This is a genomic window from Dyella flava (assembly GCF_016904955.1).
In the GTDB taxonomy this organism is placed as follows: Bacteria; Pseudomonadota; Gammaproteobacteria; order Xanthomonadales; family Rhodanobacteraceae; genus Dyella_B; species Dyella_B flava.
In genome coordinates this window covers 112171-342856 of the sequence record NZ_JADIKE010000037.1, presented here as the reverse complement: position 1 = coordinate 342856, position 230686 = coordinate 112171, and the positions used below count along the sequence as shown (strand labels likewise).

Here is a 230686-nt window from a genome sequence, read left to right as displayed (position 1 = left end):
AGCCAAACGCTGACGCAACGCTGCGTCGCGAATCTTCGAACGCCACGCCTGGCCGAAGGCGAGGAAGAAACGTTGATCACCCGTGAGACCATCGATCACCGGCGCCGGCTTGCCATCGAGCGACTTGTGATAAGCGGCATAAGCCACGGTAAGACCCGACACATCGGCGATGTTTTCACCCAGCGTCTGCTGACCATTCACGTGGATGCCGGGCAGCGCTTCATACTGGTCGAACTGCTTGACCAGCTTTTGCGTCGCCAGCTGGAAGTGCGCGGCATCCTGCGGCGTCCACCAGTTTTCCATCTTGCCCTGTGCGTCGAAATCAGCGCCGGTGTTGTCGAAGCTATGGCTGATTTCGTGGCCGATGATCGCTCCGATGGCACCATAGTTGGCGGCGGCATCCGCATTCGGATCGAAGAACGGCGGCTGCAGGATCGCGGCGGGGAAGTTCAGTGCGTTCTGCAACGGCAGGTTCACCGCGTTCACCGTTTGCGGCGTCATCCACCATTCGCCGCGATCCACCGGTTGATGCAGCTTGGCGAGCTGGTGCTGGTATTCCAGGGCGACGGCACGCTCGTGATTGCCCAGTGCATCGTCAGCACGAATGTCGAGCGAGCTGTAGCTGCGCCAGGTTTCCGGGTAGCCCACGCCAACGCGCAGGGTTTCCAGCTTTTCCTTCGCCTTGGCGCGCGTGGCAGGCGTCATCCAGGCCAGCGTATCGACGCGGTCGGCGAAGGCGGCAATGATGTTCTTCACCATTTCTTCCATCTTCGCCTTGGACGAAGCGGGGAAGTAATGCTTCACATAGATCTGCCCGACGGCGTCGCCCAGGTCGGTATTCGTGGCGGCGATGGCGAGCTTCCAGCGATCCTGCTGCTTGGGCGTACCCTGCAGCGTGGTGCCGTAGAAAGCGAAGTTGAGATCCGCATAGGCCTTCGGCAGCAACGGTGCCGCCTTATCGAGGGCGTGGTAGCGCAACAACTGTTTCCAGGTGTCCAGCGGTTCGCTGGCGACCAGCGCGGCGATGCCGGTGGTGGCGGAGGGCTGCCACACATCGATATGCGGCTGATCGGACAAACCCGCTGCCTTGAAATAGGCATTCCAGTTGAGCCCCGGCGCTTTCTGCGCGAAGTCGCTCATGCTCCACACGTTATTGGCCTTGTGCACATCCTGGCTGTCGACCAGGCTTTCCTGCGCCTGCGCGATCTTGGTTTCCAGCGCGATGATCGCCTTGGCCTGCGCCTCGGCGTCGGGTGTGCCGGCGAGTTTCAGCAGCGACGTCACGTACGTCTGGTACTTGGCACGGAACGCGGCCATCTGCGGATCTTGCGACAGGTAATAATCGCGACTGGGCATCGCGATACCACCTTGCAGCAGGTAGGCCATCGGGTGCGAAGGATCTTCCAGCCCCTGGGTGACGAACAGGCCAAACAGGTTTTCGGTATCGAAGTGGGTGGCGTTGATCGGATCAACATCGGCGCGTTGTTGGCTGCCGAGCACGCTGGCCAGATCATCGCGGGTCTTGATCGCGTCGATCTGATCGAACTGCGGCTTCAGCGGAGCGAGGCCGTGCTTCTCGATGCTGGCCTCATCCATGTACGCAGCGTAGTAGTCGGCAATCTTGCGCTCGTTGGAACCGGCCGCGGCATGGCCCTGGGCGATGTTGCGGATCAGCTCCGCCGTACGCTTCTCGGCCAGCTCATACACTTGCAGGAAAGTGCCGGTGCTGGAGCGGTCGGCCGGAATCTGCGCCGTCTTCAGCCAGTTGCCGTTGGCGTAGTCAAAGAAATTGTTGCCGGGCAGTACGGTATGGTCGATGCCCTTCAGGTCGATGCCGAGGTTGGTGTTGCTGGCCTTGGCGACCGGGGCGCCATCCATCGCGGCCGGCGCCGCCATCAGGGTGGTGGCGCAGCCAAGCGCCGCCGTCGTGAGAATCCATCGAAATCGCTGCATGGCAACACCTTTGTGTGGGTCTGAGCTCGTCACCATAGTGTGCCATCGCCAGCTTGTGAGCATGACTTTTGGACTAGAGGCCTTGGCTCTTCCCCCTCTCCCCTCCGGGGCACGCGGGGAGAGCACATGGATGTGCTCGGCTTTGAGGAGCGAGGAGAGGGCCTGGGTGAGGGGGACAATCTTGCGAAGATGTGGATGCGCAGCGCGAGTGGATTTAAGAAGACATCACGCTGTAGCCATGACGTTTGAGGCAAGCGCGGCCCCTCACCCCAACCCCCGGATCAAGTCCGGGGCAGGCTCTCTCCCCGGAGGGGAGAGGGGGCAAGAGCTTGCAACGTGCGAGGCGCCACGCTCTTCTCCCTCGCCCCTCCGGGGCACGCGGGGAGAGCACATGGATGTGCTCGGCTTTGAGGAGCGAGGAGAGGGCCGGGGTGAGGGGACAATCTTGCGAAGATGTGGATGCGCAGCGCGAGTGCATTTAAGAAGACATCACGCTGTAGCTATGACGTTTGAGGCAAGCGCGGCCCCTCACCCCAACCCCCGGATCGAGTCCGGGGCAGGCTCTCTCCCCGGTGGGGAGAGGGGGCACGAGCTTGCAACGTGCGAGGCGCCACGCTCTTCTCCCTCGCCCCTCCGGGGAGAGGGAGCAAAGCGACCTCAACGGCCCAGCAATTCGATCTCGGCCAGCGCAGTCGGCCCGCTGTTATCAAAACTCAACCGGTAATACGAATGCGCCGCCGGCTCGCCGATACCAAACACCCGCGTCTGCCGCGCCCACGCGAAGCGTTCGTCACTGCGTGTATCCAGCGTTGTCCAATGCAACCCATCATCGGAAGCTTCGAGCTTCCAGTTCGACGGAGCTGAGGCACGAGCACCGGAAGTAAGCGTATACATCGCAATGCTGTGCGGTTGCGGGAAATGCCAGCTCACAACCGCATGCGCTGGCAGTTGCGCTTCGGTATCACTGGTGTGATCGAACAGCGCGTTGACATCAGGCATGGCCGGATCGCTGCTTGCCTGACCTTGGCCCGGGCCAACGAGATCGCGCAGCGGCGAAGGTTTGCCTTCGACAGTAAGCGAGGCGGGTAGGGCCTGCACATCGCTGCCCCAGGTCGACGGCTTCGGCCCCATCGTGAAATCGAGCGTGGCGCCCTGCGCAAGCAGCGCATGCGGCAAGGTAAGTTTGTTCCACGGCTGCCCGTTCACGCGCAGGCTTTGCACGTAGCGATTGGTATCGCTGACCTGCGGTGCATTGATGACGATGTGCTTGCCGTTTTCCAGGGTGATATCCATGTGCGGGAAGTACGGTGCGCCGATCACATACTCCGGCGTGCCCATGCGCAGGGGATAGAAACCCATGGCGCTGAACAACCACCAGCCAGACATCTCGCCGTTGTCTTCGTCACCCAGATAGCCCTGGCCGATGCTGCTGCCGACATACAGACGGGAGAGCACATCGCGCACCTTGTCCTGCGCTTTCCACGGCTCGCCGGTGTAGTCGTACATGTAGATGATGTGATGCGAGGGCTGATTGCTATGGCCGTACTGGCCCATGCGCACGGCCTGTGCTTCGCGCATCTCGTGGATGGCCTGGCTGTAGTCACCGATGTGATAGACCCCGGGCGTGGCGAAGAACTGGTCGAGCTTGGCCGCCAGTGCAGCGCGTCCGCCGTACAAGCCCGCCAGGCCCGCGCCATCTTCGGGGGCGTGGAAGGCCATGTTCCAGGCATTGGTTTCGGTGTAGTCGCCACCCCAGGCCAGTGGATCGAAATGCTGCTTGTCGACGCGCCAGTGACCGGCCGCATCGCGGCCGACAAAGAAGCCGACATCGGGATCGAACAGGTTCACGTAGTCCAGGGCGCGGTTGCGGAAGTAGGTCGCGTCTTGCGCATACTGTGTCGCGTAGGGATCGCTTTTATCGTCCTGGGTCGCCAGCGCTTCAGCCAGGTTGCCGATGGCGAAGTCGGCGATGTAGCCGTCCATCGACCACGACAAACCTTCCTTGATGGCGGTATCGGTATAGCCGTTGAAGATGGAGCGTTGCAGTCCTTTGCGTCCGGTGCCTTGCAGGGGACTGACCACGGTCGCGTCTTTCAGCGCCGCCTGATAGAACGAACGCACATCGAAGTTGTGCACGCCCTTCAGCCAGGCATCGGCGAAGGCGACATCGGCGCTGGTGCCGACCATGAGATCGGCGTAGCCGGGCGACGACCAGCGCGCAATCCACCCGCCGTCGCGATATTCCTGCACAAAGCCGTCGATCATCACGCCGGCCTGGGTCGGCATCAGCAGCGCATAGGCAGGCCACGCGGTGCGATAGGTATCCCAGAAGCCATTATTGACGAACACCTTGCCATCGACGATGCGCGCGCCGGTGTGCGTCGGTGTATCGGCTGCCACTTCGGGCGAGAACGGGCTGGCATATTGATAGACCGGCTGCGCGGCGGTGCCGGTGTTCTCATAGGCCGAGTTGGGATACATCAACATGCGGTAGAGATTGGAATACAACGTCACCAGCTCACCGTGACTGGCGCCCTGTACCTGCACGATGCCAAGCTGCTTGTCCCAGATATCTTGCGCTTGCGCACGCACCGCATCGAAACTTTCGTCCGGCGCGATTTCCATCGCTAGATTGTGTTTGGCCTGCTCAAGGCTGATCAGCGACGTGGCGATGCGCACATTCAGCGTCTTGTTCTTCGAGGTATCGAAGCCGAACCATGCGCTGACATGATCGCGCCCTTCGCCGGTCAAGCGCCCGCTTTCGCTCACCGGCTGATCGACCACAGCGTAGAAGAACAAACGCGTCGCGCCGGTGGACAGATCGCTTTTGACATCGGAGTAACCGCTGAAACTGCGGTGCGAGGGATCGAGCGTGATACCGCCTTCATTGGTGCGATTGTCGAAGACGAGCTGGCCGCGCTTACCGGGGAAGGTGAAGCGCAGCATGGCGGCGTGATCAGTGGGCGTCATCTCGCCCACGATGCCGTTGTCGAAACTCACCTTGTAGAAATACGGACGGGCGATTTCGTTGGCATGGCTGAAGCTCAGTGCGCGCGCTGCGCGGTTGGCGCTCGGCGCGCCGCTGGCCACGGCCTCGGGCATCATCTGGAAGGTCTGGCGATCGCCCATCCACGGGCTTGGTTCGTGCGATAGCGAAAACGCTTCCAGGCGCGGCCGGTTGTTCGCGTCATTGCGCTGCTGATACTGATACATCCAATCCGAGCCGGCGTCGGTGACCGGTACCCAGAAGTTGAAGCCGTGCGGTAGCGTGACCGCAGGGATATTGTTGCCGCGCGAGAAGGTATAGCCGGCATTGGTGCCGCGCAGGGTATAGACGTAATCGCTGGGGCGCTCGTTGGTCGATTCATCAACGGCCGGGCCGATGCGCAGGTCATCAAGAAAACCTTCGAAGTGCGCAGCCGGGCCGTCGTGCGTCAGCACAATCTGCCGAATCCGCCGTCCGGCCGCGACCTTGCCGAGATCGATCGACAGCTTGTTCCACTGATTGACATACACGGTACGGCTGGCGCCCAAGGCATGCGCATCGGCGGGAATGCGGTGCTGGTCCTGCGCGTTGAGCATGGATAGGCGCGAGCCATCGTCGAAGATCAGATCGATCGCGACATAAGTCGCTGGATCACTCAGATCATTCGCGACGATGCAGGGAAACAGCAGATAGGAAAGTTGCGTATCGGCCTGTACCGGCAGATCGACCTTGAACAGCGTTGTTTCCTGTTTGCCGCCCGCATTGCCTTGATAGTGCAACGAATGCAGGCCGGTGAAACCGACCCCGGATTTGGCGCTGTAAGCGTCCTTGGCGGAAGGGCCGCCGGCGACGTCCACGTGGAACGGGGCGCCGGGCGCGCTGGCGATCGGCGCGGGCTCGCCCGGTTCGAACGATCGGAAGAAAGTGTCGGGCTGATCCGCGCAGGCGACGGTGGTAAACAGGGCCAGCCCGAAGAAAAGCAGTTTCCGCCGGAACGTGACTGCGGTAGAACCTGGTGCGATGTGCATCTGTCACCCCTATCGGATCGTGCGCGGCGCCAATGGAAAGCGCCGAAACTTGGATTTGAATCGATCTAAATTAAGCCTGTCAAACTGCAGTGCAGCACGTTGCGCGTATGTGCCGGTCGGGGCAGGGCGGTCGATGCCGGCCCGGCTCGTTCGACGTACCCGTAAAGGCGGCGCACTCGCGCTGCCAACACTTTTAATGGAGCAAGCATGACTACCTCCGACGACCACGCGCCTCATCTTGCCACGCACCCGGACCGCCGCTGGCTGGCGCTGGTGCTGTTATGCCTGGGCGAGCTGATGATCGTGCTGGACACCACCATCGTTAATGTCGCACTGCCGTCGATCAAAACCGATCTGCATTTCGGCGACACCGCGCTGGCCTGGGTGGTCAATGCCTACATGCTCACCTACGGCGGCTTTCTGCTGCTGGGCGGCCGCTTGGGCGATCTGTACGGACATCGCCGCCTGTTCCTGCTCGGCATCGCCGCGTTCACCCTCACTTCGCTGGCCTGCGGTTTGTCAACTACGCAATCCGCGCTGGTGATCGCGCGTAGCGTGCAGGGGCTGGGTGGGGCGGTGGTCTCGGCGGCGGCGTTGTCGTTGATCATGGATCTGTTTACCGAGCCGGGCGATCGCGCCAAGGCGATGGGCGTGTTTGGTTTCGTCTGTGCCGGCGGCGGCAGTCTCGGCGCGATGCTCGGTGGTCTGCTGACCAGCAGCCTGAGCTGGCACTGGGTGTTTCTGGTGAATCTGCCGATCGGTGCGGCGGTGGTAGCGGCCGCATGGCGTTTGGTGCCGAAGGCGCCGGCCACCGCCACCTCGCGGCATCTCGATGTATTCGGCGCCGTCACCGTCACAGCCGCGCTGATGTTGGCGGTCTACGCCATCATCAACGGCAGCCAGTCCGGGTGGGAGTCGGCGCAGACACTTGGCCAGCTGGGTGTGGCGCTGGCGTTGCTGTTGCTGTTTCTGTGGATCGAAACGCGCGTGCAGGTGCCGCTGATGCCCTTGCGTCTGTTCAAGCTGCGCAACCTGGCGGTGGCGAATGTGGCCGGCGTGCTGTGGGCGGCGGCCATGTTTGCGTGGTTTTTTCTCTCCGCGCTGTATATGCAATTGGTGCTGGGCTATGGACCGATGCAAGTCGGCTTGGCGTTTCTGCCCGCCAACCTGATCATGGCGGCGTTCTCGCTGGGCTTGTCGGCCAAGCTGGTGATGCGATTTGGCATTCGTCGGCCGTTGGCGGTCGGTCTGGCGCTGGCAGCGTGTGGCTTGTTGTGTTTTGCGCGGGCAACGGAACACGGCGGGTTTATCAACGTGATCCTCCCCGGCATGTTGCTGCTTGGCGTCGGTGCCGGCGTGGCCTTCAATCCGGTTTTGCTGGCGGCGATGAGTGATGTAGGCCCGAGCGAATCCGGTCTCGCTTCCGGCGTGGTCAATACCTCTTTCATGATGGGTGGCTCGCTCGGCCTGGCGGTGCTCGCGACGCTGGCCGAAGCGCGTACGCAAAGCGTGTGGGCCGCGGGCATCTCGCATGCGGCAGCGCTTGCAGCAGGTTATCGGTGGGCATTCTTCGCCGGCGCCTGCTTCGCCGCGCTAGGCGCCCTGCTCAGCGCCACGCTGTTGCGCACAGCGGGTGCGACGGCGCAAGAGCAAACCGTTACCGTACATTGACCGCGCACACATCAACCCATACCTAACCGCGCAGGTTGAACCGCAGCCGCGTAGGTTGGAGTAAGCGCCAGCGCACTCCAACATCGCCATGTCCTGTCTTGCAATTAAAACAGCCACGGGTTGGTGATTCACCGCCATGTCATGTCCTGCGCCAAAGACATCCTTGGCCAGCAATGATTCCTCGCCATGTCAGAGATGGCGGCGTTGGAGTGCGCTGGCGCTTACTCCAACCTACGTTATTGCGTTACATGGTGGTCGCATGCCCAATCGGGGGAGATGTCGCCACGTCGAATATATCGATGAATCGACGAATACGCCCAATCGCTGGCGCGTGTGACATATCGATGCTTCACCGGGTTTATATGCACATAATCCACATGGCGCTGAAGGTCGAGGTCGTTTCTGATCTGATGTTCCCAAAAACGCCGCTGCCAAATCTCACGTTCGCCTTTGCGCCGTTTCGAGGCGCAAGCAACGCCGCGTGCTTCGATAGCCTTGGAGAACGTCTGTTTGATCAACATCCAGCGCATCGAATAGTTCCCGTCCTCGGCGGGCATGCGCCATACGGCATGCATGTGCTCGGGGAGAACGACCCACGCGGTGATGTGAAAAGGATGGCGCTGCTTCACCACCGTGACGGCGTGGCGCAATACGGCGATGCGTTCTGTCAACAAGGAGCTGGACCGATCAGCGAGATTGACCGTGAAGAAGAATGTGCCGCCGGGAGCTTGGGTCCGTCGATAACGCATATCGCCCTCCGTGGCGGGTGGACATGGGTTGAGGTTTTATTTGGCGATGTTGGCGGACCACCAACCCGCATCGCAACGCGCGATGTTGTGGCGCGATGCCACCGCGTGATGTCGCCGCGCGATGTGTAGGTTGGTGGTAAGCGAAGCGCACCCCAACGTCGCCATGTCGTGTCTTACGAATAAAATAGCCCTGGTTCGGTGATGATTGATCGTTGTGTCAGAGATGGCAATGTTGGAGTGCGCTGGCGCTTACTCCAACCTACGCGGTACACGATATGCGATACGCGATTCGTGGCGGATTTGCGTTTCAGAAGGATGCCGACCCGGCTTTCAACCGGGTCGGCGGCATGCGGCGTTGTTTCTGCTTGCGGTCAGTTATAAGCCACGGTGAAGGTGGCCTTGGCGGATACGCTGCCGGTTGCCACCGTTCCGGTCTGCACCATGCGCGCCTGCAAGGGGGCGGCAAACGTGCCTGTTCCCGTCGCGACCGTACCGGCCAGCCATTGGTTGGCGTTGCCGATGTCCGCGGAGTCTGCGCCGAATAAAACGTCGGTGGCACCGCCATTGCGTTGGATCCGTACGGCGACACCGCCCGCCGTCGATCCCGGTGCCAAGTTGAGATTACTCGTTCTATTCGCAGGAACGGTGGCATCGGTCATGGTGATGTAGATGTTTCTCGTGCCACCTGCCGTGCCGCCCGCACAATTGAAATTGATATTGAATGCCTGCGGCGGCGTCATGCTCCCCACGCCGGTAAACTGCCCGGCCGTATAGTTGCCAAGGTTGACTGTCTGGGTGGAATTGGCGTTGACGGAACAAGTTGGCGTGGTGAGGACAACCTGAATCGGCCTTGCCCACGATAAGGTGGTGTATACCTGTGGATAGCTAGAGGTAATGCGCCAACGCCCGAAAACTCCGCTTAACGATCCGCTACCCACGGGGCCTGTCTTGACGAACTGAAACACCATGGTTTGGGCAGGCCAACTAAACGTGGGGCCTCCTAAACCTAATCTGCAGGTTGAAGGGAACCATTCGCCGGTGGCGCAGTTCGTGGCCATCCTCATGCGAGCTGCGACCCCCGGTATGTTCGTGGCATAGAGATTATTACCCAGGTAAGCAGTGCTGCCTTCAGTCACTAGGTCAAACGTTCCAGCAACGCACTGAGTTGGGTCGGATGTGGCGGGCGAGGTCACATTGCCACCCCAGAGCACACTTCCTACGGGAATCGATGGGTCAACACTGATCGACGCAGGTCCGGTGAAGTTGAGGTTATAAGTACAGGCATGGGCTTTCGATGGCGCCATGCCCCAGAGTATTAGCAGGCCGATGAAGACGAGCAAATGGGTAAACCTATTCATCGTAGAACTCCCAAAAAATGCCTTGTTATAAGGTGCATCGCTAGAAAATGTTGGAAGTGGTATTTATTTTTTTCATGACGCATTCATCGAGCCATGGCAACGGTGTCTGACACGCATTGCCCTCGCGGTCACGTAGGTTGGAGTAAGCGCCAGCGCACTCCAACGTCGCCATGTCATGTCTTGCGCCAAAAACATCCCTGGGCCAGCAATGATTCACCGCCATGTCAGAGATGGCGGTGTTGGAGTGCGCTGGCGCTTACTCCAACCTACGCGATACGCCATACGCGATTTGCAGCGGATTTGCGTTTCAGAAGAATGCCGACCCGGCTTTCGGCCGGGTCGGCGGCATGCGGCGTTGTTTCCGCTTGCGATCAGTTATAAGCCACGGTGAAAGTGGCCTTGGCCGATACGCTGCCGGTTGCCAGCGCTCCGGTCTGGATCATGCTTGCCTGCAAGGGAACGGAAAACGTGTTTGTTCCGGTTGCGACAGTACCGGCCTGCCATTGGTTGGCGTTGCCGATGGTCGCGGAGTCTGCGCCAAATAAAACGTCGGTAGCACCGCTGTTTCGCCGAATGCGCACGGCCACGCCGCTGGCCGTCGATCCTGCTGCCAGGTTGAGGTTATTTGTTCTATTCGCAGGAACGGTGGCATCGGTCATGGTGATGTAAACCCTGGTCGACTGACCCGCGGTGCCGCCCGAACAATTGAAATTGACGTTGAATGCCTTGGCCGGCGTCATGCTTCCCACGCCGGTAAACTGCGTCGTCGTATAGGCACCCAAGCTGACCGTCTGGGTGGAATTGGCGTTGACGGAACACGTTGGCGGAGTGGGCGAAACAATGTTCGTCGCTCCGATGAGATTAATGCTGGCGATCTGGACGCTATTGAACATAACGATACCGACCGTTCCCGCCGAGATGGTTCCGTTGCCCACGGTGGTAGCGGTTTTAATCCATTCCACCGTCGCGAGGGTGGCCGTTCCAATCCCTTCCCCCGGACCTGGGTTGTTAATGGTTGAATTATTGTTACCTGACCAGCTCAGGGTATCTACTGAGACTGGGTTGGGATAACTAACGCGGATGCCAATTCCCGGAATATTGGTGGCATAGACATAGGCGATGCCGGCCGATGTGGTGAAACGCTGCATCGTGCCTGCCATGCTGTAGGAGTAGATGCTTCCCACCGGCCCTAAACAGGACGCGATGGTACCCCCTTGCGAAGGATTGGCCCTTTGCGTCGAAAGCACCGTGCCCACTGGAGTGGCTGCTGAAACGTTGAGGGTCGCGGGTGCCGGTATCGAGTACGTGACGGGGCCGAAGACGTTCACGATTCCCGAGTAGCCAGGATTGTCCTTGAACACACTGCAGTTGATCTGTGCGGCTTGCGCCAGGTTCGGCAGCAGGATACTTGCCCCAATAAGCAGGAGACCGGATGCCAGCCATCTGGACAGTCCGAGTAAGCGGCTTGGTTTGTACAGACTGGAAGTCATTTGAAGGTTCCTCTTAAAAATCATGATCTCGAATGGTGTTGCTTCGATAAAGTTGTCTTTCTGCGTTTGAATGAAAAATCGCCCGATAGCCCGATGCTCTTGCTCTGCAGGTAGGCTGAGTCACCAGGTCAGGTTGTTGTCGTCGCGGACGGTGAGTCCGCTCTGTCCGCCGTGGCTTGCCGAAGCGTGAGCAGGCAAGGCCATCGCCGATGCGTTGCCTTGCGCGCATTGCCCTTGCACGACCGCAGCGTTTTGCTGCTTGCCCTTCTCCAGCGATGGCAGCTGATAAGCGATGCGGCACTCGCTGTCCGCGGAGTCACCCCACTTGACCAGCAGTGAGCCCCGGTCGGCGATGCCACGCACAAACAGCTTGCTGGCCTGCCCGACGCTACCCACGCTCTTGCCCTGGTCGTCGAGCACGTCCGCCGCGAAGGGCAGCGGCTCGCCGTTGGGCTGCGTCGCCTTGATGATGACGGCGCGGCCGCTTTCGGTCTGGTACTTCAGCTTGACCACGGCACCCAGGCGCGGGGCGACGGTGGCGGAAGTGTTCTTCAGTTCCAGATCGTCGGAAGCGCCCTTGGGATCAAGGTTGACGGTGTTGAGCTGGTAGGGCATGAGGTAAGGCACCACGGCATAGCCGTTGTTGCCGACGCGCACACCCACCGCGTTGGAGATCGATGCACCGGCCGCACCGGGCGCTTCGACCAGACCAATGGTGTCGCCCAGCTGCTGCGCGAATTGCACGCCACCGGCATGAATGATCACACCGCCGTCGGCGGATGCCGAGATCTGATTGGCGTTGCCGCTGCGGCTATAGCCGCCACGCAGGTTGGCGTAGCTCGCCTGGTAGCCGAGGTTGGCGTTGAAGTATTGGCTGCTGCTCTGGTCGATGTTGCGATTGGCCGACGCGTTGTAGGTGATGTTGTTGTTCTTGCCGGCCGTGCCGCTGACACCCACCTGCACGCTCTTGCTGGGACTACTGCCGGTCGTGTTGGTGAGGTAAGTGTTGAGCGTCGGTGCCTTGGGCGCTGTGCCGAGCGGCATCGACAGGGTGAACATGATGCGATTGTCGGTGGTGCTGGGCGTGACGCGCCCCGGACCATAGAAAATGTCGTCGGCCAGGTCGGCCTGGGTTTGCAGGGGCGCGTTGTACGAGGTGCCCTGGGTGCGCGTGCGTTGCGCGGACACGCTCCAGCTCACCGACTTGAAGCTGGAGCTGTAGCCGGCGGAGTAGGAGATCTGGCGACCGCTGCCGCCCCAGTAATCGGTGCTGCTGCCGCTGAAGAACAACTGGCCCTGGCCGATCTTCTGGCTGATGTTGAGATCGAGGCGGCTGCGCTGGTGCGCGTACTGGCTGAGGTCACCGCCATGGCGCGCGATGTCCCGCATGTTCACGGCATCGAGCAGGCCCAGGTAGCCGCTGGTGGAATAGCGATAAGCGCCCAGGGACAGATTGGTGCCCGCGTTATTGAAGTTTTTGCTGAAGGTGAGCCCCAGGCTCTGGCCCTGCAGGCTCTTGGCATTCGGCAGCTGGGTGTTCGACGCGGACAGGTTAAGTGCCAAGGTGCCGTAGCGTGTGTTGATGGCGGTACCGGCGTTGAGCTGGGTGTAGCCCTGCGACGCGGTGACGGCGCCAAAGCCGGTGAACGTGTTGTTGAAACCATGCTGCCAGGTGCCCTGAGCCACCCACGGCGTACTGCCCTGGGTGCCGTACTGGCGTAACTGGCCCGCGGTGGCGCTGAATTGGGTCTGGCCCGGGCGCAGCAACTGCGGCACGGCGGTGTAAGGCACCAGGAAGGTGTTCTTGCGGCCGTCGGTTTCGGTGACGGTGACTTCCAGGTCGCCGCCGTAACCGGTCGGGAACAGGTCGTTGATCTCGAACGGACCCGGCGCGACGGTGGTCTCGTAGATCACATAGCCGTTCTGGCGGATGGCGACGCGCGCGTTGCCTTCCGCCACGCCACGCACCACCGGCGCATAGCCTTGCTGGGATTGCGGATACATGCGCGGATCGCTGTAAAGGCTCACGCCACGCACGCGGATGCTGTCGGCAATCTGGCCGCTGGTGAAGGTGTCGCCCACCATGAGCTGCGCCTTCAGCGCGGGAATATCGCGCTGCACATAGGTGGCGGTGTTTTGATAATTCTTGCTGCTGCTACGGGAATTCCATTGCAGCGAGCCTTGGTGGCGCAGATGCCATTCGCCCAGGTTGACGCCGGCATTGAGACCCAGGTACGACTGGGTGCTGCTGCGCGGCCCCGCCGTGTGCGACGAGACGAAGTTGTAGGCGAGGAGGCCGGCGTCGATGCCCTTGTCCCATTGCGAGGGATCGACATAGCCGCGCGCGCTGTTGTCCATGAACAGCTGCGGCACGGTGATGTTGAGCGCGCTCGCGCTGGCATCGAAGTGGAGCGTGGCACCGGGAATGAAGGTGTCGAGATCGCCGCACAGGGTGTCGGAAGCAAAGGTGTATCGCTGCACCTCTTCGTCGCTACGGGTGCCATCGCCTCTGGCCACCTTGTCCAGATTGATGCCCCATTTGGCCAGCGTGGCGCGGTCGAAGCAGGGCACGGCGCTGGCACTGCCGGGCATGTCCTTGAACGTGACATCCTCGCGGCCCAGCCAGTTCTGGTTGACGATGATGTCGACGCGGTAGGTATCCGGCAGGACCACGTTGCCCTTGGCGAAGCGCGACATGTCCACGTGCTTGCCGGCGGACAGGAAATCCGTCTCGAACGTGGCCTCGGCCGGTGATGCTGCCATGGCCGCCGCCATCGATGCACCGGGCGTCAGCGCGCCGAGGATCAGCGTGCTCAGCAGGCGCTGTGCGGGTGCGAATCCGTTGCGTCGAAGGCGGGTGTGGGTTCGCAACGATGTCATGGTCGGGTTCCTCAGATAATGCGTTGATCGGTCGAGCGCGCGATGCGCCAGGCTGCTGCTCCCCCTCCTCCGTCAAGAGGCCCAGTGGGAAAGCGGGGTGGAGCGAGTGCCGGGCGTCCGCCCGGACGACTTACGGCTTCAGCGGTGCCGTGAACGGTACGAATCCGCCGGCATCATTGATGGTCTTGAAGCGCACTTCGGCGTTGGCGGCCGGAGTCGCAATCTTGTTCTTCAGCGAGATGCTGAGCGTTCCGAAGGGAGCGACCATGCTCATGTCGTCCGACGCTTCGTCCAGCTTGTCGCCTTGGGCCAGCGCTACGCTCTGGAACGACACGTAGTAAGGCGTGGGGTTGTTTACCTGCAGTGCACTGCTGCTGCCGTTGTTCGCCAGCGTCCAGGTCAAGGCCTTGGGCGCATCCTGCGCTTGGCCACGCAGTCCGTCAGGACGGAAAAACAGTTTGATACGCGTGCGGAAGGCGAACTGCAGCACGTTGGCGTCGGCCGCATCGGTCGACTTCGGCGGCACTTCGAGCACGTTCAACCAGAACAGGGATTCCTTGTCAGTCGGCAGTGGCTCCTTGGTGTACACCACGCGCAGCGACTGACTGGCACCGGGTTCCATGCGGAAAACCGGTGGGGTGATATGGAAAGGCACGTCGGCCTTGTCCGGGGAGATGGTCGCATCGCCGCCGTCGATCCAGGCCTGGACCAGACGTGGCGTTTTCTTTTCGTCGTTGGTCAGCCCGATGGTGATCTCGCGGTCGGCGGCGGGATAAATCGCGCGTGTACCGGTGATCACGATACCCGCGTGGGCATCGGTGCCGATAAACCCCGCAAGGCACAGGCCGGCAGCGGCGACGTAACCGAGGTAGCGTGTCAGATGGCGCATGGTTGTGATACTCGAGAGGTTATGAATTGGAGTGATCCATCGGCGTGTGGTTGCGGATGGATCGTTGAGTTGTGGTGCCGTGCTGTGGTGGAAAGGGAAGGCCGCATGGCATGGCACTGCGCCGCGGCCTTGGGATCAGTTGTACTTGACCGTATAAAGCACCGAACTGTTGGCCGTGCCGGCGGTAACACCGGTCGCGGTCGACACGTACTGCGCGTAGAACGGCAGCGTGGCGGTGTTGCCGGCAATCGTGATCGGCGTCGAGTCCGGCGCGTTGGCCAGGTTGATCGCGCTCTGGTTGCCCGCGTTGAGCAGCTGCAGCTGCACGCCGGTGGCCACACCTGTGCCGGTATCGAGCTTCAGGTTGCCGGTGGCGGGATCGACGCGCGGGCTGGTCGGCTCGTAGTGCACGCTTACCTGCGTGCCGTTGGTGCAGCCGGCCTCGCCTGCAGCGCCCACATAGATGTTATAGGGCGTGGCACCGGCGGTGCTGCCTACGCCACTGGCGAAGGCCGAGGACGCAACCGTGGGTAGAGTGACGGTGAAGTTACCGCTGTTCGAACCGGCGGTGCCGCCGTGAACGGTGCAGGTGACGGCAGAGATGCTGCCGTTGAAGGTAATGGTGCCATCGGCGGCCATGGCCGCCTGCGAGGCGAGCATGCCCAGGCCGGCGATCATGGCAGCGGACAAAATCAGCTTTTTCATAAGTAGTGTTCCTTGGGAATGGACGTGGGTGACACCCCCGTTGTCGTGCGACTTGCGTCGGTGGACCTTCACTCGTAGGAAAGAGCGTGTTCGGGGGTGTGATTAGGATGACGTCGAGTTCCCAGGAAAGATTTAGGAGTATTCCTAAAGTGCATTAGGACGATTCTGAAAACATGTCTTTGACTGGGTATGAAGCCATCGCTAGCTGATCCATCCAGCACCTTTGTGCTGACGTTTCGCGTGGAAATGCCAGACTGAATCTTGAATGGCGTCACGGGTTGATGACCGGCGCTTGATCGGCGCTGGCAGCTCGTACGCATGGCCGGTGTTTTGATGATGTCGTTGCCGCGCATGGGATGCGCCGGCCAAAGAGTCGCGCGGGAGTGCCGTTGGAAGCGGGTCGCGCGTACATCGTTGCCAATGCATCGATATTTGCCATCGCGCTGGCGACAAGCGAGATGGCGCGTCAGAGGGCGCATGGTTGTCATCGTCGGGAGGTCATGGACTAAGGCGATCCACCTGTGTGTTGTCACAGGTGGATCGAGGTCTTGCCGTGCAGGGTTGCTGCCCGTGAGAAAAGGCCGCGGCGCGACGCGACGCGGCCGTTGGATCAGTTGTACTCGACCGAATACAGTACCGAGCTGTTCGCCGGGCCGGCCGTAACATCGGCCCCGGTCGATACGTACTGCGCGTAGAACGGCAGCGTGGCGGTGTTGTCGGCTACCGTAACCGGCGTCGAGTCCGGCGCGGTGGCCAGGTTGATCACGCTCTTGTCGCCGCCGTTGAGCAGTTGCAGCTGTACGCCGGTGGCGGCACCTGCGGTGTTATCAAGACTCAGGTTGCCAGTGGTGGTATCGACGCGCGGGCTGGTCGGCTCGTAGTGCACGCTTACCTGCGTGCCGTTGGTGCAACCGGCCTCGCCTGCAGCGCCCACATAGATGTTATACGGCGTGGCACCGGCAACGCTGCCGACACCGTCCGCGAAGGCCGAGGCTGCCACCGACGGCAGATTGACGGGGAAGTTACCGCTGCCCGAACCGGGCGTGCCGCCGTGAACCGAGCAGGTGACGGCCGAGATATTGCCGTTGAAAGTAATGGTGCCGTCGGCGGCCATGGCGGCTTGCGAAGCGAGCGCGCCTAGACCAGCGATCAAGGCGGCGGACAAAATCAACTTTTTCATGAGTAACGTTCCTTAGGATTTGACGCATGCGTGCCCCCCGTTTTTTGCGGCCTGCGCCGGTGGACCTTCACTCGTAGGAGTGAATGTTTTGTTGGGGGGGTAATAGGGTGACGCCTGGCCGCTTTGAAGGCTTTAGGACCGGCCTAAAAAAGCCATTCGTATGATGTCGAAAAGATGTTTTACGCTGCGACGTAGGTGTAGGTTGGAGTAAGCGCCAGCGCACTCCAACACCGCCATCTTCGACATACCAAAAAACCATCCGCGCACAAAAACAACCCCAGTCACACGGCTTTTCGCAGACAAGCCCAAACCGTTGACGCGATGGCATGGATGGCAAAGTTGGGGTGCGCAGGCTTACCCCAACCTACGTTGACCGCCATCTCCGGCGAACCAAAAAATCCATCCCCGCACAAAAACAACCACACGGCTTTTGGCAGACAAACCCAACCCATCACTACAACGGCGTGAATCACAACCTCGGATCACGCAAGCTCACCCCGCCCGCATAACCGCCGAGAAGGCGGCTCCACCCGGCGAGATCATTTCTCGATGCGATAATTAACGCTGGCGCGATTGAAGTCCGTAGCGTTCTGCGCCTCGAAGTTCCAGCGCTTGCTGAGCATGTAACGCAACGTGATGATCTGCCCTGGTTCGAACAGGCCGATGCCGTAGCTGAGGTAAAGCCGCGGTGAAAGGTATTTGCCGACGGTGAATGCGGAGTTGCCATTCAGTGCATCGCTGCTCGACACACCAATGTCGCTGATACCCAGCTTGCTGCCGATGCTCTTGGCGAGCAGGTTGCCGGTGGCCGAACCCAATGCCTGCGCGGCGGCGTTCACCGTGCTGCCTTCGCTGCCCTTGACCTGTGAAATCGGCTTGCCGGTCACCAGGTACGAGAGCGCGTCGGATTGATCCATGACCGGATTGGAGAACACCGTCAGCACGGGGCGTTGCGCCGTACCGGTGATCTGCAAGCCGACTTGCTGTCCCTGGTTGATCGTGGCGTTGGGCGTAAGACTGCGCAGCGCGCGTATATTCAGTCCGGGGTTGTCGATCGGCGTGCTGGCAAAGAGCAGCAAGCCCTGTTGGATCTGCAAGTTCTGGCCATAGGCTTTGTACGTACCGTTGACGGCGATCTGGCCCTGGCCGGTGGTGCTGCGCCCCGGGCGTTCGTCCACGGTGAGCACGCCACTCAGGCGTCCATCCAGACCCTTGCCGGCCAGATGGGTGTGCGATCCAAGATCCACCTTGATCGAGGCGATGATCGGCGTGGATCCGCTGTTGGCCGGCTGCTGCGGCTGATCGACGATCACGATATCGGGTGATGCCTTGTTGACGCCGCTGCCCGGCAATTTGTCCAGGTTGACATCGGCGTTGTCCAACCGCACCGAGCCGGTGGCGTGGATGCCTTGCGCATCGCGGCCAAGCAGCAAGTCAGGCGACATGGCGACTTTCGCCGCGGGGATGTCGACGACGGTAAGGCTGCTGCCTTTGAGGGTGATGCTGGTCGGCGTCTGTGCATTGAGTCCGGCAACGCCGTCGATCGCCAGTGTGCCTTTGCCGGAAGTCACGTTGCCGTAGATGCGAAGCTCACGTGTGTCGGCAGCGCTCACGCTGAGCTTGCCGTCGGTAAGCTTGAGGCCGGCATCCGGAACCTCGGCCGCAAAATCGACGACGCTGGCCCGTCCCGTCACGGCCGGTTCCGATACGGTTCCGCCCAGCGTGAAGTCGCCGTCGAGGCGGCCCTTCACATTGGCCAGTGCGTCGGTAAACAGGTTGACAAAGGCGAGATTATCCAGGTGCAGGCCGATCTGGCCGGCAAGTGTTTCCTGCGCGCCCGTGATGCTCGCCTGGCCGTCCAGACGTCCGTTGCCATTCAGTGCAGCACGCACGCTGATTTGCTGATTACCCGGCGACAAAGTGGCATTCAAGGCCAGGTTGTTATAGGTCAGCGCGGGCTGATCAGGATGCTCGTTATAGGTGAATCGCCCGTTCGGTGACGTTATCGATGCACTGCCGGCGAGGCTGCCCGCGGCATTGCGGCGAAGCTTGCCATTGCCTTCCAGTGTGCCTTCCGCGCTGAAAGGCATATTGGCGTTGCCGAGCGCATCGATCACCAGGGTGAGTGGGACGGCGTGCAGCTGATAACTGGCATCGAGATTGCCGGCCTTGTCGTAATTGCCGCTGATGCACAGCTCTGGTTCGCCTGCGGTGAGGCAAAGTTCGGAAAGGCTTGCGCTGCCGTTATTCCAGCCAAGGCGTGTGGCTTGTTGCAGGCGCCAGCGCGGCAAGCCTTGCACGTCCAGCGAGAACGAGGAGAGCGTACCGTTCCAGTTCTGGCCTTTCAGGCTGCCGCTGAGCGTCAATGCTGTAGAAAGCGGTTCGCCTTGCGCATCGAGCGTAAGCTGGTGTTGCGCGGATGTGCCCTGGCCATTCAGTCGGACCTGCCGGAAGGCGAGGCCGCCCAGCTCGGCACCGGATGCATCCAGCTGCAGCTTGCCGCCCGGGCTGCTGATATCCGGAATGTCCGCTTGCAGCTGAAGCTGGTTGATGCGTTGCTGTTCCCACGCCAGTGACTGGCCTTGCAGGCTTCCATTGACAGCGAGCTTGGGCAGCTTGCCGCGCACGCGGAATTGGCCGTCCAGACGTCCGCTGGTCTGCGGCAGCCAGTCGGCCAGCGAGGCGATGGCCAGCGTGACATTGGCATCGTTGCTGTTGCCGGGGCGGGCGAGCAGTTTGATGGTGCTGCTGGCGGATGTGAGATTCAGCGTGCCGTCCAGCACTTCATTGGGAGATAGATGCAGGTGGCCGCTGCCGTGCAGTTTGCGCTGACGCAACTGCCCGTCGAGCTTGCGCAGATCGAGCGTGACATCCGGGCTGTTCTTGACCAGCTTGCCTTGCGAGCCAAGGTCGGCGTCCAGCATGCCTTGCCAGCCGGCGAACAGTTGCCCCGGATCGAACTTGCTGGCGTTGGCCTGGAGCTGCCAAGCCAAGTCAGGTTCCAGTGTGAGCGAACCGCTGGCCGTGAAGTTGCCTTGTGGCTGTAGCAGGCTGAGTGTGTGCAACTGGATTTGCTGTGGCGTGCCATCCAGATTCAAGGCCAGCTTGGCGAGTTTGTCCGGCGGGCCGATGCTCACGTCGCCTTCCGCGTGATAATGCTCGGTACTGCCGTTCGCCGTGAGTTGACCCTGGCTCACTAGCACCTGGCCGACCAGTTCGGCGGGCAGTTCCAGGTTTTTCCAGGCGATCGTCAGATCGGCGTTGACCGGCTGCGCATCCAGATGGATGGTTCCCGTCGCGTGCACTTGTCCCTTCACCTGCGGCGAGCTGAGCTGCAATTGCTGCAGGGTCAGTGTCTTGAAGTCCTTGTCGAAGCTGGCCTGCAGCGGTTGCAGGGAAAGGTGATAGTCGTTGAGGTCCAGCTCGCCGGTGATGCTGCCGCCGTACTGATCGCCACTGCCGTGCAGGTTCGCGGCGAGGCGCGTGAGTGAACTGCTGCCGATCAAGGGTTTGGGATCGAAGCCGGGCAGGTCGAGCATTGCCGTCCACGCGTTGTTCCTGCGTTGATCCAGATCGAGTTCAAGTTGCGCCAGCATCGGTTCGGTCAGCGCAAGTTGCAGCCGGGCGTTGCGGCCGTTGCTTTGCGCGTTGACGTTGCCGGCGTATTCGGTGTCGTCGATTTTCCACGTGAATTCCGCACGGCCTTTGCCGCGATAGCGACGGCCGATACCAAGCTGGCCATCGAGATCGACGTGACCCTCCGGCGCACGCAAGGCCAGCTGATCGAGGCTGATGCCGCGGTTGGTCCAGCTGCCGGCAAGGTCGAGCTGGTCGGAGGCAAACAGGGGCTTGCCGGCCTGGGTGATGGTGACCGGGCCGACATGGACCTTGTCCAGCACCCATGCCAGCGGTGGCTTCATGGAGAAACCACTCGACGATGACGATGTCTGCTGCGGTTTGGGCAGGGCTACGTTGACGCGATCCACGCGCAGGTCGATCACGTGCAGGCGTCGATAGATCAGTGGCCAGATGCGCCAGTCGAGATGTGCGTGGGTTACGGTGACATCGGTGCCTTCGCCGTCGTTGTAGCGCAGGCTGCCGATATCCAGCGGACCGATAAGGCGGCCCTCCGCCTGTTGCACCTGCAGCGCGCCGTGCGTGAAGCTTTGCGCTTGCGCAAGGGCAAAGCGCAAACCCGATCCGCTGCACAGCAGCCAGCTGATACTGCCGATAAGCAACAGCAGGACGATCAATACACCCAGGCCGATGGCGCGCAGCCAACGGCGGCGGGGACGAGGCGTGGGCTGTGGGGTGGTGTTCACGGCATATCCCTCACAGATCCGGTCCGATCACTACGTGCAATTCCACCCCGTGACGTTGTGCATCATTCACCGGGGTACCCACGTCGACGCGAATCAGACCGACCGGCGAGCGCCAGCGTACACCGATACCGGTGCCTACCTTGGCCTGCACGTTCGTGCCGTTGAACGCGTTGCCGGCATCGATGAAGGTCGCGATACCCCAGCGGGGCGTGAAGTAGTGCTCCAGCGTGGCGCTGGCGATCACCAGGCTGTCGCCGCCGATCACGCGGCCGTAACTGTTTTCCGGGCCGATCGACTGGAACGAATAGCCGCGGATGGATTGATCGCCGCCCGCGAAGAAGCGCAGTTGCGGCGGCAGGGCGTCGAAATTATCGGTCCATACGTGGCCCAGGCTGCCGCGCAGGATCAGACGGTTGTTGCGCCAGAATGCGCGAATCCAGCGCGCGTCCAGCGTGATCTCGCTGAAGCGGGCCGAGGAGAGCAGGTCGCCCGCGGTGCTGCGCACATCGATGTTGACCGACCAGCCGCGCCGCACGAAGTCGAGATTGTCGGCCTTCTTGCGGGTCAAGGAGCCTTCGGCATAGACCAGCGTGCTGCTGCCGTGTTCGATACCGGGCGTGCTTTCCGGCTCGTCCGGCGTCTTGCCGACATCGAAGGTGCCGGTAAGCGCATGCAGCCCGATGGTGCGCACCCAGTCGTGCCAGAGTTCGCTTTCGTTGGCGATCAGTTCCAGCGTGCGCGATTGCGAGGTGATGGTATTGGCGTCGCGATACGTGGCGCCAAAGTTGAGGCTGCGTTCGTTGTCGCCGGGCAAAGGAATCGTGTATTGGGTGGAAACGGTTTTCAGCCGTTGTGCGAGGACGACATCGTTCGTCCATTTGTGTCCGTACTGGTTGACCCACCGCTTGGCGATGCCACCGCGAATGCCCAAGCCCGTGTCGGTGCCCACGAACAAGCCGCTGGTATAGATGGTGCGCTTGGCCGGCGCGAGTTGCACATCGATATCGACGATGCCGTTCCTGGCCGTATCGAGCTGCGGCATGACGTTGACCGCCGAGAAGTAATCGGCGCCGTTCAATGCCTGCTGGAATTTCAGCAACTGGTCCTGGTTGAAATAATCGCCCGGCTTGAATGGCACGTAGCGTTGCAGAAAACCCGGCTGGAATTGCGAGCCTTCGAAGTGAACCTGCCCGTAGCGATAACGCGTGCCGACGTCCCAGGCCAGATGGACGGCGGCGCTGTGCTCGCCACGATTCACCTCGACCCGGTGCACGGTCATTTTGGCATCGAGGTAACCGTTGGCGGTAAGCGCGGCGTTCAAGCCATCGCGCGCGGACTCGTATGCCGCATCATCCAACCGTTGCCCTTTGAGTTTTTCGACGCCGCGCCGCGCCGTTCTTACCGGCGCCAGCTTGGCTGCCGCGGGATCGAGCTGGATATCGACCGAGGTCACCTTGACCGGCTGGCCGGGCGTGACGTGCAAGGTGACGCGCCAGCCTTTGTCGGTCTTTTCCAGTTTGCCGCTGGCGTGCGCGTCGTAGTAGCCATAGGGCTGCAAGGCGACGCCCACCTGCGCATCGGCGCGCTCATACAGTCGCTGCACCTGGGCCTCGCTGACATCGCGCGTGGCGTACTGCGAGAGATTGACACCGGCGATGACCGCCGCTTTCAGTGGATCGTTCACCCCGTCCACGACAAGCTGCACCCCCGCATAGCTCAATGCGGGGACCAACAGCAGCGGGAGCAGGCTTAGGCAACGGCAGATCCGGCGCATGCGTTAGGGTTCCATCCTCAACTCGGCATCGCAAGTAGCAGCTTAACCAGTCGCAGATGAACTTCTTCACCGCGCCGCTCTTAATTTAATAACGCGCTTCTCGCGTTCGCCTCCTCTCCCCTCTGGGGAGAGGATTGAGGTGAGGGGCCAATCTTGCGAATGGCTACATCAAAGCTAGCTTTGCTTTCTCTCCCCTCCGGGGAGAGCACTGAGGTGAGGGGGCAACCTCGCGATGAACTCCATCAACGCACGTTGCTTTGCTTCCTCTCCCCTTCGGGGAGAGGACCGAGGTGAGGGGGCGCTCTTGCGATCAGCTGCATCAAAGCACGCTTTGAATGGTGCAATTGCGCGAGGTTGTCCCCTCATCCCAGCCTTCTCCTCGCTCCTCAAAGCCGAGCACATCCATGTGCTCTCCCCGCGTACCCCGGAGGGGAGAAGGAGCAAAGCGCGTCATTGCGAAAGATCGCCGGCGGAATCACCCAGCCTTGTCGCCCGACCTATGCGCAATCCACGCACCAGCCAGCGCCGAGATATACGGAATCGCCTGTGCAGCCAGGATGAACATCCACAGCTGTCCTTCGGTGAAGTGCGAGGCGGTGCTTCTGGCCATACCGATGATGCACAGCACGAGTGCGCACAGCATCAGCATTTCTTCGCGCACCGGCGCAAAGGCGGCGAAGTTGCTGCCGCCGAGGCGACGGCTCTTGGCGGTCACCACGAACGAGGTTTTCTGGCGTGTCAGGCCGTGCAGGATGCCGCGTGCGATGGCATGACTGAGGCCCATGCTGGCGACCGACGCCATCAAGGTGTCGTACCAGCCGCATGGCACGCGGGCGCGATAGAGCACGATGCCGAAGATGGCCTTGGCGAAGAAGAAGCCGATGACCGGAATCAGGAACAGCTGCATCGGCAGGCTGAACAGGTGCGGCAGGCCCACCATGCCGGCGGTCCAGAAGATCGCCATCAGGGTGAAGATCAGGTGCAGGGCATCGGCGAACCAGCTGAACCAGCCGGTGAGGAAGTGGAAGCGCTGGCCGGCGCTGAGCGGGCCTTGCCTGGTCATCCAGCTCCAGCGGCCTTTCAGGATCTGCATGGCGCCGAAAGCCCAGCGATAGCGCTGGCTCTTGTATGCCTTGAAGTCGGCCGGGGTGAGACCCTTGCCCATCAGCTCGTCGACATAGACCAGCTCGTAGCCGGCATGCATCAGGCGCAGGCCGAGCTCTGCGTCTTCGCAAATGGTCCATTCCGACCAGCCGCCGGTGCCTTCCAGTGCGGAGCGGCGCACCATGGTCATGGTGCCGTGCTGGATGATGGCGTTGCGCTCGTTGCGGTGGTGCATGCCGATGCGGAAGAAGCCGTCGTACTCCCATGCGGTCATGCGGCGGAAGCGGTTGTGTTCGAAGTCGCGATGCGCCTGCGGGCACTGCACCACCGCCACCTTCGGGTCATGGAAGTAACCGGTAAGGCTGGCAAGCCAGTCGGCACGCACCTCGTAGTCGGCGTCGATCACGGCCACCACGTCGGCGCGCGGGTTGGTTTCCTTCAGGCCGAAGTTCAGCGCGCCGGCCTTGAAGCCCGGCCACGGTTCCAGGTGGAAGAAGCGGAAACGTTCGCCGAGCTTCTCGCAGTACTCCTGCACCGGCTTCCAGATCGCCGGGTCCTTGGTGTTGTTGTCGATCACCAGCACTTCGTAGTTCTGGTAATCCAGCGCGGCCAGCGAATCGAGCGTGACGATCACCATCTCCGGCGGCTCGTTGTAGCAGGCCAGGTGGATGGAGACGAACGGCTGTTTCTCGACCGGATCGGGCGGCAGCATGCCGGCATGGCGAACCCACTTGCGCCGCCACAGCACCTCGGTGAATTCGAAGCCGTTGATCAGCAGGATCGCCAGGATCGCTACCTGGGCGGGGAACAGCAGCACCAGCATGCTCCAGTCGATCCAGTCCAGGTAGAAATTGAAGGGCAGGGTGACCGACCACACGATCAGGCCGCAGGCCAGCTGGATCAGCACGTCGAAGAACAGCCGTCCGGTCAGCTTGAAGCGCCGGAAGCGGATGCCGAACCAGATCATCGGGATGATCGCCAGCAGGCTGGCGGCCAGCGCCTTCCACGGCCAGCCGGTGTCTTCCGTCACCGGGCCGGTGAACGGGAACTTGAGCTGGCGGTCGGCGTTGAAGATGCCCCAGTAGGCGCCGGTGCGGCCTTCGCCGAGGTTTTCCTTCCAGGGCTGGTCGAAGGCTTCGAACAGGTAGTAGTCGACGTTGTGGGCCTTGGCGTAGATCAGCCATTCACGGTCGAAGATCGCCTCGTTGGAGATCGACGGGTAGGCGCGCTCGCGGCGGTCGCCGTTCGAGGGCCAGCCGATTTCGCCTACCACCACATGCTTGTTCGGGAAGCGGTGCTGGACCAGCTCATAGGCACCCTCGGCGGCGGCGATGGCGTCTTTGCGGTCCAGACCGTTCCAGAACGGGAACAGGTGGATGGTGATGAAGTCCACATGCTCAGCCAGCTGCGGGTACTTCAGCCAGATGTAGTCCGGTTCGGCGATCGACACCGGCTGGCGGATGTGCGCACGGGCCCGGTCGAGGTAGACGATCATCTTGTCCACCGGGATGTTGTTGCGGAACAACACCTCGTTGCCGACCACCACGCGTTCGATGGTGTCCGGGTAACGGTTCGCCAGCGCGATCAGCGCGTCCATTTCCTTTTCGTTGTTTTCCAGGCGGGTGTCGATATCGGCACCGGCCATCACCTTCAGCCCGTCTTGCCGGGCCAGGCGATAGACCTGCGGGTTCAGCAGGGTGGAATAGGTGCGGATGCGGCCGGTATAGCGGCGCAGCAGCTTCAGATCGCTGTCGATCTGGTCGTCGCTGGGGAAATCCTGGTTGAAGGGGTTCTGGTAGCGCTGGAAGAACGAGACGGAGAAGCCATTGATCTGACCGCGCCAGTCTTGCGGGCCGCGCGGGAGGTTACCCCACCACCACAGGCCGATGTTCAACGCGGCGACCACCAGAGCCAGCAGGATGGCGGTGAAAATCGACGGCCAGGTTTTGGGTTGGGTGGGTGTCGAGCTCAAGAAAATCCCCGTAGAGGTGACCTCTTTCGAGGCACATGAAGCTCGCGGAGCTTAACCAATTAACGGTAGTCGGCTCAATAATTTGCGGTGGGAACGGTCAGCGCGAGGTCAGGGCAGGTCCGCGGTTGGAACGGGAGCGGGGCGGCTTGGCACCCGATGGCGGTGGCCCGGATGCCGCTTGCCGGCACCCAGCGGCGGTCAATGGCCTGGCGGCGATGCAACAGCGACCGATTGAGCGATGCGGCTACGGCGTGCTGTGGCGAGGTGCCGCCGATCCCTCGTTTTGTTTCATGTCGATTTTGTCGCGCGCTGATCGTCATCGTGTTGAGGGTGCATCGATGACTGTTCGGCGCGAGCGCGCATGGTTATCAACGTCGAAAAAGGATGGCTTTGAGCAGGGCGTCATTCGCAATGAATTACGCGCCCGCTTCGTAATCAATTACGCGGCCGTTTCACGCGGATGGCCGTGGATGTCATGTGCGCGTGCGCAGGATATGAAAAGTGGTTGGATCGCATTGCCACATTGGCGCAGACAGGCACTACACGTCGCTATGCACTAAAGCTATCTTCAGAACAGGGGGAGGGAGCCGGATTCTTCAACTGGATTTTTGAAGTCCGGCGCAATTAGCGCAAGCCACAGAGAAGCTTGCGTGAAACTGACAATTGGGGAAAGGTCATGAAGGCTCAACAGCGGAAACTGTTGTACGTCGTGATTTGCACCACGCTCGCGGGAACGCTGGGCTATACCCACCTCGCCCGAGCGCAATCCACGACCACAAGCACGGCGACACAAGCGTCCGGACCCTCACCGCAGTCCACATCCACGACGCAAACCGGCAATCCACCACAAGCGCAGACCCTGAAAACCGTAACGGTCACTGGTTCGCTGATCCGCAGCGTCGATGTGGAAAGTGCGCAACCGGTGGTCACCATTACCTCGCAGGACATTCAGCGCCAGGGTTTCGCAACGGTCGGTCAGCTGTTGAACAATCTCACTTCGGCCTCTTCGCCCGATATCAGCAAATCCGATCCCTATGAAGGTGGCCCCGACGTCGGCGGCACCTATGTCGACCTGCGCAATATCGGCACGCAACGCACCTTGGTATTGATCGATGGCAAGCGCGTGGGTACATCGTTCGATGGCTACACCAATCTCGACACGATTCCGACCGCGATTGTCGATCACATCGACGTGCTGGCCGATGGTGCCTCGGCGATTTACGGCTCCGATGCGATCGCAGGTGTGGTGAATATCATCACCAAGCAGAACTACAACGGCGCCGAGATCGAGACCTACAACGGCAAGTATCTTCCGGGCGGCGACGGCAACCAGGGGCAATACAGTGTGCTGTTCGGCAAGACCTTTGCGCGCGGGTCGATCGAGCTTGCCGCGCAATACCAGAAGCAGGATGCGATCAGCGCCGCCGATCGGTCTTACAGCGCCTACCCCGAGACCGGCAATTTTCCGTTGAATGGCTATGCACCGTACGGTACGCAAGGTCAGTTCTTCTTGAACAACAACTGGTACGTGCTCAACAACGGCGGCAATCCGCAGAACATCAATGACTATCACGTGTTGCAAACGCCGATTTCGAATGCCAACGGCGTCGTGACGAATCCGGGCGATTACGCCAACATCAATCCGTACCAGTCCCTGCAGAGCGCGACGAACATGAAGAACCTGTTCTCGCAAGGTCACTACGACATCCTCAGCAACCTGACCGCGGATTTCACGGCGAGCTTCAACCAGCAGGGCAATACCGCCGTGTTGGCCGGCTTCCCGCTAACCAGCTCGGGCCTGTTCTCCCAGCAGTTCCCGCAATACACGGGCATGGAGTTGTCGCCGGATAGCTACTACAACCCGACCAATGCGCCGGGCCAGACGCCGACTGCGCTGGCGTTTCAGCGTAACGTGCTGGAACTTCCGCGCTTGAACATCAACAAGGTGGAAAACTTCCGCTTCAGCCTGGGGCTCGAGGGTAACTTCACTATCGGGGAGCACTCGTTCAACTGGGATGTCTATTACTACGACACCCGCTATGAAGGCACCATTCTGGATACCGGCAATTTCTCGCTGCCGAATCTCTCCAATGCGCTCGGTCCTTCCTTCCTGGCCTCAAACGGTACGGTCGAATGCGGTACGCCCGGCAACGTCATTGCCGGCTGCGTACCGTTGAACGTGCTCGCATCGCGCTATACCCCGGCCATGCTCAATTACATCGACGTCAATGGTTACGAGCATTACGGCAGTTCGGAAAAGGGGCCGCAATTCGATTTCAGCGGCGACATCCTGGAGCTGCCGGCCGGTGACCTGAGCTTCGCGGTGGGTGCGTCGCACCGTAATCTCCAGGGTTACGACACGCCGGACATTCCTTCCGCAGAGGGCTTGACCACCAACCTCGCCGGCCAGCCTACTTCTGGCGGATACAACGTTACCGAAACCTGGCTCGAGTTGAATGCGCCGCTGCTCAAGGATCTGCCATTCGCGCAATCCTTGAGCCTGGACGTTGCCGATCGCTTTTCGCATTACAGCAACTTCGGCGGCACGAACAAGAGTCAATACAAGCTGACCTGGAAACCGATCAACGACCTGATGGTTCGCGCCAGCTATGGCACCGGGTTCCGTGCACCGACGGTGGGCGATCTTTACGGCGGTGTCACCACCACGTATCCGTTCTACAACGATCCCTGCGATGTGGCTTACGGTCTGGCTCGCTACAACACGACCGTGGCCAAGAACTGCGCCAACGGAATCGGCGGGCAGCCGGGTTTGAATCAGGCGGCGTTGAACGCGGCTGGACTGGGTGCCGAATTTCCGACCGGCTTCATGCAGGAGGCGGCGCCAGGCAGTCCGGTAACGTCGCCGGGCGGCTATCCGGTGTATGCGCCGTTCACCCAGGGTGGCAATCCCGAGCTCCGTCCGGAAACCTCCAAGAGCGTGCAGCTCGGTATTGTCTACAGTCCCAGCTACCTGACCGGCTTCAACGGCACGGTGGATTATTTCCATTACATCGTGCGCAACGTCATTTCGTTTGTCTCGGACAATCAGGTGCTCGATAACTGCTACGCGCTTGGCATCGTCTCCGATTGCCAGTTGTTCCAGCGCACCGCGGCGGACGACTACCAGGTCAGCAGCCTGTTCATCGGGGAAGAGAACCAGGGCTGGATGGATGTGGCCGGTTACGACGTGGATCTGTCGTACAAGCTGCCCAAGTTCTCCTTCGGCGAGTTCACGCTCGACTCCAAGTCCACCTACTACACGCGCAACAACACCGAGCAATACGCCGGCGCGCCCGTTTCGTATAACAACGGCTTCGGCTCGTATTGGCGCATACGCTCCAATTTCACCATCGGCTGGCAATACAAGGAATACGGTGCGCAGTGGACGCTGCGTTACTACTCGCCGCTGAAAGATCCTTGTTACAACGAACAGTATTCGGCCTTTCCATGCACCTTGCCGAATTACTATCAGCCAGGCGTAGGCATTGTGCCGATGACGCAGATTGCGTCGGTGACGTTCAATGATGTGCAGGTGTATTGGAATACGCCCTGGAACGGCACCATCGCGCTGGGCGCCGACAATATTTTCAATCGCGTAGCGCCGTACTTCTACGGCGGCTTTACCTCGGGCGGCCCGATTGAGGCCGACACGTCGTACGCCTACAACCCGTCGTATGACTACGGGCGGTTCGTCTACGTGCGCTACACCCAGAAGTTCTGACCGTTGCCGCGGCCGCGCCCTTTCCTGTTTGCAGGAGAGGGCGCGGTAAGGCTCGCTTGCGTCAAAGAGCGTTACATCAACAGCGACCGCAGCATCCAGGCGGTCTTTTCGTGCGCTTTCAGGCGGCCGGTCAACATATCGGCCGTTCCTTCGTCGCCGGCGCCGTCGGCCGCCTTGATCGCTGCGCGCGCGGTGGTCGCAGCGATTTCATGGCCGGTGACGAGCTGGGTCACCATCTCCTTCCAATCCGGTACACCGGATTCTTCCTTGATCGAGGTGAGTTTGCCGAACTGGCTGTAGGAACCCGGGGCGAACACGTCCAGCGTGCGGATGCGCTCGGCGACTTCATCCGCCGCCAGCCATAGTTCGTTGTACTGCGTCTCGAACATGGTGTGCAGGCTGTTGAAATGCGGGCCGGTGACGTTCCAGTGGAAACTGTGGGTTTTCAGGTACAGCGAGTAGGTATCGGCGAGCAGCTTGGAAAGCTGCCTGGCAATGGCTTCGCGGTCTTTCTTGGCAATGCCGATGCTGGTGGCCATGATGCGTTCCTTTTTGCAGAGGGTCGTGTATGGACTCCTCGAGCTTAGCGACCTGCCGGTGCCGGGGAAATGTGTCGTGCGGCTACGCTCGATAGTCACGAGTTATCATGTGGGGCTGCATGAATGATATGAAGCCCACCCCCGCCCCGGATGCCCCGGAAACCTCCCTGCGTGCGCTGCGCCAATCGCTGGATGGCGTTTGCAGCCGCGATTTCGGCCGCCTGCTGGGCCGCTGGCGCGGCCTGTCGCGGCGTCCGGAGGCGAAAAAGCTGGAGTCGCTGGCCGCCGATATCGCTGCCTCCGCCCAGCGCAGGCAGCGCCGTGCGCACAGCAAGCCGCCGATCCGGCTGGACGAATCACTGCCGATCACCGCGCGTGCCGAGGAGATCATCAAGCTGATCCGCGAGCACCAGGTCGTGGTGATCGCGGGCGAAACCGGTTCCGGCAAGACCACCCAGTTGCCCAAGCTTTGCCTGGCCGCCGGGCGCGGCGAGGCCGGGTTGATCGGCTGTACCCAGCCGCGCCGGCTGGCGGCCCGCTCGGTCGCGCGCCGCGTGGCGGAAGAGTTGGGCACACAGTTGGGCGACAAGGTCGGTTTCCAGGTGCGCTTTACCGATCAGGTCACCGAACAAAGCCTGGTCAAGTTCATGACCGACGGCATCCTGCTGGCCGAGACGCAGGGCGATCCGTGGTTGTCCGCCTACGACACGCTCATCATCGACGAAGCGCACGAGCGCAGCCTCAACATCGACTTCCTGCTCGGTTATCTCAAGCGGCTGGCGGTGAAGCGGCCGGAGCTGAAGATCATCGTCACCTCCGCCACCATCGACACGGCGCGTTTTGCCGAGCATTTCGGCAACGCGCCGGTGGTGTCGGTGGAAGGCCGCGCCTATCCGGTCGAGCTGCGCTGGCGTTCGCCGGATGAGGTATCAGCCCGCCGCAATCAGCGCAGCGGCGATATGCAACAGGGCAGCGCCGAGCATGTCGCGGCCGTGCTGGATGAGATCACGCATGACGATCCACGCGGCGACGTGCTGGTGTTCATGCTGGGCGAGCGCGAGATCCGCGATGCGCACTTGCTGCTCTCGCGCCGGCAATATCGCGAAACGGAAATCCTGCCGCTGTATGCGCGCCTGTCGGCGAGCGATCAGGATCGTGTCTTCAAGCCCGGTACCAAACGTCGCGTGGTGCTCGCCACCAACGTGGCGGAAACCTCGCTGACCGTGCCGCGCATCCGTTACGTGATCGACACCGGCACGGCACGCGTAAAGCGCTATAGCCAGCGCAGCCAGCTTGAGCGCTTGCACGTGGAGCCGGTATCGCAGGCGGCGGCGGATCAGCGCAAAGGTCGTTGTGGCCGTGTCGGTCCTGGCATCTGCTATCGGCTTTATGACGAAGCCGACTACGCGTCGCGTTCGGCGTATACCGATCCGGAGCTGCTGCGTTCCTCGCTCGCCAACGTCATCCTGCGCATGTTGTCGCTGCAATTGGGCGAGGTGGATGAATTCCCGTTCCTCGAATCGCCCGATCCGCGCGTGGTGGCGGATGGCCATCGCCGGCTGCTGGAAATCGGCGCGATTGACGAGCGGCGTCAGCTCACCGCGATTGGCCGCATGCTGGCGCGTCTGCCGATCGACGTGCAACTGGCGCGCATGCTGGTCGAAGCTGAGAAGCTGGGCAGTCTGCGCGAGTTGCTGGTGGTGGTGTCTTTTCTCAGCATCCAGGATCCGCGCGAGCGTCCGGCCGATGCGCGGCAGCAGGCTGATCAGGCGCATGCTGCGTTTGCCGATCCGAAGTCCGATCTGATCGGTGTGCTGAATCTGTGGCGTGAGTACGACAGCGCGCACGAGGAGCTGACGCAGTCGAAATTGCGGGACTGGTGCTCGCGGCATTTTCTTAGTTTTCTGCGCATGCGCGAATGGCGGGAGTTGCATCGGCAGTTGTTGCTGGTGGTGCAGGAGTTGGGATGGCGCTTTACGTCCCACCTTGCCGTAACTACTCCCTCTCCCCTTCGGGGAGAGGGTGGGGGTGAGGGGGCAACCTCGCGAGGAGTTGCTGGTGCGAAAGCAAAAGCTGTGAATGCTGAGGCTGCGAGCAGGCGATCTGGCAAGCCCCAGCCCCTCACCCCCACCCTCTCCCCGGAGGGGAGAGGGAGAAAAGAAGGTGGCTCCCCGGAGGGGAGAGGGGGAAAAGCGGATGTCGCTTCGGGGAGCGAATCCGAAGCGGACCGCACTTACGAATCCATACACCGCAGCCTGCTCGCCGGCCTGCCCACACAAGTCGGCCACAAGGACGAAAAAGGCATTTACCGCGGCACGCGCGAACGTCGTTTCCAGGTGTTTCCGGGCTCCGCGCTGGCCAAGACGCCACCGAACTGGATGTTCGCCGCGCAGATCCTGGATATCGGTGGCCGTGTGTGGGGCATGATGTGTGCGCGCATCGAACCGCTGTGGATCGAACAGCAGGCTGCGCATCTGTTGCGCAGCACCTGTCGTGACGCGCATTGGTCGCGCAAGCGCGGCACGGTGGTGGCGTATGAGCAGGTGAGCCTGTTTGGGCTGGTGCTGGTCGAGCGCCGGCCGGTGACGTTCCAGAAGCAGGACCCGGCGCTTGCACATGAGATTTTCCTGCGCGAAGCACTTGCGCGTGGCGACATCGATGCGCGTGCCGATTTTGTACGCGCCAACCAGCGCGTGCTGGAAGATGCGCAAGGTATCGAAGCGCGTCAGCGTCGTGAGGGTCTGATTCGGCACGAAGACGAACTGGTCGATTTCTTCCGTGGCAAGTTGCCGGAAGACATCGCCAGCAGCCGTGCGCTGGATGCCTGGTATCGCAATGCACGTCCCGCTGAGCAGGCAGCGCTGCGCTGGTCCATCGATGATGTGATGGTGGGTGGGGCAGGGCTTGATCCAAGGGCGTTTCCTGCGTCGCTGGACCTCCAGCCCCAGCGTTATCGTCTGGAATATCGCTTCGTACCAGGCGACGATGCCGACGGTGTCACGCTGCATCTTCCGTTGGCGATGCTCAACGCGCTGCCCGCTGCGCGTTGTGAATGGCTGGTGCCTGGGCTGCTCGGCGAAAAGGTGGCGGAACTGATTCGCGGCTTGCCCAAGGCGCTGCGGCGCAACTTTGTGCCTGCACCGGATTTCGCTCGCGCTTTTGTCGAAGCCGAAGCGCCACGGGACGAGCCGCTCGCTAAGGCGCTGGCCACTTTCCTGCGCCGTACCACCGGCGTGGAGATCGATGCCGCCGATTTTGCACCGGTGGCACTCGCGCCGCATTTCGCCATGCGTTATCGCCTGCATGACGAGAAGGGGCGCACGCTGGCGACCGGGCGCGATTTGTCGGTGTTGCGCGGGCAATGGGAAGGACAGGCGCGCGAAGCTTTCTCACGCAAGACCGATATCGAGTTGACGCGCGAAGACGTTACGCGTTGGGATTTCGAGGAGATTCCCGAACAGGTGCGTTCGGAAGGAGGCCTGCTGGCTTTCCCCGCCTTGGTCGATCTCGGCGATGCCGTCGCCTTGCGGGTGTTCGAGCGCCGCGACGAAGCGAAAGCCGCACACCTGAAGGGGGTGGAGCGTCTGCTGCGGCATGCCTTGTCGAGCGAATTGAAACAGGCGCGCCGCCGTTTGCCGATCGCCAATGCCATGTCGCTGAAATACGCACCGCTTGGCAGCGTGGATGGTTTGCGCGAAGACCTGGTCGAAGGCGGATTCGTCGACTGGCTCGCCACGCAGGATCTGAACGTACGCAGCGCCGCCACCTTCGAGGCGCTGCGCACGCATGCCGCGCGTGATTTGTTCGCGGCTGCGGTGGAGCGGCTGAAACTGGCCGAGCCGATCATCGAGGCACAGGCGGATCTCAAGCCATGGCTGCAACCGCCACTGATCGGTTTCGCCCGCGCCAGTTACGATGATCTCGGCGAACAGCTTGAAGCCCTGCTTGCTCCGGGATTCTTGCGGGAACTCCCCACTGCGCGGCTGACGCATTTTCCGCGTTATCTGAAGGCCATGCGCCTGCGCGCCGAACGCTTGCGCCAGGATCCGACCAAAGACCAGCAACGCATGCTGCAGGTGTTGCCGTACTGGCGGGAATACCTCAACCACCGCGCGGCGGGCGACGCAGGGCTGGATGAATTGCGCTGGTTGATCGAAGAGTGGCGCGTATCGCTGTTCGCGCAGGAGCTGAAGACGCCGGATCCGGTTTCGGCCAAGCGGCTGGCGAAGGCGCTGGAGCTGATCAAACGCACCTAGCCTGCTTTGCTCCCTCTCCCCGCGTGCCCCAGAGGGGAGAGGGAGCTGATGTTGCGGTATTCTTGCGCGGCGCATGCTGACGCGACACACGGGGATCGCTGCACCAATGGTTCACGCCACGACCACTGCTGCGGGACATCTGGCGGGGTGGCAGTCACGGGCTGGCGCACTGCCCGTGGTGCTGGCCGATGCGCTCGCTATCTGCGCCCAGAACGGGGTGAACGAACGCGAGTGCGGGGACGTGCTCGATCTGCTCGCCATGCTGGGCTGCGATGCGCATACCCAGGCGGCGGCCTTGTGGTTTGAAATCGCACGCATTCATCCGCTGGTGTGGGAACAGCGCGCGGCGGCGTTGCCGGAAGAATTGCAGCGGCTGGTCGCCGGTCAGGTGGCGGCGGAACGGGTGTGGGCCCTGCATGCGCAGCGTCCGCCCGAAGGCGGTTCCGAAGGGCTGCGCCGCCTGTTGCTGGCGATCATCCGCGATTTGCGCGTGGTGTTCATCCTGCTGGCGCGGCAACTGGCGCGCATGCGTGCGGCCAGCACGCTGCCGGAAAGTGAGCGCCAGGAACTGGCGCGGCTTACCCGCGATATCCATTCGCCGCTGGCCAATCGCCTGGGTATCTGGCAATTGAAGTGGGAGCTGGAAGACCTGGCTTTCCGCTATCTGCAACCGGATACCTATCGCCGTATCGCCAAGCTGCTGGATGAACGTCGCGGTGATCGCGAGACCTTTATCCAGGAAGCCTTGGGCGAGCTGGGTGATGCCCTGCACGCGGCGGATATCCGCGCCGATCTGGCCGGCCGCCCGAAGCACATCTACTCGATCTGGAAGAAGATGCAGCGCAAGGCGCTGGAGTTTTCCGATCTCTACGATATCCGCGCCGTGCGCGTGCTGGTCGATAGCGTCGGCGACTGCTACGCCGCGCTAGGCATTGTGCATGCGCTGTGGCCGCATCTGCCGGGCGAGTTCGACGATTACGTTGCGCGTCCCAAAAGCAATGGCTATCGCTCGCTGCACACGGCGGTGATCGGTCCGCATAGCAAAACGCTGGAAGTGCAGATCCGCACGCATGACATGCATCGCGCCAACGAGTTGGGTGTGGCTGCGCACTGGCGTTACAAGGAGGGCGGTCACGGCGATGCGGATTTCGAGGCGAAGATTGCCTGGATGCGCAAGCTGCTCGAACCGCGCAATGACGATGGCGAACTGGCCGCGGATCTGCAGACCGAGCTGCTGGAAGATCGCGTCTACGTGCTCACGCCCAAGGGCGAAGTGGTGGATCTGCCGCATGGCGCCACCGTGCTGGATTTCGCCTATCACGTGCATACCGAAGTGGGGCATCGCTGCCGTGGCGCCAAGGTCAACGGACGCATCGTGCCGCTGACCCATCAGCCGCACAGCGGCGACCGGGTGGAAATTCTTACCGCCAAGCTCGCCGAGCCGAGTCGTGACTGGCTTTCCGTGCACCACGGTTATCTCAATACCAGCCGTGCACGCGACAAGGTACGGGCCTGGTTCCGGCGCAGTGCGCATGAGGCAAATCTCGCGGCCGGTCGCGCCTTGTTCGAGCGCGAACTCAAGCGTCTGGCGATTCCCGATGCCGACGTGGCGAAGCTGCCCGCACTGTTCCATCTGCAGACACTGGATGAATTGCTGATCGCGCTCGCCCTGGGAGAAATCAGCACGGGGCAGGTGGCGCGTGTCCTGCAGGAATCCCAGCAACCGCCCGAACCGCCACCCAGCGCACCGGTCACGGCGCGGCCGACCGTATTCGACCACAGTGCGATCAGCATCGAAGGCGTCGGCAACCTGCTGACCGTGCTGGCCCGTTGCTGCCAACCGCTGCCGGGCGATCCGGTACGCGGTTTTATCACCCGTACCCGTGGCGTGTCCGTGCATCGCGCGAACTGCGCCAGTCTCGCCAGGCTGGCCCGACGCGATCCGGACCGGGTGATCGAAGTGAGTTGGGGGCGTGCTGCCGCGCAGGCTTATGAGGTGACCATCCAGCTCAACGGTTACGACCGCAAGGGACTGCAGAAGGATGTGGTAGGTGTCATCAGCAATGCCAGCATCGGCATCATCGCTTCGTCCAGCCGTCTATTTGCACGGACCGGCGAGGTGGAAATGCGTTACACCCTGCGGGTCAGTGATTTCGAGCAGCTATCGGCCTTGCTGGATCGCCTGGCGGCGGTGCCGAATGTGGTGGAGGCGCGGCGCGTGGGGGCAGGCTGATTGGGGAGTGGCCGCCAGGGTGGGCCCGTCTCTTCGAACCCCCTGCCGCCAGTTGAACGTAACATCCTGCTTCCAGCGCGGGCTTGGGGTGCAATGTTAAGCTGCCCCCGTTAACCACCATGTCTTGAGCCATGAGCGGAACCCGCGACCCGCACGACCCTAATAACGGCCGTACCGAACCGAAACTGGGTGATCTGGATCACCTGGACAAGCCGCGCCCGCCCGCCGAGCCGGACGATGGTCTGCCCCGTATGAAGGTGGAGCCGGGCTATCGCCGCGGCACGTCTTCGGGCAAGCAGAAGAACAACAAGAACAACAGGAACAAGAAACGCAGCGGCTGGCTGATGCCGGTGGCGATTGCGGTGCTGCTGCTTGTCATCGTGGGACTGTGGTTCAACCAGAGCCGTTTGCGCGGTCTGGTGCCGCGCACCGACTTTGACGATGTGTTGCATCGCGCGCAGATCGCCTTGCAGCAGGGGCATCTGGATGGTACCGATGGCTCCAGCGCACGCGAATTGTTTGAAGCAGCGCGTGCCTTGGAGCCGGACAACGACGCTGCGCGCCAGGGTCTCAACGATGTAGGCCGCGCGGAAATCGCGCGTGCGGATGCCGCCTTGCAGGCCGGCAACCTGGATCAGGCGCAACAGGCGTTGACCAATGCACGCGAACTGCTTGGCGGCGGCAGCGATGTGGATCGCCTGACCCAGCAGATTGCCAAGGCGCAGGTGGCAACCGGACAAACCGGCACGCTGATCACCCAGGCGCAGCAGGCATTGACCGACGGCAAGCTGGATGGTCCCGATGGCGCAGCTGCGTTGTATCAGCGCGTGCTGGCGGCTGATCCTGACAATGCGGTGGCTCGTCACGGCATGGATCAGGTTGGCGATGCCATGGCCACGCAGATCCAGAAGGCGCTGGATGCGAATGATGCGGCAACCGCATCCACGGGCATCGATCGTCTGGCTGTCTTGCTGCCTAACTATGCGCAACTGCCGACCCTGCGTGCTGCACTCTCCACTTTGCAGGCACAGGCCGGCACGACACTGACGGATGCAATCAACCAGGGCAACGATGCACTGCGTGCCGGCCGTGTTGTTGGTGATGGCGATGACACCGCGCTGGCGCATTTCAAGGCGGCGTTGGCCTTGGATCCGAATAATGCGGAGGCCAAGGCCGGGCTTGGGCAGGTCGCCGAGGCGCTGATCGTGCAGGCCAATGCCGCCATCGACAGTGGCGATACCGATCATGCACGGCGATTGCTTGATCAGGCGGCAAGCCTGGCGCCGGGCTCGGCGGATCTGGTCGCCGCGCGTGCGCGCCTGGGGCAACCTGCTACGCCGGGCGTTGCCGCGGCGGCTAATCAAAATGACGACAACGCGCCCCTGCCAACCGCTACGTTGACGTCGCAGCAGCAAACGCAAGTGGCGAACATGGTGCAGCGTGCGGGTGTGGCCGCGCAGCGTGGCGACATCATGTCGCCGCCGGGCGATTGCGCCTATGACCTGTATCGCGGCGCGCTGGCCATCGACGGTAACAACCAGGCGGCGATCAATGGTTTGCAGCAGCTGCCCGGCATGGTGCAGCAGCAGTTCAATCAGGCGTTGAGCGCGGGCAATCTCAACAAGGCCAGCCATCTGTATGACGCGTTGAGCAATCTTTCACCGGGTGATGCCGGGCTGTTGCCGACGCGGCAGCGACTGGTCGACGCCTGGCTGGATCAGGCCGAGCAGCAACTCGACAGCGGCGATCGCTACAACGCCGCCATGTCGCTGGAGCAGGGACGCAATCTGGCGCCGAACGATCAGCGTGTGCAGCAACTCACCGAACGCATGCAGGGCGGTCGATGACCGTACTGGTCTTTGGCGCTAGCAGTCAGATCGGGCATTACCTGTTGCCGCTGCTGGCCGCGCGCGATGAACCGGTGTTCGCCTTGAGCCGTTCGCCGCGTTCGGCGATGCCTGGGGTCAGCTGGCTGACCGGACAGCTTCCAGGCAAGGTGCCGGCGGTCGATGGTCTCTCGGCGATTTTCAGTTTCGGTCCGCTGCAACCCTTTGCCGATTGGCTGGGCAGCGTGGCACTGCCGCATGCGCCGCGCGTGATCGCCACCAGTTCGATGAGCGCGGAAACCAAGCGCGATTCGGAGGTGCCCGCCGAACGTGAAATGTCCCAGACGTTGCGCCGCGGGGAAGAGGCATTGGCCGCAGCGTGCGAGCGGCATGGCAGCGAGTGGACCGTGCTGCGCCCCACGCTGGTGTATGGCGCGGGGCTGGACAAAAGCCTGACACCGATTGCCCGCCGCGCGATGCGCACGCGCGTGTTTCCACTGCCGGCAGGACGCGGCATGCGTCAGCCGGTGCATGCCCAGGATCTGGCGTTTGCGGCCCTTGCGGCCTTGGATAACGCGGCGTCAGCGATGAAGATCCTGCCGATTGGCGGAGGTGAGCGTCTGCCGGCGGCGGAGATGTTCGCGCGGGTGCGGCGCAGTCTTCCGGTCGATACCTTGCCGGTACCGATTCCGGCCTGGGCCTTGCGCCTGGCGCGGCATGGCGTGGGACGGCTGCGCGGGCCGCTAAGCCGGCTGGAGGCGGATCTGGTGGCCGACAATGCGCAGGTGATCCGGTTGCTGGGTATCAACCCGCGCCCGTTCCGGCCGGATGCGGATTGCTGGGGCTGAGTAACCCGGCACAGCGCATGGTTCAAGCCATGCCGAGCGCCGCAGCATGCCCGCCTTATGCCATTTCCACCCCCTCTGCGTTCATCCGGGCGCCGGGTAGCGGGCCCTATGATCCCTGCACCTTAAATTAACGGGCGCTCCCGCGTTGGACTTCCTGAGCCGAATTCGATCGATCGCAAGCGCTTGCTGGCCGTGGGTACGCCTTCCTTTCTGGATTTGCACCGGCCTGTTTTTCGGTTTCCTGCTGCCGTACTCGCTGATACTCAACAAGCGCGTACAGGACCGTTTCAACGAACTGGTTTTTGCCGTGCCGACGCGCGTCTATTCGCAGCCGCTGCGTCTGGCCGCGGGTGTGCCGATGACGCCGGCCATGCTTGAAGTGGAGCTGACCTTCGCCGGCTACGTGGGTGATGGCCACGGCGATGTGCCGGGCAGCTGGGCCAAGCGAGGCAGCACCTATTTCATTTCCTCGCGCGGCTATGCCGGGCCGGATGGCGGCGAGCTGCCCAAGCGCATTCGCGTGGTGGTGGGGCAGGGCATGGTGGAATCGCTGACCGACCTGGGCACCGATCGACTTCTGCAGCAGACACACCTGGATCCGGGCCGCATCGCCACCGTCTACGGCGCCCAGCAGGAAGATCGCAGCATCGTGCAGTTGCGTGACGTGCCGCCGCTGCTGGTGGACGGTTTGCAGGCGGTGGAGGATCGCGATTTCAAGCACCATATCGGCATCGATTTCAGCGCCATCCTGCGCGCCGCGTTTGCTGATTTGCGGGCCGGGCATACGGTGCAGGGCGCCTCCACCATCACCCAGCAGCTGGTGCGCAACCTGTTCCTGAGCCGCGATCAGACGATGGGGCGCAAGTTGAACGAAGCGCTGATGTCGATTCTGCTGGAGATGCATTACGACAAGGCGCGCATCCTCGACGCGTATATCAATGAAGTGTTCCTGGGGCAGCAGGGCAGCCAGGCGGTGCGTGGTTTTGCGGCGGCCTCGGAGTTCTACTTCGGGCGCCGTCTTGAATACCTGCGTCCGCAGGAGATCGCCTTGCTGGTCGGCCTGGTGAAAGGTCCCAGCCAGTTCGATCCGCGCCGTTTCCCGGATCGTGCCCTGGCGCGGCGCAATCTGGTGCTGGATCAATTCGCCAGCACGGGTTTGTTGACGCCGGATCAGGCGCGGGCCGCGCAAGCCTCGCCGTTGGGCGTGATCGAGAATGGTCAGCTGCCGCACGATCGCTTCCCGGCATTCATGCAGCTGGTGCGTGCGCAGATCACCAATGATTTCGATGAAGACACTTTGCGGCAAGGCAATCTGTCCATCTTCACCACGCTCGATCCCGCGACGCAGCTTTATACCGAGCAGGCGATCGATGCCACGATCAAAAGCCTGGGCAAGCGCGGCGACGATACGCAGGCCGCCGCCGTCATTACCGACTCCAAAACCGGCAGCGTGCTGGCCGTGGTCGGCAGCAAGATTCCGGGCGATCAGGGGTTCAACCGCGCGCTGGATGCGCAGCGGCCGATCGGCTCCACCATCAAGCCTTTTGTTTACCTGGTCGCGTTGACCAACCCTGGGCGCTGGAATCTCGCCACCGAGTTGGACGATTCGCCGATCAGCATGCGCCAGCCGGATGGCACGCCGTGGACGCCGCACAACGACGACAACCAGAGCCACGGCATGGTGCCGATGGTGGATGCGCTGGCGTACTCATGGAACCTGGCCACCATCCACCTTGGCCTCGACGTGGGCGTGCCGCGCATCAAGGCGTTTCTGGATTCGTTCGGCCTGGCGAAAATCCAGCCGGGTCCGTCGCTGCTGATCGGCGCGATCGATCTGGCGCCGATCCAGGTCGCACAGATGTATGAATACCTGGCTTCCGATGGGCACGCCTTGCCATTGCTGGCGGTCAGCGGCGTGGTCGATGCCAATGGCCGCACCATCAAGCGTTATGAAGTGGAGAGCGGGCAGGGCCAATACCAGCCGGCGGTGCGCCTGGTGACCTGGGCGATGCAGCAGGTGGCGATCTACGGCACGGCACACTCCCTGGCCGAGTCCAGCCTGGCCGCGCTGCATGTCGCGGGCAAGACCGGCACCAGCAACGACCTGCGCGACAGCTGGTTCGCCGGTTTCACCGGCGATCGCCTGGGCGTGTTCTGGATGGGCCGCGATGACAACAAGCCCAGCCACCTGTTTGGCGCCACCGGCGCCCTGCGCGGCTGGCAGGAACTGTTCCGCAAACTGCCGACCGAACCGCTGCCGGCGGCGCCGGGCGAGGGCCTGGAAATGGCCTGGATCAACCCCGCCGACGGCCGGCGCAGCGATCCGCAATGCTCGGGCGCCAGGCAGGTGCCGGTGATTGCCGGTTCGCTGTCCAGCGATTCGGAGGGGTGTTTCTGGCAAAAGGTAGGTAATCTGTTCGGCTCCGGACCGAGCGCCCAGGCGCCATCCGATGCCACGCCTTCTGATACGACCGTTACCACCCGAGAATGACCATGCCGTTCCGTTCGCTTCGTGCCCTCCCTCTCGTGCCTGCCGCGCTGGCAGGCGTTCTGCTTGCCGCATGCAGCCAGCCCGTACCGGAAGCGCCCAGGCCGGCAGGTAAATCCAATGTCGCGATGGTGGCCGAGATCCAGGCTGCCGGTGCCAGCGACAAATCGGTGATCAACGTGCATCCGCTGGTGGATCCGGGCATCACCGCGTTGCAGGATGCGGCGCGCAATGACGAGCGTAACGGCCAGTACGCCGACGCCGCGGCCAAGCTGGACATGGCCTTGCAGCGCAATCCGGATTCGCCGGATGTGTTGCAGGACCGCGCCGAATTGGCCGTCTATATGGGCAATTACGATATGGCCGAGCAACTGGCGCGCAAGTCCTGGTCGCTGGGTTCCAAGCAAGGCCCGTTGTGTGCGCGCAACTGGCAGACCGTGGTTGAGATGCGCCAACGCGTGAATGACACCGCCGGTGCGGCCGCGGCCAGCAAGAGCGTTGGCGATTGCCGCGAACCAGGCATCCAGCGTTTCTAGGGCCTGTTAGCACTATTTGGAGTAGCCCGCGTTGCTGTGGAGTGGCCGTCAGGTGGTAGTGCGTGGCGCAGGCTTGGCTGGCTGCCAAGGCAAGCCGCGCGCTGCCGCATGGCGGCCACTCCACGGCAACCCGAAGGGCCGGGTCTGTTTGCCCACCATCCTGCGTCATCGCTCAGTCGTGTACCGACGTAAACTCCCTCGCTCTTCCTTGGCTGGCGCGCAAACAGCTCCCGGCGCGGGCCACGCCAATAGTGCTAACAGGCCCTACGGATGAGTGCCAAGCCAAGGATCGGGCTGGTCGGCAGCCAGGGTTCCTACGGGCGCTGGTTGCGCCGTTTTTTCGAACAGCGCATGGGCTTGCCCGTGCTCGGTCGCGATCCCTGCGGCGAGGTCGCACTCTCCGAACGTCAGCTGCTGGAAACCGTGGATGTGCTGGTGTTCTGTGCGCCGATTCGCCAGACGCCCGCGGTCATCCGTCATTACGTCGAACAAGCCACCGGCATCGAGCGCGGGCAGCTGTGGCTGGATATCACGTCGATCAAGGCCGCGCCGGTAGCCGCGATGTTGCACTCGCAGGCGGAAGTGGTGGGGCTGCATCCGATGAGCGCCGCACCAAAGTCGGCTACCTTGCGCGGTCGTGCGATGGTGGTGTGCGAAGCGCGGCTGGAGCGCTGGCGTCCCTGGCTGGAGGCGTTTCTCGCCGCCAGCGAAGCTGATTGTGTACGAGCCGATGCCGAGCAGCACGATCGTGTGATGGCGCTGGTGCAAGGCATGGTGCATGCCACACATATGGCGCAGGGCGCGGTGCTGCGTGAGCTGGCGCCGGAAGTGGGTGATCTGGATGGCATTCGCCCTTTCAGTTCGGTCGGCTATGAGCTGGATGTCGCCGTCACGCGGCGCATTCTTGCGGGCAATGCGGCGATCTATCAGGACATCCAGTTCGAGAATCCGTATGTCGCGCCCATGCTGGAGCGATTGACGGCACATCTGGATACCTTGCGCGATCTGGTGCGGCGTGGCGATGAGGCCGCGCGCGATCAACTGCGTGAACAACTGTTGGATCAAAGCCGCGAATACGTCGGCCAGCCTTCGGTGGCCGAAGGCAGCTACGCCTTCGAACGCCTGGGTTATCTGCTCGCCGACTTGCGCGAACCTCGCTTCATCAGCGTGTTCCTGCCGCTCGACCAGCCTGGTTCGCTACGATCGCTGTTGTCGGTATTCGAGCAGCGCGGGATCAATCTTGATTCGATCCACTCCTCGCGCAGCGCGGAAGGCGAATTGCTGTTCCGCATCGGCGTCAGCCGGGAAGGCGATGCAGCCGCGTTGCAAGATGCGATAAGTGCGATCGAGGCCGAATGCATTGGTCGTGTGGTGGAAGCGGCCGGCGGCGTTGGCCTGACTCGATAAGGTGCAGTTCCCGGCATCGCAGTCACGCGTTCCCCTTCGTATGACAGTAGGCGATACTCCCGCTATGACCGATTCCGACGACATCGGCGCGCTGCTTGGCGCCGAAGGCCCGTTTGCCCGTGAGTTGCCGAATTTCGCCCCGCGTCCTGCCCAGCAGGCGATGGCGAAAGCCGTGCAGCATGCGATTGCCGAGTGCGAAATCCTGATCGCGGAGGCAGGCACCGGCACCGGGAAAACCTACGCCTATCTCGTGCCCGCCATGCTTTCCGGCCAGCGGGTGATTGTCTCGACCGGCACCAAGGCATTGCAGGATCAGCTGTTCTTTCGCGACCTGCCCAAGGTGCGTGCGGTGCTTGGCGCACGCCTGAAGGTGGCCTTGCTGAAAGGGCGCGCGAATTATCTGTGCCTGTACCGTCTCGACCAGACGGTACGCGAAGGGGCGAGTTTTGATCGCGCCCAGGCGGTGCAATTGGCGGCGATCCGCGCATGGTCGGCGCGCACCCGCCGCGGCGATCGCATGGAGCTGGCGGAAGTGCCGGAGGATTCGTCCTTGTGGCCGCGCGTCACCTCGACGCCGGAAAATTGCCTGGGCGTGGAGTGTCCGTTGTACGAAGACTGCCACGTGGTCGCTGCGCGTCGCGAGGCGCAGGAAGCGGATCTGGTGGTGGTCAATCATCATCTGCTGTTTGCCGATCTTGCACTGAAGCAGGAAGGCTTCGGCGAGATTCTCCCGGGGGCGCAGGCGTTCATCCTGGATGAGGCGCACCAGATTCCGGAATTGGCCGGACAATTTTTTTCGCAGAGTCTCAGTGCGCGCCAGCTTACCGAGCTGGCGCAGGATGCATTGAGCGAATGCAGCGGCATTACCGGGGCGATCGGACTGCTGCTGGAACCTGTCGAAGCCTTGCAGGAAGCGGTTCGCAAACTGCGATTGGCGCTGGAGCCATTGCCGATGCGCGGTCCTTTCCATGATTTGCTCAAGCGTGAGGGTGTACCGGAATCGTTGCGTGATGTGGCCGATCTGCTGGCCGCGCTGACCGATGTGCTGGCCTCGCAGGCTGAGCGTTCGCGTGGCTTTATGAATGTGCACGAGCGTGCCGCTGCGCTGACCGAACGTCTCGACCGGATTCTCGAAGAACATTCCGAGCAGGATGTGCGCTGGTATGAGCTGTTTCCGCGCGGGTTTGCCTTGCATGCCACGCCATTGGATCTTGCCGCACCCTTGCGCGCGATGCGCGAGCGCACGCAGGCGGCGTGGATTCATACCTCCGCGACATTATCCGTAGCGGGGCGCTTCGATCACTTTGCCCGCCAGCTCGGTTTGGATGATCCCCAGACCATCAGTCTGGAAAGTCCTTTCGACTATGCGCGTCAGGCGCTGTGTTATTTGCCGGAGGGTTTGCCGGATCCGGCTGCGCGCGATTACACCGAGCGGGTGATCGATGCGGTGCTGCCGGTGCTGGAGGCGTCGAATGGCCGCGCCTTCCTGCTCTTTACCTCGCACCGGGCGTTGCGTCGTGCAGCGGAGCTGCTGGCCGATCGCGTGCCGTGGCCGTTGTTCGTGCAAGGCACTGCGCCACGGCATCAGTTGCTGGAGGACTTTCGCGCCAGCGGACATGGTGTGCTGCTCGGTGCGGCGAGTTTCTGGGAAGGTGTGGACGTCGCCGGCGAGGCGCTTTCCGTAGTGGTGATCGACAAGCTGCCGTTTGCGGCGCCGGATGATCCGGTCTTGCAGGCGCGGCTGGAAGCGTTGGAGCAGGCGGGGATCAATCCGTTCATGGGCTGGCAGGTGCCGTCCGCGGTGATCGCCTTGAAACAAGGAGCGGGGCGCCTGATCCGCGACGTGCACGATCGCGGCGCCCTGGTGCTGTGCGATCCGCGGCTTACCACCAAGGGCTATGGAAAACTGTTCATGGCCAGTTTGCCTCCGATGCCGCGGACCCGCGATCTTGCACAGGTGCATGCGTTCTTCGAGCAAGCGGCGCAATCGTCGCCATCTTGCGAGGCATGATCCCTGGACTGCCGCGGTCGTCCGGAGGGCCGAAGCTTACGCTGCAGCATGCATACGTATTCAACCGGACAAGCCCTACACTCCTACGCAGAATCGGCAGCCACCTGACATCATCATGCGGGGAGCATGATCGACATGAACCTCAATACAGCTAGAAATCCGGATACCGCGCCAGGGGAAGAGGCGCGTACGACCGCCCGGGTCGTGTTGATTGCTGCAGCCGCGGCGATCGGTGGCTTCTTGTTTGGCTTCGATACCGCGGTCATCAACGGTGCGGTTGATGCGGTGCGCCATGGTTTTGGACTGGGTGCGGGCGAGATCGGCTTTGCCGTGTCCTGCGCCTTGCTCGGCTCGGCACTGGGCGCGTGGTATGCCGGTCCGCTGGCCGATCGCCTGGGGCGGGTACGTACGATGCAAGTCGCCGCGTTGTTCCTGGTGATCAGCGCGCTGGGCTCGGGCCTGGTGCACAGTGTGTGGGAGCTGGTGCTGTTTCGCCTGGTGGGTGGCATCGGCGTGGGCATGGCCTCGGTGATTGCACCGGCTTATATCGCCGAAGTTTCGCCGGCCAATGTGCGCGGGCGTCTGGGGTCGATGCAGCAACTGGCGATTGTGCTGGGCATCTTCGTCGCGTTGCTTAGCGATGCATGGCTGGCCGGCACGGCCGGTGGCGCATCCAGCAAGCTTTGGCTGGGGCTGGAAGCATGGCGCTGGATGTTCCTGGTCGCCACCGTGCCGGCATTGATCTATGGCGTGCTGGTGTTGGGCGTGCCGGAGTCGCCGCGTTATCTGGTTGCGCGTGGCCGCTTGCCCGAGGCGCGCGTGGTGCTGGCCAAAGTGTTGGACTTGCACAGTGACAAGGCGCTGGATGCCAAGGTCAATGACATCGCGCACAGTTTGCGCGCCGAATATCGTCCCGCCTTGCGCGATTTGCGCGGCCCGCGCGCCGGTCTGTTGCCGATCGTCTGGACGGGCATCCTGCTGTCGGTGTTCCAGCAGTTCGTCGGCATCAATGTGATCTTCTATTACTCCTCGACGCTGTGGCATTCCGTGGGCTTCAGCGAGACGGATTCGTTCTCGATCACCGTGGCCACGTCGATCGTCAATGTGCTTGTGACCTTGGTTGCGATTGCGTTGGTCGACAAGATCGGACGCAAACCGCTGCTGCTGATCGGCTCGGCGGGCATGACCCTTACGCTGGGCTTGATGGCCCTGTGCTTTTCGCAGGCCAGCGGAAGCGGTGCGAACCTGAGCTTGCCGGCGCCGTGGGGCATGGTCGCCTTGGTCGCGGCCAATGCCTATGTGGTGTGTTTCGGTTTGAGCTGGGGCCCGATGGTGTGGGTATTGCTGGGCGAAATGTTCCCCAACAGCATTCGCGCCATCGCGCTGGCGGTGGCTGCCGCGGCGCAGTGGATCGCCAATTTCGCGATCACCAGCACGTTTCCCTGGCTGGCGGAGATCGGCCTTTCCTTCGCGTACGGGTTGTATGCGATGTTTGCGTTGCTCTCGCTGCTGTTCGTGATGCGGGCGGTGCGCGAAACGCGTGGTATGGAGCTGGAAGATATGCACGCGTGATCCGCGCCGCGCTTTGCTCCCTCTCCCCGAAAGGGAGAGGGAGCTAAAGCTTACTTGACGTGCAACTGGCGGCTGTACGCATGCACCTCATCCACCAGCACCTTCACATGCTCCGGATCGACTTCCGGCGTAACACCATGGCCAAGATTGAACACATGCCCCGGATGAGGGCCGTAACTGTCGAGCACCTTGCGTGCTTCACGACGAATGACATCCGGACTTGCGCGCAACACGGCGGGATCAAGGTTGCCTTGCAAGGCAACCTTGCCGTGAACAGCAAGCCGCGCATCGTTGAGATCAACGGTCCAATCCACACCTAGCGCCGCGCAGCCGGTATCGGCCATGGCGGCCAGATGGGCATGGGCACCTTTCGAAAACAGGATCACCGGCAGCTCGCGTGCATGCACGTCTGCTTTGAGAGCGTCGACCACCTGCGCCATATAGCGCAGCGAGAATTCGCGATACGCTGCCGGGGTCAGCATGCCGCCCCAGGTATCGAACACCATCAGCGCCTGCGCACCTGCGGCCGCCTGGGCGCAGAGGTAAGCGGCGACCGAGCGCGCCAGGGTTTCGAGCAGTTGGTGCGCGAGCGCCGGCTCGTTCCAGCACATGGCCTTGGCGCTGGCGAAGTCACGTGAGCCTTCGCCTTCCACCATGTAGCAGGCCAAGGTCCACGGGCTGCCGGAAAAACCGATCAGCGGCACGCTGCCATCGAGTTCACGGCGGATCAGACGCACGGCGTCCATCACGTAGCGCAGCTCGGTTTCCATATCCGGCACGCCGAGCTTTTCGACATCGGCACGGGTGCGCACCGGGCGGGCGAACTGTGGACCTTCGCCTTGGGCGAAGGAAAGACCCAGGCCCATCGCATCCGGAATGGTGAGGATGTCGGAAAACAGGATGGCGGCATCCAGGTCAAAACGCCGCAGTGGTTGCAGGGTTACCTCACAGGCCAGCTCAGGGTTCTGAGCCAGCGCCATGAAACTGCCAGCCTTGGCGCGGGTGGCGCGGTATTCCGGTAGATAGCGTCCGGCCTGGCGCATGATCCAGACGGGCGTGGTGTCGGTAGGCTCGCGGCGCAGGGCGCGCAGCAAGCGGTCATTCTTCAAAGGGGTGAGCATGGTTTATCGGCGTCCGAAGGGGCCATCCAATCCTTGTGCAAACATCACGCGGAAGCCGCGCTTGAGCTGGGCGTCGCGCATTTTTTCGAAGGCGGCGATCGCCTCGTCGCGTTCCAGGTATTGGTCACGCTTGAGCGTGGCGCGTCCACCCTGGGTGCCGGATTCGCGATACAGCGTCCAGCCGCCCAGCAGATCCTGTTCCAGCACGATCTGAACGTAGCGTGGCGGTTCGGCCGAGGCTGGCATGGTTTGCAGGTAGAGGCGCATGGCGTCCTGTATGGCGAAGACGGCTATTACACCGCAATGACACCCATTCTAGAGGGCAGGGGCTTGGCTAGCGAGGGCTTGAAAACGGCCCCGGCTGCCATGGGTGTGAACATGCTGCGGGATTCAGCGGTGCGTTCCGGTGGCTGCGCGCAGCACCGCCAGGACGTCTGACTCGCTCACTCCCGAGATGATCTGCGCGCGCCCGATGCCTTGCCAAAGGATCAGGCGCAGGGTACCGGCGATGTTCTTTTTATCCAGCCGCATCAATGCACACAGTTGCTCGGGATCGAAACCGGCAGGAACAGCAGTGGGCAAGCCTGCAGTGTTGAGCAACTGTTCCAGCCGTTGCGTATCGGCCGGTGCGCTCATGCCAAGTCGCTCGGAAAGCCGCGCGGCCAGCAGCATGCCGACCGCGACACCTTCGCCGTGCAACAGTGTGGTGTAGTGTCCGGCGGTTTCCAGCGCATGGCCGAAGGTATGGCCAAGATTGAGCAGCGCGCGCTCACCCTGTTCGGTTTCATCGCGGGCGACGACGCCGGCCTTGTAGCGCACCTTGGTAGCAATGGCCTGCACGAGCGTGGTTTCGTCACGTTGGGCCAAGGCGTCGGCGTGCTGCTCCAGCCAGGTGAAAAAATCCGCATCGCCGATGGCGGCGCCCTTGATGACTTCCGCCAGGCCGGCACGGTATTCACGCGCAGGCAGGCTGTCCAGCGTACCGATGTCGGCGATCACCGCGCGCGGTTGATGGAAGGCGCCTACCAGGTTCTTGCCGGCCGGCAGGTTCACGCCGGTCTTGCCGCCGACGGACGAGTCCACCATCGACAGCAGCGTCGTCGGCATCTGGATGAAGTCGATGCCGCGCATCCAGCAGGCTGCGGTGAATCCGGCAAGGTCGCCGACCACGCCGCCACCCAGTGCGATGACACAGGCGTCGCGCGTGGCGCCGAGTTTGGACAAGGCATCGAGCGCCAGGCCGACATTGGCGAAAGTCTTGTGCGCTTCGCCATCTTCGAGCAGGAAAGATGACCACTGCAGGCCATCGAGCCCATGTGCCACGCGTTCCAGATAAAGCGGTGCGACCGTGCGATTGCTGATCACCAGCACATGCCGTCCACGCAGGGCGGCGCGCCAGCGTGCGTGGTCATCGAGCAAGCCGCGGCCGATCCATACCGGGTAGCTGCGTTCGCCGAGCGTAACGTCGATGGTTTCGGGTGCAACGGTGCTCATCATGTGGCTAGGGATGCTTTGGTTGGTAACGTGCAAATTTTAAACGATGGGGTGATGTCCAGCAGGCCCGCCTGTGCGGAATGGATCAGGGCATCCGACGGTTCCAGTGTTGATCGATGAGCGCAAGGCAGCGCTCGGTGGCCGCGGTCAATCCTTCATGTTCGCCGTCATGCGGAATGACTAGGTCGGCGACTTCTTCATACAGTGCGGTGCGTGTCACCGCCATGGCTTCCAGCTTGCGCTGGCGATCGCTGTCGGCCAGCAGTGGCCGGGTAGTGTCGTGGGCAAGGCGTTGCAGCTGTGCCGGTACGCTCACTTGCAACCACACAACATAACCGCGCTCAGCCAGATGACGCCGATTGGCTGGGTCGAGCACGGCGCCCGCGCCACTGGCCAGCAATACGCCGCGACGGTGGCTGTATTCCTCAAGCATGGCATGCTCGCGTCGGCGGAAGCCCGCCTCGCCCTCGATCTCGAAGATGGTGCTGACCGGAACGCCGGTATGGCGCTCGATTTCCTGATCCAGGTCCACGAAGGGCAACTGGTAGCGTGCTGCCAGCTGGCGGCCGATCGAGGTCTTGCCGGCGCCCGTCGGGCCGATCAGGAACAGGTTGTACGAAGGATTCATGGGCCAATTTTAGGGCCTGTTAGCGCTATTGGCGTAGCCCGCATTGCCGCATGACGGCCACTCCACGGCAACCCGAAGGGCCGGGTCTGTTTGCCCACCATCCGGCGTCATCGCTCAGTCGTGTACCGACGTACACTCCCTCCCTCTTCCTTGGCTGGCGCGCAAACAGCTTCCGGCGCGGGCCACGCCAATAGTGCTAACAGACCCTAGTCTGGGATGCCTAGGGCGACGCTACGGAAACCCCTGGGACACGGTGCCGACACGATGTCCGGCAGCCATTCTGCTTCCTTGTTCGTAGAATGACGGGACATTCTTGAGGTGTGTGATGGCTGAGCGGGTATTGTTGGCGGGGTGTGGCGATCTGGGCTGGCGCGTGGCCCGGGAGCTTCAGCGGCGTGGCGACGAAGTCTTCGGTTTGCGTCGTCATCCGGTGGCACAGGATGACGACGTCATCCGCTGGGTGCAGGCGGATTTGACCCGTCCTGAAACGCTTTCGACGCTGCCCGAAGGCATCACGCAGTTGATCTACCTGCCGACGCCGGGCGCTCGTGAGCAGGATGCTTATCGAGCCATCTTCATCGACGGTCTGCGCCATGTCGTGCAGGCGCTGGATGCGAAGCTGCTCAAGCGCGTGGTGTTTGTCTCATCCAGCGCCGTCTATGGCGAACATGATGGCGCCTGGGTGGATGAAGAGACGCCGCCCGCGCCATTGGCGTTCAATGGCCAGGTGATGTTGGAAGCTGAGCAATGGTTGTCGAGCCAACCGGTTCGATCCGTCGTATTGCGTCTCGCCGGACTCTACGGGCCTGGGCGACTGCAATGGGTGGAGCGATTGCGTGCGGGGCAAGCGCAGGTTCCGCGTCATCATCCGCATTGGGCCAATCGCATGCATATCGATGACGCGGCGGCGGCCATCGTGCACCTGCTGGCACTTCCGAATCCGCATGCCCTGTATCTGGGCGTGGACGATACGCCGCTGCCGCTCGACGTTTTATACGACAGCATTGCGACGTTGATCGCCGCGCCCATGGCGCCGGATGGCCCTGCGCCTGCCGCTGTCGGCAGCAAGCGCCTGAGCAATGCGCGTCTTCGCGCCAGCGGTTTTTGCACGCGCTGGCCGGATTCGCGCGCCGGTTACAGCGAACTGTTGCGCTGAAGTGAAGGAGCAAGACGTGACTGCATGCGATGCATGCGTGCAGTCACGTCGTCATGGAGCTTATCGTTCCGGGGTCCCGAAGGGGTTTTTAAGCTCGCTGGAAGTCTTCGGCACTTGCAGGGTCAGATCCGATTCCATGCCGTATTTGATGAGATCCGCATCGCGGCGAATACCCAGGCGGCGCATTGCACTCATCTTCTGCGTGCTTATGGTCTGCTTGCTGCGATGCAGGCGTTCGGCAATTTCGCTAACGGTCAGGCCGGTAACGAAAAGGCGAACCACTTCGAGTTCCCGCATGGTCAGGTTCTTGCTCGGCGATCTGGACCAGCTGTTGCCGATGCTATGCATCTTTACAATGGCTTCGATAGACGGCGAGAAAAAGCGTTTGCCGGACAATACGGCATAGATACTGCCGGCGACATAGGCGAGTGAATCGGACTTGCTCAGGATGCAGTCCACGCCCTGCGTCACCAGGGAGCGAATGACGCCGGGGTTGCTCATCATGGTGACGACGACGATGTGCATTTTCGGAAAACGTCGTTTCAGAAAACCGATCAGCGCAATACCGTCACCGTGGCTGCCGCCAGGCATGGCGTAATCGGACACGACGACGTCAACCTGATGCTGATTCAGCAGTTCAACCAGTTCCGTGGAATTCTGTGCTGTGCCTACCACGATGACGCCGGATTGCTTTTCCAGCTCGTAGGCCAGGCCGGAAACTAGCAGCGGATGATCATCAGCAATCGCGATTCTGACCTGGCGGCCGTAGATATAGTGCGGCTGGGATTCAGCATGTTCTTGAGTAGGGTTCATGGGTACGACGTTCCAAGGTTGTGGGGATGTCTTCCTTGACGATGTCTGCTTTATCTTTAATTAGGCGATCGATGGCTGTGTCGCAGGAACGAAACAGCTGGGCAATGTGGTGTTGCCGATATGGATCGGTCCGGTAACACACTGCGTTCCTGTGGATCAGCAATTAACAAACATGGACTGGATATAAGCACCACTCAAGGGAATGGGGGGGCTTGGCTTGAGTGAATCAGATGAATGTGGAGTAGGAAATAAGGTTGCGGACTAGTGGTAAGGGATTATGTGGGCACCTTAGGAGAGGGCCAATAGTTCTGTTCCTAAAATGCATTTGCCTGCGAAGCAAGGCGGAAGTTCAGGGTAGGAAGAGGACTACATTTGCCTTGGCGGCGATGTGGCTCTGGGCGGTGTTGAACGCTTCGTTTGGGATAAATGCCGTCATCGGCATTTCCAATGAAACGCAAGCCATCGCCCGTTTATGCAGTAGGCCGCCGATTAAGATCGTGTAAGGGCAGGCCCCTGATGTGTGTCGACCACGTGAGGCAGCGGATGCTCAGCTGTGGTTGAGGCCCGTGACATGGTGCTCGGTGTCGTATTCGACACATGTATCAGCCAGCACCGGCAAGGTCGCCAAGGCGTGGCGGCTGAGCCGTTCGAAGTGGGCGAGGAAGCGTTTCATTGCTTTGGCATCCATGGCCAAGGGGGCGCCGCGCGCCAGCAGCTCCTTTTCGGTTTCGCTGCGCCAATTGCGTACTACTTCCCAGTTCGGCGCCTGCAAGACGATCAGCGCGTCCAGTTTGCGCCATAAGGGCTGGTATGCCCGCAGTTGCTTGTTGACCCAGTGCCGCCAGCGACCGTCTTCGTCTTCGGTACGTTCCAGTTCGTTGACCGGATGATCCAGTGCGCTTTCCAGCTGAGGACGCAAGCCCAGCGCCCAGCCTTCCACAATCACCAGGCGGGGCGGCCGGGTCACACGCGGCCAGCGTGAGGGTGGCGTGCGGGTATCGCGGCCTTTGTCGAAGCGCGGCCAGGTGACCGGCAGTTTGTCGGAGGCATGCGGCAGCGCGGCAAGCACGGATAGCAGAAGCTCGATCTCATGCGTACCCGGAACACCGCGTGTGCGCAACAGGGGATGGATCTGTTGGGCCAATGTTTCGCGTTCGCTGCGCGAATAATAAAAGTCGTCCAGCGACAGGACTTCGGCCGGCCAGCCGTGCTGTTCGGCCTGGGCCTTGATCAGCCGGGCGAGGGTGCTCTTGCCGCTTCCCTGCAGGCCGGACAGGCCGAGCACATACGGCCGGTGTGTCCGCGCGATGCGGCCGGCGTAATGATCTAACAGGTGCCCGGCGAGGGCCTGATTTTGCGTGCTAGCATCCTCCTTCATTGCGTCATGATGACGTGCGTGAGCCACGATTCAAGTCCTATGCTGAAACCCGAGATTCTTGACACTTTCAATACACTGCTCGACCAGGCCATCGCCAGTGGCGATCCTGAGCCGACTGCCATGAACCTGTCCAGCGTCGATGCGGCCGGGCGGGTCAGCTCGCGCATCGTGCTGCTGAAAGGCGCCGACCAGCGTGGCTTCCGTTTCTTCACCAACTACCAGAGCGACAAGGGTGTGCAGTTGGATGCGCATGCGCAGGTTGCCCTCTGTTTCCACTGGAAGCGTCTGCGCGAAGGCGTGCAAGTGCGCGTCGAAGGGGTGGTGCGCAAGCTGCCGGTGGAGGAGTCGGATGCCTACTTCAACAGCCGTCCGCGCGGCAGCCAGATCGGTGCCTGGGCTTCGCTGCAATCACAGACCTTGCCCTCGCGCGACGTGTTCGAGCAGCGCGTTGCGCATTACGAAGAGCAATTCGCCGGCCGTGACGTACCGCGCCCGCCGCACTGGGGTGGCTACGTGGTTGAGCCGGATATGATCGAGTTCTGGTACGGCGCCAATTTCCGGTTGCACGAACGTGTGCGTTGGGATCGCCACGGCCAGACCTGGACCAGCAGGCTTCTGTACCCCTGAGGAGACGTGCGATGAGCCGAGCCACTCCCGCGGAACATGTCGCACAAAACGGCTTCACGGTACATACCCGTGGTCGTGGTTTCAGCGAAATTACCGACAAGGTAGCCGAACTGATTGCGACCAGCGGCGTGCATACCGGCATCGCCAACATCTTCACCGCGCACACCAGTTGCTCGCTGCTGATCAGTGAAAACGCCGATCCGGCGGTGCGTACCGATCTGGAGCGCTGGTTCGCCCGCGCGGTACCGGACGGCGACAAGATCTTCCAGCACGATGCTGAAGGTCCGGACGATATGCCTGCCCATGTGCGCGCCATTCTCACCGGCGTGGGCCTGACGATTCCCGTGCATGGTGGCAAGCCGCAACTGGGAACCTGGCAAGGGATTTACCTGTGGGAGCATCGTGTGGATCCGCACCAGCGCAAGGTGATCGTGACGGTGTTCGGGCATTGATGTGCGCAGGCACGCGGCTGGATGTCTTTACCCATCATGCCGTGCCGAGATCACCATAGGGTTCCATCTGTTCCTTAGCCAGGCCCTGCCTCACCATGAAAGCCAACGATTCATTTCCCCAGCGCATTGTCTGCCTCACCGAAGAACCCACCGAGGTGCTCTACGCATTAGGCGAGGAAAACCGCATTGTCGGTATTTCCGGTTTCACGGTGCGCCCGCCGCGTGCGCGCAAGGAGAAACCGAAGGTGTCGGCGTTCACCAGCGCCAAGGTGGATGAGATCCTTGCGCTCAAGCCGGATCTGGTCATCGGCTTTTCGGACATCCAGGCTGATATTGCGCGCGAGTTGATCCGCGCGGGTATCGAAGTATGGATCAGCAACCATCGCAGCGTGGAAGGCATCCTCGCCTATATCCGTCGGCTTGGTGCCATGGTGGGTGCCTATGAGAAAGCCGAGCGTTATGCGCAGCGCGCTGAAGCACATCTTGAAGAGGTGCGCAGGGCTGCCGCGCAACTGCCGCAACGTCCCAAAGTCTATTTCGAGGAATGGGATGAGCCGATCATCACCGGCATCCGCTGGGTAACGGAGCTGATTGGTATTGCGGGTGGCGATGACGTGTTTCCGGAGCATGCGCGCGAATCGCTGGCCAAGCATCGCATCCTTGCCGACGGCTCGGAGGTCGTGCAGCGTGCGCCGGACATCATTTTCGGCTCATGGTGCGGCAAGCGCTTTCGTCCCGAAAAAGTTGCAGCGCGTACGGGCTGGGAAAGCATTCCCGCCGTACGTAGCGGCGATCTGCACGAGATCAAATCGCCGATCATCCTTCAGCCTGGGCCGGCCGCTTTATTTGATGGGCTCGACGCCATTCATGCGGTGATTGCGCATTGGTCGGAAAAGGCATCACGCATATAGCCGGTGTTGCTGATTGAACTCAAGTGAAACGTGGGCCACAAAGGCAGTTGAAGCGCAAAAAATAGATATGCGTTTCCTCTCCATCGTGCCGGTCAGCATACGATCCAGACACCGCTGAAGAAGGCTTCGGTGGAGGAGAAATACTATGTATGCGACCAACGATATATCCACAACTAATTACACGCGCCCGGCTGATTATTCGGACGCATATCCTTCAAATGGCGATACATCCAGTCGCCAGCCCAAGGCGAATAACTTCCAGGCTACCCCGGTTAACCAGCCTGGCGACTTTCGCTCCGTAGGACCCGGCCCATGGGCTCCCTTCAGTTATTCCTCGCCCAAAGGAATGACACCTCCAGGTACGTTTATTGAGCGACCGGCGGATCAGCCCCCGGGCGCGCCGAATACGGGGATTAGCTTCCGTTCGGAGGGAGATCTGTCCGATTACAGGGTTAATTCGAACAACCTGCGTGGGCTGCAGCCTGACAACCATGGCATCTATGTACGCAACCAGTCCGATCGAAGCAAAAGCTACTTCACCAAGATAGATGGCAATACTTATCAGGTGGGTGGCTTCGACCGATCCGATACGAGTTGGCGCGTACTTGATCCCCAGTCGGGCAAGGAAGTTTTCAAGGTGCAGAAGGAGAATGGCAAGTGGGTGGCCAAGGATCTGGCGCCTCCCGCGAAATCGTATCCGCCGGGTCCTAAAGGTCGCATGTTCAAAGCACTGGACGGTGGCATCGAAAACGTTCGGCAAGCCAAAACCCAGCTCAACCGCGACTGGGACTCTCATACGAGTTCTGCCATGCGGAGTCTGTTTGGCGGTGGTGCCTTTACGCCGTCTGGAAAGGCGCGCATCCAAGCGGGGTTGGATAATACTTTGAGGGCGATGGAGACGACCAAACGCCAGAACGGCCGGAACCTTTCGCAGTGCCAGGGAAGCTGGCCCGGTGGGCCTTCGGCGCAGGCTTGGCCCAGCACCGGGGAAATCTGTTTTTCACCCTATGCCTTGAGATCATGGCGTGACGGCGAACTCAACGAGTTGGCGGTCCATGAGCATACGCATACAGGCGCTTACACCAATGACAATTGGTACCTGAAGCAAGACCTCAGCCGTTACCCCAATTGGAGTGGCTATACGGCTCCGTTTACCTTCAGCAATGCGCTGAATAATGCCGATACCATGGCGCGCGCCACCTCCGTGCTGGCCAACAACCAGCCAGGGTGGCGGATGAAGTAGACGCATATAGGCATGCGCGGTGATAAGCGCATGGCGCAAGAAAACCTGCGGAGCTTACGCCAGGATGCAGGCGATTATCGCAGATGCGGATTTTCTTCGCAGAGTCGGACACGCCGCGTAGACGGCGCGTCCGACCACATGTAAGTCGCGTGGCGACTTTGCCATCGCGGGCACGAAGAAACAAAAGAAGGCACTCGCGCGGATCTTTCGAATTCCACGGGATGCGGATGTCAACGTGCCAACATTTCTCCCAGCACCGCCATGCGCACGAATACGCCGTTGCTGACCTGTTCCAGGATGCGTGACTGTGGCCCGTCGGCGACGTTCGGTGCGATTTCGATGCCGCGGTTGATCGGTCCGGGATGCATCACCAGGCAGCCGTTTGCAGCCTTGGCCAGGCGACGGGTGTCCAGGCCGTATTCGCGGAAGTACGCGGCCTCGTCGGGCAGGTCGATGCTCGACATGCGTTCTTTCTGCAGGCGCAGCATGATCGCCACATCGGCGCCTTCGATAGCCTGGTCGAAATTGTCGTAGAACGTGCAGGAGGGGAACTCGCTGTGCTCAGGCATCAATCCGGCTGGGCCACAAAGCCGGATCTCCTTGGCGCCCAGTTTGCTAAGTGCGTGAACATCGGAGCGCGCAACGCGCGAGTGCTTCACGTCGCCGCAGATCACGACAATGAGCCGGCTGAAATCCGGCCGGTGCTGGCGAATGGTCAGCGCATCTAGCAGACCCTGCGTGGGATGTGCGCGATTACCGTCGCCGGCATTGACCACGGACACGCCGCTCATCGCATGGCGCACCAGCTCATCCGGCGTGCCTGACACTTTGTGCCGCACAATGATGGCGTCCAGATGCATCGCTTCGAGAGTGTGCAAGGTATCGAACAATTCTTCGCCCTTGGCGGTGGAGGAGAATCCGATATCGAAGTTGATCACGTCCGCGCCGAGCCGGCGCGCGGCCAGCTCGAAAGAGGTGCGCGTGCGCGTGGATGGTTCAAAGAACAGATTGAGGATGGTGCGCCCGTTGAGCAGATCCAGTTTGCGCGTACCGTGCGCACAGGCGTCGCGCATGGTGATGGCGCGATCCAGCAGGCGCTCGATGCATTCGCGCGGCAGGTTTTCCAGCGTGGTGAGATGACGCAAACGTGGAATCATGGTGACCATCTGGCTCTTGTTATTGGCGGTGGAAGGGAGTGCTTCACGCTGCACCGGTATCCTGGTGCAGCCATCGTTCGAGAATGACCGCGGCGGCTTCGGCATCGATCTGCGCGGCGTCGCTGCGGCGCTTCAATCCGTTAGCGCGTGCTTGCGCGAAACGCTGCGCGGCTTCGCGCGAACTATGCCGCTCGTCCATCAGTGCCACCGGTACGCGATAACGCTGGTGCAGCTGATCGGCAAAACGGCGGGCGCGTTTGCTGGCGGCTTGTTCCTCGCCTTCCAGCGTCAGCGGCAGACCGACGACGAGCGTATCCGGCAGCCATTCGCTGCGCAGAGCATCCAGCGCAGCCCAATCCGGCGCATCATTGCGCATGTTGATGGTGGCGATGGCGCGGGCGCTTGCCGTGACACGGTTGCCCACCGCGACACCGATAAGTTTGCTGCCGACATCAAAGCCGAGCGCGCAACTCATGCGTGGCCCGCATAGCCAGGCAGTTGCAGTGGATCCACGCCGACCAGGCCGGCTGCCGCACTCCAGCGTTCTTCGAGCGGGGTATGGAACACCACGCGCTCGTTGGCTTCGGCAGTAAGCCAGGTGTTGTCCTTCAGTTCCTGCTCCAGTTGCCCCGCGCTCCAGCCTGAATAGCCAAGCGCCATCAGGGCCAGTCGTGGACCTTCGCCGGCGGCCATGGCGACCAGGATGTCGCGCGAGGTGGTCACCGACCAGTCGCCGTTGATGCGATAACTCGATTCCCAGTGGCCGTGTTCACGGTGCAGCACAAAGCCGCGTTCCTGCTGCACCGGACCACCGATCAGTACCGGCGCGTCGGCCAGTTCGTGGTCGGTGCAATCGAGTTTCATCTGTGCCAGCACGTCGCCGAAACGGTATTCAGAGAGCTGGTTGACCAATAGACCTACGGCGCCGTCTTCATCGTGCTGGCACAAGAACGCCACGCCGCGGGAGAACGGAGGTTCGGCCAAGCTGGGCATGGCGATCAGGAACTGTCCGGCGAGGGATTGGGGAGTCTTGGGCCGCATGGTGCCATTGTATGCGCTGCGACTCGTCGCGTCTGCCGCGCGTCAAGGGGAAAGTTTGCTGAATATTTGCCTGCGCAGGTTATTTCCGTGTCATCGGTGTGTGAGGCGGATCGTTATGCTGCCTCGTTACCTGCCGCACATCCGGAAGCTACCTATGAAGCGCCTGACCCGGCTGATTTTGCTCTGCGCTGCGCTGATCGTTCCTTCAGCTGTGCTGGCCAGGCACGATCACGCGTCAGGCAATGGGCTGGCGGACACCACGCTGTTGATCATCCGCCATGCCGAAAAACCGGAAAGCGGCCCCGGCCTGACGCCAGCGGGCGAGGCACGGGCGCAGGCCTATGTCGGGTATTTCGAGCATTTCACGCTGGATGGTGCGCCGATGACGCCGAACGCGCTCTATGCGAGCGCCGACTCCAAGTCGAGCATGCGCCCGCGCCTGACCATCACGCCGCTGAGCCAGGCGCTGGGTTTGCCCATCGATGACCGCTTCGCTGACAAGCAGACGAAAGAGCTTGCCGATGCCTTGCGTACTGAGGCGCATGGCAACCATGTGCTGATTGCCTGGCATCACGGCGAGATCCCCGCGCTGATTCATGACCTGGGCGGCGATTCCTCGGCGCTGATTCCGGGCGACAAGTGGCCGTCGGACGTGTTCGGCTGGGTCGTGGTGTTGCAATATGACCATAAAGGGCAGTTAGTTGCCGCGAAGGTCATTTATGAGCACCTGATGCCGGATGATCGGAAATAGGCCGGGGCGGGTCGGCCAGGCCAGCGCTCACCGCGTCTTCAGGACGTCCCCAGGCTGGAACTCCCATGTACGCGTGATGTAGAGAATGTCCACCTTCTCCTTGTTATCCGGCGGCAAGGGCGGAAACGGCGCGCACAGTCTCACAATCGTTTCGGCGGCCTTGTCGATGACCGCGTAGCCTGAGCTTCGGGTGACGTCGATGCTATGTACCGTGCCGTCGCGATCGAGGCCAACGGTAAGAATCACGTCGCCATGCAGATGCTGCTCGCGCGCCCGCTCCGGATAATTCAGGTTGCCGACGCGCTCGATGCGGTCCACCCAGCCACGCATGTAGGCCGCGTAGACATATTCCTTGGTGCTGGCGGAAATGAATTTCTTGTGCGGGCGCTTGGCGTACGCCTGACTTTGTTCGCGTACCTCGGCGGCAAGCTGCGCGGCTTCCTGCTCGATTCGCGCTTCGTCGGCGTCGGCGGCAGTATCCCGTTCATTCTTGGCGGTATCGCTGTTGACACTGAAATCGCTGTTGCCGCTGGTGGTAAGCATGCGCCGATCGGTCGCCTGCTGCGGCGACGGGGTGGCGGCATCGACCTGCTGCGGCGCGGTGCCCGGATCGGGCTTGGGCAGCAATCCGGTGAAGGGCTGCGAGGGACGCGCGGCCTTGTCGCTGTCGCCGCCGCCCTGGTTGTTGGCCTGGCCGAGGAAGTCGGCCTTGTCGGGCGCTTCGTTATTGGCGACGTTGACCAGGGTGACATCCAGCGTAGGCAGGGCGGGGCGGGTAGCGACATACGTGACGCCAACGCCGAACAGCAGCAGGCCGTGGACCAGCAGCGAGAAAATAAAGGTGGCCCCGATCTTGTTGTCGCCGGGGCGGCGGGCAACGGCATTCACGTTTGAGACGCTCTGAATTCAAGTCCGCAGAATCGGCATGATGCCCGGAAGGAGGTCCGGTATCACGCATCGCGCGTATTTCAACACGTTGGGCGGGGGCTGTCTGCGTACCGCTCTGCACTGGGCGGAATTCGTGGCGCACGGGTCGCGGCCGTTGTCCTGCCACCGTATTTTGTCAAGGTGCGTGCGAGGCTTTGCAATCGGCGGGTCGGTGGTGGCTTCGACCCTGCTTGCCGGAATGAAATGCCCCAAATCCGTTTATATCTTGCGTGCATCATCCCGCATGGGTTCCAGCAACTCCTGGAAGGCTTCGAATTTTTCTCCATAGTTGGCGATGTATTCGCCGCGGCTATAAACGCGTTCGCCAAGCTCGGCATATCCCGCTAACTGGAGTGCTTTTCCTATCGCTTGTGCTAGCCCGCCCCCAAGAAAGGAGGCTCCGGCGAGTGTGCCGGTGCCGGCAACGGCAGCATGGCCAACATCTTGTTCGTGGAGAGCGGTGGTGATGTCGCTGGCGTTCCGGCGGATCATGGTTATGCCACTGCCTATATTGCCGGTGGTCGCCAAGGTGGTGCCAAGTGCGGCGACGAATTTGCTCGCGCCGCCAGCGGTTTCGTTTACCGTTGTAACGGTATCGCCCGTTTCACGGATGATGGTGCTCAATGCTCGCTTGAAAGCCAGGTCTTTTTCTTTGGGCGTCTGGGTCGGGTCAGAGAAAGCTTGCACGGCCGTGTCCAGATCTTTAAGGACAGCCCCGAAAGCTTTCAGCGGAGTGCCGGCCGAATTTAAATAATTGGCTCCGTGTTCAAGCAGCAGTCCAAGGGATGTGTTGCCTTGTAGCTTGGTCAGGTCGGCGGCACCGGACAGTGTCTCCCCGCCTGCATTGATCACCTTGCCCAGGCCGCCAATCGTCGCATGCAGGCCATCAAGATATTTTTGGGACGAAAAGCTTCGGCTGGCTATCTGCAGTTGGGTGATGCCTGTGTGCAAATTGACGGATGCGTTGTTGAGTTTCAGGAATGCCGTATTGCGCATTTCGGCGCGAGTGGGAGTTTCGTGCGTCTCAGCTTGCCGTGCGCTGGGCGGGTGCGGCAGGGGCATCCTGGGTGGTTTGGTCGAAAAGCCGGAACGATTTGTGGCCCATGGCACATCGCTTGCCGCGATGGGTTGAACGGGGAGTGGTTGGGCTGTGCTGCGGCCTGTCGATACAGCGCTATCTGGATCGTCGCCCAGATGGGTGGCGGTGTTTGAGATGAAAGGGGCGTAATTGTCTATGAGGCGCATCCAGGCTTTCCCGATATGGAGATGGGTAGGCGAGGGGCAACAGACTGGGTTGAAGCTGGGTGATGCCACCTCACCGCTTCATTGTTGAAAGACTGAGTTGTTGCAGGTGGTATGGCTTTGTAGAGGCACCAAGAGTTTTGTCGTTGCGACGCTTGCGAGGGTGCCTATTTGCAGGGTGTTGCCGATGGCCCCACCATGCTTGTGGGGCGTTGATTTCAGCTGCGTTTCGCCTATGCAGCCCTCATGGGGTTCGTAGCCCTCAATGCGCTCCGGCTTCGATGGCGTCGAACAGCAAGCCCGCGATGTTGAGTCCGAACTGTTTGTCGAGTTCGCGCACGCAAGTTGGTGATGTGACGTTGATCTCGGTCAGGTAATCGCCGATCACGTCCAGGCCGACAAAGCGTAGCCCCCGGCGACGCAGGTCGGGGGCGACTTCAGCGGCGATCCAACGGTCACGATCGCTCAGCGGCACGCCTTCGCCGCGTCCGCCGGCGGCGAGGTTGCCGCGGAATTCGTCACCCTGCGGGATGCGCGCCAGCGCGTAGGGCACCGGTTCGCCATCGATCAGCAGGATGCGCTTGTCGCCCGCGCTGATCTGCGGGATGAATTTCTGGGCGATGGCGAGCTGACGGCCTTCGCCGTGCGCGTCGCCGCCGATCAGTGTCTCCAGCATGGAGTTGAGGTTTTTGTCGCCGGCCTTGACGCGGAAGATCCCGCGCCCGCCCATGCCGTCCAGCGGCTTGAGCACAGCGTCACCATGCTCGGCGACAAACTTGCGCAGTTCGGCCGGGTCGCGTGCCACCAGGGTCGGAGCCATGCACTGCGGGAACTGGGTGGCGAACAGTTTTTCATTGCAATCGCGCAGGGCCTGCGGGTCGTTGATGACCTGCACGCCGGCCCGCTGCGCGGCTTCCAGCACCATGGTGTCGTAGATGAACTGGGCGTCGACCGGCGGATCCTTGCGCATCAGCACGATGTCCAGGGTGCGCAGGTCAGTCCACACGGCCTCGCCCAAGGTGAACCAGCCGGCCGGGTCGTCCTTGACGGACAGCGGGCGCAGACGGGCCCATGGGGTGCCGTCGCGCAGGGCCAAGTCGCCCTGTTCCATGTAGTAGAGGCGGTGGCCGCGGCGACTGCCCTCCAGCAGCATGGCGAAGGTGGTGTCTTTGGCGATCTTGATGGCGCCGATGGGGTCCATCAGCACGGCGACCGAGCGGGGCATGGGAATTCCGGCAACCAGGGGGAAGGGGTGTGCATGGTCGCCGAGGTGGTCCGTATACGGCAAGGCGGCGGCTTGTCCGCCGGGGCTGGTTCGCACGACCGGCTTGCCGGGCTCGTCGGTGTGCAGATGACTTTTTGAGGCGGTTGCGATGCCCGGCTATCATCCCGGCGACCGCTAGGCAGGATTTATGCATGCGGGTTAGGGGGTGTAGAACCCGGGCGGCCAGGCAGGGGCGCGGCACGTTCCCTGCGTGGCCTGAGATTTGACGGTGATCAAAATCACGTTTAAGAAGATCGAGGAAACTAGAGGGGTGGGCGCTAAGGTCGGCTGCTGTAAGCGATTTTTCCTTGACGGAAGGCCGTGCAGGCAGTAAACAGCAACGACGGAGCGCCCTGACGAAGATCAGGCGTGTATTGAATGTTCTGCAGGATTTTTCATCTGCATCAGGTGGCGGCCCTTGGCCGTGCACCGGGTGTCGTACCTGAGCCTGGGGCAGGCCACAGGGGGGTTAAGTGAACTTGAATGTAGGTACGAACGGCTTGGCCGGTCTGAAGGTCATGGTTATTGATGACTCCAAGACCATCCGCCGCACGGCGGAAACCTTGCTGAAGAAAGAAGGCTGCGACGTGCTTACCGCCGTCGACGGCTTCGAAGCGCTGGCCAAGATTTCCGACCAGAAACCGTCGATCATTTTCGTGGACATCATGATGCCGCGACTCGACGGCTATCAGACCTGCGCGCTGATAAAGAACAATCCGCAATTTCGAGCGACGCCGGTGATCATGCTGAGCTCGAAGGACGGCCTGTTCGACAAGGCCCGCGGCCGCATCGTCGGCGCCGAGCAATATCTCACCAAGCCGTTCACACGCGATGAACTGCTGGGTGCCATCCACCGCCATGTCACCTCGGTTTGAAGCCAGTGAAGACAAGCTCTAAAGGGGGAGCTGTGGCCAATATTCTGATCATCGACGATTCGCCGACCGACGTGCGCGTGTTCACCACGCTGCTCGAGCGCGCCGGCCATCGGGTCGATGCCGTCAACAACGCCGAGGACGGCATCGAGCGCGTGCGCGTCACGCGACCCGACCTGGTCATCATGGACGTCATCATGCCTGGCATGAACGGTTTCCAGGCCACGCGCACCTTGACGCGCGACCCGGAAACCGCTGGTGTGCCGATTGTGATCATCACCACCAAGTCGATGGAAACCGACCGGGTGTGGGGTATGCGTCAGGGCGCCAAGGCCTTCATCACCAAACCGGTGAACGAGAAGGAACTGCTGGCTTGCATCGACGAGCTGCTGCCCAAAGCGGCCTGAGGTGACCATGAACGCAGCCGTCGCCCAGTCACCGTTCGAAATCCTCGCCCGCTACGAGCGGCTGTCGCTGGCGCATGCGTCCGCTACGCAGGAGCGCTTCGAGGCGCCGGGCCTGTGGCGCGGTATCGGTTATCGCGCAGGCAGCCATCTGTTTGTGAGTGGTATTGAAGAGATCAACGAACTGCTGGCGGTGCCGACGCTGACGCCGGTGCCGGGCACCAAGCCATGGCTGCTCGGCGTGGCGAACGTGCGCGGCAACCTGATGCCGGTCATTGATCTGGCGCGCTTCCTGTTCAGCGAGCGCACGCTGCACTCCGAACGTACGCGTTTGCTGGTGGTGCGCCAGGGCAACGGCAACGTGGCGCTGATGGTGGACGAAGTATTCGGTCAGCGTACGGTGGATATGGAACAGCGTCGTGGCGCGGAGCCGGAAGACGATCCGCGCCTGGCGCGCTTCGTCGACGATCGCGTGGACGTCGACGGGCAGCGGCTGGCGATGTTCAGCATGGGCAGACTGGTGCGTGCTCCTGATTTTCGCCAGGCCGCAGCCTGACAAGGTGCGGAGGACCGGTGCCTGGTGCGGCCGGATGAGGAGCGTGGGCTCCGGATTTTTCAACCGGCGGACGGCTGGCCGGTGTGCAGTAACGGATGAGGTGAAGACATGAGCACTACAGGGGGCGTCGGCAAGGAACGGGGATACACCATCCTGATCGTCTTGCTGGTGGTTTCGATCGGCTTCGCGGCCATCGACTTCGTACTACTCAACCTCAAGAACGGCGAAGATCGCCAGGCGATCGCGTTGACCACGCAGATCCAAGTGCTTTCGCAGCAGACGGCCAAGTACGCGCTGGAGGCATCCGGCGGTAACGCCGATTCGTTCGCGGAGCTCGAAAACGCGCGCGACACGATCGACTCCGCCGTGCAGCGCCTGGTCAACGGCGACGTCAAGACCGGCATGAAGCCTTATGCCGACAAGAACGCCACGCCCACTGGACGTTCGGTGAGCAAGCTGGCCGACGCGTGGAAATCGCTTGACGGCGATATCGGCAAGATCCTGTCCAACAAGGCGGCGGTGCTCGATTCCTCCCAGCGCGCCGACGACCTCTCCAAGCAGTTGCCCTTGCTCAACTCCAACATGGAGCAGGTGGTCAACATCCTGCAGCAGCGCAAAGGCACCAGCGCGGATGAAATGCTCGGCGCCTCGCGCCAGATGGTGCTGGCCGACCGTATCATCCGCCGCGTGCAGGAAGTGCTGCAGGGTGGTGAGTCCGAACAGGCATCTGCCGACGGCCTCTCGCGCGACGCGCAGAGCTACGGCGAAGTGCTGAACGGCCTGCTGCAAGGCAATCAGGGCATCGGTGTGCAGCAGATCGGCGACGCGAACGCGCGCAAGATCCTGGACCAGATGCAGGGCGATTGGGGCAAGCTGAGCGAACCGGTTTCCAAGCTGGTGGCCGCTGCCAGCAACATCGCCGAAGTGAAGAGCGCCGGCAACCAGGCCTCGCTCGATTCATCCAACGTACTTTTGCGCGCAAACGACGTTGCCGATCAGATCGGCCAGCTGCCGCTGCGCCGTCTGTTTCCCAACATCGGCTGGGGCGTGATCGGCGCGGTTGGCGCGGTGCTGTTCGCCATCGTGCTGGTGTGGCAGTTGGTGCGTGACCAGCGCCGCCGGTTCCAGGAGAGTACCGAGCTCAACCAGCGTAACCAGGAGGCGATCATGCGCCTGCTGGACGAAATGGGTTCGCTCGCCGAAGGTGACCTGACGGTGAAGACCACCGTGTCCGAAGACATCACGGGCGCGATCGCCGACTCGGTGAACTACGCCATCGACGAGTTGCGCACCCTGGTGACGACGATTAACGAAACCTCCGAGCAGGTGTCGTCCTCGGCGCAGGAAACGCAGACCACCGCGCGCCACCTGGCCGATGCTGCGCAGAACCAGGCGCACCGCATCAGCAGCGCCACCACCGCGATCAACCAGATCGCCAGCTCCATGGACAATGTGTCGAAGAACTCCGCCGAATCGGCCGATGTGGCCGAACGCTCGGTGCAAATCGCTTCGCACGGCGCGGAAGTGGTGCGCGAAACGATTTCCGGCATGGACTCGATCCGTGACCAGATCCAGGAAACGTCCAAGCGCATTAAGCGTCTGGGCGAATCGTCCCAGGAAATCGGTTCGATCGTGGAACTGATTAACGACATTGCCGAGCAGACCAACATCCTCGCCTTGAACGCCGCCATCCAGGCGGCATCAGCTGGTGAGGCGGGTCGCGGTTTCGCGGTGGTGGCGGACGAAGTGCAGCGCCTCGCGGAACGCTCGGCGAGCGCCACGAAGCGAATTGAAACGCTGGTGCAGACGATTCAGTCCGACACCAACGAAGCAGTGAACTCGATGGAACAGACCACCGCCGAAGTGGTAGCCGGTGCGCGCAAGGCGGAAGACGCCGGTAGCGCACTGGGCGACATTGAACGCGTTTCGCACGACCTGTCCGCACTGATTCAAAACATCTCCACCGCCGCTCGCCAGCAATCCATCGCGGCGACGGATATTTCGCAATCCATGAACGCAATTCAGGAAATCACCTCGCAGACGTCGCAGGGCGCAAGCCAGACGGCGGAATCGATTGGTTACCTGGCACAGTTGGCAAGCGATCTGCGCCGTTCGGTGGCGCACTTCAAGTTGCCGGGTTAATTACGGGTTGGCATCGGTCCACACACTATGAGGGCAACCTCGACGGTTGCGTGATGCGCTAGGAACGCAGCCGCTGAGGGGGGCGCATGAGACTTCAAGATCATATCGATTTCACAACCCTGCAGTGGGTCAAGCCTGAGCTTGACGAGACGCTGTCGCTCGCGCGCCAGGCGCTTGAGTCCTATGTGGACAACCCCGGCGAACGCGAGGCCATGCGCTCCTGCGCGGACAACCTGCACCTGGTGCAGGGGACCTTGCGCATGGTGGAGCTGTATGGCGCGGCGATGGTCGCCGAAGAGATGGAAACACTCGCCATCTCGCTGCTCGAAGACCATGTACGCAATCGCGAGGACGCCTATGCCGCGCTGATGCGTGGCCTGATGCAGCTGCCTGACTACCTGGAGCGTCTTTCCAGCGGTCACCGCGACGTGCCGGTGGTGCTGCTGCCGCTGCTCAACGAACTGCGCGCCAGCCGCGAGCAGGATGCGCTGAGCGAATCGGCATTGTTCACGCCCAATCTCGAAGCGCCGCTGCCGCCGCAGGCTCCCGCGCCGGCCAACGCTGCCGACGCGGCGCGCAACAAGGCTGAAATCGGCGAGCTGCGCCTGCGCTTCCAGCAGCAGATGCTGGCCTGGTTCCGTGGCCAGGGCGCACAGCATCAGCTGGCCGCGATGCGCAAGACGCTGACCGCGATCACCGCGCGTTGCGTGACCGTCCCCGGTCGCCGCCTGTGGTGGATTGCGGCCGGCATCCTGGAAGGTCTCGATCACGGCATGCTGAAGAACCATGCCGCTGAAGTGCGTCAATTGATCGGCCGTGTCGATCGCAGCATCCGTTCGTTGATCGACCATGGCGAGGAAAGCCTGCAAGGCGGTGACGCCGACGATCTGGCACGCAAGCTGCTCTACATCGTCGCGCAATCCAAGCAGCGCACTGCGCAGATGGCGCAGCTTGCACAGACCTACAACCTTGACGGTCTGGTGCCTGACGCGACCGAACTGGAACATGCGCGCGGCTCGATGGCCGGTCACAACCGTGCGTTGCTCGACTCGGTCGCGCGCGCGCTGAAAGACGACCTGCTGCGCGTGAAGGAAGCGCTGGACCTGTTCCTGCGCCAGCCCGATGCCGATCCGGCTCAGCTCGGCGCGCAGGCCGAGGTGCTCGAACGGGTCGGCGATACGCTCGGCATGCTGGCGCTCAACGTGCCGCGCCGCGTGATCAACGAACAGCGCCGCGTGCTGGAAGAAGTCGCCAACCGGATGCGCAGCCCTGACGAAGAGTCGCTGCTCGACGTGGCCGGTGCGCTGCTTTATGTCGAAGCTTCGCTGGACGACCACATCGAAAGCCTGGGCGCGGACAACGCGCCGGCCGAGGAGTCGCATTCGCCCGCCATGCTGCCGCGCAGCGAGGCGCGGCATATTCTCGCCACGCTGATGAACGAAGCCGTGGCCAACACCGGCAAGGTGAAGGGCGGCATCGTCGCCTTCGTGGAATCCGGCTGGCAGCACGGGGAACTGAACGGCATGCCGGCGCTGATGGATGAAGTCGCAGGCGCCATGCGCATGCTTTCTTCGCCGCGTCCGGCGCAGATTGCCGAAGGCGTAGGCCGTTTCATCGGCAATGAGCTGTGCGTGGACCAGCGCGTGCCCAGCAGCGCGCAAATGGACCAGCTTGCCGATGCGCTGGCTGCACTTGAGTACTACCTCGAAGCCGCCCGCGAACATCGTGGCGGGCTGGAACACATTCTGGACGTCGCCGAGCACAGCCTCGGTGGACTCGGCTACTGGCCGCCGCCGCTGGCCAAGGCCATGCCGGAGCCGATCGCAGAAGTGCAGGCTCCGCACGCCGAAGCACCAGCGCCGGCCTTGAACGAGCCGGTCAGCCTGGTGCACGGCGAGGACGCCAGCGAGCTGTTTATCGGCAGCAGCGAAACACCGGCGCCGGTCGCACACGACATCACCGGCCTGCATCTGGTCGAAACCGAAACACGCTCGCATCCATCGGCGGCGGAAGCCGACGAAGACTGGATCGAGATCGAGGAAGAAATCGAAGAGCAGGTCGCCAGCGCCGATCCGCTGGCTCCAACGGCGGGCTTCCAGGCCAGCACCGAAGGCATCGACGACGACATCCGCGAGATCTTCCTGGAGGAAATGCAGGAAGAGATCAACAACTTGCAGCATGGCCTGCACAGCTGGATGGCCGATCCGGCCCAGCTCACCGAGCTGACGCCGATCCGCCGTTCGTTCCACACGCTGAAGGGCTCCGGCCGCCTGGTTGGCGCCAGTGTGCTCGGTGAATTCGCCTGGCGCGTGGAGAACATGCTCAACCGTGTGCTCGACGGCACCGTCCAGCCGCACGATGGCGTACAGGCGCTGGTCGGTCGCGCCATCGATGCGTTGCCGCAACTGCTGGCGATGCTGAGAGATGGCGTCGTGCCGACGGCGCCGCTCAGCGCCATCATGCAGACTGCCGATCAGCTGGCGGCTGGCGAGCACGCCAGCGTCGAACAGTTTGCCGTGAGCGGTGGCACGCAGACCGTGCGTCGTGTGGTGCGCCGTCGCGTACCGCGTGTGGACGCGGTCGCCGATGCCGTTCCGGTCGCTACGCATACCGAACAGTCCGTGGCCGCTTCTCAGCCGGTCGAGGAAGCTCAGGCACCCGCGTTTGTCGAACCGATCCACGAGCCGGTATTGCCGCCGGTCGATCCAGTGCTGCTGGAAATTCTGCGCAGCGAAGTGGCGCAGTATCTGCAGATCATTCGCAACACGGCCGATTTCGCCGACGGCGAGCTGCCGGTCGACGACGGACTGCTGCGTGCCGTGCACACCCTGCATGGCGCCATTGCGATGGTCGAGATTCCATTGCTGATGCATTTGCTGTCGCCACTGGAAAGCTTGCTCAAGCGCCTGCGCGCTGCCGGTCAGCCGCTTTCGACCGAAGGCGTGCGTCTGCTTCGCCAAAGCGCCGACGTGGTGGACGAGGTGATGGCGCAATTCGACGCGCCGCATCCGCAGTTACCGGATGCTTCGGCACTTATCGCCCGCCTGGAACAACTGCGCGATCATCAGCCCGAGCCGCAGATGGCGCATGTGGTGTTCGAGTCGCGTCCGGCCGAGCCATCATCGGTGGTGCCGGAAGCGCACGAAGCCGAGCTGCCCGAGCATTTGGCCTTCGATCAACTGCTCAGCGCCGAACATCATGAGGAACACGTCGAGCACCTCACCTTCGCTCCTCCCGTCGAAGAGCAAGCGCCATCGACGGTGCATGACGAACAGCCCGCCGACGCTCACGACGAAGCCGAACTGCTGGCGGCGCTTGCCGAGCACGAGCCGGACGACGTGGCGGAAACGGCCGAGATGGCCGAGGAAGAAACCGTCGAGCCACTCGCGCATCGCGAGCCCGGCACCAGCACCGAAGAAGACGATTTCGCCGCCTTGCTCGCCAGCCTCGAAGCGCTGGAGCCAGAGCAAGCCGCGACATCGGTTCCGGCTGAGGACGTGGCCGCGCCGGCCGAGCATCACTTCGATATGGAGCACGTCGCAGCGAACGACGAGCCGGTCGAGGAATCCACCATCCATGCGCCGGCCGACGAGACGCCTGCGCTGGAAGAAGCCGAGCTTGAAGAAGCGCCGTACATCGAGCCTGAGATTGAGGAACCGGTAGCAGAAGTCCAGCACCGAGCCGAACCGCTTGCCGAGCCTGAAACGGCACATGCGGCTGAGCCTGCCGCCGCGGCCGATGTTCCGCATGAGGTTGTGGAAGCGGTGCCGGTTGGCGAGCTGATGAACTTCAGCCATATCGATCCCGACCTGTTGGAGATCTTCAGCGAAGAAGCGCGCGAAATTCTCGATGACGCCGACGGGGTGCTGGCCAAGTGGCATGCCGAGCCGACCGAAGTCGTGCACATGAACGGTCTGCTGCGTGCGCTGCATACGCTCAAGGGCGGCGCGCGTATCGCCGGCGTGACGCCGGTGGGCGATCTCAGCCATGCGATTGAAAGCATGCTGGAGCGTTCGCACAACATCGATCCGCAACGCACCGGCCCGCTGATCGCCACGCTCGAGGCTGCTTTCGACCAGATGCACGGTCTCGTGCAGCGCGTGTCGCAGGGCAAGGCCATCGCCTATCCGCAGGCGATGATCGAGCTGCTGCAGGGCGGTGTGGCCGCGGTCGAGCCGTCGCCGCAGGAAGCCGTCGCTGAAGCGCCCTTGCAAGAAGAGCCCGTCGCTGCCCCAGCCCCCGCGCCGCAGCCCTTGTCGGAGCTGGATTTGCCTGCGCTGCTGCCGGCCGAAGAACCGCTGCAGGAAGAAACCGCGCGTGTTGCGCAGGAACAGATCCGCGTCCGCGCCGATCTGCTCGACAGCCTCGTCAACAACGCCGGCGAGGTGGCCATCTACCGTTCGCGTCTGGAGCAGCAGGTTTCGGCCTACCGCTTCAACCTGGTCGAACTGGAGCAGACCGTGTCGCGTCTGCGCGGCCAGCTGCGCATGCTGGAAATCGAAACCGAAGCGCAGATCATCGCGCGCTTCCAGCGCGAACACCGCGAAGCCGGCATCGGCGTGTTCGATCCGCTCGAACTGGACCGTTTCTCCCAGTTGCAGCAGTACTCGCGTGCGCTGGCCGAATCGGTATCGGACTTGGTGTCGATCCAGAACATGCTGGACGAACTCACCCGTCAGGCGGAAACGCTGCTGATCCAGCAGTCGCGCGTCAGTTCGGAATTGCAGGAAGGTTTGCTGCGTACACGCATGCTGCCGTTCGACACCATGGTGCCGAACCTGCGCCGCACACTGCGCCAGGCCGCCCAGGAAGAAGGCAAGAGCGCCCAGCTGTATGTAGAAGGCGCGCACGGCGAAATGGACCGCAACCTGCTCGATCGCATCAAGGCACCGTTCGAGCACATGCTGCGTAACGCCGTGGCGCACGGTATCGAGTCGCCGGAAGATCGTCGCAAGTTCAAGAAGCCCGAAGAGGGCGCCGTACGCATCCGCGTGGCCCGCGAAGCCACCGAGGTGGTGGTGCGCGTGAGCGATGACGGCCGTGGTCTGGACCGCGAGGCAATCCGCAACCGCGCGATCGAACGCGGCCTGGTGCGCTCGGAAACCCGTCTCAGCGACGACCAGTTGCTGGCGCTGATCACCCAGACCGGTTTCTCCACCGCGAGCACCGTGACCCAGCTCGCCGGCCGCGGCGTGGGCATGGACGTGGTGGCCAACGAGATCAAGCAGCTCGGCGGCTCGCTGGCCATCGAATCGCGTCAGGGCGAAGGCACCACCTTCGTGCTGCGTCTGCCGTTCACCCTCGCGGTGACGCAGGCGATCATGGTGCGCGTCGGCGAATCCACCTTCGCCATCCCGATGACCTCGGTGCAAGGTGTGGCGCGCATCAGTCCGGATGAACTGGCGCAACGCATGGCGGACGACAATCCGCAGTTCGAATACAACGGCGAGGACTACGGCATCCACGACCTGGCCGGCTTGTTGGGCCTGGTGGCCGGCCATGTCGGCGACGAAGAACAATTGCCGCTGCTGCTGACCCGCTCCGGCGAATTGCGTGCTGCGATCCGTATCGACGCGGTGATCGGCTCACGCGAAATCGTGGTGAAGTCGGTGGGCCCGCAGGTGAGCTCGGTACCGGGCATTCTCGGCGCCACCATCATGGGCGATGGCTCGGTGCTGGTGATTCTGGATCTGGCCCCGCTGGTGCGTCATGGTCTCAGCCGCCGCGAACAGCGACTGGCGGAAGGCTTGGAGCATGCAACCACGGCGCCGGTCGTCGAGGATGTGCGCACCCGACCGCTGGTGATGGTGGTGGACGATTCGATCACCATGCGCAAGGTCACCGGCCGCGTGCTGGAGCGTCACGAATACGAGGTGGAAACCGCGAAGGACGGCCTCGACGCCATCGAGAAACTGCATGAGCGCGTGCCCGACCTGATGCTGCTCGACATCGAAATGCCACGCATGGACGGCTTCGAGTTGGCCACCCAGATGAAGGCCGATCCGCGCTTCCGCGGCGTGCCGATCATCATGATCACCTCGCGTACCGGCGAAAAGCATCGTCAGCGCGCGTTCGACATCGGCGTCGAGCGCTACCTCGGCAAGCCGTATCAGGAAGCCGAATTGCTGGCGCAGATCACTGAAGTACTTGAGCAGCACGCGCGGGAGCCGGTGAATGACTGATAAGCGCATCGCGCTGTTTTTCGACGATGCTGATCTAGGTAGTCACCTGCGCACCGCGCTCTCCGAGCATGGTGCGCAGATCGTACACGAAGGTCCGCTAAGCAGTTTCGATGAAGCGAAACTGCGCCAGGCTGGCGTGGATGTGCTGGTGGTCAACCTCGACGATGCCGTGGACGACGCCACGCTTGATCGCATCTACAGCCTGGTCGAATCCGGCGACGTGCCGGTTGTGTTCAACGACGCCCAGGCCAGCCGTAGCCTCGAGGGCTGGGATCGTGCCCGCTGGGCACGTCATCTGGCAGCCAAGACGCTCGATAGCAACATCATCGATCCGCCGCGTCCCGACAATGCGCGCGAGGTCGAGGCGCCGGCTGCCGCACCGATCGATGACGAAACACCAGTGCCGTACACCGAGTCTGTTGATGCGGACGACCCCGCTGCCAGCAACCCATCAGTGTCTGCCGATGCAACCGAGGAACTGCCGCTGGTGCATGACGAATCCGCACCGGATTCGGAAACCCTGGCGGCCGAACTGGAAGCCTTGCTTGCTTCGGATGAAACGACCGGCGAGGCCGAAAGCGAATTCGGCGCGGGCCTGAAGTACAGCACAGAAGAGGAACTGCCGCCGCTGCACGACGGCGACTTCCACTGGCAGGACGACACAGCACACGAAGCCTCTGCCGGACAGGCGGCCGTGGCCGAGCCGGAGGTCGTGGAACCTGAGGCGATCGCGCCTGCGCAGTCGCCGGCTTTCCATATCAACCTCGATCATCTTTCCCTCGCCGACGTCGACGAGGAGTTCAAGCCGCCGGTGATCGAGCGAGCGACGCTTGCCCAGCAGACTCCCGCGCCGACTGCGCCGGAATGGGGTTTTGTGGAAGAAGAGAACCCGGCGGCCGCCGCGGCTGCCGAGGGCGATCACGCCTTCGGCGTCGAGAAGGTCAGCGCTGCCGATTTCCTCGCACCTGATGCAGAGCATGTTGAAGAACATGAGCTGCCGATCGAACCAGGCATGAGCCTGGAACTCGTGTCGATGGAGGAAGCGGTTGCACCCAAAGAGGATTACGAAGTTTACGAGTCGCACCTGCATGAGCTGGACACGGCTTTGGCGCGCCTGCTGGTGCTCGGCGCGGCACACGACAGCCAGACATCGCTGTTGGCGTTTCTGACCGGTTTGCCGGGTGACATCAAGTTGCCGATCCTGTTGACCCAGCACCAGAACAAGCAGTCGGCCGAAGAGCTGGCGCAATCGCTGGCAGCGCGAAGCGCGCTGCCGGTCAAGGTCGCAGCAGCAGGCTCGCGTGCCCGTGTTGGCGAAGTGCTGGTGGTGCCGCGCGGACAGCAGGTGCGTGTATTGCGCGATGGCCGCGTGGAACTCAGTGCGGTGGACGAGGAGCTCAGTGAACAGTCGCCGTCCATCGACAGCAGCTTCACGATGGCCGCGAATGTGTTTGGCCGCAATGCGCTGGCGATCGTGTTTGCCGGCAATGCCACTGACGCGGTGGCCGGCGCACAGGCCATTCATGATCGCGGTGGACAGGTCTGGGTCGAGTCGTCCGGCAGCGACCGCTTCAGCGATATGGTCAATGGTGTGCTGGCCGAGCGTCTGGCCAGCTTTTCCGGCTCGCCGCAAGAGCTCGCGGTGCGCCTGGTGGAGGACTTCCGATGAGCGAACAGCCACTACCCCGTGAAATCCGCTGCGTGCTGGTGCCAGTCGGCAATCTGCGTCTGCTGCTGCCTAACGCCACCGTGGCGGAAGTCATCACCCTTACGACGCCCGAACCGGTTGCCGGCGCGCCGGAGTGGCTGCTCGGCCGCATCTCGTGGCGTGGCTGGCGCGTGCCGCTGGTTTCGTTCACCAAGCTGGCCGGCGCTGAGGAAGGCGATACCGAGCTCAGCATGCGCGTCGCCGTGCTCAAGGCGCTCGGCGGTAATGCAGAGCAGCCGTTTGTAGCAGTCCTGACCCAGGGCTTTCCGCGCCTGACCACGCTCAACGCCGAGCTGATCATTCCCACCCACGACGGCAAGCCGCTGCCGCGTGGCGTGAAGGCGCAAGTGCTGGTGCGTGACGACGTGGCGATGATTCCGGATCTGGAAGGGATCGAAAGCGAAGTTTACGAGTTGCTGCAGCAGGCGAGCTAAAGCCGTCGGCGCAATCCGTAGGTTGGGTTAGCGCAGCGTAACCCAACGATGTTTGTCGCTTCGATAGAATTCCGTTGGGTTACGCTGCGCTAACCCAACCTACGCAGCGTGTTAGAAGTCGCCGTGGAGTGCCTGCAACGCCGCCAGCGCGGCCAGTCCCGCCGTTTCCGTACGCAAAATCCGCGGCCCCAGGCGCAAGCCTTGAAAACCAGCCTCCTGCAAGGTCGCCACATCGCGGTCGCCCAGTCCACCTTCCGGTCCCACGACCAGCCATCCACCGGCGCCGCCAAAGCGTAGTTCGCGCGCCCGCAATGTGCCTTCAGGCAGCAAGGCCAGACGCAGGGCACCGTCATCGACCAGCGTCTTCAGCCATTCCTGTAACGTCTGCGCCGGCAATACTTCGGGAATTCGTACGCGGCCACTCTGCTCACACGCGCTCGCGGCCACCGCGCGCCAATGCAGCAGGCGTTTCTCGGCACGCGATGCATCGAGCTTTACCTCGGAACGTTCGGTAAACAGTGGCACGATACGGGCAACGCCCAGTTCGGTCGCCTTCTGCACGATCAGATCCATTTTTTCGCCGCGCGCCACGCCCTGCACCAAGGCGAGTGGAAGTGGCGATTCGTTGTCGATCTGCTCGCGATCCTCAATGCGCACCGTAACATCGCGCTTGCCCACGGAAATCAAGGTCGCGGCATAGTCGTAGCCGTCGCCGTTGAAGAGGGTGAGCATGTCGCCCGCATTCATGCGCAGCACGCGTACCACATGTTCAGCGGCCTGCAGCGGCAACGCCAGTTCGGCGGCCAGGGACAGCGGTTGATCGACGTGGATGCGGGTGCTGCGCATACGGATTCGAGATATCAGATAGACCATCCAGCATACAACCTGCCGTGTCCGGCTGTTCATTCATCTGAATATGAATGGCCGTCTTTATCGCTAGCCCTTGCAGGCGTCGTGGCGCCGTATCAGCATGGCGAGTGACCGATACAGACTCGCTTTTCCCCGTCTGGCGAGCAGGAGGTTACCCATGTCCAAGCTAGTTACCGTCGTCGTCCTGTTGACGGCCGCCGGTTTTGCCACAGCGATCCGTGCTGCGCCGCAGAACAGCGCGGCTACCCAGCAACCGGCCGCCACCTCGGCTGCCGCTTCGAACAATCATTCGCCGATCAAGCCGGGCGACCGCAATTGCCTGCATGACACCGGCAGCCTGATCCCGGCCAAGAAAGGCCAGTGCCTGCCGGTGACCGGCCGCAGCTACAGCAAGAAAGACATCGACAGCACCGGCGAAACCAATTTGGGACCGGCGTTGCAGAAGCTGGATCCGGCCATAACGATTCACGGCAACGGATACTGAGGCAGGAGAGAGAAAATAGGAGTGAGAAAAGAGAGTGCCGTCGCTCTCTCTCACTCCTCACTCCTCACTCCTCACTCCTCTCCACTCACTTCTAGCTCCTAGCTCCGCACGGCAAGAGCAATACCCTCATTCGCCACGTGAACGAGGTGATCGATATCGCTCTCGCTCACCACGTAAGGCGGCATGAAATAAATCACATTGCCTAACGGCCGTAGCAACGCGCCGTTTTGCAGGCCATGCAGATAGACACGCAAGCCGCGTCGCTCTTCCGCCGGGAAAGGACGGCGCGTTGTTTTATCTGCCACCAGTTCCACGGCGGCAATCATGCCCTGCTGGCGCACGTCGGCGACGTGCGGATGATCGCGGAACGGCTCCAGCCGTTTGGCAAGATGCGCCGCTAGCACACGGTTACGTTCCAGCACGGGTTCATCACGGAAAATCGCCAGCGTTTCGAGCGCCGCACGACAGGCCAGCGGATTGCCGGTGTAGCTGTGCGAATGCAGAAAAGCTTTCCCCGCGTTGTACTCGGCGTAAAACGCATCGTAGACATGCTGGGTAGTAAGCACCACGGAGAGTGGCAAGGTGCCGCCGGTGAGCCCCTTGGACAGGCACATGAAGTCCGGCGTCACGCCGGCCTGTTCGCAGGCGAACATCGTGCCGGTGCGGCCGAAGCCCACGGCGATTTCGTCGGCGATGAAATGCACGTTGTACTCATCGCACAACGCGCGCAGCCCGCTGAGATAACACGGGTGATACATGCGCATGCCACCCGCGCACTGCACGAGTGGTTCGACGATCACCGCGCAGGTTTCATGTGCATGCTGTTCCAGCAACACACGCATGGCTTCGAGCCGGCGCGTTGCGGTTTGTTCGGGCGACTCCCCAGGCGCTCCCTCGTAAGCGTCCGGCGAAGGCGCAAGCAGAGGCGTGAGCAGCAGCGGCGCGTAGGTTTTGCGATACAGCGCGACATCGCTGACGGACAGGGCGCCGAGTGTTTCGCCGTGATAGCTGCCGGTCAGCGCGATAAAGCGGGTCTTTTCGCCGTGCCCCTGGTTGAGCCAGTAGTGGAAGCTCATCTTCAGCGCCACTTCAATCGCAGCCGAACCATTGTCTGCGAAGAACACCTTGTCGAGTCCGGCCGGCGTGATCTTCACCAGTTGCTCGGCCAGCTCGATCGCCGGTGGATGGGTAAAGCCGGCAAAGATCACGTGCTCCAGTGTTTTCGCCTGCTCGGCCAGTCCGGCGGCGATGCGCGGATGGGCGTGGCCGAACAGATTGGTCCACCACGAGCTGATGCCGTCCAGGTAGCGGCGGCCTTCGGCATCGATCAGCCAGGGGCCTTCGCCCCGCACGATCGGCACCATGGGAACATGCTGGTGGTCATGCATCTGGGTGCAGGGGTGCCAGATGTGTTGGAGATCGCGCCGGGCAAGGGCGGCATTGGCGTCATGGGGCTGGGTCATCCGGCTATGATCGGGGCAGTGGCGGATGGGCTCAAGGGTGCTGAAATACCTCGCCGTCATGTATCGCTGTCGGCGGCAGCGCCCATTCTGGAAACGGATTTAATGAAACCTCTGCGTGCACTGCTCACCGGCCTGGCCGTGTTTCTTATCGCATTGGCCCTGCTGGTGTGGTTCATGCCCGCACGCCTGGCCCTGTCCCTGATGCAATCGCGATTGCACGGACTGAAATTCGATCGGATTGGCGGCACGCTGTGGCAGGGTCACGCCGGGCAGGTATCGACGCCGGCCGGCACCGCCCTGGGCAGTCTTGCCTGGACACTTTCACGGCGCGCTTTGCTTGGCGATGTGCAAATCGGCATCGATTTGCGGCAGCCGCAACTTCAATTGCAGGCAAAGATGCATCGCATCTCCGATACGCAGGAAGACTGGCACGACATCACCTTGCATGCCGATATGGCGCAACTCGGCGTGCAGGCGTTGTTCAACGGCCAGCCGCAAGGCCAGCTTGATCTGCATGTCACGCAAGCATTGCTGCAGGGCCAATGGCCGATGCAGGCCGATGCCTCTGGCGTCTGGTCCCATGCGGCAGTGCGCACGGCGCAAGGAACGATTCCTCTTGGAACGATGCGGCTCACGATTCTCGGCGAGTCTGGTGCGTTGAAGGCGGCGCTTGATGATGATGGCCGCGGTTCCTTGCAGACGGCTGGACGGCTATCTTTTAGTCCATTGGGCTGGGATCTGAGCATGAATCTGAAACCGCGTAGCGAAAATCCAGCGCTTCTGCACTGGTTAGACGGCTTTGGCACGCCCGCGGCGGACGGCAGCGTACAACTCCGCTATCGTGGAGGCTTGGCCCAATTCAACACGGCAACAGGAAATCCATGAACGACCAGCGATGGGGTGCTGCACTCAGCGCAGCGCGGGAAGCCGCGGACGCTGCCGCCGAAGTCATTCGGCATTATTGGCAGCGTGGGGTCGATATCGAGATCAAGTCTGATGCCACTCCCGTGACCATCGCCGATCGCGAGGCGGAACAGGCCATCCGGGCCATCCTCGCTCCGGTCTTGCCGGATGCGGCTATCTATGGCGAGGAATTTGGTCTGGATGGCCGTCGCGATGGACTGCTGTGGCTGGTCGATCCGCTGGATGGCACCAAGAGTTTCGTACGGCGCACACCGTTTTTTTCAACGCAAATTGCGTTGATGGACAAGGGTGAACTGGTGCTTGGCGTATCCAGCGCGCCGATCTACGGTGAAACCATGTGGGCCAGCGCCGGCGACGGCGCATGGTTAAACGGTGAGCGCGTACAGGTGGCATCCACTTCCGAGATGGCGCAGGCCTCGATCTCCACCGGCAACGTCAAGACGCTTACCAGCGACGCGCGCTGGCAGGCGCTGGGTGCCTTGATCCGCGACAGCAACCGCATTCGCGGCTACGGTGATTTCTGCCATTACCACCTGCTGGCCCGTGGTGGTCTGGATCTGGTGATCGAGTCCGACGTCAACATTCTTGACATCGCCCCCTTGGCGGTAATCGTGCGCGAGGCCGGCGGCGTGTTTACCGATCTGCAAGGCCAGCCGTTGACCCTCGACACCCGTAGCGTATTGGCCGGTACGCACGCCATCCACGCGCAAGCCCTGCAACGGCTTTCCCTGCCCACCGTGGGGAGCGGGCCAGGGTGAAGGCGCCATCCAGCAAGCCTGGTTATCCGTGCAAGATCGTTCCCGCGTCTTAATCCTCTCCCCAGGTTTCCATGGGGAGAGGGGATAAAACCCCGCTACAATCCCCCGATGCCACACTATCCCATCATTCACGCCAAGTACGATTCGGACGCCAGCAGTTTCCTGCGTGTGGAAAAGGTGGATCTGGAGTTTTCCAACGGCGAGCACCGCACCTACGAACGCCTGAAAGGCAGCGGCCTGGGCGCGGTGATCATCGTGCCGATGATCGATGACGAAACCGTTCTGTTGGTGCGCGAATACGGCGTGGGCGTGGAGCGTTACGAGTTGGGCTTGCCCAAGGGGCGGCTCGATCGTGATGAAACGGTGGAGCAGGGTGCCAATCGCGAGCTGAAGGAAGAAGTCGGTTATGGCGCTCGCTCGCTCAAGATCCTGCACAACCTGTCCTTGTCGCCGTCCTACATGACCCATATGGCGCATGTGGTGCTGGCGCAGGATCTGTATCCGGAAAGCCTGCCTGGCGACGAACCCGAGCCGCTGGAAGTGGTGCCGTGGAAACTCGCCGATCTGCACAGCCTGGTCTCGCGTGACGACGTCACCGAAGGCCGTTCCATCGCAGCGCTGTTTCTGGCGCGCGAATACCTAGCCGGACGTCTACAGCGAACCTGATGAGCAACGGACCCGACCATTCCCTCCTGCTTGAGATTGGCCTGCTGGCGCGCCGCGCCGGCGAGGCCATCATGGACATCTATCGCGAAGATTTCGATGTCGAAGTCAAGGAAGATTGTTCGCCGCTTACCGCGGCGGATCTGGCTGCACAAAAGGTGATCGCCGCCGGTCTTGCGCAGCTTGATCCGGTGCTGCCGGTGGTGTCGGAAGAAGCCAGCCACTCGCCCTGGGAACAGCGCCGGCAATGGTCGCGCTACTGGCTGGTCGATCCGCTCGATGGCACGCGTGAATTCATCAAGCGCAACGGCGAGTTCACCGTCAATATCGCGCTTATCGATCAGGGCGAAACGGTGATGGGTGTGGTGCTGGCCCCGGTGACCGAAGAATTGTTTGCCGCCGCGCGTGGATACGGCGCGTGGTGGCAGGTACAGGCCGATGCCGAATGGGAACGCATCTCCAGCCGCGCCTTGGCCAATCCGCCAGTGGCCGCCGGCAGTCGCTCGCACGGCGGCATGGCGGAAACCGCCATGCGCCGCCTGCTGGGCGAGGAATACCACCTGCAACCGCTGGGCTCGTCGCTCAAGTTCTGCCTGCTGGCGCGCGGTGCTGCCGATGTCTATCTGCGCCGTGGCCCTACCAGCGAATGGGATACCGCCGCCGCACAGTGTGTGCTGGAGGAGGCCGGCGGTGCCGTGCTCGACCTGACCGGCAAGCCATTGCGCTACAACCGTGGGGAATCGCTGATCAATCCCGAGTTCCTGGCGGTGGGCGATACGGGCATCGACTGGCCGGCGCGTATACGCGGCGCTTTAGGAGTGAGTGGAGAGGAGTGAGAGAAGAGCATGCTCTTCGTGGCGCCTCTCCGTTGCTCTTCGTTCGCTACATAAAAAGCGCGTAAGCATCGCCAATGCGATGGCTTTCTCTCACTCCTCACTCCTCTCCACTCACTCCTAAGCCTTATGACCCGCCACAGCCTCGCCGACCTGCTAGCCATCATGGCTCGCCTGCGCGATCCCGAACGGGGTTGCCCGTGGGATGTGAAGCAGGATTTCAGCACCATTGCTCCCTATACGGTCGAGGAAGCCTACGAAGTCGCCGACGCCATCGACCGCCGCGACTGGCACGATTTGCGCGATGAACTGGGCGATCTGCTGTTGCAGGTGGTCTTTCACGCGCAGATGGCGCAGGAGCAAGGACTGTTCGATTTTGACGATGTCGCGCACACCATCAGCGACAAGATGCTGCGCCGCCATCCGCATGTTTTTGGCGATGTCACCTACGCCGACCTTGACGAGCAGAAGCGGGCCTGGGATGACATCAAGGCGCGCGAACGCGCCGCCAAGGGCGACACTCAGGACAGCAGCGTGCTGGCCGGTGTGTCGCGCGGCCAGCCCGAATGGCAGCGTGCACTCAAGCTGCAGCAGCGTGCCGCCACGGTAGGTTTCGATTGGCCGGATCACCGTCCGGTGATCGAAAAGCTGCACGAAGAATTGGCCGAAGTGGATGCCGAATTCGCCGCCGGTGCCGATCCGGCGCGGTTGGAAGACGAGATCGGCGATGTGCTGTTTGTGGCGGTGAACCTGGCCCGGCACGCCCGCGTGGATTTCGTCCGGGCGCTGAAACATGCCAATGCGAAATTCGAGCGCCGGTTTCGACGCATGGAGCAACTGGCGAGCGAGGCTGGGAAGCCTTTGTCGGCTTCCGACCTTCCCGCGCAAGAAGCGCTTTGGCAGCGCGCCAAGACGGAGGAACCCAAGCTTTAAGCACTTCTCTTCCGGGGTTCTTTAGGGCATAGGTACACGTGCTGGGGCTGGCCCCGCCGTCGTTCCGGCGCAGGCAGGCGGACCAGTCAGGCTTTCAACCTTTGCGGTCCGCCAGGCATCAGAACACTCGTACAACCACCGGAGATTCCGCATGCGCCGCCTACTCGTTCTTTTGCCCCTGCTGTTGATTTCCCTGACAGCGGCTGCGGATGAATGCCGTTATTCGGCGCCGCGCAATCTGCACGATGACCTGTCCGGCGTGCGTGGCGTGCAGATCGAACTGCACAGTCACGATATGCATCTGATCGGCAGCGGCAGCTCCAGCTCGCTGGAACTCACCGGCCGCGCCTGCGCGTCATCGCAGAGCGCGCTGGACAATTTGCAGGTGTCTTCGCACCGCGAAGGCGATCAGTTGATTATCGATGTCGGCGGCAAAAGTGCCATCAATATCAGCCTGTTCGGGGTGTCTTACGAGGAACTGGACCTGCAGATCCAGCTTCCGGCGACCATGCCGGTGTCGGTCAACGATGGCTCCGGCGACGCGTATATCAGCGGCCTGGCCCAGCTCGATGTGCAAACCGGTTCGGGTGACCTGCACATCAGCAATATTTCCGGTGCGGTAAGCGTGGTCACCGGCTCCGGTGACGTGGATATTGCCGAGATTGGCAGTTTGCGTGCGGGCTCAGTCGGTTCCGGCGATCTCAAGGCACGATCCATCAAGAGCGATGTGCATATCGGCAGCGTCGGTTCGGGCGATGTGGAGCTGGATCAGGTGGGCGGCAGCGTCGACGTGGGGACACTCGGCTCCGGCGACCTTACCGTAAGCAATGTGCGCGGCGACCTCACGGTTGGCGCGAAGGGCAGCGGCGACGTCACGCACAGGAATATCGGCGGCAAGATCAACGTGCCGCATGACGACGATGATTAACCCAGCAGGTAAGCCGCCAGATACACCAGTGGCGCGCAGACCAGCAAAAACGGAATCGATACTTCATGAAACAGCCGCATCGCATGCGGCTGTTTTGCCAGGCGCAAGGCGATCAAATTCGCCAGCGATCCGATCACGACGCCGAAGCCGCCGACGTTCACCGCTACCGCCAGCGCCAGCGCATTCGGGCCGCGATCCAGCAGCAAAACGGTAGCCGGTACATTGCTGATGAGCTGCGAACTGATAATGCCGCCGAGGTAAAGCGCCAGCGGCTGGTTGAAATCGATGTGGTCCAGCGCGTGCTCGACCGCCGGCAGCGCCGCAAAATGGCCCAGGCCGAGAAAAATCGCGGCAAAAGTGGCCATCAGCAACCAGTCGATACGTATCAGGCTGCGCCAGGAGAACAGCGCAAACGGCAGCACCAGCAGCAAGGCACCCAACGGTGCGTGTCCATACTCCATCATCAGCACCATCATGACGAGGCTCTCCAACGACAATATCGCCAGTGATACCGATATGGCGTGGCCGTCGAGCCGTTCGGCCTGCAGGGTCACGCGGCCTTGCGGCAGCCAGATCCAGGTCAGGGCGGCAACCAGCACAAACATCACTGCCGCAGCGGGCAGCATGCTGCTGACGAATTTCAGGAAGGGGAGCTGCGCGTGTTGCCAGATCAGCAGATTTTGCGGATTGCCGATCGGGCTCAGCGTGGAACCGGCATTTACCGCCAGCGCCTCCAGCACGGCCATGCGTAGCACGGGCAGGTTGGACATGCCGCCGATCGCCACGGTCAACGGCACGACCAGAAACAGGCTCACGTCGTTGGTCAGTACCATCGACAGCACCGACGTCATGCTGACCAGCAGCAAACCCACACCACGCAGTGTGTGCACACGTGCCACCAGCATGCCGGCGATGCGCTGCACCAGTCCGCTATCGCGAATACCCTGGATGGCGATCATCAGGCCGAGCAGACCGCATAGGGTCGGCCACTGAAGCCAGCGCTGGTAACGCACCAGCGGCTGCGGGTCGATGCAAGCCAGCGCGACGGTCAGTGCGGCGAACAACAACAGCAACCACTCGTGCTTGAGGCGATCCCGCCAATGGCGAGCGGGTGATGAGGGGGAATTCATGCGGATAGGGGCCGGGATGAGTAACGAGGGCGCAGCTTTGCAAGCGTTCGATCATGCATCGGGCTTGCGCCTTCGGCACTTGCCGCTAACCGCGCTGAGGATTCTGGTTCGTGATGCAAATTACCAGTCGCTCAAACCTTCCAGTTCGCAGAGCCGTTTCCAGCTCGGACGCGCACGTACCAGATCTGCCAGCCGTTTCAGTGCCGGCCATTCGGTAGCGGGCCGTGGCATATTGCGCGACCAACGCATCAGCATGATCAGCATCAGGTCGACGCCGGAGAAATCCGCGCCCAGCAGATAAGGGCCATGCGCGGAAAGATGCGCTTCGAGCTGATCCCATACGCTCTCGATCTTGCGCTGCACGGCTGCGCGCAAAGCAGGCGGATGTTCCGCGTTACCCAGTTCGTGCGGGTAGAACCATAAGCGATAGCTCGACATCAGCGCGTTGCTGAGAAACACCATCCACTGCAACCACGCATCACGCGCGGGGTTGCCCGGCGGCGGGATCAGTTTTGCCGCGGGATGCCGCTCGGCAAGCACGGTGAGCAACGCCCCCGACTCATACACCGGCCTTCCGTCGATCACCAAGGTCGGCACCTTGCCACCGGGATTGAGCTTCAGATATTCGGCACTGTGTTGCGCGTCCTTGTCGAAATCGACGTACTCAAGCCGATAGTCCGCGCCGATTTCCAGCAAGGCCAGGTGCACGACCATGCTGGCGGTGCCGGGGGAATAGTAGAGGGTGTACATGCGCACTCCTTGTTGACAAGTATTTCCAATCGTAATGCCGGGCGAGCGGTTACAAGCATCGATGCCACATCGTAATCCAACGAACTTGCGCCTGGCCCCTCATTCCGCCCGCAACAAACGCATCGGCGGCGTATGTGTGACTTTGCGTGTACCGGCCAATCCCAACAGCATCACCACCACCGCCGCCAGCAGGGCGGCAAGTGCAAGTGGCCAGGGATGCGGCATGAAGTCCTTGATATGAAACACACTGCGGCCCAGCCACCAGCCACCTATCATCGCGCCAAGCGCGGCCGTGATGCCGGCGATCAGTCCAAGCAGGGCAAACTCGCAGGCTGCAGCAATGCGCAGCAAACCACGCCGTGCGCCCAGCGTGCGCAGCAGTGCAGCTTCATGACGACGCTCCTGTCCGCTGGTGGCCAGTGCGGCAGCCAGCACCAGCGCACCGGCGAGCAAGCTGAAACCAAGCACCCAGCGCACCGCGCCGGTGACCCGTTGCACGATCTCGCGCACGCGATCGAGCAAGGCATCCACATCGACCAGGCTCAGGTTCGGATAAGTGCGCGAGAGCCCAGCCAGGGCTTCGGTATGGCCGCGCGGCAGGTAGAAGCTGGCAATCCAGGTGTGGGGCAATGCATTCGCATGGAGCGGATCCATCAGCAGGAAGAAGTTGACTCGGAACGACGTCCAGTCCACATGCCGGAAACTGGTCACCTTGGCATCGAGCTGGCCTTCGCCGACATCGAAACGCATGGTGTCACCGAGTTTCAGCGCGTACATGTCGCGCCACATCGTATCGACCGAGACTTCGGCTTCGGCCGGATGGGGTGCAAACCAATGACCGGCGATGATGGTGTTCGAAGGCGGCAAGCTATCCGACCAGGACAGACGCAACTGACGATCGTTCCAATCCTTGGTGCGTGGGTCCTTGAAGGCGATCTGGTCGATCGGCCGGCCGTTGATGGCGGTGAATTTGCCTACCGCCAGCGGCATCATGTTGAGTTGGTCGGCGCCGATTTGTGCGAGTGACTTGCTGAAGTCCGCGCGTTGGTCGTCTTGCAGATTGAGCACGAACCAGTTCGGGGTGTCGGCGGGTAGTTCCTGGCGCCAGCCATCCAGCAAGGCCGGCGCTACGATGGCGAGCAGCAGCAACGCCGTCAGTCCCAGGCTCAACGCGGTGGCCTGTACGATGCTCAGGCCACGCCGCCGTGCCAGCGCCGCCATACCCAGGCGCAACGCCGGATGTCCACCCGGGGTAATGCGCCGTGCGATCCATAACAACAGAGCGGCCAGCCCCGCCGCGACGACGGCCACACCCGACAAGCTCACCGCGAGAATGCCTGCCAGCCGGACCGAATCGCTGAGGCTCCAGATCAGCGCGAGCGCCACCGCTGCGGGAATCAGGTACAGCGCATCGAAGCGGCGGATTTGGCGTGCAAGGCTGGCGCGAAAGACGGCCACCGGCGACACATCGGCCAGGCGCACCAGCGGCGGCAGGGCAAAGCCCGCCAGCACGGCGACACCCATGCCCGCCGCGGCGAGCGAAGGAAGTGTCGGCAACTCGGTCGGAACGCCTGCGAACAACTGGCTGGCAAACATCCACGCTGCTTCGGCCAGGGCCAGGCTCAGCAAAACACCGATCGCGGCGGCGGGCAGGGCAAGTCCGCCCAAGGTACCCAGCAGCAAACCGAGTACGCGTGCGCGCGACGTACCCAGTGCACGCAGCAAGGACACTTCACTGGTTTTCCGCCGCGCATAACGCTGCGCGGCAAGTGCTATCGCGACTCCTGAAAGCAAGGCGGAGAGCAGCGCGGTAAGACGCAGAAATGCGCCGGCCCGATCGAAGGCGTTGCGCATCCGCTCCTGCGTTTGTTCGGGCGTGATCAGTTCGCCGCCGGGTGGCAGCGGCGTGGATTGCGCCCACTGACGCCAGCTTTGCACTGCGGAAGGATTGCCGGCCAGCAGCACGCTATGCCGTGCGCGGCTGCCAACGCCGAGCAGTCCGGCCTGTTGGGCATCGTCCAGGTTCATCAGCGCGCGCGGTGCCATGGCGACCAGTTCGCCGCCGTCGGGCTGTTGCACCAGCTCACCGGCAATGCGCAGATCACGTCCACCCAATTGCACGCTGTCGCCAACCTGGCGATGCAGGGCGACCAAGGCGCGGTGATCCAGCAACACCGTGCCGCCTGCCGGGCCATGGCCGACGCGCTGCCGTCCCTGGGCGTCGCCAATCAGCAACGTGCCGCGCAAGGGATAGGCCGTATCGGTGGCCAACACCTCCAGCAACTGACTTTGTTGTTGCGCAAAGGCTACGCTGGGAAAGCCGGCGGTATGTGTCATCGCCAGTCCGCGTTCACGGGCGGCATCGGCGAATTTTTCGGGAAGGTCTTGCGGTGCCGAGACACCCAGATCGCCGCCGATCAATTCGGCCGCGCTGGCCAGTATGCCGTGTTCCATGCGCGCGGTGAGCGTAGCCACCACGCCGAGTGCGACCACCGCCAGTACGAGTGAGGCGGCTAGCGTGCGCAGTTCCGGCAGATGCCATTCGCGGCGCAGGCTGCGCAGGGCGAGGAGAAGGATTTTCATGTGGATATGGCCTCGCCGCGAGATTCGAGCGACGGATGGCGTATTTCACAAAGCGGGAATGGCCGGCTTGCGCCAAGCGTGCTCATGCCAACGGCTCCAGTTTTCCTTCCTGCAATTCCACCCGGCGCACGCAGCGTTCCGCCAGTTGCAGGTCATGCGTCACCAGCACCAGGGTGGTGCCGTGATCGCGATTGAGCGCAAACAACAGATCGCAGACATGCCGCCCGGTACGCCGGTCCAGATTGCCGGTGGGTTCGTCGGCAAACAGGATGCGCGGACGGTGCACGAACGCACGGGCAATCGCCACGCGTTGCTGTTCACCGCCGGAAAGCTGTGCGGGATAGTGCTTGCGCCGGCCGCTCAGTTCGACCGCTGCCAGGGCTTCACGCGCGCGTTCGCGGGCCGCCGGATTGCCTTCCAGTTCCAGCGGCAGCATCACGTTCTGTTCGGCGGTCAGTGCGGGCAGCAGATGAAACGACTGGAACACGAAACCCACCAGGCGACGGCGTAGATCCGCGCGGGCTTCCTCATCGAGTTGCTCCAGCGAATGACCATCCAGCCGGATGCTGCCCCGCGTAGGCGTATCCAGCCCGGCCAGCAGGCCGAGCAGGGTGGTCTTGCCCGAGCCGGACGCGCCGACGATGGCAAAGCTCTCGCCGGTGTTCACCTGCATGGCGACATCACTGAGGATATCCAGCCTTCCCTCGGGACCGTTGACGGACTTGCTAACATCCCGAACTTCAAGAACCGGATGAGAACCACCACTCATGCGTCGTTTCCTTTGTCTGCTTGTTCTGCTGTGCGGTATCGGTGCGTTGCAGGCGGCGCCCGCGAAAACCCTGATCGTGTTGGGCGATTCCCTGTCCGCCGCCCATAACATTCCCGTGGAATCGGGTTGGGTGCATCTGCTGGAAGTACGCCTGAACGACATGGAGCCGGGCTGGACGGTCGTCAATGCCAGCATCAGCGGCGAAACCTCGCTGAGCGGCCGCAATCGCCTGCCGGCGCTGTTGGCGCAATACCATCCGCGCATCGCGGTGATCGAATTGGGTGCCAATGACGGCTTGCAGGGGTTGTCGCTGAGCACGCTGCACGACAACCTCGGCGCGATGATCGACGCCGCCCAGCACGCCGGCGCCAAGGTGTTGCTGCTGGGAATCGAGCTGCCGGTGAACTACGGGCCGCAGTATCGCGACGGCTTGCGCGCGGTCTATGCCGATCTGGCACGGGACAAGCATGTGGCCCTGGTGCCGTTCCTGCTCGACGGAGTGGCCCTGAACCCCGCCCTGATGCAGGAAGACGGCCTGCATCCGATGGCTGCCGGGGAGCCGATCGTGCTCAATACCGTCTGGAACCAGCTCAAACCCTTGCTGCACTGAGATCTGCTACACGGTTTTATAGTCCGAAATTCACGTTCCGCTTACGCCATCGACCGTTAGCCTTCACAAATGTGAAGACATCGCGGTAGCCGACGAGGGGAACATGAGTTCACGTGACGAACATGCCGGACTGATCCTATTGGTCGAAGACAACCGACAGATCGCCGAAATGGTCGGCGAGTTTCTGGAACGTCGTGGCTACTCCGTTGATTTTGCTCAGGATGGGGTGAGCGGGCTGCACCTGGCCGTCTCCAACAGCTACGACGTGGTCGTGCTGGACCTGATGCTGCCGGGCATCGATGGTCTGGATGTCTGCCGCAAGCTGCGCTCCGACGCCAAGAAATCCACCCCGGTGCTGATGCTGACCGCGCGGGACACCCTGGAAGACAAGCTGATCGGCCTGGAGGCCGGTGCGGACGACTACCTGGTGAAACCCTTCGAGGTTCGCGAGCTGGAAGCCCGTCTGCGTGCGCTGATCCGGCGCGATCGCCGTCAGGTCTCCAGCGAAATACTCACGGTGGGCGACATGACCCTGGACACCGCGACCTTGCGTCTCACGCGCGGCGGCCAGGAGCTTACCGTGTCGCCGATCGGCCTGAAGCTGCTGGCGATACTGATGCGTGAATCGCCGCGCGTGGTGAGCCGGCGCGATATCGAAAGGGAGATCTGGGGCGATACCTTGCCCGACTCCGACACCTTGCGTTCACACCTTTACAACCTGCGCCGGATTATCGATAAACCTTTCCAGCGTCCGTTGCTGCATACCATTCATTCGGCCGGCTACCGCCTGGCCGATCTCGATTCAGAAACGACTGCAACAAGTTATTTCGCCTGACCGCCCAAACCATGACACAACAGGGTGCGCCAAACCAACGCGCAGCGTCTACGCGCGGCGGTCTTCATCGCCGGTTGCTGCTGATCTTCGGCATGCAGCTGGTCGCGATCGTGCTGGCGTGCCTGATGGGTTACTACAACGTGGCGCCGCTGGGCGCCGTGCTGGCCTTGATCGTGATCGTCAGCGCACTGGCCTGGCTGGCCGCGCAACGCACCTGGCAGCCCGTAAGCACCCTCGCGCAACGGGTGCGCAGCTGGCGCGAAGGGCGGGGTGACCTGCAAGCGCTGTCGCCGGATGATCATCTGCTGCAACGCGTGGATGCCGATGTGGCGACCTTGGCGCACAGCTTTCATGACTTTGCCAACCGTATCGCGGGCTACAACGAGCGTGAACGCAATTTCACCCGCGATGCCAGCCACGAGCTGCGCAGTCCGCTTACGGTGATCAAGATGTCGACCGATATGCTGGCCGACGAACCGGAGCTAAGCGATTTCGGCAAACGCTCCGTCGAGCGCATTCGCCGCGCTACACGCGAAATGGAAGCGCTGGTGGAAGCGATGCTGATCCTGGCGCGCGAGGCCGACAATGGCCAGGGCGAGCAGGATTTCGTGGTGAATGACGTGCTGCGCGACGAACTGGCCGACGCCCGCGAAATGCTGCACGGTCATCCGATCGAATTGCAATTCGAAGAGCCCGCCAGGTTTGCCTTGCACGGTTCACCGCGCGTATTTGCCATGCTGTGCTGGCAATTGATCCGCCATGCCAGCCAATACACCGGGCAGGGCACGGTGCTGGTGACGGTGTTGCCGGGAGTGGTGAGCGTGTGCGCCACCGCCGGCGCGGATCACGATCCGCAGTTGCCGGGACAGCAGGGATTCGAATACGCCATCGCGCGGCGGATCAGCGAACGCTTCGCATGGCCGCTGGATCTGCATGTGCAGGGCGGCAACAGCTATGTGGCGGAGATACGGTTTCCGCAACCGCTGCCGGTGCATGCATGAACGGACGGCAATGGGCAGGGTAGGTTGGGTTAGCGCAGCGTAACCCAACGATGTTTGTCGCTTCGATGGAATTCCGTTGGGTTACGCTGCGCTAACCCAACCTACCCAACCTGCCAAGAAAGGGGCGTGCCATGGTCTGGCGCACCCCATATCATCTCAGCGCAACGAGGCATGCACCTCAAACGCGCATCCCGTCTTCGCTTTCACCTCATCCACGGTCACGCCTTCCTGCAGTTCGATCAGCGTCAGGCCCTTGCCCTTGTGCACTTCGAACACGCAAAGATCGGTAATGATCAGGTCCACCACCTGCTTGCCGGTGAGCGGCAGGTCGCACTGATTCTTGATCTTCGGCGAGCCATCCTTCGCGGTGTGCTCCATCAGCACCACCACGCGCTGCACACCACTGACCAGGTCCATCGCGCCGCCCGGGCCCTTCACCATCTTGCCCGGCACCATCCAGTTGGCCAGGTCACCCGTGTTGGAGACTTCCAGGCCGCCGAGAATCGACAGGTTGATATGGCCGCCGCGAATCATCGCGAACGACTCGGCGCTGGAGAAATAGCTTGAACCGGGCAGGGCGGTGATCGTCTGCTTGCCGGCGTTGATCAGGTCGGGATCGATATGCGCTTCATCCGGGAACGGACCGATGCCGAGCAGGCCGTTTTCCGATTGCAGCGTCACGTCCATGCCTTGCGGAATGAAGTTGGCCACGAGGGTGGGGATGCCAATACCGAGGTTCACGTAAAAACCGTCGCGCAGTTCTTTCGCGGCACGCTGCGCCATCGCCATGCGGATCGGGCTTTCCTTGCCGGTGTTGGCGCCGGCGATCGTGCGGAATTCGATGCGCTTCTCGTACTTCTCGCCTTGGATGAGGCGGTCGATGTAGATGCCCGACACGTGGATCTCATCGGGAGCCAACTGACCCACTTCGACCAGTTCTTCCACTTCGGCCACGCAAACCTTGCCGCAGGTGGCGATCATCGGATTGAAGTTGCGTGCGGTCTTGCGGAACACCAGGTTGCCGAGCCGGTCGCCCTTCCACGCCTTGACGATGGAGACGTCAGCGTGAATGGCTTCTTCAAGCACGTATTCCTTCTCGCCGAACTTCTTGGTTTCCTTGCCTTCGGCCAGCTTGGTGCCGTACGCGGTGCGCGTATAGAAACCTGGAATGCCGGCGCCACCCGCGCGCAGCTTCTCCGCCAGCGTGCCCTGCGGCACCAGATGCAGTTCCAGTTCACCGGCCAGCACCTGGCGCTCGAATTCCTTGTTCTCGCCCACGTAGGAGGCGTACACACGCTTCACCTGGCGCGTCTTCAGCAATGGACCCATGCCGAAATCATCCACGCCAGCATTGTTGCCGACGATGGTCAGGCCCTTGGTGCCTGCCGCCAGCAATGCGCCGATCAGGTTTTCGGGGATGCCGCACAGGCCGAAGCCGCCTGCTGCGATGGTCATGTCATCAAACAGCAGGCCGTCCAGCGCCTTTGCCGCGTTTGCATAAACCTTGTCCATGAGAGTGCCTTCTATCGGGGGGGAGATAGCTGCCTAGGATACGACGGATTGGTCTCGGCGCATGCTGTGCGAAGGTCGCGACAGCCGGTTTGCAATCTGCCTAAGCTGTTGACACGGCTCCGATATGCCATACGGCTGAGCACGTCAAACGGGCTGGCTATACTCGGCCAAAGCCTGGAGAAGCATCACGTGAAGTCGTTCCGCCTGTTCGCCGCCCTGGCCGCGCTGGGAGTTGCCGCCATGACTCATGCCACCACGCCGGTCCTGATCATTCATGGCGGTTCCGGCGTGGTCAGGCGCGACATGACGCCCGCCAAGGAAAAAGCGGTGCGCGCGGCCATGACCAAGGCCTTGCTGGATGGTTACGCCCAGCTCAAGGCGGGCAAGCCGGCACTGGACGCGGTCACCACCGCGATCACCGTGCTGGAGGACGATTCCAACTTCAACGCCGGCAAGGGCTCGGTGTTCACGCATGATGGCAAGAATGAAATGGATGCCGCGATCATGGACGGCGACACTTTGCGCGCCGGTTCCGTTGCCGCCGTGCATCGCGTAAAGAATCCAATCCTGCTGGCGCGCGCGGTGATGGAGCATTCGTCGCACGTCATGCTGGTTGGTGACGGCGCCGAGGCGTTTGCCAAGGAGCAAGGCATCACGCTGGTCGATCCGTCCTATTTCCGCACGGAAGAACGCTGGCAGCAGCTGCAGAAGGCCTTGAAGGAAGACGCGGCAAAGCAGCCGCATGCCGATCTCGAAACGGCCAAGCATTTCGGCACGGTTGGCGCCGTTGCGCTCGACAGCGACGGCCACCTCGCCGCCGGCACTTCCACCGGTGGCATGAACGACAAGCGCTGGGGGCGCGTGGGCGACTCACCGATCATCGGCGCAGGCACCTACGCCAACGCCCAATGCGCCGTGTCCGGCACCGGCTGGGGCGAGTTCTACATCCGCACCGTGGCCGCGCACGAAATCTGCATGAAGGTATCGATGTTGAACGAACCGATCCAGCGCGCCGCCGCCGAAGTGATCAACCAGGAAATTCCGTCCATGGGCGGCAACGGCGGCGCGATCGCGCTGGATAGCGACGGCCATATCGCCATGCCGTTCAATACCGACGGCATGTATCGCGGGTGGATCGGGGCGGACGGCGTGCCGCATGTGGCGATCTACGACGATGAGCCGGACCCGTCGAACCAAACGCCGGCGCCGGCGACCTCATCCGCGCAGGACTGAGCGTTTTCTCCTTGCACCATCATGCGTACGGCATGCAGCCATGCCGTCAACGCGCTGACCGCGATCGACGCTAATCGGCCTGTTGTTCCGGCCGCTCCCGCACCGGATGCTTGCTCAGCTTGCGCTGCAGGGTGCGGCGATGCATACCGAGACGGCGCGCGGTTTCGGAGATGTTGCCGTCGCACTCGGTGAGTACACGCTGGATGTGTTCCCACTCCAGGCGACGCAAGGCGAGCGGCGCTTCGGGGGCGTCGATGACGTCGTCTTCGCTTGGTTGCGCGCTCTCACCTTCGAGCAGCGCACGAACCACGGCATCGGCATCGACCGGTTTGGCCAGGTAATCGTGAGCACCGCGCTTGATCGCTTCGACGGCCGTGGCAATCGAGGCGTAGCCGGTGAGCAGCAGGATGCGCATATCCGGCACCAGTTCGTGCAGCTCGGGAATCAGACGCAGTCCGTTTTCTTCGCCGAGCTTGAGATCGAGCACGCAATGGCGGGGCTGGTGGCGCCGCGAGAGGGCGCGGGCTTCGTCGGCACGGGTGGCGGTGATGACTTCGAAACCGCGAGAGGTGAGGGCCCGGCTGAGTACGCGTACAAAGGTGGCGTCGTCATCCACGATCAACAGTGGACGGGTGCTGCTTGCCTGATTCGGGGGGATCATTTGCTGCTACCGGTCGTATTTGCCCGCCTATTTTGCCGGATATGCGGATCTTATGCTTGCAGGCTTGTGATCCTCTCCTTTTGGGCGGCAATGAGAGATGGACGAGAGCGGCAACCTGTCGTGGATGCTGCTTTCTTGCAGCCGTCACCGCGCACGGTTCCCGTGGTTGTGAGTGGTCGGTAACCCAGTTCTGCGCGAGAGGGAGCGGATCACTCCGCAATGGCCGGCAATGGCAGGCGCAAGCGCATTTCCGCGCCGCTATCGGTATTGGTCGCGATCAATTCGCCACTCAGGCGCTCGGCGGTGGCCTCCGCCAGGGCGAGGCCAATGCCCAGTCCGCTTTGCTTGCCGCTTTCGCCGATGGATGCCGGCGCGCCGCTGGCATGAAAGCCTGGACCCTGGTCGAGCACGATCCATTCCAGCCATTGGCCTTCCTGCCGGACCTCCAGTGCCACTTTATGAGAGCCGCGCATGGCCGACGCATCGGCGGCGTTGTTGAGCAGGTTGATCAGCGCGTGACGCAGTCCGGGCGGACTGCGCAGCACCAGCAATTCGAGCTTCGCGGGGACGCGTAGTTCAAGCTCCGCTTCCGGCCGCAGCAGCTTGAAGCGTTCCACGAAGCCGTGGATGAAGGCTTGCAAGGTCAGGCGTTCGGGTTCCTGGGAGAGCTGGGTTTTGCCGAAGGCCACCATCTCGCGCAGGATGGTGCGGCAGCGTTCCACCTGTCCTTCCAGCAAGGCCAGATCTTCGTCCAGCACGACGTCGTCGGCATGCTCCCGCCGCAATTCCGGCAGCAGGGTGCGCATGGTGGCCAGCGGTGTATTGAGTTCATGCGCAGCCCCCGCCGCCTGGGTGGCGATAGCGAGGATGCCTTCGTCGCGCAGGGCGCGTTCGCGCACGCGCTGCACTTCCAGCTGTTGCAGGCGAACGGCGTTGGCGAGACGGTTGATGAAGAAACCCAGCAACAGGGCCGTCACGGCGAAGTTCACGCCCATGCCGGCAACGTGCAACGAGAAACCTTGATCGGTGCCCATCAGTTCGTTCGGCGGCAACGGCACATACCAGAGCAGCAACACGATATAGGCCGCGCCGGCCAGAGCAGCCACCGAAAGCACCGCACGTACTGACAGCGCGGCAGCGCTCAATGCGACAGGTACCAGCAGCAGCGTAATGAACGGGTTGCTGGCGCCACCGGTGAAATAGAGCAGGTAGCCGAGCACCACGGTATCGGCAGCCACATGGCACACCGTTTCCCATTCGCGCACCGGTCTGGGCTGGCTGATACGCCAGGCGGCGAACACGGCGAATACAGCCAGCAGGTCAATGCCCAGAAAGAGCGAGAGGGCGGGAATATCGATCCGCATCCACCACGAGCAGATCATCACCGCTGCGCTCTGGCCTGCAATCGCGCACAGCCGCAACCATGCGAGGGTGCGCGTCAGCGCGAAGGGCCCGATCGGTTGCTTTAGCTGGTAAGACATGAAGGCGAGGAGTGAGTGGAGAGGAGTGAGGAGTGAGAGTGAATGCGTGAGAGCTAACCTCTCTCTCCTCTCCACTCACTCCTAAAGGCCCGATCCGTCGCTTGAGCTGGTAAGAAGATATAAAGACGAAGAGTGAGTGGCGAGAACCAAGGAGTGAGAGCGAATGCGTGAAAGCTCACCTCTCACTCCTCTCCACTCACTCCTGGATATCACGGAGTATTGAACTCCTCACTGCGCACGGCGGGCAGCGGCTCGTGATTGGTGGCGGCATCCGAATGGCTGGCCGACAGGCGATTCATCAGCGGCAGCACGGCCATGGCGACCAGGGTGCAGGCCACGCCGACGAAGCCCAGCTTGTTGAACAGGTTGGTATAGATCGCGAGCGACTGCAGCGGATCGGTCAGGCCTTCCGGAATATGCGCGTAGTTGGCCACCACGCTGCCCAGGTATTGCGAGATGCCCGATGCCACGAAGTAGGTGCCCATCATCAGGCCGCCCATGCGTTCGGGCACATAACGGGCGATCATCGCCAGACCCAGACCGCTCACCAGCAATTCGCCCAGCGAGTACAGGCCATAGCCCCACACCATGATCCACGAGGACACCTGACCGTTGACGGCGAACTTGGCGCCGATGCCGTAGATGAAGAAACCCGCCGCAACCGCGGCGAAACCCCAGGCGAACTTGGCGGCGACGGAAGGATCCTTGCCGAGGCGGCCTAGCGAGTTGTAGATCCAGACCAGCACCGGGCTCAGCAGCACGATCCAGATCGAGTTGAGGTTCTGGTACTGCTCGGGAATCCAGGTGAACAGGTGGATGCCGAACAGGCCGAAGTTGAGGTCCACATTGCGCTGCGCGAACAGGTTCAGCGAGGTGGACATCTGCTGGTAGAAGATGAAGAAGAAGATCGTCTGCACCACCAGTACCAGCGCGGCGATCAGGCCGGAGCGCTCGTTGCGGTGGCTGACCGCAATCATGTAGATGAAGACGAAGAACATCGCGATGCCGGCCACGACCACGCCCCACTTGGCGACGGTTTCGCTCTGCAGGATCAGGATGGAGGCGAACACGATGGCGACGGCGGCGACCATCACCGCCAGCAGGCGCTTCTTGTTGACCGGCTCGTTGTCGGCGGGCGAGCCGACGTGGGCGAGCGTGCGGCTCATGATCGAATAGTTGATCAGGCCGAGGATCAGGCCGATCGAGCAGACGCCGAAGGCGGTGTGCCAGCCCATCGAATCGCCGTATTGGGCGGCCACGACATCACGGATCCATGGCGTCAGCGTCATCGAGATCATCGAGCCGATGTTCACCGCCATGTAATAGATGGTGAAGGCGCTGTCGATCTTCGAATCCTCGCCGTCGTAGATCTTGCGCACGAGGTTGCCGGAGTTGGCCTTGAAGAAACCGTTGCCGACGATGATCACGCCCAGTGCGGCATAGGTGAAGGTCGCATGGTCGGAAGGGACCCAGAGCAAGGTGTAACCGAGGGCCAGGATCACTGCGCCCATCAGCATCGTCCGGCGCGTGCCCAGCAACTTGTCACCGACCCAGCCGCCGATCGCCGGCGTGGCGTAGATCAGGGCCGTGGCGGCACCCCAGACCAGGTTGGCCTTGGTGTCGATGAAGCCAAGTCTCTTCATCATGAAGGTGACCATCAGCACCTGCATGCCGTAGAAGCCGAAGCGCTCCCACATCTCGATCAGGAAAACCGTGCTGAACGAGCGGGTTTGTGAAACGGGACGAATCTGAGTTGCCATGGGGTATTCCGTGCACGTGTACTACAAGGCCGAAACCGGCCTGTTTTTGTCGCCCCTGAACAGGGCACAACCGGCGAAGGGTAACCCATCCGTCATTAGCTTAAAGTTGCAATGCGGCAAGCAAAATCCTGCGGAACGGAGTAGGGCGTGCGGCTTGTGGCATGATGGCGCGCTCGTGACCGTACCTGGGGAGTACCGCCCGCCATGCCGAAATACGCCGTAACTCCCTTAGCGGCCAACCGTTCCCGCCATGCCCGGTAGCGGATTCCGCGGCGATCCGCGTCAGCTGTGGCGAGCCTTCCGGTGGTCCATGAACGGGCTGCGCGCCGGCTGGCGTCATGAAGCCTCGTTTCGGCTGGAGGCCATGCTGACGGTCATCCTGCTACCCATCGGCCTATGGGTCGGGCATGGGGCGCTGGAAAAGATCGCGCTGGTCTCGCCGGTGATCCTGGTGTTGTCGGTGGAACTGCTCAATTCCGCCATCGAGGCGGTCGTCGACAAAGTCAGCCCGGAATTTCATGAACTGGCCGGCCGGGCCAAGGACATGGGGTCTGCCGCGGTGTTTCTGTTGCTGGTGCTGGTGGTGCTGAGCTGGGGGCTGATCCTGGGGCCGCGCTGGTTCTAGCCGCAGCTGCCGCGACTCGGCAGCAAGCGGGTCGAGCCGGGACCTGAAGAAATCCTCCGCTTGCCGTCAGCTTGTGTGACGCTGCATGCCTGGCGCCTAGGACAAGCACGGTTTGCTGTCCGAAGCGATTGCATCGGGGTAATCCTGATGCTGCAATGATCTCTCATTAGATAGGGAGCATCTCGATGAAAACCATCCGCGTATTGCTGCTGATGTTGCTGGTCGCCGCTTTGTCCGGTTGCGGTTACAACGCGATCCAGAAACAGGACGAGGCCGTCAAGGCGCAATGGTCCGAAGTGCTTAACCAATATCAGCGGCGCGCCGACCTGGTGCCCAACCTGGTGAACACGGTTAAAGGCTATGCCGCGCACGAAGACAAAGTCTTCACCGAAGTGACGGAAGCCCGCTCGCAGGTCGGCCGCATCCAGATTAATGCCGATGACGCGCAATCCCTGGCAAAGTTCCAGGCGGCGCAAGGCCAGTTGGGCAGCGCGCTGTCGCGCTTGATGTCGGTCAGCGAGAACTATCCGAACCTGAAGGCGGACGGTCTGTTCCAGAATTTGCAGGCGCAGCTGGAAGGCACCGAGAATCGCATCACCGTGGCGCGTAACCGCTATATCCAGGCGGTGCAGCAGTACAACACGATGATCCGCACGTTCCCGAACAACCTCACCGCCAAGATGTTCGGTTATCAGCCGAAACCCAATTTCTCGGTGGAGAACGAACAGGCCATTTCCACCGCGCCGACCGTCGATTTTGGTACCAACGCGCCGCCGGCCCAGTCGCAGCCTGCTCCGGCCCCGGCCGCTTCGGCGCACTGAGAGGGCGTGCATCATGATCCGGCGCTGGGTGCGCCTATGGCTGGTGCTGGCGATAGCCTTGCTGTCGCCATGGACATCGCACGCCGATGATCTGCCGGCCGTGCCAACGCTCAGCCGTCACGTCACCGATCTCACCGGCACGCTGACGGCGCAGCAGATCAACCAGCTGGATGCGCAACTGACCGATCTGGAAAAGCAGAAAGGTGCGCAACTGGTGGTGCTGATGGTGGGCACCACCCAGCCCGACGATATCGACGATTACTCCCTGCGGGTGGCCGAGCAGAACAAGCTTGGCCGCAAAGGCGTCGATGACGGCGTGCTGCTGTTCATTGCAAAGAATGATCGGCAGGTGCGCATCGAAGTGGGCTACGGCCTGGAAGGAGCGATTCCCGATGCCGCCGCGGCGCGCATCATCCGCGAATACATTGCGCCGAAGTTTCGCGTCAACGATTACGTCGGCGGCATCCATGATGCCGTGGGTGCGCTGACTCAATTGATCAGCGGCGAGCCGTTGCCGCCGCCAGTGCGTGGCAACGAAGTCGAGCGGCACGGCCCTGATCTGCAAGGGCTGTTTTTCCTGGCCATCTTCGCGGTGCTCTTCATGCGCGGCATTTTCGGGCGGGCGCCGGCACTGGTGCGTGCACCGCTCGGCGGCTTCGTGGTGGGCGGATTGCTGTGGCTGCTGGCATCCGTGGGCGTCGGCATTTTCGGTGGAATCATCGGCGGCTTGCTGATGCTGTTGCCGGTCGGCATCGGCCGCTCCATCGGGGGAGGCGGCTGGGGCGGCTTCGGTGGCGGCGGTTTTGGCGGAGGTGGTTTCGGTGGTGGCGGTGGCTTTGGCGGCGGAGGCGGCGGATTCAGCGGCGGCGGTGGCAGCTTTGGTGGCGGCGGCGCCTCGGGGAACTGGTGATATGTCCACATCCCAACGCCTGGTTGCAAACCTGTTCGATGGCTGGTTCCAGTTGCATCGGCGCTTTCCGTCCGAGCTGCTCGACGATATGACCGCCGCGATCGCGGATGGCGAACACACGCATCTGGGTGAGGTGCGCTTCGCCATCGAATCGCGCCTTGCACCATTGGCAGTGTGGTCGGGGCTGGACGCGCAGACGCGTGCACGGCAGGTGTTTGGCCAACTCGGTGTATGGGATACCGAACACAACTGCGGCGTGCTGCTGTATCTGCTGATGGCCGAGCACCGTATCGAAATCGTTGCCGATCGCGGCATTGCGCGACGGGTGAAGCCGGAAGAGTGGGCATCGATTTGCAAGGGGATGCAGGAATGCTTTGCTGCCGGACAATGGCGTGCCGGTGCGTTGCACGGCATTACCGAAGTGCATACGTTGCTGACGAAGCATTTTCCGAGTCATGGCAAGGCCCGGCCGGATGAATTACCGGATCGGCCGGTGTTGCTCTGATGATTGCCATTTCGCCATGAACGCATCCGTCGCCCCGGCGAAGGCCGGCCCCAGCGTCTTTTGCACAAAGCTCGCCGCGCCCGGACGTCCTTGAGGTAACAGGTACTGGCGGATGGCGCCCCGCTTAATCCAATCCCGCACACGCCGCTGCATCGACCGGACTGGCAACTTCTCCTCGTATACGGCCGCGCCTCGCCACCACCACCTTCAGTGCATGCGAATCATCGCCACGCAAACAGATAAACAATGTCTGATTGCTGGCCCCCACCGTGCCATCCGGCTGAAACCGCACGCTCTTTTTGCTATCGCTGCCAATGATGTTCAGTCGGCTGGAGTACTTGCCGCCCACATACAGCGGAGCACCCACGGGTCGCCCCTTGTTTTCCGGATCATGTCCGATCAACCAGCCGTTGTTCCATGCGGCGTTGTTGCAGGTCAATGCGTTGCTGCTGGGACAAAACACCACGCGGACTTGCTCATTCACGGCCAGATCGTGCGCGTGCTGCAGGGCGGCAATGTAATCCATCTGTGCCTGGCGTAGTGTCTGCTGGTCTATCAGATGCCGGAAGGATGGGATGGCGATGATGGTGAGCACAGCGAGTACGACCATGGACACGATCTGCTCGATCAGCCCAAAACCGTCTGGCATGCGCCGAAATGGCGATTGGGCGGTCCACGACTTCATGTCAGTCATGCTAAGCCGGTTGGCCGGCGATCCCAGTAGCTTCCGGGCGTGCCGCTGGTCAGGCGTTGCTGACAGGCCGTGTCAGCAGCCGTCATTTAAAATACCTGCCTGAGCCCACAGACTAAGCCAATGACCGATCGCGACCGCTTCGAACTCGTCTCCGACTACCAACCCTCCGGCGATCAGCCTGAGGCGATCAAGCGCCTGGTCGAAGGCTTCGACGCTGGCCTGGCGGCGCAGACCTTGCTGGGTGTGACGGGCTCGGGCAAGACCTTCACCATCGCGAACGTCGTTGCGCAGGTGCAGCGTCCCACTATCGTGCTGGCGCCGAACAAGACACTCGCGGCGCAGTTGTATGGCGAGTTCAAGGAATTCTTTCCGCACAATGCGGTGGAGTATTTCGTCAGCTATTACGACTACTACCAGCCGGAAGCCTACGTCGTGGCATCCGATACCTATATCGAGAAGGACGCCTCGATCAACGAGCACATCGAGCAGATGCGGCTGGCTGCGACCAAGGCGCTGCTGTCACGCAAGGATGCGCTGATTGTTGCCACGGTGTCCGCCATTTACGGCCTGGGTGATCCGGAAGACTACCTTTCGTTGCGCCTGATCCTGGCGCGCGGTGAACGGATCGAGCAGCGCGCGCTGATTCGGCAACTCACGGAATTGCAGTACACCCGCAACGAGATGGAACTGCGGCGCGGCACCTATCGCGTGCGCGGCGAAATCATCGATGTGTTTCCCGCCGAATCAGAAACCGAGGCGCTGCGCATCGAACTGTTCGACGGCGAAGTGGAAAATCTCTCGCTGTTCGATCCGCTGACCGGTGAAACCATCCGCAAGGTGCCGCGCTATACCGTCTATCCGCGTACGCATTACGCCAGTACGCGCGAGAGCGTGCTCAACGCCATCGACACGATCAAGGAAGAACTGAAGGATCGCCTGGAATACCTGTACAAGGAAAATCGCCTGGTCGAAGCTCAGCGCCTGGATCAGCGCACGCGCTTCGACGTGGAGATGATGGCCGAGGTCGGCTACTGCCAGGGCATCGAAAATTACTCGCGGCATCTCACTCGTCGTGCGCCGGGCGAACCGCCGCCGACGCTGTTCGACTACCTGCCGCCGGATGCATTGCTGGTCGTGGACGAATCGCACGTGACGATCCCGCAGCTGGGCGCGATGTACAAAGGCGACCGCTCACGCAAGGAGACCCTGGTGGAATTCGGGTTTCGGCTTCCGTCGGCGATGGACAATCGCCCGCTGCGTTTCGAGGAATTCGAGCGCCGCGCGCCGCGTTCGATCTATGTTTCGGCCACGCCGCGGCCTTACGAGTTGGAAAAATCCGGCGATGCGGTGGTCGAGCTGGTGGTGCGTCCCACCGGCTTGGTCGATCCGGAAGTGGAAGTGCGGCCCGTGCGGACCCAGGTTGATGATCTGCTGGGCGAGGCCAAGAGGCGTATTGCGATGGGGGACCGCGTACTGGTCACCACGCTCACCAAACGCATGGCGGAAAACCTCACCGAGTACCTCAGCGAACACGATGTGAAAGTGCGCTATCTGCACTCGGATATCGAAACGGTGGAGCGGGTGGAAATCATCCGCGACCTGCGCCTGGGCGAATTCGATGTGCTGGTCGGCATCAACCTGCTGCGGGAGGGCCTGGACATGCCCGAGGTGTCGCTGGTGGCCATCCTCGATGCCGATAAGGAAGGCTTCCTGCGTTCCACCGGCTCGCTCATCCAGACCATCGGCCGTGCGGCTCGCAATGTGCGCGGCAGGGCGATTCTGTACGCCGATGAGATCACTCGCTCGATGCAGGCGGCGATGGACGAAACCGCCCGTCGTCGCGAAAAGCAGGTCGCCTGGAACGCCGCTCACGGCATCACGCCCAAGTCGGTGGTGCGCCGGATCACCGACATCATGGAAGGCGCCCGTAGCGAAGCGCCAGGCCGTGGCCGCAGCAAATCGACACGGGGCCGGGGCGCTGTCGCGGTGGCCGAGGAAGCGGCTGGCTACGCCGCGCTCAGTGCGGACCAGGCTTCGACGCTGATCAAGCGGCTGGAGGCGGAGATGCGCAAGCACGCGGAAAACCTGGAATTCGAGGAGGCTGCCCGCCTGCGCGACCAGATCCATCAGCTCCGCGAGAAGGCCGTCCGCTAGGCAAAGCCTTTTCAGCCCTCGCGCCTTACCGTATACTGCGCTGCTCTTGGGCGGTTAGCTCAGCGGTAGAGCACTTCCTTGACATGGAAGGGGTCACAAGTTCGATCCTTGTACCGCCCACCAATTAAATCAACGCCTTGGCCCGAGTACAGCGCGATCTGGAAAGGCGAGCAGACGAAGATACGAAAAACCGTCCTGTAGCAGGGGCGGTTTTTTATTGCCCAAATGACGCTCAATGGGGCCAAAAAATTCGCTGTCATCTAGCCGGCCAATGTCCCGGCAAATCTCAGGTGTCGACCATCGGGCAGACCATCCAGGCAGTGGATGTGATTCCGTATTTCAAGCGTGAGCCAGCAAAGAAGCAGCTCAAGAGTACTTCGCGGCTTGCAGCGAGCATGGTCGTTGACGGCACTATTGCAAGCGACATGCAACGATGATGGACACTGTAGTGAAGTTGCCGCTTGTGTGACGCGTAGTCGCAAGCGCTGACGACGGCAGCGGATCAACGTACTATCGTGCAGTTCATCCTTGCTGCCCGGAATCGCCATGGTCGACGCCTATGTCTGGATCAAGAGTCTGCATGTCCTGTTTGTCATGGCGTGGGTTGCCGCGGTGTTTTACCTGCCGCGGATCCTGGTGAATATCGCCGAGGCGGGTGCCGAACCTGCAGTGAAGGCAAGGCTGGAGCTGATGGGCCTGCGCCTGTATCGATTCGGGCACATGATGTTCGGCATCGCCTTTCTGTTCGGCCTGACGCTTTGGCTTGGATGGCACATCTTCCCGAGTTTTCTGCCGCACTGGGGCGAGATGGGATGGTTGCACGCCAAGCTTGGGCTGGTCGTGTTGCTGCTCATCTATTTCGTATGGAGCGGTCGACTGGTGAAGCGCAGCGTGAAGGGCGGAGCCTTGCCGCCGGCACGTACCTTGCGCTTGCTCAATGAGCTGCCGGTGCTGCTGCTGCTCGGCGTGATCTTCCTGGCGATCGCCAAGCCGTTCTGAGCTTCATGCCCGACGTGGATTGACGTAGGTCGGGTAGGTTGGGTTAGCGCGTAACCCAACGATGTTTGTCGCTTCGATCGAATTCCGTTGGGTTACGCTGCGCTAACCCAACCTACGTTGGTCTCAGGCGATGTTGTGGTATTCGCGATACCAGGCAACAAAGCGCTTCACGCCTTCTTCGATGCTGGTGCCCGGCGCGTAACCTACATCGCGCCGCAGTGCCGATACATCTGCCCAGGTATCGGGCACATCGCCGGGCTGCATCGGCAGCAAGCGTTTTTCGACGCTGCGTCCCAGGTTTTGTTCCATCAGTTCGATAAAACGCATCAGCTGCACCGGTTGATCGTTGCCGATGTTGTAGACGCGATAAGGCGCATTCGATGTGCCGGGATTGGGTTGCAGCGGATCGTAGCCAGGATCGGGCTGGGCGACATGATCCAGGGTGCGGATCACGCCTTCGACGATATCGTCGATGTAAGTGAAGTCGCGGCTGTGGTTGCCGTAGTTGAATACGTCGACCGGCTCACCACGCACGATGCGATCGGCGAACAGGATCGGCGACATGTCCGGTCGGCCCCACGGGCCGTAGACAGTGAAGAAACGCAGCCCGGTAGTGGGTAATCCATACAGATGGCTATACGTGTGCGCCATCAATTCGTTGGCCTTCTTGCTCGCGGCGTACAGGCTGACCGGATGGTCGACCGCGTCCTCCACGGCAAATGGCATCTTGCGATTGGCGCCGTAGACGGAGCTGGACGAGGCATACACCAGATGCTCTACCTTGCCGTGACGGCAGGCTTCCAGCACGTTCACGAAGCCAACCAGGTTGCTCTGCACGTACGCCTGCGGATTTTTCAACGAATAGCGCACGCCAGCCTGGGCGGCCAGATTGGCCACGCGCTGGGGCTGGAAATCATGGAAGGCGCGCTGGACTGCTTCGGCGTCGGCCAGGTCCACGCGCAGGTGCGTATAGCCGGGATGCGAAGCAAATCGCGCCAGGCGAGCTTCTTTCAGAGTCGGGTCGTAATAATCGTTGTGATTGTCGATGCCGAGCACTTGGTCGCCACGGGCCAGCAGACGTTCCGTTAGGGCAGCGCCGACAAAGCCAGCCGAACCGGTGACGAGAATGCGCATCGAATTATCCTGGAAGTGTTCCTGAAGCTGTCGTCCGGCGGTAGCCGGGGCCTGGTGTCTTTTATTTATCGGGTAAGACGCCGAGTTCAGGTCTGCGCCGGGACGACAGGGTTTGTTGCGCGGCATTGTAACGGTTGAATTGACACTGGGAACGTCCTGATCTAGCGTTGCGCTTCTTAGTATTGCGGAGACAAGGTGGCCCGCGCCGAAGGCGCCGGTCGAGTGTGTGACATGGCAACTACCTGCTACCAACACTGATCACGCCACGCCTTGGTCTTCCAAAAGGGCGCGTGGCGCCCTTTTTTGTTTTCAGAGAAATGTCCCGATGATCGAAATCACGCTCCCCGACGGCAGCAAGCGCCCCTTTGACCATTCCGTTACGGTGCAGGATGTGGCCGCCTCCATAGGCGCCGGCCTGGCCAAGGCCACCCTGGCCGGCAAGGTGAACGGCAAGCTGGTGGATGCCAGCTTCCCGATTGACCATAACGCCAGCCTCGAAATCATCACGGAAAAAAGCCCCGAGGCGCTGGAGATCCTGCGTCATTCCACGGCGCACTTGCTCGCACAGGCGGTGCAGCGGTTGTATCCAGGTGCGCAGGTCACGATTGGTCCGGTGATCGATAATGGCTTCTATTACGACTTCGCCTACGAACGGCCGTTCACGCCCGACGATCTGCTGAAGATCGAAGCCGAGATGGAAAAGATCGTCAAGGAACAGCTGCCGGTGACGCGTAGCGTGAAATCACGCGACGACGCAGTGACGTTCTTCCGCGGCCTCGGCGAGGAATACAAGGCCGAGATCATCGAAAGCATTCCGGCCAACGAAGAGCTGTCGCTATACACGCAGGGTGAATTCACGGATCTCTGTCGCGGCCCGCATGTACCGAACACGAGCAAGCTGCGCGCCTTCAAATTGATGAAGGTTGCCGGCGCCTATTGGCGTGGCGATTCCAACAACGCGATGCTCACGCGCATCTACGGCACGGCGTGGTTGAACGACAAGGATCTCAAGGCGCATCTGCATCAGCTGGAAGAAGCCGAGAAGCGCGATCACCGCAAGATTGGCAAGGCGCTGGACCTGTTCCATCAGCAGGAAGAAGCGCCGGGCATGGTGTTCTGGCATCCGAACGGCTGGGCCATCTGGCAGGCGGTGGAGCAGTACGTGCGTGGTGTGTACCGCAGCAGCGGTTACCAGGAAGTGCGCGGTCCGCAGATCATGGACGTGAGTCTGTGGAAAAAATCCGGCCACTGGGACAACTACCAGGAAAACATGTTCTTCACGGAATCGGAAAAGCGCACGTACGCGCTGAAGCCGATGAACTGTCCTGGTCACGTACAGATCTACAACACGGATCTGCACAGCTACCGCGACCTGCCGATCCGCTATGGCGAATTCGGCGGCTGCCATCGCAACGAACCTTCGGGTGCCTTGCACGGCATCATGCGCGTGCGCGCCTTCACGCAGGACGACGGTCACGTCTTCTGTACGGAAGATCAGATCGAATCCGAAGTGACGGCGTTCCACCAGCAGGCCATGAAGGTGTATGCGGATTTCGGCTTCGACGACATCGCACTGAAGATCGCCCTGCGCCCGGACAAGCGCATTGGCAGCGATGAGGTGTGGGATCGCGCCGAGGATGCGTTGCGCGCCGCACTGCACTCGGCCGGTGTGCAATGGGAAGAGCTGCCGGGCGAGGGCGCTTTCTATGGGCCGAAGATCGAATACCACATGAAGGATTCCATTGGTCGAGCCTGGCAGGTCGGTACGATGCAGGTCGATTTCATGATGCCGGTGCGTCTCGGCGCCGAATACGTGGATGAGCACAGCCAGCGCAGGCATCCGGTGATGCTGCACCGGGCCATCGTGGGTTCGATGGAGCGCTTCATCGGCATCCTGATCGAACACCACGCAGGCAACCTGCCGGCATGGCTTGCGCCGGTGCAGGCACAGGTCTTCAGCATTACGGATGCGCAGGCCGACTATGTCCGTCAGGTGACGCAAGCCCTTGTCGACAAAGGTTTCCGCGTGAAGGCGGATTTGCGCAACGAAAAGGTCGGCTATAAAATCCGCGAACATACGCTGCAGAAAGTTCCCTACCTGCTTGTGGTCGGTGATCGCGAAAGGGAGTCGGGCTCGGTTTCTGTGCGTACGCGTTCCGGCGAAGACCTGGGCAGCATGCCGCTTGCCAGCTTCATCGAGCGCCTGGAGGCCGAGACGCGGCGCTGATGCCGCCCGGCCGATCGAAAACATCTTCTGGAGGATAGTGGTATCGCCACCACCGAAACTAAGGGCAACCGCCGCAACCATGAGATCCGCGTACCCCGTGTGCGTGTGATCGGACCGGATTCCGAACAGCTCGGCATCCTGACCCGCGACGAGGCGCTGCGCGCCGCTGAAGAAGCAGGGCTCGATCTGGTCGAGATCCAGCCGAACGGCGATCCGCCGGTCTGCCGCATCATGGATTACGGCAAGTTCAAGTTCGAAGCCCAGAAGAAGGCCCAGGCTGCCAAGAAGAAGCAGAAGCAGGTCGAAATCAAGGAAGTGAAGTTCCGACCGGTTACGGACATAGGTGATTACCAGATCAAGCTCCGCAACATGCTTCGTTTCCTTGAGGAAGGCGACAAGGTCAAGGTCACCATCCGCTTTCGCGGCCGCGAGATGTCCCACCAGGACCTCGGTCAGGACTTGGCCAAGCGCATCCAGGACGATGTGGGCGAGAACGGCGTGGTCGAGTCGTTCCCGCGCCTGGAAGGGCGCCAGATGGTCATGATGATCGGACCGAAGAAGAAGTAAGCGGCGGGATCTCCCGTTGTGCCATAACCCCTCTCCCCCCCCCGGGGAGAGGGTAGGGTGAGGAGCCAATCTAGCCCCGGCCCAGCAAATCGAGACAGGCTTCTGAGGCTCCAGCGCTGGGAATCTGCCTTGTAGCAGCCACCTTGGCAGCTCGGCTCCTCAGCCCCTCAGCCCCTCAGCCCCTCAGCCCTCTCTCTCCGGAAAGGGGGTGTTACGGCAACTTGGAGCTTTTGACAAAGGGGCTGCTGGCATTGCCCACCCTTTGTCCGTATAATCGCCGGTTCGACCCGCAAGGAAGGGTCGTGAACCGATCGTGGCAGGACGGAAAGAGCGACCAAGTCGCCGCCAGATCAGTCAGAAACCGGGCTGCCTCTCACAAAGCGAGCCCCATCAAGGAGCATTTCCATGCCCAAGATCAAGACCAACCGCGCGGCGGCGAAGCGTTTTCGCAAGACCGCGTCCGGCAAGTTCAAGGCCGGTCACGCCTTCAAGTCGCACATCCTGACCAAGAAGTCGACCAAGCGTAAGCGCAATCTGCGCGCCACCAACCACGTCAAGGCCTGCGACACCAAGGGTGTAGCACGCATGTTGCCGTATCTCTAAGGCGGAGGACTGAACCATGGCTCGTGTAAAGCGTGGCGTTACCGCCCGTCGTCGTCACAAGAAAATCATCGGTCGTGCCAAGGGCTACTACAACGCCCGCCGCAAGGTCTTCCGCGTTGCCAACCAGGCTGTCATCAAGGCCGGTCAGTACGCCTATATCGGCCGCAAGCAGAAGAAGCGCCAGTTCCGCGCCCTGTGGATCGTGCGTATCAATGCGGCTGCCCGTCAGTTCGGCCTGTCCTACAGCCGCCTGATCAACGGTCTGGCCAAGGCCGGTATCACGGTTGACCGCAAGGTGCTGGCCGACATCGCCGTGCACGACATCAAGGCGTTTGGAGCCATCGCAGAAAAGGCGAAGGCCAGTCTGGCCGCTTGATCGTCGAACACTGACGAATGATGTGAATCAAGCGGGGAGAAGGCCTTAAGCCTTCTCCCCGTTTTTGTTTGAGCTTCTGCTTTTTTCCCTCTGAAAGAGCACATGGGTATCCACACGCTTCGGTGATCTCAGCTTTTGCCGTCATTCCCGCTTTCGCAAAATGAGGGTGAGGCAGCATGGAGCTTCTTGGGACGTATCGATGCCTTGGCCCAGGAGAAGGGGAAAATCGAAACCATGAATCAAGCCGGGACGACATCAATGGAAGACCTGGATAGCCGCGCCTCCGGGGCGCTGGCAGACATCGACAAAACCGACACCCTGGAAGCACTCGACGCACTGCGCGTGAGCCTGCTCGGGAAAAACGGTACCGTCACGGCCGCCTTGAAAGCGCTCGGCACGTTGTCGCCGGAAGAGCGCAAAACGCGCGGCGCGGAAGTGAACCGCCTGAAAGAGCGCCTCAACGACGCCCTCACTGTGCGCAAGCAGACGCTGGAGCAGGCCGAACTCGATCGCCGTCTCGCTTCCGAAAAGCTCGACATCAGCATGCCTGGCCGTGATGGCGAGCGTGGCGGCATTCACCCGATCACGCGTGCACTCGAACGCATCGCCGCGATCTTCTCCCGTCTCGGCTATCAGCGCGCTGACGGTCCCGAGATCGAAGACGACTGGCACAACTTCGAGGCGCTGAATTTTCCGCCGCACCATCCGGCGCGCGCCATGCACGACACCTTTTATTTTGGCGATGGCCGTCTGTTGCGCACGCATACCTCGCCGGTGCAGATCCGTTCGATGAAAGGCCGGCAACCGCCGATCCGGGTGATTGCGCCCGGCAAGGTATACCGCAGCGATTCGGATCAGACGCACTCGCCGATGTTCCACCAGATCGAAGGTTTGCTGGTGGATGAAACCTCCAGCTTCGCCGACCTGAAAGGCACGCTGGCCGAATTCATTCGCGCCTTCTTCGAGCGCGATTTCGAGATGCGCTTTCGACCCAGCTACTTCCCCTTCACCGAACCTTCGGCCGAAGTGGATATTCGCTGGGATGCGGAAGACGGCTCTGCGCGCTGGCTGGAAGTGCTCGGCTGCGGCATGGTGCATCCGAATGTGTTGAAGAACTGCGGCATCGATCCGGAGCGTTATACCGGTTTCGCCTTCGGCCTCGGCGTTGAGCGTTTTGCCATGCTGCGTTATGGCGTATCCGATCTGCGCGCGTTCTTCGAAAACGATCTGCGCTTCCTCAAGCAATTCGCGTAACTGGCCGCAGGAAACAACACGATGAAATTCTCCGAAAACTGGCTGCGCGAGCTGGTCGAGATCAAGGCCGACCGTGCTGCCCTGGCCCATGCGCTGACCATGGCCGGGCTGGAGGTGGAAGAACTCACGCCACTGGGTGAAAGCCTCGGCGGCGTGGTGGTAGCCGAAATCGTCGGCGCCGAAAAGCATCCGGAGGCCGATCGTTTACAGGTCTGCAAGGTCAATACCGGATCGGGTGAGCTGCTGCAGATCGTCTGCGGCGCACCGAATGCGCGCGTCGGCATCAGGGTGCCGCTGGCGACGGTTGGCGCAAACCTGCCCGGCGGTATCGCGATCAAGGCGGCCAAGCTGCGTGGCGTGGAATCGTTCGGCATGTTGTGCTCGGCCAAAGAGCTGGGCGTCGACAGCGATGCGTCGGGCTTGCTGGAACTGCCAGCCGATGCGCCGATCGGCAAGTCGCTGGCCGATTACCTTGGTCTGCCCGACGCCAGCATCGAGCTGAAGCTCACGCCGAATCGTCCGGATTGCCTCGGACTGGTCGGTCTTGCGCACGATGTCGCGGCACTGTTCGGCAGCGCGGTGAAAGTACCGCTGCAGGCCGCTGCGCCAGTTACTGCTGCAGCACGCCGCGGCATCCGCCTCGAAGCCGGTGCGGACGCGCCGCGCTATCTCGGCCGCATCATCGAGGGTATCGACCCGGCGGCGCGCACGCCGTTGTGGCTGGCCGAACGCCTGCGCCGGGCCGGCTTGCGCCCGATCAGCGCGGTCGTCGACGTCACCAACTACGTGATGCTGGAACTGGGCCAGCCGTTACATGCGTTCGACAACGACAGGCTGGAGGGCGATATCGTCGTACGCCATGCGCGCGACGGCGAAACGCTGAAGCTGCTCGATGGTTCCGAAGCGAAGCTCGATACCGGCTTCCTGGTGATTGCCGACGACAAGAAAGGCCTGGCCATTGCCGGTGTGATGGGCGGCTACGACTCGCGCGTTACCGACGCCACGCACAACATCTTCCTCGAATCGGCGCATTTCGCGCCGGCCGCGATCATGGGGCGTGCGCGCAAACTGGGCATGCATACCGATGCATCGCATCGCTTCGAGCGTGGTGTCGATCCAGAACTGCCGCGCCGGGCGCTGGAGCGTGCCACCGAACTGCTGCTAGCCATCTCCGGCGGCAACGCCGGCCCGGTGCTGGTGGCCGAAAATCTGTCGGATCTGCCGAAGCCAGCCGCCGTGCCGCTGCGGCGTGCCCGTCTCAAGCGTGTGCTGGGTGTGGATGTCGCAGATGCCGAAGTCGCGCGCATCTTCACCGCCCTCGGCATGCAGGTGGAAACCGTGGCCGAAGGCTGGCGCATCACTGCGCCGAGCAGCCGCTTCGACATCGAGCTGGAAGAAGATCTGGTCGAAGAAGTGGCCCGCATCTACGGCTACGACCGTATCCCTACCCACACTCCGGACGGTGCGCTGGCGCTCGCTACCGAACCGGAGGCCCGTCTGAACGAGCTGTCGGTGCGCGAGCAACTGGCCGCACGCGGTTACTACGAGGCCGTCAATCTGGCCTTCGTCAGCCAAGCCCTGCTGGAAAAGTGGGGATTGGGCGACAAGCTGGTGCCCCTGGCCAATCCGCTGTCCGCTGATCTGGCTGTGATGCGACCGTCGCTGCTGCCCGGCTTGATCGAAGCCTTGTCGCACAACCGTGCCCGTCAGCAGGAGCGCGTACGTCTGTTTGAATTGGGTCGCGTGTTTGCGGAGGGCAACCCGCCGGTGGAAACCCCCAGTCTGGCCATCGTCGCTTGCGGCAGCGCGCGGGCAGAGCAGTGGGGCGAGGCCGTCCGTCCGCTGGATTTCTTCGACCTCAAGGGCGATCTGGACGCACTGATCGCATGGGGCGGCGAGCCGCAGCGCTGGTCGGTGCATGCCGATGGTCTTCCCGGCTGGTTGCATCCGGGGCGGGGCGCACGGGTGGCTCGCGACGGTGAGACAGTCGGCTACCTGGGCGCCTTGCACCCTCAGCTGGCCAAGGCGCTGGACCTGGGGCCGGACGTGCACGTCCTGGAGCTGGCCCTGGAGCCGCTGCTCGGTCGCCGCCTTCCCAAGGCGCAGCCGGTGCCGCGCTTCCCGGCCGTCCGTCGCGATATTGCCGTGGACGTTCCTGAACAGGTGAGCTGGTCACAGATTGAGCATTCCGTCCGGGGAAGCCTGGGCGGCGCCCTGGCGGAGTTGCGTCTGTTCGACCGCTATAGCGGCAAAGGGGTCGAAGCGGGCCGAAAGAGTCTCGCTATGGGCTTGATTTTGCAGGACGCTTCCCGCACGCTTACCGACGACGACGCGGATCGCTGCGTTCGAAATGCGGTGGCTGCGTTGGAGGCGTCATGCGAGGCAAAATTGCGAGGATAAGATGGCGGCGCTGACAAAGGCGGAGATGGCCGAGCGCCTCTTCCTCGAGGTGGGCCTTAACAAGCGGGAAGCCAAAGAGTTCGTGGACGCCTATTTCGAGGTGGTCCGCGAGGCGTTGGAAAGGGGCGAGCAGGTGAAGTTGTCAGGATTCGGCAACTTCGATTTGCGCAAGAAGAACCAGCGACCGGGCCGTAACCCCAAGACCGGCGAGGAGATCCCGATCTCCGCTCGTCGGGTGGTGACGTTCCGGCCAGGGCAGAAACTCAAGGTGAGAGTCGAGGGCTATGCTGGATCAGGGGAATAACACCGAGCTACCGGCCATCCCGGCCAAGCGCTACTTCACCATCGGTGAAGTCAGCGATCTGTGCGGGGTGAAGCCGCATGTGCTGCGTTACTGGGAGCAGGAATTTCCGGCGCTCAATCCGGTGAAGCGCCGTGGCAATCGCCGCTACTACCAGCGTCACGACGTGCTCATGATCCGGCAGATCCGCTCCCTGCTGTACGACGAGGGTTTCACCATCACCGGTGCCCGCGCCAGGCTGGAAGGTCCGCAGGCCCGGATGGAAGCCAGCATGTCGCATCAGATCGTGCGCCAGGTGCGCATGGAGCTGGAAGAAGTACTGGCTCTGCTGCGACGTTAAGCTTGGCCTTCCGGCAGTCGCGCCGGAACTGCTACAATTTCTTTCTTTGCCGGATCAGTCGGGGCGTAGCGCAGCCTGGTAGCGCATTTGCCTGGGGGGCAAAGGGTCGTGGGTTCGAATCCCGCCGCCCCGACCAATTCGGTGAAAAAAACAGGGAGTCGCACAGGTGTGACTTCTTGATCTTCGAAGGTCTTCACCGGGGTGCCATATCACGGCACTGCACCGGCCCCGAAGAGCCCACAGGATCTCCACCACCGGAGATCCACAACGTGGCTTTCGAAACCCATCTCTTTATGCGCGGCCGCATTTTCCATGTGGGCTGTCCGGCTCACCGAGCTACTTGGTCTGAGTCGCGAGCGCAGACTCTTCTGCAAACGAGAAACTGGCAATCCCTCGGCACCAGCGGCGGGTGGGAGATACGCAAGCGCACGACAGCCAAGTCGAAATGGTTCTCGCAGATCGAAATGGAGCAGCACGCGCCGCCGTAGGGACAACTCCCGGCTTCGTGTCGTTCTGCAAGGAAGAAAACCGTCGCGTATTCGCTTCCGCCGAGTGCTCTCACGTTTCATCTGAATCAGCAGCGCAATGTTGCGAAGGATGGCGAGCAGCCTCCAACGCTTCCAGTGCATCTGAAGGCACGTTCGCGATATTCGCGAAGCCCCTGCGTGGACAGTGCGTGGTCGATGACTTCATCAACGCATGCGCCCGCTTCCAGGGGTTGAGATCAAGACCACCCCGTACGCAATGACGTTCATCGTGTGAGAGTCCGAGAAGAAGCAGAGCTTGTCAGCGACCTATCGTTTCGGGATTGTCGTTAAGGGGCATCTCTGATCCGCACTTGCTCCTGAGCACGTGTTGGAGAAATCGCTGGGTTGCGTTGTGCGGATATGCGACAGAAAGACGAGATGCGGGTTTTCGACATTACCGATGAGCGATGTTGAGCGATTGAAAACCGCAACATTCCGTTGCGTCGTACCGGTTCACAATAAGCTTCTGCGGCTGGGGAAACTTGATTGCTGTCGGCAAGCTCAGGATCGGGGCCAAGCTTGTGGAGCTGATCGAACCTCATCATTGAACATTGCTCACTTCCGAGCAGAGTCTGCAAAGTGTGGCTCTCTCGGAATTGACAATTCCTTCACGCAATAGCGTCAGACGTTCGGTTTGCCTTCATCTCGAAACCAACATTTAACTGCTAAATTCCGGGCATCCGGCAGGTGGTCTGCCGGCCTCAAAGGGGAAGCCCATGTCACGCACTCTCGGAGTCCGCAAAGCTCTGCTCGCTGGTTTTGTCGCGCTCTCTCTCACGTCCACAGTCTTTGCGCAGACTTCGACACCGGCCACAGGCCTGGGGCAGTCCTGGCCCAATGCCGCGGATCTCAGCGCGAGTTCGAACTGGCACGTCTACGTCTTCGTGCTCAACGGCGTCGAATATATCCAGATCAATGATCTGAATGGCACCGTGCATGCAGCGATTGCTGCGGCGAACGGAGGCGTGGTGGTTTTGCCGATGGGTATTGACTCGCAGAATGTGCAAACCACGGCGTCGGGCGCGACATCAACAGCGCAGACGGTTTATAGCGACGCCACCACGACGGTGATGGCGACTCCGCAGAGCAACGGGACGACTCAGTTCGTCGTAGAGGAGGAAAAATGTGACAACCCCGTGAGTTGCTCCGCTGTTGAAAAGTCGGTTTCGAATTGATCAGTTCACCCACAAGCGCAGAGGTGCCGAGGCTTTTTGCTGACGCACTTCTGCAGCTTGGCTGTGAAGTAGTGCGGTAACCCTCAAGTGTTTGGACGTCGCTCGTACATGGACTTGCCCGCCAAACACTTGAGCTTGGCTGCGCATTTCTTCAATGCTCGCGAGATGCGCTCCTAGTTTCACCCCGAGATCGCGACGCTGCTCGCTGTAATAAACGCTTCTCGCAACGTCGTCGTGGTCCATTAGCCCATCAACCCGAATGACCGCCCAACGGTGTTTATTGGTTTCGCCAGCCCGCACTTCCAGGCGCACCCGCGAACACGTCAGATGCGATGTCACATGAGTGATGGCTTCGCACGCCGTTCGGTAGATGGCAGTCATAACTGACGACTCCAGCAAGGTGAAGCCGCGTCCGCCTATGTGACAGCTGTAAGCGATGCCAGCCTCATCCAGCGCCCGAGCTACAGTCTCATTCAATGCGGCGGGAACGCCTCGATCGCGCCACGCGGAGGGGTGGAGGCTCTCAGCAAGCTGGTAGACCTGCTCGTGCGCCACCATCGCCTGTTTGTAGAATGCATGGGACTCGATGTTGGGCACGATTCGCCGCATATGGTCGAGAACCCTGTTATTTGCAATGTGGAGTGATCCGGCCACGAACTCCAGCTTCTCCGCGGCACGGCGCATCCGGCGTTCAGTGACGGCTAGATTCTGTCTCACCATTTGTTGCTCAGCTTCCACGCCCTGACGCTCACGCTCATTTCTCAGATTTTGAGCCGTAACCTTAGCGCCCAGGGCGTAAAGGCCGCTCACGGCGAGACAGAGCGCGAAAGTGATCTCGACAACGTTGGATGTTGTCGGAAGGTCAGGTTGCAGTAGGCCATTGCAAATGATGATTAGGGTGCCGGCCAAGGCCGCCGCGCGCCACCCATGTCGAACAGTCAGCCATGCGGCTGGAATGAGCATCGCCATCTCGATCACTGTTGCCTGCGTCATCTCCGACTTTCCGGCGATCCATGCCATGAAGGCGATAACCGGCAAGGCAAGACCCGATGCATCCGCCAGCAGCTTGCTGCTGGACCAGATCTCCTTCAGGCGCTCGTGGAAGCGTCCCTTCCGGAAGTCTAGTCGGACAATCAACGCACACGGCACAAGTGTTAGCAAACCCGCATAGTTACCCGCCAAGTAAATGCCTGCGAGCATTGGACTGTGGCGATAGGGGCCGTTGGTGATGTGGAGAGTAGAAACTAGGGCGCAACTGTAGGCGCTAAGAACGATGGAGATTATCAGCACGCACGTCAGCAGTGCCTTGATATTCACCAAGTGCTTCGTCGGGAAGATATTGAGCTTGCTGCGGTACAGCCACACCACGGGCATACAGAGCAGCATCTCTGGGATCATGCGAAGAGCGACCCATGTTGAACCGAAATCAGCAAGACACAGCCATGCCTCGTAGGCGTTAGGAATTGCCTCACCGACGAGCAGTGCTCCCCAATACCGATAGGGGATCAAGAGAAGAGTGATGATTTCGAGACCAGCATTGAGGTGCCAGTGAGCTGGGTATGAATTGATTGAGTGAATAGCCAGGAATGCCAATGCGTAGCCAACGCAAACCCCAATTTGCGCAAGCAGCTCTCTGCCCCACAGCCTGTTCCCCATGCTCCGTGCCCCTCGACCGAGATGTGGTGAAGCGTTTTTCCCCAATGGGCCAACCTTCTATCGGCCCATATCCGCAATCATTGAATGTTAAGCGTGAATTAGTCGTGTAGCCATGGGGCGCAAGTTCGTGCGACGATGAGTTGTGAGGAGCAATGGGATCTGCTTCACAAAAAAAGCCTCTGAAGACCAGGGGTTTAGGCTTCCAGCCATCAGGATGATCGGTCGATTTCGGTAGACAACATAGAAGAACGACGCCTTGGCGCCGTTCTTCATTTCTGCAGTGGTCAGGCGGACCTTTGCTCGCAAGAACGACTTGCCAGTCGCATCCATCACACCAAAAAGTCTGATCGTCAAGCTGAAGTCCCGCGGCAGGGCGGCACATTATCGCGGCAGATCAAGAAACGACACCTCGTCAGATTGATTGTCGGAGTCGAAGGGCGGCACGCTCGCCAGCACCTGCGTGGCATATTCCAGCGTGGATGCATTGTTCACGGCCTTCGTAAAGGTATACCCGTTGCTATCACCGAAATCCGATGCTGGCGGGTGGCCCATTGTCGGAGAAGGTTTGCTCGACATCTGCCGGGCCTTGGTCGGATTTGAAGAACTAAATGCACCGAGCCTTTCAAAAGCCGGCGGATCGTATGGAATGTTGTACTTATTGTCAGCAGTATTGGCATAAATATGTGAGGCTTCATGCGTGATGGTTCCTGTAAGGTCCTCATCTGTGCTTCGCTGCAGCCACTGCTCTGAAATATGTATTTCATCCAGGTTCTTGAGGCCTTGCGGGTCATCAACTTGAGCGGATAAAGCACGCATGCCCAAAGGCAGCGTTGCCGAACCTATGGTTGATGCGTTGTTGTCGAGGAGTCTTTGCACGCCATCGCAGATATGCGCCAGTTGCGTCCTTACAGCATTGGTTTCGGATAGTTTTTGGAGTCCGCTCGGGCAAAGCTCCGACAACAATTGCTTTGTTTTGGGGCTCCATCCGGGCAGCCAAGGGCGTCTGGGGCCTTCCTGACATGACGCCCTTTTGCCGATCCCGGTGTCACATGGACATGTAACTGCCGGAACGACGCGTTAATCTCGGTGGCACCGCCTCTTAATTGTGCCGATAGGAGATCTGCTTATGCCGTCGAACACCTGTCACCCCAATGCACCGCATGTGAAGTTGAAGGCCCCTGACTGGTACATCTCGTCGCTGATGCTGGATCGTGCGCTCGATGCCATCCTGCGCCGGGTCAAGAAGCTCGACCGTGAGCACGACATCCCTTACCTCGCCGGCTACAGCCAGGACGGCAAGACCATCTACATCGATCGTCATCTGCCCAAGTCATTCAGCTTCCGCGGCCGCACCATTGATGTGGATCGTTTCCTGATCCTGCACGAGGAGGTGGAAAAGACGCTGATCGATCAACTGGGCTTGCACTACCTGCATGCACACCAGATTGCCACGCGCGCCGAAGAAGCGGCGGTGCATGCGCAGAACGTCACTTGGAAGGCTTATGACCGCTTCATGCAGAAGTACGTGAAGGCGGTCGGTGATGAGCGCCTGAGCAAGGTGCCGGCAGATCTCGATCTGAAGCCTTATCGGGACTATCACGATTACGATCTGCTACGGCAGATGGAACAGCATCTGGAGCACACCCCGGGACTGGCTGCCGCAAAGAAGAAGGAGCTAAAGAGCTACGCCAACGCGTTTCGCGAGGAATTGCGCGTGCAGCATCGGCATGAATTGCATAGTGACGATGCGAGCGTGCGGCGTAAGCCCGCAGTGAAGAAGTCGGCGGCGAAGAAGGCTAAAACGTCCAAGACGGCGAAGCGAAAGGTGGCGGCGAAGCGGGTGAAGTAAATCGCTGCTGCTCGCATTGGGGGGCATATTTTTCACGACACCTGTTTGCTCCTCACCATCATTTCGACCTTCGCCGGAATGATCGTGAGGAGCGGATGGGCATGACGAGAGCGATGGATGCCTTGCAGATAGCACTGCAGGCGCAAACAGGCGTGCATGGCCCCTACGATTTATCCACCGAAATCGCCAGCTGCGCAAACGCACCATCCCGCGTCAACGCCGTGATCTGATGATCCCCCGCCTGCGGTAACGACAACTGCATCGCCGCGCTGCCGACACTGCTTCCCTGCAAACGTCCATCCAGCAGCCATTGCACTTCACCCGTTGCACCCAGTGCCTGTAATGTCACGCGCAGCGGTTGCGTGCTGTTTGGCGCTTGCCGCAAGCGAATGCCTTGCGTAAGCCCGGCAATGCGAATCGGACTGGCAACTTCCAGCGAATCCGGCGCGCAGCCGGGCGCAAGCGGTGGCAGCGTGGCGCGTGCGGCATCGTCGCTGCTCAGCCATGGTGCTGCCAGCGCGGGCCAGCGGGCGATCTGCACGGTGTGTTCGCCCTTGCCGTGGCACGTGGCACTGAGGCGTTGTCCTTTCGCATTGACACGCACGCTGATCAGGCCCGCCGACCACGCGGTGATATCACGTTCGGCAAAGGTCGGTGGAATTGCTCCGTCGAGTGACCAGGCGGTGCGTCTTTCACGGCATAGGTCGGGCGGGGTGTTTGCTGCAGCGCCACCGAGCGGCCAGCAGATGTCCACTTTGCGCACGCCCGGCGGCTGCACTGCACCAAAGCGGGTGCGATTGTCCGGCAACATGCCGACCACGGCGAACATCAGCGGTAGCGATGTCACGGCGCCGTATTGCCCGGGTGACGGCGTGCCATCCGGACGGCCGATCCAGACGCCGATCGTCCAGCTGTCCGTGACACCGATTGCCCAGGCATCGCGATAGCCGTAACTGGTGCCGGTTTTCCACGCAACGGCGTCATGCCCGTTGATCGTGCCTTCCATTGGCGCGCCTTCGACGTCAGCCGGATTGTTGGAAAGAATGTCGCGAATAATCCACGCCGAGCCTGGCGAGAGCAGGCGTCGCGTCTGTTTGGGTTGTTCCGGCACATAGCGCGGTGCGCCGGCCACACCGCCATTCGCAAAAGCGGTATAGGCCCCCACCAGATTTTCCAGGCGCGTCGAAGCGCCGCCGAGGATGATGGAAAGATTCGGCTGCGCCCCCTGCGGCAAGTCCAGGTCGATGCCGCCGTTGGCCAGGCGCGCGACGAAGCGGTTCGGGCCGACGTGATCGAGGACGTCGACGGCAGGCACGTTAAGCGAACGCTGCAGGGCTTCGGCCACGCTCACCGGTCCGCTGAAGCTTTCGTCGAAATTCCCGGGCTTGTAGCCGTTGAAATCCTGTGGCGCATCGACCAGCAGGCTCTGCGAGGTGATCAGTCCATCGTCCAGCGCGAGGCCGTACAGGAATGGCTTGAGCGTGGAACCTGGCGAACGCGGCGCACGCACCATGTCCACGTGACCCAGCCGCAGCGGATCGGCAAATTCAGCCGTGCCGACGTAGACGCGCGCTTCGAGCGTGGCGTTGTCGACCACCAGTACTGCCGCCGATGTGCGCGGCGGCAACCGGGACAGATAATCGCTGACGCGATCCTCCACCGCACGCTGCAGGTTGGCGTCAATGGTGGTGACGATTCGCCGGGCTTCCGGCTGCTGCTGATGCAGGCGCTCGGCCAGTAGCGCGGCGTCCAGCGGCGCACGCAATGATCGAGCGACCACTGGTTCGATTTCGGCATCGCGAATCTGCGCATCGCTCCACAAGCCTTCATCGCGCATGCGCCTGAGCACCTTGTCGCGCGCGTGTCGTGCCGCATCGGGATGACGATCAGGGCGCAGAAGGCTTGGCGATTGCGGCAACACGGCGAGCATCGCGGCCTCGGCATGCGAGAGCTTGCTGGCGGGTTTGCCGAGATATGCCCACGATGCTGCCTCCACACCCTGAATCGGTCCGCCGAAGGGTGCGTGATCGAGATAAAGATCGAGAATCTGTACCTTGTTTAGGTGTGCTTCGAGCTGCAGCGCCCGAAAAATCTGCACGATTTTGCCGGTAAACGTGTGCGGAATCGGTTCGATGATGCGGGCCACCTGCATGGTCAGTGTCGACCCGCCGGAAACCACATGGCCGTGATCTACCGCTGCGACCACGCCGCGCAGCAGTGCATACGGATTCACACCGGGATGACGGTAGAACCAGCGGTCCTCGTAGGCGAGCAACGCTTGCAGGTAGAGCGGCGAGACGTTTTGTGTGGTGGTGGGGTAGCGCCAGACGCCGTCGCTGTCGGCGAAGGCGCGTAGTGGCGTGCCGTCGCGCGCCAGGACGACAGTGCTGCCGGTGTCGGGAGCGGGGAGGTGAAGTGGGAACAGTCGGTCCAGGGCGAGGGCTAACAGAACGAGTGCGGCAAAGCCCAGCAGCAGCGTTCGGAGCGGGCGACATAAATATCGCGAAATCCGTCCCCTCTCCCCTTCGGGGAGAGGGTTAGGGTGAGGGACCGGGCTTGCCGTAGCCTTCATCGTGGCCATGTCCTGATTAACCTCGAAACTCAGAGGTGTGTCCTAGCGCCTTCTTTCCTTCGTGCAATTCGAAGATAGCCGTAAAAAGGGGTGGAGGAGAGAGCATTTCTGCGAAGCATATAAATCAGAGCGTCGCATTGATGAAGCTGATGGCAAGCCTTGGCCCCTCACCCCAGCCCTCTCCCCGGAGGGGAGAGGGAGTAAGGCACGCCTTGATCTTGAAACACTATGGCTCCACCACTTTCAACTGCGCCAACGGCATCGCCCCAATGCCACGCAGCGCCGGCCGATACATATCCTCCACCAGCGGCGGCGGCACGGTGTAAGTGCCCGGCGTGACTGCGCGCACCAGATAGAACACATGCGCCGCATTGCCGCGTTCCAGCCTCAAGGCAGCGTCATAACGATCATCGCGATATTCCTCGTGCACGATGTCGGCGGCCCCGGTGTGTTGATCCATATTGATGCCGTCGATCACCACGCCAGCCCATTGTTCGGCGCCGCTCAGGTTGAGGTTTTCCACCTCCAGGCCGCCGGGCAGCAAATCGGTCACCATGGCGTCGGGCATGTTCATGCGTGCCTCGATGGTCAGTTCGACGATCAATGTGTCGCCTTCCTTGAGGGTATCGCCGCTCCACGGTTGACCGTCGGTGGTGAAGTAGGCACGACGTACGTCGACCTGGCTGGCATCGGCAGCCGGCGCCTTGATTGGAATGCCGGCGATATCGAAGGTCGCGAACACGGTGGCCTTGCTGGATGGTTGCACGCTGACGCCTCTGGCCAGTTCGGCCGGGGTGAGGTTGCGCGTCCAGAGGAACTGGTCAGCCGGAACCGGCTCGCTCTTGCCGCCGATCACCAGCGCGGCGGAAAGCGGTGTGTTGCTGGCCGCATCGAAGGCATGCGCGACGCGAGCGATGGCCACTTGTTCCTGCGTGCTCAGATACGACCATGACCAGTGGTAATAGGGAATCTTCTGCTCGGTCGCACGTACGTCAGCGGTGGCATTGCGCGCCCAGTCGATCAGTTTCGCGTCGTACTCCGGCTTGTTCATGCCATAGGTGTGAGTGAGCGCCACCATCGTTGCCAGATCGCGCAAGTCGGAGCCGTAATCGCCGACATACCAGGGACGTTCCTTGTTCCAGGCAAAGGCTTCATCGATCGCCTTTTGCGCGCGCTCGTTGTCGCCCATCAGCTTGAGCGCGATACCCAGATGCACCAGCGGCAACGGCGCCACCAGCTTCTGCCGGTCGTTGTCGAAAATTGCGCGCAGGGTGCCGAGTGGCGCACGGTTGACGCGGGCCAGTACAAAGCCGGAATAGGCCTCGTCGGCAATGCGCAGGTGATCGTGGTGCTCGTAGTCATAGTACGGATGACCGCCGGCGAGCAAATCATCGCTGAGCCGTTGCAGGGATTTCTGCAGCACATCCTGTGGCACGGCGAATCCGGCGTCACGCGCATCAAGCATGAAGTCGACCACGTACGGCGTCATGAAGGTTTCGATCGGGCTGGTGCCACCCCAGAAACTGAAGTGCCCGTTGCTGGCCTGGAACGAGGCAATACGCGCGAGCGCGCCCTCCACCGCAGCTTGCCGCGCAGGGTCGCTCAGCCCTTCGGTGCCGAGCGCCTTGGCGGTTTTCTGGTCCATGTACAACGCGGCGTAACCCTTGCTGGTGGTTTGCTCGATGCAGCCGTAGGGATAGAGCAACAAATTGCGCAACGCCGTGCTGTAGGGCAGGGGTGGCAGCGTGCTCAACGTAAGCTGGGTTTTTACGGTGGCGGGAATCAGGCCGGCCAGTGAACCGTCCAGGCGCGTGGGTTTGCCGTCTTCGATCGCCATCGGTACCGTGCTCACCTGCTCCGGCCAGGCCGGCCGCACGGCGAATTCGAAATGGCGGTCGACCTGGTAATCGCTGAGCTGCGCATGGATATCGACGGTTGCCACACCCGCGCCACCGAGTGCCGTCACCGGCATCAGTAAGGTGGTGCTGGCGCCGTCTTTCAACGGGACATCGCGGGTGGCGTCATCGACCTTGATCAGATGGCCGCCCTTGACGCTGATCCTGGCCACGCCGTCCTTGCCGGAAAGGTTCTTCAGATCGAGGCTGATCTGCGCCTTGTCATCCGCCGCCATCACCCGTGGCGTGCTGGGTTCGACCACCAGTGGCGCGCGTACCGTGACATTGCCGTCTGCATTGCCGAAGCGATCATCCGTATAGGCCAAGGCGGCCAGCCGCAGGCTGCCGTTGAAGTCCGGCACCTGCACATGCAAGGTCGCCTTGCCTTGGGCATCGAAAGCCACCGGGCCGGCGAAAAGATCCACGATCTGCACGCGCGGGTTCAGCCGTGCGGCATGCGGCAGGCCCTTGCCGCTCATGTCACCACCGTAGCGGAGCTTGGCCTCGGCGCCATCCATCGCTTCGATGACGCGGCTGTAAAGATCGTAGGCATCCACGCCAAGCGCGCGTTTGGCGAACATCCATGCCCAGGCATCCGGCACCGGGTAGTTGGTGATGTTCAGCACACCCTGATCGACGGCGGACAAGGTGACATACGCATGCTGGCCGGTGAGCCCATCTGCCTGCACCGTGACATCGAGTGGATTGCCAGGGCGCATCATGGCCGGCGCACTGAGTTTCAGCGGAATGCGCCGGTCATTGCGATCCATCGTGACGTGTTCGATCCCCATCGCGCGGGCGGGCGTGGTGTGTTCGGTGGCATCGCCGCCGCGAAACACCAGTGCCACGACATACACGTCATGCCGTTCCCAATCCTTGGTCACCGGAATCGCGAAGGTCGCGCCAGCGGTGGCCTGGATGTTCTGCGTGTAAAGCAAATGATCCGATTCGACCAGCAGCACACCAGGGCCGTCGTGTGGCGGCGTCACCGTGACCTGCATGGTGTCGCCTACACGATAACGGGCCTTGTCCAGCGCGAGCTTCACCTTGTCCGGACGCGCTTCCTTGCCGAGGTTTTCGTCGTCCCAGCTATAGCCGGCGAAGAACGGATAGACGGTGGTCAGTTTGGTATCAGGATCGTAGACCTCCAGCCGGTAGCCACCCCATTCGACCGGGAAATCGACCTGCACGCGTTGACCGGCCGCGACGTCGATATCTTTTTCGTCAACCTGCTGTAATTGCACGTTGGCGTTCGACTTCCAGTCGTCACCGTGTTCGTACAGCCAATAGAAATCGCGGATCTCGCGTTGCAGCCGCACTTTCAGATGGGAGCCGGCGACCAGTTTGCCGTCCACATTCGCGCGCAGAATTTCAAATGAGGCGCGGCCTTCGCTTTCCGCGCCCTGCGTCGGATCAAACAAGGGACGCACGCCGACCAGTTCGGACGCGGGCCAGTAAACGCGATTCAACAGCCGGGTGACGGCGCGGCCACCGCTTTCGTACACACTGCCCGACACTGTCACCGTGAAGGGAGCTACCGGTTTTACGTCATCGGGCAGGGTAAGGTCTTGTTCCAGATGGCCTTGCGCGTCGAGCTTGGTGTCGAGCACATCGTTCGCGCTCTTGGGCACATCAGCAAGCGGATTGCCGAAAAAGGTATCCGGCAGGTTGGGCAGGGGATGCACTTCCGGCTGCACCATCAGCTTGGCGGTGAAGCGGTTGCCATCGGCCGGCGCGCCGTAGAGGTAGCTGGATGTCACTGCAAGCTTCAGCGGTTCGTCCGGTGCGAGTCGCGCCTGCGGACTCGACAGATCCACCTTCAGCCGTTCGGGGAGAAACTCCTCGACGTGGAAAGGGAACGCTTGCACGGCCTCCTTGCTGGCCGGATCGAGACGGAATTCGAGTTGCCACAGACCGGTGGGCGCATCATCCGGAATCACCTGGCTCAACTCGAAATAGTTGAGATCCTTGGGCTCCAGGCGCGTGTCGATCAGGCTGCGTCCATCGGGTTGCTTCAGGCGCACGAACAGTGCCTGCGGCTTCATCGGCTTGCCGTCGTAGTCGCGCAGCAACGCCGAGGCGCGCAGCGTTTCGCCGGGGCGATACAGGTCGCGTCCCGACCATGCAAACACTTCAAACGGTACTTCCTGCCGGCCAGTGATATCGAAGTTGGATACATCCAGCGCGGGCTTGTTGAAGGGCAGCACCGACACATCCTTGCCGTGGCGTGCGATCAGCACATCGGCAGGATTCACCTTGTAGGCAATCAGCGCATTGCCGTTGCTGTCGGTGGTGGCTTTCAGTTTGGCGCTGCCGCTGGCATCGTCGATTTCAATATCCACGTTGCTGACCGGAGAGCCGTCGTGCAACGAGGCGACATGCAGCAGCGCGTTGTCGTGATAGACGCGCAGATGCAAACCCAGGTCGCTGACGAAAAACACCGCCGTGTCATAGCCGCCGAGAAAGGTGCCCCCCTGCTTGAGCACGGCCATATACACACCCGGCTGGGCGAGTTCGGCCACATCCTGCAGCGGAATATAGGTAACCGTGCGTTCGTTCTGGTCGCCGCCCAGGCTGTAATGGTTGGCGTAGACCGGATCGCCCATGTCGGTAATCGAACGCTTCTCTCGATCGCCGTGTTCGCAACGGTCCCACGGGTTGGGATCGTGCTGCAGCTCATAGTCGTCGCGGTGCTTGTTTTGCGGGTAGGCGCAGAACAGATCGGAAAGCGCATCGTCGTGTACGCGGAAAAATTCGATATCCGCATCGTGCACATTCACTGACACCACCGGCAGTCCACGCGAACCGCGCGCCGGCAGCACGCTGCCGGTGGACGCAAAGCCGATCGCCGGCTGCAGGTTGCCGGAATAGACATCGCGCTTGATCTCGCGTCCCAGCGTGCGTCCGTCGGTCGCCATCAGGCCTGCATGCAACACCACGGCGTAATGCTGATTAGGCGAGACGAATGGGAAATTCAGTGTCTTGCCGTCGTCCTGCAGATCCCAGCTGCCGTTCACCACTTCGCCATTCGGGCCGGTAACGGCGATCTGCTGATCAAACGGTTGGGCGGACGCCAGCGCGGCGCTGAAATGCAAGGCAATCGCGGTACGTGAGTCGGTGGTCTGGGAACTGGCCGACAATAGTGCAAATGGCTGGTTTGAGGCGGCGTGTGCGGTGCTGCTTGCCGCGGGTGTTCCCTGTAATGCGGGCTTGTTTCCGTTGTCGTGATGACAGGCGCCCAGCAGGCCGATCATCAGTAAAAGGCTCAACCCTGCCAACCCGCCGTGAAGACGGCGGCCGATCGATACGCGCGTCATAGAACCCTCCCTGAGTCTAAGACGCAGTTTGGCACGCATTTGTGGCGGCCCGGAGGCGGGGAGGTGGCGTCTCGATATCTGCTTTGTCTGGCCCTGTGGTGTCCTGAAACGGACCACTTTCGGGGCGTGGCGAGGGCGTGACGCATAGGTTGGGTTAGTTTGCGTAACCCAACAGATGTTGATGTCTGTGTTGTGGTTGATGTTTTAGACCATTAAGAGCTTTCGGTCCCTAAAGGGCCCGAATCACTTTTCTTTGCTGCCCCCAAAGAAAAGTAACCCAAAGAAATGGCCTCAGGAGCTCGTGGCGCTGGGTGGGTTACAAGCCTGGACGATCACGCATTGCTGGGTATTTCGTTAGTTGAACCATTGCCTGCGGCGCTTTCGGCCTGAAGGCCGAGTCACTTTTCTTTGCTGGCCCAAAGAAAAGTAACCCAAAGAAATGGCCTGAAAGGCTCGTGGCTTGGGGGGATAAAAGCCTGAGCGATGGCGGCGATGGAATGGTTAATGGCCCATGGTTATGCCTCCCCGCTATACCGCGAGCATCGAGGCGCTGAGGGTTTAAAGCGGGTGCGCCGATAAGTTGAGCTTTGCCCGTGTTTGTTTTAAGTCCTCACCGCGTCGACGCCTCGCGGTATAGCGGCGTTGTCTAAGCGTGGCCTGCTGACCAACACGGCAAGGCGTAATCGTCCAGGCTTGTAACCCGCCCAGTGCCACGAGCTCCTGAGGCCATTTCTTTGGGTTACTTTTCTTTGGGCCAGCAAAGAAAAGTGACTCGGGCCCTTTAGGGACCGAAAGCGCCGCAGGCAAAGGTGGCACCAACGAAACGCACAGCGATGCCAAAAACAGATTTGGGTTACTTTTCTTTGGGCCAGCAAAGAAAAGTGACTCGGCCTTCAGGCCGAAAGCACCGCAGGCAATGGTTCAATCCACGAAATACTCACTCATGCGAAACACCACCACAGCAAAGCGCGAAAAGAACACCAAGCCCCCACCAAATCAAGCCCAAGGCAATTCAACCAACAAAAAAACGGCCACCCAGCGCGTTGGGTCAGCTCGCGTAACCCAACAGATGTTGATATCTGCGTTGCAGTTGACGTGTTAGAGCGTTAAGAGCTTTCGGCCCCTCCGGGACTGAAAGCTCTTAAACATCAACCAGACGACGGACCCCAATATCCGCTGGGTTACGCTGCGCTAACCCAGCCTACGCATTGGCTGGGGTGCGAAACAAATGCGCTGCGGCTGGCTCAATAAAGCACCCGCGCACGCAACGTCCCCGGTATCGCCGCCAGCTTATCCTTCAGCGACGCCGCCTGATGCTCATCAGCCGATACATCGATCACCACATAACCCACGTCCGCATGGGTCTGCAGGAACTGCGCGTCGATATTGATATTGCCGGCCGAGAACAGTTCGTTGATGCGTGAAAGCACGCCGGGCACATTGCGGTGGATGTGCAGCAGGCGGCGGCTGCGTGGATGTTCCGGCAGGGTTACTTCCGGGAAGTTGACGGCGGAGAGGGTGGAGCCGTTGTCGCTGTAGCGCACCAGTTTGCTGGCGACTTCGACGCCGATGTTGTCCTGCGCTTCCAGCGTGCTGCCGCCGATGTGCGGCGTAAGAATGACATTGTCCATGCCAAGCAGCGGCGATACGAAGGGATCGTCGTTGCCTTTCGGTTCCACCGGAAACACGTCGATGGCTGCGCCGCCGATGTGCTGTTTGCGCAATGCATCGGCCAATGCATCGATATCGACCACGGTGCCGCGCGATGCGTTGATCAGCAGCGCGCCTTTGCGCATTTTGTCGAGCTCGGTCTTGCCGATCATCAACTTGGTCGAAGGCGTTTCCGGCACGTGCAGGGTGACGACATCGGCGCGTTCGAGCAGATCATCCAGGCTGGCCGCCGCGCGCGCGTTGCCTAGCGAAAGCTTGGATTCGATATCGTGGAAGATCACGCGCATGCCAAGGCCTTCCGCCAGCACGCCGACCTGCGTGCCAATATGGCCGTAGCCGACGATGCCAAGCACCTTGTCGCGCACTTCAAAGCTGCCGGAAGCCGATTTGGTCCAGCCGCCGCGATGACACAGCGCGTTCTTCTGCGGAATGCCACGCAGCAGCATGATGGTTTCGGCAATCACCAGTTCGGCCACGCTGCGCGTATTGGAGTAGGGCGCGTTGAAGACCGGAATGCCGAGCTTGGCGGCGGTGTCCAAGTCGACCTGGTTGGTGCCGATGCAATAGCAGCCCACGGCGATCAGGCGCTTGGCGTGTTCCAGCACTTCGGCGGTGAGGTGGGTGCGTGAGCGGATACCGATGATGTGCGCATCGGCGATGCGCGCTTTCAATTCGTCCTCAGGCAGCGATTTGGCGTGGTACTCGATCTGGCTATAGCCGGCGCGCTGGAAGGCTTCCACCGCGGTACGGCTGACGCCTTCGAGCAATAGCACCTTGATGTCTTGCTTGGGGTACGAAGTTTTCATGGCAGGCCGGGATTTGGATGTCCAAACACTATGCCAGATTTTGCGGCGATGCAGCACTGGACGCGCACGGCGGGCACTGGCACGCTGGGGACTTAGCCACGGAGTTGCCATGACCGACCAAGCCCTCGCTGACCTGACCCGCCGCCTGCCCGAACTGCGCCTGCTGACCGATGCGGGTGACCTGGAGCATTACGGCCGGGACTGGACCCGGCGCTGGACGCCGGCCCCGCTGGCGATTGCCTTGCCGGCGTCGGTGGAGGACGTGCAGGGCATCGTGCGCTGGGCTAACGAGTACAAAGTGGCCGTCGTGCCCTCGGGTGGCCGTACGGGCCTGTCGGGTGGCGCAGTGGCAGCGCATGGCGAGCTGGTGCTGAGCCTGGAGCGGATGAACCGGGTGTTGGGCTTTGATGCGGTGGACCGCACGTTGACGGTGCAGCCGGGCATTGCGCTGGAAGCGGTGCATGGCGCGGCGCGCGAGCATGGCCTGATCTATCCGGTGGATTTTGCCGCGCGCGGTTCCTGTTCCATCGGCGGCAACATCGCCACCAACGCGGGCGGCATTCGTGTCATCCGCTATGGCAACACGCGTGAATGGATCGCCGGCTTGAAGGTGGTGGCCGGCAATGGCGAGTTGCTGGACCTCAACCGTGGCCTGATCAAGAACTCCAGCGGCTACGATCTGCGTCAGTTGATGATCGGCTCGGAAGGCACGCTTGGCATCGTGGTGGAAGCGACGCTGCGCCTGACCGATCCGCCGCCGCCATCGCAGGTCATGCTGCTGGCGTTGCCGGACATGGATGCGTTGATGCAGGTGTTTGCCTTGTTTCGCCGCAAGCTGTCGCTGCAGGCTTTCGAATTTTTCACCGATGTCGCCTTGAAGCACGTGCTCGCGCACGGTGCGCAGCGAGCGATTGATGGCGAACATCCTTATTACGTGGTCACCGAGTTCGATGCCCCCGACGAGCGCGCGCACGAAGCCGCATTGGCCGCCTTTGAACAAGGTGTGAAGCAGGGGCTGATCAACGATGGCGTGATGGCGCAAAGCGACGCCCAGGCCGCCGCGTTGTGGCGCTTGCGGGAAGGCATTACCGAGAGCCTGGCGCCGCACAAGCCCTACAAGAACGATATCTCAGTGCGCGTCAGCGCCGTACCGGCCTTCTTGCATGAGATTCAAGCCCTGTTGACGCGCGAATATCCGCACATCGAAGTGGTGTGGTTTGGCCATATCGGCGATGGCAATCTGCACATCAACGTGTTGAAGCCGGTATCGCTTTCCGATGCGGACTTCATCACGCAATGCGAGCACGTGACCAAGTTGCTTGCGCAAACCTTGCAAGGTCATGGTGGCAGCATTTCCGCCGAGCACGGCATCGGCCTGGTCAAGCGGTCTTACCTGGAGAGTACCCGCAGCCTGCAGGAGATCGCCTTGATGCGCGGCGTGAAGCAGGTGTTCGATCCGAACGGGCTGCTCAATCCCGGGAAGATGTTCCCCTGAGCCGTACGCGGCCAGCTTCCTGAGGGGCGTGTCATAACGCCAGCTTGGGTTGCCCGGCACTCCCCCGTACCATGTGCTCTCACACTCACTTCAGGCCGCTTGACCATGTCCGAGAACCGCCGCGCCTTGTATCCCGAAATCGAACCGTACGATGTCGGGCAGCTCAAGGTCTCCGCGTTGCATACGCTTTACTACGAGCAAAGCGGCAACCCGAACGGCAAGCCGGTGGTGTTCCTGCATGGTGGCCCGGGTGGCGGCACCAATCCCAAGTGCCGGCGGTTCTTCGATCCGGCGGTGTATCGCATCGTGCTGTTCGATCAACGCGGCTGCGGCAGATCCACCCCGCATGCCGAACTCACCGACAACACCACCTGGCATCTGGTCAGTGATATCGAGCGCCTGCGCGAGCATCTCGGGATCGACCGCTGGCAGGTGTTCGGCGGTTCGTGGGGCTCGACGCTGGCGCTGTCCTACGCGCAAACGCATCCGGACAAGGTGACCGAGCTGGTGCTGCGCGGCATCTTCATGCTGCGCCGCTGGGAGCTGGAGTGGTTCTACCAGCAGGGTAGCGATGCGCTCTATCCCGATGCCTGGGAAACCTATCAGGCAGCCATTCCCGAGGTGGAACGCGGCGACATGATGAGCGCCTACCATCGCCGGCTGACCAGCCCGGATGCCGAAACACGCCTGGCCGCCGCGCGGGCTTGGTCGGTATGGGAGGGGGCCACCAGCTTCCTGTTCCAGGATGAGGGCTATATCAACAGCAGCGGCGAGGATGAATTCGCGCTGGCTTTTGCGCGCATCGAATGCCATTACTTCGTGAATGGCGGTTTCTTCGAACATGACGATCAGCTGCTGCGCAACGTCGAGCGCATTCGCCGTATTCCGGCGGTGATCGTGCAGGGGCGTTACGACGTGGTGTGTCCGATGCGTAGCGCCTGGGATCTGCATCGTGCGTGGCCGGAGGCAGATCTGCGCATCGTGCAGGATGCCGGGCATTCGGCGTTTGAGCCGGGGATCATGCACGAGCTGATTGAGGCGACGGATCGCTTTAAAAACCGAGCGCCATAGGCGCTCTCCTTATTTCCCCTCTCCCCTTCGGGGCACGCGGGGAGGCGCCATGGATGGTGTCGGCTCTGAGGAGCGAGGAGAGGGCAGGGTGAGGGCCGCGGCTCGCGCGGATATCCATCAGAAGCACGCTCTGAATATCCCAGCTCGCAAGATTGGCCTCTCATCCGACCCTACGGGCCACCCCGGATCACGTCCGGGGCAGGCTCTTCTCCCCGAAGGGCAGAAGGGAAAGCCGTTACTCCACCGCCGGCAACTGCTTCGTCCCGAAAATCTTGTCCCCCGCATCCCCCAGCCCCGGCAGGATGTAGCCGTGCTCATTGAGCCGCTCATCAATCGATGCGGTATAGATCTCGACATCCGGATGAGTGGCTTCGATGCGCTTGAGCCCTTCCGGCGCCGCCACCAGGAACAGCCCCTTGATGCGCTTGCATCCTGCGGCTTTGAGCATCTCTACCGTGGCAATCAGGGTGCCGGCAGTGGCGAGCATGGGATCGACGATCAGGGCGATGCGCTCGTCCATGCGGCCGGTGAGCTTTTCGTAATAGGCGATGGGTTGCAGTGTTTCTTCATCGCGCTGCAGGCCGACCACGCTGACTTTCGCCGCCGGAATCAGTTCCAGCACGCCCGGCAGCATGCCCAACCCGGCGCGCAGGATCGGCACGATGGTGATCTTCTTGCCTTTGATTTGCCGCACGCGCACCGGACCGGCCCAGCCTTCGATCTGCGCTTCGACGGTTTCCAGGTCTTTGGTGGCTTCGTAAGTCAGTAGCGAGCCGACTTCCGAGGCCAGTTCACGGAATTCCTTGGTGCTGATACCGGCCCGGCGCATCAGGCCGAGCTTGTGCTGGATCAGGGGATGGCGGACTTCGACGATCTTCATCGGGCGGGCTGTTCCCAAAGGGATGCGGCAAGCATAGCGGCAAACGAAAAGGGCGCCGCCAGCCTGGCGACGCCCTTGGAATCGGCGCTTTATATGCAGTGCCTGGCTCAGGGGCCTTTCATGCAGTTGCTGACGGCGCTCTTGTAGTCGTCGCCGGTCTTGCCCTTCGCGGCATGGCTGCAATCGGCCATCTTCTGCTGCGGGGTCTTCTTTGGGGTGGCCGCCGCGCTGTTGTCACCCTTCATGCAGTTGGCGACGGCGCTCTTGTAGTCGGCGCCAGTCTTGCCGGCGTTGGCGTGACTGCATTGGCCCAGCTTGGTGGAATGCCCCGTCGTGCTGGATGAGCTCTGCGGTGCAGCGAAGGCGGTAGTGGTCGCGAGGGCCAGGACTGCACCGGCGGTGAGCAGGCTGAAACGCATGGACATGATGCTTCCTCCTGAAGTGATCACCGGCGTTGCGCCGGCGGGGGCAGTCTATGCCCGGGTATGAGCAGGGGAAAGCTATTGCGGATAAAGCCCTCTCCCCGTTGGGGCGAGGGCTTGGGCAGGCGGGAATCTTGCGCGGATGCTGATCCGAAGCGGGATGGATGGGAGGCAACCGCATGGTTGCCCCGCATCTCGATCCTCTCCAGGGAGAGGAAGAAACCCTCAGGCTGCCCGCGCTTCGCTCTTGCGCGGACCTTCCAGCAGCGCATGGCGCACGTGCGCGATCACCATGTCCACTTCGGCACTGGTGATCTTGAAGTGCGGGGTGAAGCGCAGCGAATTCGCACCACCGTGGATCACGCCGACGCCGCGCTCGCGCAGATATTCCTCGGTCGAACCCGCGCCGTAGCACTTGAACTGCGGAGCCAGTTCGCACGAGAACAGCAAGCCCGTGCCTTGCACCTTGGTGATCAGGCCGCCGAGTTCGTCTTTCAGCGCATTGAGTTTGTCGACGAATTCCTTGCCGCGGACACGGATATTCGTGCGCACCTCATCGGTGAGCTGATCGAGTGTGGCCAGCGCGACATCGAGTGCGCGCGGGTTGGCCGTCATGGTGTTGCCGTAGATGCCCTTGCGATACAGGTTGGCGGTGCGTTCGGTCACGGCCAGCACCGACAGCGGATATTGGCCTGCATTGAGCGCCTTGGAGAAGGTTTCCATATCCGGCGGCGCCAGCTTTTCGAAGCCGGGATAGTCGGTGATCGACAGCACGCCATGCGCACGCAGACCCGCCTGGATCGAATCGACCAACAACAAGGAGCCGTGTGCTTCGGTCAGTTCGCGCGCGGCCTGGTAGAACGCCGGCGTGACCGCGCGACCCGGATCGCCTTCACCCATCACCGGTTCCAGGAACAGCGCTTCGACGAACCAGCCGTGGCGATCGGCGTCGGCAAATACCGCTTCCAATTGCACGATGTCGTACGGGGCGACCGTCAGCAGCGTGTCTTCATGGCGATAGCTCGCCAGATGCTGCTGATAGGTGCGGCGCGAGGAATCCGAATACAGCGCCGGCTTGTCGGTGCGGCCGTGGAACGCGCCCTTTACCGCGACGCGCTTGATCGTGCGACCGGCATAACGGCCACCGGCGTCGGTCATCAGCTTGGCGTTCACGTCGGCGATACGGCAGGCGAGGCCGACCGATTCCGAACCTGAATTCAGCGCGAGGTATTGCACATACGGATTGGCGCCACGGTTACGACCCAGTTCGCGATGCATCGCCTTGGTGAAAAGCATCTGCGACACGCTCGGCGTCATCACGTTGGCCATCACCTGCGGGCGCGACAACGCGGCATCGATCGCTTCGTTGTTGTGTCCAAAACCGAGCATGCCGTAGCCGCCGTTGTCGTGGACCACCGCGCCCTTCAGCGTGACGATCCACGGGCCGCGCGCAGCAGCCGGCAGATAGGGGTTGATCGCATCATCCGGATAGAAGTTGACGAAACCGGCCAACACTTGCGACAGCTGTTCGGCTTCACCCAGCTTGAGGAAATCGTCCAATTCGGTGCGCAGTTCACGGTGCCGCGCAACGGCTTCGGTAATGGCTTTGCCCAGTTGCGGATCCAGCGCGGCCATCCGCTCGATAGTGGCGTCATCCAGGCCAGTGGTCCGCGGCTTGCCGCCAAATTCGCGCAGTTCGCGCAGCTGATCGATCACACCCATGACTACTCTCCTCGAACTCTTGTCAGCGCCTCGCACCCAGCGCAAAGCAGGCCGACAGATATATTGCGTGCGTGAAGGCGCCGAAGGCCCGCGGGCCATGCGCCCGCTCGCACCCGCCGAGTGTGGGGAACCACCGGCGTATGCCCATCAGGATAACCCGTGGGCAGGGGCTGCCGGAACCCCGGATGACGCTTGTCATCTCCATCGGCTGACGCCGGCAACTGGGCTAGGCCCCTTGCGGAACCTACGCTGCAGTGCAAGGAGGAACCCCTATGCCCGCCACTTCCGATGTCGTCGCCCGCCTCTCCGCTGCCGTGAAGCGCTACGGCCCACTGACCGCGCTGGACGGGGTTGATCTTGTGTTGCACCGCGGCGAATTGCTCGCGGTTCTGGGTCCCAATGGGGCCGGAAAAAGCACCAGCATCAGTTTATTGTTAGGCCTGATCCGCCCCGATGGCGGCCGCGCGGAGCTGTTTGGCCGAGATCCGCAGCAGATCGACGCACGTCGGCGCATCGGCGTGATGCTGCAGTCGGCGATGTTGCCGATCACCTTGCGGGTGACCGAGCTGTTGCGCCTGGTGGCCAGCTACTACCCGAATCCGCGCCCCTTGCAAGAAAGTGCCGCCCTGGCCGGGATCGGTGACCTGCTGCAGCGACCTTACGGCAAGCTGTCGGGCGGGCAGCAGCGGCGCGTGCAGTTTGCGCTCGCACTGTGCGGCCGGCCGGAACTGGTGTTTCTGGACGAGCCGACCGTCGGCATGGATATCGACGCGCGCCAGAAGCTTTGGGCCGCGATGCGCGCCCTGGTCGCCGAAGGCTGTTCCGTGGTGTTGACCACCCACTACCTCGAAGAAGCCGAAGCGCTGGCGCAACGCGTGGTGGTGATGGGCAAAGGACGTGTATTGAGCGAAGGCAGCGTCGATGCCTTGCGTGCACAGGTACCGCTCACGCGTATCCGCTGTGTCACGGATCTGGATGCCGCGACGGTGGCGAACTGGCCGCAAGTCGCCGTCGCCGAGCGCGATGGAGGGCGCTTGCGCATCAGCACCAGCGCTGCGGAAAGCGTGCTGCGCCGTCTGCTCGATGCCGACGCTGCCTTGAGCGAACTCGAGGTGCAGCGTGCCGGTCTGGCCGAAGCCTTTACGGAACTCACCCGCGACGAACCGGCGATCGAACAGGAGGCCGCGTAATGAACGCTGTGTCGATCAGTACTGCATCGAATACCCCGGTGGTTACCAGCATGCCGTTTCGGCGCGTGCTCGGCGCTTATGTTGCCGAAGCGCGCAGCGAATGCCTGCGCTACATGCGCAACCCGAGCTTCATGCTGCCGATTCTGCTGTTTCCAACCATGTTCTATCTGCTGTTCGGCATCGTGCTGAGCAAATCCGAAGGCCCGGATGTCGCGCGCTATCTGCTGGTCAGCTACGGCGTGTTCGGTGTCATGAGTCCGGGGCTGTTCGGCTTCGGCGTATCGCTGGCGCTGGAACGCGACGGCGGCCTGTTGACGTACAAGCGCGCCTTGCCGATGCCGCCCGGTGCGTATCTGCTCGGCAAGATGCTGATGGCGATGCTGGCTGCCGCGGTAGTGATCCTGTTGTTGCTGGCGATGGGCCTGGGCCTGGCGCATGTGGCGCTTACCGTGCGGCAAGCAAGTCTGCTGGTGTTGATGGGCGTGTTGGGCGTGTTGCCGTTCTGCGCGCTTGGCATGCTGGTTGGCACGCTGATCAAGGGGCAGGGTGCGCCGGGCGCGCTCAACCTGCTCTATCTGCCGATGTCCTTCCTGTCGGGGCTGTGGGTGCCGCTGAACCAACTGCCCAAGGCCTTGCAGCAGCTGGCGCCGGTCTGGCCGAGCTATCACCTGCATCAGCTAGGCCTGGCCGTGCTGGGCATGCAGCACGGGACGGCATCCGCGGACCTGCTGGTGTTGCTGGGTTTCACAGCAGTGTTTTTTGTCATCGCCACACGTCGCCTGCGTCGTTACGGTTGACGTAGGATGCTCGCTGACGCAGTCCGGAGCCGCTGATCATGTCTCTCTCCCTCCCCGTGCCTGCATGGCTGAGGCCGACGCCGGATTCGGAAGCGGCCGAGAACATCCGCAAGGGCCATAACCCGTGGATCGATGCCGTCCACCTGCTGTGGTCGATCTGGATTTTTTTCGGCCCGTTGATGGACGACAAGGGCTTCACGCTCAAGTGGGCGGTCATCACAGGGGTGACCTATCCGATCTTTACGCTCCTTTATGCGCTATGCATTGTTCGCCCGCAGCGTTCAGTACTTCGCTACGCATGGTGCATCGCCCTGCTTGGTTACATCACCCTGACATTCGATGGCGGTACGGGTGGGTGCTATGCCATTTATGCCTGCGTGATGCTGCGTGCCGGCGTATGCGGCTGGCGCCGGTATCTGCTGAACCTGGTCGCCATGTGCGTGCTGTTTGCAGTGGTCGCATCGGTGGACCGGATGCCGTGGCAGGTCATTGCCTATCTGATTGCGATGGTGGCCGTGATCACCACCGTCGTTAACGTCGGCATCAATGCATCAAAGAAAAATGCCGCGCTGAAACTGTCGCAGGATGAAGTGCGCCGACTCGCGGCCACGGCGGAGCGTGAACGTATCGGCCGCGATCTGCATGATCTGCTTGGCCACACCTTGTCGCTGATCACGCTCAAGCTTGAGCTGTCGCGCAAGCTGTTCGACCGCGATCCCGACACCGCACGGCGCGAATTGGAAGAAGCGGAAAGCGTGGCGCGCCATGCGCTGGCGGAAGTGCGTGCAGCAGTCACCGGCATTCGCGCCACCGACCTTGCCGCCGAACTGGCCTCCGCACGCTTGCTGCTGGAGTCCTCGGCGGTGCGTCTGGATTACGGCCAGCTGCCGTCATCCCTGCCGGTGGATGTGGAGCGCGGCCTGGCCCTGGTGATTCGCGAAGCCGTAACGAATATCCATCGGCACGCTGGCGCGACGGAGGCGAATGTGCGGTTCGATTTCACAGCGGAAAAACTCGATATGCAGATTTGCGACAACGGGCGTGGCGGACAAAGCGCCGAGGGCAACGGCATCAACGGCATGCGCGAGCGCATCAAAGCCTTGGGCGGAACGTTTTCGATCGACTCGCCACCCAAGCGCGGCACCCGGCTCAACATCAGCGTTCCGCTTGGCGCAAGGCAACGCTGGGCGCAGCAAGCTTCATCGCCTGCGCACGACGAGCCGACCGATCTTGCGCGGGGCGCCGCATGATCCGCGTCCTGCTGGCCGAAGATCAGGCGATGGTGCGCGGTGCCTTGTCGGCGCTGCTGAATCTCGAGTCGGATATCGAAGTGCTCGGTTCTGCCCCCGACGGCGAAACAGCATGGCGTGAAGTGCAGCGCCTGAAACCGGATGTGCTGGTCACTGATATCGAAATGCCCGGCATCACCGGCCTGGAACTGGTGCAGCGCATACAACGGTATGAGCTGCCGGTGAAGTCGATCATCGTCACCACCTTTGCGCGTCCTGGCTTCTTGCGGCGTGCGCTGGATGCAGGCGTATCCGGTTATCTGCTGAAAGATGCGCCGGCTGAAAATCTCGCCGAAGCGTTGCGCACCGTGCATCGCGGTGGCCGCTCGATCGATCCACAGCTGGCACTGGAGGCATGGTCGGAAGCCGATCCGCTCAATGATCGCGAACGGCAAGTACTGCGCCTGGCCGGCGAAGGACAATCGGCGAGCGATATCGCGACCAAGCTCAATCTGTCACATGGCACGGTGCGTAATTATCTTTCCGAAGCCATCGGCAAGCTGGGTGCGGGCAACCGTATCGAGGCGTATCGCCTGGCGCGGCAGAAAGGGTGGCTTTAATCGGAATGAGTTGTCCTCGAGCATATTGATGTTCGATATGACGATGACTTCATTTGCGGCCTGAGCGCTCTGGCAGTTGGTCAAGCTGCCGGGCCCGGTGCTCGTCTTTGCGCGATAATGCGCCATTCGACCCTGGCCTCCCGCAGTGAAAAAGTCCGACTTCCATTTCGACCTGCCACCCGAGCTGATCGCGCAGACGCCACTGTCTCAGCGCAGCGCCAGCCGTCTGCTGCTGCTGGACGTGCCGGTGCGTACCTGGCAGGACCGGATGTTTCGTGACTTGCCTTCGTTCCTGCGCAAGGGTGATCTGCTGGTATTCAACGACACGCGGGTGTTGCCCGCGCGGTTGTATGGCAACAAGCCGAGCGGCGGGGCAGTGGAGATCCTGATCGAACGCGTAACCGGTACGCACGAAGCGATCGTGCAGCTCGGCGTCAGCAAGAAACCGCGTCCGGGTACGGTGATCGTGCTGGCCGATGGCAGCCATGCCACGGTGCTTGGCCGCGATGAGAGCTTTTTCCGCCTGCGCTTCGAATCGCCGGAGCCGCTGGAACGTCTGCTGATGCGCTTGGGCGAAATGCCGTTGCCGCCGTACATCTCGCGGCATGCCGATGCCAGCGACATGGAGCGCTATCAGACGGTCTACGCACGCGAGCCCGGCGCGGTCGCCGCGCCCACCGCCGGTCTGCATTTCGACGATGCCTTGCTGAAGCAATTGCGCGACAAGGGCGTGGATTTCGGCTACGTCACCTTGCACGTGGGCGCCGGTACGTTCCAGCCTGTACGCAGCGAGGATCTCTCCCACCATCAGATGCATCGCGAGTGGTTGAATGTCGGCGCGGGGCTGGTGGATCAGATCCATCGTACGCGCCGCGCTGGCGGCCGGGTGATCGCCGTAGGCACGACCGTAGTGCGCGCACTGGAAAGCGCCACCGTGGACAGCGTGTTGCGACCGTTTGCCGGCGAAACACAGATCTTCATCTTCCCGGGTTATCGCATCACCAGCATTGACGGCTTGATCACCAACTTCCATCTGCCGCAGTCGACCTTGCTGATGCTGGTATCGGCGCTGGCGGGGCGCGAGTACATCCTTGGCGCATATCAACATGCGGTAAAGCAGCGTTATCGGTTCTTCTCGTATGGCGATGCGATGCTGATCTTGCCGCAGGGGCTTTGATCACACGCCTTTCTTCCTCTCCCCTCCGGGGGGGCTCGGCTCTGAGAAGCGAGGAGAGAGCCTGGCCCGGACTTGATCTGGGGACTGAGGTGAGGGGGCACCCTCGCCTCGGATTTCAAGCGAAGCAGCGCGCCAAACTACGGTTGTCGCGAGCTTGCCCCATAGGGGAGATCTAGCCAGGAATGCGATAATGGGCGAATGACTGCCATGCATTTCGACCTCCTGGCCACCGACGGCGCTGCCCGCCGCGGACGCCTTACCTTTGATCGCGGTACCGTGGAAACCCCGGCCTTCATGCCGGTCGGCACGTACGGCTCGGTCAAGGCCATGACTCCCCGCGACCTCCTTGAAGTAGGCGCGGAGATTATCCTGGGCAACACCTTTCACCTGTTTCTGCGCCCGGGCCTGGAGGTCGTCGGGGAGTTCGGCGGGCTGCATCGCTTTATCGGCTGGAACAAGCCCATCCTCACCGACTCTGGTGGTTTCCAGGTGTTCTCGCTGGCGCACAAGCGCAAGATCACCGAGCAGGGCGTGGCCTTCGCCTCGCCGGTGGATGGCTCCAAGGTGTTCTTGTCACCGGAGGAGTCGATGCGGATCCAGACTGTGCTGGATTCGGATATCGCGATGATCTTCGACGAATGCACGCCTTATCCGGCCACGGAAAAAGTGGCGTCGGAATCGATGGAGCTGAGCCTGCGTTGGGCCGAACGCTCACGCCGCGCCTTCGATGATCTAAACAATCCGAATGCGCTGTTCGGCATCGTGCAGGGCAGCGTGTATGAAAACCTGCGCCGCCGTTCGGCCGAGGGACTGATCCAGATCGGCTTCGACGGCTATGCGGTGGGTGGCCTGGCGGTGGGCGAGCCCGAAGCCGAACGCAATCACACGCTGGATTTCACCGTGCCCTTGCTGCCGCAGGATCGCCCGCGCTATCTGATGGGCGTGGGACGTCCGGAAGACATCGTCGAAGCGGTGCGGCGCGGCATCGACATGTTCGATTGCGTGATGCCTACCCGCAACGCGCGCAACGGTTTCCTGTTCACCGCCGAAGGCACGCTGCGCATTCGCAACGCCAAGTTCGCCAACGACACGCGGGTGATCGAGGAGGGCTGCGAGTGCTATGCCTGCCGCAACGGCTTCAGCCGCGCCTATCTGCGGCACCTGGATCGCTGCAACGAGATCCTTGGCAGCCAGCTGGCCACCATCCATAACCTGCACCACTACCAGCAACTGATGGCAGGCCTGCGCGAGTCGATCGCGGCGGGGGCGCTCGACGATTTCGTGACCAGGTTCTATGCCCGCAGGCAGGGTGCCGGATAGCCTTTCTCACCCCGGGCTGGGGTGAGGGGCAGCCCTGCGGGGATATGGCCGCCGCGCTGAACTTTTGGCCTTTCCTTGTAGACAAAGCCGGAAACGTACGACGAGGCTGGTCCCTCATCCCATTTCCCGATCGGGTCGGGGGCAGGGCGAACGCAAACAGCCATCACTCATGGCATAATCCAAGGTCTTTTATTGGGCGTGCGGCAAAAACTCTTGCTGCGGCCGTAACTTGCGGGACAAGCTGATGAATCTTTCGACGAATATCGTGCTGGCGCAGGCTGCGCCGGGTGCTGCTGGTGGCGGTCTTTCCATGCTGATCATGATGATCGTGCTGTTCGGCGTGATGTATTTCATGATCATGCGTCCGCAGATGAAGCGGCAGAAGGAACACCGCCAGATGGTGTCCAATCTGGCCAAGGGTGATGAAGTGGTCAGCAACGGCGGCATCGCCGGCCGGGTTGAAGAGGTGGGCGAGACCTTTATCACGGTGGAGATCGCGCCGAACGTGAAGATCAAGCTGCAGAAAAGTGCGGTCCAGCAGGTGCTGCCCAAGGGCACGCTGAAGTCGTCCTGATCCATCTGTCGCGCGGATGGATTTTCCCATTAATTCAAGTTACCCCGCGGCCCGGTGCTGCGGCTTTTATGGATGCAAGGCATGAGTGATTTTCCACGCTGGAAATACTTTCTGGTCGCCGTCGTACTGGTGCTCGGCACTTTGTACGGGCTGCCGAACTTGTATCTGCCAAAGCCCGCGGTGCAGGTCTCGGCCACGCACAATGCCGTGATCGATCAGGCCTTGGAGCAGAAAGTGACTGCCGCGCTGCAGGCCGCCAAGATTGCTTACCTCGATGCGAACATCAAACACGATGTGAGTCGTGGTGATTCCATCCTGATCGGTTTCGCCAACGGGGATCAGCAGAAGGCCGCGGCCGACGCGCTGAAGCCGGTGCTGGGCGATGACTACACGGCGGCGTACAACCTGCAATCGACGGTGCCGGGCTGGCTCAGTGCGATCGGCGGCCGTCCGATGCCGCTGGGTCTGGACTTGCAGGGCGGCGTGCGCTTCCTGATGGCGGTCGATCAGAACGATGTGGTCGACAAGCAGGAGATTCGCTACACCCAGGACATCACCTCGCTGCTCAAGGACAAGAAGATCCCGTTTATTTCCGTGGCGCGTGATCCCGTCCGCGGCCAGGGCGTCAACGTGGTACTGGATTCCGCGGCGGATCGTTCCACCGCCAGCGACGCCATCGCCACCGAATACACCGACCTCAGCGTCACGGACGGCGCCAATACCGGCAATCGCTACATACTTAATGCGTCGATCAAGCCGAACCAGCTGCGTTTGTTGGCCACCAGCGCCATTCGCCAGAATCTTGCCACGCTGAGCAACCGCATTAACGCGCTGGGCGTGTCCGAACCGGTGATCCAGGCGCAAGGCGAAGACCATATTTCGGTTGAACTCGCCGGCGTGCAGGATCCCGCCGAAGCGAAGAAAGTGATCGGCGCCACGGCGACGCTGGAATATGTGGCGGGCTTGGGCGACGCACGTGATCCTGCCGTGCAGGATGCGGTGAAGACCGGCAATGTTCCGCCGGATGCGCACCTGTACTACGGCCGTCGCGGTGAACCGTACCTGGTCAGCAAGAGCATCATCGCCACCGGCGACGAGCTGGTCGATGCCTCCTCCGGCAATGATCAGCAGACCGGTTCGCCCAGCGTGAACGTGACGCTGAACTCGGCGGGCGCTGCGAAAATGCTTGAATTTACCCGCGACAACGTCGGCAAGCCGATGGCGGTGGTGTATGTGGAACGCGTTGTCGATACCAAGATCGTCGACGGCAAGGAAGTGCGCACGCCCAAGACCACCTATACCGTCATCAACTACGCCACTATCAACGGCGTCTTCAGCAACAAGTTCCAGACCACCGGCCTGGGTAGTTCGAAAGAAGCATCCGAGCTGGCCCTGCTGCTGAAGGGTGGTTCGCTCGCCGCTTCGATGGACATCGTGCAGGAAGGCGTGATCGGTCCCAGCCTCGGTCAGGACAACATCGACAAAGGCCTGAAGGCGGTGTTGCTCGGCCTGGGCCTGGTGCTGGTGGCCGCTGCGATCTACTACAAGCTGTTCGGTCTGGTGGCCGACGTGGCGCTGTTCTTCAACCTGGTGATCCTGGTCGCGGTGATGTCGATGATCGGCGTGACGCTGACCATGCCGGGTATCGCCGGTATCGTGCTGACGCTCGGTATGGCGATCGACGCCAACGTGCTGATCTGCGAACGCGTGCGCGAGGAATTGCGTAACGGCTCCACGCCGCTGGCGGCGATCCGCGCCGGCTACGAAAAGGCCTGGGCCACCATTCTCGACGCCAACGTCACCCACCTTATCGCCGCGCTGGCGCTGACCACGATGGGCTCGGGCCCGATCAAGGGCTTCGGCGTCACGCTGCTTATCGGTATCCTGACCTCGATGTTTACCTCGGTCACGGTGACCCACGCGATCACGGCGCTGATCCACCACGGGCGCAAGCTCAAGACGCTGTCGGTGTAATCGGGGAACGACATGGAAATTTTCAGCCATAACAGCAACGTCCACTTCCTCGGCCTGCGCAAGGTCAGCATCGGTATCGCCATCCTGCTGATGATTGCCTCCGTGGCGCTGCTCGCCACGCGCGGCCTGAACTACGGACTGGATTTCACCGGCGGTGTCAGCATCGAAACCACCTATGACAAACCAGTCTCGGTGGAGGATGTGCGTAGCGCCCTGGACAAGGGCGGTATCGAGAATGCTGTCGTGCAGAGCGTGGGCGGCACCCGCCAGGTATCGATCCGCTTCCAGCCGAAGGACGACAGTCATTACACGGTGCCGGAAGGCAAGTCGCCCAACCTGGACCTGATCGTCAACGACGTCGCCAAGGCGCTGCAAGCTCCACGTCCCGACGCCAAGATTGCGGGCAAGGAGTTTGTCGGCCCGCAGGTGGGCGAGCAACTGCGCAGCGACGGTGTCACCGCGGCAATCTTCGTGATCATCGGCATCGGCGTGTATCTGTGGATTCGTTTCGAACGCCGCTTTGCGGTCGCCGCGCTGGCCACCGAAGTGCACGACGTACTGGTCACGCTGGGCGTGATCTCGCTGGTACAGCGCGAGTTTGACCTCACCGTGCTGGCTTCCGTGCTGGCGGTGATCGGCTATTCGATCAACGACAAGGTGGTGGTGTTCGACCGTATTCGCGAACTGTTCCGCTCCTCGCGCAAGGCCGATCCGGAAGAAGTGCTCAACCGCTCGATCAACAGCACGCTGTCGCGAACCATCATCACCTCGCTGTTCACCAGCATCGCCATGGCCGCGCTGTATTTCTTCGGCGGCCCGACCGTGCACGGCTTTGCGATCACCATGCTGATCGGCATTCTGGTCGGTACGCTTTCCTCGATCTTCGTGGCCAGCCCGATCCTGCTGTGGCTGGGTGTATCGAAGAAGGACCTGATGCCGGTGACCAAGGAAAATCCGGAGCTGGCGCGCCGTCCGTAATACGTCTTCACATATGTGATAGCAAAATGGCCCGGATATCCGGGCCATTTTGTTTTCTGCTTGGCAAGGAATAACCGGTTTGCCTCATCGTTACGTCAACAACACAGGTGACGTTGCGGGTCACTTCTGACCGCAAAGTGTGAAGGCGTTGGCCGTAATAACGCGTTGTATTTTCCAGCCTCAACTTCATCCCCGCCCGGTCGATAAGCCTAACTAGGACATCATGTCCTGGCTGGGAGTCCACATGCTTGTCCTGATCGGATCATTGGTTGTGCTGTGCTGCGTATTCGGCGGTTATGTGCTCGCGCACGGCCACATTCTTGCCCTGTGGCAACCCTGTGAACTGATGATCATCGGTGGCGGCTCGGTAGGTGCGTTCCTTTCCGCCAATCCATCCGAGATCGTGAAGGGCGCGTTTCGCAACATCCTGGCCTTGTTCAAAGGACCGAAATATCGCAAGCAGGATTACGTCGATCTGCTGGCGCTGCTGTACGACATCTTCAGCCTGATGCGCAAACAGGGCCTGATGGGGCTGGAGTCGCATATCGAAGATCCACAGGCGAGCCCGGTGTTCAGCGCCTACCCGCGCCTGGTGAAGGAGCACCACCTGATCGAGTTCATTACCGATTGTCTGCGTCTGATGATTGGCGGCAGCATGAATCCGCACGAGCTGGAACAGTTGTTGGAAGTGGAACTGGAAACGCACCAGCAAGAGGCCGAGGCACCCGCGCTGGCGGTGACGAAGATGGCCGATGCGATGCCTGGTTTCGGGATTGTCGCGGCGGTGCTTGGCATCGTTACCACCATGTCGCAATTGGGCGGTGATACCTCGCAGATCGGCGAACACATTGCCGGTGCCTTGGTCGGTACGTTCCTGGGCATCCTGCTTTGCTATGGTTTTATCGGCCCGCTGGGTGCCGCGATGGAAAATCGTGTGCGCGAAGATGGCCGTGCGTTCGAATGTGTCAAGGTGGCCTTGCTGGCTTCCCTGCGCGGCTATAACCCGAAAGTGTCGGTGGAGTTCGCGCGCAAGACCCTGTCGCCGCAATCGCGGCCGAACTTCCAGGATTTCGAAGACCATCTCAAGGGTTCTCGTGCCGGGGCCCCGGCGTGAGCGAGAACGAATCGGAGCCGTTGATCGTCGTCCGCCGTGGACGGCGCAGGAAGTATGGCCATCACGGCGGCGCGTGGAAGGTGGCCTATGCCGACTTCGTCACCGCGATGATGGCGTTCTTCCTGGTGATGTGGCTGATCGGCGTGGGCACCAAGCAGCAGCGGGCCGCCATCGCCGAATACTTCAAGAATCCCAGTATGACCCCCGGCAACGCGCCCATGGCGCCGCCGGGCAAGGTCGGCCCGGGCGGCGCCAGCGACAGCATGATCAAGCTGGGTGGCGCGATGGACATCGCGCATGGTGCGGGCAAGGATCGGCGGTCTTCACGCGATAGCGCAGCGGATGTGGAAAAGCTGGCGCGTGAGCAGGAAAAGGCGCGGCTGGAAAACCTGATGCAGCAACTGCACGCCGCCATCGAGAAGAGCCAGGCGCTGGAGCCGTTCAAGGATCAATTGCTGCTGGATATCACGCCGGAAGGTTTGCGCATCCAGATCGTCGACAAGCAGAACCGGCCGATGTTCGATACCGGCAGTGCCACGCTTGAGCCGTACACGGTCGGCATTCTTCACGAACTGGCAGGTTTCATCAACGAGGCACCGAACAACATCAGCATCTCCGGTCACACCGACGACGCGCCATACGGCACCAACAACAGCTACAGCAACTGGGAGCTTTCCGCCGACCGCGCGAATGCGGCCCGGCGTGCCTTGCTGGATGGTGGCTTGTCGGAGGAAAAAGTTGCACGTGTGGTTGGCCTTGCGGCAGCAGTGCCGTTTGACAAGGCCAATCCCAGCAATCCGATCAATCGGCGCATCAGCATCATCTTGATGACCAAGCAGGCGCAGGATGCCGCGATGTCACAAGAGGAGGCAGATGGCCAGGCAGTGGCGCCGCCTCCCACAGCAAATACGTCTGCGTCGGTAGCGCCACTCAACACGAGCGGGCGCTCCAATATGCCTGGCTTGTCGATACAGGCCGCTCAGTAGTACTGGCTTATCCCGTATGAAGTTCGGGACAAGCCTCGGCATGCGCCGTTGTCACCGATTGAGCGAAGCCAGTCGCTCGGGTGTGCCGACGTCGGTCCATGTACCGTGGTGATGGCTGCCGGTCACAGCGCTTTGCGCAATCGCAGTTTCCAGTAGCGGTCTGATTTTGAAGCGCGGTGGTTTGTCGTGCGCATCCTGGTCGGGTTCGATCAGCGACTGCCATCCATGTAGAAATTCCCGGCGATAGACGCCGATGCCGCTGTAGGTCAGCCTCGCTGCGCCTTCATTACGCAAAAAGCCCCGGTCGTCCAGCGCGAAATCGCCGTGCGGATGGTGCGGCTGATTGTCCACCAGCAGCAGATGCGCGACGCCGACGGGCTCTTTCGGCAAGGCACCGAAATCCGCATCGGTCCACACATCGCCGCTGACGACGATAAACGGTTCCGGACCAAGCAGGGGCAGGGCATTGAGCATGCCGCCGCCGGTTTCCAGCGGCGTAGGGCCTTCGTAGGCGTAACGAATGCGCAGGCCCCAGCGCGAACCATCGCCGAGTGCTTCCGGAAACTGCTCGGCCAGGTGCGAGGTGTTGATCACCACATAATGCACGCCGATCGCGGCCAGCTTTTCCAGATGCCACGCGATCAGCGGTTTGCCTTGAACGGTCAGCAAGGGTTTCGGCGTGTGATCGGTAAGCGGGCGCATGCGCTCACCTAATCCCGCCGCAAAGATCAAAGCGTGCCTCATGCGCCCGCCACCTTGGTCAAATCGCGGTCTTGCGCATGAGCTTCGATCAAGTCGGCCAGGGCCGACAGCTCTGGATAGCTGCGCGCGACAGACACTACGTAGTGATAAACCCGCGGCACATCGGCCAGATAGCCGGGTTTTCCATCGCGATACCAGAGACGGTAAAACTGCCCGAGTACCCGGATGTGACGATGCAGGCCGGTCAGATCGAACCAGCGCAAAAACTGCTGCTGATCGACGCCGGCATCAATCAGTCGTGCATCGATGAGTTTGCCCCGGTACTGCTCCACCCATGCCTCGACGCGCGTGCGCGGCCAGGCGATATAGCCATCGCGCAATAACGAAGCGAGATCGTAGGTGATGGGGCCGGCGAGGGCGCCCTGAAAATCGATGATGCCTGGATTGTTGTGATCGGTGATCAGCAGGTTGCGACTGTGAAAATCGCGATGCACGAAACAGCGCGGCTGTTCCAGCGCATTGCGCACGATCAGGCCGAACGCTGCCTCCAGCACATCCCACTCACCGCAGTCCGGCGCGTGGCCGAGATGCCGGCCGAGGAACCACTCGGGCATGATCTCCAGGCCACGGACCAATACATCGCGGTCGAAGGGTGGCAGCTCGCGGTAATCCATGCTGCGCTGCATGCGCAGCAGGGCGTCCATCGCGTCGCCATACAGCGCATCGGCCGAGCTTTCATTCAACGCCGGCAGATACAAACGCGAACCCAGGTCCTCGATCAGCAGAAAACCCTGTTCGAGATCCTTGTCGTACACCGCCGGCACATGCAGGCCCGCGGCGGCGAGTTGTTCACCGATCTTCAGCCACGGGCGCGGATCTTCTTGCGCGGGTGGTGAATCCATCACGATCCAACTGCGGCCGTCGTGATGCGTGCGCCAGTAGCTGCGAAAACTCGCGTCGGCCGAGGCCGGTTCCAGGATGAGCGAATCGTTGCCAAGGCTGGCTCGCGTCCAGGCGAGGCGAGCGGCAGCGCGGTCGTTGAGGCTTTGCATGAGGGGGTTCGAAGCGGACACTCGAATAGCTTAGTGCCTGTGGGGGCCGTTCACCCAACTCCAGCCTTGCCGTCATCCCGGCGAAAGCCGGGACGACAGCTGCGAACCATCAAGACAGGTTGTACGCCCGTTCCTCATGTTCGGCGATATCCAGGCCGACTTGCTCCTGCTCGGCGCTAACACGCAACCCGATGGTCAGATCCACCAGCTTCAGAATCACCCAGCTCAGCACGCCGCTCCACGCAATCGTGAAACCCACGCCCTTGCACTGAATCCACAGCTGCGCCAGTGGCGAGGTCACGGCGCTGTCGAATCCGCCCAGCTTGGGCGCGGCGAACACGCCGGTGAGCAGTGCGCCGATGATGCCGGCGATGGCGTGCACGCCGAACACATCCAGCGTGTCGTCATAACCCAGTTTGTGCTTCAGGCGGGTGGCAGTGAAGAAGCACACCGCACCGGCAACGAAGCCGAGAATCAGGGCGCCGCCCGGACCCGCCGTTCCCGCGGCCGGCGTTATGGCCACCAATCCGGCCACCGCGCCCGAAGCCATGCCCAGCACGCTTGCACGCTTGTGCACGATCCACTCCACCGTCACCCAGCCAATCGCTGCTGCCGCGGTGGCAATCTGCGTCACCAGCATCGCCATGCCGGCGTTGCCGTTCGCCGCCACGGCCGATCCTGCATTGAAACCAAACCAGCCCAGCCACAGCATGCTCGCGCCGATCACCGTGTAGCCCAGGTTGTGCGGTGGCATGTGCGTGTGTGGATAACCACGGCGTTTGCCCAGCACCAGGCACGCGACCAGGCCGGCAATGCCTGCGTTGATATGCACTACCGTACCGCCCGCGAAATCAAGCACGCCCAGATCACCCAGCAGCGAGCCCGGGCCACTCCATACCATGTGCGCAATCGGCAGATAGACAAAGGTGAGCCACAGGCCGGAAAACACCAGCATCGCGCTGAACTTCATGCGCTCGGCAAACGCACCGATGATCAAGGCTGGCGTGATGATGGCGAAAGTAAGCTGGAACATCACATACACGCTTTCCGGCACCGTCTGATACAGCGAGGCCGGTGTCAGCCCCGCCAGCATCACGCGATCGAATGCGCCGATAAACGAATGCCAGTTGGTGACGCCGGCATGCATGCCATCCGTGCTGAACGCCATGGAGTAGCCGTAGATCATCCACAACACCGTCACCAGCGAGGTAATCGCCAGGCACTGCATCATCACCGAAAGCAGGTTCTTTGCCCGCACCATGCCGCCGTAGAACAGCGCGACGCCGGGAATCGTCATCATCAGCACGAACGCGCTCGCGACGATCATCCAGGCGGTGTCGCCGCTGTTGAGGGTTGGGACTGGTGTTGCTTGTGCGAAAACTGAGGGGGCGAAGAGCGCAAGCAGGACCAGCAGCATCATCTTGCCAGGACGTGCTCCCTCTCCCCTCCGGGGAGAGGGTTGGGGTGAGGGGCCACTCTCGCGAGAAGGGTTATTCAAAGCAGACTTCGAATGAGAGTCAGCGCAAGGCTGGCCCCTCACCCCGGCCCTCTCCCCGGAGGGGAGAGGGAGAAAATCGTGGGCATCACAGCGCATCGGCATCCACCTCCTGCGTCCGGATCCGAATCACCTGCTCCAGCTCACTCACAAAAATCTTGCCGTCGCCGACTTTGCCGGTACGCGCCGCTTTGGTAATCGCCTCGATCGCCAGTTCAACCTGCTCGTCGCTCACCGCCAGCTCGATCTTCAGCTTGGGCAGGAAGTCGACCACGTACTCCGCGCCCCGATACAGCTCGGTGTGTCCGCGCTGGCGGCCGAAGCCTTTGACTTCGGTCACGGTCATGCCCTGTACCCCGGCCTCGCCCAGTGCCTCGCGCACATCGTCCAGGGTGAAGGGTTTGATGATCGCGGTGATCCATTTCATGCGCGGCGGCTCCCCATTGGACGTTTTGTTGCAACACAGCAGATTGCGTGCCAGCCCGCATGAAGCGCAGGGAAACCGCAGCACCAAGCCACTCGGCAGGAGAAGGGCGAGTTGCGGCAGATAGTTTTTTGTCCATGCTGGTGCGTTAGATGATCCAATATGGTGCAATAACCAGCCGATGGAACCCTACGCCGCGTTGACCCCGACCGACTTAATCTGTACCATTTCGGTCTGGATTAACGCGGTGCCTTCCCCATGTTCCGTGTCAGCCGACTGACGGATTACGCCACCGTGGTGATGACCTGCATCGCCGCGCACCCTGACGACGTCCTCAGCACAGCGCAAATTGCCGAAGAAACCCATCTGGAATTGCCCACCGTCAGCAAGCTGCTGAAGTTGCTGGGACATGCCGGACTGGTGGAGTCCTTCCGCGGCGTCAACGGCGGTTACCGCCTGGCGCGCCCGGCCGACGCAATCAGCGTCGCCGAGATCGTGGAAGCGATGGAAGGGCCCCTGGGGATGACCGAATGCAGCTTGAGCGATGGCCATTGCGATCGCATATCGCAATGCGGCGTACGCGGCAGCTGGCAACACATCAACAACGTACTGGATAACGCACTGCGCTCGATGAGCCTGGCCGACATGCTGCACCCCAACGTGCGCACGCCAGCTGCTGGCGTGGCGCATACCGATTTGAAAAGCAGGACCGCACCATGACCATTGAGAGCACGACTGTCGACACCGATAGCACCGCCCTGCGCGACAACGCCGAAGTTGCCGCCGCACTCGGCCGTCGCTACGAAGCCGGCTTCGTTACCGAGATCGAAACCGACAGCCTGCCGCCGGGCCTGTCCGAAGACATCGTGCGCCAGCTTTCCGCGCTGAAGGGCGAGCCGGAGTGGATGACCGAGTGGCGCCTGAAGGCCTACCGCCATTGGCTGACCATGCCGACGCCGCATTGGGCCAAGCTCAACATCGGTCCGATCGATTTCCAGGCGATCAGCTACTACGCCTCGCCGAAGAACCGGCCGAAATCGCTGGACGAAGTCGATCCCAAGCTGCTGGAAGCCTACGACAAGCTCGGCGTGCCGCTGCACGAGCGCGCCAAGCTGGCTGGTGTGGCAGTGGATGCGGTGTTCGACTCGGTGTCCGTCGGCACCACCTTCCGCAAGGAGCTGGCCGAGGTCGGCGTGATCTTCTGCTCGATGAGCGAAGCCATCCGCGAACATCCAGAACTGGTGCAGAAGTACCTCGGCAGCGTGGTGCCGGTGGGTGACAACTATTTCGCCGCACTGAACTCGGCCGTGTTCTCCGACGGCTCGTTCGTGTTTATCCCCAAGGGCGTGCGTTGCCCGATGGAGCTGTCCACCTACTTCCGCATCAACGCCGGCCACACCGGGCAGTTCGAGCGCACGCTGATCATCGCCGAAGAGGGCGCCTACGTTTCCTACCTCGAAGGCTGTACCGCGCCGATGCGCGATGAAAACCAGCTGCACGCGGCCGTGGTGGAACTGGTTGCGCTGGAAAAAGCCAACATCAAGTATTCGACGGTGCAGAACTGGTATCCGGGCGACGAGGAAGGCCGCGGCGGCATCTTCAACTTCGTCACCAAGCGTGGCGATTGCCGCGGCGACGACTCGAAGATTTCCTGGACGCAGGTGGAAACCGGTTCGGCCATCACCTGGAAGTACCCCAGCTGCGTGCTGCGCGGTGACCGTTCGGTGGGCGAGTTCTACTCGGTCGCGCTCACCCATCATCGCCAGCAGGCCGATACCGGCACCAAGATGATCCACATCGGCAAGGGCACCAAATCCAAGATCGTGTCCAAGGGCATCAGCGCCGGCCGCAGTTCCAACAGCTATCGCGGCCTGGTGAAGATGGAGAAGGGCGCCGAAGGCGCGCGCAACTACACCCAGTGCGATTCGCTGCTGATCGGCAAGCGCTGCGGCGCACACACCTTCCCGTATATGGAAGTGAAGAACCCCAGCGCCACCGTCGAGCACGAAGCCACCACCTCGAAGATCTCCGACGACCAGCTCTTCTATTGCCTCTCGCGCGGCATCAGTGAAGAAGACGCGGTGTCGATGATCGTCGACGGCTTCTGCAAGCAGGTGTTCCGCGAGCTGCCGATGGAATTTGCGGTGGAGGCGAAGAAGCTGCTGGAGATCTCGCTGGAAGGTGCCGTCGGCTAACCAGGTACTTCTCCCTCTCCCCTTCGGGGAGAGGGTCGGGGTGAGGGGCCAACCTCGCGAGAAACTCCCTTATTTCGCCCAAAAAGCAAAGCAAACACGATCCGCCATGATTACCACCGTTACGGCAAGCCCGACCCCTCACCCCAGCTCTCTCCCCGGAGGGGAGAGGGGGCGTGTGTGCGTGAAGATGGGCCTTGCCGTGCTGCTTCTCGGTGTCATCGGATCAGCACACGCAGAGCAGCCCCTGTCCAACCAACAAATCGTCGATCACTACTGCGCCAACGCCAACACGCAGATGCAGATGGACGCCTGTTCGGCCCAGGCGCTTGGCGATGCCGATCGCCAGCTCAACGCGACTTACCAGGCCGTGCTCAAGAAGTGGGCCGCCTATCCGTCCATGAGCGCGAAACTGCGCCAGGCGCAGCGCAACTGGCTGACCTATCGTGATGCGGATATCGCCGCACGTTTTGCCATCGCCGATCAGGATAAGGCCGCAGGCACCGCCGGTACCGCCTATCCCACGGCACACAATCTTTATCAGGCCGGCCTGGAATTCGAGCGAGTGGCCCGCTTGTGTGAATACCTGCGCGGCGATGCCTATGGCGAGCGCGACAACGCACCCTGCGCAGACCTGGTGGCTCATCCCGCCGTCGTACCCCATCAACCTTGATGTGACTGACTACCCATGCTGAAGATCGAAAACCTGCACGCCCGCGTCGAGGGCAAGGACATCCTCAAGGGCCTCAACCTCACGGTAAATCCGGGTGAGGTGCACGCCATCATGGGGCCGAACGGCGCCGGCAAATCGACGCTGGGCAATGTGCTGTCCGGGCGCGACGGTTACGAAGTCACCGCGGGCTCGGTGATCTTCGAAGGCCGCGACCTGCTGGCGCTGGAGCCGGAAGAACGCGCCGCCGCCGGCGTGTTCCTGGCCTTCCAGTATCCGGTGGAAATTCCCGGCGTGAACAACACCTACTTCCTGCGTGCCGCGCTCAATGCGCAGCGCAAGCAGCGTGGTGAGTCGGAACTGGATTCCATGCAGTTCCTCAAGCTGGTGCGCGAAAAGCTGAAGATCATGCAGATCTCCGACGAACTGCTGCATCGCGCCGTCAACGAAGGTTTCTCCGGTGGCGAGAAGAAGCGCAACGAGATTTTCCAGATGGCCGTGCTGGAGCCGAAGCTGGCGATGCTCGACGAAACCGACTCGGGCCTCGACATCGATGCGCTCAAGCAGGTGGCGCAAGGCGTGAACGCGCTGCGTTCGCCCGATCGCGCCTTCCTGGTCATCACCCACTATCAGCGCCTGCTCGACTACATCGAGCCGGATTTCGTGCATGTGCTGGCTGACGGCCGCATTGTCGAAAGCGGTGACAAGACCCTGGCGCTGAAGCTGGAAGAACAAGGCTATGCGTGGGTCGCCGAGCGCGATCCGGCTGAGGAGCGTACATGAGCCAGTCCCCGGTCCCGTTGCCCTTTATCGACGGACTGCGCGACGCCGCCAACTTGCGTCTGCCCGGCAGCGGGCGCGCCTGGCTGGATACTGCGCGGCGTGAGAATCTGGAGGCGTTCGTGGCTGGCGGCTTGCCGGACACGCGCGCGGAAGCGTGGAAGTACACCGCGCTGCGCGCGCTGGGTCAGCGACGTTTTGCCTTGGGTGATCCCGCGGCGACGGCACACAGTATCGATCCTCACACCCTGATCCTTCCCGGTGTGGAAGGACCGCGGCTGGTGTTCGTCAACGGCGTGTTCCGTGCAGACCTTTCACGGCTCGAAGCGCTTCCTGCCGGCCTCAGCCTGCAACCGCTCTCGCAAGTGCTTGAACAGGATCCCGAACCGCTGCGCTTCGCGCTCAGCCGCCATTACCGTGAGGCCGGCGACGCCTTCGCCCGGCTCAACGCGGCCCTGGCCGGCGATGGCGTGGTGCTGCGGGTGGCGGCCGGTGCGCGCATCAACAAGCCCGTGCAGATCTGTTTTGTCGGTGCGCCGGCGCAGGGCGATCTCGCCTGGCATGTGCGCAATGTGATCGAAGTGGGTGAGGGCGCCAAGCTCGGCCTGGTCGAACATCATCTCTACAACACGCCGCACAAGCATCTGGGCACGCTGGTCAGCGATATCGTGCTGCAGAACGATGCCAGCTTGCAGCACGTGCTGCTCCAGAATGCGGCGGAAGAGAGCACGCTGATTCGTCATGGCAGCCTGCACCTGGGCGCCAGGTCGCAAGCAGCGCTGCATGTACTGGAGCTTGGCGGAGCCTTGGTGCGTCACGATCTGCACGCCGAACTGCACGGCGATGAGGCTCGCCTCGATACGCGCGGCGTGTTCGTGCTGCGCGGTCGCCAGCATGTCGATACCCAGCTGTCGATTCGCCATCAGGCCCTGAATACCGCTTCGGAATCCATCTGGCGCGGTGTCGCCGACGAGCGTTCGCGTGGCGTATTCCGTGGCGCGATCGTGGTGGCCGAAGGCGCCGACGGCACCGATGCCAGCCTCAACAACAAGAACCTGCTGTTGTCCGCGCTGGCCGAGATCGACACCAAGCCGGAACTGGAAATCTACGCCGATGAGGTCAAGGCCGCGCACGGTGCCACCATCGGCCAGCTCGACGAGCGTGCCTTGTTCTACCTGCGCTCGCGCGGATTGCCGCAAGCGGAAGCGCGTGCCTTGCTCACGACGGCGTTCTGTCGCGCGGTATTCGCCTCGCTGCCGAACGAAACCCTGCGCGACCATTTCTCTGAAGCGCTGCTTGCGCATCTGCCCTAAGAGACCAAAGACAGGCTCTTGTCACTATGAACGCCAAGCCCAGCCATCCTTCCCTCGACTTTGATGTGCAGCGCGTACGCGCGGATTTTCCGCTGCTGTCGCGCACCGTGCACGGCAAGCCGCTGGTGTATTTCGACAACGCCAACACCAGTCAGAAACCGCTGCCGGTGATCGAGGCGGTGGACCGTCATTACCGCGAGCACAACGCCAACGTGGCGCGTGCCGTGCATCAGCTGGGCGAGGAAGCAACCGCCGCCTACGAAAGCGCGCGCGACAAGCTGGCCGCCTTCATCAATGCCGGCTCGCGCAACGATGTCGTGCTGACCACGGGCACTACGCAGTCAATGAATCTGGTGGCCTATAGCTACGCCCTGCCGCGCTTGCAGCCGGGCGATGCGATCGTCACGACAGTGATGGAGCATCACGCCAATATCGTGCCGTGGCAGCTCGTCGCGGCACGCAGCGGCGCCACCGTCAAGGCTGCGCCGATCGATGAACGCGGTGAACTGATCCTGGAGAAATACTTCGAGCTGCTGACGCCGGAAGTGAAACTGGCCTGCGTCACGCACGTCTCCAATGTGCTGGGCACGGTCAATCCAGTGCGCGAGATTGCCCGCGAATGCCGCCGCCGTGGCATTCCGCTGGTGGTGGATGGCTCCCAGGCCATGCCGCATCGCCCGGTGGATGTGCAGGCGTTGGGTTGCGATTTCTATGCGATCACCGGCCACAAGATGCTCGCGCCCACCGGCACCGGTGCACTGTGGGCCAGGCGCGAACATCTGCAATCCATGCCGCCGTTCTTCGGCGGTGGCGAGATGATTCGCGAAGTGCGCTTTAACGGCACCACCTTCGCCGAGCCGCCGCACAAGTTCGAAGCCGGTACGCCGAACATCGCCGGTTTCGCCGGCGTCGGCGCGGCAATCGACTACGTGCAATCGATCGGTTTCGAAGCCTTGCGTGCCTGGGAGCACGAACTGCTCACCTACGCCACCGAACGCCTGCGCGAAATTCCCGGCCTGCGCCTGTTCGGCGAGGCCGCAGACAAGGAGCCGGTGATCTCCTTCCTGATCGAAGGCGCACAAGCTACCGACCTGGCCACCTTGCTGGATCTGGAAGGCGTGGCCGTGCGCTCCGGTCATCACTGTGCGCATCCGCTGATGCAGTTCTACGGCGTGCCCGCCACCCTGCGTGCGTCGCTGGCGTTCTACAACACCCGCGAAGAAGTCGATGCGTTCATTGCTGCGTTGCTGAAGGTGCGCAAGTTGTTGATGTAATCGGAAGGGCGGGTTGCCTCGGACTTGGTCCGGGGGTGACCCAACAATGTTTCGCTGCTTCGATGAATATCCGTTGGGTTACGCTGCGCTAACCCAACCTACCCAACCTACGCAACCTACGGGAGGGGTGTGCGGGGTGGGGCGGCACACTTGCCTCGCCACCCGGTGGCATTATCATCGGCCGATGATTTCCGATCTCGCCCCTGTTTTTCGTAGCGCGACTGCCGCGGATGTCGCGGCCATCGTCGCACTGGTCGAATCCGCCTATCGTGGTGAATCGGGCCGTCGCGGCTGGACCACCGAATCAGACCTGCTCGACGGCCGCCGCACCGATGCGTTGTTGGTCGCCGAACTGCTGGCTTCGCCGGATAGCGCCGTCCTGCTCGCGCAGGTCGGCGATCAATTGCTGGCCTGCTGCCATCTCGAAAAGCACGGCCATTCGGCTTATTTCGGCATGTTTGCGGTCGATCCGTCGCGCCAGAACGGCGGTCTGGGCAAGCAGGTGCTGGCCGAGGCCGAACGTTTTGCGCGGGATGTCTGGCACTGCGCCGCCATGCATATGAAGGTTATTGATGCACGCCGCGAACTGATCGCATGGTACGAGCGTCGCGGCTATCGGCGCACCGGCGAGTACTCGCCGTTTCCCTATGGTGACGAACGCGTTGGCATTCCGCGCCGGGATGATCTGCGCTTTGAATTGATGATCAAGGATTTTTCGGAAGCAATGCCATGAGTGAAGCGTGGGTGGAAGTGGGTACGCGTTCGGAATTGCTGCCCGGCGAATTCAAAGTGGTGTGGGATGGCGATACCGCCATTGCCGTGTTCAACATCGACGGCGATCTGTACGCGGTGGAAGATATCTGCACGCATGACGGCGGTGAGTTGGCCGGCGGTGAGGTGATCGGTTTCGAAGTGGAGTGCCCGCGCCACGGCGCACGCTTTGACCTGCGCACCGGACAGCCGACTTGTCCGCCTGCCTACGAGCCTATTTATCGGTTTCCAGTGCGTGAAAGCGATGGCCTGATCTGGACCCGCGACGATCGCTGATCGCCGCGCCGCTGGGTAGGTTGGGTTGTAACCCAACAAATCTCTACGAAACGACGGAACATTGTTGGGTTACGCTGCGCTAACTCAACCTACCCAACCCGTTTATTTTCCGAATTTCACAACCACGCGCTGGCCGATACGCAGCGGCGTGGCGGGTTGCTGGTCAAAGGCAAGCACGCATTCCACCGTGCGGGTATTGGCGCGTACTTGCGGATCATCTTCCAGCGTGCTGGCGCCGAACACATTGCCGATGCGCAGTACATGCGCCTTCATCGGCGCCATGCCGCTGCCGCTGTCGTCGTCGACTTCCGCCGCCATGCCGTCGTGCACGACACCGACGAACGATTCGTTGAGCTCAGCGCGCACGATGCGCGGGGAGTCAGGAAGCATCACGAAAATCGGTCCGGCGGCCGGTGATACGGAAGCACCGGGTTGCACCATGCGCTGCACGATCTGGCCGTCGATCGGCGCGAGCAAGCTGGCCAGGCTCAGCTGATAGCGAGCGCTGGCCACCTTCTGCGCGGCCAGCGCGACCGCGGCGTGTGTATTGGCCAGTTCGCCTTGCACTTGCTGCGCGGCATCGCGCGCGTCGTCCGCGCTCTGGATATCGCCGGCCCCGGCCTTGGCGGCCTGTTCCAGGCGCGAGGCGCGCAGCGTGGCGGCCTTGGCCCGGTCTTCAAGCACGCTTTCCTGTGCGGCAGCCTGTTGCTGTTCGGCCAGCGCGGCGTCCAGCGCCAGCTTGGCCGGTTCCGCGTTGAGTTGGGCCAGCAACTGGCCTTTGTGCACGTGCTCGCCTTCATGTGCATTCACGCTCTGCACAATGCCTTCGCTGGGCATGGAGAGCTTGAGCAGGCCGCCTTCGATATCGATGCGTCCGCGCGCGATGGCGGCATAAGCTGGCGCCGTTGCGTTGCTGGCCGCCGGCGCATCGTCATGCGAACAGCCGGCCAGTAGCGCGGCAGCAAGCAAGGCAAGCGGAAGGCGAAAGGGACGCAGATTCATGCAGAGGGCTCCTTGGCCTCAGATGCAATAACGGGCGACACAGAAGGAACATGGTCGCTTAGAATTCGGCCGTCTTCCATCGCCAGCACCCGGTCGGCGTGACCGACCAGGCGCGGGTCGTGGCTGACACACAGCACCGTGGTGCCATGGTTGCGGGCGATGCGATGCAGGATGTCGATCACGATCTGGCCGTTGGCCGCATCCAGCGCGCTGGTCGGTTCGTCGGCGAACAGCAACTCCGGTCGCTTGGCCAGCGCGCGGGCGATCGCCACGCGTTGCTTTTCACCACCGGAAAGTTCGGCCGGACGCAGTTGCATGCGCGGTCCAAGCCCGACTTCTTCCAGCGATTCGATCGCACGCTGGCGCGCCGTGCCTTTGCCCAGCCCCATATAGGTCAGCGGTAATTCCACCTGCTCCAGCGCGGACAGCGCCGGGAACAGGTTGAAGCCCTGGAACACAAAGCCCGTGTGTTGCAGGCGGAAATGTTCCAGTTCGTTGAGGCTCAGGCCGCTCAGTTCATGTCCCAGTGCGCGCACGCTACCGCCATCGGCGGGCTGCAGGCCGCTGAGAATGGCCAGCAACGTGCTCTTGCCGCAGCCGGACGGCCCAGCAATCAAGGTGAGCTCGCCGCCGCGCACATCCAGCGTCAAATCGTGCAGCACCGTGCTTTCGATGCGGCCGGATGCAAACGACTTGCGCACATTGCGCGCTTGCAGCGTCGGAGCCGGTGACGGCGATGTCTCGAAAGCGGCCGACATGCTCACCTCAACAAACTGGCTGGATCGGCGCTGCGCAGGCTGCGCAACGTCGCAAGTCCGGACACGATCGCCAAGGCCATGCTGACGGCCAGGCACACGGCAGCGGTCAACGGATGCAGCTCCATCGGCACGCTGCGGTTGCGGGCAATGACCAGCAGCAGCGCGCCGATAACGATGCTGCATACGATGCCCAGCGCACCCACCCAGAAGGCTTGTTCCATGATGACCTTGCGCAGCGCGCCACGGCCCACGCCAAGTGCATTCAGGGTGGCGTACTCGCGGATCGAGCCGATCACCGCGGCAATCAAGGTCTGGCTGGTAATCACCGCGCCGACCAAAAACACGATGCCAGCCAAAAACAGCACGCCCGCACCGGCGCCGGTGTCCAGCATCCAGTAAAGCTGCGACTGGCGTGCGAAATCTTTGGACGTCCAAACCGTGTAGGGCCCGAAGGCATCCGAACCATTCAGGCGCCCGGCGATCATTTTGGCCTTGGACGGATCGCGCAGCTTGGCGACGAAGTACGTCATCATGCCGGCGTCTTCCGGATCGATATCGAGCACCCGCGCCGTATCCAGCGAAGCAACGATATTGACGCCACCCAGCGCGCGCAGCCCGCTACCCACGCCGACCACGCGCACGCGCTGGCCATTGATCGCGGCGGTATCGCCAATGTTCACCCCAAGGCTATCCAGATCCGCCTTGTCGACAATCACCGCGCCCGGTTCGTTCAAGCGCGCGCGCAAGTCCGGGGCCAGGGCCTTGGAGAACATCATCGCGTCCGGGCTGGTATCGATGCCGGAGACGAACACCGACACCCCGCCGGTGTCGCGTGGACCGCGCCAGTCCGCATCGACCCAGCGGAACGGTTCCACCCGGGTGACGTCCGGATCCATGCGCAAACGCATCGCCACGTCTTCGCTGATCGGCCGGCCCAGGTTCACGCTCTGTGTGCCGGGATAGCCAGCCCACAAATCACCGGACGAGCCGGTGATGTAAACGCTCGCGCTGCCGAAAATACCCAGCACCAGCGCCGCTTGCAGCAATTGCAGCAGGCTGGCGAAGCCCACCGCGAGAATCGCCGGCAGAAAACGCCGCCATTCGTGCACCAGGGTTTTGCGTGCAAGGGCGACCATCAGCGGATGTCCTTGTCGCGCTTGGACGCATTATCGTAGTTCACGTTCACCGCGACATTGAGCGGCGGCAGCGGTGCACCACCCAGTGCCTTGTACAGCGACACATAGGCCAGATCGCGTTCGGCGCGCGTCGATATCAGCGCCAGCTGCGCATTCTGCTGGGCGATCAAGGCATCTTGCAGTTCCAGTGTGCTGCTCAAGCCCAGGTTGCGGCGCTCATCCAGCGCGGTGGTATTGCTATCGAGCGCCTGCACCGCCTGTTCGGCAGCCACTTCGCGCAGATGCAGCTGTTGCAGATCGCCCATTGCCGTTTCCGTTTCGGCCACACCCTGCAACACCGCTTGCCGGTACGCGTACACCGCGGCCAGCAATTCATGACTCTTCGCGTGCGCTTGTGCCACGCGCACGCCCCAGTCGAACAAGGGCATGTCCACCACCGGGCCCGCGGAGAAAATCCCTTCGCCGGAGCGGAACACGTTGTGGTGGGTGAGCAGGGTCAGCGACCAGTCCAGCGAGCTGCCCAGGCCAATATGCGGATAGACGTCTGCACGGCTGATCCCCGCCTCGCCCGCGGCGCGCAGCACTTCAGCCTCGGCGCTGGCGATGTCCGGATTGGTGCGCAGCAGATCGGCCGGTGCGCTAGTGATCTGCAAATCGCCCAGCTGCGGCGGCGGGCCGCTCATTTCCAGCCAGGCCGGATCCGGCTCGGGCTGCCCCACCAGTACGGCAAGCTGTTGGGCATTGGCATTGATCGCACGCTGCGGATCGCTCAGTGCCATTTCTGAACGCGCCAGTTCTGCTTTGGCGTTAGCCACGTCGGTGGGCGAGGCCAGCTTCAACTGCTCACGCACCTGCACCAGACGCAGCTTTTCGCTATTGGCATCGCGAACAGCGGTCAACAGCGACGCTTGCTCCTGCGCCGCGCGCAGCTCCACCCAGCACCGCACCACCTCGGCGACCAGCGTGACATAGGCGCCCTGCAATTGGGCCGACGTTGCGTCCACAGTGCCGTTGGCAAGGCGCCGGGTGCTCTTCAGCACGCCAAAAAAGGGCAGTTCCCAGATCGCGTCGAAGCCGGCAATGAAATACGAAGCAGTCGCGTTGGGCTCGATCACCTGATTGGTATCGGCCTTCAAACTGGGCAGGAATTTATCCGTCGCGTGCTTATAAAGCGTACGCGCCGCGATCACATGCTCGGTCGCCGCGGCCACGTCCAGGTTGTTATCCAGCGCGCGCTGCACCACGGCATTCAGGGCCGGATCGTTGAAAGCCAGCCACCAGCTGCGTAGATCCGGCTTGGCCGGACTTTCCGGGGAAACCGCCGTATTGCGCCAGGTTTGCGGAACCGGTGGCTTAAGCTCGGGCAATGGCGCGGCGCTGCATCCCGCCAGCACGGTCAGCACCAGCGCCGGAAGCACGCGCAAGCCACCCATTGGCAGGCCGCCAATACGAAGGAATTTGCGCAAGGAGAAATCGTCCACGGACGGGGACCGTTGTGAAAGGCATGCGGATAAAACGTAAGCATATCCGGTCGCGCCCCAGATTTGGCTTACTTATACGCAAGCTTTGCGCCGCTAGAAAGGAGACCGAAAGGGGCCGGTTGCGAAGATGCCCTACATCCCTAGCTGAACCTTGACGCCGGAGTAGCTTGCGCGTGACCGCCTGGAACATCCTCTGCGACTTCGACGGCACCATTTCCGTAGAAGACGTGATTGACTCGCTGTTGGACCGTTTCGGGCGCCCCGGGTGGGAAGCACTGGAGCAGGACTGGCGCGCCGGCCGCATCGGCTCGCGCGAATGCATGAGCGGGCAGGTCGCCTTGCTCGACATGCGTAAAGAAGAGCTGGATAGCCATCTGGACGGCTTGTGGATCGACCACGCCTTCCCAGCCTTCGTCGTCCGTTGCAGCGAATTACAAACTTCGATCCGCGTCGTCAGCGACGGCCTGGATTACGCCATCCACCGCATTCTCGGCCGTTACGGCCTGGATACGCTGCCGCTGGCCGCCAATCATCTGGCACCGGCCACGCCGCCACGCCAGTGGCAGCTCACCTCGCCATTCCAGGCCGAAGGCTGCCGCAGTGGCACCTGCAAATGCGCCTGCGCGGCGCAGGCAAGCAGCACCGGCGGCAAGACCTTGTTGATCGGCGACGGCGCATCCGATTTCTGCGCCGCCGATCATGTCGACTTCGTGTTTGCCAAGCACCGCTTGATCGAGCACTGCCGCGCCGCGGGTATTCCGTATGTGCCGATCACCGGTTTCGAAGATGCGCTGGAACTGCTGCCGCGCCTGCTCGATGGCAGCTTGCTGGCCGAGCATGAGCAGGTGTTGCCGGCAGTGTCGAATTTTTAATTGCGCGTACGGAGAACGATTGCCCTTGAGCTGTGCGTTCTCGTGACCTCGCGATCTCCGCAAATGCGTAATCCCCGTCATCCCCGCGAGGCGCTTCACAACAGCGAAGCTGGTCAAGCGGGGACCCATTTTGCTCTTACGCAAAAGCGAAGATGGATTCCCGCTTGCGCGGGAATGACGGCCAGGTGGGTTTGCAGGAATGACGGCCAGGTAGATTTGCGGAAACGACGACCAGCCAAACTCGCGCGCCGCCCAACCATCACACCCTTTCCATTCATTCCAGATTTTTCTTCCATGAATACCTACGACAAAAACGCCGCCGGCTACATCATTCCCGACGAGCAATTGCTTGCTGACGAAGCCGAGTGGAGTTCATTCGGCGACACCGTGCACTACGTCGACCCGCCCAAGATCTTCCGCTCCGGCGAGGGCAGCTGGATGTACGACACCGCCGGCGTGCCGTTCCTCGATCTGCAAATGTGGTACTCCGCCGTCAACTTCGGCTACGGCAACAAGCGCCTCAACGACACGCTCAAGCGCCAGATCGACGTGCTGCCGCAAGTCGCCAGCCAGTACCTGCACCAGACGCGCATCGAACTGGCCAAGACCATCGCGGTCGACGCGCAGAAAAAATTTGGCCTGAAAGGCCGCGTGCACTTCAACGTCGGCGGCGCGCAGGCGGTGGAAGATTCGCTCAAGCTCGTGCGCAACTACAAAAACGGCAAGAGCCTGATGTTCGCCTTCGAAGGCGGCTATCACGGCCGCACGCTGGGTGCTTCGTCCATCACCTCCAGCTACCGCTACCGCCGCCGCTTCGGCCACTTCGGCGAGCGCGCGATGTTCATTCCGTTCCCGTATCCGTTCCGCCGCCCGAAAGGCATGACCGCGGATGAATACTCCGACGCCTGCGTGCGCCAGTTCGAGCGTCTGTTCGAAACCGAATACAACGGCGTGTGGGACCCCAAGGTCAACCAGGCCGAATACGCCGCCTTCTACGTCGAGCCGATCCAGGGCACTGGCGGTTACGTCGTGCCGCCGCGCCACTTCTTCAAAGACTTGAAGAAAGTGCTCGACAAGTACGGCATCCTGATGGTCGTCGACGAAATCCAGATGGGCTTCTGGCGCACCGGCAAGCTGTGGTCGATCGAACACTTCGGCGTCACGCCCGACATCATCGTGTTCGGCAAAGCGCTCACCAACGGCTTGAATCCGCTCTCCGGCCTGTGGGCGCGCGAAGAGATGATCAACCCCACCATCTTCCCGCCGGGTTCCACCCACTCCACCTTCAACTCCAACCCGCTCGGCACCTCGCTGGGTCTGGAAGTGATCAAGATGGGCTACGAGCTGGATTACGAAAGGACCGTGCCGGAAAAGGGCGCGCACTTCCTCGATGCGCTGAGGGATCTGCAAAAGCGTCATAAGGAAATCGGTGACGTCGATGGCCTGGGTCTCGCGCTGCGCGCCGAAATCTGCACTGACGATGGCTTCACGCCCAACAAGGCACTCTTGGACAAGATGGTCGACATCGGCCTGGCAGGGGATCTTGAGCACAACGGCAAGAAGATCGGTCTCGTGCTGGATGTGGGTGGCTGGTACAAGAACGTCATCACGTTTGCACCGTCGCTGGACATCACGCACGAAGAAATCGATCTGGCGGTTGCACTGCTCGATCAGCTGATCACCAAGGCAAAGAAAGCTATGTGATTTTTCTCCCTCTGCGCGCCAGGGCGGGGGAGCGTTCAGTTCTTGTCGACATTTCCCGTGCAGGGGAAGCTGGCAAACCCGGCGGCGCTGGTGCGCCGCCGTCTTTTTATGTGTTTTCTTCATTTCGCCGAAGGGTCGAGCCCCACGCTTTTCTCTCTCTCCCTTCCAGGGAGAGCCCCGCTTTTTTCTCCCTCTCCCCTCTGGGGAGAGGGCTGGGGTGAGGGGCTGCGCTTGCCATATACACCATCGTTGCAGCACATCTTCGCTTTGATGTTTCTCGCTTACGTAGGCGTTCGCTGGGTTAGCGCGTTGTACCCAGCGCATGTTGCTGTCTGCGTTGTGGGTTGATGGTCTAGAGCTTTAAGAGCTTTCGGTCCCCAAGGGACCGAGTCACTTTCTCTTGCGTGCCCAAGAGAAAGTAACCAAAGAGAAGGGCACCCCCGAGGCCGCGCTTGCCGGGCATCCATGCCCGGCAAGTTCGTGAAGGGGCTACGGGGCTTTTCGACAGGGCTTCCTGCCCTGACGAAAAACAAGCCGGCATCCATGCCGGCTTCCCTGCGGGCTTTTCCTCCACCCCTTCACCGCGCCCCAGGGGCCCCGGGAAGAGCAGCGCGCATCCATGCGCGCACTTGGTGCCGGCGTGTGGCGCCGGTAAAAGCAAGGGGCATCGCGTAGCGCGACGAGCATTTCTCCCTCTCTCCTCTGGGGAGAGGAGAAAAAGCTGCGTGCGGAATCACACCATAATTGCGAGCAGTCACTCCCTCTCCCCTCCGGGGAGAGGGCCGGGGTGAGGGGCCGCGCTTGCCATAAACGCCGTCGTTACAACACATCTTCGCTTTGATGTGTCGAAGCTCCGTAAGCAACTGCAACGCCAGAGTGGCCCCCGTCTCAATCTCCAGATCAAGTCCGGGGCAGGCTCTCCCCGCGAAGGGCGCGGAGTAGAGGCCGTCCGTGCTTGCTTCCAATCCCCACCAGCCCGGTTGTCTCACCACACAACACGCTGGCACCCTGCACCAAGGTCCCAAGCCACAAAACCACAAATCCAGCTCAAACAAATTCAAATTTCAGTCTTGTACTAACTCGTATTAGTCCGAGTCTGATTATCCCGAGCCCCCTATCTCCCTAACATCTCCTTACCGATGCGCGAATCCCTGCGCAAGCACACTGTGCCGCCTATCACTGCACGCCATATTTCGTAGGTAGAGAGATATCCACATGAATGTGATGTATCGAATTGTTCAAAACACCGCCGCCGGCCAGTGGACGGTGGCTTCTGAATGGACGAATAACAAGAAAGCCACGCTGCTCATGGGATTGGTCGCGACCGCGGCACTAGGTTTTATCGCGACTGGCAGTGTGGCGTTCGCGCAGGCGAATGCAAACGGAGCACCTCAGGCGCATAACACCACGGAGATCACTCATCTCAATAACCGTGTGCCGGCAAACGAAACCGACACAACGCCGCTGCCATCGCAGACCGGCAACAACACGGCAGGCCAGGTGCAGCAGGATACGACCCGCGCGCGCACGCTGACGGCGTGGCCGATAGCGTTGCTTTCCGCAGCACCGTCGATGCAGTAAATGCTTCGCAGCCGCCCCGCAACCAGCCGCTGGATGCGCAAGCCTTGCCCCAGCGGCAACCGTCAGGGCGATAAGGGTGTAGGTGCGAGCATGGCCCGGTAAACCGCGATATCGCAGCAAACACCGCTGTACAAGCCATTTTTGCACCGGTCGCTTCGGCGGCTTTTTTTGTGCAGCGAGAGATGCGTAGCCTGCTGGTGCCGTTGCGCCGATTTGTTGATGTAAACCGCATCGCTGTGCGGTCGTGCTGCGCTAGCGCAGATGGCAACCGGCAGGTATGCCAACGACAGCGGCTTACATAAACGTACGGCAAAGCCAGCCAACGCCTACATACAGGAAGCGCCGCCACTCGGTACCTTTAGATGGTCATCGGCGCTCTCCGAAAATGCGTCAACGCCGATGACCCTGGCAGCAATGCTGGAAGGCGCGGATCGTGAGAGCAGGAACTCCCACGATCCGCTAAACCAAAACCAACATAGGACCTGTTGATAATGGCCTCCATTAATCATACGGCACGCGCGCACGCTCCGGTTCGCAACGAACCTCGTACTAATTCCACTGCATCGATCGACGGCACGCTCTATCCGCTGAGTTTGGAGCGGGAACGGCGGCTTACTAACCTGCAGCGACTGGCCGGCACGGCCCTCGCCGCGACGGTGATCGAAGGGATGCTGAAAGCGCATCGTGCCTTCCAGAAAAAGCACAAAAACGGCGAAAAAAGCGGCCTTTTACCGCTCGATCCGGCCCAGCTCAACGGCCTGAACGCCGCCCTCTACTTCCTGCGTCACTACGTCGACACGCTCCGCCCTGAGCAAGGTGGATAACCCGCGCGTGTCCGTGTGACGGCCATTTGCGGCACGCTGCCCAGACGCAGTGTGCCGCCTTTTTCCGAAAAGTTCGAAGGTCGACGCAGCTCGACGCTTCGGCATCACGGTGGCCGTCGTTCATCACACCACTGAGGCCAGCGATGGCGGATACATCGTGGCCGCACCCATGCGCGTTCGCGGAAACACCGGCCGTCGCACAGGGGTGTTGCAACGCCCTGCGGACGACTTCATCACGTGCAAGAGAGATCCCATGCCAACAAAAAACCATACACCGCCGTACACCAGCGAGCCGCACTATCGCCTCCCCGAATCCGCTGTTGCCGAGCTGGGCCGGATTCGCGACGAATTGGACATGCTCGCCGAACTCATCCTGTGCGCCTGCTCGTGCGATGAAAGCATGCACATGACCTCGCTGGCGTTTTCGCAGTACTTCCTGCAGATGTCGCAGGGCATCGCCGAAGCCGTGGACGCATGCGGCGCATCGGCCGATCACATGAATCCGGTGAGCCATTCGCGTCATTGACTTCCAGCGCAACGCGAAGCTGCGCCAGCCAAACCGTACAACATGGAGTGATGCTATGAACCAAGCAAAGCGAGCAGGCTTGCCGGGGCCCGGCTACCTGCTGACCCGAGAAGGTCGCCGTCAGCTGGAAATGTTGCGCGATCAGTTTTACCTGATGGCCGAGATCGCCTTTGTCACCACGCAGAGCGAAGAAGACCAACCCCTGCACATCAGCCGCTCCTTGCTAGGCATGTGTTACGAAAACCACGCCAGGCAATTGCACGAGATCCTCGATGCCGTCAAACCCACGTAATGCGTGGGTTGGGTAGGTTGGGGTAGGTTGGGTTAGCTTCGCGTAACCCAACGATGGTTATCGCTTCGATGGAATTCCGTTGGGTTACGCGAAGCTAACCCAACCTACGCCAGTCGCATGTGTTACCCATGTGTCCAGTCCGTACACACGGGCCAACCCAACCTGCCAAGGGGTCAGGTGTGCATGGCGGGGAATACGATTTCCACGCGTAGCCCGCCTTTTTGACTTGCCGCGAAATAACGCACCTTGGCGTTGTGCCATTCGGCGATGCGCTGCACGATCGCCAGCCCTAAGCCGCTGCCTTCTTCGGCGCTGCCCGGAACACGGAAGAAGCGTTCGCCCAGGCGCTCGATCCACGCGGGCGGCACGCCGGGGCCGTTATCTTCGACGACGAGGAAGATGTTATCGTTCTGGCTCGACAGCATGACCGTCATCAACGCGCCTTCACCGGCGTAGCGCAGGCCGTTATCGATGAGGTTGTCGAGCATTTCCTGGATGCGGTGGCGGTCGCCGTCGATCCATAGCGGGCCTTCCGGGCCTTCGTAGCCGAGGTCGATGTTGGCGGCGATGGCTTCGTGCACGCGCAGGCCGACGAGTTCGGGAATCACGACCGCGAAGTTGAGCGGTTCGCTGTCACCGGCTTCGTGCTCGGTGGTTTGCGCGCGGGTGAGCGCAAGCAGTTGTTTGGAGGTGCGGTTGGCGCGCTGGATCAGTCGCTGGATATGGTTGAGCGCATCGGCGATCGTGGCGGGATCGGCGCTGGCCTGCGCACGTTCGGCATGCACGCTCAAGCCGGCCAGCGGCGTGCGCAACTGATGCGCGGCGTCGGCGATAAAGCGTTCGTGCAAGGCGAGCATGCCGCGCAGGCGTGCGAACAGGCCGTCGATGGTGCGGGTGAGCGGCAGGATTTCCACCGGCACGTCCTGATCGCCGATGGGGGCCAGATCGTGCTCGCGATTGGCGAGCTGGGTGGTGAGCGGATCGAGCTGGCGCAAGCCGGTGCGCACGCCCAGCCATACCAGCATAAAGGCGGCGAAGATCAGCAGCGTTTGCGCGGGAATGCTCAGCAACAGAATCTGCTGTGCTTCGATGTGGCGATCGCGCAGGGTTTCGGCCACGTTGACTTCGAGTTCGTCGCTGGCATCGTGGGGATTGGTCATCTGGATGCTGGCGGCGCGCAGGGCGTGCTTTTCGATCTGGATGTCGTAAAGCTGGGTTTCGCTGCTGTCCTTGAACAGGCCGTCGGGCGGTCGCAGGGTGGGGTTGCCGGCGACCAGGCCGTGTTTGGCGCTGAATACGCTGAAGTAGTTATGGCCGTTCGGGTCGTATTCGAGCAGGAATTTCGCTTGCGAGGTGACACGGCCATCCGGACTTTCAGTGGCCATCAGCTGGACCAGGGTGAGCGTGTCGTCGATCAGGTTCTTGTCGTGCACGTGATTGGCGTAGATCAGCGCGCCGATGTAGGTGATCAGGCTGTTCATCAGCAACAGCAACAGCAGCGGCACCATCACGGTGGTAAGCAGACGCCGGCGCAGGCTCTGGCGTCCCCAGCGCCATTGACTCATGCCGGCTTGACCTCTTCGAGCAGGTAACCGAGTCCGCGGATGGTGCGCACTTGCGTGCCGGAATCGACCAGTTTGCGGCGCAGGCGGTAGATGGCGATATCCAGGCCGTTGTCGGTGAGTTCTTCGTCCCAGCTGCATAGTGCTTCGATCAATTGCGCGCGGCTGGTGACGCGGTCCGGGCGTGCGGCGAGTGCTTCGAGCAGTCCGAATTCGCGCGCGGTGAGTTCGAGCGGTGCGTCATCGACCCAGGCCCGATGGCCGGGCAGGTCCAGACGCAGCCGGCCGAGGGTGAGTTCGGGCGCGCCTTGCGTGGTGTAGCGGCGCAGCAGGGCACGCACGCGCGCTTCGAATTCGGCCAGGGCAAACGGTTTGACCAGATAGTCGTCGGCGCCCAGGTCCAGCACGCGCACGCGTTCGCGCAGACCTTCGCGTGCGGTGATTACCAGCACCGGCAGCCCGCTGCCGCGCCGGCGTACGCGTTGCAACACTTCGCTGCCATCGAGGTTGGGCAGCCCTAAGTCCAGCACCAGCAGATCGTAAGGGGTGTCTTTCAGTGCGGCGTCCGCGCGCACGCCGTCGGCCACGTGGTCGACGGCATGGCCGCCTTGGCGTAACGCGGCGCTGACGCCCGCGGCAATGGATGGATCATCTTCGGCAATTAGGATACGCATGGTTCTCTTGGCTCCCACAGGCCGGCTGAACTCGGGCGGTTTATCCATGAATATCAACGTCTTCCCTGACACCGCAGGAGTACCCCGGGCCTGGTGACACGCAGCTTAACGCCTGCGAGGAGATGCGCACAGGTGGGCGGCGGTTGCCGGTGGGGCAAGCGCGGTGGTGTGACGTTCGTTATTCATGGATGATCTCTCGCGCCCGTCGTCCGGCTTTGGGCGGGATAACGGGTGTTGGTGTGCGGTGTCATGGGGGCGGTCATGACGTATGGCGGATGCTTTCATCGCCATGCTTGATCCAGGCTCGATACATCTCTTGGGGAGATCGTTCGATGAGGCTTGCAACGGGTAGGGGCGGGCAGTGGCTCGCTGCGGTCGTTTTGTTGTGGTCTTGCCAGGTCGATGCACATACCGTTACGCCGGCTGGCACGCAACCCGCCACGGCGGCGTCGGTTGCGGCCGAAGCGATTCCGTTTGCACCGGCGCACGACACCATCATCACGCAAAAGAGCTCGCCCGATGCCTGGGGCGGCGAGCGTACCGGCAACGAGCCGACCCTGTCCGATCGTGTGGTGAGTTACACCATCGATGCGGATCTGGATGCCGCCAAGCATGCGGTGAGCGGCAAGGAACACATGACCTGGCGCAATCGCAGCGATCGCGCGGTGCGCAGCGTGTATTTCCATCTTTACCTCAATGCGTTCCAGAACCAGGGCAGCACCTTTTTCACCGAGCGCAATGTGCTGGACAAAGCGGGCGGATCGCGCGGGGAAGCGGTGCTGAAAAAGGGCCAGTGGGGCTGGATTCGTTTGCAGAGCGTGCAGCAGGATGGCACCGCCCTGACATGGCAGTTTGTGCATCCGGATGGCGGTCCGGAGTCGGATCAGACGGTGGTGCGGATCGATCTGGCGCAGCCGGTGCCGGCGGGTGGCACGCTGGCTTTGGATATCGATTTTCTCAGCCAGTTGCCGCGCGTGGTGGAACGCACCGGCTGGTGGGGAGACTTCAATCTGGTGGGCCAGTGGTTCCCCAAGATCGGCATGCTGGAACTGCCGGGCGAACGTGGCGCGACGCAGGTGCGCTGGAACGTGCACGAGTTTCATTTCAACAGCGAGTTCTACGCGGATTTCGGCCTGTACGACGTGCACCTGACTGTGCCCTCCGATTACACCGTCGGTGCGGTGGGTCAGCTGCAAGGCACGCCGGAACAGAAGGACGGCAAGACCACGTACCACTTCGTGCAGGGCGATGTGCATGACTTCGCCTGGGTCGCGGCCAAGGATTTCAAAACCCTGGATGGTTCTTACGTGGGGCCGGGCAGTCCGAAGGTGGCGGTGCGGGTGACTTATCCGCCGGAATACGTGGCCAGCGCGGCACCGACGCTCAAGTCGAGCATCGATGCGATCGGTTATTTCTCCCGCACGCTTGCGCCGTATCCGTATCCGACCTTGACGGTGGTGATTCCGCCTTATAACGCGGACGAAGCCGGCGGCATGGAATATCCGACCTTCTTTACGTCGGAAGGCTACAAGTATGTAGAGCCGGATACCTGGACGCAGATGGCCAGCGATTTCGTCAACATCCACGAATTTGGCCACGGCTATTTCTACGGCATTCTCGCCTCCAATGAATTCGAGGAGCCCATTCTGGACGAAGGCCTCAACGAGTTCTGGGACAACCGGATGTTGCGCGAGCGTCACCAGGATCTGGTGCTCGCCACGCCCTTCACCAAATGGCTGGGCCTGACGCCGCATATCAGCGGTTTCGCGGTTGAGCGTTTGACAGCGGGCTTGCAACACCCGCGTGATCCGCTGGCGCAGAACAGTTGGGATCGATTTTCCAGTTTCAGCTACGGCACGGTGTATTCACGCACCACGACCGCCATGCACGATCTGGAAGCCAGGCTCGGCCAGCCTGCGCTGGAGAAGGCGTTTCGTCTGTATTACCAGCGCTGGCGTTTCCGCCATCCCTCGGTCGCGGATTTGCGCGCGGCGCTGATCGACAGCTCCGGCGACGCCAAAGACGTGGATCAGATCTTCGATCAATACGTCTACGGCACGGGCGTCACCGACGATGGCATTTCGTCCATCGATACCAGCGAAGTGCTGCCGCAAGCAGGAGTGTTCTGGAAGGACGGCAAGCAGACAGAGGTGGTTGCGACGGAATTGGATAAGCAGATCGACCAGCAGCGCGATGCCTGGACAAAAGCCCATCCGCATCCGAAGCCAGGCGAAGCCGGGCCGTTTCCGTGGCATAGCACCATCACGGTAGTGCGTCATGGTGTGCCGGCGCCCGAGCTGTTGCGCGTGAACTATGCCGATGGCACGCATGAAGACGTGGTGTGGGACGACGACCGCCGCTGGGCGCGTTTTGATTTCATCAAACCCAGCAAGGTGGTGTCGGCAGAGCTGGATCCGGATGGCCATAACTATCTGGATACCGATCGGCTGAATAACAGCCAGAGCACCGAGCCCAATGGTGCGGCTTCACGGCGCTGGACGGCGGATGTCGCGGCCGTACTGCAAACCTTCTACTCCATGCTGGTGACCCTGTGATGGCCTACAACATGCCCCGTTCCGCTGGCTTGAATGCGCTGTGGTCGACGATGAAGGTGGCCGTGCAGTGGCGCTTGCTGCTGTTGTGGCTGCTGATCATGCTGATACCGGTCGGCGTGGTCGCCTTGCCGTTATGGCAGACGCTGGGTGGCTTGCTGGATACCTCGGTGCACGCAGCCGAGTGGGCCCGGCATTTCAGCGCCATGATGTTGATGGATGTGATTTTCGATCTGAGCGAACACGCCGAATGGTTCGGCGGAGTCGCTATCGCTGGACTGGTGCTGACCTTGCTGTTTTCGCCGTTCCTGAACGGCATGATCGTCGGCAGCGGCCGGGCGGGGCAGGTGCTGGGTTTCGGGGCGCTGCTGCAGAACGGCCTGCTTGAATACGGTCGTATGTTTCGCCTGATGCTGTGGTCATTGCCGCTGTATGGATTGGTGATGTGGGAGTCGACGGCGGGCATGCATATGGCCAATAACTATGCCGAAACCGCGGTGCTGGAGTCCAAGGCTGATCTGTACGCGAACGTGATGCATGTGCTCACGCTGATCGTGTTTGTGGTGATTCAGTCGATCATCGAATCGGCGCGTGCAGCGTTTATTGCCGACGTTACCTTGCGTTCGGCGACGCGTGCCTTGTGGCGGGGCATCAAGCAATTGATCCGGCGGCCGTTGCGGACGTTGTTGTTTTATCTGGTGGTGACGGTGGTGGGCTTGCTGCTGGCGTCAGTGTTTGCGGTGGCGCGTATTCATGTGACTGCGGTGGGTGGCGCCGGGTTTCTGTTTGCGTGGGTGTTGAGTCAGCTGATTGTTGTGAGCATTGGCTGGATGCGTGTGGCGCGGTTGTTTGCGTTGACCGTGGTAGCACGCACGGCAATGCCAAATGCGTAGGTTGGGTAGGTTGGGTTAGCGCAGCGTAACCCAACGGAAGCTGAGGGTTGCGGTGTGGTTGATGTTCTAGAGCATTAAGAGCTTTCGGTCCTGAAAGGACCGAGTCACTTTCTCTTGCGTGCCCAAGAGAAAGTAACCAAAGAGAAGGGCACCCCCGAGAGCGCGCTTGCCGGGCATCCATGCCGGCATCCCTGCGGGCTTTTCCTCCACTCCCCACCGCGCCCCAGGGGCCTTGGGAAGAGCAGCGCGCATCCATGCGCGCACTCGGTGCCGGCGCGCTGCGCCGGTAAAAGCAAGATGCATCACGTAGCGAGATAGGCATTTCTCCCTCTCCCCTCCGGGGCACGCGGGGAGCGCACATGGATGTGCTCGGCTTTGAGGAGCGAGGAGAGTGTTGGGGTGAGGGGCTGCGCTTGCCATAAACGTTGTCGTTGCGACGAATCTTCGCTTCGATGTTTCCCGCTTACGCGGGCAGATCCGTTGGGTCAGCGCTGTGTGCCCTACATATGTTGCGGTTTGCGTTGTGGTTAAAGCTCTGGCACTTCAACGACTCCGCAGCGCCAACACCCGTTGGGTTACGCTGCGCTAACCCAACCTACCGGGTACCGGTTTTTTGGGCAGGTGCACAAGCAGCAGCTCGCCGCCGCCTTCAATTCGCGCGCGGTCACCGGGCTGTGCATCCATCCACACGCTTGATCCCATGTCCAGCTCGGTATGTTCGTCACCGGCTTGCAGATGCGCATGACCGCTGAGCAGATGCACGAACCATAACCACTGTTCGCGCACGGGTAACCACATGCTGCCGTTCAAGGGGCGTGCGATCAGTTCGCCTTCTGCATTGCCACGCAGCATCAGGTTGAAGACGCGAGTGGCGCCCTCTGGGATTTGTACTCGCAGTGGACAAGTATCATCGATACGCGTGACGGACAGGCGTAACAGCGCAGTGTCTGGCTGATCATCACGCTGTAATCGCATCGGCGCATCCAGCGCAACGCATTGGCGTCGTATATCGGGGCAAGCAGGAAAAACGCTGTCGTGAGTGATGTCGACGATGCTCAGCTGCCACTGCCAATCGGTTTCGTCAGGCCCGCTTGCCAGGATGGTGACGGCGATGTCTGCATCATTTGCCCACGCCTGTGTCTGCGGCGCACCTGCCGGCACCAGCCGCGGACTGCTTATGCCCACGCGGCGCGGCGGGCTTCGCGATGGGGCGGGTAATAGGCGAAAACGTGGGTGTCGCTGCCGAAGAAGTCGATGTCTTCGACATGTTCGCCACCGAGGCGCGTGGCGACACGATCGGAAGCATCGTTGCCGACGCGCACCATGCTGATGACGCGCTGCATGTGCAGGTGTTCCCAGGCGAATGCCAGTACGGCAGCGCCGGCTTCGGTGGCGTAGCCGTGGTGACGGTGGATGGGCTTGAGCATCCAGCCCATTTCGACATCCGGCCAACCTTCCGGATGCAGCAAACCGGCGCGACCGATGAATTCACCCGTGGATTTCAATTCCAGCGCCCACATGCCGTAACCGCGCAATTGCCAGTGACCGATCAGCATGGCCAGCGAGCGCCATGCATTGGTGCGATCAAGCGGCAGACCGTCGCCGATCCAGCGCGTACTCTCCGGATCGGCGAGCATGGCGGCGTAGTCGTCGAAGTGATGTTCCGTGAGCGCCGTCAGACGAAGGCGTGCGGTTTCCAGGGTGGGGATCTCGATCATGTCGGATCAGTCGCTGAGACTTGCGTTATCCAGCACACGGGCCAGAGCGCGTGTCGTGGTCATCAGACTCTCGTACCAGGGCAGACCCACTATTTTCTCACCAGTGGCCGTGTCGATAAAGTCTTCGGCTTGGCCAGGGGGAAGCAGGTGACGATAGTCCACGGTAATTTCCATACCGGCGGGCAGATCGCGTAGAGCAAATACGAAACCCAGGTGCCAAAGGCCGGTCGGCTCGAAACTATGGTTGATGTAGCACTCGTCGGGCCAGTCCGGCGAGATCGTGTAGCGATCCTCGAACCAGCGCGCGCTGGCGTACATCTGCTCAGGCTTGGCCAGCAGTTCTTCAAACCGGAAGGTCTGATTAATGGTGTCGGGCGCTGTGATGATCCGGCCTGCGCCAACCGGTTCCTCCAGAAACAAGCCCTTGCCGGCTCCGTCAATCTGCGAAGCGTCGATGCGGTAGCGCGGAAGGATCATGTGGGTTGGCTGAGGTTGGCGACGGGCAGTTGATCGGCGCGGAGTGTAGCGCAAGCGGCACGGCCCGCCATGGGCCGTGCCGCTTGGTCATTCTTTGATCAGTTCTGCTCGCTGGCCTCGGTCGCGGCTGGCTTGGTCTTTTTGGCCGGCCTGGTCTTGGCCGGTGTTTGGGTTGCGGGCTTTGCACCTTCGCTGCTGAGCAGGATGGCCTCGTGGTTTCTTTCCAGCGTGGCCTGGCCGATGCCTTTCACCTGAGTGAGGTCGTCGGCGCTTTTGAAGGGGCCGTGTTCCTCACGGTACGCCACGATGGCCTGGGCCTTGGCAAGCCCGATGCCGTCCAGCGATTTGGCAATGGTTTCGGCATCGGCCGTATTGATGTTGACGGGTGTGGCGGCAAAGGCCGGTAGGGCCAGTGCAAACGCAAGACTGGCAGCGACAGCGATCTTTTTGAACATTGGAGATATCTCCCTAAGTTAAAAAAAGCGGCTTTCCCCAAACCGCGAACTCACTTTGCGCTGCAGCAGGTGTTACAGCCCAGTCAGCGAGGTGCTCGCAATCGCATCTGACTAAGGCTCCTTCTGTTGTCGGAATTTGCCTGATGGAACTGTGAGCGGACAGCCGTAAGTCACTGCTGGTAGCGAAACTGACGCTGTTAGAATCGTCTCTTCACCTCACCATGGAGTCCGCATGGACACCACGCGCATTACCCGTTTCGTCAGCGATCTTTGGGACGCTGAAATCGTCCCGCAGCTGATGGATTACATCCGGATTCCCAACAAGTCGCCGATGTTCGACAAGGATTGGGTGGCGCACGGTTACATGGATGCTGCCGTGAAACTGATGGAAACCTGGGCACGCAGCAAACTGCCGGCGCTGCCCGGCGCCACGCTCGAAGTGGTGCGGCTGGAAGGGCGCACGCCGCTGATCTACATCGAGGTGCCGGGTCAGAACGACGACACCGTGGTGCTGTACGGCCATCTCGACAAGCAACCGGAAATGACCGGCTGGTCGGAAGGCCTGGGGCCGTGGACGCCGGTGCTGAAGGGTGACCGGCTGTATGGCCGCGGCGGTGCCGACGATGGTTATGCGATCTTCGGTTCGCTGGCTGCGCTGCTGGCCTTGCAGGAGCAGGGCATTCCGCATGCGCGCTGTGTGATCATGATCGAAGCCTGCGAAGAATCCGGCAGCTACGACTTGCCGTATTACGTGGATCACCTTGCCGCGCGCATCGGCAATCCGTCGCTGGTGGTGTGCCTGGATTCGGGTTGCGGCAATTACGACCAGCTCTGGCTCACCACCTCGTTGCGCGGCATGACCGGTGGCGAACTGACGGTGCAGGTGCTGGAAGAAGGCGTGCACTCGGGCGATGCGTCGGGCGTGGTGCCGTCCAGCTTCCGCATCCTGCGCGAGCTGCTGTCGCGCCTGGAAGATCCGCAAACCGGACGCATCAAGCCGAACGAGCTGTATGCGGAGATTCCGCAGCAGCGCATCGATCAGGCCAAGGCTGCATCCGGCGTGCTGGGCAAAGCGATTTACGACAAGTTCCCGTTTGTCGAAGGCATGCATCCGGTGACGGAAGATCTCACCGAACTGGTGCTCAACCGTACCTGGCGTCCGCAGCTGGCGGTGACCGGCGTGGACGGTATGCCTCCGCTGGAAAGCGCCGGCAACGTGCTGCGTCCCAAGACGGCGGTAAAGCTCAGCCTGCGCGTGCCGCCGACGCTCGATGGCGCCAAGGCGGGCGAGTTCGTGAAGCAGTTGCTGGAGAAAGATCCGCCCTACGGTGCCAAGGTCAGCTTCAAGCTGGAGAAGGACGGCAGCGGCTGGAACGCGCCGCAGCTGTCGCCGTGGCTGGAGCAGGCAGTGGCCCAGGCCTCCGAGCATTACTTCGGCAGACCCGCAGCCTACATGGGCGAGGGTGGCTCGATTCCGTTCATGGGCATGCTGGGCGGCAAGTTCCCGCAGGCGCAGTTCCTGATCACCGGCGTGCTGGGACCGCACTCCAACGCGCATGGCCCGAACGAGTTCATCCATATCCCGACCGGCAAGAAGGTCTCGATGGTGGTGGCGGACGTAGTCGCCCGTCATTTCGAGCAGGGCAAGCAGTGACGGACGCCGCGCAACTGGCGGCGAACTGGGCTGGAGTACGCCGGCAGGTCGACGAGGCCTGCCGGGCCGCCGGACGTGATCCGGCGGAGGTCACCATTCTGCCGGTCAGCAAGACCTTCGGGCCGGATGCAGTACGCGCCGCCATGGCGCTGGGCCTGCATCGTTTCGGCGAGAACAAGGTGCAGGAGATTCGCGGCAAGGCTGCCGTGCTGGCGGGCGAAGCGATCGAGTGGGTGGTGATCGGCCACTTGCAGACCAACAAGGCCAAGGACGTGGCGCGGCTGGCCAGCGAGGTGCAGTCGCTGGATCGCCTGGATCTGGCCGAGGCGCTGGATCACCGCCTGCAGCTGGAAGGCCGCCGCCTGGACGTGCTGGTGCAGGTGAAGACTGCGCGCGAGGAGAGCAAGTCCGGCTTGCCTGGCGAAGCGCTGCCGGCTTTTTTGGAGCGTCTGCGCGCCTATCCCACGCTACGCGTGCGTGGCTTGATGACTATGGCGACGCTTTCTGAGGATGCCGACGAGGTGCGGGCGTGTTTTCGCCAGTTGCGCGAGCTGCGCGACCGTTGTGCGGCGGAAGGCCATGACTTGCCGCGGCTCTCGATGGGGATGAGTTCGGATTTTCCCCTCGCGATCGCCGAAGGCGCGACCGAAGTTCGCATCGGAACGGCTATTTTTGGTAGCCGTTCGAAGGCCTGATTTGTGAGGCCCATCCCGTTTTTGGCGTAAAGATTGCCTAAATTTTGGGGCCGGGTTCACCTAGTGACCGTAAATAAGCTGCTAATTATTGTTTAAATTCAATAATTTACACTGTTATGAAGTAACTGCCTGATTTTCCGAACGATAGAGTTCAGTTAACTTCATCCGAACATGTCGGCGGTGGTGCTTTGTTACTTTCACTCCTTCATCACGGCCACCCCGGGGGGGAGTGGTCGGATAAGTAACCGCCCAGAGATCCACAAATGCCCAACACGCGACTCGTACTCGCCGCGCTTGCCTCGGCTATGTGCTTTTCAAGCCCAGTCCTGGCAGCCCCGGTTGACGGTGGCATGCAGGCACAAGTTTCCGGAAAGATTTCCAGTGCTTTGATGAGCCCGCTGGCTGCGTTCTCCGCTGCGCCTTCCCTGGCGCTGTCCACGCTTCCCACCCAGCTTCCGATTGCTGCCCTGGCGCCCACCGAGGCTGCCGACCCGGCCGCACAGAAGGACGGTAGCGACGCCGTCAAGTTCAGTGACGCGCAGACCTCGCAGGACCTGCGCGACATGCTGATCGGCCTGGCCATGCAGCTGCGCCATGTGCGCTATGTGCGCGGTGGCCGCGATCCTTCTACCGGTTTCGATTGCAGCGGCTTCGTGCGTTATGTGTTCGAGCGTGCACTGGGCCTGGAATTGCCGACCAATTCGGCGTCTCAGTACCTGATTGGTCACGTGGTCAACCGCAACGAAATGAAGCCGGGTGATCTGGTGTTCTTCCGCACGGCCGCTGGCCGTCATGGCGGTGGCCGGATTTCGCATGTCGGCATCTACCTGAGCGATGGCCGCTTCATTCATTCGCCGCGTCGTGGCGAGTCGGTGCGCGTGGACAATCTTTCCGACAGCTACTGGTCGAAGCACTTCGCCGGTGCGCGCCGTCCGGACGCCATGGCCCAGATCGACTCGAGCTCGCATAACGGTTGATCGCTTTTACGGGATACGCAAAAAGGCCACCGCAAGGTGGCCTTTTTGCGTTGGCTCACGCGTGCTGGATACTAGTGCTCTGTCTATTGAGGATTGCCATGCCCACCCGCTTGCCGCCCGTTACTCGCAATCTGCTTATCGCCAATATCGTGGTGTTCCTGCTGCAACAGGTGATGGGCAACTACCTGCTGGTGCATTTCGCGTTATGGCCGTTGGGCCCTGATCAGCTGGCCCAGGCTGACGACGGCAGCGTGGTATCTGTAGGTTTTCGCCTGTGGCAGCTGGTGACGTATGCCTTCATGCACGGCAGCGTCATGCATATTTTTTTCAATATGTTCGCCCTGTATATGTTCGGTGGCACGATCGAGCGCACCTTCGGCCCGCGTGAGTTCACGCTGTACTACTTCGTGTGCCTGCTGGTGGCGGCGCTGACGCAACTGATGGTGGTGAAGTATTACACCCACGGCTTCGAGCCGACGCTGGGTGCATCAGGCGCGATTTTCGGCTTGTTGCTCGCGTTCGGCATGCTTTACCCGCAGGAGAAGCTGATGCTGATCTTTCCACCGATTCCAATTCGCGCGTGGCTGTTCGTGATCGGCTACGGTGCGGTGGAGCTGGTGCTGGGTGTCACCGGGCGGCAGGCGGACGTTGCGCATTTCGCCCATCTGGGCGGTATGCTGGGAGGCTTTCTGATGATCGAGTACTGGCGCGGCAAGCTGCCGATCAAACCCAAACGCCGTTTGATGCGCTGATTCAACGACGGACCACTGACAGGCTCACTTCATGACCCAACATCTCCAGCGCCGCCTGACGTCGCGCCTTATCACCTTCATGGCGCTGGGCATGGCCATCGGTGCAGGATTGTTCCTCGGCTCGGCCGACTCCATTAATCTGGCCGGCCCGTCGGTGATCTTCGCCTACATGTTCGGCGGCGCGATGATCTTCATCATCATGCGCGCGCTGGGCGAGATGGCGGTGCACGATCCGGTCGCCGGCTCTTTCAGCAGCTACGCACACCGCTATCTCGGCCCCTTTGCCGGCTACCTCACCGGCTGGAACTACTGGCTGCTGATGGTTGGCGTGGGCATGGCCGAGAGCACGGCGGTAGGCATCTACATGAAGGCGTGGTTCCCCGAGCTGCCGCAGTGGATCTGGGTATTCGGCAGCGTGGTGGCGATTGGCACCTTGAACTTGATGGCGGTGCGCGTTTACGGGGAAATGGAATTCTGGTTCACCATGATCAAGGTGGTGACCGTGGTGCTGATGATTCTGGGCGGTGCCGGCATGATCTGGTTCGGCTGGGGCAATGGTGGTCATGCGCTGGGCTTCAGCAACCTGTGGAGTCATGGTGGCTGGTTCCCGCATGGGCTGCAGGGCATGGTGTTGGCCTTGCCGATCGTGGTGTTTGCCTTCGGCGGTATTGAGACCATCGGTATGGCCGCGGGTGAGGCGGCGGATCCGGCGCGTAACATTCCGCGTGCGGTGAATTCGGTGCTGTGGCGCATCCTGATTTTCTACGTGGGCGCGTTGCTGGTGATCATGGCGATCTATCCGTGGGATCAGCTCGGCACGCAAGGCAGCCCCTTCGTCAGCACCTTCGCCAAGCTGGGCATTCACCAGGCGGCGGGTGTGATCAACTTCGTGGTGATTACGGCGGCGTTGTCCGGCTTCAACAGCACCACGTTCAGCGGCAGCCGCATGCTGTACAGCCTGTCGCACAAGGGGCAGGCACCGGCTTTCCTGGGCAAGGTGAGCGAGCAGGGCGTGCCGACGCGCAGCGTGCTGGCGTGCATGGCATGCCTGATATTGGGTGTGCTGCTCAATTACCTGCTGCCCGGCCGCATCTTCGCCATGATGATGTCGATCCTGTCCTTCAACACCGTGTGGACCTGGATGATGGTGCTGATCGCCCACTTCAGCTTCCGCCGCCGTTACGGCGCGACGGCGTTCCCTTTGCGCGTGTGGCCGCTGAGCAGCGTGATCTGCCTGGCATTTCTGACGTTTGTATTGGTGATGCTGGGTTACAGCCCGGATACGCGCGTGGCGCTCTACGTGGGCGCAGCCTGGGTGGCGCTGCTAAGCGTGGGCTATGTGGTGTTTGGCATCGGGCGGCGGATGAGTCTGGCCGCCACGGATGCGAATGCTGTTTAAGCCGATGTAGGGACGCGGTAGGTTGGGTAGGTTGGGTTAGCGCAGCGTAACCCAACGATGTTTGTCGCTTCGATGGAATTCCGTTGGGTTACGCTGCGCTAACCCAACCTACCCAACCACCCAACCTACGATGCTCAGCGCAGGGCCAGGAAATCCGCGCTTACCACAAAGCGCACGGCGTCCAGTCGCAGCCGTGCTTGTGGCAAGGCGTTGAGCAGGGCGGAACGCTCCTCTTCGACGCCGGTGACTTCCGCTTCGCTGATCGACAGGTTGATGGCCTGTAGCGCGCGCAGTCGTGCCAGTTCGGCGTCCAGTGCATCCCGGGCTTCGTTGATCGCGTCAGCAATGCTGCTTTGCGCATGCAATGCTGCTGCCGCTTCGGCCTTCTCCAGCATCGGCGGCACGAGCTTGTTGAGGAATTTGCGGTAACGCGGCACTTCGATATTGCGATCGCCCGCCTTGCGAATGGAGGCATCGCTGGGCTGGAATTGCGCGCGTTCGGTGAGTTTGGTGTCGATGGTGACGACGATCGGTTGCGTCGGCAGGAAGCGTTCCGCATCCAGGCGGTGGTCGGCCACGCATTCCAGCACGTAGACGGCTTGCAGCAGCGCGTTACGTGGCGGCAAGGCATCGTCAACCATGAAAGCGGCGTTGCCGCGTTCGCTGGAAAGCGCCAGATCCATGGCGCCCTGGATCATCGGATGGTCCAGCCGCAGCAGCGGCAGGTCTTCGCGCGCCAGCGCCACCTCACGCGAGAAGGTGATCGACATCGGACCTTCGGTGAAACCGGGCAGGGCATCCGTAGACAGGTATTGCGGATCGAGCAAGACGACCTTGCCGCCCAGGTCTTCGGCATGAATCCCGAACGATTCGAGCAGGTGCTGCTGGAAGTTGTCGCGCGATGGGTCCTCGTCTTCGCGGCGGAAGGCCTGGGCGAGTTCATCGGCGTGCAGGTCGCGGCTGGCGGCCAGCTCCAGCAGGTGATCGCGGCCGGCGCGGATCAGTTCGGCCATCTGCTCGTGGCTGGCGCGTGTTTCGGCCACGAGTACATCCAGTTCCTGATCGCGTTCGTCGTCGCTGCGGGCGTGTTCGTCGGCCAGTCGCGTCAACGGTTCACCGAAGCGGCGCAGCAGTTCGCGGCCGTCGGCCGGGCTGGTGCGGAAAGCGTCCACCCCTTCGTCATACCAGCGTGCGAGCGCGTGCTGCGCACTGCCGGCGACGGCGATGATGTGAATGCTGATGTTGTGCTTTTGGCCGATGCGGTCCAGACGTCCGATGCGTTGTTCCAGCAGATCGGGGTCGAGCGGCAGATCCCACAACACCAGCCGATGTGCGAACTGGAAGTTGCGGCCTTCCGAGCCGATCTCCGAGCAGATCAACAGCCGCGCGCCATCGACCTGGGCAAAGTAGGCGGCATTGCGGTCGCGCTGCACGATGCCGAGGCCTTCATGGAAGCGGGCGATGCCCGCGCCGGTGCGCGTGCGCAGCGCTTCTTCCAGTGCCATCACCTTGGCCTGGCTGCGGCAGATCAACAGGAACTTGTCTTGCGGATGACGCTCCAGCAGAGCGACCAGCGTATCGATGCGCGGATCGTTGCTGTAGTCCAGTTCAAGCACGGGAACGGGCTGCTGGATATCGGCGTGGAATTCGGCGAGCAGGGTCTGGCGCGTGTTGTCGTCCAGGCGACCGGCGTCGATCAACTCCCAGGCGGGCATGCGCTCGGGGAAGCCGCCGATGCCCGCGCGGCGGTTGCGGAACATTGAGCGGCCGGTGCCGTGACGATCGATCAGCGCAGCCAGCAGCTCGCGGCTGTGCTCGGGTTTGGTGGTGTCGGCCAGATAGGTTTGCAGCGTCGCGTCGCCCTCGAAGGCTTTGCGCAGCTGTTCCAGTTCGGCGGTTTCCAGGGGGTTGCGTTCCAGCAATTTGTCGGCGATATGTGAAAGCGACTGGAAGCGCTCGGATTCCGCCAGATAGACGTCGAGATCGTGATAACGCTGAGGGTCGAGCAGGCGCAGGCGGGCGAAATGGCCGCTGCGGCCCAGCTGTTCCGGCGTGGCGGTCAGCAGAATGACGCCGGGCGTCGCCGCGGCAAGCTGTTCGACCAGGGTGTAGCGAGGGCTGGCGGCTTCCGGTGTCCAGGCCAGGTGATGCGCCTCATCCACCACCAAGAGATCCCAGCGCGCATCCAGCAACTGGCTGGCCCGTTTGGGGCTGTGTTCGAGGAAACTGAAATCGGCGATGACCAGTTGCTCGTCTTCGAACGGGTTATGGCCGCTATCGGATTGCTCAACCGCCTCGCAACGTTCCTCGTCGTAGATCGCAAAGCTCAGATTGAAGCGCCGCAGCAATTCCACAAACCACTGGTAGACCAGCGTATCGGGCAGCAGCACCAGCACGCGCGAGGCGCGCCCGGTGGCGATCTGGCGGGCGATGATCATGCCGGCTTCGATGGTCTTGCCCAGGCCCACTTCGTCCGCCAGCAACACACGCGGCGGATGCCGCGATGCGGCAATGCCGGCAACACGCAGCTGGTGCGGCACCAGCCCGATACGCGCGGCGGCAAGCCCCCAGCTGGGCGAGCGGCGCGCTTCGGCACGGCGCTTGAGGCCCTCCAGGCGCAGCTCGAAATGGTGCACGGGATCCGTGCGGCCGCCGATCAGCCGGTCATCGGCCTGGCTGACGCTCTGCTCGTCATCCAGCTGTCCTTCGTGCAGCTCGCGGCCTTCGCCACGGTAGACGAGCAAGCCTTCGCGCTCCTCGATCCGCTCCACCAGGAACGCAATGCCCTTGCCGGCCACGCGTTGCCCGGCCCGGAATTCGGCGCGGACCAGCGGGGCAGAATCAACGGCATAGGGACGCAGCACGCCCGACTTGGCGAACAGCACCTGTACCCCGCGCCCTTCGACTCGTAAAACCGTGCCCAGGCCGAGTTCCGGCTCGGCAGTAGAGATCCAGCGCTGTCCAGGAACGTACATTGAAGAGCCACATAGCCTTTGAGGGCCATGAATTATCCGCGTAACGTCCGGTGCTGGCTATATGCAGGGTGGACATCGGGCCGGAACGCTGCGGCGTGAAGTCCGTATAGCGGGTGGCTGGCGCTGGAAAAAAGCGTGAAAGATGCGTCACAAACCGCAGGCGCAGGTTTTGATTCCGGTTGTTTTATCCCCGCCGCCAAGTACGGCGGGGTTATTCGAAAACCTCAAAGAACATTACTGCTGCCAGCAAGTAGTCGATTCGTTGGCCCCGCCTGAACTCAGCGCAGTCTTGTTGTTTGCATTATCGATACTGATCGATGCACAGGTGGTGTCTGCGGCCTGTGCGGAACCTGCAACGGGCGTGGCGGTAAGTGTATAGGTCGAAGTAGTCGCTGCTGCCGGCCCGATCGAGATCGAGTAATAGCCCTCTTGCGAGGTCGTCGAAATGTCCGTGCAATTGCTGGAGCTGGTCGCGACATTTTTGTAGTTGAAGGTCAAGGCGTAACACCGTTCCATCATGCCCTGCGCTTGCGACAGCGCCGCATAGGCGTCCGAACGCCGGCTGCTCTGCATGTACTTGGCGTAGCTGTTCATGGCGATGGCGCTGAGGATGGCCACGATCGCCACCACGATCATCAGTTCGATCAGCGAAAAGCCGTATGGGCGACGAGGACTTTGAGGTTGTCCTCGTCCATTGGTTTGCGTTGAGAGCATTGTCATGGACTCGCATGCCGTATTCATCGAATACCTCATTGAACCTGCCACCAGCCGACGCGGTTGTGTGAAGGGGTGGACAGGGTATTCTGCTGTATGCCAGCACCTGGCGTTGTCGTCGAGCCGCCACCGCTACTTGTAATAGCCGAGACCGTGCCCGAGCCCGTTATGACGGTGCTCGCCGAAGAGCTTGCGTTACTGGCGCTGAGCTCTACACCGGTGATGTATTGGCCGCCGGATGCGGTTGCCGTGCTCAGGCTCGTGCCGGGGCTGATCGCCGCACTGGTGAAGGCGCCGCCGGTAGCGTAGTTCGCATACATCAGATAGGAGCTGAAGCTACCGCAGGAGGTCGACGTCGAGTTCGGCGGGATATTGACCGTCAACAAGACGCCACCGTTCAGCACGGCGGGATTGTTGATAACGCGAGGAGCCGGCGCGGATGAGCTCGACGCCAGCGGCGAAAGGTCGAAGTACCAGCCTTCCACCGGCGTATAGGTGGTGGTGATACCGTTGGTGATTATCGATTCTGAAGCGTAGGTGAGATTCACCGTGTTGCTGGTATCGAGCACCGCTTCGACGGTGCTGCCGGAACTGGACGTATATGAGGTCAGCGACAGCGTCTGCGACTGCAGATTCGAGCGCGTATACGGCATGGTTGGTGCCGTGGTGTAGTTGGTCAGGTCGGAACTGTTGTCCCACACGCCATAGAAGCTTTGCGTCTTGGTACTGGTGAGATCACTGGTTTGCAGCAGCTGGCCCGTGCCGAAATAGACCATCAAGCCGAGGTAGGTCTTGCTGCCGACCGAGGGATAGTTGGGATTGAGTGTGACCGCCGGTGCGGAGGTGATCGGCTGTGCATTGCCCGAACTGTCCTTGGCCTGGAACAGCAGTTTCACGGTCCAGTTGGACGGCGTGGCGTTGCTGATGTTGATCGCCCACAAGTTACCTTGCAGATCGCCGGCATACACCATGTCCGGCGGCTGGCCTGGCAGGCCGCTGGAATTGGCGGTAGTGATGCTGGAGAGCCCGTTCGCCGCGCTGCTGCTGCATGCTGAGCTTTCGCTGGACGCCGTGCATAGGTCGATCTTGGCGATTTGAGCGCCGGTCGATGCATTCAGTGCATAGAGAACGGGGTGGTTGCTGCTGCTGTTGTAGCCGTTGCCGAACAGCACCGCAAAGCCATCGACGCTATTGTTGCTGGTGGCATCCGTCACGGTGATGGCTGGCGTGCGTACGATCACCGGCGTGCTATAGGTGTAGCCAATGCCAGAGTCGGAATACTCCCACAGCACGTCGCTGGCGACATTGGTTTCCGAAGTGTATCCGGAAGGGCTGGTCACATCGATGGCGTAGATGGTGTTGCCACCGGCGTTTTCTCCGCCGACCAGCAAGGTATGCCAGTGACCGTCGGAGAGCATGGCGTCATCCACATAAGGCGAGCCGTCTACGAAAAAGTGGTGGTTGTAGAGATAGTATGGACTGGTCAGCAACGGCAGGTTGGCGAACACCCCGTTGGGGATGAACGCCATCGCTTCAGCACCCGTGCTGGCATTGAAGCCGTGCAGCATGCCGTCATTGGCGCCTACGTAGATCATCGGCGTGCGGTTCGCATTCGTGCTTACAAATGTCAGGTAGGAGGCATCGGTGTAGGCGTCCGACGGCGCGCCGACATACGCAGGCGAGCTGTCGACGATATCGCCCAACAAATGTTGGCGCGTTCGGAATGTTCCGCCGTTGGCCAGATCGTGGGTGTCATCGCCACGGATGTAGTTAAGACGGTTCTGGCCTAGCGAGTCGGTGGAATTGAGCACGGTCTGCAACGTAGACGAAAGATCGGTCCACTCGAACGGCACGGCGGTTGGTGTAACCGTTCCCGATGTACTGGTGTGGTTCGGATCCCACGTGACGATGTAGCGGTTGGTGCCTTGGGTATCCAGCTGTGACTGCGCATCCCAAACGGACGAGGAGGTGGTGACAACGCCGCTGGATGACACCGCATAAGCTTGCAGGTCACCGGTCCAGGCATCGATGGTGGAGCTGCCCGGATTGAAGGTGGCCTGATAGATGTCGGAACTGGAGCTCAGCGAGGTGGAGTTGGTTGCCACCGCGCTTGATGAGGTGTTTTGAGCGGCGACGTTGTTGAGGATCGAGGCAAGGTCATTGACGAGCGTGGCAGGGCTGGTCGCCGGAAAATAACCTTGCGAGGTTACGCCTGCGGTGCCGCCCGCCACGGCCATGGCTTGCAGCGCCTGGGCCGCTGCTTCGTTGTCGGCGGGATCGACGCCCGCGCCCAGGCCAACCACATACACGTCAATACCGGCGGTTTTGAGCGCGGTGATCTCGGTGATGGTGTCGGTCAGCGCCTGGTCGTTGGTCGTGTTCAATGAGCCGTTGCTGTTGAACGTGGCTGTTACGCCATAGCCGGAAGCTGACGCACTGCCGAGCGGAGGCCAGAAGTTGCCGCTTAAATCTTCCGTCGGCAGGCCGTCGGTAATCAGGATGACATATTTCTTCGGCGTGGCGCAGTCGTACGAAGGTGCGGCGGCGGCGTTGAGCGTGGTCAGCGCACTCTTCATCAGGCCAGCCAGGGGAGACTGTCCGGCCAGTGCCTTGATTTCGCTGCTGCTGGCAGTGTTGGTTTCCGCATTGAGTGCACTAGTGAAATAACCGACGGCCGTAGCCACGGTAGTGCTGGTCGGCGATTCGCCCGCGCTGACGATCGAGTTGCCGCTGCTATCCGTCGCGACAACTTTGCCGCTGCCGCCGGTCGTGGAGTCGGTAGCGCCATAGCCGAATCCGCGCAAGGCATACATCACTTGCGGTTGATACGGAATGTAACCGGCGTTGGTCGGCGAGGTCTCGGTGACGAAGCTGGGTACGGAGTGGCTGTAGCTAGTGGTGATGCTTCCGCTTTCGTACTTGGAGATACCGTAGTACGTGTACGGGTTGGCCGGTGAGGGACCGCCGTAGGACACCGATACCGCCGTGCTGCCGCTGGCGTACAGCACGTCATTGATATCCGCGTCGTCGCTCGAAGCGCCGACGACCATGTACTGATCGGCGACTTGCGAAGAAGGCGAATAGAGGCCGGAATTTGCAATCGATTGACAGTTGCTGCTCACCGTCGAGGAGGTCGAGCTGCTGGTGTAGTTGTAGCAGGGGTTGGTGACGTACTCACCGCTCGTCGGCGCCGTATTGGTGAAGGTGAAGTCGCCGGAGGTCGGCGACATGTAATACACCCAGGTGGTGTACAAGGTCGGGCTCTTCTCGTTGTAATCCATCAGCCCGAAGTCGGTGCTGTCGAAATACTCCTGCATGATGTCCAGAATGGACTGCTTGGCGATGTTCAGACGGCTGGCGCTGACGTCGTACTGGACGTTGCTGCAAGTGTAGGTGTACTGGTAGGTGCTGCCTGAGACAGTCGGCGCCGTGCAACTGCTGTTGCCCAAGCCAAGCTGGGAAGGATTGAAGCCGCTGGGAATGGTGTAGTTCGTTGGCGAGCTGGAGTTGCTCAGTGAGCTGAAACTGCTGCTCAGCGCGCCCGAACCGGTCATGATTGCGCCCGAGAGGTCGCCGTCCATCGATTCGGAATTACCGAGCGCGATCAGCACCTGCGGATGCACGGAGGTCGTAACGGTCAACGGCGTCTGTGAAATCGTCAGCGTGGGGGTGGTCGCCATCGCCGGCGCAGGCAGATACAAGCTGCCCATGATCAATACGCCCCCCGCCGTGGTTGCCATGCGGGAAAGTGTGCGTCCGATGAAACGCTGCGGTGTGCGCATAAATGAAGCCTGGCAATGTCAGGAGTTGGGTAGCAGATAGAGCGTTTGCAACATCACGGCGCCCTGTTGGCTGGGGCCCACGACGCGTACGGTGATGCGGAAGACGTAGTCGTAATACTTGGCGGGGCTGCTGGAGGTGGTGCCTTTGGGCACCACGCTGGGCAACATCTCGATCATGTACTTGCATGAAGTCACCTGCATGCTGCCGCTCGGGCCCTGGCAGGTGATGGGAGGGGAATTGGTGAGCGCATTCCACGTGGCCGTACTTTCCCACGGCAGCGGCGTCGAGCTGCTGTAGTTGGTCGCCTCGAAGTAGTAGAAGCCACCGCTGTCCGCCAGATAGGTAGCTTGCGCGGTGGAAATCGCGCCGCTGTTGAGTTCGCTGATGACCGTGTCCAGGCCGGATTCGGCGGTCTGTATGTTGACATTCGCTACCGCCGCGTTACTGGCCATGCGGGTTTGCGAGCTGATCTGCTCCACGATGACCAGCGAGGCAATCGTCAGCACCAGCAGCATGATCAAGGTCACCGGTAGGACGATACCGCGCTGCGCGTTACGCGAATGGCTGGACAAGGCGATCATAGCGTCGCGTTCCGAGTGTTGACGGTCATGTAATAGATATGACGCATGCGCGTATCTGACGGTACGGAAAGCGAATACAAGGAGTTGAACATCTTGTAACTCCATGAGCCGCTGGGTGGCGTAGCAGAACCCGTGCCGCCCTCGACCAGAAAGGCCAGCTTGATGGTCGTCACATCTCCCAGGTTGCTGACTTCGCTGGCATCCACATACTCAGTGGCCGCCTCGTTGCCGCCGATGCCGTACAGCACTTTCATTGCCAGCACCCCTGGCACCATTTCGGTGACTGTCCATGTTGCCGAGCTCGCCGTTTTACCTGTGGGGATCGTCATTACACCTTCGAACAGACCGCTTTGTCCGCCGGATCCTTTGCCGACAAAGAACATGGTTTGTTGCAGAGGGATCAACTGCGCGCCCGGATTAAACCCGATCGACGGCGCATTCTGCAGCGTCACGGTTGTTCCGCTTACCGACGAGACGCCCAAGACGGCACTCTTACTGCAATCGGAAACCGCAACGACCTGCGGGCCGCCACTGTTGATGTTGGTCAGTTGCGTGCTGTCATTGACCGTCAGGGTGGCGCTTGATGTCGTGATGGCGTTCTCCACGCCGATCGGCCTGCTGAACGGTACGGCGCCGATCATTACCAGGATGTCACTACCTTGTTCGGCGCCGGCGGCGGTGTCGCCGGTGATCGATGAATCGAGCGAAGGGCTCCAGTCGCTGGCGGTCGAGACGTTGACGGCGTTGTCCTGAATGCTCGTGGGCAAGGTGCCCGTGTATCCCTGCACGGCGTAGGTCGTGTTCAAGGTCAATGGGGTTGGCAGTGAAGAGAGCGGATAAGGCGCACCCTGGCTGGTGATCGAACCGCAACCGAGGAAGCCCACGCCGCGCGCCACCGGACCGATAGTCGCGGCGATGGCATTGTCGGCGTCCTGCATCAACGATTGCGAAGACGAGCTGTTGTAGATCTGCTGCTGCGCCAGAAAAATCACCAGCACACCGGCGATGACGATCAGGCCGATGCCCATGGCGAGCATCAGTTCCAGCAGGCCGAAGCCGGCAATATGTCGTGGCCGCATGCGATGTGTCATAGGAGTGGCGTAAGTGACGTGACGACCGTATAGGAGCCGAGATTGGTGCCGTTGTTGTTATTGGTGGTGCTGTAGCCGCCACTGCCCTGGGCGAAGGCGCTGGTGCCGGCCGTGTCCTGCCATGTGATCGTGACCGTTACGGTAGAGATGCCGCTGGTATCGGTGGTGATCGTGATGGAGCCCAGGCCTTGCGGCAGATTTTGAGCGAGCTGCGTCTGCCAGTCCCACACATCGTAGGTGGCCATCTGGGCTGCGGTGCAGGTCGCGTCGTTGCAGCTTTGCGGTGAGGTTGAGCTCGGTGCCACTGCCGTAGCGGTATAGGCGCCGCCTGCTTGCGCTGCTTCCACTTGGTTGGCGCGCATGCGATCGATGATGTCGTAGGCGTATTGGACGGCGACTTGCCGGGTATAGCCGGACGTCGCGCCACGCACAGAAGCAAACAGCGTGGCGGCGATGCCGAGCATGCCGAGCGATACCACCACGACGGCTACCAGCACCTCGAGAAAGGTAAAGCCTTGTACGGAACGCTTAATCTTTATGTGGCGGTGCATACGATGGCCGCTCCGTCGGGTGTCTGACCCACCTGTGAAGATGACTGCACATAGCCAGCCGTATTGATTTCCACCGCACGGGCGTAAGAAGAGCCGCGTGAGTCGCACACGACAAGGACCTCCTCTCCGCCGGTCCCGGTGATGCCGGTCAGTGTTACCGTGCCGTTGCTGTTGAATACAAATGAAGTGCTGCCATTGACGACGGCAACGGCTGGAGTCGTACTCGCGCTGGACAGGCTGTGGGTGGCCAATTGATTGGCCACGGTACCGCCGCTGGCGGTGGTGATCACTTCCCAGCCGGTGCTCCAAGATCCACCTGGACAAGTGGTACCGGTGGGGACCGTAGTTCCCGGGCAGACGTAGGTACCCTGATTCAGATTCAGCGCCTCGCTGCGGGCGTAGTTCAAGGCGCCGACAATGTCGTTCACGATACTGTCGCGCCGCGAGTTCTCAATAAAAGTTTGCAGGTTGGGAAGGGCAATAACCGTGATGATCGCGGCCACCGCGATCGTGACCATCAATTCCACCGCCGTAAACCCGCGCGGCACGGCGCGCGATGTGCACTGGGTACTCATGGACGATGACTGCTCCAATAAATGACTGCGCGGCATCCCCTACGGTGCCTGGCATGCAAGCGTCGATGCATCATGAAATCCCCCTTGGGTTGGCTACCCGCGACACCACAGTGCGCAGACGCCGTTACCGGCTTGCTGCACGGTCGAGCACTATCACGGAACCCTCTGTGGGAAATCCTAGTATCAGGCTGACGCCGACTGAATAGCCTTTTATCAGATAAACCTTACCGTTTGTCGGAATAATCTTGATCCCCGTCAAGGAATAAGGCTTGGCGGCTCGATGCGATAGAGGAGAGAGGCCCATCGACGCTGTGCCTGGCATGCGGAGGCAAGGCTTGCTGTGAGAAGCAGCCGGCCCGCCGAGCCGTCCAATGCGGCTCTTACAGGTCGGACCACATTCTCAAAAGATTGTGGTAACAACCAGTCAACTTCACCCGCGCTGCCTCATCGCCACCGGTCGCCGTCAGTCGCTGAATGGCGTTATCCAGATCAAACAGCAGCGTGCGCTGACCATCGTTGCGCACCATGCTCTGCACCCAGAAGAAACTGGCCAGACGGGTGCCGCGCGTGACGGGATTGACGCGGTGCAGGCTGCTGGCGGGGTAGAGCAGCATGTCGCCGGCGGGGAGTTTGATGGTTTGCGTGCCGTAGGTATCTTCGACCAGCAGTTCGCCACCGTCATAGCTGTCGGGCGGGGCGAGGAAGAGGGTGGCAGAGAGATCGGTGCGGATTTTCTGGCCAGTGCCGGGGAGCAGGCGGATTGAGCCGTCGACATGGCTGCCGAAGTGCATGCCGCCCTGGTAGCGGTTGAACATGGGCGGGTACACGCGGTTGGGTAGTGCGGTACTGATGAAGAGCGGATGCCGCTCCAGCGCAGCGAGCACGATATCGCCAAGTTCGATCGCCATGCCCGAACCCTCGGCAAGCTGCTGGTTCTGCTTGACGTGGATGCCCTGGTGTCCGGCCGTAACACGCCCGTCCACCCAAGGGGCGTGATCGGCGGCAAGCTGCCGGCGAACGTGTGCCAGCTGTTCGCTACTAAGCAGGTTGGGAATGTGTACCAGCATGCTGACCTCTGGGTAGGAGTGAGTGGAGAGGAGTGAGAAGTGAGAGAAGAGCAAAAGACCCTCGGCCCGCTTTTCTCTCACTCCTCACTCCTAGTTCCTCTCTCTTAGAACTTATACGTAAACGTCACCATCTCCGTACGCCCGATGCCCGGCACCGAACGGCCGCCGTCTGACTGGATCAGCGCGTCGAAGTAGCGCTTGTTGGTCAGGTTCAGCACGTTGAGGCGGATGTCGTAGCGCGGTTGATGGTATGCCACCGTCGCGTCCCAGCGCGTGTAACCGCCCACGCTGACCATGTCGGTGTTGGCGGCGTAACGCTGCGACATATAGGTGGGGCCGCCACCGGCTTCCCAGTGTTCGGCAAAGGTGTAGGTGGTCCAGGTGGTAACCGTGTTGCGCGGGGTGTTGGCGGGGACGTTGCCCTGGGTGCCGTCCACCGCTTTGACGATCTTGCCATCCATAAAGCTGTAGCCGGAGAAGATCTGCCAGTTCTTCGTCAGGTGGCCTACTGCACCCAGCTCAGCGCCGCGCACGCGGATGTTGCCGTCCAGGGTGTATTCGCCGGTTGAAGTTTCGCTGCGTGCGTTGGTTTGTTCCAGGTTATACAGCGCGGCATTGATCGCCAGCGTGTCATCCATCAGGTTCCACTTGCCGCCGATTTCGTAGGAGCGGTTTTTTTCCGGCGCCAGATCCTGCGTCCCGTTGGTCAGCGTGAGCTGTTCCAGTGAGGGGTCGAACGAGGTGCCGTACGATACGTAATACGACTGCTTTTCATCCGGCTGGTAAATCAAGCCGCCACGCACGCTGGTGAAGTACACGGTCTGCTGCGCATAGGCGGGCAGCGAGACGGTATTGCTGATATGTGCGTCGAACTCGTCGCGGCGTACACCGGCGACCACCATCCACTGATCGTTGAGCCGGATCGTGTCGTTGGCGTACACGGCGGCGGTTTTACCGGTCGACTGGGCGTAATTGCCGACGGTGGTGGTGACGTTGGAAGGGGTGATTTCCTCGGCTGGGTCCAGCAGCGAAAGCAGCGGTAGGCCGTTACGCGTGTAGCCCTGGTTGTTATAGGTTTCGCGAGCGAGTTCCACGCCGGTGATCAACGTGTGTTGCAAGCCGCCGGTGTCGAACTGAGTGGTGAGGTCGGTCTGGCTATCGAGGATGGTGTCGTGAATAACGCGATCATGGCTGGCCAACTGCACGTACAGATCCTGCAACGGCAGGTCGGTGGGATTGCCAAGATTCTTGTTGAGCGTGACGCCGGTGTTCGTTACCACGCTGTTGGCCGCGGTTTCGCGCGCATTGGTGTCGTACTGGCTGTACATCAGCTGCGTACGCAGCTTCACGCTGTCGGAGAATACGTGCTCCAGGCGCGCATTGAACTCGTTGACGTTCTGATTGGTGCGGTCATCGGTAAGGCCGTACCAGTTCTTGTAGTTCACATCAGCCGGACGGCCGTTGATCGGCGGCAGGCCGTAATCGGGCATGTCGTGATTGCGCTGGATCAGCGCGGACAGCGTGATCTGCGTGGGTGTGCCGATGCCGAAGCGCAGCGACGGCGCGATGCCCTCGTCCTGATTCTTCTGCACATCGCGCGTGGTGTGCATGTCCTGGCCATAGACATTCAGGCGTACGGCAGCCGTGTCCGAGAGTGGCTGGTTGAAATCCGCGGTAGTGCGATAACGGTCATCGGTGCCGACGGTGGTGGTGACTTCGCCGAATGACTTCAACTCCGGTTCCTTGGTGACCTGGTTGATCACGCCACCGGTGGAACCCCGGCCGAACAGCATGGAGGAGGGGCCTTTGAGCACTTCGATCGCGTCCAGGTCGAACACATCGCGATAGTACTGGCCGGGATCGCGGAAGCCGTCGAGATAAATGTCTGTGCGCGCGGTAAAGCCGCGCAGATTGATGTTGTTGCCGATCTGTCCACCTTCGGCGCCGCCGATGGTGATTCCGGGCACATTGCGCAGCGCGTCCTGGAAGGATGTCGCGCCTTCCGCATCGAGCAGATCGCGATTCACGACCACCACGGTCTGCGGAATATCGCGCAGCGAAGTCGGTACCTTGGCGCCGACGCTGGAGGTGTCGGACTCGTAGTCGTTGCCGACGACGCTGCCGGTGACGTGCACCGAGCTCAGGGTCTTGGTTTTGGTGGTGGTGCTCTGGGGAGGCGTGGTTTGCGAGTTACCGCTGTTGTCAGTGGAGGCGGGAGCGGTTTGTGCGTGTGCGGCGGCAGGCAGGGTCAGGCCAACCAGCAGGGCGGCGTGCAGGGGAGATACGCGGAAGTTAGCGGGCATAGGTAACCGGTTCGGCAAGTTAAAGGTCAGTCCGAACAAGTGGTTGGCTCGCTTGAGCGCTTCGCTGGATCAATCCCCCGCGACTACGCATCAATCCCGCTGGCTGCCCCACATCTGGATATTCGGTAAATGCGAATCGTTACTATTATCACATTCAGTTATGAACTTGTGAAGTGGCTTCTGGCGAAGAGCGCTGTCGGGACCCCTGTGCGTCGCGTGGCTCAGGCCGTGGCGACGCGTACGGAAATATCGGGTTGTCAGGCCAGCGCATGAATCCATGTCGTTGGCGAAAACATGGTCGCTTGCCTTCAGCTCGGGCATGGCCGTGCCGGAAGGTGGCGCAGCGAAGTATGGATTTGGTGGAAAACGCCGTAGTCGATGCGATCACTAAGGCGGTCAGCATGCTCGCTGATGTTGATCGCTCATGCTTGGATAGTGACGTTGCCTAAATAGAAGGGCCCCGCATTCGCATGCGGGGCCCCTGGTCGGTGGATCGCAGCCATCACGCTGCGACAAGTCGATCGATTACCAGATCTTCACTTGCTTATCGCCCGAACGAACCATCGGATCGGTCGGCTTGCACTGGAACGCGTCGGCGAAGGCCGGCATGTTCGACGGCGCAGCGATGGCGCGCAGCGATGCAGGTGCATGCGGATCGATATTCAGGTACAACTCGGCCTGCTTCTCGCGGATGTTGTTGCGCCACACGCGTGCCCAGCTCAGGAAGTAGCGCTGGTCTTGCGTGTAGCCGTCGATCTTCTCCTGTGCTTCGGCCGGGTTCTTCTTGAGCGCGTTCTGTAGCGCGTCATAGGCCACGCTCATGCCCCCGAGGTCGGCAATGTTCTCGCCCAGAGTCAGCTGGCCGTTGACGTGCACGTCCGGCTTGTCCTTGAGTGGCGTGTAGTGGTTGAACTGGTCGACCAGCTTGGCGGCGCGGGCGTTGAATTGCGCCTCGTCCTGCTTCGTCCACCAGTCGGCCTTGTTGCCGTCGCCGTCGAACTGATGACCCTGGTCGTCGAAGCCGTGGCTGGATTCATGGCCGATCACCGCGCCGATGCCGCCATAGTTGATCGCGTCGTCACCGTTGGCATAGAAGAACGGCGGCTGCAGGATTGCGGCCGGGAAGTTGATCGTGTTGGTGCTCGGATCGTAGTAGGCGTTGACCGTCTGCGGCGTCATGCCCCATTCGGTGCGGTCAGTCGGTTTGCCGATGTGGCCGATGTCCCACTGATAGTTGAATCTTTCCGCAGCCATCACGTCGCCGTAGTAGTCGCCCGGCTTGATATCCAGGCCGTCCCAGCTGCGCCAGTGATCGGGATAGCCGATCTTGGGCAGAAACTTGTTCCACTTCTCGAGCGCCTTCTGCTTGGTGGCATCGCTCATCCAGTCAGCTTGCTCGATGTGTTCCTTGAGTGCCTCGCGCACGTTGGTGACGAGCTCTTCGGCACGCTGCTTTGCTTCGGGGGTGAATTCCTTGGCGACGTACAGCTGCCCCAGTGCTTCGCCCATCGAATCGTTCACGGCAAGCAGCACGCGCTTCCACAACGGCTTCTGTTCCGGCTGGCCGGACAGGGTCTTGCCGTAGAAGTCGAAGCGGTTGTCCTGGAAGGCGGTGCTCAGGTACGGCGATGCATCGTCGATCGCGTGGAAGCGCAGATAAGCCTGCCATTGCGAGATCGGCGCGGTGGCCAGCAGCTTGTCGAACTCGGCGAAGAACTTCGGCTGCGACAGCGAGAAGCCCTTGTCGATGGTCACGCCCTGCGCCTTGAAGAAATCCTGCCAGTTGAAGTGTGGGGTGATCTTGTCGGCCGCGTCCAGGCTGATGAAGTGATACTGGTTATCCAGGTCGCGCATCTCGGTGGGCGAGAACGAGGACTTGGCCAGCTGTGTTTCGAAGGCCAGCACGTCGCTCGCCTGCTTCTTCGCGTCGGCTTCGGCTACTCCGGTCAACTCCAGCGACTTGGCGATATACGCCTTGTACGCGTCACGCAGATCCGCGTGCTTGGGATCGGTGTAGTAGTCGGGGGTGGGCAGGCCCAGGCCATTCTGGTTGGTAAAGGCGATCTGGTTCTTGGCGTCCTTGAAGTCGGCGCCCGAACCGAACTGGAACACCTGCTGGTCACCTTCGGCAAAGCGGTCGGTGATGAACTTGGCGACATCGGCCGGCGTCTTCAGCGCGGCGATCTCATCCAGCTTGGGCTTGATCGGGTCATAGCCGAGCTTGTTGCGGGCATCCTCGTCCATGCCGGCCTGGTACAGATAGCCGATCTTCTGCTCGATCGAACCGGGCTTGGCCTGGGCGTCGTTCTTGGCGGCGTCCTCGACGATATCGTGCTGGGTATTCAGGCTCTTGTCGGCGAGCTGGTCGAAAGCGCCCCAGCGGGTGCGGTCATTCGGGATCGGGTTGGCCGCGATCCACTTGGCATTCACGAAACCGTTGAAGTCCTGGCAGGCATTGATGCTGTTATCCAGCTCACTCACGTCAAAAACATTGACCGGCTGGGCAGCGGTACTGGCCGTGGTGGCGGCTGCGGCGGGTGCGCTGGCGGCTAGCGCCGGGGCCGGTTTCGGCGCCTGTTCCTGCTTGCCGCAGGCGGCCAGGGCGAAGGTCACACTCGCGGCGAGCAACAATGGCTTCAGATGCTTGTAGGTCATGAATATCCCTCTTATGAGTCAATGACCGCCCGCAGGCGGCTCCAGGTCTGGCTGGCCGTTCCCGTGGACGCTCCCCGGCTCGACCATGACCCTCCACGCTAGGCCAAAGGTCATGGGGCCCATAGTGTCAAAGGTCAGGGTCTGGTTGCAGGTCACCGTCAACGTCTTGCTGAGGTTGCAGGGGAGTAGGTCGCACCAGGGTCATGTGGTGCAGAAGCTGCATCCATGAGCATTCAGCTGGCTTTGGCAGTGAACGGGTTGAGTGTGATGGGTGGGCAGGAGCCGGCTGCTCGTCACCCATCCTGCAGAACGCTTTCATCACGCTGCGGTTGCTGCTTACGGCAGCGGTCGGATTCGCCTGTGGTAACAGACAGAACAGCATGCAGGCTTTCATGGACTGCATGGTCTTCTCATGGCGTCATGAAGCTAAGTGCACTACGTGGACTCTCGCTTGCTGAGGACTCCGAAGTTTCATTCAGTTCGGCGCATCACCATCCTCAAAAAACAAATCGTTGTTGGCGTCGTCTTAATAAGAGACCGAAGGATTGCGTGATATCTGCGTGAAATCATTCTCGTAAGATAGGCCGTATCGAAATGCATGCGACGAGTGTCTGCACGGCCGCCGCGCGTGAGCAAGCTTGCGTCATCGGCGCTGGTACAGATGCCAATGACGTTGCGACGCACCTGTCATATTGGCCCGCTGCGTCCGTCGCCTGGTTGTTACAAGCTTGTCATCCGAGCTGAGTATGGTCGGTGGTTATCACGCTTAGGGGGGCGTGCCCATCGACTGTCATCGGAGACTGCCATGCGCACTCGTCTTGCCGTATGTCTTGCCGCAAGTTTGCTTACGCTGTCCGTTGCATCGTCTGCCCAGGGGCCCGACTCCGCCGATTATCAACATGGCGGAAACCAGGTACGCACGGCCACCCCGATCAAGCACATAGTGGTGATCTTTCAGGAGAACATTGCCTTTGATCACTACTTTGGTACGTATCCCTACGCACAAAATCTTCCGGGTGAGCCGGCTTTCTATCCCGCGCCGTTCACGCCCAAGGTCAATGGCTTTACCCCTGAGTTGTTGACGCATAACCCGAATGCTGCCAACGCCGGCAACGGTACCGGCGCCATCAATCCCTTCCGCCTCTCGCCGGCCCAGGCTGCGACGGCTGACCAGGATCACGATTACCAGCCGGAACAACAGGCCTTCGACGACGACAAGATGGATCTGTTCCCGGAATACACCGGCTCGGGTGAAACCCTGCCGGGTGCTACCGTTGCTGAAGAGAGCAACGGCCAGGTGATGGGCTACTACGACGGCAATACCGTCACCGCGATGTGGAACTACGCACAGCACTTTGCGTTGAACGACAACAGTTACGGCTCGACCTTTGGCGCATCCACGCAGGGTGCCATCAATCTGATTTCCGGCCAGACCAACGGCATCGTCGATTCGATCGACGCCGGCGGCGTGGAACTCGCCGACGGCCAGGGTGGCTACACGCTGGTGAGCGATGCCGATCCGACGGATGACATGTGTTCAACCACCAGCGGCGCACGCGTGCATATGGGCGGCAAGAATATTGGCGATCTGCTCAATGCCAAGGGCATCACCTGGGGCTTCTTCGAAGGCGGTTTTGATCTGAGCACGGTCAATACCAACGGCACCACTGGCTGTGCACGCAGCACGCTGTCGACGGTGACGAACACGGTGAAGGCGGATTACATTCCGCATCACCAGCCGTTCCAGTACTACACCAGCACGGCCAATCCGAACCACACGCGTCCGACCTCGGTAGCGATGATCGGTCACCAGGGTGACGCGGCCAACCACGAGTACGACATCAACGACTTCTACTCGGCGGTGCAGGCGCACAACATGCCGGCGGTGAGCTTCCTGAAGGCGCCTGGCTATGAGGATGGCCACGCCGGCTATTCCGATCCGCTCGACGAGCAGGCCTTCGTCACGCAAGTGATCAACTTCCTGGAGAAGCAGCCGGAGTGGCGCGATACCGCCGTGATCATTGCGTATGACGACTCCGATGGCTGGTACGACCACCAGGCTTCGCCGCACATCAATGGTTCGCAAAGCAGTGATGACTCGTTGACCGGTAACGGTCAATGCGCGGCACGCGGCATGCTGCCGGGTATCAACAGCAACGGTAAGCCGGTGGAAGGTCGCTGCGGCTTTGGCCCGCGCCTGCCGATGCTGGTGATTTCACCCTGGGCACGCCAGAACTACGTGGATCACACGCTGACCGACCAGGCCTCGATTACCCGCTTCATCGAAGACAACTGGTTGAATGGCCAGCGTCTGGGTGGCGGTTCGTTTGACGCGCTGTCCGGCCCGATCAATGGCATGTTCGACTTCAACATGCCGTTCCCGATGAATCGCCGCCTGTTCCTCAACGAGCAGACCGGCGAGCCGCTGGCGCACAACTGATAAGGTTGTTGCGCTGATCGAAAGCGGCATCAAGCGATCGTGCATCGCCCCATTCCGGTGGGGCGATGCTTTTTTGCTTTCCAAGGAATCTACACAGTGCCTCCATCACGTCGCGATTTCCTGAAATGGTCCATGTTCGGTCTGGGTGCAAGTGCGTGGCCCGCAAGCATGCTGGCGCACGACATGCAGTCGATGCCAAAGCCGAAGATGGGCGGCAGCATGTTGTGCAAGCATCTGGTGCAAGATCAGACCCATGTGCCGCTGCTGCTTGATCCGACCAAGCTGGCGCCGTTTGTCGACCCCTTGCCGTTGCCGCCGGTGCTGCGTGCCGATCAGGGCACGCTGGTGCGTGTCGATATGAAGGAAACCGAGCAGCGCCTGCATCGCGATCTGCCTCCCACACGAGTATGGACGTATGGCGGCTGCATGCCGGGCCCGACCATCGAAGCGCAAAGCGGGGTGCCCATGCGCATTGAATGGCGCAATGAACTGCCAAGCAAGCATTTCCTGCCGATCGATCACCGTATCCATGGTGCCGAGAAAGACAAGCCGGAAGTGCGTGCCATCGTGCACATGCACGGCGCCCGTGTGCAGACCGCCAGCGATGGTTATCCGGATGACTGGTACGTGCCCGGCCAATCACGTCTGCACACGTATCCGAACCAGCAGGATGCGGCGACGCTCTGGTATCACGACCACGCGATGGGCATCAACCGGCTCAACATCTATGCGGGCCTGTTCGGCAATCTGATCCTGCGCGATGCGCATGAACAATCGCTGGGACTGCCGAGTGGCGAGCGCGACATTCCGCTGACCTTGAGCGACCGCCTGCTCACCGAGGGTGCCCAGTTGTATTACCCCGTGTCCGGCAACAGCGAGGCGCCGTGGGTGTCGGAAGTGTTCGGCAATGCGATGCTGGTCAATGGTGCGCTATTGCCTTATCTCGACGTTGAACCGCGCCGCTATCGTTTCCGTGTATTGAATGCGGCCAACGCGCGTTTCTTCCATTTGAAGCTGGCCGGCGAGCCTTCATTCCAGCTGATCGGCAGCGACCAGGGTTTGCTGGCGGCGCCGGTGACCAAGACCCGGGTGCTGCTGGCGCCGGCTGAGCGCGTCGATCTGGTGATCGATTTTTCCTCGATGGCCGGCCAGCGGGTGGAACTGATCAACGATGCCTTGCCGATCATGCAATTCCGGGTCGGCAGTGGTCGGGTCAACGACACCAGCAGCGTGCCTGCCGTGTTGCGTGATGTGCCGCGCACACCCGAATCCGCGGCGACCAACCAGCGCTTGATGACGCTGGATGAATACGACGACTGCGTGGCCGAGCCGATGCTGATGCTGTTGAACGGCAAGCGCTGGCACGAGCCGGTGACGGAAAAGCCGGTGCTTGGCAGCACCGAGATCTGGAGCCTGCTCAATCTTACGGATGATACGCACCCGATCCATCTGCACATGGTGCGGTTCCAGATTCTGGATCGGCGGCCTTTCGACGAAGGTGAATGGTTGGCGTCAAAGACCATCCGCTATACCGGCCCTGCGCAACCCCCGCCGCCGGAAGAAGCCGGCTGGAAGGATGTGGCACAGGCATGGCCGGGGATGGTCACGCGGATCATCGTGCGTTTTGATGGCTATGTGGGCAAGTACGTCTGGCATTGCCATCTGCTGGAGCATGAGGCGAATGAGATGATGCGGCCGTTTGAGGTGGTTGCTGCGTGAGCCGGTACGGCCATGCCTGGGTTGGGTTACCCCGGACTTGATCCGGGGGTAACCCAACGATGTTTATCGCTTCGATCGAATTCCGTTGGGTTACGCTGCGCTAACCCAACCTACGCGTGGCGTTGCAGGCCTTATTTCGTGCCGAGTATCGCCAATTGCGCCGCATTCAGACGCAACACCGGATAGTGGCCCACGCTCTGCACGGTGTACCACGGCGAACGTTCGAAAAAGAATTCAAGGCGCGCGCGGCTATCCGCGGCAAACGCCGGATCGTCATGCAGCTTCTGCTCGAACTCGGCCTTCAGCTGTGGATCCCTCGCCATCATGTCGCGCGCCAGTTTTTCCAGTACGCGCGGTTCGCCGTATTCCTTGGCTTCGAAAATGGCGTTGAGATAACCCCAGTGCAGCAGGGAGTCGGGTGCTTGCGGTTCCAATAATTCGATGGCGACGTTGGCGGCGCGCTGATTCATCGGCACGATCACCGAGCCCGGTGGCAAGTTGACTTCGGTGGGCTCGATGCGCAGCGTGAAGCTGCGCAGCATCAGGTGTCCTTCGAACGGTTCGCTGGCCCAGACGGGATGATCGAGCTGGCAAGACTCGGCGTCGACTTTTTTCATAGTATGGCCGATGCGCCGATAGGCGATGCCATGGGCATTCAGCTTGTCGATAATCGTGGTCCATTCGGCGGGCACGACATATGCCGCGGGTGGCGTGATCGACAGGTCGGGCAGCAAGCCGTTCCAGTTGTCGATGCGATAGGTTTGCGGCTTGGTCGGGTCGTACTGGATCCAGATGTCGTTGGAAATATCGCTATGCGTTTGCGTAAACGCATAGCCCTTCAGTTCGAACGGAGTTGGCGTGGGATCGGATTTGAAGGTCAACGGCAGCGTCGCATTGGCGTCTTCGGCACGGGCAATCGTGTCTGCATCGGCCTTGGCGGTAGCGGCCAGCAGTGCTGCGGGATCGTGATTGATGTCGTCGAGCAGCACGTGCAGCAGATCGTAGATTGCATGCACGCGCACTTCATACGGCTTCAGCATATGTGTTTCGAGCAGCAGGGCAGGGCGATTCTGTAGCGCGGCGTAGCCGGTGGAGAAGCGTGGCCCGGAGCCGAAGTTTTCGATGCCTTTGCGCGGATCGCGGCCGTCCTTGAATTCCAGGTAGATCGAGGCGAGATGGCCGAGTTTTTCATACGCGGGCATGGCTTCATCGACGACGGTCTTGTTCTGCCAGGCGGCGATGGCGGGATCGAGTTTGTGCGGATCCTCGGTGTACCAGGTCAGGTCGTACTGGTAATCCGCGCCATCGGTGGTGTGCACATCGACCAGGAAATCCGGCAGCCAGGTCTGCCACAGTTTCAGCCACGCCAGCATTTCCGGCGCGTCGGCCTTGATGTAGTCGCGGTTGAGGTTGAGGTATTGCGACTGGCCGCGGAAGCCCATGCTGTCCGGGCCGTTCTGGTTGATGCGGTTGTACGGCGAACTGTTCTCATGTCCATCGACGCTGAAGACGGGAATGTAGACCAGCACCAGGTGATCAAGCAGGTGCGGGTATTTGTTCTTGACCGTGATGTCGCGCAACAGCATCAAGCCGGCGTCCTTGCCTTCAATCTCACCCGGGTGAATGCCGGCCTGCACCAGTACGATCGGCTTGTGCGCAGCGCGCGCTGCGTCGGGGCTAAACGTGCCGTCGCTGCTGGCAATCACGACCGTCATCGGCCGGCCTTGCGGCGAGATGCCGAAGCTTTCCAGCTTGATCTTGCCGGGTGCGGCCTGTTGCAGGCGCTCCAGGTAGGCGAGGGTCTGCTCGTAGCTGGGCGTGGTGTGGAAGTGCGAGGTTTCGGCGGGCGTGATCCAGTCGTTGTCTTGCGGGCTGGCGGCGTGGGCAGTCACGGCAAAAACTCCCAGCAGAATGGACAGAAACACGCGACGCCTCGTCATGCACGATTCTCGGATGGGTCGGTTTGCAGGCTGGCGGCTGACGCGGGCAGGGTATCGGGAGCCACGGCGCCGCCGGAGATGATAAAGGCCATGGCCTGGTCCATGGTCCAGTCGGTGGGTGTCAGCTCGTTGACCGGCACCACTTCCAGATAGCCACCGGTGGGATTGGGTGTGGTGGGGATATAGACGGCCGCCATCTCGCGGCCGGTGCCTTCCTCGATCATGACGCGCGTGACAAAGCCGACGACTTTCATGCCTTTGCGCGGGAAATCCACCAGCACCACGCGCTGCACGCCGCTGGGTTTGTTTTGCAGCACCGCCATCAGCTTCTTGGTGCCGCCGTAGATGGTCTGCACCAGTGGAATCCGCTGCAGCAAGGTATCGAAGCCAAGCAGCAGACGTTGGCCGATCACGCGGTTGGCCAGAAAGCCGATCATGTACAACGCCGCCAGGGTCAGCAGCAGTGCCAGGACATAGGTCTCCCAACTCTGGCTGAGCTGGTTGGCGGTCTGTGGTGCGACCACGCCCAGCGTGCCGAGCAACGCCGAAACCAGTGGTGCGCCCAGCTCCGCCAGCACGCCAAGGATGAATTTGAAGACCAGCCAGGTGACCCACAACGGCATGAAGGTCAGCAGGCCGGTGATGATGTAGCGCTTGAAGCGTAACCGCTGCATAGGGATAGGGGTGGGTTTGGAGGAGGAGGCTCATTGTAGGGGGCATGGTTGCGGAAATCTTTTCCGCGGCCGCAGTACACAGAAACCGCAAGCCGTGCTTGAGCCGCCAAAGCGCTTCGAATCAGAATGGGTGTTTACAGCGTGGACAGGGGAAGCGCATGGGTCGTCTTGCAGGCAAGGTGGCACTTGTGACGGGCGCGGCACGTGGTATTGGCGAAGCGATCGCGCGGGCTTTCGTGGATGAATGCGCCATCGTCATCCTCAGTGATATCCGCGATGCGGAAGGGCAGGCCGCGGCGCAGTCGATGGGGCCGAATGCCTCTTACAGCCATCTGGATGTACGGGTCGAGATGGCATGGAAGCGCGTGATCGTGCAAATTCTGCTCGATCACGGTCGGCTCGATGTGCTGGTCAACAACGCTGGCGTGACGGGACTGGAGGATGGCATGCGCCTGCATGATCCCGAGCATGCTTCGTTGGACGATTGGCATGCGGTCCACCGCACCAATCTCGATGGTGTTTTCCTCGGCTGCCGGCAGGCGATTCGCGCCATGCGTGAGCACGGCAGTGGTTCGATCATCAATGTTTCTTCACGCTCCGGGCTGGTGGGCATTCCTGCCGCGGCAGCCTATGCATCCTCGAAGGCAGCGGTGCGCAATCACACCAAGACGGTTGCTTTGTATTGCGCGGAACAAGGCCTGGCGATTCGCTGCAATTCGATCCATCCCGCGGCGATTCTCACGCCGATGTGGGAGCCGATGCTGGGGCGTGGCCCGGAACGCGAAACGAATATGCGCGCCTGCGTGCAGGACACGCCCATGCGGCGCTTTGGAACGCCCGAGGAAGTTGCCGCGCTGGCAGTGCTGCTGGCTTCCGACGAGGCAGCCTACATGACCGGCACCGAGCTCAATATCGACGGCGGTATCCTGGCCGGCTCGGCGGCTACGCCAACGTAGGGCCTGTTAGCACTATTGGCGTAGCTCGCGTTGCCGTGGAGTGGCCGTCAGGTGGTAGTGCGTGGCACCGGCTTGGCTGGCTGCCAAGTCAAGCCGCGCGCTACCGCATGGCGGCCACTCCATGGCAACCCGCAGGGCCGGGTCTGTTTGCCCGCCATCCGGCGTCATCGCTCAGTCGTGTGCCGACGTACACTCCCTCGCTCTTCCTTGGCTGGCGCGCAAACAGGTCCCGGCGCGGGCCACGCCAATAGTGCTAACAGGCCCTAGAAGGGGTCAGCGTTTCCCGGGGGCGCTCGCGTGGCTTCAGGCGTACATAGATCTGCTTGCGCACGATGGCGATAACTTCGCCAGCCGCGGTTTTGATCTGCACTTCGAACCAGTGCAGCACTTTCTCGCCGCCGGCCGCGGCGGCGCGCAGCTCATCCAGCACAGTGGATTCCAGCTTGAAGTGCGCATACACATCGCTGCGGCCGGGCGCGACGAAATCGATCGCGCCGGCTTTATCCCACACGTAGTGATCGTTGCCCAGATGTTGCAGGATCAGCAGCATCCAGAACGGGTCGGTCATCGCGAACAGGTTGCCACCGAACTGTGCCCGCACGTAATTACGGTTCCAGGGCCGCAGGCGCAGCACCACACGCGCCTCGGTGTAGTCATCGGCCAGGCTCAATACGCGAATGCTGTTGAACAGGAACGGTGGCCACACATTCAGCAGGCGGCGGAAAGTGGATGCGCGCATGGGGAGTGCTCCGGGAGGAGTACTCAGCCTACCATACTTAAGCGTATGGTGGTTTTGCGGGGGCTGTTCGCGAGAAGGGAGAGTCGGGGATGTGAAACGCGACGCGCTTAGGTGCCGCGTTTCAACGAGCCTGAAAAACTGTGCAATTTGCCAAGGACACTGCCGTTTCCGGTCAGAACAGCAGCGACGCCATCCGTCGGCGATAACGGCCGACCAGCTCGGCATCATCGAGCGTATTGAATGCCGCCAGCAGACGCTTCTTGGCCTGGCCTTCGTTCCAGTCGCGTGCTTTTTCGAGCAGCAGCAGCCAATGCTCCAATCCGGTGGCCGGATCGTTGCCGAGCAGCAGGCGTACGCCCAGCAGATCGTGCGCTTCCCAGTCTTGCGGATTGGTGTGCACGCGTTGCTGCAAAACGTCCAGCGAAGGCGTGCCTTCAAGCGAACGCACCAGATCGAGCTGGCTGCGCAGGCGAACCGCACGTGAATCCGTGGCCAGGTTGGCGGGCAGGGCGTTGAGCTCGGCTTCAGCGGCGGAAGCATGTCCGGCCTGGGCCAGGGCAATGGCCAGGTCGAGCTTGAGCTCGGCGCGGCCGGGATCGGCGGCGATCTCCTGTTGCAGGCGGTTGATGGCCTGCTCGGGCGATTCCAGCAAGGTTTCGTCTTCGGCGGCATCCTCGATATCGCCGTCCAGCGGTTGCACGTGGCGGGACAGGAACTCGCGCAGTTGGCCTTCCGGCAGTGCGCCGGCGAAGCCGTCGGCAATCTGGCCGTCTTTCACCAGCATGACCGTGGGAATGCTGCGGATACCGAACATTCCAGCCAGTTCCTGATTCTTGTCGACATCGACCTTGGCCAGGCGGAAGGCGCCGTTGTATTCGTTGGCCAGCTTTTCCAGCAACGGGCCAAGGGATTTGCAGGGGCCGCACCAGGTTGCCCAGAAATCCACCAGCACCGGGGTCTTGAGCGACCCTTGGAGCACATCGGCTTCAAAATTGTCGGTGGTCACATCAAATATGTGCGGAGTGGCGACGGCGGTGTTCACAAGCGGCTCCTTAAACGATGATCAGATCCATTCTCCGTAGATGTCGCCGGCCCAGTGTTGTTCGCCGCCCCCTGGAGCATCGACGAAGGCAGGCCGCCTTCGGTCGCGATGATGGGCCGACGGGATGCGGATAGTCAGGGCCGCTGGCACCTGCGGAGAATGGATCAGCAGGATTATCCCCACAAAAATCGGGGCTGCGCGGAGCATATCAAGTGCGCCACGCTTGCTGAGGATTTGCGAGAATTGGCGGCATGAATCCACCGACTTCCCATCCCGGGCATGTACCGTCAGCGTCGTCCTCGGCGCTGTTGATCTGCGAGCACTGTGACACGGTGTATCGCCGCCGCTCGCTGGCGCGTGGCGACGTCGCCCGTTGCGCGCGCTGCGACGCCGTGCTGGAGCGGCATCAGCGGATCGGCCTCAATGCCATGCTGGCGCTGGTGGCGACGGTGATGGTGGTGTTTGTGCTGGCCAATGTCTGGCCGATCATGACGCTGGGGCTCAATGGCGAGCAGATTCACACCAGGCTATGGGGCGTCATTCTCATGATGTGGCGTCAGCACGCGCAGGTCGTGGCGGTGCTGGCGGCGGGCACGCTGTTTTTCTTCCCGCTGTGCAAGATGCTGGTGCTGGGCTGGCTGCTTGTCCATGCCCAGCAAGGGCGGCGGGCGCCTGGCTTCAAGCAGCTGATGATTGTGCTGCATTACATCCATCCGTGGACCATGAGCGAGGTGTTTGTGCTCGGCGTGCTGGTGTCGATCGTCAAGGCTCAGCTGTATTTCGATGTCAGTCCTGACACGGGCGTGTTCGCCTATGCCGCCCTGGCCGGGTTGATTACCATCTTTTCCGGCATCGATCTGCGCCGGCTGTGGGACACGATTCCAGCCGCGGAGAACGCATCGTGAGCGCCATGCCGCGGGCGCATGAGCTGGGACTGATCGGCTGCCATGTATGCGGCCTGGTCTGCCGCGATACGCAGATTCCCGATGCCGCCTGTCCGCGTTGCGGCAGCGCGTTGCATCGGCGCAAGCCCAATAGCCGCATGCGGACCTGGGCGCTGCTGATTGCAGCCTTCATCCTGTACATTCCGGCCAATGTGATGCCGATCATGCGCACGGCGAGCCTGGGCGATGCGGACGACAACACCATCCTCAGCGGCGTGATCGAGCTGTGGGTCAAGGGGTCGCCGGGGCTTGCCGTTATCGTGTTCACCGCCAGCATCGTGGTGCCGATGATGAAGTTCCTGGTCCTCAGTACCTTGCTGCTGGCCGTGCACTGCGGCACCAACTGGGCGCGCATCCAGCGGGCCAGGTTGTATCGCCTGGTGGAGTTCATCGGTTATTGGTCGATGCTGGATGTGTTCGTGGTGTCGCTGTTGACCGCGCTGGTGCAGTTCGGCTTCTTCAGTGAGGTGGAGCCTTTGCCCGGTGTGGTGTATTTCGGCTTGACCGTGGTGCTCACCATGTTGGCTTCCATGAGTTTTGATCCGCGCCTGATATGGGACTGCAAGGAAGAAGATGACTGACGAAAACAAACCCAGCCTGGGAGATGGCCTGCCGGAGCCGGTGGTGCGGCATCGCCGCATCAATGCATCGCTGATCTGGCTGGTACCGATCGTGGCGGCCCTGGTTGGCCTGTCACTGGTCATCAGTGCGTGGATGCAGCAGGGGCCGAAGATCAGCATCAGCTTCCAGACCGCCGAAGGTCTGGATCCCGGCAAGACGGTGGTGAAATACAAGGACGTCGTGATTGGCAAGGTGACCACCATCCGCCTGAGTCCCGATCGCCGGCATGTGATCGTCAAGGTGGATCTGGAAAAGAGCGCGGCCGGCATTGCCGTGGCCGATACGCGGTTCTGGGTAGTGCGTCCGCGCATCGGGCTCGGCGGGGTCTCGGGTATCGATACCTTGCTGTCCGGCTCCTTCATCGGCGTGGATGTGGGGGACTCCCAGCAGGAGCAGACGGATTTTGTCGGCCTGGAGACGCCTCCTTCGGTCACGCATGACGAACAAGGCAAGAGCTTCATCCTGCACTCGGGCGATCTGGGATCGCTCGATATTGGCTCGCCGGTGTATTTCCGGCGCCTGCAGGTGGGGCGCGTGGCGTCCTACAAGCTCAATAACGATGGCAAGGGCGTGACGGTGCAGGTCTTCATCGAGAGCCCCTATGACAAATTCGTGAGCACCGACGCGCGCTTCTGGAACGCCAGCGGGGTTGATGTGTCGCTGAGCGCGGACGGCCTCAAGCTCAATACGCAATCGCTGGCCACCGTGCTGGCCGGCGGTGTGGCCTTTCAGGATCCACCCGGGCCGCATCCCGGTCTGGAATCCGCTTCAGAGAACGCTGTCTTTACCTTGTTCGACACCCAGGCCAATGCGATGGCGCCGCCGGATGGCGAGCCGCATTTCATCCGCATGCGCTTCAATAAGCCGGTGCGTGGCTTGGCGGTGGGGGCCCCGGTCGAGTTCCTCGGCATGAACATCGGCAGCGTGGTGTCGATCCGTATGGATTACGACGAAAAGACCGGGGATTTCCCGATCCTGGTCGGCGCCGTCATCTATCCGGATCGCCTGGGCGCCGCCCATCAGAAGCTGGCCGCGGTGGCCAAGTCGCATGGCGACAATGACGACATGTCCCACATGATCGGCACCCTCGTCGCGCATGGGCTGCGCGCGCAGGCGAAGGTCGGCAACCTGCTTACCGGTCAGTTGTTCATTTCGCTGGATTTCATCAAGAACCCGCCCAAGGCGAGCTACGATCCGAATGCGCATCCGCTGGAAATTCCCACCGCGCCGGGCAACTTCGACAAATTGCAGGAGCAGTTGGCCGATATCGTCGACAAGATCGAGAAGATCCCGTTCGACAGCATCGGCAACAATCTCAACCAGAGCCTGGCTTCGCTCAACAAGACGTTGACCCAGGTCAACGAGCAGGTGCTGCCGCAATTCCAGGGCACGCTCAAGGGCGCCAACCAGACGCTTGGTACGGCTAACAACGCGTTGTCACCGGATTCGCCATTGCAGCAGAACCTCACCAGCACCTTGCAGGAACTGCAGCGCATGGCCCGTTCGCTGCGCACACTGACTGATTACCTCGATACGCATCCCAGTTCGCTGATTCGCGGACGCAGTGCCGATGCGCCATTGCCGGCCCCGGCCGCCACACCTACCGCCCAGCCGCAGCAAGGGAGCAAGCCATGATTCGTATGCGACACCTGATGGCGGCATTCGGCGCGGCGGCGCTGGCAGCCTGTGCCTCGGCGCCGGTGCACTACTACACACTCATTGCTGCGCCGGACAGTGCTCAATCCGCACCGGCCGTACCGCCGGCCGCCTTTCAGTTTGAATTGCTGCCCGTAGGCATTCCCGCGCAGAACGATGTGCCGCAACTCGTCGTGCGGGAAGGTGGTCAGGCCGTGGCTTTGCTGGATGGCGAACGCTGGATCGCGCCATTGGCCGATGAGGTGCGTGGTGCGTTGTCGGTCGATCTGTCGCGCCAGTTGAACGCGCGGGATATCGGCAGTGGCCTTCCGGTCGATGGCAAGCCGGTCGTGCGTATCAAGGTCGATCTGCGCCGTTTCGATTCCTCGCCGGGAAACTACGCGCTGATCGAGGCCACGTGGTCGGTCCGTCCGCTCAAGGGTGACACCGTGCTCACCTGCAGCAGCCGCATAAGCGAGAGTCCGGGGCAGGGCTATGACGGGCTGGTCGCCGCCCATCAGCAGGCCCTGTCCGAGCTGGCCAATCAGATCGCCAGCGTTGCGCCGGCCCTGGCGGCGGGCAGCTCTCCCGCCTGTCCAGCTTCTTGACCTTGAACACGCCAGCGTAGCGTGGGGTGGCGCGGCGTAACCCAACCCATCGTCCGTATTCGTTGGGTTATCCCCCGATCACGTCCAGGGATAACCCAACCCACGCCGCCGGACGGCAATCCAAGCCACCCACCATTTCTGCTAGTCTGCCGCGTTCAACACAGCACACGGCGACGAACGCCCTGTGCTGGCGAAAACGCATAACGGCGCCGGATCATGCAGGACATTCAAGACCAGGGTTCCCACAACGACTACAACCCGCAGGCGGTGGAATCCGCTGCCCAGCAGTATTGGAACGCGCAGCACGCGTACGAGGTCAAGGAGGATACCTCCCGTCCTAAGTACTACTGCCTCGCCATGCTGCCGTACCCGTCCGGCGCGCTGCACATGGGTCACGTGCGCAACTACACCATCGGCGACGTGATCAGCCGCTTCCAGCGCATGAACGGCAAGAACGTGCTGCAGCCGATGGGCTGGGACGCGTTCGGCCTGCCAGCGGAAAACGCCGCGATCAAGAACAACACCGCGCCGGCCAAGTGGACCTACAAGAACATCGACCACATGCGCGACCAGCTCAAGTCGCTGGGCTACGCCATCGACTGGTCGCGCGAATTCGCCACCTGCCGCCCGGATTACTACCGCTGGGAACAGCAGATGTTCACCCGGCTGATGAAGAAGGGCCTGGCCTATCGCAAGAATGCGGTAGTGAATTGGGATCCGGTCGACCAGACCGTGCTCGCCAATGAGCAGGTGATCGACGGCCGTGGCTGGCGTTCCGGCGCGCTGGTGGAAAAGCGCGAGATCCCGCAGTGGTTCCTCAAGATCACCGATTACGCGCAGGAACTGCTCGACGGCCTGGACACGCTGCCCGGCTGGCCGGACGCGGTGAAAACCATGCAGCGCAACTGGATCGGCCGCAGCGAAGGTTTGGAAATCCATTTCGCGGTGGAAAACGAAGCCGAGCCGCTTACCGTTTTCACCACGCGTCCTGACACCTTGATGGGTGTGACCTTCGTGTCGATCGCCGGCGAACATCCGCTGGCGCTGAAAGCCGCCAGGAGCAATCCGCAGCTGGCTGCCTTCCTGGATGAACTCAAGCACGGCGGCGTCTCCGAAGCCGAGCTGGAAACCCAGGAAAAACGCGGCATGCCGACCGGCCTGTTCGCGATCCATCCGATTACCGGCGACAAGCTGCCGGTGTGGGTCGCCAATTTCGTACTGATGGGCTACGGCACCGGCGCGGTGATGGCGGTGCCCGGCCACGACGAACGCGATTTCCAGTTCGCGCACAAATACCACTTGCCGATCAGGCAGGTGATCGCGGTCGGCGGCGCCGACTACGACCCGCAGCAGTGGCAGGATTGGTATTCGGACAAGACGCGCGCCGATATGCGCGTGATCAACTCCGGCGCGCTGGACGGCAAGAATTACCGCGAGGCATTCGACTTTCTCGCTGACACCTTGCAAGCGAGCGGCAAGGGCCTGCGCCGCGTCAACTGGCGCCTGCGCGACTGGGGTGTCAGCCGCCAGCGCTACTGGGGCTGCCCGATCCCGGTGATCTATTGCCCCAAGTGCGAAGCGGTACCGGTACCGGAAGACCAGTTGCCGGTGGTGCTGCCGGAAGATGTGGCCTTCTCCGGCGTGCAATCGCCGATCAAGGCCGATCCCGCATGGCGCAAGACCACCTGTCCGCAGTGCGGCGGCCCGGCTGAGCGCGAAACCGATACCTTCGACACCTTCATGGAATCGAGCTGGTACTACGCGCGCTACACCAGTCCAGGTGCGAACGGCCAGGTGGACGAGCGTGCCAATTACTGGCTGCCGGTGGATCAGTACATCGGCGGTATCGAGCACGCGATCCTGCACCTGCTGTACTTCCGCTTCTATCACAAGCTGATGCGCGACGCGGGTCTGGTTAAGTCGGACGAGCCGGCTACCAACCTGCTGTGTCAGGGCATGGTGATTGCCGAAACCTTCTATCGCGAGAACGCCGACGGTTCGAAGGATTGGATCAATCCGGCCGACGTCGACATCCAGCGCGATGAAAAAGCGCGGGTGATCGGCGCGCTGCTGAAGGCGGACGGCAAGCCGGTGCAGATCGGCGGCACCGAGAAGATGTCCAAGTCCAAGAACAACGGCGTTGATCCGCAGACCATGGTGGAAAAATTCGGCGCGGACACCGTGCGCCTGTTCTCCATGTTCGCGGCACCGCCGGAGCAGTCGCTGGAATGGAGCGAGGCCGGCGTGGAAGGCATGGCGCGCTTCCTGCGCCGCTTCTGGCGCGAGGTGATCACGCACGTCGGCCAGCCGGATCATCCGGAAGTCGATCCCGCCGCGCTCGATGCGGGCCAGAAAGCGCTGCGTCGCCAGTTGCACGAAACCATTCAGAAGGTCAGCGACGATTTCGGCCGCCGCCATGCCTTCAACACCGCCATCGCCTCGCTGATGGAGCTGCTCAACGCGGTCAACAAGTTCAGCGATCAGAGCGACCAGGGCCGCGCGGTACGCCACGAAGTGCTGGAAACCATGGTGTTGCTGCTCAACCCGGTGGTGCCGCACGTCAGCCACGCGCTGTGGCAGGCGCTGGGTCATCCGCAGCGGGTGCTGGACGACCAGCCTTGGCCCAAGGCCGATTCGAATGCGCTGGTACGCGATTCGCTGACCCTGGCCGTTCAGGTCAATGGCAAGCTGCGCGGTACCATCGACGTGCCTGCCAATGCGTCGAAAGAAGAAGCCGAAGCCTTGGCCCGCGCCAATCCCAATGTGGCGGCTTTCCTGGAAGGTCAGGCCGTGCGCAAGGTGATCGTGGTACCCGGCAAGATCGTCAACATCGTCGCAGGATGAAATGCATGACTCGCGTATCGAAATCTCTGTTGCTGCTGTCCTTCTGTGCACTTGCGGCTTGCGGTTTCCATCTGCGTGGCAGCGCGGCCTTGCCCAAGAGCATGCAGCGCGTGCATCTGACGGTAGGCGGCGGCGGTGATTTCCAACGCAAGCTGGCGCGCGCCTTGCTCGCCTCGAATGTGGTGCTGGAAGACAAGGGCGGCCCGGGCATTGCCGAACTTCGTGTTCCGGCGCAGAACTTCGCGGTCCAGAGCCTGACGATCAGCGGCGCGGCTCAGGTGACCGAATACGCGGTGCGCTACCACGTGGCATTTACCGCAGTGGATCCGCAAGGCCAGACCATCGTTCCCTTGGAAACCATCGATCTGCAGCGTGAATACAGTTACGACGCCAGCCAGCCGGTCGGCACGCAGGCACAGTCAGAGCAGATCCAGGGCAGCTTGATCGATGACGCGGTTCAGGCCTTGCTGTTCCGTCTGCAGGCGGTTGCCAGGAACGGTGAAGCAGCGGCGGCGAAGGCGGCAGGTCCGTTGCCCGCCGATGCCAGCACCACCCAAGAGCCGACCCAATACTCGACACCTTTGGACCAAGATTAATCCCCATGCCGCTTAACCCCGCGCAGTGGCAAAAGGCGCTGGCTGCCGACAGCCTGAGCCCGGTATACCTGCTGGCCGGCGAGGAATTGCTGGTGCTGGAAGCAGCGGATGCCCTGCGCGCACAAGCACGCAAGCTCGGTTACACCGAGCGTGATGTGCTGGATGTCGGCGCGCACTTCGACTGGGATGAACTGGCGCGCTCGGCTGCGGGAATGTCCTTGTTCGCCACGCGCCGTCTGCTCGATCTGCGTCTGCCCACCGGTCGTCCCGGCGTAGAAGGCGCCAAGGCCATCACGGAGTTCTGCGGCAATCCGCCACCGGACGTCAGCCTGCTGATTACCGCGGTGGAGTGGAGCAACAAGCACGACGGCGCGTGGACCAAGCAAGTCGACAGTGTCGGCAGCATGGTGGTGTTCAACGCGCCACGGCCGAACGAATGGGAAGCCTGGATTGGCACACGCCTCGCTTCGCGCGGATTGAGTGCGGTGCCCGAAGCAGTCTCCCTGCTGGCTGAGCGCGTGGAAGGCAATCTGCTTGCCGCCGCCCAGGAAATCGACAAGCTGGCGGTGTTGCACGGACAAGGCAAGATCGATGCAGCCGAGATGGAACATCTGGTCGCCGACAGTGCCCGTTACGATGCCTTCAAGCTGACCGATGCGGCGCTGGGTGGCGATGGCGCGCGTGCCTTGCGCATTCTCGACGGCCTGCACGCCGAGGGTGAAGAACTGATTGCCTTGATGGGCTGGCTGGTCAATCAGCTCCAGCTCGCCCTGCGTCTGGCCAATGCCCATGACTTCGCCGCGCAGGCACGTGCAGAGCGTCTATGGCCGGCACGCGAACAGCTTTTCCGCAAAGCGTTGCGCCGCGCCCCCCGCGAACACTGGATGCAATGCCTGGCGCGCGCCGCGCGTATCGACCGAATCGCCAAAGGGCGCGAAGCTGGCGACGCATGGCTGGAAACCCAGCGGCTGATCGCGGCGATCGCCGAGCCGCGCGCGGCCAGGGCGCTGGCATGAACACGCCGGCCCGTTCTTTTCCGGCTCCTTGTCGGGAAAAGGGCTGGGCCAAGCGGTCGAGGCCTGCCATGAATGTTCTTCTTGCGCGGGCGTATTTCTCTAAAAACCGCGAGGAGATAGCAATTCTGCACGATTGCCTCCTCACTCCAACCCTGCTCCCAAAGGGGAGTGGGAGTAGCAAGCTGGATGCATCTGCATGAAACCGCTCGCAATCTTTGGTGGCACCTTCGACCCGATCCATATCGGCCATCTCAGCGTCGCCTGGGAAGCGGCAGAACTGCTCGACGCCGAAGTGCGCCTGATGCCGGCCAGCGTGCCCCCGCATCGCTTGCCGCCGACGGCAAGTGCGGAACAACGCGTCAACATGCTGCGAGCCGCGCTAAGCGGTCAGACACGTCTGACCCTGGACACGCGGGAACTTGATCGCAGCGGACCTTCCTACACCATCGATACGCTGCACGAGTTCCGCAGGGAATTCGGAGATCGACCGCTGGTACTGCTGCTTGGTGCCGATGCCTTCGCGGGTTTGCGCAGCTGGTATCGCTGGCGCGATCTGTTTGAGGTGACGCACATCGGCGTGCTCAACCGGCCGGGGGTTGAGGCCTGTATACCGGTGGAACTGGAGCGTGCCGTAGCGCCGCGGCGGACGGAGGATTTGAACATCATCCGGGCGCAACCGGCCGGGCGGGTGGTTGAGTTGATGGCGACGCCGCTGGAGGTTTCGGCGACGCGTATTCGTGAATTGCTCGCTGCGGGGCGGGATCCGCGTTATCTGTTGCCGGCTGGGCTGTTTGATGATTCAGCGTTGTTGGCGCCGTATCGGGAGTCGTTTGGGCACTGAGGTTTTTTGTGTCTGCATGGTGCCAAGGTGCGTGTATTTCGCTGATTGAGGCATTGCCTGCGGCGCTTTCGGCCTAAAGGCCGAGTCACTTTTCTTTGCTGGCCCAAAGAAAAGTAACCCAAAGAAATGGCCTGAAAGGCTCGTGGCGTGGGTGGGATAAAAGCCTGAGCGATGGCGGCGATGGAATAGTTAATGGCCTATGGTTATGCGCCCCCGCTATACCGCGAGCGTCGGGGCGCTGAGGGCTTAAAGCTCGCCGTATTTGTTTTATCGCCTCACCGCTTCGACGCCTCGCGGTATAGCGGCACTGTGTAAGCGTGGCCTGTTAACCAACAGGGCATGGCGTAATCGTTCAGGCTTGTAACCTGCACAGTGCCACGAGCTTTTGAGGCCATTTCTTTGGGTTACTTTTCTTTGGGCCAGCAAAGAAAAGTGACTCGGGCCCTTTAGGGACCGAAAGCGCCGCAGGCAATGCCTCAATCAGCGAAATACATAGCAATGCGACCCAACACCAATCGCATCAACTCACCCGAAACGCCACAAAACTCATCGCCACCGAATTCATGCAATACCGCAACCCAGTCGGCGCCGGCCCATCATCAAACACATGCCCCAGATGGCTATCGCATCCCGCGCAACTGATGGCAGTGCGGACCATGCCGTAGCTGGTGTCACGAATTTCAATCACATTCTGCTTGGCAATCGGCTGCCAGAAGCTCGGCCAGCCAGTGCCGGAATCAAATTGCGTGGCCGCATCGAATAGGGCAGTGTTGCAGCCCGCGCATCGATACAAACCTTTGCTGTTCGGTTTTTCGTGAGGACCACTGAACGCCATCTCGGTGCCCGCACGGCGCATCACGTAGAACGCCGCATCGGAAAGGCGCTGATGCCACTGTGCATCGGTCAACACCAACTTCTGCACATGGCATGGCCCAAGGTTGTGGCCATCGTCGTCGGCAAAGCATTCCAACAGCAGATCCTGGGCGGGTGCCGCGACGGGTGCGGCTGCGCTCATGACGCCTTGTCCTTTGCCGCCGCCGAGCCAGCGCAGGGCGGATACGCCGCTTATCGCCAGGACGGCACCACCGCCCAGCGCGGTGAAGAGAAAGCGGCGGCGATCCATCGCGTTATGGTCGAAGGTGGAGCCCATGCGAATCTCCTGTTGCTTATGTTGTTGCGATCAGCCGAAAGTGAAGGCGTAGGCGTGTACGCCCGGATCGAGGAAAGTGATTTCAACGACGCGGTCGCCGGTGCCGTGCGCCTGGCGTACCAGTTGATACAAGCGTTGACTGGTTACCGTGCCGTTGCCCTCGGCATCGATATCTGCGCCGTGATCGTCGCCGGGCGTCTTGCCATCGATCGTGATGCGAAAGCGCACGGGTTTGCCGTCTTTGCCCGGGCCCAGCACCAAGTGCATATCACGGCCGCTGAATCGATAGACGATGCTGCCATTGGGTTTGTCCAGCGAGGCGCTTTGTTCGCCGACCGTCCAGTCGCCGTTGAAGGCCCATTGATTCACTTGCAGCGTGGCAGGCGCGTGATAGTTCCAGGGATCGTCGTGGGCAATCTGGCCACCGGCGAAATTTTCGCTGCGTGCGTAGCCCACGTAGGTTTCCGGTGATCGATTGACATCTCCGGAGCTGGCCGCCTCTGCGCCGGTGGCACCCGGCTGTACATAGCCACCGGGAAGATTCTTGTAACCGGCGTCCGTCAGCAGGCGGCGAATCATGTCTTCACTGCCTGCATAGTCGCCTTCGCCAAAATGATGTGCGCGGATCTGGCCGTGCGCATCAATGAAGTAATGCGCCGGCCAGTATTCGTTGTTGAAGGCTTGCCAGATGGCGTAGTTGCTATCCACCGCTACCGGGTAGGTAATGCCGAAATCCTTGATCGCCTTGGCGACGTTGGCTGGATCCTTCTCGAACGCGAATTCCGGTGAATGTACGCCGATCACTACCAGGCCGTGATCGCGATATTTCTGCGCCCATGCGTTTACGTAAGGCAGCGTGCGGATGCAGTTGATGCAGGAGTACGTCCAGAAATCCACCAGGACCACTTTGCCGCGCAGCGATTCAGGCGTCAGCGGTGTGCTGTTGAACCATTGGGTCGCGCCGGCGAGCGAAGGCAGTTCGCCTTCTACCGGCAGCGCATCGCCGGCCTTGGGCGCAGGGGCTGCCGTAGCTGGCGCGGGAGTCACGGCATCGATCAGCTTTTGTTCGATGCTGCTGGTGCTGGCCAGCGAGACGCGCGTCAGCAGTCCCGTATCAGCACCAAGCGCAATCACGGCGACACCACAGAGCACCAAGGCGCCCAGTGCGCGGCGTATCCATTCCCCGGCACCAAGCGAGCGCTTCATCAGGCCAAAAACGCGGCCGCCGACCAGCAAGGCAAGCGCCAATGAAACCGCAGCGCCGGCGGCGTAGGTGAGCAGCAAAAGCGTCGTTTGCACACTGGCGCCCTTGATCGCGGCACCGGTCAGCAGCAATCCCAGGATCGGTCCGGCGCACGGCGCCCATAGCAGTCCGGTCGCCACTCCCAGTCCTGCTGCCGACCAGGGGGAATCGTTTTGTGCATCCGAATGTTCGGTCAACCGATTACCCAGCTTCACGAACGGTCGGGAGATCCATTCGGCAAAGTGCGAAGAGAGCAGGGTGATGCCGAGCATCGCCAGCACGATCAGCGCGATGTAACGCCCATATTGATTGGCGCGCACCGCCCAGCCGCCGCCGACTGCGGCCAGCGTGGCAACCAGCGCAAATGTGAGCGCCATGCCGATCAGCATCGGCAGGCCATTGCGCGCGAACGGGCGGTCGGCGCGTGCAAATACAAACGGCAGGACGGGCAGGATGCACGGGCTGAGAATGGTCAACACGCCGCCCAGAAAGGCGAGGATCAGCAAGATCATGACATCGGCTCTAGATTCGGCTTCTGGTGAGTATTCGCCAAATGGGGCGATACGGTTACAAGTGCGAGTCAGCTTATTGGCAGCGTAACCAGTGCTGCGCGGCCAGCGAATAAAGGCCATGTAGCAGCAAGCGGGATAACGCATGTCATGTCACCGACCCTGACTGCTGGCACCTTGACCTTTGATGGTCCGTGGGCCCTACTACGTGGGCTTCCACGCAAGGTCCCGGATACCGTCAAGGCTGTGTCAACCGAATCCATCAGTGCCAACGAGCAGGCTGACCGGCAGCGGGCGGCGTGGATGGCCGCCGCGCAAGCTGGCGACCAGCGCGCTTATTCGCGCCTGTTGAGCGATTCGGTTGCGCTGATTCGGGCGGTGGCCAGGCGACAAGGTGTGGCGCTGGATGCGCTGGACGATGTGGTGCAGGAAACCCTGCTTACCGTGCATCGCGTGCGTCACACCTTTGATCCGGCGCGTTCTTTCGATGCATGGCTGTCGGCCATTGCGAGCCGCCGCGCCATTGATGTGTTGCGCAGTCATGGCCGGCGCGACCGGCGCGAAGTCCACGACGAACTGGCTTACGAAATGCACGCCGATCGTGACGACGCCAGCGCGGATACCGAGCGCAAGCAGGAGGCCACGCGTTTGCGTGCAGCGATCGATACCTTGCCGCCCGGCCAGCGTGAAGCAGTGGAGCAGCTCGGCTTGAAGGAGCGCTCGCTGGCCGAGGCTGCCGAAAGCACCGGCCGCAAGACCGGCGCGTTGAAAGTAAACCTGCACCGCGCGCTGAAAACGCTGCGCGATCGCCTGAACGGAGAACCCTGAGCCCGATGTCCGAGCCGGTACGCCATCAAGCCCTGATCGACACGCTCGGTGCCGAGCTGACGCCGGTCCGGCGTCTGCTGCCGCCGTGGCAGCGTGCGCTCGGCTGGCTGGCAGTCGTGGCGGTGATTGCCGCGGTGCTATTCGTGCGCTACGGCGCGCACACCATGCTGCACCGTTGGGCTGTTGCGCCGGACCTCGGCTGGGCTGCATGCGGGGCGCTGGTTACCGCCGTGACGGCGGTGTTGGCGGCGTTCGTGCTGGCGGTGCCGGGGCGGCCCCTGGCCTGGGCGTGGCTGCCGTTGCCCAGTGCCATGCTGTGGATCGGGGCCAGTGGCCTGGGCTGTCTGCGCGCCCATATTCCCGGCTTGCCCGTGATGGATATGCACGAGGCCAATCATTGCCTGATCTTCATCATCAGCTTTTCGGTGCCGCTCTCGGCGCTCCTGGTCTGGCTTTTGCGGCGCGCTTGTCCGTTGCGACCGACGCTGACAGCGGTGATGACGGGGCTCGCCAGCGCTTCGGCTTCGGCTTGTTTGCTGGAGATCTGCCACAACGTCGATGCCACCGCGTCGGACCTGCTAATGCACGCGCTGGCCATCGCGATCGTGGTGGGCGTCAATGCGATGATGGGCGGCCGGCTGCTGTCCAGGCATTGAGCCCCCGGTTTCGGTGCTGCACGGCCCGGTTGATGTGGAGGCTCCGCGCCGGAGACGTTTCCGGGCGGTTGGCCTTGTCGCCACGATGGGATACCCCGCACCTGAAACATCCGCTTGACGTGTTGCCATGGCAGGGCGGATATACTGGGCTCGCGCGATCCCGCGCCGTCGATACGCTGAGAGGCCCTAGCTCTTGACTGCTGCCCGCCATACCAAGGCCGTCACCACGGCCGTCCTGCGCAAGTCCGTCATCGCCGCACTCGAAGATCTGAAAGCCAAGGACATTCGTGAGATCGATGTGCGCGGCAAAACTTCCATCGCCGACCTGCTCGTGATTGCTTCCGGCACCTCGGCACGCCACGTCAAATCCATCGCCGACGAAGTGGTCAAGTTCGCCAAAAAGGCGGGCGTGATGCCGCTTGGTGTCGAAGGCGAGCAGGAAGCGGAGTGGGTGCTGGTGGATCTGGGAGACGTGATCGTGCACGTCATGTTGCCGCGCATCCGTGAGTTCTACGGGCTGGAACGCCTGTGGACGGTGGGTGACCGCGACGCCCAGGGCGAAGCCGCCCTAGCCAGTTAATAAATCCGGCATGCGCGTTCGCCTTATCGCCATCGGCGAACGCATGCCCGCATGGGTTGCAGAAGGGTTTGCCGAATACCGCAAACGGCTCTCCCACGATTTGCCTATCGAACTGATCGAACTAAGGCCCGGCGCGCGTGGCAAGGGCCGTGACGATGCGCGCGCGATACAGGACGAGGGCGCGGCGATCCTTGCCGCGCTGCCGCGCGATATCCATGTGGTTGCTCTCGACGGACGCGGCAAAACGTGGTCCAGCGAAGAGCTTGCCGAACAACTTGCGAAGTGGCGCATGGCCGGGCGGGACCTGGCCTTTCTGATCGGCGGACCCGATGGCCACTCGCCCGATGTTTTGGCGCGTGCCGATCAAAAGTGGTCATTGGGTCCGCTCACGCTGCCGCATATGCTGGTGCGGTTGGTGCTGGCCGAGCAGCTTTATCGCGCAACAAGCTTGCTCGCCGGTCACCCTTATCACCGCGCATAGTGGCAGGCTTAGGCAAGCCTCCGTGTGCGTCTGCATCGCCACCGGAGTCCGCATGCGCTTCACGATTCATCAGGCCACTGTCCACCACCTTGACACACTTGTGCCGCTGTTCGATGGCTACCGGCAGTTCTACCGGCAGCCGCCGGATCCTGCACGTGCGCGGAGCTTTCTTGCCGAACGCTTTGCTCATCATGAATCGGTGATTTTGCTGGCTTGCGATGAGCAGGGTACGGGCCTTGGTTTCATCCAGCTTTATCCGTTGTTCTCCTCGGTGCGTGCAGTGCGCACTTACTTGCTCAATGATCTTTTCGTTTCCGTGCAGGCGCGCCGGCACGGCGTAGCCAAGGCCTTGCTGTTGGCGGCGGCGGAACATTCGCGCGCGCTGGGGGCTGCAAGCCTCGCGTTGACCACGGCACTGGATAACAAGCCTGCGCAGGCACTGTATGAATCGCTGGGGTGGGAGCGCGATCAGGTGTTTTGTGAATATGGCTTGATGCTGAGCTGATACATTCGTGTGCACAGCATGGAGCTGCACGATGACCATGACGCCCGAAAACATTATCCGAACCGGTGAGCCCAGTCGCACGGCGCTGCTAGTGGCCCTGCAGCGCGCTGCGCATCAGCTGCTGGATGAACCCATCGTGCTGGAGGACCCGCTTGCCTTGCCGATCCTTGGCGCAGAAACCGAGGCGGCCATGCGCGAAGATCCCTATCAATACAACGAACCCATGATGCGCGGCTTGCGCGCCGCGCTGGTCGTGCGCAGCCGGGTTGCGGAAGATGAATTGGCCCATGCGGTGCAAGCGGGCGTTCGGCAATATGTGGTGCTTGGCGCGGGCCTGGATACGTTTGCCTATCGCAATCCGCATGGCAAGACGGGTCTTCGCGTGTTCGAAGTCGATCATCCTTCGACGCAACAATGGAAGCGGCGCTGCCTTAGCCAGGCGGGAATTCCTGTGCCGGAAAACCTGATCTACGCGCCGGTCGATTTCGAGCATGGGACATTGGGGCAAGGGTTGACTGAGGCTGGCTTTCGTAGCGATCAGGCCGCCTGTTTCTCCTGGCTTGGTGTCACGATGTATCTCACCGAAGCCGCAATCATGGAAACGCTGGGCTTTGTCGCCTGCTTGCCGCAAGGTAGCTCGATCTGTTTCGACTATCGCGTGCCGGCGTCCATGCTCAATCCGATTGAACGGGTGATCGGCGAAGTGATGGGGCAGCGCGCGGCGGCGGCTGGAGAGCCCTGGGTTTCCGCGTTCGATCCGCAGGTATTGCAGCAGCAATTGCTGGATCTTGGGTTCAGCGAAGCCGAAACCTGCACACCGGATGTGTTGAACCGGCGCTATCTGTATCGCCGCAAGGATGGATTGCGCACCGGCGGACGAGTGATGTGCGCCAGGGTATAAGCGTGGCGCCTGTTTGACACGATGTCCCTGCACACATGTTGCAGGGACATCGCATGCAGATCGGCTTACATGCCGATAGCTGTTTCAGCCTTCACGTAGGGCAGGTTGTGAACCTGGGCCACCGGCTCGCAGGTGACCTTGCCTTCGCACACGTTCAGACCGTTGCGCAGGTGCGCGTCTTGCGCCAGCGCCTTCTTCCAGCCGTGGTTGGCCAGGGACAGGGCAAACGGCAGGGTGACGTTGTTGAGCGCAAAGGTCGAGGTGCGAGCAACCGCGCCGGGCATGTTGGCCACGCAGTAATGCACCACGCCGTCGACCACGTAGGTTGGGTCGGAGTGGGTGGTGGCGTGCGAGGTTTCCACGCAGCCGCCCTGGTCGATGGCTACGTCAACGATGACCGAACCCGGCTTCATGCTGCGCACCATGTCATGCGTCACCAGCTTCGGTGCGGCAGCACCCGGCACCAGCACGGTACCGATCAGCAGGTCGGCGCGGCGCACCAGTTCCTCAATCGCCGAGCGGGTGGAGAACACGGTGGAGATGGAGGTGCCGAACTGGGTGGCGAGGCGCTTGAGGGCTTCGGCCGAACGGTCGACGACCGTGACCTTGGCGCCCATGCCGACGGCGATGGTGGCTGCATGGGTACCGGAAACGCCGCCGCCCAGAATGACCACTTCAGCAGCGGCTACGCCCGGCACGCCGCCAAGCAGCACGCCGCGGCCGCCCTGGGCCTTTTCCAGCGAATGGGCACCCACCTGCGGTGCCAGACGGCCGGCGACCTCGGACATCGGGGTCAGCAGCGGCAGCGAGCCGTTGTTGGAGGTGACGGTTTCATAGGCAATGCAGATCGCGCCGGAGGCGATCAGGTCATGGGTCTGCTCGGCGTCGGGCGCCAGGTGCAGGTAGGTAAACAGGATCTGGCCCTTGCGGAGCTTCTTGCGTTCGACCGCCAGCGGCTCTTTTACCTTCACGATCATGTCGGCTTCGGCGAAGATCTGGTCGGCATTGTCGACGATCGTGGCGCCAGCAGCGATGTAGTCGGCATCCGTCAGCCCCGCGCCGATACCTGCATCCTTCTGGACCATCACCTGATGGCCGTTGTGCACGAGTTCCTGCACGGACGACGGAACGAGGCCTACGCGGTACTCGTGATTCTTGATCTCTTTCGGTACACCGATGCGCATGATTGTTCTCTCTAGAAAAGGGCTGAAGACGCGCCGGTTCTCCCGGCTTCGCGCGGGTGGCAGTATGATCGAGACATTGCGCAATTTCTCTTTTATTAAGGTGATCGATTTGCTAATTTTCCGCATGGGATGCGAAATATTCCGAAAGATGTGAAATCCATGACGAGTAATCATCCGCCTTTGGACGACCGCGACCGGGCCATCCTCCGATTGCTCCAGCAGGATGGGCGTCTGGCCAATCTGGACTTGGCCCTACAGATCAATCTGTCGCCGTCGGCTTGCCTACGACGGGTGAAGCTGCTTGAAGAGCGCGGGCTGATATCCCGCTACGTGATGCTGCTGGATGAAAAAGTGGCCGGCTTGCCAGGTACGGCCTTCGTGCTGGTGACGCTCGATCAACAGGGGCGTGCCGCCCTGGATGCTTTCGAGGCCGCCATCCAGCGGCATCCGGAGGTGACCGAGTGCTGCCTGCTTGCCGGCGCAGCTGACTACATGGTGCGCGTGGTGTATGCCGATTCCGCGGATTTCGAACGCATCCATACCGAGATCCTTACCCAACTGCCCGGCGTGGTGCGCGTGCAGTCGACACTGGCCTTGCGTACGGTCAAGAAGACGACCGCCTTGCCGGTGTAGCGGGAGCTAGGAGTGAGTAATGAGGAGTGAGAAGTGAGAGGGAAGCGTTCAGTGACACGCGCTTGCTTACTTCTCGGGGGCTTGATGCTTTTTAATCGATAAGGAGTGCGTGTGCTTTATTTGGCTTCGCAATCACCACGCCGCCGGGAGTTGCTTGAGCAGGTTGGCGTGGTTTTTTCAGTTTTGAATGTCGATGTGCTGGAGCAGCGGGCTGTCGGTGAATCACCGCAGGACTATGTGCATCGGGTTGCGCGCGATAAAGCGCGTGCCGGGCTTGCGCAGTTATCGCCGCACGATCGTGAGCATGCCATCGTGCTTGGCTCGGATACGGAAGTAGTGCTTGATGGCGATGTGTTCGGCAAACCGCGCGATGCGGATGATGCGGCGTCGATGTTGCATCGCCTGTCCGGCCGCACGCATGAGGTCATTTCCGCCGTATGGCTGGTGGCGGCCGAGCTTGAGCAGGGGGATATCTGTATTTCGAGAGTGCGTTTTGCGAAGCTCGATAAGGCTGCTATTACGGCTTATGTCGCCAGCGGCGAACCCTTCGGCAAGGCGGGTGCCTACGCGATCCAGGGGCGCGGTGCGGGCTTGATCGAACATCTGGAAGGCAGTTATTCCGGCGTCATGGGCCTGCCGTTGTTCGAGACTTCGCGCCTGCTGAAAAACTTCCATGCGGCCATCCCGGCGCGGGCATGAACGATCAGGTCGCGGCGAACAACGCGATCAACGCAAACAGATTGTAGACGCTGTGCGCGAGTATCGCCGGCCATAGCGAGGCCGATTTCAGGCGCAGCCAGCATAAGGCGGCAGCCAGCAACATCAGGTTCGGTATGGCATACCACTGAAAATCCAGCCCGCTTAGATGCACGGCACCGAACAAGGCTGCGCAGATCACCACTGACCAGCGTGTCGACAGGCGATGCATCAGTGCGGAAAGCAGCACGCCGCGGAACAACAACTCTTCGATCAGCGGACCCACCGTCACCGCCACGATCGCCAGGGGCAAGCGCAGGTTGCCGGACGCGTGGCGGCTGATTTCCTCGACGTTCTGCGTGACTTGCTGACCGTGCGCCAGCAGTTGCGTCATCACGGCGCCGATCGGTGGCATCGCCAATCCGATCAGCAACCCAAGCACGTACCAGTTCGCGGATGAGGGGGCCGTAAGGCCAAATCCCGGTGGTCTGGGATTTGCCCACAAGCCTGGCCAGGTTCGATGCACGAACCAGAGCATCAACAGCGCGATCAGCGGCAACACCAGGATGACGAGCAGGGCATTGCTGTCAGGGCGCTGGAGCAAGGTCATCACTCGCTCATGTACCTGCGCATGCGATAGGTCCGGATGACGGGCCGCTTCCAGCAGCGCTGCCACGAAGCTGACCATGGCGCCCGCCGCAAGCTGCAGCAGGAAATACATCACGATCAAGCCGAGCGCGTACACCACACGCGGCGCGCGCCCGTCGCCGTCCATCATGGGTGACGAAATCGGTTCGTCCGGCTTGATCGGCCACACTGCCATGATGCGTTGCTTTAACCGCCCAGCACTGCCCGGCCCAATCCCAGCGCGGCCATGACGACCAGCGCGGCCCAGCCCAGCATGCCTACCAGATAGCCGGGGCCGCGCTTCTTGGCATTCTGCAGATAGGCCAGCGCATACCAGATGCGGCCTACGACCCAAACCAGGCCGGCGACGCCTGCCCACAATACGTAACCGTAATGCGCGGCGAGCCACAGCGCAGGCAGAAACATCAGCGTGCTTTCCAGCGTGTTCATTTGCACGCGGTAGGCGCGCTCGAAGGCTGGGTGTCCGCTGGTCGCCGGCGCTTCGATACGGTATTTCCCGCGTGCATGCCCTACGGCATACATGGTGCCGAACTGCAGGATAACCGTCAGCAGGGTAACCAGGGCGGGCAGGTTCTGGATCATGATTACGCTCATTGACAAGGTGCCGTCACTGTAGCGGTTTGGTGCGAAGCTGTGGGGAGGGCCGGAGAGGCCCAACGACATATTGACGGCGCAGGACACCGGAGGACGTGGGGACGGGTTCAAAAGCCAGAAGTCAGAACGCCGGGATCGATAGCGAAAGCGATGGCCAAGGATTTTGCGATGACGTTTCCGAAGCTGGCGGCTTGTATCGCTTACTGTTCTGTCCAGCCGTTGCTGGCAGTTGCGGTCACGCTGCGGTGACAGCGGCTTCGTGCATGTCGAAGCGATAGATATCCATCGCCAGAAAACCCAGGTCGACGCCTGCATCGATGCGCTTTGCGGCAACGTGCTCGCCCGCTGCGCCCAGTGCGACATAAAGTGGCAGCAGGTGTTCGTCGGTAGGATGCGCACGTTCTGCGAATGGCGCTAGTCGGCGGTAATTGAGCAGTGCCTGGACGTCACCGGCTTGCATCGTTTGCTCGATCCAGTGGGTGAACGGGCGCACGTACGGTGCCTCTTGTTCTTCACTGTAACCGGCGCGGAAATCGTGCAGGTTGTGCGTGATGCTGCCGGAACCGATCACCAGCACACCTTGTTCGCGCAAAGGAGCCAGCGCGCGGCCGACGGCGTATTGATGCGCCGGACCAAGGTTCGGCTGGATCGACAATGGAACGACCGGGATGTCGGCATGCGGATAGAGCAGACGCAGCGGCACCCATGCGCCGTGGTCGAGCCCGTGTGTGGCGTCGAGCTGTGCTGAAAGGCCCGCATGCCTGAGTCGCTGCCTGATCTGCTCGGCGAGTTCCGGTGCGCCAGGCGCGGGATAGCGAATCTCGAACAGTTCGCGCGGAAAACCGTAGAAATCGTGGATGGTTTCCGGTTGCGCTGCGCCGCCAACGGTTGGCTGATGGGCCAGCCAGTGTGCCGTGGCGATCACAACGGCCTTGGGGCGCGGCAAGTTGGACGCCAGTTCAGCCAGACGTTCGCCGGTCTTGCCGGGATGCAAGGCCGTCATCGGCGAACCGTGTGAAATGTACAGGCTGGGCAGGGTGCTCATGGCGACGGCTTATGGATGCTCTGGTCCATAAGTATGGGCTGCCTGGGATCGTTGAAGTGGGCGGCGGTCTGGAACGCATCGTTGCTTGCCGCGAAACAATGGGGGCGTGGCTTTGGCCATTCGCCCCTCAAAGGACAAGTCGGTGCAACGTAAGTCGCCGACGTGTGCCAGGGTCTTCATCGAAGCGTGCCGCCATTCCCGCATCAGCGAAAATGACGGCTGGACGAAACTTCGCGGTGTTGCTTATTTCCGACGCGGCGGCTTCGCACCACCATGTCCATGCGGACGCGGTTTCCCGCCATGACCCCGCGTATGCGCGGGCCGGAACCCCGGTTTACGTGGCGGATGTTCGCCAGCGCTATCGTCGTTGCCATCCCACTCGCTAATGCGCAGCATCTGCTGGTTCACCCACACCTTTTTCAGATGCTGGAAGATTTCGCCCGGCATGCCGTCGGGCAGGTCGATCAGGCTGTAGTCGCCACGAATGCTAAGGCGGCCGATGTACTGGCTTTCCAGTCCTGCTTCGTTGGCGATGGCGCCGATGATGTTGCCGGGCTTCACGCCATGCTCGTGCCCCACTTCGATGCGATACGTGCGCTTGCCGGCTTCAGTGGCATGCGGCCGCACCTGGCGCGGTGCGAACTCGCGCTGCTGATCACCATCGCGATGACGCGGCTCGCGGGCGGGGCGGCGCGTGTCGCCGTCATGGCTGTGACTGGGGCGCGCTTCCTGCTCACGCGTGCGCTCGCGCTTCGCCGGAGGCTCCATCAGCAGCGGTCGGTCGCCTTGGGCGATACGCGCGAGCGCCGCGGCAATTTCGATCGCAGGAATGTTGCATTCCTGTTCGTACTGTTCGATCAGTTGCTGGAACTGTTCCAGGCCACCGAGTGCCAGGGTGTCGGTGATGTTCTGCTTGAAGCGCGAGATACGGCGATCGTTGACGGCCTCGACCGTGGGCAGCTTCATCTCCTCGATCGGTTGCCGGGTAGCGCGTTCGATCGCGCGCAGCATGCCTTTTTCGCGTGGCGTGACGAACAGGATCGCTTCGCCGCTGCGTCCCGCGCGGCCGGTACGGCCGATGCGGTGGACGTAGCTTTCGGTGTCGTAGGGAATGTCGTAGTTCAGCACATGGCTGATGCGCTCCACGTCCAGGCCGCGTGCGGCAACGTCGGTGGCGACCAGGATGTCGAGCTTGCCGTCCTTCAGCTGTTGAATCACACGCTCGCGTTGCGGCTGGGCGATATCGCCGTTGATGGCCGCTGCGGCCAGGCCGCGCGCTTGCAGTTTCTCCGCCAATTCTTCGGTCGCCTGTTTGGTGCGCGCGAAGATGATCATCGCGTCGAACGGCTCGGCCTCGAGAATGCGCGTCATCGCATCCAGCTTGTGCATGCCGCTTACCCACCAGTAACGCTGGCGGATGTTGGCCGCCGTGGTGGTGGCAGCCTTGATGGTGACTTCAACCGGATCCTTCAGATGCTGCTGGGCGATCTTGCGGATCGGCGGCGGCATGGTGGCGGAGAACAACGCGACCTGGCGCTGCGGCGGCGTGGCTTGCAGCACCTTTTCAACGTCATCGATAAAGCCCATGCGCAGCATTTCATCGGCTTCGTCGAGCACGATGAAGCGCAGCTCGGACAGATCGAGCGTGCCGCGATCCAGGTGATCGATCACGCGGCCCGGCGTACCGACCACGATGTGCACGCCGCGGCGCAGCGCCTGCAACTGCGGGCCATAGCTTTGTCCGCCGTAGATCGGCAGCACCTGAAAGCCGGGCATATGGGCGGCATAACGCTGGAAGGCTTCGGCAACCTGGATCGCCAGTTCGCGTGTCGGTGCCAGCACCAGCGCTTGCGGTTTGCCGGGGCGCATATCGATGCGTGAAAGGATCGGCAATGCAAAGGCGGCCGTCTTGCCGGTACCGGTCTGCGCTTGTCCCAGCACATCGCGCCCTTCCAGCAATGACGGAATGGTCGCGGCCTGGATGGGCGAGGGCGATTCGTAACCCACGTCGGACAGGGCTTGCAGCACAGCCGGCGTGAGCGCAAGCGCAGAGAAACCAGCGGAGGCTGGGGTGGAGTCGG

186 protein-coding genes and 2 tRNA genes (2 of these 188 running past the window's edge) are annotated in these 230686 nt (G+C 61.7%); 108 read left to right on the top strand and 80 right to left on the bottom strand.

Annotated features, from left to right (window positions below; all coding sequences use genetic code 11):
- Both ISP19_RS14825 and ISP19_RS14820 read right to left on the bottom strand, forming a co-directional pair.
- A protein-coding gene (locus ISP19_RS14825) for a M13 family metallopeptidase (RefSeq protein ID WP_204683179.1) crosses the window boundary here: on the bottom strand, positions 1-1953 show its 5' portion. Its footprint begins 132 nt before the window's first position; 1953 of the gene's 2085 nt are visible here — the first part of the coding sequence; the start codon lies at positions 1951-1953; its stop codon lies beyond the left edge, outside the window.
- A 657-nt stretch (positions 1954-2610) separates the two neighbouring features.
- Positions 2611-5967 carry a GH92 family glycosyl hydrolase gene (locus tag ISP19_RS14820; protein WP_204683178.1) on the bottom strand — a complete coding sequence of 1119 codons (3357 nt, stop codon included), beginning with the start codon at positions 5965-5967 and terminating at the stop codon, positions 2611-2613.
- Positions 5968-6174: 207 nt separating this feature from the next.
- Between ISP19_RS14820 and ISP19_RS14815 the strand changes: the two genes are divergently transcribed.
- On the top strand, positions 6175-7638 hold the full coding sequence (locus ISP19_RS14815; RefSeq protein ID WP_204683177.1) for an MFS transporter: 1464 nt from the start codon (positions 6175-6177) through the stop codon (positions 7636-7638).
- Between the two features lie 236 nt (positions 7639-7874).
- Here the strand turns inward: ISP19_RS14815 and ISP19_RS14810 are convergent, their stop codons facing one another.
- From ISP19_RS14810 to ISP19_RS14765, 10 genes are all read right to left on the bottom strand, one after another.
- A complete protein-coding gene (locus ISP19_RS14810; RefSeq protein WP_204683176.1) occupies positions 7875-8387 on the bottom strand; it encodes an REP-associated tyrosine transposase in 513 nt (170 codons plus the stop codon).
- 371 nt (positions 8388-8758) lie between these two features.
- Positions 8759-9745 (bottom strand): fimbrial protein, encoded by a 987-nt coding sequence (locus tag ISP19_RS14805; RefSeq protein WP_204683175.1) that lies wholly within the window; start codon positions 9743-9745, stop codon positions 8759-8761.
- Positions 9746-10116: 371 nt separating this feature from the next.
- A complete protein-coding gene (locus ISP19_RS14800; protein ID WP_204683174.1) occupies positions 10117-11235 on the bottom strand; it encodes a fimbrial protein in 1119 nt (372 codons plus the stop codon).
- A 120-nt stretch (positions 11236-11355) separates the two neighbouring features.
- Entirely contained in the window at positions 11356-14115 is a 2760-nt protein-coding gene (locus tag ISP19_RS14795) for a fimbria/pilus outer membrane usher protein (RefSeq protein WP_204683173.1), read from the bottom strand.
- A 130-nt stretch (positions 14116-14245) separates the two neighbouring features.
- The gene (locus ISP19_RS14790; protein WP_204683172.1) at positions 14246-15004 is read right to left on the bottom strand and encodes a fimbrial biogenesis chaperone; all 759 of its coding nucleotides are present in this window, start codon (positions 15002-15004) and stop codon (positions 14246-14248) included.
- A 135-nt stretch (positions 15005-15139) separates the two neighbouring features.
- A complete protein-coding gene (locus tag ISP19_RS14785; RefSeq protein ID WP_204683171.1) occupies positions 15140-15709 on the bottom strand; it encodes a fimbrial protein in 570 nt (189 codons plus the stop codon).
- A 610-nt stretch (positions 15710-16319) separates the two neighbouring features.
- Complete coding sequence (locus tag ISP19_RS14780; protein ID WP_204683170.1) at positions 16320-16889, bottom strand: fimbrial protein; 570 nt, start codon at positions 16887-16889, stop codon at positions 16320-16322.
- Positions 16890-17428: 539 nt separating this feature from the next.
- Entirely contained in the window at positions 17429-21211 is a 3783-nt protein-coding gene (locus tag ISP19_RS14775; protein WP_284384685.1) for a translocation/assembly module TamB domain-containing protein, read from the bottom strand.
- Positions 21212-21221: 10 nt separating this feature from the next.
- Positions 21222-22985 carry an autotransporter assembly complex protein TamA gene (locus tag ISP19_RS14770; RefSeq protein WP_204683169.1) on the bottom strand — a complete coding sequence of 588 codons (1764 nt, stop codon included), beginning with the start codon at positions 22983-22985 and terminating at the stop codon, positions 21222-21224.
- A 475-nt stretch (positions 22986-23460) separates the two neighbouring features.
- Positions 23461-26061: a glycosyltransferase gene (locus tag ISP19_RS14765; protein WP_204683168.1), complete on the bottom strand. Its 2601-nt coding sequence runs from the start codon at positions 26059-26061 to the stop codon at positions 23461-23463.
- Positions 26062-26207: 146 nt separating this feature from the next.
- Between ISP19_RS14765 and ISP19_RS14760 the strand changes: the two genes are divergently transcribed.
- Both ISP19_RS14760 and ISP19_RS14755 read left to right on the top strand, forming a co-directional pair.
- On the top strand, positions 26208-26621 hold the full coding sequence (locus ISP19_RS14760; protein ID WP_204683167.1) for a hypothetical protein: 414 nt from the start codon (positions 26208-26210) through the stop codon (positions 26619-26621).
- A 116-nt stretch (positions 26622-26737) separates the two neighbouring features.
- Positions 26738-29782 carry a TonB-dependent receptor plug domain-containing protein gene (locus ISP19_RS14755; RefSeq protein WP_204683166.1) on the top strand — a complete coding sequence of 1015 codons (3045 nt, stop codon included), beginning with the start codon at positions 26738-26740 and terminating at the stop codon, positions 29780-29782.
- 71 nt (positions 29783-29853) lie between these two features.
- Here the strand turns inward: ISP19_RS14755 and ISP19_RS14750 are convergent, their stop codons facing one another.
- A complete protein-coding gene (locus ISP19_RS14750) occupies positions 29854-30321 on the bottom strand; it encodes a Dps family protein (protein ID WP_204683165.1) in 468 nt (155 codons plus the stop codon).
- Between the two features lie 119 nt (positions 30322-30440).
- Here ISP19_RS14750 and hrpA point away from each other — a divergent pair, with 119 nt between their 5' ends.
- The 9 genes from hrpA to ISP19_RS14705 all read left to right on the top strand — a co-directional run bounded on the left by hrpA (position 30441) and on the right by ISP19_RS14705 (position 47498).
- Positions 30441-34577: an ATP-dependent RNA helicase HrpA gene (gene hrpA, locus ISP19_RS14745; RefSeq protein ID WP_204683164.1), complete on the top strand. Its 4137-nt coding sequence runs from the start codon at positions 30441-30443 to the stop codon at positions 34575-34577.
- A 106-nt stretch (positions 34578-34683) separates the two neighbouring features.
- A complete protein-coding gene (locus tag ISP19_RS14740) occupies positions 34684-36810 on the top strand; it encodes a RelA/SpoT family protein (protein ID WP_204683163.1) in 2127 nt (708 codons plus the stop codon).
- 131 nt (positions 36811-36941) lie between these two features.
- The gene (locus tag ISP19_RS14735; RefSeq protein ID WP_204683162.1) at positions 36942-38657 is read left to right on the top strand and encodes a tetratricopeptide repeat protein; all 1716 of its coding nucleotides are present in this window, start codon (positions 36942-36944) and stop codon (positions 38655-38657) included.
- Complete coding sequence (locus tag ISP19_RS14730) at positions 38654-39484, top strand: SDR family oxidoreductase (RefSeq protein ID WP_204683161.1); 831 nt, start codon at positions 38654-38656, stop codon at positions 39482-39484. Before ISP19_RS14735 ends, ISP19_RS14730 begins: the two co-directional genes overlap by 4 nt.
- A 145-nt stretch (positions 39485-39629) precedes the next feature.
- Entirely contained in the window at positions 39630-41975 is a 2346-nt protein-coding gene (mrcB, locus tag ISP19_RS14725; protein WP_204683160.1) for a penicillin-binding protein 1B, read from the top strand.
- Between the two features lie 2 nt (positions 41976-41977).
- A complete protein-coding gene (locus ISP19_RS14720) occupies positions 41978-42508 on the top strand; it encodes a tetratricopeptide repeat protein (RefSeq protein ID WP_204683159.1) in 531 nt (176 codons plus the stop codon).
- Positions 42509-42778: 270 nt separating this feature from the next.
- Positions 42779-43915 carry a prephenate dehydrogenase gene (locus tag ISP19_RS14715; protein WP_204683158.1) on the top strand — a complete coding sequence of 379 codons (1137 nt, stop codon included), beginning with the start codon at positions 42779-42781 and terminating at the stop codon, positions 43913-43915.
- 64 nt (positions 43916-43979) lie between these two features.
- The gene (gene yoaA / locus ISP19_RS14710) at positions 43980-45926 is read left to right on the top strand and encodes a DNA repair helicase YoaA (protein WP_204683157.1); all 1947 of its coding nucleotides are present in this window, start codon (positions 43980-43982) and stop codon (positions 45924-45926) included.
- A 135-nt stretch (positions 45927-46061) separates the two neighbouring features.
- The gene (locus ISP19_RS14705; protein ID WP_204683357.1) at positions 46062-47498 is read left to right on the top strand and encodes a sugar porter family MFS transporter; all 1437 of its coding nucleotides are present in this window, start codon (positions 46062-46064) and stop codon (positions 47496-47498) included.
- Between the two features lie 50 nt (positions 47499-47548).
- Here ISP19_RS14705 and hemE read toward each other — a convergent pair whose 3' ends face one another.
- The 4 genes from hemE to ISP19_RS14685 all read right to left on the bottom strand — a co-directional run bounded on the left by hemE (position 47549) and on the right by ISP19_RS14685 (position 50741).
- Entirely contained in the window at positions 47549-48619 is a 1071-nt protein-coding gene (gene hemE / locus ISP19_RS14700; RefSeq protein ID WP_204683156.1) for a uroporphyrinogen decarboxylase, read from the bottom strand.
- 3 nt (positions 48620-48622) lie between these two features.
- The gene (locus ISP19_RS14695; RefSeq protein WP_204683155.1) at positions 48623-48886 is read right to left on the bottom strand and encodes a WGR domain-containing protein; all 264 of its coding nucleotides are present in this window, start codon (positions 48884-48886) and stop codon (positions 48623-48625) included.
- Between the two features lie 123 nt (positions 48887-49009).
- The gene (gene aroB / locus ISP19_RS14690) at positions 49010-50113 is read right to left on the bottom strand and encodes a 3-dehydroquinate synthase (RefSeq protein ID WP_204683356.1); all 1104 of its coding nucleotides are present in this window, start codon (positions 50111-50113) and stop codon (positions 49010-49012) included.
- 85 nt (positions 50114-50198) lie between these two features.
- On the bottom strand, positions 50199-50741 hold the full coding sequence (locus ISP19_RS14685; protein WP_204683154.1) for a shikimate kinase: 543 nt from the start codon (positions 50739-50741) through the stop codon (positions 50199-50201).
- Between the two features lie 325 nt (positions 50742-51066).
- On the opposite strand from ISP19_RS14685, the gene ISP19_RS14680 reads away from it, so the two are divergent.
- Positions 51067-51897 (top strand): NAD-dependent epimerase/dehydratase family protein, encoded by an 831-nt coding sequence (locus ISP19_RS14680; protein WP_204683153.1) that lies wholly within the window; start codon positions 51067-51069, stop codon positions 51895-51897.
- Between the two features lie 60 nt (positions 51898-51957).
- On the opposite strand, the gene ISP19_RS14675 is transcribed toward ISP19_RS14680, so the two are convergent.
- A complete protein-coding gene (locus ISP19_RS14675) occupies positions 51958-52710 on the bottom strand; it encodes a response regulator (RefSeq protein WP_204683152.1) in 753 nt (250 codons plus the stop codon).
- 547 nt (positions 52711-53257) lie between these two features.
- Positions 53258-54088: a kinase gene (locus tag ISP19_RS14670; protein ID WP_204683151.1), complete on the bottom strand. Its 831-nt coding sequence runs from the start codon at positions 54086-54088 to the stop codon at positions 53258-53260.
- A gap of 39 nt (positions 54089-54127) precedes the next feature.
- On the opposite strand from ISP19_RS14670, the gene pdxH reads away from it, so the two are divergent.
- The 4 genes from pdxH to ISP19_RS14650 all read left to right on the top strand — a co-directional run bounded on the left by pdxH (position 54128) and on the right by ISP19_RS14650 (position 57321).
- Positions 54128-54715, top strand: a complete 588-nt coding sequence (gene pdxH / locus ISP19_RS14665; RefSeq protein WP_204683150.1) for a pyridoxamine 5'-phosphate oxidase — start codon at positions 54128-54130, stop codon at positions 54713-54715.
- 11 nt (positions 54716-54726) lie between these two features.
- Positions 54727-55167 carry a secondary thiamine-phosphate synthase enzyme YjbQ gene (locus ISP19_RS14660; protein ID WP_204683149.1) on the top strand — a complete coding sequence of 147 codons (441 nt, stop codon included), beginning with the start codon at positions 54727-54729 and terminating at the stop codon, positions 55165-55167.
- Between the two features lie 95 nt (positions 55168-55262).
- Positions 55263-56078: a cobalamin-binding protein gene (locus ISP19_RS14655; protein ID WP_204683148.1), complete on the top strand. Its 816-nt coding sequence runs from the start codon at positions 55263-55265 to the stop codon at positions 56076-56078.
- A 145-nt stretch (positions 56079-56223) separates the two neighbouring features.
- A complete protein-coding gene (locus ISP19_RS14650; RefSeq protein ID WP_204683147.1) occupies positions 56224-57321 on the top strand; it encodes a hypothetical protein in 1098 nt (365 codons plus the stop codon).
- A gap of 230 nt (positions 57322-57551) precedes the next feature.
- Here the strand turns inward: ISP19_RS14650 and ISP19_RS14645 are convergent, their stop codons facing one another.
- From ISP19_RS14645 to ISP19_RS14635, 3 genes are read right to left on the bottom strand one after another with little or no spacing between them, the layout of a single operon-like run.
- Positions 57552-58478 carry an aspartate carbamoyltransferase catalytic subunit gene (locus ISP19_RS14645; protein WP_204683355.1) on the bottom strand — a complete coding sequence of 309 codons (927 nt, stop codon included), beginning with the start codon at positions 58476-58478 and terminating at the stop codon, positions 57552-57554.
- Between the two features lie 43 nt (positions 58479-58521).
- The gene (ruvX, locus tag ISP19_RS14640; protein ID WP_204683146.1) at positions 58522-58953 is read right to left on the bottom strand and encodes a Holliday junction resolvase RuvX; all 432 of its coding nucleotides are present in this window, start codon (positions 58951-58953) and stop codon (positions 58522-58524) included.
- Positions 58950-59519, bottom strand: a complete 570-nt coding sequence (locus ISP19_RS14635) for a YqgE/AlgH family protein (protein WP_204683145.1) — start codon at positions 59517-59519, stop codon at positions 58950-58952. Before ISP19_RS14635 ends, ruvX begins: the two co-directional genes overlap by 4 nt.
- Before the next feature lie 154 nt (positions 59520-59673).
- On the opposite strand from ISP19_RS14635, the gene ISP19_RS14630 reads away from it, so the two are divergent.
- Positions 59674-60270: a flagellar basal body-associated protein FliL gene (locus ISP19_RS14630; protein WP_204683144.1), complete on the top strand. Its 597-nt coding sequence runs from the start codon at positions 59674-59676 to the stop codon at positions 60268-60270.
- Positions 60271-60297: 27 nt separating this feature from the next.
- Here the strand turns inward: ISP19_RS14630 and ISP19_RS14625 are convergent, their stop codons facing one another.
- The 3 genes from ISP19_RS14625 to gshB form a co-directional block, all read right to left on the bottom strand.
- The gene (locus ISP19_RS14625) at positions 60298-61158 is read right to left on the bottom strand and encodes an energy transducer TonB (RefSeq protein WP_204683143.1); all 861 of its coding nucleotides are present in this window, start codon (positions 61156-61158) and stop codon (positions 60298-60300) included.
- A 258-nt stretch (positions 61159-61416) separates the two neighbouring features.
- Positions 61417-62442: a hypothetical protein gene (locus tag ISP19_RS14620; RefSeq protein ID WP_204683142.1), complete on the bottom strand. Its 1026-nt coding sequence runs from the start codon at positions 62440-62442 to the stop codon at positions 61417-61419.
- Positions 62443-62701: 259 nt separating this feature from the next.
- Positions 62702-63664 (bottom strand): glutathione synthase, encoded by a 963-nt coding sequence (gene gshB / locus ISP19_RS14615; RefSeq protein WP_204683141.1) that lies wholly within the window; start codon positions 63662-63664, stop codon positions 62702-62704.
- A 557-nt stretch (positions 63665-64221) separates the two neighbouring features.
- On the opposite strand from gshB, the gene pilG reads away from it, so the two are divergent.
- The 7 genes from pilG to ISP19_RS14580 all read left to right on the top strand — a co-directional run bounded on the left by pilG (position 64222) and on the right by ISP19_RS14580 (position 76001).
- The gene (gene pilG, locus ISP19_RS14610) at positions 64222-64578 is read left to right on the top strand and encodes a twitching motility response regulator PilG (RefSeq protein ID WP_204683354.1); all 357 of its coding nucleotides are present in this window, start codon (positions 64222-64224) and stop codon (positions 64576-64578) included.
- Positions 64579-64610: 32 nt separating this feature from the next.
- The gene (locus tag ISP19_RS14605; RefSeq protein ID WP_192555414.1) at positions 64611-64982 is read left to right on the top strand and encodes a response regulator; all 372 of its coding nucleotides are present in this window, start codon (positions 64611-64613) and stop codon (positions 64980-64982) included.
- A 7-nt stretch (positions 64983-64989) separates the two neighbouring features.
- Complete coding sequence (locus ISP19_RS14600; RefSeq protein WP_204683140.1) at positions 64990-65535, top strand: chemotaxis protein CheW; 546 nt, start codon at positions 64990-64992, stop codon at positions 65533-65535.
- Positions 65536-65643: 108 nt separating this feature from the next.
- On the top strand, positions 65644-67677 hold the full coding sequence (locus ISP19_RS14595) for a methyl-accepting chemotaxis protein (RefSeq protein WP_204683139.1): 2034 nt from the start codon (positions 65644-65646) through the stop codon (positions 67675-67677).
- 86 nt (positions 67678-67763) lie between these two features.
- Positions 67764-73859: an Hpt domain-containing protein gene (locus ISP19_RS14590; RefSeq protein WP_204683138.1), complete on the top strand. Its 6096-nt coding sequence runs from the start codon at positions 67764-67766 to the stop codon at positions 73857-73859.
- On the top strand, positions 73852-75528 hold the full coding sequence (locus tag ISP19_RS14585) for a chemotaxis protein CheB (protein WP_204683137.1): 1677 nt from the start codon (positions 73852-73854) through the stop codon (positions 75526-75528). The genes ISP19_RS14590 and ISP19_RS14585 overlap by 8 nt, the downstream gene beginning before the upstream one ends.
- Entirely contained in the window at positions 75525-76001 is a 477-nt protein-coding gene (locus ISP19_RS14580; protein WP_204683136.1) for a chemotaxis protein CheW, read from the top strand. The genes ISP19_RS14585 and ISP19_RS14580 overlap by 4 nt, the downstream gene beginning before the upstream one ends.
- A gap of 111 nt (positions 76002-76112) precedes the next feature.
- Here ISP19_RS14580 and ISP19_RS14575 read toward each other — a convergent pair whose 3' ends face one another.
- The gene (locus tag ISP19_RS14575; protein WP_204683135.1) at positions 76113-76847 is read right to left on the bottom strand and encodes a 16S rRNA (uracil(1498)-N(3))-methyltransferase; all 735 of its coding nucleotides are present in this window, start codon (positions 76845-76847) and stop codon (positions 76113-76115) included.
- 181 nt (positions 76848-77028) lie between these two features.
- On the opposite strand from ISP19_RS14575, the gene ISP19_RS14570 reads away from it, so the two are divergent.
- Positions 77029-77355 (top strand): hypothetical protein, encoded by a 327-nt coding sequence (locus ISP19_RS14570; RefSeq protein WP_204683134.1) that lies wholly within the window; start codon positions 77029-77031, stop codon positions 77353-77355.
- 98 nt (positions 77356-77453) lie between these two features.
- Here ISP19_RS14570 and ISP19_RS14565 read toward each other — a convergent pair whose 3' ends face one another.
- On the bottom strand, positions 77454-78818 hold the full coding sequence (locus ISP19_RS14565) for an adenosylmethionine--8-amino-7-oxononanoate transaminase (RefSeq protein ID WP_204683133.1): 1365 nt from the start codon (positions 78816-78818) through the stop codon (positions 77454-77456).
- On the opposite strand from ISP19_RS14565, the gene ISP19_RS14560 reads away from it, so the two are divergent.
- The 6 genes from ISP19_RS14560 to ISP19_RS14535 all read left to right on the top strand — a co-directional run bounded on the left by ISP19_RS14560 (position 78726) and on the right by ISP19_RS14535 (position 83857).
- Positions 78726-79703, top strand: coding sequence for a type II secretion system protein N (locus tag ISP19_RS14560; protein WP_239556828.1), 978 nt, complete (start codon positions 78726-78728; stop codon positions 79701-79703). The two genes, ISP19_RS14565 and ISP19_RS14560, sit on opposite strands and share 93 nt — an antisense overlap.
- Positions 79700-80500 carry an inositol monophosphatase family protein gene (locus ISP19_RS14555; protein ID WP_204683131.1) on the top strand — a complete coding sequence of 267 codons (801 nt, stop codon included), beginning with the start codon at positions 79700-79702 and terminating at the stop codon, positions 80498-80500. Before ISP19_RS14560 ends, ISP19_RS14555 begins: the two co-directional genes overlap by 4 nt.
- Before the next feature lie 108 nt (positions 80501-80608).
- Entirely contained in the window at positions 80609-81166 is a 558-nt protein-coding gene (nudE, locus tag ISP19_RS14550) for an ADP compounds hydrolase NudE (RefSeq protein WP_204683130.1), read from the top strand.
- Positions 81166-81999, top strand: a complete 834-nt coding sequence (gene cysQ / locus ISP19_RS14545; protein WP_204683129.1) for a 3'(2'),5'-bisphosphate nucleotidase CysQ — start codon at positions 81166-81168, stop codon at positions 81997-81999. Before nudE ends, cysQ begins: the two co-directional genes overlap by 1 nt.
- 126 nt (positions 82000-82125) lie before the next feature.
- Complete coding sequence (mazG, locus tag ISP19_RS14540; protein ID WP_204683128.1) at positions 82126-82929, top strand: nucleoside triphosphate pyrophosphohydrolase; 804 nt, start codon at positions 82126-82128, stop codon at positions 82927-82929.
- A gap of 151 nt (positions 82930-83080) precedes the next feature.
- Positions 83081-83857 (top strand): DUF4097 family beta strand repeat-containing protein, encoded by a 777-nt coding sequence (locus ISP19_RS14535; protein WP_204683127.1) that lies wholly within the window; start codon positions 83081-83083, stop codon positions 83855-83857.
- On the opposite strand, the gene ISP19_RS14530 is transcribed toward ISP19_RS14535, so the two are convergent.
- The 4 genes from ISP19_RS14530 to ISP19_RS14515 all read right to left on the bottom strand — a co-directional run bounded on the left by ISP19_RS14530 (position 83854) and on the right by ISP19_RS14515 (position 89089).
- Positions 83854-84987, bottom strand: coding sequence for an SLC13 family permease (locus tag ISP19_RS14530; protein ID WP_204683126.1), 1134 nt, complete (start codon positions 84985-84987; stop codon positions 83854-83856). The genes ISP19_RS14535 and ISP19_RS14530 overlap by 4 nt on opposite strands.
- 120 nt (positions 84988-85107) lie before the next feature.
- A complete protein-coding gene (locus tag ISP19_RS14525; RefSeq protein WP_204683125.1) occupies positions 85108-85737 on the bottom strand; it encodes a glutathione S-transferase family protein in 630 nt (209 codons plus the stop codon).
- 99 nt (positions 85738-85836) lie between these two features.
- Positions 85837-88320, bottom strand: coding sequence for an ABC transporter permease (locus ISP19_RS14520; protein WP_204683124.1), 2484 nt, complete (start codon positions 88318-88320; stop codon positions 85837-85839).
- 82 nt (positions 88321-88402) lie between these two features.
- Positions 88403-89089 carry an ABC transporter ATP-binding protein gene (locus tag ISP19_RS14515; protein ID WP_204683123.1) on the bottom strand — a complete coding sequence of 229 codons (687 nt, stop codon included), beginning with the start codon at positions 89087-89089 and terminating at the stop codon, positions 88403-88405.
- On the opposite strand from ISP19_RS14515, the gene ISP19_RS14510 reads away from it, so the two are divergent.
- From ISP19_RS14510 to ISP19_RS14500, 3 genes are all read left to right on the top strand, one after another.
- A complete protein-coding gene (locus ISP19_RS14510) occupies positions 89088-89699 on the top strand; it encodes an arylesterase (protein WP_204683122.1) in 612 nt (203 codons plus the stop codon). The genes ISP19_RS14515 and ISP19_RS14510 overlap by 2 nt on opposite strands.
- A gap of 103 nt (positions 89700-89802) precedes the next feature.
- Positions 89803-90534, top strand: a complete 732-nt coding sequence (locus tag ISP19_RS14505; RefSeq protein WP_204683121.1) for a response regulator transcription factor — start codon at positions 89803-89805, stop codon at positions 90532-90534.
- Positions 90535-90545: 11 nt separating this feature from the next.
- Positions 90546-91535, top strand: coding sequence for a sensor histidine kinase (locus ISP19_RS14500; protein ID WP_204683120.1), 990 nt, complete (start codon positions 90546-90548; stop codon positions 91533-91535).
- Positions 91536-91691: 156 nt separating this feature from the next.
- On the opposite strand, the gene ISP19_RS21420 is transcribed toward ISP19_RS14500, so the two are convergent.
- On the bottom strand, positions 91692-93047 hold the full coding sequence (locus ISP19_RS21420; protein WP_204683119.1) for a 3-oxoacid CoA-transferase: 1356 nt from the start codon (positions 93045-93047) through the stop codon (positions 91692-91694).
- A 240-nt stretch (positions 93048-93287) separates the two neighbouring features.
- Between ISP19_RS21420 and ISP19_RS14490 the strand changes: the two genes are divergently transcribed.
- Positions 93288-94280: an isoaspartyl peptidase/L-asparaginase family protein gene (locus ISP19_RS14490; protein WP_204683353.1), complete on the top strand. Its 993-nt coding sequence runs from the start codon at positions 93288-93290 to the stop codon at positions 94278-94280.
- 70 nt (positions 94281-94350) lie between these two features.
- On the opposite strand, the gene ISP19_RS14485 is transcribed toward ISP19_RS14490, so the two are convergent.
- From ISP19_RS14485 to ISP19_RS14475, 3 genes are all read right to left on the bottom strand, one after another.
- Complete coding sequence (locus tag ISP19_RS14485) at positions 94351-94941, bottom strand: response regulator transcription factor (protein ID WP_204683118.1); 591 nt, start codon at positions 94939-94941, stop codon at positions 94351-94353.
- Positions 94942-95150: 209 nt separating this feature from the next.
- Complete coding sequence (locus ISP19_RS14480) at positions 95151-96422, bottom strand: ATP-binding protein (RefSeq protein WP_204683117.1); 1272 nt, start codon at positions 96420-96422, stop codon at positions 95151-95153.
- A 209-nt stretch (positions 96423-96631) separates the two neighbouring features.
- Positions 96632-98182 (bottom strand): peptide MFS transporter, encoded by a 1551-nt coding sequence (locus ISP19_RS14475; protein ID WP_204683116.1) that lies wholly within the window; start codon positions 98180-98182, stop codon positions 96632-96634.
- Between the two features lie 250 nt (positions 98183-98432).
- Here ISP19_RS14475 and ISP19_RS14470 point away from each other — a divergent pair, with 250 nt between their 5' ends.
- From ISP19_RS14470 to ISP19_RS14455, 4 genes are all read left to right on the top strand, one after another.
- A complete protein-coding gene (locus ISP19_RS14470; RefSeq protein ID WP_204683115.1) occupies positions 98433-98807 on the top strand; it encodes a diacylglycerol kinase in 375 nt (124 codons plus the stop codon).
- Positions 98808-98992: 185 nt separating this feature from the next.
- Positions 98993-99628 (top strand): LemA family protein, encoded by a 636-nt coding sequence (locus ISP19_RS14465; protein WP_204683114.1) that lies wholly within the window; start codon positions 98993-98995, stop codon positions 99626-99628.
- A 13-nt stretch (positions 99629-99641) separates the two neighbouring features.
- The gene (locus tag ISP19_RS14460) at positions 99642-100538 is read left to right on the top strand and encodes a TPM domain-containing protein (RefSeq protein WP_204683113.1); all 897 of its coding nucleotides are present in this window, start codon (positions 99642-99644) and stop codon (positions 100536-100538) included.
- A gap of 1 nt (position 100539) precedes the next feature.
- Positions 100540-101043, top strand: a complete 504-nt coding sequence (locus ISP19_RS14455) for a TPM domain-containing protein (RefSeq protein ID WP_204683112.1) — start codon at positions 100540-100542, stop codon at positions 101041-101043.
- Between the two features lie 124 nt (positions 101044-101167).
- Here ISP19_RS14455 and ISP19_RS14450 read toward each other — a convergent pair whose 3' ends face one another.
- Positions 101168-101728: a GspH/FimT family pseudopilin gene (locus ISP19_RS14450; RefSeq protein ID WP_204683111.1), complete on the bottom strand. Its 561-nt coding sequence runs from the start codon at positions 101726-101728 to the stop codon at positions 101168-101170.
- A gap of 129 nt (positions 101729-101857) precedes the next feature.
- Here ISP19_RS14450 and uvrB point away from each other — a divergent pair, with 129 nt between their 5' ends.
- The 4 genes from uvrB to ISP19_RS14430 all read left to right on the top strand — a co-directional run bounded on the left by uvrB (position 101858) and on the right by ISP19_RS14430 (position 104890).
- Positions 101858-103891 carry an excinuclease ABC subunit UvrB gene (uvrB, locus tag ISP19_RS14445; RefSeq protein ID WP_204683110.1) on the top strand — a complete coding sequence of 678 codons (2034 nt, stop codon included), beginning with the start codon at positions 101858-101860 and terminating at the stop codon, positions 103889-103891.
- 48 nt (positions 103892-103939) lie between these two features.
- A tRNA-Val gene (locus ISP19_RS14440) sits at positions 103940-104014 on the top strand.
- 167 nt (positions 104015-104181) lie between these two features.
- Positions 104182-104328 (top strand): hypothetical protein, encoded by a 147-nt coding sequence (locus tag ISP19_RS14435; RefSeq protein ID WP_204683109.1) that lies wholly within the window; start codon positions 104182-104184, stop codon positions 104326-104328.
- A 109-nt stretch (positions 104329-104437) separates the two neighbouring features.
- The gene (locus ISP19_RS14430; RefSeq protein ID WP_204683108.1) at positions 104438-104890 is read left to right on the top strand and encodes a CopD family protein; all 453 of its coding nucleotides are present in this window, start codon (positions 104438-104440) and stop codon (positions 104888-104890) included.
- 123 nt (positions 104891-105013) lie between these two features.
- On the opposite strand, the gene ISP19_RS14425 is transcribed toward ISP19_RS14430, so the two are convergent.
- Positions 105014-106024 carry an NAD-dependent epimerase gene (locus ISP19_RS14425; RefSeq protein WP_204683107.1) on the bottom strand — a complete coding sequence of 337 codons (1011 nt, stop codon included), beginning with the start codon at positions 106022-106024 and terminating at the stop codon, positions 105014-105016.
- A gap of 325 nt (positions 106025-106349) precedes the next feature.
- Here ISP19_RS14425 and thrS point away from each other — a divergent pair, with 325 nt between their 5' ends.
- The 10 genes from thrS to ISP19_RS14375 all read left to right on the top strand — a co-directional run bounded on the left by thrS (position 106350) and on the right by ISP19_RS14375 (position 115794).
- Complete coding sequence (gene thrS / locus ISP19_RS14420) at positions 106350-108251, top strand: threonine--tRNA ligase (RefSeq protein WP_204683106.1); 1902 nt, start codon at positions 106350-106352, stop codon at positions 108249-108251.
- Between the two features lie 42 nt (positions 108252-108293).
- A complete protein-coding gene (infC, locus tag ISP19_RS14415) occupies positions 108294-108818 on the top strand; it encodes a translation initiation factor IF-3 (protein WP_338082389.1) in 525 nt (174 codons plus the stop codon).
- A gap of 405 nt (positions 108819-109223) precedes the next feature.
- Positions 109224-109421 (top strand): 50S ribosomal protein L35, encoded by a 198-nt coding sequence (gene rpmI / locus ISP19_RS14410; RefSeq protein ID WP_019467379.1) that lies wholly within the window; start codon positions 109224-109226, stop codon positions 109419-109421.
- 16 nt (positions 109422-109437) lie between these two features.
- Entirely contained in the window at positions 109438-109797 is a 360-nt protein-coding gene (gene rplT / locus ISP19_RS14405; protein ID WP_128898432.1) for a 50S ribosomal protein L20, read from the top strand.
- A 258-nt stretch (positions 109798-110055) separates the two neighbouring features.
- Positions 110056-111051 carry a phenylalanine--tRNA ligase subunit alpha gene (pheS, locus tag ISP19_RS14400; protein WP_204683351.1) on the top strand — a complete coding sequence of 332 codons (996 nt, stop codon included), beginning with the start codon at positions 110056-110058 and terminating at the stop codon, positions 111049-111051.
- A gap of 21 nt (positions 111052-111072) precedes the next feature.
- Positions 111073-113451: a phenylalanine--tRNA ligase subunit beta gene (gene pheT / locus ISP19_RS14395; protein ID WP_204683105.1), complete on the top strand. Its 2379-nt coding sequence runs from the start codon at positions 111073-111075 to the stop codon at positions 113449-113451.
- Between the two features lies 1 nt (position 113452).
- Positions 113453-113755: an integration host factor subunit alpha gene (gene ihfA, locus ISP19_RS14390; protein ID WP_126674889.1), complete on the top strand. Its 303-nt coding sequence runs from the start codon at positions 113453-113455 to the stop codon at positions 113753-113755.
- Complete coding sequence (locus ISP19_RS14385) at positions 113736-114092, top strand: MerR family transcriptional regulator (protein WP_115477489.1); 357 nt, start codon at positions 113736-113738, stop codon at positions 114090-114092. The genes ihfA and ISP19_RS14385 overlap by 20 nt, the downstream gene beginning before the upstream one ends.
- 59 nt (positions 114093-114151) lie before the next feature.
- Positions 114152-114228: transfer RNA gene (locus ISP19_RS14380), tRNA-Pro, on the top strand.
- Between the two features lie 1107 nt (positions 114229-115335).
- On the top strand, positions 115336-115794 hold the full coding sequence (locus ISP19_RS14375) for a hypothetical protein (RefSeq protein WP_204683104.1): 459 nt from the start codon (positions 115336-115338) through the stop codon (positions 115792-115794).
- Here the strand turns inward: ISP19_RS14375 and ISP19_RS14370 are convergent, their stop codons facing one another.
- Complete coding sequence (locus ISP19_RS14370; RefSeq protein ID WP_379945567.1) at positions 115795-117450, bottom strand: MASE1 domain-containing protein; 1656 nt, start codon at positions 117448-117450, stop codon at positions 115795-115797.
- Between the two features lie 381 nt (positions 117451-117831).
- Positions 117832-118410 (bottom strand): hypothetical protein, encoded by a 579-nt coding sequence (locus tag ISP19_RS14365; RefSeq protein ID WP_204683102.1) that lies wholly within the window; start codon positions 118408-118410, stop codon positions 117832-117834.
- 166 nt (positions 118411-118576) lie between these two features.
- Here ISP19_RS14365 and ISP19_RS14360 point away from each other — a divergent pair, with 166 nt between their 5' ends.
- Entirely contained in the window at positions 118577-119299 is a 723-nt protein-coding gene (locus ISP19_RS14360) for a hypothetical protein (RefSeq protein WP_204683101.1), read from the top strand.
- A gap of 163 nt (positions 119300-119462) precedes the next feature.
- On the opposite strand, the gene pbpC is transcribed toward ISP19_RS14360, so the two are convergent.
- The 3 genes from pbpC to serA form a co-directional block, all read right to left on the bottom strand.
- Positions 119463-121871: a penicillin-binding protein 1C gene (pbpC, locus tag ISP19_RS14355; protein ID WP_204683350.1), complete on the bottom strand. Its 2409-nt coding sequence runs from the start codon at positions 121869-121871 to the stop codon at positions 119463-119465.
- Between the two features lie 226 nt (positions 121872-122097).
- Positions 122098-127083, bottom strand: a complete 4986-nt coding sequence (locus tag ISP19_RS14350; RefSeq protein ID WP_204683100.1) for an alpha-2-macroglobulin family protein — start codon at positions 127081-127083, stop codon at positions 122098-122100.
- Between the two features lie 1244 nt (positions 127084-128327).
- Positions 128328-129560 carry a phosphoglycerate dehydrogenase gene (serA, locus tag ISP19_RS14345; RefSeq protein ID WP_204683099.1) on the bottom strand — a complete coding sequence of 411 codons (1233 nt, stop codon included), beginning with the start codon at positions 129558-129560 and terminating at the stop codon, positions 128328-128330.
- Between the two features lie 109 nt (positions 129561-129669).
- Here serA and ISP19_RS14340 point away from each other — a divergent pair, with 109 nt between their 5' ends.
- Together ISP19_RS14340 and pip are read left to right on the top strand one after the other, a co-directional pair.
- Positions 129670-131055, top strand: a complete 1386-nt coding sequence (locus ISP19_RS14340; RefSeq protein WP_204683098.1) for an FAD-binding oxidoreductase — start codon at positions 129670-129672, stop codon at positions 131053-131055.
- A 105-nt stretch (positions 131056-131160) separates the two neighbouring features.
- Positions 131161-132126 carry a prolyl aminopeptidase gene (pip, locus tag ISP19_RS14335; RefSeq protein WP_204683097.1) on the top strand — a complete coding sequence of 322 codons (966 nt, stop codon included), beginning with the start codon at positions 131161-131163 and terminating at the stop codon, positions 132124-132126.
- A 235-nt stretch (positions 132127-132361) separates the two neighbouring features.
- Here the strand turns inward: pip and upp are convergent, their stop codons facing one another.
- From upp to ISP19_RS14320, 3 genes are all read right to left on the bottom strand, one after another.
- Complete coding sequence (gene upp / locus ISP19_RS14330; protein WP_204683096.1) at positions 132362-133006, bottom strand: uracil phosphoribosyltransferase; 645 nt, start codon at positions 133004-133006, stop codon at positions 132362-132364.
- 107 nt (positions 133007-133113) lie between these two features.
- Positions 133114-133431 (bottom strand): PsiF family protein, encoded by a 318-nt coding sequence (locus tag ISP19_RS14325; protein WP_204683095.1) that lies wholly within the window; start codon positions 133429-133431, stop codon positions 133114-133116.
- Between the two features lie 222 nt (positions 133432-133653).
- Positions 133654-135150, bottom strand: coding sequence for an aminotransferase class III-fold pyridoxal phosphate-dependent enzyme (locus tag ISP19_RS14320; protein WP_204683094.1), 1497 nt, complete (start codon positions 135148-135150; stop codon positions 133654-133656).
- Positions 135151-135422: 272 nt separating this feature from the next.
- Here ISP19_RS14320 and ISP19_RS14315 point away from each other — a divergent pair, with 272 nt between their 5' ends.
- From ISP19_RS14315 to motB, 11 genes are all read left to right on the top strand, one after another.
- On the top strand, positions 135423-136340 hold the full coding sequence (locus ISP19_RS14315; RefSeq protein ID WP_204683093.1) for an ABC transporter ATP-binding protein: 918 nt from the start codon (positions 135423-135425) through the stop codon (positions 136338-136340).
- The gene (locus ISP19_RS14310; RefSeq protein WP_204683092.1) at positions 136340-137137 is read left to right on the top strand and encodes an ABC transporter permease; all 798 of its coding nucleotides are present in this window, start codon (positions 136340-136342) and stop codon (positions 137135-137137) included. The genes ISP19_RS14315 and ISP19_RS14310 overlap by 1 nt, the downstream gene beginning before the upstream one ends.
- A 38-nt stretch (positions 137138-137175) precedes the next feature.
- Positions 137176-138387 (top strand): sensor histidine kinase, encoded by a 1212-nt coding sequence (locus ISP19_RS14305; RefSeq protein ID WP_204683091.1) that lies wholly within the window; start codon positions 137176-137178, stop codon positions 138385-138387.
- Positions 138384-138986 (top strand): response regulator transcription factor, encoded by a 603-nt coding sequence (locus tag ISP19_RS14300; RefSeq protein ID WP_204683090.1) that lies wholly within the window; start codon positions 138384-138386, stop codon positions 138984-138986. The genes ISP19_RS14305 and ISP19_RS14300 overlap by 4 nt, the downstream gene beginning before the upstream one ends.
- A 145-nt stretch (positions 138987-139131) precedes the next feature.
- Complete coding sequence (gene queA, locus ISP19_RS14295) at positions 139132-140163, top strand: tRNA preQ1(34) S-adenosylmethionine ribosyltransferase-isomerase QueA (RefSeq protein WP_204683089.1); 1032 nt, start codon at positions 139132-139134, stop codon at positions 140161-140163.
- A 198-nt stretch (positions 140164-140361) separates the two neighbouring features.
- On the top strand, positions 140362-141483 hold the full coding sequence (tgt, locus tag ISP19_RS14290) for a tRNA guanosine(34) transglycosylase Tgt (RefSeq protein ID WP_204683088.1): 1122 nt from the start codon (positions 140362-140364) through the stop codon (positions 141481-141483).
- 244 nt (positions 141484-141727) lie between these two features.
- The gene (yajC, locus tag ISP19_RS14285; protein ID WP_204683087.1) at positions 141728-142057 is read left to right on the top strand and encodes a preprotein translocase subunit YajC; all 330 of its coding nucleotides are present in this window, start codon (positions 141728-141730) and stop codon (positions 142055-142057) included.
- Positions 142058-142138: 81 nt separating this feature from the next.
- Positions 142139-144031: a protein translocase subunit SecD gene (gene secD, locus ISP19_RS14280; RefSeq protein ID WP_204683086.1), complete on the top strand. Its 1893-nt coding sequence runs from the start codon at positions 142139-142141 to the stop codon at positions 144029-144031.
- A 12-nt stretch (positions 144032-144043) separates the two neighbouring features.
- Positions 144044-145009 (top strand): protein translocase subunit SecF, encoded by a 966-nt coding sequence (secF, locus tag ISP19_RS14275; RefSeq protein WP_204683085.1) that lies wholly within the window; start codon positions 144044-144046, stop codon positions 145007-145009.
- Positions 145010-145253: 244 nt separating this feature from the next.
- A complete protein-coding gene (motA, locus tag ISP19_RS14270; protein WP_204683084.1) occupies positions 145254-146123 on the top strand; it encodes a flagellar motor stator protein MotA in 870 nt (289 codons plus the stop codon).
- Positions 146120-147109 carry a flagellar motor protein MotB gene (gene motB, locus ISP19_RS14265; RefSeq protein WP_204683083.1) on the top strand — a complete coding sequence of 330 codons (990 nt, stop codon included), beginning with the start codon at positions 146120-146122 and terminating at the stop codon, positions 147107-147109. The genes motA and motB overlap by 4 nt, the downstream gene beginning before the upstream one ends.
- Positions 147110-147160: 51 nt before the next feature.
- Here the strand turns inward: motB and murU are convergent, their stop codons facing one another.
- The 4 genes from murU to ISP19_RS14245 all read right to left on the bottom strand — a co-directional run bounded on the left by murU (position 147161) and on the right by ISP19_RS14245 (position 150785).
- A complete protein-coding gene (murU, locus tag ISP19_RS14260) occupies positions 147161-147853 on the bottom strand; it encodes an N-acetylmuramate alpha-1-phosphate uridylyltransferase MurU (RefSeq protein ID WP_204683082.1) in 693 nt (230 codons plus the stop codon).
- A complete protein-coding gene (locus tag ISP19_RS14255; RefSeq protein WP_204683081.1) occupies positions 147850-148863 on the bottom strand; it encodes an aminoglycoside phosphotransferase family protein in 1014 nt (337 codons plus the stop codon). Before ISP19_RS14255 ends, murU begins: the two co-directional genes overlap by 4 nt.
- A gap of 109 nt (positions 148864-148972) precedes the next feature.
- Positions 148973-150283 carry an ammonium transporter gene (locus ISP19_RS14250; RefSeq protein WP_239556826.1) on the bottom strand — a complete coding sequence of 437 codons (1311 nt, stop codon included), beginning with the start codon at positions 150281-150283 and terminating at the stop codon, positions 148973-148975.
- A gap of 163 nt (positions 150284-150446) precedes the next feature.
- On the bottom strand, positions 150447-150785 hold the full coding sequence (locus ISP19_RS14245; protein WP_188797670.1) for a P-II family nitrogen regulator: 339 nt from the start codon (positions 150783-150785) through the stop codon (positions 150447-150449).
- A 255-nt stretch (positions 150786-151040) separates the two neighbouring features.
- On the opposite strand from ISP19_RS14245, the gene ISP19_RS14240 reads away from it, so the two are divergent.
- From ISP19_RS14240 to ISP19_RS14205, 8 genes are all read left to right on the top strand, one after another.
- Positions 151041-151502: an SUF system Fe-S cluster assembly regulator gene (locus ISP19_RS14240; protein ID WP_204683079.1), complete on the top strand. Its 462-nt coding sequence runs from the start codon at positions 151041-151043 to the stop codon at positions 151500-151502.
- Positions 151499-152977 (top strand): Fe-S cluster assembly protein SufB, encoded by a 1479-nt coding sequence (gene sufB / locus ISP19_RS14235; protein WP_204683078.1) that lies wholly within the window; start codon positions 151499-151501, stop codon positions 152975-152977. Before ISP19_RS14240 ends, sufB begins: the two co-directional genes overlap by 4 nt.
- Positions 152978-153164: 187 nt before the next feature.
- A complete protein-coding gene (locus ISP19_RS14230) occupies positions 153165-153647 on the top strand; it encodes a lysozyme inhibitor LprI family protein (protein ID WP_239556850.1) in 483 nt (160 codons plus the stop codon).
- Positions 153648-153662: 15 nt separating this feature from the next.
- Positions 153663-154427 carry a Fe-S cluster assembly ATPase SufC gene (gene sufC / locus ISP19_RS14225; RefSeq protein WP_204683076.1) on the top strand — a complete coding sequence of 255 codons (765 nt, stop codon included), beginning with the start codon at positions 153663-153665 and terminating at the stop codon, positions 154425-154427.
- Positions 154424-155737, top strand: a complete 1314-nt coding sequence (gene sufD, locus ISP19_RS14220) for a Fe-S cluster assembly protein SufD (protein WP_204683075.1) — start codon at positions 154424-154426, stop codon at positions 155735-155737. Before sufC ends, sufD begins: the two co-directional genes overlap by 4 nt.
- Before the next feature lie 26 nt (positions 155738-155763).
- The gene (locus tag ISP19_RS14215; protein ID WP_204683074.1) at positions 155764-157011 is read left to right on the top strand and encodes a cysteine desulfurase; all 1248 of its coding nucleotides are present in this window, start codon (positions 155764-155766) and stop codon (positions 157009-157011) included.
- Between the two features lie 184 nt (positions 157012-157195).
- A complete protein-coding gene (locus ISP19_RS14210; protein ID WP_204683073.1) occupies positions 157196-157744 on the top strand; it encodes a GNAT family N-acetyltransferase in 549 nt (182 codons plus the stop codon).
- Complete coding sequence (locus ISP19_RS14205) at positions 157741-158058, top strand: non-heme iron oxygenase ferredoxin subunit (RefSeq protein WP_204683072.1); 318 nt, start codon at positions 157741-157743, stop codon at positions 158056-158058. The genes ISP19_RS14210 and ISP19_RS14205 overlap by 4 nt, the downstream gene beginning before the upstream one ends.
- 102 nt (positions 158059-158160) lie before the next feature.
- On the opposite strand, the gene ISP19_RS14200 is transcribed toward ISP19_RS14205, so the two are convergent.
- Genes ISP19_RS14200 through ISP19_RS14185 form a run of 4 tightly spaced genes read right to left on the bottom strand, consistent with a single transcriptional unit; the run spans position 158161 to position 162420 of the window.
- Positions 158161-159060, bottom strand: coding sequence for an efflux RND transporter periplasmic adaptor subunit (locus ISP19_RS14200; protein ID WP_204683071.1), 900 nt, complete (start codon positions 159058-159060; stop codon positions 158161-158163).
- Positions 159057-159818, bottom strand: a complete 762-nt coding sequence (locus ISP19_RS14195; protein ID WP_204683070.1) for an ABC transporter ATP-binding protein — start codon at positions 159816-159818, stop codon at positions 159057-159059. The genes ISP19_RS14200 and ISP19_RS14195 overlap by 4 nt, the downstream gene beginning before the upstream one ends.
- 2 nt (positions 159819-159820) lie before the next feature.
- Positions 159821-160954 (bottom strand): ABC transporter permease, encoded by a 1134-nt coding sequence (locus ISP19_RS14190; RefSeq protein ID WP_204683069.1) that lies wholly within the window; start codon positions 160952-160954, stop codon positions 159821-159823.
- Positions 160954-162420: a TolC family protein gene (locus tag ISP19_RS14185; RefSeq protein WP_239556825.1), complete on the bottom strand. Its 1467-nt coding sequence runs from the start codon at positions 162418-162420 to the stop codon at positions 160954-160956. The genes ISP19_RS14190 and ISP19_RS14185 overlap by 1 nt, the downstream gene beginning before the upstream one ends.
- A gap of 188 nt (positions 162421-162608) precedes the next feature.
- On the opposite strand from ISP19_RS14185, the gene ISP19_RS14180 reads away from it, so the two are divergent.
- The 6 genes from ISP19_RS14180 (at position 162609) to ISP19_RS14155 (ending at position 168234) form a co-directional block, all read left to right on the top strand.
- Positions 162609-163307 carry an HAD-IB family phosphatase gene (locus tag ISP19_RS14180; RefSeq protein WP_379945556.1) on the top strand — a complete coding sequence of 233 codons (699 nt, stop codon included), beginning with the start codon at positions 162609-162611 and terminating at the stop codon, positions 163305-163307.
- A 294-nt stretch (positions 163308-163601) separates the two neighbouring features.
- On the top strand, positions 163602-165011 hold the full coding sequence (locus tag ISP19_RS14175) for an aspartate aminotransferase family protein (RefSeq protein WP_204683067.1): 1410 nt from the start codon (positions 163602-163604) through the stop codon (positions 165009-165011).
- A 1215-nt stretch (positions 165012-166226) separates the two neighbouring features.
- Positions 166227-166592, top strand: coding sequence for a hypothetical protein (locus ISP19_RS14170; protein ID WP_204683066.1), 366 nt, complete (start codon positions 166227-166229; stop codon positions 166590-166592).
- Positions 166593-167083: 491 nt separating this feature from the next.
- Positions 167084-167416 (top strand): hypothetical protein, encoded by a 333-nt coding sequence (locus ISP19_RS14165; protein ID WP_204683065.1) that lies wholly within the window; start codon positions 167084-167086, stop codon positions 167414-167416.
- A 253-nt stretch (positions 167417-167669) separates the two neighbouring features.
- Entirely contained in the window at positions 167670-167942 is a 273-nt protein-coding gene (locus ISP19_RS14160; RefSeq protein ID WP_204683064.1) for an XAC0095 family protein, read from the top strand.
- Positions 167943-167997: 55 nt separating this feature from the next.
- Positions 167998-168234, top strand: a complete 237-nt coding sequence (locus tag ISP19_RS14155; RefSeq protein ID WP_204683063.1) for an XAC0095 family protein — start codon at positions 167998-168000, stop codon at positions 168232-168234.
- Between the two features lie 173 nt (positions 168235-168407).
- Here the strand turns inward: ISP19_RS14155 and ISP19_RS14150 are convergent, their stop codons facing one another.
- Both ISP19_RS14150 and ISP19_RS14145 read right to left on the bottom strand, forming a co-directional pair.
- Entirely contained in the window at positions 168408-169799 is a 1392-nt protein-coding gene (locus tag ISP19_RS14150) for a sensor histidine kinase (RefSeq protein ID WP_204683062.1), read from the bottom strand.
- A complete protein-coding gene (locus tag ISP19_RS14145) occupies positions 169796-170470 on the bottom strand; it encodes a response regulator (RefSeq protein ID WP_204683061.1) in 675 nt (224 codons plus the stop codon). The genes ISP19_RS14150 and ISP19_RS14145 overlap by 4 nt, the downstream gene beginning before the upstream one ends.
- Positions 170471-170802: 332 nt before the next feature.
- On the opposite strand from ISP19_RS14145, the gene ISP19_RS14140 reads away from it, so the two are divergent.
- A complete protein-coding gene (locus ISP19_RS14140) occupies positions 170803-173025 on the top strand; it encodes a M1 family metallopeptidase (protein WP_204683060.1) in 2223 nt (740 codons plus the stop codon).
- A gap of 11 nt (positions 173026-173036) precedes the next feature.
- Positions 173037-173915, top strand: coding sequence for a hypothetical protein (locus tag ISP19_RS14135; RefSeq protein ID WP_239556824.1), 879 nt, complete (start codon positions 173037-173039; stop codon positions 173913-173915).
- 585 nt (positions 173916-174500) lie between these two features.
- On the opposite strand, the gene ISP19_RS14130 is transcribed toward ISP19_RS14135, so the two are convergent.
- The 4 genes from ISP19_RS14130 to ISP19_RS14115 all read right to left on the bottom strand — a co-directional run bounded on the left by ISP19_RS14130 (position 174501) and on the right by ISP19_RS14115 (position 176565).
- Positions 174501-175100, bottom strand: coding sequence for a HutD family protein (locus tag ISP19_RS14130; RefSeq protein ID WP_204683058.1), 600 nt, complete (start codon positions 175098-175100; stop codon positions 174501-174503).
- Positions 175091-175633 (bottom strand): GNAT family N-acetyltransferase, encoded by a 543-nt coding sequence (locus tag ISP19_RS14125; RefSeq protein WP_204683057.1) that lies wholly within the window; start codon positions 175631-175633, stop codon positions 175091-175093. Before ISP19_RS14125 ends, ISP19_RS14130 begins: the two co-directional genes overlap by 10 nt.
- Positions 175634-175639: 6 nt before the next feature.
- Positions 175640-176110 carry an SET domain-containing protein-lysine N-methyltransferase gene (locus ISP19_RS14120; RefSeq protein ID WP_204683056.1) on the bottom strand — a complete coding sequence of 157 codons (471 nt, stop codon included), beginning with the start codon at positions 176108-176110 and terminating at the stop codon, positions 175640-175642.
- A 98-nt stretch (positions 176111-176208) separates the two neighbouring features.
- Complete coding sequence (locus ISP19_RS14115; RefSeq protein ID WP_204683055.1) at positions 176209-176565, bottom strand: ComEA family DNA-binding protein; 357 nt, start codon at positions 176563-176565, stop codon at positions 176209-176211.
- Between the two features lie 232 nt (positions 176566-176797).
- On the opposite strand from ISP19_RS14115, the gene ISP19_RS14110 reads away from it, so the two are divergent.
- The 5 genes from ISP19_RS14110 to ISP19_RS14090 all read left to right on the top strand — a co-directional run bounded on the left by ISP19_RS14110 (position 176798) and on the right by ISP19_RS14090 (position 182042).
- The gene (locus tag ISP19_RS14110) at positions 176798-178219 is read left to right on the top strand and encodes a M20 family metallopeptidase (RefSeq protein WP_204683054.1); all 1422 of its coding nucleotides are present in this window, start codon (positions 176798-176800) and stop codon (positions 178217-178219) included.
- Positions 178216-178914 carry a YggS family pyridoxal phosphate-dependent enzyme gene (locus tag ISP19_RS14105; protein ID WP_204683053.1) on the top strand — a complete coding sequence of 233 codons (699 nt, stop codon included), beginning with the start codon at positions 178216-178218 and terminating at the stop codon, positions 178912-178914. Before ISP19_RS14110 ends, ISP19_RS14105 begins: the two co-directional genes overlap by 4 nt.
- A gap of 350 nt (positions 178915-179264) precedes the next feature.
- A complete protein-coding gene (locus ISP19_RS14100) occupies positions 179265-179891 on the top strand; it encodes a C40 family peptidase (RefSeq protein ID WP_239556823.1) in 627 nt (208 codons plus the stop codon).
- A 98-nt stretch (positions 179892-179989) separates the two neighbouring features.
- Entirely contained in the window at positions 179990-180643 is a 654-nt protein-coding gene (locus tag ISP19_RS14095) for a rhomboid family intramembrane serine protease (protein WP_204683051.1), read from the top strand.
- A gap of 31 nt (positions 180644-180674) precedes the next feature.
- Positions 180675-182042: an amino acid permease gene (locus tag ISP19_RS14090; RefSeq protein WP_204683050.1), complete on the top strand. Its 1368-nt coding sequence runs from the start codon at positions 180675-180677 to the stop codon at positions 182040-182042.
- A gap of 134 nt (positions 182043-182176) precedes the next feature.
- Here the strand turns inward: ISP19_RS14090 and rapA are convergent, their stop codons facing one another.
- From rapA to ISP19_RS14040, 10 genes are all read right to left on the bottom strand, one after another.
- On the bottom strand, positions 182177-185017 hold the full coding sequence (rapA, locus tag ISP19_RS14085) for an RNA polymerase-associated protein RapA (protein ID WP_204683049.1): 2841 nt from the start codon (positions 185015-185017) through the stop codon (positions 182177-182179).
- Between the two features lie 234 nt (positions 185018-185251).
- The gene (locus tag ISP19_RS14080; RefSeq protein WP_204683048.1) at positions 185252-185737 is read right to left on the bottom strand and encodes a type IV pilin protein; all 486 of its coding nucleotides are present in this window, start codon (positions 185735-185737) and stop codon (positions 185252-185254) included.
- 29 nt (positions 185738-185766) lie between these two features.
- Positions 185767-189513 carry a pilus assembly protein gene (locus ISP19_RS14075; RefSeq protein ID WP_204683047.1) on the bottom strand — a complete coding sequence of 1249 codons (3747 nt, stop codon included), beginning with the start codon at positions 189511-189513 and terminating at the stop codon, positions 185767-185769.
- A gap of 18 nt (positions 189514-189531) precedes the next feature.
- Entirely contained in the window at positions 189532-190095 is a 564-nt protein-coding gene (locus ISP19_RS14070) for a pilus assembly PilX family protein (RefSeq protein WP_204683046.1), read from the bottom strand.
- Positions 190092-191174 carry a PilW family protein gene (locus ISP19_RS14065; protein WP_204683045.1) on the bottom strand — a complete coding sequence of 361 codons (1083 nt, stop codon included), beginning with the start codon at positions 191172-191174 and terminating at the stop codon, positions 190092-190094. The genes ISP19_RS14070 and ISP19_RS14065 overlap by 4 nt, the downstream gene beginning before the upstream one ends.
- An 8-nt stretch (positions 191175-191182) precedes the next feature.
- The gene (pilV, locus tag ISP19_RS14060; RefSeq protein WP_204683044.1) at positions 191183-191737 is read right to left on the bottom strand and encodes a type IV pilus modification protein PilV; all 555 of its coding nucleotides are present in this window, start codon (positions 191735-191737) and stop codon (positions 191183-191185) included.
- The gene (locus ISP19_RS14055; protein WP_204683043.1) at positions 191722-192312 is read right to left on the bottom strand and encodes a GspH/FimT family pseudopilin; all 591 of its coding nucleotides are present in this window, start codon (positions 192310-192312) and stop codon (positions 191722-191724) included. The genes pilV and ISP19_RS14055 overlap by 16 nt, the downstream gene beginning before the upstream one ends.
- Positions 192313-192692: 380 nt before the next feature.
- Positions 192693-193379, bottom strand: coding sequence for a Fe2+-dependent dioxygenase (locus ISP19_RS14050; RefSeq protein WP_204683042.1), 687 nt, complete (start codon positions 193377-193379; stop codon positions 192693-192695).
- Between the two features lie 104 nt (positions 193380-193483).
- Complete coding sequence (locus ISP19_RS14045) at positions 193484-195682, bottom strand: TonB-dependent receptor (RefSeq protein WP_204683041.1); 2199 nt, start codon at positions 195680-195682, stop codon at positions 193484-193486.
- A gap of 525 nt (positions 195683-196207) precedes the next feature.
- Positions 196208-198337 (bottom strand): M13 family metallopeptidase, encoded by a 2130-nt coding sequence (locus ISP19_RS14040; protein WP_204683040.1) that lies wholly within the window; start codon positions 198335-198337, stop codon positions 196208-196210.
- Between the two features lie 805 nt (positions 198338-199142).
- Between ISP19_RS14040 and ISP19_RS14035 the strand changes: the two genes are divergently transcribed.
- Both ISP19_RS14035 and ISP19_RS14030 read left to right on the top strand, forming a co-directional pair.
- Positions 199143-200777 carry a phospholipase C gene (locus tag ISP19_RS14035; RefSeq protein WP_239556822.1) on the top strand — a complete coding sequence of 545 codons (1635 nt, stop codon included), beginning with the start codon at positions 199143-199145 and terminating at the stop codon, positions 200775-200777.
- Between the two features lie 96 nt (positions 200778-200873).
- Complete coding sequence (locus tag ISP19_RS14030; protein WP_284384690.1) at positions 200874-202496, top strand: multicopper oxidase family protein; 1623 nt, start codon at positions 200874-200876, stop codon at positions 202494-202496.
- A 131-nt stretch (positions 202497-202627) separates the two neighbouring features.
- Here the strand turns inward: ISP19_RS14030 and ISP19_RS14025 are convergent, their stop codons facing one another.
- Both ISP19_RS14025 and ISP19_RS14020 read right to left on the bottom strand, forming a co-directional pair.
- On the bottom strand, positions 202628-204436 hold the full coding sequence (locus ISP19_RS14025; RefSeq protein ID WP_204683039.1) for a M14 family metallopeptidase: 1809 nt from the start codon (positions 204434-204436) through the stop codon (positions 202628-202630).
- Positions 204433-205110 (bottom strand): DUF502 domain-containing protein, encoded by a 678-nt coding sequence (locus ISP19_RS14020; protein WP_204683038.1) that lies wholly within the window; start codon positions 205108-205110, stop codon positions 204433-204435. Before ISP19_RS14020 ends, ISP19_RS14025 begins: the two co-directional genes overlap by 4 nt.
- Positions 205111-205268: 158 nt before the next feature.
- Here ISP19_RS14020 and ISP19_RS14015 point away from each other — a divergent pair, with 158 nt between their 5' ends.
- Positions 205269-206066, top strand: a complete 798-nt coding sequence (locus tag ISP19_RS14015; protein WP_204683037.1) for an SDR family oxidoreductase — start codon at positions 205269-205271, stop codon at positions 206064-206066.
- Positions 206067-206319: 253 nt separating this feature from the next.
- Here the strand turns inward: ISP19_RS14015 and ISP19_RS14010 are convergent, their stop codons facing one another.
- On the bottom strand, positions 206320-206805 hold the full coding sequence (locus tag ISP19_RS14010; RefSeq protein WP_204683036.1) for a DUF4442 domain-containing protein: 486 nt from the start codon (positions 206803-206805) through the stop codon (positions 206320-206322).
- Between the two features lie 172 nt (positions 206806-206977).
- Positions 206978-207847, bottom strand: coding sequence for a thioredoxin (gene trxA, locus ISP19_RS14005; protein ID WP_204683035.1), 870 nt, complete (start codon positions 207845-207847; stop codon positions 206978-206980).
- A 251-nt stretch (positions 207848-208098) separates the two neighbouring features.
- Between trxA and ISP19_RS14000 the strand changes: the two genes are divergently transcribed.
- From ISP19_RS14000 to nadD, 8 genes are all read left to right on the top strand, one after another.
- The gene (locus tag ISP19_RS14000) at positions 208099-208752 is read left to right on the top strand and encodes a paraquat-inducible protein A (RefSeq protein ID WP_204683034.1); all 654 of its coding nucleotides are present in this window, start codon (positions 208099-208101) and stop codon (positions 208750-208752) included.
- The gene (locus ISP19_RS13995; protein ID WP_204683033.1) at positions 208749-209372 is read left to right on the top strand and encodes a paraquat-inducible protein A; all 624 of its coding nucleotides are present in this window, start codon (positions 208749-208751) and stop codon (positions 209370-209372) included. The genes ISP19_RS14000 and ISP19_RS13995 overlap by 4 nt, the downstream gene beginning before the upstream one ends.
- A complete protein-coding gene (locus tag ISP19_RS13990) occupies positions 209365-211047 on the top strand; it encodes a PqiB family protein (protein ID WP_204683032.1) in 1683 nt (560 codons plus the stop codon). Before ISP19_RS13995 ends, ISP19_RS13990 begins: the two co-directional genes overlap by 8 nt.
- A complete protein-coding gene (locus ISP19_RS13985; RefSeq protein WP_204683031.1) occupies positions 211044-211655 on the top strand; it encodes a PqiC family protein in 612 nt (203 codons plus the stop codon). The genes ISP19_RS13990 and ISP19_RS13985 overlap by 4 nt, the downstream gene beginning before the upstream one ends.
- 216 nt (positions 211656-211871) lie before the next feature.
- Positions 211872-214499 carry a leucine--tRNA ligase gene (gene leuS, locus ISP19_RS13980; protein ID WP_204683030.1) on the top strand — a complete coding sequence of 876 codons (2628 nt, stop codon included), beginning with the start codon at positions 211872-211874 and terminating at the stop codon, positions 214497-214499.
- Positions 214500-214504: 5 nt separating this feature from the next.
- On the top strand, positions 214505-215095 hold the full coding sequence (locus tag ISP19_RS13975) for an LPS-assembly lipoprotein LptE (RefSeq protein WP_204683029.1): 591 nt from the start codon (positions 214505-214507) through the stop codon (positions 215093-215095).
- Positions 215096-215100: 5 nt separating this feature from the next.
- Positions 215101-216111, top strand: a complete 1011-nt coding sequence (holA, locus tag ISP19_RS13970; RefSeq protein ID WP_204683028.1) for a DNA polymerase III subunit delta — start codon at positions 215101-215103, stop codon at positions 216109-216111.
- A gap of 196 nt (positions 216112-216307) precedes the next feature.
- Complete coding sequence (nadD, locus tag ISP19_RS13965) at positions 216308-216952, top strand: nicotinate-nucleotide adenylyltransferase (protein WP_204683027.1); 645 nt, start codon at positions 216308-216310, stop codon at positions 216950-216952.
- Between the two features lie 520 nt (positions 216953-217472).
- Here the strand turns inward: nadD and msrB are convergent.
- Positions 217473-218102 carry a peptide-methionine (R)-S-oxide reductase MsrB gene (gene msrB, locus ISP19_RS13960; protein WP_239556821.1) on the bottom strand — a complete coding sequence of 210 codons (630 nt, stop codon included), beginning with the start codon at positions 218100-218102 and terminating at the stop codon, positions 217473-217475.
- A 30-nt stretch (positions 218103-218132) separates the two neighbouring features.
- On the bottom strand, positions 218133-219857 hold the full coding sequence (locus tag ISP19_RS13955) for a cytochrome c biogenesis protein DipZ (protein WP_204683026.1): 1725 nt from the start codon (positions 219855-219857) through the stop codon (positions 218133-218135).
- 300 nt (positions 219858-220157) lie between these two features.
- Between ISP19_RS13955 and ISP19_RS13950 the strand changes: the two genes are divergently transcribed.
- From ISP19_RS13950 to ISP19_RS13925, 6 genes are all read left to right on the top strand, one after another.
- Entirely contained in the window at positions 220158-220682 is a 525-nt protein-coding gene (locus tag ISP19_RS13950; protein ID WP_239556846.1) for an RNA polymerase sigma factor, read from the top strand.
- A 5-nt stretch (positions 220683-220687) separates the two neighbouring features.
- On the top strand, positions 220688-221338 hold the full coding sequence (locus ISP19_RS13945; protein WP_204683024.1) for an NrsF family protein: 651 nt from the start codon (positions 220688-220690) through the stop codon (positions 221336-221338).
- A gap of 193 nt (positions 221339-221531) precedes the next feature.
- Positions 221532-221918 (top strand): ribosome silencing factor, encoded by a 387-nt coding sequence (gene rsfS, locus ISP19_RS13940; RefSeq protein WP_204683023.1) that lies wholly within the window; start codon positions 221532-221534, stop codon positions 221916-221918.
- 10 nt (positions 221919-221928) lie between these two features.
- Positions 221929-222399 carry a 23S rRNA (pseudouridine(1915)-N(3))-methyltransferase RlmH gene (rlmH, locus tag ISP19_RS13935; protein WP_204683022.1) on the top strand — a complete coding sequence of 157 codons (471 nt, stop codon included), beginning with the start codon at positions 221929-221931 and terminating at the stop codon, positions 222397-222399.
- A 52-nt stretch (positions 222400-222451) separates the two neighbouring features.
- Complete coding sequence (locus ISP19_RS13930; protein ID WP_204683021.1) at positions 222452-222904, top strand: GNAT family N-acetyltransferase; 453 nt, start codon at positions 222452-222454, stop codon at positions 222902-222904.
- A 31-nt stretch (positions 222905-222935) separates the two neighbouring features.
- Positions 222936-223805 carry a class I SAM-dependent methyltransferase gene (locus ISP19_RS13925; protein WP_204683020.1) on the top strand — a complete coding sequence of 290 codons (870 nt, stop codon included), beginning with the start codon at positions 222936-222938 and terminating at the stop codon, positions 223803-223805.
- Between the two features lie 65 nt (positions 223806-223870).
- On the opposite strand, the gene ald is transcribed toward ISP19_RS13925, so the two are convergent.
- Positions 223871-224989: an alanine dehydrogenase gene (ald, locus tag ISP19_RS13920; protein ID WP_204683019.1), complete on the bottom strand. Its 1119-nt coding sequence runs from the start codon at positions 224987-224989 to the stop codon at positions 223871-223873.
- A 159-nt stretch (positions 224990-225148) separates the two neighbouring features.
- Between ald and ISP19_RS13915 the strand changes: the two genes are divergently transcribed.
- Both ISP19_RS13915 and ISP19_RS13910 read left to right on the top strand, forming a co-directional pair.
- A complete protein-coding gene (locus tag ISP19_RS13915) occupies positions 225149-225622 on the top strand; it encodes an Lrp/AsnC family transcriptional regulator (protein WP_204683018.1) in 474 nt (157 codons plus the stop codon).
- A 111-nt stretch (positions 225623-225733) separates the two neighbouring features.
- A complete protein-coding gene (locus ISP19_RS13910; RefSeq protein WP_284384691.1) occupies positions 225734-226321 on the top strand; it encodes a Maf family protein in 588 nt (195 codons plus the stop codon).
- A 4-nt stretch (positions 226322-226325) separates the two neighbouring features.
- Here ISP19_RS13910 and ISP19_RS13905 read toward each other — a convergent pair whose 3' ends face one another.
- The 4 genes from ISP19_RS13905 to ISP19_RS13890 form a co-directional block, all read right to left on the bottom strand.
- On the bottom strand, positions 226326-227141 hold the full coding sequence (locus tag ISP19_RS13905; protein ID WP_204683016.1) for a CPBP family intramembrane glutamic endopeptidase: 816 nt from the start codon (positions 227139-227141) through the stop codon (positions 226326-226328).
- 11 nt (positions 227142-227152) lie between these two features.
- Positions 227153-227545, bottom strand: coding sequence for an MAPEG family protein (locus tag ISP19_RS13900; RefSeq protein WP_204683345.1), 393 nt, complete (start codon positions 227543-227545; stop codon positions 227153-227155).
- A gap of 250 nt (positions 227546-227795) precedes the next feature.
- Entirely contained in the window at positions 227796-228605 is an 810-nt protein-coding gene (locus ISP19_RS13895; protein WP_204683015.1) for a dioxygenase family protein, read from the bottom strand.
- A 243-nt stretch (positions 228606-228848) separates the two neighbouring features.
- Positions 228849-230686, bottom strand: partial view of a DEAD/DEAH box helicase gene (locus tag ISP19_RS13890; RefSeq protein WP_204683014.1) — the 3' portion only. Its footprint extends 16 nt past the window's final position; the window shows 1838 of its 1854 coding nt (coding positions 17-1854); its start codon lies off the right edge, out of view; its stop codon occupies positions 228849-228851.

Coding starts and splice junctions, on each gene's coding strand:
- ISP19_RS14590 (WP_204683138.1), top strand. CDS start 67,764: ATGAGACTTCAAGATCATATCGATTTCACAACCCTGCAGTGGGTCAAG.
- rlmH (WP_204683022.1), top strand. CDS start 221,929: ATGCGCGTTCGCCTTATCGCCATCGGCGAACGCATGCCCGCATGGGTT.
- ISP19_RS14145 (WP_204683061.1), bottom strand. CDS start 170,470: ATGCGTATCCTAATTGCCGAAGATGATCCATCCATTGCCGCGGGCGTC.
- ISP19_RS14315 (WP_204683093.1), top strand. CDS start 135,423: ATGCCCGCCACTTCCGATGTCGTCGCCCGCCTCTCCGCTGCCGTGAAG.
- ISP19_RS14205 (WP_204683072.1), top strand. CDS start 157,741: ATGAGTGAAGCGTGGGTGGAAGTGGGTACGCGTTCGGAATTGCTGCCC.
- ISP19_RS14535 (WP_204683127.1), top strand. CDS start 83,081: ATGCGCCGCCTACTCGTTCTTTTGCCCCTGCTGTTGATTTCCCTGACA.
- ISP19_RS14135 (WP_239556824.1), top strand. CDS start 173,037: ATGCCCCGTTCCGCTGGCTTGAATGCGCTGTGGTCGACGATGAAGGTG.
- ISP19_RS14305 (WP_204683091.1), top strand. CDS start 137,176: ATGTCTCTCTCCCTCCCCGTGCCTGCATGGCTGAGGCCGACGCCGGAT.
- ISP19_RS13950 (WP_239556846.1), top strand. CDS start 220,158: ATGGCCGCCGCGCAAGCTGGCGACCAGCGCGCTTATTCGCGCCTGTTG.
- ISP19_RS14385 (WP_115477489.1), top strand. CDS start 113,736: ATGCTGGATCAGGGGAATAACACCGAGCTACCGGCCATCCCGGCCAAG.
- ISP19_RS14250 (WP_239556826.1), bottom strand. CDS start 150,283: ATGATGCTGCTGGTCCTGCTTGCGCTCTTCGCCCCCTCAGTTTTCGCA.
- ISP19_RS14040 (WP_204683040.1), bottom strand. CDS start 198,337: ATGACCTACAAGCATCTGAAGCCATTGTTGCTCGCCGCGAGTGTGACC.
- upp (WP_204683096.1), bottom strand. CDS start 133,006: ATGAAGATCGTCGAAGTCCGCCATCCCCTGATCCAGCACAAGCTCGGC.
- ISP19_RS14555 (WP_204683131.1), top strand. CDS start 79,700: ATGAACGACCAGCGATGGGGTGCTGCACTCAGCGCAGCGCGGGAAGCC.
- ISP19_RS14065 (WP_204683045.1), bottom strand. CDS start 191,174: ATGCGGCCACGACATATTGCCGGCTTCGGCCTGCTGGAACTGATGCTC.
- gshB (WP_204683141.1), bottom strand. CDS start 63,664: ATGCCCCGCTCGGTCGCCGTGCTGATGGACCCCATCGGCGCCATCAAG.
- ISP19_RS14240 (WP_204683079.1), top strand. CDS start 151,041: ATGTTCCGTGTCAGCCGACTGACGGATTACGCCACCGTGGTGATGACC.
- ISP19_RS14375 (WP_204683104.1), top strand. CDS start 115,336: ATGTCACGCACTCTCGGAGTCCGCAAAGCTCTGCTCGCTGGTTTTGTC.
- hemE (WP_204683156.1), bottom strand. CDS start 48,619: ATGCTCACCCCTTTGAAGAATGACCGCTTGCTGCGCGCCCTGCGCCGC.
- ISP19_RS14780 (WP_204683170.1), bottom strand. CDS start 16,889: ATGAAAAAGTTGATTTTGTCCGCCGCCTTGATCGCTGGTCTAGGCGCG.
- ruvX (WP_204683146.1), bottom strand. CDS start 58,953: ATGAGTTGCGCGCTCGGCTTTGATGTCGGCAGCAAACTTATCGGTGTC.
- ISP19_RS13955 (WP_204683026.1), bottom strand. CDS start 219,857: ATGATCTTGCTGATCCTCGCCTTTCTGGGCGGCGTGTTGACCATTCTC.
- ISP19_RS14475 (WP_204683116.1), bottom strand. CDS start 98,182: ATGGCAACTCAGATTCGTCCCGTTTCACAAACCCGCTCGTTCAGCACG.
- ISP19_RS14300 (WP_204683090.1), top strand. CDS start 138,384: ATGATCCGCGTCCTGCTGGCCGAAGATCAGGCGATGGTGCGCGGTGCC.
- ISP19_RS14565 (WP_204683133.1), bottom strand. CDS start 78,818: ATGACCCAGCCCCATGACGCCAATGCCGCCCTTGCCCGGCGCGATCTC.
- ISP19_RS14505 (WP_204683121.1), top strand. CDS start 89,803: ATGAGTTCACGTGACGAACATGCCGGACTGATCCTATTGGTCGAAGAC.
- ISP19_RS14000 (WP_204683034.1), top strand. CDS start 208,099: ATGAATCCACCGACTTCCCATCCCGGGCATGTACCGTCAGCGTCGTCC.
- ISP19_RS14510 (WP_204683122.1), top strand. CDS start 89,088: ATGCGTCGTTTCCTTTGTCTGCTTGTTCTGCTGTGCGGTATCGGTGCG.
- ISP19_RS14100 (WP_239556823.1), top strand. CDS start 179,265: ATGCAGGCACAAGTTTCCGGAAAGATTTCCAGTGCTTTGATGAGCCCG.
- ISP19_RS14740 (WP_204683163.1), top strand. CDS start 34,684: ATGGTTCACGCCACGACCACTGCTGCGGGACATCTGGCGGGGTGGCAG.
- pbpC (WP_204683350.1), bottom strand. CDS start 121,871: ATGAAGGCTACGGCAAGCCCGGTCCCTCACCCTAACCCTCTCCCCGAA.
- ISP19_RS13915 (WP_204683018.1), top strand. CDS start 225,149: ATGACGAGTAATCATCCGCCTTTGGACGACCGCGACCGGGCCATCCTC.
- rplT (WP_128898432.1), top strand. CDS start 109,438: ATGGCTCGTGTAAAGCGTGGCGTTACCGCCCGTCGTCGTCACAAGAAA.
- ISP19_RS14560 (WP_239556828.1), top strand. CDS start 78,726: ATGCTGGTGGTCATGCATCTGGGTGCAGGGGTGCCAGATGTGTTGGAG.
- ISP19_RS14310 (WP_204683092.1), top strand. CDS start 136,340: ATGAACGCTGTGTCGATCAGTACTGCATCGAATACCCCGGTGGTTACC.
- sufD (WP_204683075.1), top strand. CDS start 154,424: ATGAGCCAGTCCCCGGTCCCGTTGCCCTTTATCGACGGACTGCGCGAC.
- ISP19_RS14125 (WP_204683057.1), bottom strand. CDS start 175,633: ATGATCGAGATCCCCACCCTGGAAACCGCACGCCTTCGTCTGACGGCG.
- ISP19_RS14485 (WP_204683118.1), bottom strand. CDS start 94,941: ATGATCCCCCCGAATCAGGCAAGCAGCACCCGTCCACTGTTGATCGTG.
- ISP19_RS13905 (WP_204683016.1), bottom strand. CDS start 227,141: ATGGCAGTGTGGCCGATCAAGCCGGACGAACCGATTTCGTCACCCATG.
- ISP19_RS14150 (WP_204683062.1), bottom strand. CDS start 169,799: ATGAGTCAATGGCGCTGGGGACGCCAGAGCCTGCGCCGGCGTCTGCTT.
- ISP19_RS13985 (WP_204683031.1), top strand. CDS start 211,044: ATGATTCGTATGCGACACCTGATGGCGGCATTCGGCGCGGCGGCGCTG.
- pdxH (WP_204683150.1), top strand. CDS start 54,128: ATGCTGAAACCCGAGATTCTTGACACTTTCAATACACTGCTCGACCAG.
- ISP19_RS13930 (WP_204683021.1), top strand. CDS start 222,452: ATGCGCTTCACGATTCATCAGGCCACTGTCCACCACCTTGACACACTT.
- pheT (WP_204683105.1), top strand. CDS start 111,073: ATGAAATTCTCCGAAAACTGGCTGCGCGAGCTGGTCGAGATCAAGGCC.
- yajC (WP_204683087.1), top strand. CDS start 141,728: ATGAATCTTTCGACGAATATCGTGCTGGCGCAGGCTGCGCCGGGTGCT.
- ISP19_RS14525 (WP_204683125.1), bottom strand. CDS start 85,737: ATGTACACCCTCTACTATTCCCCCGGCACCGCCAGCATGGTCGTGCAC.
- ISP19_RS14170 (WP_204683066.1), top strand. CDS start 166,227: ATGAATGTGATGTATCGAATTGTTCAAAACACCGCCGCCGGCCAGTGG.
- pheS (WP_204683351.1), top strand. CDS start 110,056: ATGGAAGACCTGGATAGCCGCGCCTCCGGGGCGCTGGCAGACATCGAC.
- holA (WP_204683028.1), top strand. CDS start 215,101: ATGCCGCTTAACCCCGCGCAGTGGCAAAAGGCGCTGGCTGCCGACAGC.
- pilG (WP_204683354.1), top strand. CDS start 64,222: ATGGTTATTGATGACTCCAAGACCATCCGCCGCACGGCGGAAACCTTG.
- ISP19_RS14160 (WP_204683064.1), top strand. CDS start 167,670: ATGCCAACAAAAAACCATACACCGCCGTACACCAGCGAGCCGCACTAT.
- ISP19_RS14325 (WP_204683095.1), bottom strand. CDS start 133,431: ATGTCCATGCGTTTCAGCCTGCTCACCGCCGGTGCAGTCCTGGCCCTC.
- ISP19_RS14660 (WP_204683149.1), top strand. CDS start 54,727: ATGAGCCGAGCCACTCCCGCGGAACATGTCGCACAAAACGGCTTCACG.
- ISP19_RS13945 (WP_204683024.1), top strand. CDS start 220,688: ATGTCCGAGCCGGTACGCCATCAAGCCCTGATCGACACGCTCGGTGCC.
- ISP19_RS14465 (WP_204683114.1), top strand. CDS start 98,993: ATGAAAACCATCCGCGTATTGCTGCTGATGTTGCTGGTCGCCGCTTTG.
- ISP19_RS14575 (WP_204683135.1), bottom strand. CDS start 76,847: ATGCGCAGCACCCGCATCCACGTCGATCAACCGCTGTCCCTGGCCGCC.
- ISP19_RS14695 (WP_204683155.1), bottom strand. CDS start 48,886: ATGCGCCTCTACCTGCAAACCATGCCAGCCTCGGCCGAACCGCCACGC.
- ISP19_RS14075 (WP_204683047.1), bottom strand. CDS start 189,513: ATGCGCACACCGCAGCGTTTCATCGGACGCACACTTTCCCGCATGGCA.
- ISP19_RS14070 (WP_204683046.1), bottom strand. CDS start 190,095: ATGATCGCCTTGTCCAGCCATTCGCGTAACGCGCAGCGCGGTATCGTC.
- ISP19_RS14620 (WP_204683142.1), bottom strand. CDS start 62,442: ATGCGCCTCATAGACAATTACGCCCCTTTCATCTCAAACACCGCCACC.
- ISP19_RS14520 (WP_204683124.1), bottom strand. CDS start 88,320: ATGAAAATCCTTCTCCTCGCCCTGCGCAGCCTGCGCCGCGAATGGCAT.
- ISP19_RS14140 (WP_204683060.1), top strand. CDS start 170,803: ATGAGGCTTGCAACGGGTAGGGGCGGGCAGTGGCTCGCTGCGGTCGTT.
- ISP19_RS14715 (WP_204683158.1), top strand. CDS start 42,779: ATGAGTGCCAAGCCAAGGATCGGGCTGGTCGGCAGCCAGGGTTCCTAC.
- ISP19_RS14245 (WP_188797670.1), bottom strand. CDS start 150,785: ATGAAATGGATCACCGCGATCATCAAACCCTTCACCCTGGACGATGTG.
- rapA (WP_204683049.1), bottom strand. CDS start 185,017: ATGTACGTTCCTGGACAGCGCTGGATCTCTACTGCCGAGCCGGAACTC.
- yoaA (WP_204683157.1), top strand. CDS start 43,980: ATGACCGATTCCGACGACATCGGCGCGCTGCTTGGCGCCGAAGGCCCG.
- ISP19_RS14020 (WP_204683038.1), bottom strand. CDS start 205,110: ATGCAGCGGTTACGCTTCAAGCGCTACATCATCACCGGCCTGCTGACC.
- ISP19_RS13975 (WP_204683029.1), top strand. CDS start 214,505: ATGACTCGCGTATCGAAATCTCTGTTGCTGCTGTCCTTCTGTGCACTT.
- sufB (WP_204683078.1), top strand. CDS start 151,499: ATGACCATTGAGAGCACGACTGTCGACACCGATAGCACCGCCCTGCGC.
- ISP19_RS14165 (WP_204683065.1), top strand. CDS start 167,084: ATGGCCTCCATTAATCATACGGCACGCGCGCACGCTCCGGTTCGCAAC.
- ISP19_RS14630 (WP_204683144.1), top strand. CDS start 59,674: ATGAAGCGCCTGACCCGGCTGATTTTGCTCTGCGCTGCGCTGATCGTT.
- ISP19_RS14785 (WP_204683171.1), bottom strand. CDS start 15,709: ATGAAAAAGCTGATTTTGTCCGCTGCCATGATCGCCGGCCTGGGCATG.
- ISP19_RS14675 (WP_204683152.1), bottom strand. CDS start 52,710: ATGAACCCTACTCAAGAACATGCTGAATCCCAGCCGCACTATATCTAC.
- ISP19_RS14680 (WP_204683153.1), top strand. CDS start 51,067: ATGGCTGAGCGGGTATTGTTGGCGGGGTGTGGCGATCTGGGCTGGCGC.
- ISP19_RS14820 (WP_204683178.1), bottom strand. CDS start 5,967: ATGCACATCGCACCAGGTTCTACCGCAGTCACGTTCCGGCGGAAACTG.
- serA (WP_204683099.1), bottom strand. CDS start 129,560: ATGAAAACTTCGTACCCCAAGCAAGACATCAAGGTGCTATTGCTCGAA.
- ISP19_RS14055 (WP_204683043.1), bottom strand. CDS start 192,312: ATGAGTACCCAGTGCACATCGCGCGCCGTGCCGCGCGGGTTTACGGCG.
- cysQ (WP_204683129.1), top strand. CDS start 81,166: ATGAGCAACGGACCCGACCATTCCCTCCTGCTTGAGATTGGCCTGCTG.
- ISP19_RS14120 (WP_204683056.1), bottom strand. CDS start 176,110: ATGATCCTTCCGCGCTACCGCATCGACGCTTCGCAGATTGACGGAGCC.
- ISP19_RS13895 (WP_204683015.1), bottom strand. CDS start 228,605: ATGAGCACCCTGCCCAGCCTGTACATTTCACACGGTTCGCCGATGACG.
- ihfA (WP_126674889.1), top strand. CDS start 113,453: ATGGCGGCGCTGACAAAGGCGGAGATGGCCGAGCGCCTCTTCCTCGAG.
- ISP19_RS14255 (WP_204683081.1), bottom strand. CDS start 148,863: ATGCAAAGCCTCAACGACCGCGCTGCCGCTCGCCTCGCCTGGACGCGA.
- ISP19_RS14155 (WP_204683063.1), top strand. CDS start 167,998: ATGAACCAAGCAAAGCGAGCAGGCTTGCCGGGGCCCGGCTACCTGCTG.
- sufC (WP_204683076.1), top strand. CDS start 153,663: ATGCTGAAGATCGAAAACCTGCACGCCCGCGTCGAGGGCAAGGACATC.
- ISP19_RS14450 (WP_204683111.1), bottom strand. CDS start 101,728: ATGAAGTCGTGGACCGCCCAATCGCCATTTCGGCGCATGCCAGACGGT.
- ISP19_RS14090 (WP_204683050.1), top strand. CDS start 180,675: ATGACCCAACATCTCCAGCGCCGCCTGACGTCGCGCCTTATCACCTTC.
- ISP19_RS14340 (WP_204683098.1), top strand. CDS start 129,670: ATGACCGACCAAGCCCTCGCTGACCTGACCCGCCGCCTGCCCGAACTG.
- ISP19_RS14320 (WP_204683094.1), bottom strand. CDS start 135,150: ATGGGTGTGATCGATCAGCTGCGCGAACTGCGCGAATTTGGCGGCAAG.
- ISP19_RS14600 (WP_204683140.1), top strand. CDS start 64,990: ATGAACGCAGCCGTCGCCCAGTCACCGTTCGAAATCCTCGCCCGCTAC.
- ISP19_RS14025 (WP_204683039.1), bottom strand. CDS start 204,436: ATGACGAGGCGTCGCGTGTTTCTGTCCATTCTGCTGGGAGTTTTTGCC.
- ISP19_RS14460 (WP_204683113.1), top strand. CDS start 99,642: ATGATCCGGCGCTGGGTGCGCCTATGGCTGGTGCTGGCGATAGCCTTG.
- secD (WP_204683086.1), top strand. CDS start 142,139: ATGAGTGATTTTCCACGCTGGAAATACTTTCTGGTCGCCGTCGTACTG.
- pilV (WP_204683044.1), bottom strand. CDS start 191,737: ATGCACCGCCACATAAAGATTAAGCGTTCCGTACAAGGCTTTACCTTT.
- ISP19_RS14425 (WP_204683107.1), bottom strand. CDS start 106,024: ATGCGCATTCTCGTCACCGGTTCGGCTGGCTTTGTCGGCGCTGCCCTA.
- ISP19_RS14350 (WP_204683100.1), bottom strand. CDS start 127,083: ATGACGCGCGTATCGATCGGCCGCCGTCTTCACGGCGGGTTGGCAGGG.
- ISP19_RS14755 (WP_204683166.1), top strand. CDS start 26,738: ATGAAGGCTCAACAGCGGAAACTGTTGTACGTCGTGATTTGCACCACG.
- ISP19_RS14795 (WP_204683173.1), bottom strand. CDS start 14,115: ATGACATCGTTGCGAACCCACACCCGCCTTCGACGCAACGGATTCGCA.
- ISP19_RS14110 (WP_204683054.1), top strand. CDS start 176,798: ATGGACACCACGCGCATTACCCGTTTCGTCAGCGATCTTTGGGACGCT.
- ISP19_RS14010 (WP_204683036.1), bottom strand. CDS start 206,805: ATGCGCGCATCCACTTTCCGCCGCCTGCTGAATGTGTGGCCACCGTTC.
- tgt (WP_204683088.1), top strand. CDS start 140,362: ATGACTGCCATGCATTTCGACCTCCTGGCCACCGACGGCGCTGCCCGC.
- ISP19_RS14650 (WP_204683147.1), top strand. CDS start 56,224: ATGTATGCGACCAACGATATATCCACAACTAATTACACGCGCCCGGCT.
- ISP19_RS14770 (WP_204683169.1), bottom strand. CDS start 22,985: ATGCGCCGGATCTGCCGTTGCCTAAGCCTGCTCCCGCTGCTGTTGGTC.
- msrB (WP_239556821.1), bottom strand. CDS start 218,102: ATGGGCTCCACCTTCGACCATAACGCGATGGATCGCCGCCGCTTTCTC.
- ISP19_RS14430 (WP_204683108.1), top strand. CDS start 104,438: ATGGTCGACGCCTATGTCTGGATCAAGAGTCTGCATGTCCTGTTTGTC.
- ISP19_RS14705 (WP_204683357.1), top strand. CDS start 46,062: ATGAACCTCAATACAGCTAGAAATCCGGATACCGCGCCAGGGGAAGAG.
- secF (WP_204683085.1), top strand. CDS start 144,044: ATGGAAATTTTCAGCCATAACAGCAACGTCCACTTCCTCGGCCTGCGC.
- ISP19_RS14015 (WP_204683037.1), top strand. CDS start 205,269: ATGGGTCGTCTTGCAGGCAAGGTGGCACTTGTGACGGGCGCGGCACGT.
- murU (WP_204683082.1), bottom strand. CDS start 147,853: ATGAGGCACGCTTTGATCTTTGCGGCGGGATTAGGTGAGCGCATGCGC.
- ISP19_RS14730 (WP_204683161.1), top strand. CDS start 38,654: ATGACCGTACTGGTCTTTGGCGCTAGCAGTCAGATCGGGCATTACCTG.
- ISP19_RS14750 (WP_204683165.1), bottom strand. CDS start 30,321: ATGGCCACCAGCATCGGCATTGCCAAGAAAGACCGCGAAGCCATTGCC.
- ISP19_RS14050 (WP_204683042.1), bottom strand. CDS start 193,379: ATGCTGGTACACATTCCCAACCTGCTTAGTAGCGAACAGCTGGCACAC.
- ISP19_RS14455 (WP_204683112.1), top strand. CDS start 100,540: ATGTCCACATCCCAACGCCTGGTTGCAAACCTGTTCGATGGCTGGTTC.
- ISP19_RS14515 (WP_204683123.1), bottom strand. CDS start 89,089: ATGAGTGGTGGTTCTCATCCGGTTCTTGAAGTTCGGGATGTTAGCAAG.
- ISP19_RS14810 (WP_204683176.1), bottom strand. CDS start 8,387: ATGCGTTATCGACGGACCCAAGCTCCCGGCGGCACATTCTTCTTCACG.
- ISP19_RS14190 (WP_204683069.1), bottom strand. CDS start 160,954: ATGGTCGCCCTTGCACGCAAAACCCTGGTGCACGAATGGCGGCGTTTT.
- mazG (WP_204683128.1), top strand. CDS start 82,126: ATGACCCGCCACAGCCTCGCCGACCTGCTAGCCATCATGGCTCGCCTG.
- ISP19_RS14480 (WP_204683117.1), bottom strand. CDS start 96,422: ATGTCTTACCAGCTAAAGCAACCGATCGGGCCCTTCGCGCTGACGCGC.
- uvrB (WP_204683110.1), top strand. CDS start 101,858: ATGACCGATCGCGACCGCTTCGAACTCGTCTCCGACTACCAACCCTCC.
- ISP19_RS14670 (WP_204683151.1), bottom strand. CDS start 54,088: ATGAAGGAGGATGCTAGCACGCAAAATCAGGCCCTCGCCGGGCACCTG.
- ISP19_RS14200 (WP_204683071.1), bottom strand. CDS start 159,060: ATGAATCTGCGTCCCTTTCGCCTTCCGCTTGCCTTGCTTGCTGCCGCG.
- ISP19_RS14805 (WP_204683175.1), bottom strand. CDS start 9,745: ATGAATAGGTTTACCCATTTGCTCGTCTTCATCGGCCTGCTAATACTC.
- ISP19_RS14470 (WP_204683115.1), top strand. CDS start 98,433: ATGCCCGGTAGCGGATTCCGCGGCGATCCGCGTCAGCTGTGGCGAGCC.
- ISP19_RS14685 (WP_204683154.1), bottom strand. CDS start 50,741: ATGAATCCTTCGTACAACCTGTTCCTGATCGGCCCGACGGGCGCCGGC.
- ISP19_RS14645 (WP_204683355.1), bottom strand. CDS start 58,478: ATGATTCCACGTTTGCGTCATCTCACCACGCTGGAAAACCTGCCGCGC.
- ISP19_RS14530 (WP_204683126.1), bottom strand. CDS start 84,987: ATGAATTCCCCCTCATCACCCGCTCGCCATTGGCGGGATCGCCTCAAG.
- ISP19_RS14370 (WP_379945567.1), bottom strand. CDS start 117,450: ATGGGGAACAGGCTGTGGGGCAGAGAGCTGCTTGCGCAAATTGGGGTT.
- ISP19_RS14720 (WP_204683159.1), top strand. CDS start 41,978: ATGCCGTTCCGTTCGCTTCGTGCCCTCCCTCTCGTGCCTGCCGCGCTG.
- ISP19_RS14815 (WP_204683177.1), top strand. CDS start 6,175: ATGACTACCTCCGACGACCACGCGCCTCATCTTGCCACGCACCCGGAC.
- ISP19_RS14790 (WP_204683172.1), bottom strand. CDS start 15,004: ATGCGCCATCTGACACGCTACCTCGGTTACGTCGCCGCTGCCGGCCTG.
- ISP19_RS14195 (WP_204683070.1), bottom strand. CDS start 159,818: ATGTCGGCCGCTTTCGAGACATCGCCGTCACCGGCTCCGACGCTGCAA.
- ISP19_RS14230 (WP_239556850.1), top strand. CDS start 153,165: ATGGGCCTTGCCGTGCTGCTTCTCGGTGTCATCGGATCAGCACACGCA.
- pip (WP_204683097.1), top strand. CDS start 131,161: ATGTCCGAGAACCGCCGCGCCTTGTATCCCGAAATCGAACCGTACGAT.
- ISP19_RS14215 (WP_204683074.1), top strand. CDS start 155,764: ATGAACGCCAAGCCCAGCCATCCTTCCCTCGACTTTGATGTGCAGCGC.
- ISP19_RS14735 (WP_204683162.1), top strand. CDS start 36,942: ATGAGCGGAACCCGCGACCCGCACGACCCTAATAACGGCCGTACCGAA.
- aroB (WP_204683356.1), bottom strand. CDS start 50,113: ATGAGCACCGTTGCACCCGAAACCATCGACGTTACGCTCGGCGAACGC.
- ISP19_RS14585 (WP_204683137.1), top strand. CDS start 73,852: ATGACTGATAAGCGCATCGCGCTGTTTTTCGACGATGCTGATCTAGGT.
- ISP19_RS14635 (WP_204683145.1), bottom strand. CDS start 59,519: ATGCGGCCCAAGACTCCCCAATCCCTCGCCGGACAGTTCCTGATCGCC.
- ISP19_RS14115 (WP_204683055.1), bottom strand. CDS start 176,565: ATGTTCAAAAAGATCGCTGTCGCTGCCAGTCTTGCGTTTGCACTGGCC.
- leuS (WP_204683030.1), top strand. CDS start 211,872: ATGCAGGACATTCAAGACCAGGGTTCCCACAACGACTACAACCCGCAG.
- ISP19_RS14595 (WP_204683139.1), top strand. CDS start 65,644: ATGAGCACTACAGGGGGCGTCGGCAAGGAACGGGGATACACCATCCTG.
- rpmI (WP_019467379.1), top strand. CDS start 109,224: ATGCCCAAGATCAAGACCAACCGCGCGGCGGCGAAGCGTTTTCGCAAG.
- ISP19_RS14800 (WP_204683174.1), bottom strand. CDS start 11,235: ATGACTTCCAGTCTGTACAAACCAAGCCGCTTACTCGGACTGTCCAGA.
- ISP19_RS14080 (WP_204683048.1), bottom strand. CDS start 185,737: ATGACAATGCTCTCAACGCAAACCAATGGACGAGGACAACCTCAAAGT.
- ISP19_RS14095 (WP_204683051.1), top strand. CDS start 179,990: ATGCCCACCCGCTTGCCGCCCGTTACTCGCAATCTGCTTATCGCCAAT.
- ISP19_RS21420 (WP_204683119.1), bottom strand. CDS start 93,047: ATGGACAAGGTTTATGCAAACGCGGCAAAGGCGCTGGACGGCCTGCTG.
- ald (WP_204683019.1), bottom strand. CDS start 224,989: ATGCGCATCGGTGTACCGAAAGAGATCAAGAATCACGAGTACCGCGTA.
- ISP19_RS13925 (WP_204683020.1), top strand. CDS start 222,936: ATGACCATGACGCCCGAAAACATTATCCGAACCGGTGAGCCCAGTCGC.
- motA (WP_204683084.1), top strand. CDS start 145,254: ATGCTTGTCCTGATCGGATCATTGGTTGTGCTGTGCTGCGTATTCGGC.
- hrpA (WP_204683164.1), top strand. CDS start 30,441: ATGAATGATATGAAGCCCACCCCCGCCCCGGATGCCCCGGAAACCTCC.
- ISP19_RS14175 (WP_204683067.1), top strand. CDS start 163,602: ATGAATACCTACGACAAAAACGCCGCCGGCTACATCATTCCCGACGAG.
- nudE (WP_204683130.1), top strand. CDS start 80,609: ATGCCACACTATCCCATCATTCACGCCAAGTACGATTCGGACGCCAGC.
- ISP19_RS14035 (WP_239556822.1), top strand. CDS start 199,143: ATGCGCACTCGTCTTGCCGTATGTCTTGCCGCAAGTTTGCTTACGCTG.
- ISP19_RS14490 (WP_204683353.1), top strand. CDS start 93,288: ATGACTCATGCCACCACGCCGGTCCTGATCATTCATGGCGGTTCCGGC.
- ISP19_RS13990 (WP_204683032.1), top strand. CDS start 209,365: ATGACTGACGAAAACAAACCCAGCCTGGGAGATGGCCTGCCGGAGCCG.
- ISP19_RS14570 (WP_204683134.1), top strand. CDS start 77,029: ATGTCCAAGCTAGTTACCGTCGTCGTCCTGTTGACGGCCGCCGGTTTT.
- ISP19_RS14500 (WP_204683120.1), top strand. CDS start 90,546: ATGACACAACAGGGTGCGCCAAACCAACGCGCAGCGTCTACGCGCGGC.
- ISP19_RS14360 (WP_204683101.1), top strand. CDS start 118,577: ATGCCGTCGAACACCTGTCACCCCAATGCACCGCATGTGAAGTTGAAG.
- ISP19_RS14210 (WP_204683073.1), top strand. CDS start 157,196: ATGATTTCCGATCTCGCCCCTGTTTTTCGTAGCGCGACTGCCGCGGAT.
- ISP19_RS14580 (WP_204683136.1), top strand. CDS start 75,525: ATGAGCGAACAGCCACTACCCCGTGAAATCCGCTGCGTGCTGGTGCCA.
- thrS (WP_204683106.1), top strand. CDS start 106,350: ATGATCGAAATCACGCTCCCCGACGGCAGCAAGCGCCCCTTTGACCAT.
- ISP19_RS14655 (WP_204683148.1), top strand. CDS start 55,263: ATGAAAGCCAACGATTCATTTCCCCAGCGCATTGTCTGCCTCACCGAA.
- nadD (WP_204683027.1), top strand. CDS start 216,308: ATGAAACCGCTCGCAATCTTTGGTGGCACCTTCGACCCGATCCATATC.
- ISP19_RS14045 (WP_204683041.1), bottom strand. CDS start 195,682: ATGCCCGCTAACTTCCGCGTATCTCCCCTGCACGCCGCCCTGCTGGTT.